At 27.5% G+C, this 230686-nt stretch carries 170 protein-coding genes and 3 tRNA genes (2 of these 173 only partly in view); 82 read left to right on the top strand and 91 right to left on the bottom strand.

The window, feature by feature from the left end; translation table 11 throughout:
• Both BMUR_RS00490 and nadE read right to left on the bottom strand, forming a co-directional pair.
• On the bottom strand, positions 1 to 194 hold the 5' portion of the coding sequence (locus BMUR_RS00490) for a methyl-accepting chemotaxis protein (protein WP_013112635.1). 1738 nt of this gene lie to the left of the window's left edge; only the first 194 of its 1932 coding nucleotides appear in the window; it begins with the start codon at positions 192 to 194; the stop codon falls past the left edge of the window.
• A gap of 312 nt (positions 195 to 506) precedes the next feature.
• Positions 507 to 2399, bottom strand: coding sequence for an NAD(+) synthase (gene nadE, locus BMUR_RS00495; protein ID WP_013112636.1), 1893 nt, complete (start codon positions 2397 to 2399; stop codon positions 507 to 509).
• 146 nt (positions 2400 to 2545) lie between these two features.
• On the opposite strand from nadE, the gene BMUR_RS00500 reads away from it, so the two are divergent.
• The 6 genes from BMUR_RS00500 to BMUR_RS15220 all read left to right on the top strand — a co-directional run bounded on the left by BMUR_RS00500 (position 2546) and on the right by BMUR_RS15220 (position 6660).
• Positions 2546 to 3133, top strand: a complete 588-nt coding sequence (locus BMUR_RS00500) for a pyridoxamine 5'-phosphate oxidase family protein (RefSeq protein ID WP_013112637.1) — start codon at positions 2546 to 2548, stop codon at positions 3131 to 3133.
• A 116-nt stretch (positions 3134 to 3249) separates the two neighbouring features.
• On the top strand, positions 3250 to 4239 hold the full coding sequence (locus tag BMUR_RS00505; RefSeq protein ID WP_013112638.1) for a cyclic nucleotide-binding domain-containing protein: 990 nt from the start codon (positions 3250 to 3252) through the stop codon (positions 4237 to 4239).
• A gap of 21 nt (positions 4240 to 4260) precedes the next feature.
• Positions 4261 to 4896, top strand: a complete 636-nt coding sequence (locus BMUR_RS00510; RefSeq protein ID WP_013112639.1) for a Crp/Fnr family transcriptional regulator — start codon at positions 4261 to 4263, stop codon at positions 4894 to 4896.
• Positions 4897 to 5046: 150 nt separating this feature from the next.
• On the top strand, positions 5047 to 5739 hold the full coding sequence (locus BMUR_RS00515; RefSeq protein WP_013112640.1) for an ankyrin repeat domain-containing protein: 693 nt from the start codon (positions 5047 to 5049) through the stop codon (positions 5737 to 5739).
• A 247-nt stretch (positions 5740 to 5986) separates the two neighbouring features.
• Positions 5987 to 6445, top strand: coding sequence for an ankyrin repeat domain-containing protein (locus BMUR_RS14395; RefSeq protein ID WP_187287618.1), 459 nt, complete (start codon positions 5987 to 5989; stop codon positions 6443 to 6445).
• A gap of 53 nt (positions 6446 to 6498) precedes the next feature.
• Complete coding sequence (locus tag BMUR_RS15220; RefSeq protein ID WP_244833474.1) at positions 6499 to 6660, top strand: ankyrin repeat domain-containing protein; 162 nt, start codon at positions 6499 to 6501, stop codon at positions 6658 to 6660.
• Between the two features lie 47 nt (positions 6661 to 6707).
• Here BMUR_RS15220 and BMUR_RS00525 read toward each other — a convergent pair whose 3' ends face one another.
• On the bottom strand, positions 6708 to 7988 hold the full coding sequence (locus BMUR_RS00525) for an oligosaccharide flippase family protein (protein ID WP_013112641.1): 1281 nt from the start codon (positions 7986 to 7988) through the stop codon (positions 6708 to 6710).
• A 44-nt stretch (positions 7989 to 8032) separates the two neighbouring features.
• Positions 8033 to 9661, bottom strand: coding sequence for a GldG family protein (locus BMUR_RS00530; RefSeq protein WP_013112642.1), 1629 nt, complete (start codon positions 9659 to 9661; stop codon positions 8033 to 8035).
• A 285-nt stretch (positions 9662 to 9946) separates the two neighbouring features.
• Here BMUR_RS00530 and dxr point away from each other — a divergent pair, with 285 nt between their 5' ends.
• The 3 genes from dxr (at position 9947) to BMUR_RS00545 (ending at position 13431) form a co-directional block, all read left to right on the top strand.
• A complete protein-coding gene (dxr, locus tag BMUR_RS00535; RefSeq protein ID WP_013112643.1) occupies positions 9947 to 11101 on the top strand; it encodes a 1-deoxy-D-xylulose-5-phosphate reductoisomerase in 1155 nt (384 codons plus the stop codon).
• 83 nt (positions 11102 to 11184) lie between these two features.
• Positions 11185 to 12921 carry a proline--tRNA ligase gene (locus BMUR_RS00540; RefSeq protein ID WP_013112644.1) on the top strand — a complete coding sequence of 579 codons (1737 nt, stop codon included), beginning with the start codon at positions 11185 to 11187 and terminating at the stop codon, positions 12919 to 12921.
• 72 nt (positions 12922 to 12993) lie between these two features.
• The gene (locus tag BMUR_RS00545) at positions 12994 to 13431 is read left to right on the top strand and encodes a GNAT family N-acetyltransferase (RefSeq protein ID WP_013112645.1); all 438 of its coding nucleotides are present in this window, start codon (positions 12994 to 12996) and stop codon (positions 13429 to 13431) included.
• 5 nt (positions 13432 to 13436) lie between these two features.
• On the opposite strand, the gene BMUR_RS00550 is transcribed toward BMUR_RS00545, so the two are convergent.
• From BMUR_RS00550 to BMUR_RS00575, 6 genes are all read right to left on the bottom strand, one after another.
• Entirely contained in the window at positions 13437 to 14507 is a 1071-nt protein-coding gene (locus tag BMUR_RS00550) for an LptF/LptG family permease (protein ID WP_013112646.1), read from the bottom strand.
• Positions 14507 to 15388 (bottom strand): DUF2225 domain-containing protein, encoded by an 882-nt coding sequence (locus tag BMUR_RS00555; protein ID WP_013112647.1) that lies wholly within the window; start codon positions 15386 to 15388, stop codon positions 14507 to 14509. Before BMUR_RS00555 ends, BMUR_RS00550 begins: the two co-directional genes overlap by 1 nt.
• Positions 15389 to 15457: 69 nt before the next feature.
• A complete protein-coding gene (locus BMUR_RS00560; RefSeq protein WP_013112648.1) occupies positions 15458 to 16588 on the bottom strand; it encodes a hypothetical protein in 1131 nt (376 codons plus the stop codon).
• Positions 16563 to 18098, bottom strand: a complete 1536-nt coding sequence (locus tag BMUR_RS00565; RefSeq protein ID WP_013112649.1) for an NTP transferase domain-containing protein — start codon at positions 18096 to 18098, stop codon at positions 16563 to 16565. The genes BMUR_RS00560 and BMUR_RS00565 overlap by 26 nt, the downstream gene beginning before the upstream one ends.
• 10 nt (positions 18099 to 18108) lie before the next feature.
• Positions 18109 to 18648, bottom strand: coding sequence for a hypothetical protein (locus BMUR_RS00570; RefSeq protein ID WP_013112650.1), 540 nt, complete (start codon positions 18646 to 18648; stop codon positions 18109 to 18111).
• Between the two features lie 104 nt (positions 18649 to 18752).
• Positions 18753 to 20147, bottom strand: coding sequence for an MATE family efflux transporter (locus tag BMUR_RS00575; RefSeq protein WP_013112651.1), 1395 nt, complete (start codon positions 20145 to 20147; stop codon positions 18753 to 18755).
• 125 nt (positions 20148 to 20272) lie between these two features.
• Between BMUR_RS00575 and BMUR_RS00580 the strand changes: the two genes are divergently transcribed.
• The 5 genes from BMUR_RS00580 (at position 20273) to BMUR_RS00600 (ending at position 24571) form a co-directional block, all read left to right on the top strand.
• The gene (locus BMUR_RS00580) at positions 20273 to 21193 is read left to right on the top strand and encodes a methylenetetrahydrofolate reductase (protein WP_013112652.1); all 921 of its coding nucleotides are present in this window, start codon (positions 20273 to 20275) and stop codon (positions 21191 to 21193) included.
• Between the two features lie 361 nt (positions 21194 to 21554).
• Entirely contained in the window at positions 21555 to 21902 is a 348-nt protein-coding gene (locus tag BMUR_RS00585) for a hypothetical protein (RefSeq protein ID WP_013112653.1), read from the top strand.
• Between the two features lie 69 nt (positions 21903 to 21971).
• Positions 21972 to 22979: an LPP20 family lipoprotein gene (locus tag BMUR_RS00590; RefSeq protein WP_013112654.1), complete on the top strand. Its 1008-nt coding sequence runs from the start codon at positions 21972 to 21974 to the stop codon at positions 22977 to 22979.
• 15 nt (positions 22980 to 22994) lie between these two features.
• Positions 22995 to 23579: a hypothetical protein gene (locus tag BMUR_RS00595; protein ID WP_013112655.1), complete on the top strand. Its 585-nt coding sequence runs from the start codon at positions 22995 to 22997 to the stop codon at positions 23577 to 23579.
• 14 nt (positions 23580 to 23593) lie between these two features.
• Positions 23594 to 24571 carry a FlgO family outer membrane protein gene (locus tag BMUR_RS00600; RefSeq protein WP_013112656.1) on the top strand — a complete coding sequence of 326 codons (978 nt, stop codon included), beginning with the start codon at positions 23594 to 23596 and terminating at the stop codon, positions 24569 to 24571.
• Between the two features lie 100 nt (positions 24572 to 24671).
• Here BMUR_RS00600 and BMUR_RS00605 read toward each other — a convergent pair whose 3' ends face one another.
• Together BMUR_RS00605 and BMUR_RS00610 are read right to left on the bottom strand one after the other, a co-directional pair.
• Positions 24672 to 25484 carry a vitamin B12 dependent-methionine synthase activation domain-containing protein gene (locus BMUR_RS00605; protein WP_041749960.1) on the bottom strand — a complete coding sequence of 271 codons (813 nt, stop codon included), beginning with the start codon at positions 25482 to 25484 and terminating at the stop codon, positions 24672 to 24674.
• A gap of 226 nt (positions 25485 to 25710) precedes the next feature.
• A complete protein-coding gene (locus BMUR_RS00610; protein ID WP_041749961.1) occupies positions 25711 to 28326 on the bottom strand; it encodes a homocysteine S-methyltransferase family protein in 2616 nt (871 codons plus the stop codon).
• A 463-nt stretch (positions 28327 to 28789) separates the two neighbouring features.
• On the opposite strand from BMUR_RS00610, the gene BMUR_RS00615 reads away from it, so the two are divergent.
• The gene (locus BMUR_RS00615) at positions 28790 to 30097 is read left to right on the top strand and encodes a UDP-glucose dehydrogenase family protein (protein WP_013112657.1); all 1308 of its coding nucleotides are present in this window, start codon (positions 28790 to 28792) and stop codon (positions 30095 to 30097) included.
• A 120-nt stretch (positions 30098 to 30217) separates the two neighbouring features.
• Here BMUR_RS00615 and BMUR_RS14825 read toward each other — a convergent pair whose 3' ends face one another.
• The 12 genes from BMUR_RS14825 to rfbF all read right to left on the bottom strand — a co-directional run bounded on the left by BMUR_RS14825 (position 30218) and on the right by rfbF (position 45397).
• Positions 30218 to 32077 (bottom strand): methyltransferase, encoded by a 1860-nt coding sequence (locus BMUR_RS14825; RefSeq protein WP_013112658.1) that lies wholly within the window; start codon positions 32075 to 32077, stop codon positions 30218 to 30220.
• A gap of 158 nt (positions 32078 to 32235) precedes the next feature.
• Positions 32236 to 33621 (bottom strand): radical SAM protein, encoded by a 1386-nt coding sequence (locus BMUR_RS00625; protein ID WP_013112659.1) that lies wholly within the window; start codon positions 33619 to 33621, stop codon positions 32236 to 32238.
• Positions 33622 to 33645: 24 nt separating this feature from the next.
• Positions 33646 to 34782 (bottom strand): glycosyltransferase family 2 protein, encoded by a 1137-nt coding sequence (locus BMUR_RS00630; RefSeq protein WP_013112660.1) that lies wholly within the window; start codon positions 34780 to 34782, stop codon positions 33646 to 33648.
• A 43-nt stretch (positions 34783 to 34825) separates the two neighbouring features.
• Positions 34826 to 36268 (bottom strand): glycosyltransferase family A protein, encoded by a 1443-nt coding sequence (locus tag BMUR_RS14285; protein WP_013112661.1) that lies wholly within the window; start codon positions 36266 to 36268, stop codon positions 34826 to 34828.
• On the bottom strand, positions 36261 to 37298 hold the full coding sequence (locus BMUR_RS00640; protein WP_013112662.1) for a glycosyltransferase family 2 protein: 1038 nt from the start codon (positions 37296 to 37298) through the stop codon (positions 36261 to 36263). The genes BMUR_RS14285 and BMUR_RS00640 overlap by 8 nt, the downstream gene beginning before the upstream one ends.
• A complete protein-coding gene (locus tag BMUR_RS00645) occupies positions 37295 to 38317 on the bottom strand; it encodes an NAD-dependent epimerase/dehydratase family protein (protein WP_013112663.1) in 1023 nt (340 codons plus the stop codon). Before BMUR_RS00645 ends, BMUR_RS00640 begins: the two co-directional genes overlap by 4 nt.
• Positions 38318 to 38366: 49 nt before the next feature.
• Positions 38367 to 39614, bottom strand: coding sequence for a class I SAM-dependent methyltransferase (locus tag BMUR_RS00650; protein WP_013112664.1), 1248 nt, complete (start codon positions 39612 to 39614; stop codon positions 38367 to 38369).
• Between the two features lie 10 nt (positions 39615 to 39624).
• Positions 39625 to 41406 (bottom strand): thiamine pyrophosphate-binding protein, encoded by a 1782-nt coding sequence (locus tag BMUR_RS00655; protein ID WP_013112665.1) that lies wholly within the window; start codon positions 41404 to 41406, stop codon positions 39625 to 39627.
• An 8-nt stretch (positions 41407 to 41414) separates the two neighbouring features.
• Complete coding sequence (locus BMUR_RS00660; RefSeq protein ID WP_013112666.1) at positions 41415 to 42239, bottom strand: beta/alpha barrel domain-containing protein; 825 nt, start codon at positions 42237 to 42239, stop codon at positions 41415 to 41417.
• Positions 42239 to 43546 (bottom strand): lipopolysaccharide biosynthesis protein RfbH, encoded by a 1308-nt coding sequence (gene rfbH, locus BMUR_RS00665; protein WP_013112667.1) that lies wholly within the window; start codon positions 43544 to 43546, stop codon positions 42239 to 42241. Before rfbH ends, BMUR_RS00660 begins: the two co-directional genes overlap by 1 nt.
• 13 nt (positions 43547 to 43559) lie before the next feature.
• Complete coding sequence (gene rfbG / locus BMUR_RS00670; protein WP_013112668.1) at positions 43560 to 44621, bottom strand: CDP-glucose 4,6-dehydratase; 1062 nt, start codon at positions 44619 to 44621, stop codon at positions 43560 to 43562.
• Positions 44603 to 45397, bottom strand: coding sequence for a glucose-1-phosphate cytidylyltransferase (rfbF, locus tag BMUR_RS00675; protein ID WP_013112669.1), 795 nt, complete (start codon positions 45395 to 45397; stop codon positions 44603 to 44605). Before rfbF ends, rfbG begins: the two co-directional genes overlap by 19 nt.
• A gap of 221 nt (positions 45398 to 45618) precedes the next feature.
• Between rfbF and BMUR_RS00680 the strand changes: the two genes are divergently transcribed.
• The 10 genes from BMUR_RS00680 to BMUR_RS00725 all read left to right on the top strand — a co-directional run bounded on the left by BMUR_RS00680 (position 45619) and on the right by BMUR_RS00725 (position 60405).
• On the top strand, positions 45619 to 46830 hold the full coding sequence (locus BMUR_RS00680; RefSeq protein ID WP_013112670.1) for a glycosyltransferase family 2 protein: 1212 nt from the start codon (positions 45619 to 45621) through the stop codon (positions 46828 to 46830).
• A gap of 7 nt (positions 46831 to 46837) precedes the next feature.
• Positions 46838 to 48583 carry a glycosyltransferase gene (locus BMUR_RS14290; RefSeq protein ID WP_013112671.1) on the top strand — a complete coding sequence of 582 codons (1746 nt, stop codon included), beginning with the start codon at positions 46838 to 46840 and terminating at the stop codon, positions 48581 to 48583.
• Positions 48580 to 49701: a non-hydrolyzing UDP-N-acetylglucosamine 2-epimerase gene (wecB, locus tag BMUR_RS00690; protein WP_013112672.1), complete on the top strand. Its 1122-nt coding sequence runs from the start codon at positions 48580 to 48582 to the stop codon at positions 49699 to 49701. The genes BMUR_RS14290 and wecB overlap by 4 nt, the downstream gene beginning before the upstream one ends.
• Position 49702: 1 nt before the next feature.
• Positions 49703 to 50812 carry a radical SAM protein gene (locus BMUR_RS00695; protein WP_013112673.1) on the top strand — a complete coding sequence of 370 codons (1110 nt, stop codon included), beginning with the start codon at positions 49703 to 49705 and terminating at the stop codon, positions 50810 to 50812.
• Complete coding sequence (locus BMUR_RS14295) at positions 50802 to 53042, top strand: glycosyltransferase (RefSeq protein ID WP_013112674.1); 2241 nt, start codon at positions 50802 to 50804, stop codon at positions 53040 to 53042. Before BMUR_RS00695 ends, BMUR_RS14295 begins: the two co-directional genes overlap by 11 nt.
• Complete coding sequence (locus BMUR_RS00705) at positions 53039 to 53869, top strand: sugar nucleotide-binding protein (protein ID WP_013112675.1); 831 nt, start codon at positions 53039 to 53041, stop codon at positions 53867 to 53869. The genes BMUR_RS14295 and BMUR_RS00705 overlap by 4 nt, the downstream gene beginning before the upstream one ends.
• 5 nt (positions 53870 to 53874) lie before the next feature.
• Positions 53875 to 54885: a polysaccharide biosynthesis protein gene (locus BMUR_RS00710; RefSeq protein WP_013112676.1), complete on the top strand. Its 1011-nt coding sequence runs from the start codon at positions 53875 to 53877 to the stop codon at positions 54883 to 54885.
• 53 nt (positions 54886 to 54938) lie between these two features.
• On the top strand, positions 54939 to 56225 hold the full coding sequence (locus BMUR_RS00715) for a hypothetical protein (protein WP_013112677.1): 1287 nt from the start codon (positions 54939 to 54941) through the stop codon (positions 56223 to 56225).
• 117 nt (positions 56226 to 56342) lie between these two features.
• Positions 56343 to 58946, top strand: coding sequence for a polysaccharide pyruvyl transferase family protein (locus BMUR_RS00720; RefSeq protein WP_013112678.1), 2604 nt, complete (start codon positions 56343 to 56345; stop codon positions 58944 to 58946).
• 346 nt (positions 58947 to 59292) lie between these two features.
• Complete coding sequence (locus tag BMUR_RS00725; protein WP_013112679.1) at positions 59293 to 60405, top strand: DUF3298 and DUF4163 domain-containing protein; 1113 nt, start codon at positions 59293 to 59295, stop codon at positions 60403 to 60405.
• A gap of 45 nt (positions 60406 to 60450) precedes the next feature.
• Here BMUR_RS00725 and BMUR_RS00730 read toward each other — a convergent pair whose 3' ends face one another.
• The 3 genes from BMUR_RS00730 to BMUR_RS00740 all read right to left on the bottom strand — a co-directional run bounded on the left by BMUR_RS00730 (position 60451) and on the right by BMUR_RS00740 (position 69060).
• Positions 60451 to 62217 carry a DUF262 domain-containing protein gene (locus BMUR_RS00730; protein WP_013112680.1) on the bottom strand — a complete coding sequence of 589 codons (1767 nt, stop codon included), beginning with the start codon at positions 62215 to 62217 and terminating at the stop codon, positions 60451 to 60453.
• Between the two features lie 45 nt (positions 62218 to 62262).
• Entirely contained in the window at positions 62263 to 68091 is a 5829-nt protein-coding gene (gene uvrA, locus BMUR_RS00735) for an excinuclease ABC subunit UvrA (protein WP_013112681.1), read from the bottom strand.
• 429 nt (positions 68092 to 68520) lie between these two features.
• Entirely contained in the window at positions 68521 to 69060 is a 540-nt protein-coding gene (locus BMUR_RS00740; RefSeq protein WP_013112682.1) for a PadR family transcriptional regulator, read from the bottom strand.
• A gap of 627 nt (positions 69061 to 69687) precedes the next feature.
• Between BMUR_RS00740 and BMUR_RS00745 the strand changes: the two genes are divergently transcribed.
• From BMUR_RS00745 to BMUR_RS00765, 5 genes are all read left to right on the top strand, one after another.
• A complete protein-coding gene (locus BMUR_RS00745) occupies positions 69688 to 69999 on the top strand; it encodes an HPr family phosphocarrier protein (RefSeq protein WP_013112683.1) in 312 nt (103 codons plus the stop codon).
• 53 nt (positions 70000 to 70052) lie between these two features.
• Positions 70053 to 71435, top strand: coding sequence for a GntP family permease (locus BMUR_RS00750; RefSeq protein WP_013112684.1), 1383 nt, complete (start codon positions 70053 to 70055; stop codon positions 71433 to 71435).
• 74 nt (positions 71436 to 71509) lie between these two features.
• Complete coding sequence (gene dut, locus BMUR_RS00755; RefSeq protein WP_013112685.1) at positions 71510 to 71944, top strand: dUTP diphosphatase; 435 nt, start codon at positions 71510 to 71512, stop codon at positions 71942 to 71944.
• A gap of 38 nt (positions 71945 to 71982) precedes the next feature.
• Positions 71983 to 72798: a hypothetical protein gene (locus BMUR_RS00760; protein WP_013112686.1), complete on the top strand. Its 816-nt coding sequence runs from the start codon at positions 71983 to 71985 to the stop codon at positions 72796 to 72798.
• 3 nt (positions 72799 to 72801) lie between these two features.
• Positions 72802 to 73548 (top strand): hypothetical protein, encoded by a 747-nt coding sequence (locus tag BMUR_RS00765; protein ID WP_013112687.1) that lies wholly within the window; start codon positions 72802 to 72804, stop codon positions 73546 to 73548.
• Positions 73549 to 73849: 301 nt separating this feature from the next.
• On the opposite strand, the gene BMUR_RS00770 is transcribed toward BMUR_RS00765, so the two are convergent.
• Entirely contained in the window at positions 73850 to 96829 is a 22980-nt protein-coding gene (locus tag BMUR_RS00770) for a SpiroCoCo family coiled-coil protein (RefSeq protein WP_013112688.1), read from the bottom strand.
• A 629-nt stretch (positions 96830 to 97458) separates the two neighbouring features.
• On the opposite strand from BMUR_RS00770, the gene BMUR_RS00775 reads away from it, so the two are divergent.
• Genes BMUR_RS00775 through BMUR_RS00800 form a run of 6 tightly spaced genes read left to right on the top strand, consistent with a single transcriptional unit; the run spans position 97459 to position 103189 of the window.
• Positions 97459 to 98880 (top strand): sulfatase family protein, encoded by a 1422-nt coding sequence (locus BMUR_RS00775; protein ID WP_013112689.1) that lies wholly within the window; start codon positions 97459 to 97461, stop codon positions 98878 to 98880.
• A 41-nt stretch (positions 98881 to 98921) separates the two neighbouring features.
• Entirely contained in the window at positions 98922 to 99965 is a 1044-nt protein-coding gene (locus BMUR_RS00780; RefSeq protein ID WP_013112690.1) for an ABC transporter substrate-binding protein, read from the top strand.
• A 33-nt stretch (positions 99966 to 99998) separates the two neighbouring features.
• Positions 99999 to 100832, top strand: a complete 834-nt coding sequence (locus tag BMUR_RS00785) for an ABC transporter permease (RefSeq protein ID WP_013112691.1) — start codon at positions 99999 to 100001, stop codon at positions 100830 to 100832.
• A gap of 12 nt (positions 100833 to 100844) precedes the next feature.
• Positions 100845 to 101639, top strand: a complete 795-nt coding sequence (locus BMUR_RS00790) for an ABC transporter permease (RefSeq protein WP_013112692.1) — start codon at positions 100845 to 100847, stop codon at positions 101637 to 101639.
• A 19-nt stretch (positions 101640 to 101658) separates the two neighbouring features.
• Positions 101659 to 102417 (top strand): ABC transporter ATP-binding protein, encoded by a 759-nt coding sequence (locus tag BMUR_RS00795; protein ID WP_013112693.1) that lies wholly within the window; start codon positions 101659 to 101661, stop codon positions 102415 to 102417.
• 19 nt (positions 102418 to 102436) lie between these two features.
• Complete coding sequence (locus BMUR_RS00800; protein ID WP_013112694.1) at positions 102437 to 103189, top strand: ABC transporter ATP-binding protein; 753 nt, start codon at positions 102437 to 102439, stop codon at positions 103187 to 103189.
• A 45-nt stretch (positions 103190 to 103234) separates the two neighbouring features.
• Here the strand turns inward: BMUR_RS00800 and BMUR_RS00805 are convergent, their stop codons facing one another.
• Positions 103235 to 104269: a LacI family DNA-binding transcriptional regulator gene (locus BMUR_RS00805; RefSeq protein WP_013112695.1), complete on the bottom strand. Its 1035-nt coding sequence runs from the start codon at positions 104267 to 104269 to the stop codon at positions 103235 to 103237.
• Positions 104270 to 105214: 945 nt separating this feature from the next.
• Between BMUR_RS00805 and BMUR_RS00810 the strand changes: the two genes are divergently transcribed.
• Complete coding sequence (locus tag BMUR_RS00810) at positions 105215 to 105742, top strand: hypothetical protein (RefSeq protein ID WP_013112696.1); 528 nt, start codon at positions 105215 to 105217, stop codon at positions 105740 to 105742.
• 541 nt (positions 105743 to 106283) lie between these two features.
• On the opposite strand, the gene BMUR_RS00815 is transcribed toward BMUR_RS00810, so the two are convergent.
• A complete protein-coding gene (locus tag BMUR_RS00815; RefSeq protein WP_013112697.1) occupies positions 106284 to 106979 on the bottom strand; it encodes a YggS family pyridoxal phosphate-dependent enzyme in 696 nt (231 codons plus the stop codon).
• Between the two features lie 451 nt (positions 106980 to 107430).
• Here BMUR_RS00815 and BMUR_RS00820 point away from each other — a divergent pair, with 451 nt between their 5' ends.
• The 3 genes from BMUR_RS00820 to BMUR_RS00830 all read left to right on the top strand — a co-directional run bounded on the left by BMUR_RS00820 (position 107431) and on the right by BMUR_RS00830 (position 110860).
• Entirely contained in the window at positions 107431 to 107898 is a 468-nt protein-coding gene (locus BMUR_RS00820; RefSeq protein ID WP_013112698.1) for a YaaR family protein, read from the top strand.
• A complete protein-coding gene (gene tsaB, locus BMUR_RS00825) occupies positions 107895 to 108575 on the top strand; it encodes a tRNA (adenosine(37)-N6)-threonylcarbamoyltransferase complex dimerization subunit type 1 TsaB (RefSeq protein ID WP_013112699.1) in 681 nt (226 codons plus the stop codon). Before BMUR_RS00820 ends, tsaB begins: the two co-directional genes overlap by 4 nt.
• 146 nt (positions 108576 to 108721) lie before the next feature.
• Positions 108722 to 110860: a methyl-accepting chemotaxis protein gene (locus BMUR_RS00830; RefSeq protein WP_013112700.1), complete on the top strand. Its 2139-nt coding sequence runs from the start codon at positions 108722 to 108724 to the stop codon at positions 110858 to 110860.
• Between the two features lie 51 nt (positions 110861 to 110911).
• Here BMUR_RS00830 and BMUR_RS00835 read toward each other — a convergent pair whose 3' ends face one another.
• The 5 genes from BMUR_RS00835 to BMUR_RS00855 form a co-directional block, all read right to left on the bottom strand.
• Entirely contained in the window at positions 110912 to 111982 is a 1071-nt protein-coding gene (locus BMUR_RS00835; protein WP_013112701.1) for a tetratricopeptide repeat protein, read from the bottom strand.
• A 376-nt stretch (positions 111983 to 112358) separates the two neighbouring features.
• The gene (locus BMUR_RS00840) at positions 112359 to 112856 is read right to left on the bottom strand and encodes a dihydrofolate reductase (protein WP_013112702.1); all 498 of its coding nucleotides are present in this window, start codon (positions 112854 to 112856) and stop codon (positions 112359 to 112361) included.
• On the bottom strand, positions 112853 to 113653 hold the full coding sequence (locus BMUR_RS00845; protein WP_013112703.1) for a thymidylate synthase: 801 nt from the start codon (positions 113651 to 113653) through the stop codon (positions 112853 to 112855). Before BMUR_RS00845 ends, BMUR_RS00840 begins: the two co-directional genes overlap by 4 nt.
• A gap of 156 nt (positions 113654 to 113809) precedes the next feature.
• Complete coding sequence (gene pepT, locus BMUR_RS00850; RefSeq protein ID WP_013112704.1) at positions 113810 to 115054, bottom strand: peptidase T; 1245 nt, start codon at positions 115052 to 115054, stop codon at positions 113810 to 113812.
• Between the two features lie 43 nt (positions 115055 to 115097).
• Positions 115098 to 116660: an AbgT family transporter gene (locus BMUR_RS00855; RefSeq protein WP_013112705.1), complete on the bottom strand. Its 1563-nt coding sequence runs from the start codon at positions 116658 to 116660 to the stop codon at positions 115098 to 115100.
• A 363-nt stretch (positions 116661 to 117023) separates the two neighbouring features.
• On the opposite strand from BMUR_RS00855, the gene BMUR_RS00860 reads away from it, so the two are divergent.
• Both BMUR_RS00860 and BMUR_RS00865 read left to right on the top strand, forming a co-directional pair.
• Positions 117024 to 117395, top strand: a complete 372-nt coding sequence (locus BMUR_RS00860; RefSeq protein WP_013112706.1) for a hypothetical protein — start codon at positions 117024 to 117026, stop codon at positions 117393 to 117395.
• Between the two features lie 40 nt (positions 117396 to 117435).
• Positions 117436 to 117708 carry a hypothetical protein gene (locus BMUR_RS00865; protein WP_013112707.1) on the top strand — a complete coding sequence of 91 codons (273 nt, stop codon included), beginning with the start codon at positions 117436 to 117438 and terminating at the stop codon, positions 117706 to 117708.
• A gap of 6 nt (positions 117709 to 117714) precedes the next feature.
• Here the strand turns inward: BMUR_RS00865 and BMUR_RS00870 are convergent.
• Positions 117715 to 117795 (bottom strand) — tRNA-Leu (locus tag BMUR_RS00870).
• Positions 117796 to 117850: 55 nt separating this feature from the next.
• On the opposite strand from BMUR_RS00870, the gene BMUR_RS14300 reads away from it, so the two are divergent.
• On the top strand, positions 117851 to 119602 hold the full coding sequence (locus tag BMUR_RS14300; protein ID WP_013112708.1) for a YihY/virulence factor BrkB family protein: 1752 nt from the start codon (positions 117851 to 117853) through the stop codon (positions 119600 to 119602).
• Between the two features lie 47 nt (positions 119603 to 119649).
• Here BMUR_RS14300 and BMUR_RS00880 read toward each other — a convergent pair whose 3' ends face one another.
• Complete coding sequence (locus BMUR_RS00880) at positions 119650 to 120903, bottom strand: homoserine dehydrogenase (RefSeq protein WP_013112709.1); 1254 nt, start codon at positions 120901 to 120903, stop codon at positions 119650 to 119652.
• A 336-nt stretch (positions 120904 to 121239) separates the two neighbouring features.
• On the opposite strand from BMUR_RS00880, the gene BMUR_RS00885 reads away from it, so the two are divergent.
• Both BMUR_RS00885 and recO read left to right on the top strand, forming a co-directional pair.
• Positions 121240 to 121407, top strand: a complete 168-nt coding sequence (locus tag BMUR_RS00885; RefSeq protein ID WP_013112710.1) for a DUF362 domain-containing protein — start codon at positions 121240 to 121242, stop codon at positions 121405 to 121407.
• Between the two features lie 82 nt (positions 121408 to 121489).
• Positions 121490 to 122278 carry a DNA repair protein RecO gene (gene recO, locus BMUR_RS00890; RefSeq protein WP_013112711.1) on the top strand — a complete coding sequence of 263 codons (789 nt, stop codon included), beginning with the start codon at positions 121490 to 121492 and terminating at the stop codon, positions 122276 to 122278.
• Here the strand turns inward: recO and BMUR_RS00895 are convergent.
• The 14 genes from BMUR_RS00895 to BMUR_RS00955 form a co-directional block, all read right to left on the bottom strand.
• A complete protein-coding gene (locus BMUR_RS00895; RefSeq protein WP_013112712.1) occupies positions 122267 to 122932 on the bottom strand; it encodes an HAD-IA family hydrolase in 666 nt (221 codons plus the stop codon). The genes recO and BMUR_RS00895 overlap by 12 nt on opposite strands.
• A gap of 23 nt (positions 122933 to 122955) precedes the next feature.
• Positions 122956 to 123921 (bottom strand): hypothetical protein, encoded by a 966-nt coding sequence (locus tag BMUR_RS00900; RefSeq protein WP_013112713.1) that lies wholly within the window; start codon positions 123919 to 123921, stop codon positions 122956 to 122958.
• A gap of 25 nt (positions 123922 to 123946) precedes the next feature.
• Positions 123947 to 125929: a FapA family protein gene (locus BMUR_RS00905; RefSeq protein WP_013112714.1), complete on the bottom strand. Its 1983-nt coding sequence runs from the start codon at positions 125927 to 125929 to the stop codon at positions 123947 to 123949.
• Positions 125930 to 125944: 15 nt separating this feature from the next.
• Entirely contained in the window at positions 125945 to 126763 is an 819-nt protein-coding gene (gene whiG / locus BMUR_RS00910; protein WP_013112715.1) for an RNA polymerase sigma factor WhiG, read from the bottom strand.
• A gap of 249 nt (positions 126764 to 127012) precedes the next feature.
• On the bottom strand, positions 127013 to 127606 hold the full coding sequence (locus BMUR_RS00915; protein WP_013112716.1) for a hypothetical protein: 594 nt from the start codon (positions 127604 to 127606) through the stop codon (positions 127013 to 127015).
• A gap of 34 nt (positions 127607 to 127640) precedes the next feature.
• Positions 127641 to 128504, bottom strand: a complete 864-nt coding sequence (locus BMUR_RS00920; protein WP_013112717.1) for a MinD/ParA family protein — start codon at positions 128502 to 128504, stop codon at positions 127641 to 127643.
• Positions 128505 to 128539: 35 nt separating this feature from the next.
• Positions 128540 to 130513 (bottom strand): flagellar biosynthesis regulator FlhF, encoded by a 1974-nt coding sequence (locus BMUR_RS00925; RefSeq protein ID WP_013112718.1) that lies wholly within the window; start codon positions 130511 to 130513, stop codon positions 128540 to 128542.
• 77 nt (positions 130514 to 130590) lie between these two features.
• Complete coding sequence (locus tag BMUR_RS14705; RefSeq protein WP_008725115.1) at positions 130591 to 130764, bottom strand: hypothetical protein; 174 nt, start codon at positions 130762 to 130764, stop codon at positions 130591 to 130593.
• Positions 130765 to 130828: 64 nt separating this feature from the next.
• Positions 130829 to 132940, bottom strand: a complete 2112-nt coding sequence (locus BMUR_RS00930) for a flagellar biosynthesis protein FlhA (RefSeq protein WP_041749963.1) — start codon at positions 132938 to 132940, stop codon at positions 130829 to 130831.
• A 21-nt stretch (positions 132941 to 132961) separates the two neighbouring features.
• Positions 132962 to 134161 (bottom strand): flagellar biosynthesis protein FlhB, encoded by a 1200-nt coding sequence (gene flhB / locus BMUR_RS00935; RefSeq protein ID WP_013112720.1) that lies wholly within the window; start codon positions 134159 to 134161, stop codon positions 132962 to 132964.
• Positions 134158 to 134961 (bottom strand): flagellar biosynthetic protein FliR, encoded by an 804-nt coding sequence (fliR, locus tag BMUR_RS00940; protein WP_013112721.1) that lies wholly within the window; start codon positions 134959 to 134961, stop codon positions 134158 to 134160. Before fliR ends, flhB begins: the two co-directional genes overlap by 4 nt.
• Before the next feature lie 39 nt (positions 134962 to 135000).
• On the bottom strand, positions 135001 to 135270 hold the full coding sequence (gene fliQ / locus BMUR_RS00945; RefSeq protein ID WP_012669897.1) for a flagellar biosynthesis protein FliQ: 270 nt from the start codon (positions 135268 to 135270) through the stop codon (positions 135001 to 135003).
• Between the two features lie 52 nt (positions 135271 to 135322).
• On the bottom strand, positions 135323 to 136111 hold the full coding sequence (gene fliP / locus BMUR_RS00950; RefSeq protein ID WP_013112722.1) for a flagellar type III secretion system pore protein FliP: 789 nt from the start codon (positions 136109 to 136111) through the stop codon (positions 135323 to 135325).
• Between the two features lie 218 nt (positions 136112 to 136329).
• Positions 136330 to 136830, bottom strand: coding sequence for a GNAT family N-acetyltransferase (locus BMUR_RS00955; RefSeq protein ID WP_013112723.1), 501 nt, complete (start codon positions 136828 to 136830; stop codon positions 136330 to 136332).
• A gap of 177 nt (positions 136831 to 137007) precedes the next feature.
• On the opposite strand from BMUR_RS00955, the gene BMUR_RS00960 reads away from it, so the two are divergent.
• From BMUR_RS00960 to BMUR_RS00970, 3 genes are all read left to right on the top strand, one after another.
• On the top strand, positions 137008 to 137724 hold the full coding sequence (locus BMUR_RS00960; RefSeq protein ID WP_013112724.1) for an META domain-containing protein: 717 nt from the start codon (positions 137008 to 137010) through the stop codon (positions 137722 to 137724).
• Positions 137725 to 138354: 630 nt separating this feature from the next.
• The gene (locus BMUR_RS00965; RefSeq protein ID WP_013112725.1) at positions 138355 to 140754 is read left to right on the top strand and encodes a penicillin-binding protein 1A; all 2400 of its coding nucleotides are present in this window, start codon (positions 138355 to 138357) and stop codon (positions 140752 to 140754) included.
• 26 nt (positions 140755 to 140780) lie between these two features.
• Positions 140781 to 142658, top strand: a complete 1878-nt coding sequence (locus BMUR_RS00970; RefSeq protein WP_013112726.1) for a conjugal transfer protein TraB — start codon at positions 140781 to 140783, stop codon at positions 142656 to 142658.
• A 7-nt stretch (positions 142659 to 142665) separates the two neighbouring features.
• Here the strand turns inward: BMUR_RS00970 and BMUR_RS00975 are convergent, their stop codons facing one another.
• Together BMUR_RS00975 and BMUR_RS00980 are read right to left on the bottom strand one after the other, a co-directional pair.
• A complete protein-coding gene (locus BMUR_RS00975) occupies positions 142666 to 144495 on the bottom strand; it encodes a hypothetical protein (protein WP_013112727.1) in 1830 nt (609 codons plus the stop codon).
• Positions 144492 to 145541, bottom strand: a complete 1050-nt coding sequence (locus BMUR_RS00980; RefSeq protein WP_013112728.1) for a tetratricopeptide repeat protein — start codon at positions 145539 to 145541, stop codon at positions 144492 to 144494. Before BMUR_RS00980 ends, BMUR_RS00975 begins: the two co-directional genes overlap by 4 nt.
• A gap of 282 nt (positions 145542 to 145823) precedes the next feature.
• On the opposite strand from BMUR_RS00980, the gene BMUR_RS00985 reads away from it, so the two are divergent.
• Positions 145824 to 147179, top strand: a complete 1356-nt coding sequence (locus BMUR_RS00985; protein WP_013112729.1) for a UDP-N-acetylmuramoyl-tripeptide--D-alanyl-D-alanine ligase — start codon at positions 145824 to 145826, stop codon at positions 147177 to 147179.
• Positions 147180 to 147181: 2 nt separating this feature from the next.
• On the top strand, positions 147182 to 147943 hold the full coding sequence (locus BMUR_RS00990) for a DUF4261 domain-containing protein (protein WP_013112730.1): 762 nt from the start codon (positions 147182 to 147184) through the stop codon (positions 147941 to 147943).
• Positions 147944 to 148077: 134 nt separating this feature from the next.
• On the opposite strand, the gene BMUR_RS00995 is transcribed toward BMUR_RS00990, so the two are convergent.
• From BMUR_RS00995 to BMUR_RS01030, 8 genes are all read right to left on the bottom strand, one after another.
• Complete coding sequence (locus tag BMUR_RS00995; protein ID WP_013112731.1) at positions 148078 to 151677, bottom strand: FtsK/SpoIIIE family DNA translocase; 3600 nt, start codon at positions 151675 to 151677, stop codon at positions 148078 to 148080.
• Positions 151678 to 151692: 15 nt separating this feature from the next.
• Positions 151693 to 152502, bottom strand: a complete 810-nt coding sequence (locus BMUR_RS01000; protein WP_013112732.1) for an undecaprenyl-diphosphate phosphatase — start codon at positions 152500 to 152502, stop codon at positions 151693 to 151695.
• A gap of 171 nt (positions 152503 to 152673) precedes the next feature.
• Positions 152674 to 153402 carry a hypothetical protein gene (locus tag BMUR_RS01005; protein WP_013112733.1) on the bottom strand — a complete coding sequence of 243 codons (729 nt, stop codon included), beginning with the start codon at positions 153400 to 153402 and terminating at the stop codon, positions 152674 to 152676.
• 130 nt (positions 153403 to 153532) lie between these two features.
• Positions 153533 to 160540: a TolB-like translocation protein gene (locus BMUR_RS01010; RefSeq protein WP_013112734.1), complete on the bottom strand. Its 7008-nt coding sequence runs from the start codon at positions 160538 to 160540 to the stop codon at positions 153533 to 153535.
• A 102-nt stretch (positions 160541 to 160642) separates the two neighbouring features.
• A complete protein-coding gene (locus BMUR_RS01015; protein WP_013112735.1) occupies positions 160643 to 160975 on the bottom strand; it encodes an STAS domain-containing protein in 333 nt (110 codons plus the stop codon).
• Positions 160976 to 161176: 201 nt separating this feature from the next.
• A complete protein-coding gene (locus BMUR_RS01020; RefSeq protein WP_244833479.1) occupies positions 161177 to 161740 on the bottom strand; it encodes a hypothetical protein in 564 nt (187 codons plus the stop codon).
• The gene (locus BMUR_RS01025; protein ID WP_013112737.1) at positions 161704 to 162234 is read right to left on the bottom strand and encodes a hypothetical protein; all 531 of its coding nucleotides are present in this window, start codon (positions 162232 to 162234) and stop codon (positions 161704 to 161706) included. The genes BMUR_RS01020 and BMUR_RS01025 overlap by 37 nt, the downstream gene beginning before the upstream one ends.
• A gap of 229 nt (positions 162235 to 162463) precedes the next feature.
• Positions 162464 to 163051, bottom strand: coding sequence for a TetR/AcrR family transcriptional regulator C-terminal domain-containing protein (locus BMUR_RS01030; protein ID WP_013112738.1), 588 nt, complete (start codon positions 163049 to 163051; stop codon positions 162464 to 162466).
• Between the two features lie 315 nt (positions 163052 to 163366).
• On the opposite strand from BMUR_RS01030, the gene BMUR_RS01035 reads away from it, so the two are divergent.
• Positions 163367 to 166540, top strand: coding sequence for an efflux RND transporter permease subunit (locus BMUR_RS01035; protein ID WP_013112739.1), 3174 nt, complete (start codon positions 163367 to 163369; stop codon positions 166538 to 166540).
• A gap of 334 nt (positions 166541 to 166874) precedes the next feature.
• On the opposite strand, the gene groL is transcribed toward BMUR_RS01035, so the two are convergent.
• From groL to rplI, 9 genes are all read right to left on the bottom strand, one after another.
• Positions 166875 to 168506: a chaperonin GroEL gene (gene groL / locus BMUR_RS01040; protein ID WP_013112740.1), complete on the bottom strand. Its 1632-nt coding sequence runs from the start codon at positions 168504 to 168506 to the stop codon at positions 166875 to 166877.
• Between the two features lie 191 nt (positions 168507 to 168697).
• Positions 168698 to 168907 carry a 30S ribosomal protein S21 gene (gene rpsU / locus BMUR_RS01045; RefSeq protein WP_008724792.1) on the bottom strand — a complete coding sequence of 70 codons (210 nt, stop codon included), beginning with the start codon at positions 168905 to 168907 and terminating at the stop codon, positions 168698 to 168700.
• A 29-nt stretch (positions 168908 to 168936) separates the two neighbouring features.
• Positions 168937 to 169010, bottom strand: a tRNA-Met gene (locus BMUR_RS01050).
• Positions 169011 to 169041: 31 nt separating this feature from the next.
• Positions 169042 to 169114: transfer RNA gene (locus BMUR_RS01055), tRNA-Met, on the bottom strand.
• A 55-nt stretch (positions 169115 to 169169) separates the two neighbouring features.
• Positions 169170 to 170105 (bottom strand): hypothetical protein, encoded by a 936-nt coding sequence (locus BMUR_RS01060; RefSeq protein ID WP_013112741.1) that lies wholly within the window; start codon positions 170103 to 170105, stop codon positions 169170 to 169172.
• A 53-nt stretch (positions 170106 to 170158) separates the two neighbouring features.
• The gene (locus BMUR_RS01065; RefSeq protein ID WP_013112742.1) at positions 170159 to 171049 is read right to left on the bottom strand and encodes a hypothetical protein; all 891 of its coding nucleotides are present in this window, start codon (positions 171047 to 171049) and stop codon (positions 170159 to 170161) included.
• A 673-nt stretch (positions 171050 to 171722) separates the two neighbouring features.
• Positions 171723 to 172529 (bottom strand): MlaE family ABC transporter permease, encoded by an 807-nt coding sequence (locus tag BMUR_RS01070; protein WP_013112743.1) that lies wholly within the window; start codon positions 172527 to 172529, stop codon positions 171723 to 171725.
• Positions 172530 to 172550: 21 nt separating this feature from the next.
• Complete coding sequence (gene dnaB / locus BMUR_RS01075; RefSeq protein ID WP_013112744.1) at positions 172551 to 173954, bottom strand: replicative DNA helicase; 1404 nt, start codon at positions 173952 to 173954, stop codon at positions 172551 to 172553.
• A 37-nt stretch (positions 173955 to 173991) separates the two neighbouring features.
• Positions 173992 to 174510 (bottom strand): 50S ribosomal protein L9, encoded by a 519-nt coding sequence (gene rplI / locus BMUR_RS01080; RefSeq protein WP_013112745.1) that lies wholly within the window; start codon positions 174508 to 174510, stop codon positions 173992 to 173994.
• Positions 174511 to 174695: 185 nt separating this feature from the next.
• On the opposite strand from rplI, the gene BMUR_RS01085 reads away from it, so the two are divergent.
• On the top strand, positions 174696 to 175211 hold the full coding sequence (locus BMUR_RS01085) for a flavodoxin family protein (RefSeq protein ID WP_013112746.1): 516 nt from the start codon (positions 174696 to 174698) through the stop codon (positions 175209 to 175211).
• A gap of 78 nt (positions 175212 to 175289) precedes the next feature.
• On the opposite strand, the gene BMUR_RS01090 is transcribed toward BMUR_RS01085, so the two are convergent.
• Entirely contained in the window at positions 175290 to 176102 is an 813-nt protein-coding gene (locus BMUR_RS01090) for a TatD family hydrolase (RefSeq protein ID WP_013112747.1), read from the bottom strand.
• A 20-nt stretch (positions 176103 to 176122) separates the two neighbouring features.
• A complete protein-coding gene (locus BMUR_RS01095; protein WP_013112748.1) occupies positions 176123 to 176473 on the bottom strand; it encodes an HIT domain-containing protein in 351 nt (116 codons plus the stop codon).
• Between the two features lie 178 nt (positions 176474 to 176651).
• Between BMUR_RS01095 and BMUR_RS01100 the strand changes: the two genes are divergently transcribed.
• Entirely contained in the window at positions 176652 to 177458 is an 807-nt protein-coding gene (locus tag BMUR_RS01100) for a ZIP family metal transporter (protein ID WP_013112749.1), read from the top strand.
• 20 nt (positions 177459 to 177478) lie between these two features.
• Entirely contained in the window at positions 177479 to 178429 is a 951-nt protein-coding gene (locus BMUR_RS01105; protein ID WP_013112750.1) for an alpha/beta hydrolase, read from the top strand.
• A gap of 32 nt (positions 178430 to 178461) precedes the next feature.
• Here the strand turns inward: BMUR_RS01105 and BMUR_RS01110 are convergent, their stop codons facing one another.
• The 4 genes from BMUR_RS01110 to BMUR_RS01125 all read right to left on the bottom strand — a co-directional run bounded on the left by BMUR_RS01110 (position 178462) and on the right by BMUR_RS01125 (position 183037).
• Entirely contained in the window at positions 178462 to 179400 is a 939-nt protein-coding gene (locus BMUR_RS01110) for an Rpn family recombination-promoting nuclease/putative transposase (RefSeq protein ID WP_013112751.1), read from the bottom strand.
• Between the two features lie 64 nt (positions 179401 to 179464).
• Complete coding sequence (locus BMUR_RS01115) at positions 179465 to 180802, bottom strand: MATE family efflux transporter (RefSeq protein ID WP_013112752.1); 1338 nt, start codon at positions 180800 to 180802, stop codon at positions 179465 to 179467.
• An 82-nt stretch (positions 180803 to 180884) separates the two neighbouring features.
• Positions 180885 to 181772 (bottom strand): DUF58 domain-containing protein, encoded by an 888-nt coding sequence (locus BMUR_RS01120; RefSeq protein WP_013112753.1) that lies wholly within the window; start codon positions 181770 to 181772, stop codon positions 180885 to 180887.
• Positions 181773 to 181888: 116 nt separating this feature from the next.
• Positions 181889 to 183037, bottom strand: a complete 1149-nt coding sequence (locus BMUR_RS01125) for an ankyrin repeat domain-containing protein (RefSeq protein WP_013112754.1) — start codon at positions 183035 to 183037, stop codon at positions 181889 to 181891.
• Between the two features lie 165 nt (positions 183038 to 183202).
• On the opposite strand from BMUR_RS01125, the gene BMUR_RS01130 reads away from it, so the two are divergent.
• Both BMUR_RS01130 and BMUR_RS14405 read left to right on the top strand, forming a co-directional pair.
• On the top strand, positions 183203 to 184033 hold the full coding sequence (locus BMUR_RS01130; RefSeq protein ID WP_013112755.1) for an MBL fold metallo-hydrolase: 831 nt from the start codon (positions 183203 to 183205) through the stop codon (positions 184031 to 184033).
• A gap of 165 nt (positions 184034 to 184198) precedes the next feature.
• Positions 184199 to 184534 carry a MarR family winged helix-turn-helix transcriptional regulator gene (locus BMUR_RS14405; protein WP_280513017.1) on the top strand — a complete coding sequence of 112 codons (336 nt, stop codon included), beginning with the start codon at positions 184199 to 184201 and terminating at the stop codon, positions 184532 to 184534.
• 37 nt (positions 184535 to 184571) lie between these two features.
• Here BMUR_RS14405 and BMUR_RS01145 read toward each other — a convergent pair whose 3' ends face one another.
• The 4 genes from BMUR_RS01145 to BMUR_RS01160 all read right to left on the bottom strand — a co-directional run bounded on the left by BMUR_RS01145 (position 184572) and on the right by BMUR_RS01160 (position 188704).
• Entirely contained in the window at positions 184572 to 184946 is a 375-nt protein-coding gene (locus BMUR_RS01145; protein ID WP_013112756.1) for a group III truncated hemoglobin, read from the bottom strand.
• A 205-nt stretch (positions 184947 to 185151) separates the two neighbouring features.
• Complete coding sequence (locus BMUR_RS01150) at positions 185152 to 185994, bottom strand: 3-hydroxyacyl-CoA dehydrogenase family protein (RefSeq protein WP_013112757.1); 843 nt, start codon at positions 185992 to 185994, stop codon at positions 185152 to 185154.
• A gap of 109 nt (positions 185995 to 186103) precedes the next feature.
• On the bottom strand, positions 186104 to 186880 hold the full coding sequence (locus tag BMUR_RS01155; RefSeq protein WP_013112758.1) for an enoyl-CoA hydratase-related protein: 777 nt from the start codon (positions 186878 to 186880) through the stop codon (positions 186104 to 186106).
• A gap of 636 nt (positions 186881 to 187516) precedes the next feature.
• Positions 187517 to 188704: a thiolase family protein gene (locus BMUR_RS01160; RefSeq protein WP_013112759.1), complete on the bottom strand. Its 1188-nt coding sequence runs from the start codon at positions 188702 to 188704 to the stop codon at positions 187517 to 187519.
• 376 nt (positions 188705 to 189080) lie between these two features.
• Here BMUR_RS01160 and mutL point away from each other — a divergent pair, with 376 nt between their 5' ends.
• Positions 189081 to 190907, top strand: coding sequence for a DNA mismatch repair endonuclease MutL (gene mutL, locus BMUR_RS01165; RefSeq protein ID WP_013112760.1), 1827 nt, complete (start codon positions 189081 to 189083; stop codon positions 190905 to 190907).
• 415 nt (positions 190908 to 191322) lie between these two features.
• Here mutL and BMUR_RS01170 read toward each other — a convergent pair whose 3' ends face one another.
• Positions 191323 to 191817 carry a hypothetical protein gene (locus BMUR_RS01170; RefSeq protein WP_013112761.1) on the bottom strand — a complete coding sequence of 165 codons (495 nt, stop codon included), beginning with the start codon at positions 191815 to 191817 and terminating at the stop codon, positions 191323 to 191325.
• A gap of 123 nt (positions 191818 to 191940) precedes the next feature.
• Positions 191941 to 193353: an amidophosphoribosyltransferase gene (gene purF / locus BMUR_RS01175; protein WP_013112762.1), complete on the bottom strand. Its 1413-nt coding sequence runs from the start codon at positions 193351 to 193353 to the stop codon at positions 191941 to 191943.
• A gap of 584 nt (positions 193354 to 193937) precedes the next feature.
• Between purF and BMUR_RS01180 the strand changes: the two genes are divergently transcribed.
• From BMUR_RS01180 to hprK, 10 genes are all read left to right on the top strand, one after another.
• The gene (locus BMUR_RS01180) at positions 193938 to 196085 is read left to right on the top strand and encodes an ankyrin repeat domain-containing protein (protein ID WP_013112763.1); all 2148 of its coding nucleotides are present in this window, start codon (positions 193938 to 193940) and stop codon (positions 196083 to 196085) included.
• A 51-nt stretch (positions 196086 to 196136) separates the two neighbouring features.
• Positions 196137 to 197009: an Rpn family recombination-promoting nuclease/putative transposase gene (locus BMUR_RS01185; RefSeq protein ID WP_013112764.1), complete on the top strand. Its 873-nt coding sequence runs from the start codon at positions 196137 to 196139 to the stop codon at positions 197007 to 197009.
• Between the two features lie 219 nt (positions 197010 to 197228).
• A complete protein-coding gene (locus BMUR_RS01190) occupies positions 197229 to 197987 on the top strand; it encodes a uracil-DNA glycosylase (RefSeq protein WP_013112765.1) in 759 nt (252 codons plus the stop codon).
• 76 nt (positions 197988 to 198063) lie between these two features.
• Entirely contained in the window at positions 198064 to 198822 is a 759-nt protein-coding gene (locus tag BMUR_RS01195) for an ankyrin repeat domain-containing protein (protein WP_041750035.1), read from the top strand.
• Between the two features lie 67 nt (positions 198823 to 198889).
• A complete protein-coding gene (locus tag BMUR_RS01200) occupies positions 198890 to 199726 on the top strand; it encodes a hypothetical protein (protein ID WP_013112767.1) in 837 nt (278 codons plus the stop codon).
• Positions 199727 to 199793: 67 nt separating this feature from the next.
• Positions 199794 to 203078 (top strand): DUF4132 domain-containing protein, encoded by a 3285-nt coding sequence (locus BMUR_RS01205; protein WP_013112768.1) that lies wholly within the window; start codon positions 199794 to 199796, stop codon positions 203076 to 203078.
• Positions 203071 to 204381, top strand: coding sequence for an RNA polymerase factor sigma-54 (gene rpoN, locus BMUR_RS01210; protein WP_013112769.1), 1311 nt, complete (start codon positions 203071 to 203073; stop codon positions 204379 to 204381). The genes BMUR_RS01205 and rpoN overlap by 8 nt, the downstream gene beginning before the upstream one ends.
• Positions 204382 to 204396: 15 nt before the next feature.
• Positions 204397 to 205167: a ribosome hibernation-promoting factor, HPF/YfiA family gene (gene hpf, locus BMUR_RS01215; protein WP_013112770.1), complete on the top strand. Its 771-nt coding sequence runs from the start codon at positions 204397 to 204399 to the stop codon at positions 205165 to 205167.
• Between the two features lie 41 nt (positions 205168 to 205208).
• On the top strand, positions 205209 to 205673 hold the full coding sequence (locus BMUR_RS01220) for a PTS sugar transporter subunit IIA (protein WP_013112771.1): 465 nt from the start codon (positions 205209 to 205211) through the stop codon (positions 205671 to 205673).
• Positions 205673 to 206635 (top strand): HPr(Ser) kinase/phosphatase, encoded by a 963-nt coding sequence (gene hprK / locus BMUR_RS01225; protein WP_013112772.1) that lies wholly within the window; start codon positions 205673 to 205675, stop codon positions 206633 to 206635. The genes BMUR_RS01220 and hprK overlap by 1 nt, the downstream gene beginning before the upstream one ends.
• A gap of 7 nt (positions 206636 to 206642) precedes the next feature.
• Here hprK and BMUR_RS01230 read toward each other — a convergent pair whose 3' ends face one another.
• Together BMUR_RS01230 and rsmH are read right to left on the bottom strand one after the other, a co-directional pair.
• Positions 206643 to 206975 (bottom strand): hypothetical protein, encoded by a 333-nt coding sequence (locus BMUR_RS01230; protein ID WP_013112773.1) that lies wholly within the window; start codon positions 206973 to 206975, stop codon positions 206643 to 206645.
• Between the two features lie 36 nt (positions 206976 to 207011).
• Positions 207012 to 207920: a 16S rRNA (cytosine(1402)-N(4))-methyltransferase RsmH gene (gene rsmH, locus BMUR_RS01235; protein ID WP_041749964.1), complete on the bottom strand. Its 909-nt coding sequence runs from the start codon at positions 207918 to 207920 to the stop codon at positions 207012 to 207014.
• 345 nt (positions 207921 to 208265) lie between these two features.
• Here rsmH and BMUR_RS01240 point away from each other — a divergent pair, with 345 nt between their 5' ends.
• The 3 genes from BMUR_RS01240 to BMUR_RS01250 all read left to right on the top strand — a co-directional run bounded on the left by BMUR_RS01240 (position 208266) and on the right by BMUR_RS01250 (position 209245).
• Positions 208266 to 208796 (top strand): HdeD family acid-resistance protein, encoded by a 531-nt coding sequence (locus BMUR_RS01240; RefSeq protein WP_013112775.1) that lies wholly within the window; start codon positions 208266 to 208268, stop codon positions 208794 to 208796.
• A 67-nt stretch (positions 208797 to 208863) separates the two neighbouring features.
• Complete coding sequence (locus BMUR_RS01245) at positions 208864 to 209076, top strand: (2Fe-2S)-binding protein (RefSeq protein WP_013112776.1); 213 nt, start codon at positions 208864 to 208866, stop codon at positions 209074 to 209076.
• On the top strand, positions 209069 to 209245 hold the full coding sequence (locus tag BMUR_RS01250) for a (2Fe-2S)-binding protein (RefSeq protein ID WP_013112777.1): 177 nt from the start codon (positions 209069 to 209071) through the stop codon (positions 209243 to 209245). The genes BMUR_RS01245 and BMUR_RS01250 overlap by 8 nt, the downstream gene beginning before the upstream one ends.
• Positions 209246 to 209319: 74 nt before the next feature.
• Here BMUR_RS01250 and BMUR_RS01255 read toward each other — a convergent pair whose 3' ends face one another.
• The 6 genes from BMUR_RS01255 to kdsA form a co-directional block, all read right to left on the bottom strand.
• A complete protein-coding gene (locus BMUR_RS01255; protein ID WP_013112778.1) occupies positions 209320 to 210237 on the bottom strand; it encodes a transketolase family protein in 918 nt (305 codons plus the stop codon).
• A gap of 31 nt (positions 210238 to 210268) precedes the next feature.
• Positions 210269 to 211066, bottom strand: a complete 798-nt coding sequence (locus BMUR_RS01260; protein WP_013112779.1) for a transketolase — start codon at positions 211064 to 211066, stop codon at positions 210269 to 210271.
• 215 nt (positions 211067 to 211281) lie between these two features.
• Complete coding sequence (locus BMUR_RS01265) at positions 211282 to 213216, bottom strand: methyl-accepting chemotaxis protein (RefSeq protein WP_013112780.1); 1935 nt, start codon at positions 213214 to 213216, stop codon at positions 211282 to 211284.
• A 190-nt stretch (positions 213217 to 213406) separates the two neighbouring features.
• Entirely contained in the window at positions 213407 to 213790 is a 384-nt protein-coding gene (locus BMUR_RS01270; protein ID WP_013112781.1) for a GIY-YIG nuclease family protein, read from the bottom strand.
• Positions 213787 to 214461, bottom strand: a complete 675-nt coding sequence (locus BMUR_RS01275) for a cytidylyltransferase domain-containing protein (RefSeq protein WP_013112782.1) — start codon at positions 214459 to 214461, stop codon at positions 213787 to 213789. The genes BMUR_RS01270 and BMUR_RS01275 overlap by 4 nt, the downstream gene beginning before the upstream one ends.
• Positions 214462 to 214734: 273 nt before the next feature.
• Positions 214735 to 215550 (bottom strand): 3-deoxy-8-phosphooctulonate synthase, encoded by an 816-nt coding sequence (gene kdsA, locus BMUR_RS01280; protein WP_013112783.1) that lies wholly within the window; start codon positions 215548 to 215550, stop codon positions 214735 to 214737.
• Between the two features lie 160 nt (positions 215551 to 215710).
• Here kdsA and BMUR_RS01285 point away from each other — a divergent pair, with 160 nt between their 5' ends.
• Both BMUR_RS01285 and BMUR_RS01290 read left to right on the top strand, forming a co-directional pair.
• On the top strand, positions 215711 to 216274 hold the full coding sequence (locus BMUR_RS01285; protein ID WP_013112784.1) for a GNAT family N-acetyltransferase: 564 nt from the start codon (positions 215711 to 215713) through the stop codon (positions 216272 to 216274).
• 173 nt (positions 216275 to 216447) lie between these two features.
• Positions 216448 to 218820, top strand: a complete 2373-nt coding sequence (locus BMUR_RS01290) for a glycoside hydrolase family 3 C-terminal domain-containing protein (RefSeq protein WP_013112785.1) — start codon at positions 216448 to 216450, stop codon at positions 218818 to 218820.
• Between the two features lie 107 nt (positions 218821 to 218927).
• Here BMUR_RS01290 and BMUR_RS01295 read toward each other — a convergent pair whose 3' ends face one another.
• Entirely contained in the window at positions 218928 to 219926 is a 999-nt protein-coding gene (locus BMUR_RS01295; protein WP_013112786.1) for a LacI family DNA-binding transcriptional regulator, read from the bottom strand.
• A 391-nt stretch (positions 219927 to 220317) separates the two neighbouring features.
• Here BMUR_RS01295 and BMUR_RS01305 point away from each other — a divergent pair, with 391 nt between their 5' ends.
• The 10 genes from BMUR_RS01305 to BMUR_RS01350 form a co-directional block, all read left to right on the top strand.
• A complete protein-coding gene (locus BMUR_RS01305) occupies positions 220318 to 221742 on the top strand; it encodes a PTS transporter subunit EIIC (protein WP_013112787.1) in 1425 nt (474 codons plus the stop codon).
• Positions 221743 to 221885: 143 nt separating this feature from the next.
• The gene (locus BMUR_RS01310) at positions 221886 to 223376 is read left to right on the top strand and encodes a glycoside hydrolase family 32 protein (RefSeq protein ID WP_013112788.1); all 1491 of its coding nucleotides are present in this window, start codon (positions 221886 to 221888) and stop codon (positions 223374 to 223376) included.
• A gap of 72 nt (positions 223377 to 223448) precedes the next feature.
• Complete coding sequence (gene greA, locus BMUR_RS01315) at positions 223449 to 223913, top strand: transcription elongation factor GreA (protein ID WP_013112789.1); 465 nt, start codon at positions 223449 to 223451, stop codon at positions 223911 to 223913.
• A 178-nt stretch (positions 223914 to 224091) separates the two neighbouring features.
• The gene (gene glgA, locus BMUR_RS01320; RefSeq protein WP_013112790.1) at positions 224092 to 225585 is read left to right on the top strand and encodes a glycogen synthase GlgA; all 1494 of its coding nucleotides are present in this window, start codon (positions 224092 to 224094) and stop codon (positions 225583 to 225585) included.
• Positions 225586 to 225617: 32 nt separating this feature from the next.
• Positions 225618 to 226142: a DJ-1/PfpI family protein gene (locus BMUR_RS01325; RefSeq protein ID WP_013112791.1), complete on the top strand. Its 525-nt coding sequence runs from the start codon at positions 225618 to 225620 to the stop codon at positions 226140 to 226142.
• Between the two features lie 196 nt (positions 226143 to 226338).
• Complete coding sequence (locus BMUR_RS01330; RefSeq protein WP_013112792.1) at positions 226339 to 227136, top strand: Cof-type HAD-IIB family hydrolase; 798 nt, start codon at positions 226339 to 226341, stop codon at positions 227134 to 227136.
• An 18-nt stretch (positions 227137 to 227154) separates the two neighbouring features.
• Positions 227155 to 227940: a Cof-type HAD-IIB family hydrolase gene (locus BMUR_RS01335; RefSeq protein WP_013112793.1), complete on the top strand. Its 786-nt coding sequence runs from the start codon at positions 227155 to 227157 to the stop codon at positions 227938 to 227940.
• 78 nt (positions 227941 to 228018) lie between these two features.
• The gene (locus BMUR_RS01340; protein ID WP_013112794.1) at positions 228019 to 229305 is read left to right on the top strand and encodes a glucose-1-phosphate adenylyltransferase; all 1287 of its coding nucleotides are present in this window, start codon (positions 228019 to 228021) and stop codon (positions 229303 to 229305) included.
• A gap of 104 nt (positions 229306 to 229409) precedes the next feature.
• A complete protein-coding gene (locus BMUR_RS01345; protein ID WP_013112795.1) occupies positions 229410 to 230420 on the top strand; it encodes an RluA family pseudouridine synthase in 1011 nt (336 codons plus the stop codon).
• A 132-nt stretch (positions 230421 to 230552) separates the two neighbouring features.
• Positions 230553 to 230686 carry the start of a PepSY-like domain-containing protein gene (locus BMUR_RS01350; protein WP_013112796.1) on the top strand. 298 nt of this gene lie beyond the right edge of the window, so the window shows 134 of its 432 coding nt (coding positions 1-134); it begins with the start codon at positions 230553 to 230555; the stop codon falls past the right edge of the window.

Here is a 230686-nt window from a genome sequence, read left to right on the forward strand (position 1 = left end):
AGCAAACTGTTGGCTTTCTCATTTTCGTTTTTCATTTCTTGTTCTATCATAGGAAATTTTTCGCCGATAAAACTATATACTCTGCCTACTTCTTCCAAGAAAGAATGTATATCTTTAACTGTAGTTTCAAGAATAGCAGAATAATCTAGGATATCCTGACGTATGTTATTATCTATAATAGCAGATACTCCCACTGTATATATTTCCTATTATCTTAATTTTATGAGTTTAAATAAATTACTACATAAATATAACATTTATTATAGCTTTTTGCAAGTAAAATATTCCTATACTCAATAATTTTACAGTAAAATCAAACAATTTTTATATTCTATTACATAATATCATTGTCATATTTTATTTAATATAAATTAAAATTTTCTGTTTATAAATACAAATATTTTACTGCTGCAATATAATTAGTTATTAAAATTAACTTATCAGTTTATTAAATATATAAAAAAATTATAATTATAAAACTATAAAATTAAAATAATTATAATTTTTTAATCCAAACTTAAAACTTTATTCTTTAAATACAAATATCTTGCTGTATAATATACCCTGTTTTGAGCTTCTCTGTTTCCATAACCAAAACTTCTTCTGCTGACTGCTAATATTGGCGGAGCCTGTATTCTTTTTGTAATTCCCATTCCCATAAACTGTTTCCACCATTTCTCCAAATCATCTACAAAATCATGTGCTGTTGTAAAATATTTATTCAAAATACCTTTTTGGCATCCAATTGCCTCTTCCAATTTATCATTAATATATAATTCCAAAACATCTTCTAATATAATTCTGTTCCATGATTCCATTAAAAACTTAAATAAATAATCATGATAATCATATTTTATAGGGTCGCCTTTGCCTTCATCTACAGCCTGTGCAGTTGATAATTCGGCACTAGGTACAATATTTATAGTTCCTTCAGGTATAATCTCTTCACCAAAAACTTTTTCATTGACATATTTTGCAAGTCCATATATTTGATACTTCCATAAATCAGCCAAACAAGCAAAAAATCCTGCACTGTCTCCATACATAGTAGAATATCCAACCATAGTTTCTGTCTTATTGGCATTGCATGTAAATACTCCTCCAATACTTGCTGCAATGGCAGATAATATCCTTGATGATCTATCTCTTGCCTGTATATTTTCTATAACAAAAGATGATAATTTTAAATAATTCTCATTTCCGTCTTTTATAATAGGGGAGCTTTCTAATTGCTTTACAGTATAATCAACAGATTCCTGTATAGGAACAACCATATATGAACAGCCTAAATTATCAGCCAAAGTTTTAGCTAAATCTTTTGTGGTACTAGAATTAAATTTACTAGGCATATTTACAAGATAAACATTATCCTTACCTAAGGCACTTACATACATAGCTGATGATAATGCAGAATCAATTCCGCCTGATACTCCTATAACTATTTTTTTTACACCAATTGATTTTGTAAATTTTTTTATTCCGTAAATTACTGTATCATATATAAACTTATATTCATCATCTTCCTGTATCTCTATAGGTTTTGGATATGATTTATTTTTAATATCCATTTCTATATAATATACATTGTCTTCATATCTGTTTGCAGTTAATAATAAATTACCATTATTATCATAAACAGAACTTCCCCCGTCAAATGTATAAACTGTTTTTCCATTATTTTGTATTCCTACATTATTAACATATACAAGAGGAATATTATGTTTACTTGCAATTTCTCCGTACATCTTATGACGTTTTGTATCTTTAACTAACGTGTAAGGGGAACTTGATATATTTATAAATAAATCAACATCTTTATTTATGTTTATAATATCCATAGGCGAGAAAGAATAATTACTGCTCCAAGCATCTTCGCATATAGTAAGTCCTAGTTTTATTTTTTCACCGTTACATTCTATTTCCAAAGGTTTTAAATATTCTTTTATATCCGCATTATTTTCAAAGGCCAAATCTTTCAAGCTAAAAAAATGTCTTGGGTCTTCAAACTCTTTATAATTAGGAAGTAATGATTTTATTATAAAAGGGTAGGGTGTTGTATTATTATGTATTAATTTACCGTCTTTAGCCGCAAATAAAGCATTATACTTTCTTAATCTTCCATCAAAATTTTTTTTACTCTTATCAGAAGCTACATTACCAAAAATAACATATATTCCATTGGAGGATTTTATAATTTCTTCTCCTAGCTCTTCACACTCATTTATAAATCCCTTACTCTCCCACATATCCCCAAGCATATATCCAGATACGCATAACTCTGGAAATACTATAATATCAGCATTATTCTTTTTAGCACTGCTTATGGCACTTATAATTCTAACTGTATTATCACATGGCATAGAAGGTATTATTTCAATTTGAGATATTGCTATTTTCATAATAAAACTCCAATATTTTTGCTGTAATTTGTGATTATATGTTAATATTATAATAATATTAATAAAGAAAAAATACAATAAACCGTATATTAAAAATAAATAAAATAATTTATTATTTTGTATTAAAAATACTCAAGGCGGTAATTATGAGAAGAAAGGACTTCATATTTGAAGATATGTATGAGATTGATAAAATGTTAAATAGTATAGAGTTTGGGGTTATGGCATTGCCTGATATTATACCTTATGCTGTTCCTGTGAGTTTTTGCTTCAAAAATAATCAAATATATTTTCATGGGGCTATGTCTGGAAGAAAATACGAAATTTTAAAAAATAATCCCGAAGTTTCATTTACCGCATCAAAACTATATTCTTATATACCATCATCATTCATGAATAATAATATGATTCCTACTCAATTTTTTTTCTCGATATTTGCTGAAGGAAGATTTGAAAGTATAAATGATATAGAAGAGAGAAGAAATATATTATATGAATTGGTAAAAAAATATGAGCCTAATAATAATAATCTATCAATAGACAATAAAATGTTTAACTATGCTCAGAATAATATGTTAATAGGAGTTATAAATATTAAAAATATCACTGCAAAGGCAAAATTCGGTCAGAATATGACAGATGATGAGATAAAAATGATAATTAAAGACCTAAAAACAAGGGCTGAAAAAATAGACATAGATACAATAGAGATGATAAATAAAATGAGAAAATGAAAAAAATAACTTGAAAAAAGTATTATAAGTGATAGAATAAAACCGAATAAAAAACTATCTCTTTTATATTATAATAATTATTTCATTATAAATAAAAATTAATTGAGGACAAACTAATGCAAACAAGAGTATATAAAGCAGGTTCCATAGTATATTTTACAGGAGATACTTCAGATAGAGTTTATATATTAAAACAAGGTCAGGCTCAAAGCATATTTTTGTCAGAGGAAACAGGGTATGAAACTAGAGAACTTATCAATATAGGAGAGTTTTTCGGTGTAAAAAGTATACTTGGAACATATCCGCAGGAAGATACTGTTCAATGTTTGACTGATTGTGTTGTTATTATAATTACATACGAAGAGTTTGAAAGTTTAATAGCAAAAAATAAGCCTATTATCATAAAAATGCTCAAAGTATTTTCTAATCAGCTTAGAAGAATAAATAAAAGAGTTAGAGAACTTGTAGAAAATGATATTAATGATGAAGCTCCTGATCCTTTAGAAGGATTGTATAATATAGGAGAGTTCTATTTCAAAAATAAAAAGTATAAAAATGCACTTTATGCCTATAAAAGATACCTGCAATATGCTGATGAAGATTCTACATATTATAATACAGTAAAAGAAAAAATAGAAGAATGTAAAGATGAGCTTGATATAACAGATGACAGCGATATAGCTCCTCCAAATTCAGAAGTATCTTCTGCTGAAAAAACTGCTGCCCAGGCACAAACTGCTGTTAATGATCCTGTTTACAATAAAGCTGTTGAATTATATAATAGTAATAATTATGTTAATTCTATAAAAACATTTAATACTCTGCTTAAAAGTTCTAATGCTGCTGTAGCTGAGAATTCTATGTTTTATATGGGTAAATGCTATTATAATTTAAATAAATATGATAATGCTTCTACAGTGCTTTTATCAGCAATAAAAAAATATCCTAAATCTTCAAATGTTAAAGAGGCTATTTTATTTTTAGCTAAAACTTGCGAAGCTAAGGGGGATAAAACTAAAGCTAAAGCATATTATCAAAAGGTTATTTCTATGCCTCCTATGGATAATTTTTCTAAAGAAGCTAATGCAAGCGTTTCAAGATTATAATTTTTTAATAAGGAATTAATTATGGATAATAATTTATCTTCACATACAAAGAAATACAATACAGATGATGTTATATTTTTAGAATATGAAAAAGGCGACAAATTTTATATGGTTCAAAGCGGATCTGTAAAAATTACTAAGGTTATAAAAGATGTTGAAAAATTATTAGACATAGTTTATCCGGGGGATTTTTTCGGAGAAATGGCTATATTAGAAGATACTACTAGAAGTGCTTCTGCAATAGCAAATGAACCTACTGTTTTACTAGAACTAAGAAAAGAGAACTTCCAATCAATATTAGCAAATAATACTGCTATGGCTCTTAAACTTTCAAAAATGTTCGCAAAAAGAATATTTGATGCTAAAAGAAGGCTTTTAATACTTCAATTAAATGAAACTGATTTAAGAGTTTATGACTGTCTTCTATTATTAGCAGAACTTCAGAATATACCTAGAGATCATTATTATGAGCCTCAGGAATTAAATGCCACTATTAATGATATTGCTAACTGGTGCGGTGTTAAAGTTAATGATGTTCAAAAAGTTTTAAACTCTTTGGTAAAAACAGGTAAAATTGATATAAGAACTAATACAATTTACGTTAAAAACTTAAAGGAAATTCAAAGACAAATTGACTTAAAAAGAAAAAAATCATAAGTTAATAAACTTTATTTATAAAAAGCTGGTAACTTTTAGTTATCGGCTTTTTTATTCCTTAAAAATGCTATGTTAATTACAAATAATCATATTGACAAAATAATATAATTAATGTACTATATGTAAAATATTTTTATTAAAGAGGTTTATATGAAAAAAATTGTATTAATGGCAGTATTGTATACTTTATTTAGTTTTAATGCTTTATATTCTGGAAAAGCTGAAAATGCAGCACAATTATTATTGTATATAGCATCTGGTGACAGCGAAGGGGTTTTAGAGCTTATAAATGATAAAAAAGTTGATATAAGTGGCAGAATAGAAGATGGTCTGACACCATTAATGTTTTCTATCATTTATAAACAAGATGAAATATCTAAAATGCTCATAGAAAAAGGTGCTAATATCAATGTAAAAGACAAGTCTGGATTTACCGCTCTAATACATTCTATAATGTATAATAGAACAGAAATATCAAAAATACTTATAGAAAAAAAAGCTGATGTCAATATAAAAACTTCATTAAATGAAAATGGAGTATATATGAAAAATTTTACTCCTTTAATACTTAACCAAGATAAAGAAATAGCAAAATTATTAATAAATGCTGGTGCTGATATTAATCTTAAATTATCTTGTAAAAATGGAGATATAAAATTAGAAAATGCTGCACCTTTAATGTGGTTTATTATTACTGATAATACAGAAGTAGCTGAGTTGTTAATAGAATCTGGGGCAGATATCAATGCTAAAGATAAAGACGGAAAAACCGCATTGGATTATGCAAGAGAGAAAAATAATTCTAAAATAGAGCAGCTGCTCATTCAAAAAGGTGCTAATTAATAAAAAGTAATTTTATTATAATTGTGAAGAGTACAAATACGAAGCAAACATAGTGCCTCTAAGTACTGTCAAGTATGGCGTATAGGAAGAATACTTTGTTTGCTTTTTTACATTATAAATAAGGTATTTTTATATATTGTTATTTTTCCATACTGCATAAAATTATAAAATTGAAACAAGCATAATGATATTGACAAACAATACCATTAATATATTATATATAAATATTTTTATTAAAGAGATTTATATGAAAAAAATTGTATTTATGGCAATATTGTATGCTTTATTTAGTTTTAATACTTTGTATCCAGAGCTTAATAAAGATGAAAAAGAATTTGTATCATATATAGCAAATGGTGATAGAGAAGAAGTTTTATATTTTTTAAATAATAAAAAAACCAATGTAAATTTAGATATTATAGATGGCATTACACCTTTGATGTTATCTATTATCTATAAGCAATATGAAATAGCAGAGATACTAATAAAAAAAGGTGCTAATATCAATAAAAAAGAGAAAGAAATCTGTGCTACACCTTTAATATTATCTATTATTTATGGTCAATATGAAATAGCGGAGATGCTAATAGAAAAAGGTGCTAATGTTAATATAAAAGACAATGCCGGATTTACAGCTTTGATACATGCTATACAGCGTGAGAAAACAGATTTATCAAAAATGCTTATAGAAAAAAATCTGATGTAAATACAAAAGTATCATTCAATACAAATGGATTATATTTAAAAGATTTTACTCCTTTGACATTTAACGTAGATACAGAAGTAGCTGAGTTATTAATAAAAGCTGGAGCTGATCTTAATGCTAAAGATAAAGATGGAAACACAGCATTATATTATGCAATAACTAAAAATAATAGTAAAATAATGAAGTTGATTTCTGAAAAAGGCGGCAGCTTCTAAAAATAATTTTTATAACTAGCTTTATAATATTTTTTAAATTACTATTTTTATTTTAGTTTTTCATTAGTTTTTAATATTATTCTATGTATTAATATAATTAAAATATTGTATATAAGCAAAGCTATAAAAAATATTTTCATTACAAATATAAAATTTTCAAAAGTTCTAAGTCCGTTTCTAAGTGAAAAATACACATATACGAATATAATTAAATAACCATAGAAAGGATACCATAATCTATAAGCAAGCCCGTAATTAAATGTAAGCACTGTAAAAGCTAAAGAAAAACCAAAAATAACCGCTGTAGGTACTAATGGTATAATAGCCTCATATCTGCTTGTAAACTGTATAAGTATAATTTGTTTTGCAAATACTATTAAAAATACTGATAAACAAAGAGATGCAAACACCAACAAAAGAATAGAATAATAAAGTATTTTGCTTTCTTTATTTTTATTATTATCCTTTTTTGCTATTAGTATATAAGAAAACATTACTGAAGCTATTGGAGTGCCTATATAGAAAAACATTTTTATTATTAATGACATGGTAGAGTAGTACCCTGCACTTGTTTTATCCAAATATCTGTTTGCCATAAGTACATCGCTTAAAGATATCCAATTAAATATAAAGTTTACAATAACAATGTGAATTATATAACTTAAAAATATATATAGATTTTGTTTTGAGAAATACATTTTTATTTTATTTAATGGTACGAAGTAGGGGAGATTAAGTTTTTTTAATTCTATTATATTGATAATAAAATATAATACACAAAATAATGCCACACTAATAATAGCCTTTTCCAAAGTAAGCCCTGTTATAATAAAATAGGCTAGTAAAAGTATTTTTGATATAAATATTGCTATAAGGCTTGCAGTATAATCATATGCTATATAATTATTAATTTTTAGTATGGACTGAGAAACTATACCCAAAATAGTAACAAATATACCAACAGACATTATAAGAAGAGAGGGGTAGCTTTTTATATTGAAAAGTATATCTATTAAAGGTATTGACACTATATAAAGAATAGATATTATAATTGCAATAATATATCCGTAAGCCCAATAAGTGCGTGCATCTTCATCATATTTGTAATGATGCATTATATAATAACTAAAACTAGATACTGTTAAAACTATTATAGAATATATATTTATTATACCATTGTAATGAGCAAAATCTGATATTGATAAACTTCTGTTAATATAAATTGATGATATATAATTTAATACGCTTGCAATACCGTTTATAAATACTAATAATGCATAGTTAATATAATATGAATATTTTTTGTATAATGTTTTTATTATGTTCATATTATATTAACTTTAATTTACCTTTATTAAAACTTTATCTTAAATTATCTTCTTCTTAAGAACCATATCAATATACCAAGTATACCAAATAAACAAGGCAAACCTATTTGAGCAACATATCTTATAAAGTTAGTCTGAGTAGTAGTAAGAGTAAGATTTTTTATGCTTGCTTCTTTAGGTCTTATAGTAATTTTCTGTCTTGCTTCTAATAGATAAGCAACACTATTCATAAATAAGTCCTTATTACCAGCAAATGCTATATCTACAGACTGACCTTGCTCTGGATTAATATATGCATTCAAAGCAAATGTTGCATCACCAAATACAACTATTCTTGCAGGTTCTTTTCTGCCTTCTATTTCATAAGTACCGCTTATAGCCAAAGGCACAGGACCCGGTATATCCGTTCTTGGATTGAATCTCGCTCTTGATAAATCGAATGTAGCCTCTTCTTTTCCATAACCTTGAGGTGTAGTTGTAATTATGTTTTCAAAGCTGCCGTTATATTTATTTTCACCGCTTAATATACTTCTTGCTACAACTAAGCAGGCAAATACATTTCCTTCTTTTAGTGTCTGAGTTATAGGGTGCGAAGTGTATTGAGGCACTATATTAACCGGTATAACAACACTTGAAGCAGTATCTATTATATAGTCATTTTTAGTTTTAAATCCCCAATCTGATAAAAAGCCTCCCAAATTGCTGTTAAATCTGCTTCTGTCCATAAAGCTGTCATATAATACTAATAATTTACCGCCGGTTTTTACATAGTTATTTAATTTTTCTATTTCAAAATCGCTGAATGTTTCAACTGGTGCCGCTATCACTATTAAAGCAGCATCTGTAGGTATATTTTCAAGTATAATATTTAATTCTCTTACTTTATAATTTTCATTTTCCAAATAAGTTTTAACATAAGATAAGCCTTCTCCGCCTCTGTCCTGTATTTGTCTTTCTCCATGTCCTACAGTGAAATATATAACATATGATTCATTATCAAGTAATGTATATATTGCCTGAGTAAATTTTTCTTCTCCTACAAATAGAGGGTCTGAAGTAACTTTTGACTGAGTAGTTAAATCTTTTCTGTACACTCTTACTTGTTTGCTTTGTCCGTAAGTAAATACTATTTCTCCAACCTGAGTCATTTGATATTTACTTTTAGCTGAAGGTTTTTCTATAGGATTAATATATTCAACGGATATATGTTTATTGATTCTTTTATATTGTTCAAGCAGCAAATCAGCTCTCCAATCTGGTGAAGTAGGGTCTGTACTTGGAGATCTTAATACAACTATAGAAAGAGGACTATCTATTCTGGATAATACATCAGTAGTTTGCTGAGATATTGTATATGATTTGTTCTGTGTCATATCAAACCTTATAGGGAAGTTTATACTTATAATATAAAGCCCTACTAATATAGCTAAAACTATAACTAAAGATAATATTCCAAAAAAAGCTTTATGCACAAAACGCATTTTTAAGAAAGATATTATATATTTTCTGTCTACTACTATTGTAATAATAGTTATAACAGCTGATACTGCAAGTACAATCCAAAAAACTGTGGTAGGTCTTTGAGTTACAGCATAAAAGAAAATCCAAGCAAAAAATAATAATACCCATGAAGCTATAGTTAAAATTCTTAAATTAAACTTTTTATTTGACATCTAATAATAATCCATTTTCTATAATTTTTAATAATTTGAATAAGTATTATATATAACTAATTATAAATTTCAATAGTTATGTTTAGTTATACTTGTTCTAAGAGATTATCGGCTATTCTATAATTTTTTATATAAAAATATTTTTTATATAAAATGTATAAAATAATACATAGCTTTAAAATCTAGTATAAATCTTTTTATATTGAAATAATTTAAAAATCACTCTATTATTAATTACTGTATAAATACTAATAAAATAATATAATTTTTTAATAGAGTTGTAAAATGAAAAAAAGAATTCTTTTGTTAGGAGCTACTGGCTCTATAGGTACTAATACTTGTAATGTTGTTAGAAACTTCAGCAGTGATTTTGAAATAGTGGGAATGTCAGCAAATAGTAAAATAGATATCCTTAGAACTTTATGTACTGAGTTTAATCCCAAGACTGTAAATATATCTGATAAGAGTGCGGCAAATATTTTTAAAGATTATGACTGTGCAGAAAGTATAAATATTTTTGACGGAAGCATTGCTGATTTTGTAAAACATACTGATTTTGATATATTAGTAAATGCCTTAACTGGATATGCCGGATTTCTTCCTACAGTAGAGGCTATAAAGAAAGGAAAAACTGTCGCTTTGGCAAATAAAGAGACTTTGGTAGTAGGCGGAGATATTATAAATGAACTATTAAAACAGAATAATGCTAAATTAATACCTATAGACAGTGAGCATTCTGCTATATTTCAAATATTAAATCATTTTGGCAAAGATGCATTATCAAAAGTAATAATAACAGCTTCAGGAGGTCCTTTTTTTAGAACACCTAAAGAAGAGTTAAAAAATGTTACTGTAGAGATGGCATTAAAGCATCCAACTTGGTCAATGGGAAGTAAAATTACTATAGACAGTGCCACTATGATGAATAAGGGCTTTGAAGTGATAGAGGCACATCATTTATTTAATTTGGATTATGATAAGATAGAAACTATTATTCACCCGCAGAGTTTAATACATTCTATGGCAGAGTTTGTTGATGGGGAAATATATGCTCAAATAGGTAAAAATGACATGTGTCTTCCTATACAGCATGCACTTACTTATCCAGAAATAAGAAATACACCATTTGAAAAGTTAAAATTATATGAACATACTGAGCTTAATTTTTATAAAATGGATTTTGATAAATTTGTTATGCTTAAACTAGCCTATGAATGCGGTAAGAAAGGCGGACTTTATCCATGCGTACTTAATGCTGCAAATGAGATATGTGTTTATTCATTTTTAGAAAAAAGAATTGGTTTTACTGATATATTTGATATTGTTTCAAAGGTATGCAGTAGAAAAATAAATATACCATTAACTATAGATAATATTATCAATATGGACAGTGAAATAAGAAAAGAGACTAGATGGATAATAGATTCCATGACTAAATAAGTAAATAACTAAAACTATTATTTATAGTTGATAATTTTAATTTTATAATATATCATTATTAAAAAATATTTTAAGGAAATATTATGCGTTTATCGAAACTATTTATGCCTACATTAAAAGAAGCACCAAGCGATGCAATAATAGCCTCAAACAAATTAATGATTAGAGCGGCACTTGCTAGAAAAATATCAAACGGACTTTATTCTTACCTGCCATTAGGGGTGAGAGTATTAAGTAAAATATCTAATATCATACGTGAGGAAATGGACGCTATAGGTTCTAATGAATGCATAATGCCCATACTGGTTTCTAAAGAATTATTAACACCTTCCGGAAGATGGGAAAGATTTAAGAAAGAATTATTCAGATTAAAAGACAGAAACGATGTTGATATGGCTATGGGACCTACTCATGAAGAGGCTTTCACTATAACAGCACAGAATGAAATACAGTCATACAAAGATTTGCCTTTAACTTTATATCAAATACATACAAAATTCAGAGATGAGATAAGACCAAGATTTGGAGTTATACGCTCTAAAGAATTTACAATGAAAGATGCTTATTCATTTCATATAACCAAAGAATGTCTCGATAAGACTTACAATGATATGAGCAGAGCCTACACTAAAATTTTTAAAAGAATGGGGCTTGATACTGTAAGTGTAAAAGCAGACAGCGGTGCTATGGGCGGAGAAGGAAGCGAAGAGTTTATGGTACTAAGCGAAGTAGGGGAAGAGACTATAATTTTCTGTTCTAAATGCGATTACAGAGCAAATGTAGAAAAAGCCAATGTAAAAAAAGATGAAGAAGTAAAATCTTACACTGATAAACCATTAGAAGAAGTAAATACTCCAGATATAAAAACTATAAATGACTTGGAAAAGTTTTTTAATACATCTTCAAAAAATTTCATTAAAAGTATAATTTATAAAACAGAAGAAGGAGAAGTTATATTAGCAGCTATTAGAGGTGATTTAGAAATTAATGAAACCAAACTTTCTAATGCATTAGGAGGACTTGATATAGAACTTGCCGATGAGGATACTGTAAAAGAAGTTACAGGAGCTAGAGTTGGTTTTGCTTCTCCTATAGGATTAAAAAAGAAAATAAGAATATTTGCTGATAACTCTATAAAATCTGTAGCTGATGCAATAGTCGGAGGCAATAAAGATGATACTCATATAAAAAATGTTAATGTACAAAGAGACTTTAATATTGATGTATGGGGTGATTTCAGAACTGCAAAAGAAGGCGATAAATGTCCAGAGTGCGGAGAGACTTTATATCAGAAAAAAGGTTTAGAGTTAGGACATATTTTTAAACTAGGGGATAAATATACTCAAGCTTTTAATTTTAAAGTATTAGATGAAAATAATAAAGAGATAACTCCTATAATGGGCTGTTATGGAATAGGTGTTAATAGAGCTTTGGCTTCTGTTATTGAACAAAATTATGATGATAAAGGTATAATATTTCCTATAAGTGTTGCTCCTTATGAGGCTATAGTTGTAGCTATTGATAAAGAGGGGGAAGAGTCATTTAAAAAAGCAGAAGAGATTTACAATGCACTTAATGCTTTAAAAGTTGAAACTATGTTTGACGACAGAAAAGAAAGACTAGGAGTAAAACTTAATGACTGCGATTTAATAGGTATTCCTATGAGAATAATGGTTGGTAAGAAATCTCTTCAGAGGGGAGTAGTTGAGTTCAAACTTAGAAGTTCATCTGAAAGTATTGAAGTAAAAGCAGATGAAATAGTTGAATATGTAAAAGCCAAAAAAGAAGAACTATTTAATGAAATAAACTCTAAATTATAATATAAATTTATAAAATGAATAAGAGTATAAAATTATATTTCTTATTCATTTTTTAATTTTAAAAATAAATTTATGGAAAATATAGAAGTTGTAAATGATATTGATAATAATATAATTAATTCGATTCTTTTTATATCTTCAAAAAGTGAATATATTAATTTATCAGAAAATAATTTGAAACAGTATATAGAAGATGAATATCATAATGTTATAATTATTAAAGATGATGATGAAATAAAAGGTTTTTTAATTTATTTCTTGCTTACCCCAGAAATAGATATAATATTTATATCAGTTTATCCAAATAGTAAGGGATATGGTAAAAAATTATTATTATATCTATTTGATGATGCAAAGACTAATAATGTAAATAGTATCAAACTAGATTTGCATGAAAATAATATAATAGCTAAAAACTTTTATATAAAAAACGGATTTAAAAAAATAGCTGTAAGAAAAAAATACTATAATAATAAATTTGATGCTATTATAATGGAAAAATTAATATAAATATATTAATGGAATTTCTTAAATGCTAATATACAAAGTATTGCAAATATAATATTAGGCATCCAAGCAGCAATAAAAGGATTCATATTTCCAGCTTCACCCATAGACCTGAATATCATAAGTATAGAATAATACAATAAAGCAACTATTATAACCATTACCAAACTTACAACCAATACACTTTGAGTAGAAAATTTGGAAAATAAGGAAGCTAATAATACAATAATAAAGCCAGAAAAACAATACGATATTCTATAATGCAAATCTGTTTCTAATCTTGAAGTATTCATATTTACTTCCTTTTGCAGCTTTATTATATGTGCTTCTTCTGTTAAACTCATAGAGTCTAAAAGCGGTCTTCCATAAAAATGTTCAGGACGCTCCAAAACATCTAAAGGATAATTATTTATTTCTTTAACCTCTATTTCTTTATTCTCAGAAAAAGTTGTTAATATCCCATTTTTAACATACCATTTTTTATCATCATTATTCCATTGTATATATGGACTTGATATTCTGAATTTTATTCCGCCGTCATCATTCATTTTTAATAAAATAGTGTTAGTCATATATTGTTCTTGATAAAAATAGGTATCTATAAAATAGAGATAATTATTTCCTCCAAAAAGCTGCCAAGGTCCGCTTTTAGATGCCTGTTTATTACCACGCATAGCATCATTTGCCGCAAAAGATACTTTATTTAAAGGTGCTGCTACGAACTGCCAAAAAAACACTAGAATTAAACATAGCATTATAACTATAACAAACATAGGCATTGAAAATTTAAATAAACTAATTCCAGAGTTTTCTATAGCAAGCATTTCTTTATTTTTCACAAAAGTTCCAAGTACATAAGTAGATGCAAACATTAAAGCCACTGGAAATATATAATATGTATTATGCGGTGCCCTAGCTAAATGGTAAGTAATAAAATAATTGATAAGTTCCGGGTGTTCTGTATAAAAAGATAGCCTGCTGCTTAAATCTGCTATTGTAACCAAGACAACAAATAATAGTAAAGAACCAAAGAAAAAAGATAGGAACTCTTTTAATAAATACGCATTTAATTTTTTCATTAATTTACATCTATACCATATTGTTCATGAAGTTCATTTAATTCCTCAGTAATAGCAACATGAAGCTCTTTTATTTTTTCAAGAAGAGCTGAAGGTTTTGATTTACTGCTTTTACCTGAACCGAATACTTTGCTTATTTTTCTTTTAGCCTGCACTAATGTTTCTGCTTTAACTTTAGGATCTGGTATAAACTTAGCAGCATCCATACCAAGTAAAGCTCCCATATATAACATACCTTCATATCCGAAATTATTATCTATATCAGGACCGAATGATTTTATTTTTTCAAAATTTTCTTTACCGTTTTGCATGCACTCTATTGCCGATGAATATAACTCACTAGCTTTATACTGAAAGAATGGTATTAATCTGTCATAATTTTCATTAGGATATACATTCGCCAAATCTTCAAGTGTCCAACTAAGCCTTAAAGAACATAATGCCTTTTTAAGTGTAGGGGCTGTATCTTTTCCATGATAATGATATCCGTCTATTGCAAGAAAATAACTAGCAGCACCTTCTATAAGAGTTCTATTTCTTTTGAAATCTACATCATCACCAAAAAACTCTTTCATATATTTTTCTCTTTGTTTTGATGTTTCAAGAGCCTCATCTTTTTTCTTATTATCTATTAAATTAAAATCTTCCTGAAAAGCGGCATATAAACAATTAGGACAAACTACCACTACATATATTAAAGGGTAAACAGTACCATATTTTTTGCTTTTTTCATAAGTTCTTCTTAAATCATCTCTTAATTTACCAGCTATAAGTCTTCCGCCTCCTGTAAGAAGCATTTCATGATAAAATTCTCCATTACATACAGGGCAAGTTCTCGGGTTTTTCTCTATAAACGATATTCTTGGTTGTTCATCACTCATAAAAAATCCTAATTTTATAGTTATTTTAATAAACATTTAAAATATAAAAACGTCAAATTCATTATCGGCTTATTTTAATTTTTCAATATCACTTATATTTAGCTTTGTAATTCTAAGTTCATCAAATATGTTATTGTAGTAAAGCAAATAATAATAAGGGTATTGTGCCGCTATTAATCTAACATTTCCGCTGCTTGTACCCAAAACTGATAAATCTATTATTCTTCCATCAATAAACAAATATTTATTTCCATCTTCTTTTGTATATAAAACCATTATTTGTGATGCATAATCTAATGAACAGTCTAATGATATTATATCTGCATCTTCTGAGACTATAGTAAAATTAGTAAATGTACCATCATAAAATCTCGTATAATTTATATTTCTATTATTATCCTTTGAAAGATATACTATATGAAATCTGTTATGCTCTTCATGTTTTACAGAATAAATTGAAGCATTAGTTACTATAGCCCTGTTATCAAAAAATCTAAATGATGTATTTGTTTTTCTTGAACCATAAAATATATTTCCAGTATCATATTCATGCATATAAAGTGCATATCCGTCTTTTTCAGCAGCAGGGTAAACATTATCGATTATTCTATTTGTGTAAACAAAATCTGAAAAGAAATTATCTCTGTAGAATCTTGATACTGATAAAGTTCCTCTATTATCAACAAAAAATAAAGTAGGGTAGTTGAATGCTGACATAACTAGTTTTAAATCAAGAATTTTTCTATTTTGCCTCAAATCCATAAAATAATTGTTAAATGTTCCTGAGTTATCATTAGCATATAATATTTTATTTGCTTTATTATATGAAACATGTATATGGCTGTTATTTGTAGCAATACTTATTAAATTTCCTAATTCTCTATTATTATCTAGTATAGTTCTTGAAAAATTACCTTCTTTTCCAGTAACATATACAGCAGTATTTAGCAGGTTATCATAATAGGCAAAATGAACATTATTATAACCGTCTGCAAATAATTCACTGATGTATGGTTCTTCTCTTAAAGCAGCAATAGACCAAGTAGAAAGCGATTCGAAACTGCTCATTCTTATATAATGCCCTGTAATAGGAGGTGCATCTTTTTTTATTTCTCTCTGATATTGTGCACTCAAAACAGCATATAAAAAAATTAAAAGTGCAGCAATTAATATACTACTTCTTTTTAGATTTTTTACCATCTTCTATTTTACTTACAGATTCAACTCCTTCTTCTTTAGGTCTTATAAATCTGCATTTTATAACATTGCCTTTTTCATCAAGAACTGCTTTTATATGGGAGTAGTAAAATATACAATGTTCAATATAGGCGTTATCATCAACAATAGAGCCGTAAAGATAACTAACACCTTTAATAAGTACATTAGAACCTATATTTACAGGGTGATTATCACTTCCAGTAACATTAACTCCTCTCTCTAATGTGGTATTTTTTCCTATATACACATTTCCTTTTATCTGATTGCCGGAATATATTTTTACATTATCATCTAATATAAGCCTCTGATTATCTAAACATGATAAAAGAGCATTATCTCCTATATAGGCATTTTCTCCAAGATGCACATTTCCTTCTATTTTTGCACCATGCGATATAGTAACACCATAATTAAGTGTAACATTCTTTCCTATATAAGCACCCTTTCCTATATATATATCAAGAGGTTTTTCATCTTTATCTCTTTCAAGTATCTGTTCTACTACAGTATCATCTATAAAGAAATCCTCTCCATCATATATAGTGATTATATTTTTTAATTTATTATATACATTGGATCTTGCAATAGATTCCATTTCTTTAAGAACAGTTTTATCATTAAAACCCAATACAACTCTGCTGTCTTTAGGCATATATGTAGAAATAGATAAATTATTATTAACAAACATCTCTATCAAATCTGTAAGATAAAGTTCATTTTGAGCATTGTTAGCCTCTAATTTTTGTATGAGCTCTTCTAAAGGCTTCATTTTAAAGCCGTATATTCCAGCTACATATTCATTAAAATTGTCCAACAGTTCATCTTTTTCATAAGAAAACTTTTCATCTTTGTATATTTTATAGAGCTTTTCATCATCTTTCATTGCAAGCACATCTTTATACTCTATAACGCCTATAACATTTCCTTGAGAGCCTTGTCTATACTTACTTTTTTTACCGTCATATGTTAATCCTCTGCTTCTTAATATTCTTCCATAATAGTTGCTTCCTTTAGGTCCGTCATACATAGCAGTCATAACTATCATATCAGTTTTAGACTTTAAAAACTCTTCATGAAATTCTTTCATAGTATCAGAATCTATAAGTCCCATATCAGCATATATAACATAACAGTATTTTATATTTTTTAAATCACTTTTTTCAAGACCAACCTTAACGGCATGACCTGTACCTCTTTGTTCTTCCTGATAAGCAAAATTAGTATTAGTTTGCTTTCCAACAGCATTAGCTACATCTAGTGCCTTTATACCTACTACTATGGTAATATTACTTTTAGGCATACCATTTCTAACAGCAAGTCTAACTCTTTCTATACTAGGCACACCCCATATGGTATGAAGCATTTTAGATGTTGAGCTTCTTATTCTTTTACCATGTCCGGCTGCTAATATTATCACTAAAGTATCATTTTTAGAAAACTTTGATGATAGCGAAGAGAGAGCATTTTCTATTTCTACTGCATTTTTTTCCATATAGCAACTCCTAATTTTTCTTATCATTTGCTTTTTGTTTATTTGTATATATTTGTTCAAATACAGGTTTTTTAACATTTAAAGGAAGAGGATTAGATATTTTTTTATCATTTACTATACTTGCTTTATTATCCAGCTGCTCTTTAGCCTTCATAATATCTTCCAAACTATTTTTTTTATAATCATTTGGAAGAAAAGTATTTTTACTATCTAACTCCAATTTATCTTTATTCTTATCCTGATTAAAACTTTCATCTTCTTTCAGCCATTTTCTTAATACTTTAACTACAGATTCACATAACTTATCAAGTTTTTGTTTAGCCCTCACATTACCACCCAAATTAGAATCTTCTTTAATGATAAGTCTATATAGCTGCATAGCCTTTATTATATTTTTCTTTTCAAAATTATAATAATCAGCAACTTTTTCTATACCTCCGAAATAGGAGGCAGTAAGATAACATCTGTAAGCACCTTCTATATCTTTTTGATTAAAAAGCTCGTTTCCCTTTCTTACTAAAGCACTTCTTGTAGAATCTTTTATTTCCATATTCTACATTATATACCTATAATAGAAAACTGCAAGTATTAATTTCATAAATATATTATGTTAAATTAACTTTATTTAAAATAAGACACTATTAATAATAATTGCTAAATAGCTTTTCTACTTAACTCCTGTTTCATCTCTCTTATAATGCTAAGACCTAAAGGAATAGAGAGTAAAAATGTTAGTAAATCTGCAAAAGGCTGTGCTATTTCTATACCAGTAAGCCCAAATATTTTTGGAAATACATACATAATAGGTATAAAGAATATTCCTTGTTTCGCTACTGCCAATATAGAAGCTCTTATTGTTTTTCTAGTTGTCTGAAGCATCATACTTGATAATGTTATAAATCCCCATAAAGGAAGACTCAATGCCTGATAATGTAATGCTCTGTATGCTACTTCAAGTAATGCCTCATCTTTATCATTAAACATATGTACAATTTGTGCTGAATTCATAAATATAAATATAGATAATAAAATAAGTACAAAAGTTGATATTTTAACACAAAAATAAAATGCCTTTATAACCCGCTCATATTTTTTAGCCCCATAATTGAATCCGCATACTGGCTGAAAACCTTGTCCAAAACCTATAATAGCTGAATTAGCAAACATAGCAACTCTATTAACTATAGACATAGCAGCTATTGCAGCATCTCCGAACGGAGCAGAAGCTATATTCAAAAAAGCAGTGGAAAAACTTGATATACTCTGTCTGCAAAGACTTGGAAGCCCTCCGACAACTATAGCCTTGTATTTTTGAAGGCTAGGGGAGAAGTCTTTTAATTTTATAGGCAAAGTTCCCCATACATTAGTACCAACTAAAAGTATACAGAATCCTGCAAACTGGCTTATTATAGTGCCTATAGCAGCACCTTTTACTCCCATAGAAAAATGAAATATTAAAATAGGATCTAATATTATATTTAAAACAGCCCCTGTTACTAAACCTATCATAGCAAATACAGCATTACCCTGAAGTCTTAATTGATTATTAAGAACTAAAGATGCTGTCATATACGGAGCACCCATAAGTATATATCTCATATAGCTTATAGAATATGGTAGTATAGTTTCTGTTGAACCTAAAATAGTTGCTAACGGCTTTATAAAAATTGTACCAATTATAAATATTATAAATCCTACTATCATTGCAGACAAAAAACCAGTTGCTGCCATTTTTGATGCTTCCTCTGTTTCTTTCGCCCCAAGTTTAATAGATATATAGTTTCCAGAACCATGACCGAAGAAAAATCCTATAGCCTGTATTATTGCCATCATAGAAAACACTATTCCAACCGCTGCTGTAGACTGCGTATTTATTTTACTTACAAAGAAAGTATCTGCCATATTATAAAACGATGTAGTTAGCATGCTAATAATAGTAGGTATGCCTAATTTTATAACTAGAGTTTCAATATTTGATTCTGTTAATTCTTTGTATTTTTTATTTTGTCTTTCTGTTTCTTTTAATTCATGTTCATCATTTGACTTCATACTATCACCTTAAATAATATTAATAGTATATAACTTTTTTTCATAACTTCAATATGATTTTTTTGTTTGACTTTTTTAATTTTTCTAGTACGATATAAGTAAACATAATTGTTAGGATAAAATATATGAATAATGTAGAAAATTTTATAAAAAAATTAGAAAACAAAAATGAATATACTTTTACATTAGAAATATCGCCTCAGGCTAAATATGATTTAGGCTATGTAGAAGAAAAAATAAATAATTCAAATATATCAGATTATATAGATTCATTTGTTGTAACAGATTCACCTTTTGCTAATTTAAAAATTTCTTCAATACTTGCAGCCTTACAATTAAAGCAAAGATTAAATAATAACAAACCTTTTATAACCACTCAAACTATGAGAGATAAAAACTCAATAGCATTGCAAAATGATTTGATAGGTGCTAATTATTTTGATTTGAGAATGATACTTGCAGTTACTGGAGATGCTGTTGCAAATGGGAATCAAAAACAGGCAAAAGCTGTATTTGAAGGAAATTCTAATTTATTAATAAACATTATAAAAAATTTAAATAAGGGTAAAAGTTTAGGAGAGTTTGTTTTTAAAGAACCATTAAAACATATATATCCATTTTGTGTTATTAACAGTTATGCAAAAAATAATGACAGTTTAAAAGTGAGGCTTGCTAAAAAAGCAAACTCTGGAGTTAAGGCAATATTTACTCAGCCAATATACGAAATTGAAAGATTAGAGCTTTTATTAAAATGGATAGATGAACTACCATTAAAAGAAAAGCCTATGTTAATACCGGGTTTTTTCCCCGTATTAACATATAAAACAGCATATTTCATATATTATAAACTTCCGGGAGCTTATATACCTGAAGATTGGCTTAATAAACTAAAAGAGGCAAGCGATAAATCACCAGAAGAAGAAAAAAAAGTTGCATATGAATTATCAGCAAATCTTTTTAACAGTATGATTAAAAAACATAAAAAAATGCATATAATGAGCATGAATAATTATGATTTTGTTGTTAGTTTATTAAAAAGTATTTAACTTTATGTATTTTTTGTATTTATAATATTGACTTTTTATTTTACATACTCTACAATAAAAATATGATTAATTTTAATTTTTCTAATACATTAGTGTTATTCACACAGCACAGCACAGCACAGCTAATCTAAAAAACATACCTTATAATTCATATAAAAAAAATTTATACTCAATAATATTAAAAGTATATTTAAAATATCTAATAAATAAATTTCAAAAAAACATAGAAAAAAATTGTCTATACAAATGTATACAAAAATACAATAGTTCATCATTTATATATCTAATTAATATGTATACTTATCATTGCTATCATAATATTATTAATAAAATAATAAATACAATAAAAGGAGAAAATATTATGAAAAAAAATATTATTATGGGCTTATTAGTCATAGGTTTAATATCATCTTATATCTATGCAGCCCCAGCCCAAAAACTTATACTTGTGTCTGGTACATATACAACATCTGGTATGCCAAACTCTCATATTTACATATCTAATACCGGTGCCGGATTAGGAAATAGTGCTGAGATTACATTATATGATAATGATGTAAATTATGAGGTATATACAGGCCGTATAAGAATAGACTCTAATGGACGAAGTTATATACGATGGAGTGATAGGGCTGAAGAAGATGTTGTTATAGTTTCAAGTACAAAATTTGGTATTGGATTGAATACTTGGGAATTAAAACAATATTAATAATTTTTTAATATTAGCAGGTATATTCCTTATCATAAAAAGTATACCTGCTTTATAACAAATATAACTATGAAATCAATAATCAATAAATTAATATTATTTTTTTTAATTACATTATCTTTATATTCTCAATCCATACCTGATTGGGCTTTAAATCCTGGAGTTAAATATAATGATAATAAATATTTATCAGCTATTGGAGAGGGTAAAACTTTAAAAGATGCTCAAATTAATGCTTATGAAAATTTATCTAAAGTTTTTTCAACTTCAATAAAATTGGATATCAATTCTATAGACAGATATAATCAATTAGAAAATAATGTATATAATAATTCTTTTTATGAAGAAAATACTCAGCTTAAATCCTATAATGAATTATTTGGAGTAGAGTTTAGAGAAGCACATTATTCTAAAAATGAAGATTTATACAGAGTTATTGCTGTAATGGAAAAAAAGAAAACTATCAAAATACTAAAAACAAAAATTAAAGACAATGAAGCAGCAATAAAAATATATCTTGATAATAATTCAGATGATCTTATAGAAAAATATTCAGTAACAGATATGGCTTTAATATTAGCAAAAAAAGATCAGATATATTATGAGCAGTTAGTGTATCTGGGGGAGGATAATATAGAGCTTAAGTATAAAGTTCAAACTATATCGGCACTTAGAGATTCTATATTAAAACAAATGACATTTAATTTTATGACAGAATATAATAATTCTGCATTGACTCAAAATATAGAAAAAATAATTTCAAAGTCAGGATTTAAATTAAATAAATCTAACCCTAGCTATCAATTTAAAATAAGAATAGATACTGATGATATAAGAGAAATTCCAGATTTTGCTGGAGGAGGAGTAATGATATATTATCAGTTTCAAATAGATTTATTAAATAAAAATGATGATTTAATCTATACATTCAATTTTGATGAAAATAGTACAGGTAAAGAATATGGAAATACTGAAAGTGAAGCTAAAAAATATATCTTAAACAATGCTGCAAAAATAGTAAATGAACAATTTGAAAGTAAATTTTTAGAATTTTTCAATCAATATATAAAAAATTAAACTAGGAGAAAAAAAATGAAAACAAAATTATTTATTATGATGTTAATATCATCTATTTTATTTAGTTGTGCCGCAACAGGTGTAACTACAATAGAAGATATGGGAAGTTCGATAGGAGTTAAACAGCCGGAATGGATGCAGTATATCACTTCTGTATCAAAGATGGATGCATTATATCCTAAAAAAGTACCATTTACTTATAATGAAACAGGTACAGATTTAAATTATTTAAAAAGAAAAATTAATTCTACTACTTTATCAGCTGAATATTCAAGAACATTAACCCAAGCAGTGCTGCAATCTGCAAGTGAAGAATCTGGTCAAGATTTTACAGAACATGAACAAAGTATACAGCAGGCATCAGCAAGTACTTTTAGTGGTTTTAAAAAAGAAGGAGAATGGTGGCAGTTAAAAAGATACCCAAATGGAGATGAAAAATATACTTATTATGTATTATATTTAGTAGATGAAGATAATTTCAATAGATCCTTATCTAGTGTTATAAAAAAATCTTCAGGAACTATAGGTGAAGAAATAGCACAAAAGCTAGAAAAAAATATTGAAAATGTAAAAAACATATATATGAATGCTCAGCAATAAAATTGGAGATAGCTATGAAAAAAATTATTTTTGTATTATTAATATTATATATACCTTTACTAGCACAGAATGAAAACATATCATTATTCCCTTTTACAGGTGATATTTCAGAAAAACAAGGAAAGGTTTTTATGAATGAAATTGCTTCAAAACTAAATAGAAGAGGATATAAATTTGTTTATAGAAGTAAAGATTTAGGCGAGGCTATTAAAAGAGAGCAGGGACTTGATAATATAAAAGACAGAGAATATGCTGATATAGCTACAAAATTAAATTTAGCAGGATATGTATTAGCAGGCAGTATAATAGAATCTGGGGCAGGATATGCTATAAATGTTAGAATTATAGATTTAACTACTTCTCAATATAAAGCTACTGCTAATGAATATTTGCCGTCTTTAAATTTGGGTAATCAGGAAACTGCTGCTGCTATTGAAAATATAGTAAGGGATATAGATAGTAAAATTAGCGGTAAAAAAATACCAACTGTACAGGAAGAACAAAGACAAAAAGATTTACAAAATGAACAATTAACAGATTATCAAATAAATAGTTATAAAAACGGATATAACAATGCCAATATAGCAAAATGGATAGGAAGAGGCTCTTGGATAACAGGAATTGTTTTAACATCTATTCCATTTATTATAGATGCATCTTGGGGTAATAATTTTGGGTATTTCTTAGTATCTAAGCCAGCAGCAAAAATACCTGCTACAGTAAATGTTGGAAATGGTGTTACATATCAAGATTATAGCGGTTTCTATCCTGAATCAGATTTAATTGCTATGAGAGCAGTATTTGGAATAGGGATAGGATTGTTTGTAGGCGGAGTTATAACTGATATAGTTGCATCTACTATGCAAAATTCTTATAAAAAGAAACTTGAAGAAAGAGGTATATATTATAGTTTTAACCCTATTATTACACCAAACTATAATAATACTGTAAACTATGGTATTGAATTTGCCATGGCATATAGATTTAAATAGAATATATAAAATAATAATAAACAGGACTAAATTTATTTAAATTGATACATTATAACTAAATGGGGTATTTTATTATTTAGTTTAAAATACCCTATGTTATTTAATTAGCAAAATAATAAGAATCCTCGCAAAATGAAACTATAGCACAAGTACTAAGCTCAGGATCCATCATATAGCTTTCTGTAAGAGTAACTTTAAACTCTTCAGGCTTTAATTTATCAAAAATTATTCTGTTACCGTACATATTCGTAAGAGCTTTATATCCAAAAGAGTATCTGCATCCTACATGATCTCTTTTTCCATTATTTTTTAAATTAAGTAAATTATCCATATGAGTTTGAAGTATATCAACATAGTTCTCTATAATATGTGTACCTATTGCATTATAAAAATAATAATCTTTATAATCATCATTATCATAAAGCCCTTTTAAAAATCCTGCAAACTTCTCTCCAAGACTTACAAGAGTAAAACCTATAGTGTCTTCATCTTTATCAAAAAAATCTACTATAGAGTTATAAGGTTCTTTCTCCATACGCTCTAAAGGTATCTCTATTTTTTCATCTTTTAATTGATTAGTATTAAAATCAACATCATATATATATAATTTATCATTTTCTGTAGTAGTTTTATAAAATCCGTAAATCATTACAGGCTTTATTAAATTATTTTCTATTATATTATTTTTCATCTCTTCGTATTTAGGCTCAACTTTAGTTTTTATCATCTCATTATATTTTTCAATGTCCTGATTTTTAGCAGAATATCCAAAACCTGCTCTAAAAAGCCTAACTTTATTAATCATATCAAAAGCTTTTTTTTCTGTCTCTTTATTAAACTCAAAAACTTTCCTTCCATAGAAAGGAGGTTTATTTATATAATGTTGATGATTTTTATGATTTATTTCTGGCATAATTCTTCCTTATTGTTGTTATGTCACCCGTAAGGGTGCCTACTCGGTCGCCTCAGCCTATAAAGAGCTAGCGAGTAAACTCACTAGCTGGCTTCGGCTCACTTTATTTATTGTTATTATACTATAAGCATGCTTGATTGCTAGTACACTTACTAACTATACTTAACTTTTAGTATTACTAATCAAATATTAATTATTAAATCAATAAACTAACGATAATAAAAAATTATTTTTCTTTATCTCTGTCAGCTATTATTTCTTTTATTGCTAATATATCATCAAATCCGTCTTTACAGTAAAATATTTTAGCAGTATCTCCATAAACTTTTTTGCAAGTGTTTTCAACAAAATCTTTAGTTAAAGCAGCTCCTCCAAGCAAAATTGGTATTTTTAATCCTTTATCTCTAATGTATGCAAGATTATCTTTCATAACTTCAGTAGATTTTACCAAAAGCCCAGACATACCTATGCAGTCTGCATTATGTTCCTGATACGCTTCTATAAATTTTTCTATAGGAACTTTAGTGCCAAGATTAACAGTTTCAAATCCATTATTTTTTATGATTATTTCAACTAGGTTTTTACCTACATCATGCACATCTCCTGCTACAGTACCAAGTATTATTTTAGCTGTTTTCTCCTGTTTCTTTTTTTCTAAAAACTCAGATAAAAAGTCAACACTTTTTTTCATAACTTCCGCAGAACCTAAAACAAAAGGAAGCTGTATAGTACCTTCTCCGAATTTTACTCCAATATCAGCCATAGTAGGAAGAAGTATTTCATCTATTATAGCCTGAGCAAATAATTTTTCGCCTCCAAACTCTTCGCTGTTTTCTTTTACCTCATTAAGTAATACCTGCATATCTTTCCACTCGCCGTCAAGCATAGCATCTCTTATGGCTTCTCTTATAGGCTTTTTTATATTTCCTTCAGGGTTTAATTCTTTCTTTTCTTTTTTGTCAGAGAAATGATTTATATAATTTATAAGAGGCTCTTTAGTAATGTTTTTATTGTATATTAACTCTTTTGCTAATTCTATTTCTTTTTCATCTATTTTTGACAATGGAAGTATTTGAGCTACATTAACAATAGCAGTAGTAAGTCCATGATTAATAGCTTCATATAAAAATACAGAGTTCATTATTTTTCTAGCTTCTTCTTTAAGCCCGAAAGATATATTTGATACCCCCAAACTTATAGAGCTTTCCGGATATCTTATTGAAAGTTCTTTTATAGCATTAAGTGTTTCTACTCCGGCTAAAAAACTGTTCTCATCGCCGCTTGCAAGTGTAAATGTAAGAGGATCAAATATTATATCATGAGGAAGTATTTTATGAACATTGACAGCACGCTCATACATTCTTTCAGACATTCTTAATTTATCTTCGCAAGTTAATGCCATAGCTTTTTCATCTATTGTAAGAAGCATAATAGAAGCTCCGTATTTTTTGGCAAGAGAACATATTGCATCAAATTTTTCTTCTCCCTGCTCCATATTAGCCGAGTTTATTATGGGTTTTCCTCCATATACTTTTAAAGCTGCTTCTATAACATTAGGTTTTATAGCATCAATAACTAATGGCAGAGAAATTTGTTTAACATAAGCTGAAATAATTTTAGTAATATCTTCTATTTCATCACGTCCAGCCCACGCAGCATTAACATCTATAGCATGGCTTCCAGCTTTTACCTGCTTTATTCCTATATCAAGCATGCCGTCCATATCGCCTGCGATCATAAGCTCTCTGAATATTTTACTTCCTGTAGCATTGCTTCTCTCTCCTATCATTAAAGGAGCAGGTTCTTGTTTTATACTTACAGAATTAAACAAACTTGCTATATAAGGTCTTGGTTTTTCTAAGGCAGGTTTTTTGGGTTTCACTCCTTTTACTTTTTCGGCTAATGCTTCTATATGCAAAGGAGTTGTACCGCAGCAGCCCCCTATGAATGCAAGCCCGTTCAAATTAAAAAACTCACTGTTAATATCTGCGAATTCTTCAGGTGTCATACTATAATATGCTTTTCCCTCTCTGTTTTCTGGAAGTCCTGCATTGCTGTGTATTGATATTGGTAAACATGATATTTCAGAAAGTTTTTTTATATGACGCATTGCCATGTCTGGACCTGTTCCGCAGTTCATACCTATAGAAAATATATCCAAATTTGAAAGTATTGTATATGCTGTTTCTATATCAGTACCCAAAAGCATAGTGCCTTCTTTTTCTATTGTTACAGAAACCATTATTGGTATTTCTTTACTTAGATTTTTTGCTGTGTCATTAACTGCCAATATAGCTGCTTTTAATTGCAGTACATCTTGTGCTGTTTCAAGAAGTATAATATCAACTCCTCCGTCTATCAATCCTCTTGCAGCTTCAGTGTAGCCATTATACATTTCATCAAAGCTAATTTGTCCAAGACTAGGTAGTTTTACTCCCGGACCTAAACTGCCTGCAATAAAAATATCTCTGTTCAAATCTCCTTTAGAACTAGGATTTTTTAAATATTCTTCTCTAGCTTCATTTGCTATTAATGCAGCTTTTTTAGCTAATTCATAAGTTTTATCTGCAATATCATATTCGCTTAATACCCAAGGTATAGACCCAAAACTATTAGTCTTTGTGATGTTAGCATTTGCATTTAAATAATCTATATGTATTTCTTTCATTATATAGGGTGCTGTCATATTTAATATTTCATTGCAGCCTTCTACATTATTGCCGTTTATAATCCAATATTCTTTTTTTATATCTTTTTTTTGAAGTTCTGTACCAGTGGCTCCATCTATTATCAAATACTGTTCTTTTATAAGTTGCCTTAATTTTTCTTTTATATTTTTCATTATTATTTATACTCCAATCATATTTTTTACACTACATAAAAACATTCTAATATAAAAATACAAATATAACAAGTTTGTATTTTTATAATTATGTTTAGGAGTGTAAGTTTTTTATATTTTTTTGTATAAAAAACATATATTTAATTTATTTAAATGCTATTTAATAAAATTAGTTGTAAACTTTTTAATTATATATAATATGATGTTTTATATATAAATAATAAATAAAAAATTAGTATTTTTCTTATTTGTATCAACAATAAATTATCAAAGACTTAATCACAAAAATAAAATGATAAAAATGAATACAATATAATATTAATTAATTTAGTTTTAAAAAAGTATATTAATAGTTTTTATGAATTATATATTGACAATATTGATATAAATTTATATAATGTATTTACATTAATCATTTTTTATCTGAAATATATTTTAATAAATATAAGAGAGGTTAATAATTATGAATATATGTGTAATAGGTACTGGATATGTTGGGTTGGTTGTAGGGGCTTGTTTTGCTGAAATGGGTAATTTTGTAATATGTGTTGATAATGATAAAGAAAAATTAAGTAAATTAAAGAATGGTATTATTCCAATTTATGAGCCGGGATTGGAAGATTTGATTAAATTTAATGTTGCTGAGAAAAGACTTTCATTCAGTTCAGATTTAGAAAAAGCAGTTAAAGAATCATTAATATGTTTTATAGCGGTGGGTACTCCGCAAGGAGAAGATGGTTCCGCTGATATGAAGTATGTTTATACTGTGGCAGAGCAAATAGGTAAAGCATTAAACGGATATAAGGTTATAGTTGATAAATCAACTGTACCTGTAGGAACTGCTGAGAAAGTTAGTGAAATAATAAAAAATAATGCAGAAGAAGAGTTTAAAAATGAATTTGATGTAGTATCTAATCCTGAGTTTTTAAAACAAGGAGCAGCTGTTGAGGATTCATTAAAGCCTGATAGAATAGTAATTGGTTCTAATTCTGAAAGAGCTACTAAAATAATGTATGAATTATATGCACCTTACTTAAGAACAGGAAATCCAGTTATTACAATGGATATTAAATCTGCTGAGATGACTAAATACGCCGCTAACTCTTTTTTGGCTGTTAAAATATCATATATTAATGAGATAGCTAATATTTGTGAAAAAGTAGGTGCTAATGTTGATATGGTAAGGCTTGGAATGGCAGCTGATAGACGTATAGGAAGTCAGTTTTTATTTCCAGGTTTGGGTTATGGCGGAAGCTGCTTTCCCAAAGATGTGAAAGCATTATTAAACACTGCTAAAGAAAATGGATGCGAATATGATATATTAAAATCTGCTGATTCCGTTAATTTTAATCAGAGAGAAGTATTTATTAAAAAAATAGAAAAGTATTATAATAACAATATTAAAGGTAAAACTTTTGCTGTATGGGGGCTTGCTTTTAAGCCTAATACTAATGATATGAGAGAAGCACCATCTATTACCATAATAAATACTTTACTTGAAAAAGGGGCAATTATTAAAGCTTATGATCCCAAAGCTATAGAAACTGCCAAAATTATATTTGGAGATAAAATTCTATATGCTAGTTCTTCATATAACACACTAGAAAATACAGATGCATTACTTCTTATAACAGAATGGAATGAATTCAGGCGTCCGGATTTTAATAGAGTTAGAGATATGTTAAAAGATAAAGTAATATTTGACGGTAGAAATATTTATGATAGAAATGTTTTAGAGGAAAGAGGTTTAAAATATATTAGAATAGGGTAATAAACAACAAAGATTTTACAAAAAATACAACCTAGGCAGCTTTATAAAATATAAACATAGGTTGTATTTTTTTATGTTTTGGATTATGATAAAAACATATGTAATCCATACATATATTAATTAGGTCTGGTCTGGTCTGGTCTGGTCTGGTCTGGTCTGGTCTGTATTTAACATTTTATTTCTGAAATTATCACGCCACTTTTTGACTGGTATCCACCAGGCTAATTTATTAATATTATTTTTTATGGTTTCAATTTCCAATATATATCTATTATTTATATTTTCTATTTCTAATTTTAAATTAGATATATTCTGTCTATAATCTGTTATATTTTTTAATTGATTTTCTCTAGTAGAAGTAATGCTAGTTCCCAAAAAATCAATCAATTTTAATTCTGTTTTTGAATGTTTAATGATAATCCTATCTGTATCCTTGTATATAGGGTAATATTCAGACAAAATACCATATATAATTTTGGTATTTTCGTCATTACAGAAAATATTATATATAAAATCATCAACTGCTCTAGATATTATATAATATAATGGGCAATAAAAATTGAAACATAATTCATAATCTATAATATAAAAATTATCATTTTTATCAACTATTATATTACTAAAAGTCAAATCAATATTGGCATATTCAATTGCTGGACCATATAAATCAGAATAATAATTAGAAAAAATATTTTCAAACTCTTTCAAATTAGAAAAATCTATTTCAACAATATTAAAACTTCTTAAAAGATCAATATACTTATTAAAATAAAATCTATATTTTTCTATATCATTATTTTCTATACAGATTTTAAGAATATTCTTCAATGAATCGCCTTCAATATATTCCATAGATAAAACATTATCAGCTATCATATAACTTTCTGCTATATTTATATTATTAAAGTTAGATTTTACATAATTATAATATTTAACCATATCTTTTAAATACTTAATACCTTCTGGTTTTAATGCCTTTTTAAATACTTTTTTTGAATTATTAATTGAAGTTTCAATTTGAAATTTATTGTCTCTATATCTATTGTATTTTACAAAACTACATTCATTATCAAATTTCTTAGCTGAAGAGAAAATAAGAAAAGAATTAGCAAAAAAATCATACTGTTTATTTTTTACAATTCCATCAAGTGCCAATTTTTCATTAAAAAAACTTAATTTATCATAATCGTAATTTGGAGTATTATAATCTAATATGTCATCAACTGATGGAAGTTTAGAATCTGAAAATATTAATCTTGGCGTTTTATAATCAGGATATGGATAATAAAATGATGTATAATTGAATCCTGAATCTTTTAAAATATTTGTTATCTCTAATTTACCAAATGTTCTAACCCAATTAACATTTCTATACCCCTCTATACCATCAAATATTTGTCCCGTATGATCTTCATGAGCTCCAGCAAAGTATTTTAAACCATATCTATTTTCTATAGCAATAATTATAATTCCATCATCTGTCAATAATTTTTTTATATTTTTTAAAAAATCTACATATGGATTTTTAGTATTAGTAAAAACAGAAGCATATTCTAATACACCTACCAATACAGCATAATCAAATTTTCTATCAAACTCCATATCATTTAAATTTCCAACCATTATTTCTAAATTTTTATATTTAGAATTTCTTACACTATTAATTTTAGCTCTTCTATAAGATAGTTCTACAGCTGTTACTTTATTTAACTTTTCACATAATACACCTGTTATAGCACCAGGACCTGCTCCTATCTCTATAATAGAACTATTAGGTTTAAAATTATACCATTCTAATAAATTTCTTCTTTCAGAAACCAAATTAACAAAAACAAACCAATTATTATTATTATCTAAAATAGTTCTATAATCATCACTACCATCATTATTTAAAACAATATTTAATATATCATTTTCAATATCTCCATCATTATATGAATCTTTTCCATTATAGTATTTTAAATTTATATTTTCAAACATTTTGTGCTTACCTCATTTTATAAAATGTAAAAAATTATATAATATTTCTATTATAACATTTAATATTAATTTTATCAATTTTTCTTAATTAATTATATATATAAACAACTATTAAACTAGATAAGTAATATAGAAATGACCATTATATTAGAAAAAACCTATGCGGCAATTTTATACTGCAACATAGGTTGTGTTTTTTTAAATTCTGAATTATTATAAAAACATATGTAATCACTACATATATAGTAATTAGGTCTGGTCTGGTCTGGTCTGGTCTGGTCTGGTCTGGTCTGGTCTGGTCTGGTCTGGTCTGTATTTAACATTTTATTTCTAAAATTATCTCTCCATTTTTTAACAGGTATCCACCAAGCTAATTTATTTATATTATTTGATATATTATTTAATTTATTTTCATAGGAATTAATAATATTATATAATTCTAAATTATTTGACAAGCTTTCATTAATCTTGACTATATTATATAAATCTTCTTGATAATTCATACTATCTTTTAATTCTTGATATTTTTTTCTTATATCATCTGAAAACTTAGCAAATTTAGGGTCACCATTCATATCATCTGACTGTATATACACAATTGTTGAACCTTTACCATATTTCTCTAAAAGAACCCACATTCTAGCTCCAAACTCAACGCTTTCTTCTGGTATATCTCTATCTCCATATGGAAAATCTGGACATATATAAACATGAGAAGGTTTTATTAAAAGCATAGCAAATACAAAGCCATATAAATCATCATCTGTCCTATTCTCTTCACATATAATATATTTAAGTACAAACATATTTTTAGTACCGCTCTTTTTATATCTAATCATATTTTCTAATACTTTGGCATAACCATCAACTCTTTTCATCTTTTTATAAGTAGAAGGAGTACCTGCATCTAATGATGTTGTTATACATATTTTATTTTCCTTCAATGCATTATATACAGATTCACTATACTTTAATGAATTACTAAAAAGCATAACAGTACCACAATTATTTTCTACTAAATAATCTAAAATCTCATTAAAATTATTTAATAGTGTAGGTTCTCCTCCATTAAATTCTATCCAATTGCCACCTACTAATTTTCCTCTGCTTCTAAATAATTCTATAAACTCTATTAAATTACTATAAATAGGAGGTTTGAATGTATTTTCTTTAGTAAAAATGCAATATGAGCATCTTAAATTACAAGAGGTAAAATGCTGTATATTAAATCCTGAACTATATCCATGCCCTCCCAAATACTCAAAATTTACATCTTTATATTCTCTTTCCATTAATAGATTACATTTCAGACAAGAACCTGTATCTCCATCTCTTAATCCATTAACTCTTTCAAATAATTCTTTTCTTCTTTCTACAACTAATTCATAAGTAACTTTTCCACTTTTCATTTCTTCTGCTGTTATTATGACTGGAGATATAAATGTGTTAGCACAACAACATGTTATACCTTCATAAGAAAATCTTACACCAGATTCTATATATTTACAAATTTTTACTTTGTCATTAGGTTTAAAATTATGCATATTATATTATCCTCCATAAATATTTTATAATTTAATAGTTAACTTAAATACAAATAATATTGTAAATCTTATATAATATATATCTTTAATAAATCCAAATAAAGAGTACAATTTAGGATATTCTCTATTTTTACTGAAACTAAAACCAATAAAAGAAATAGAAAAAAATATTCTTTCAATTTTATGTAAATTTAGTATGTGAAAATTAAATATTTTTAATATGTTTTTATTATATTTTTTAAACTCATAAGTAATTTCCATTAATCTTTCTAAAAATACCTTTTTTTGAATATCATTACAAGAATCATATATAGGCATAATATTATCTTTAAGTCCAATTTTAATCCAATAATAAGGCATTTCTCCAATAAATCCTGGAAATGTCATTCCTAAATAACTTCTCATTCTATCTATACATTTATATTTAAGTTCTTTATCTTTAATCATACATAAACTTAATATAAATCCTATAGATAAATCCATAGCCTGTACAAATGGATGAACCGTTTTTTTTATACCTTTCTTGTAGTTTGCCTCAGACCTTCCTTGTAATACTATTTGTTTATCATATCCATCACAAAAATATATTTTTCCGTTGTTATTTATAATTTCTGAAATTAATGCCATATGAGGTATTAATGCATATATGTTAATATATGCATTGAAAATAACATCGTTTTTTAAATATTTAGATCTATATATTGCAGCAGGAAGAAGTACAATTTCTATTAATAATTTAGCCAGTTTTTCATTATACGTTTCCCCTGAGAAAACTTTAGGATCTGTATAGGTTTGTATTATATCATATTGATCACTTTTTAAAGCATCATATATTTTATGCCAATGCTCAAAGCTAAGTCTATCATCATCACATAATATCCAAAAATATTTTTTAGTAACATACTCAAAAGCCCTAACTATATTAGCATTGCCTCCTATATTAATTTTATGTCTAATATGTGTAATATTATCATATTTTTGCGATATTTCTTCTAAAAATTCACTAGTACCATCAGTAGAGCAATTATCTAAAAAAGTAATTTGACATTTTTTTATAGGACTGTTTTCATCCAATATATCAGATACGATTTCCTTTAATTTATTAATTCTATTATATGTTATTAAAATAATATCCAAATCTTTATTAATATCAAAACTCATATTATTTACTCCAAATATTTATAATCATATAAAAAAATACAACCTATGCCACAATTTTATATTGCAACATAGGTTGTATTTTTTTATATTTTGAATTATTATAAAAATATATATAATCGCTATATATGTAAAAATTAGGTCTGGTCTGGTCTGGTCTGGTCTGGTCTGGTCTGGTCTGGTCTGTTGAATTTAACTTTGTAATTGGTGCATCTTTCAAAATATCTTCAGAAGCCCAAAAATTATTAATATTTAAATATGAACTTAATTGATTATTTGATTCTTTTTCTAATTTATAATATACATCCAGTTTTTCATTTTTATTTATATTTCTTGTAGCATAAGCATATAAAGCTGGTGCATGATAATATTCGTTCTTTTTTAATTTAAAAGTAAAATTGATGCTAAACAATGTTATTCTAAAATAATGTTGAAATCTTCTTATAGAAAATAAATTAAAATATATTTTATAAAAAGAAAACTCAAATAATAAAAAGTGAAACTGAGCTTTAGGAAAAAATACATTCATTAAAAATTTATACCCTTTTTTATTTTTTTTCTTAATACATGATTTCTTTAAAAATATCTTTAATTCTTTTAAATTTTTTTTATGATTTTTACTATCATATAAATTAAAACTCCTAAGAAGTCTGTATCTAATATGCCAATCAAATATAAAAATTGGTATATAATCATTCCAAAATTTTTTATATTTAGGATATAAAGAAGTATATCTATCTATAAGTAAATCAATAAAATCAAAAGTATCATATATTTCTTTCTCTAATCTATCTTTATTTGATGAATCACTATTTGTACCTAAATTTATATAATAACAACCTATATATTCATTAAGTATATATATATCTCCCATAGATTCTGCATATGTCTTTATTGCGACATCTCCACTATACTTATATTTTTTAAATGCTATATTATTATCTAAGTCTTTCTTTCTCATAAGTAAAAATAGCGATACAATCTCTTGATATTTACCTCCTAAAGTTGTACTAGACTGATTTATAAAATAATCGATACCATTAATAAAATTTTCTTTACAATATGGTTGATTTAGATATTTATTCATTCCTTCAATATACATACATACATGACCAGAAACAATTATAATATTTTCATGCTTTTCTAAAATATCAACAGCATGTGAAAAAAAAGTTGTTCCCATTAAATAGTCATCATCACAAAGGAAGAATATGTATTTTCCATTAGCATAGTCATCATATGCCTTATAACCATTTTCTGACCCTATATTGATATCTCTCCTTATATAAATAATATTTTTATTATTTTTTAAATATTCTTGAACCATAATATCTGTACCATCTTCAGAAGCATTATCAGATATTATTAATTCTATATTCTCATAATCTTGTTCTAATACACTATCTATAGCTTTCTTTAACATATCTTTTCTATTATATGTTGTTAAAATTACTGACAATAATGGCATATTTGAGTTAGGATTATACATATTTTTTTCTCCTTATGTTAATACTAAATCCAAAAATAAATAATTGAATAAACTTTTCATCTACTTCTATACCAAATAAAACCAATTTGAACGGAATAGTAAAAGTTAATGAACCAAATATAGCAGATTTTATTTTAGGATATTTTTTTATTATCTCTTTTGATTTTATTATCTTAAATGCTTTTTTCTTACCAATAACTTTACAAAGCTGTGCTGTGTGCCAAATTAGTATATTAGAAAATATTTTTTCAATTTTAATATCTATTTCATTTGCATAATTAGGATATAAATTCTTAGCTTTAGTTTTCAAATCAATTATTAATTCATTCATATAATCTATATTTGATATCGTATCTATATTATATTTATCCTGACCAAAATTATGTTCAACATAACATCCTATAATTTCATTAGATAAAAAATATACATCTCCATATAGAAATAAATACAACCATAACCAAGTATCTCCAGAAGGCAATGCTTTTGAGAATACTTCTGTTTTATCAGCAGCAGATTTTCTAAACATAGCAAAAAATGATGTTATATTATCATATCCTTCATGATTAGCATAATTTAAAAGATAATCAATGCCTTTTATATATTCTTTAGAATTATATATATCTATAAAAATATTATTATTTTTCTCATTAAAACATTTTACAACGCCTCTAACAATAACAATATTTTCATTTTCTTCCATTGCTTTCACAGAATTCTCAAAAAATGTATTACTTATAAAATAATCATCATCACATAAAATAATTGCATATTTTCCTTTTAAATGTTTATATGCCTCAGAGCCATTGTATAATGGTCCAATATTTTTTTCCCTTCTATTATAAATAATTCTTTTATCACTCTTTGAAAATTCTTGCATAAAATCAAAAGTACCATCTGTTGAAGCATTGTCTGTAACATATATTTCTATATTTTTATATGTTTGTTTTAAAACACTCTCTAAAGCCCTTTTTAATAAATCTTTCCTATTATATGTAGGTATTAAAACAGAAACTAATGGAAAGGTATTCATTTTATAACTCCAACAGATAAATTCCATTTTATTGTTCTTTTTATTGCATCATCTAAAGTATAATTTTCTTTTACTTTTAATTCTTCAATAATTTTAGAATTATTTGGTACATATTTAGGAGTAGGGTAGTTATAGTTAGGTTTAGTCAATACTTCTATATTTCCATCATAATTATTAATAGAATTAGAAACTTTTTTTGCCAAATCATATATAGATATTTCATAAGAAGAACCTACATTATATATACTTTTATTATTAGAATTTAATAACATCACAAAAAGCCATATTACTAAATCAGCAGTATATAAATAGCTCCTTAAAGGTCTTCCATCACCCATTATTATTATATTTTTATTTTGAATGACATCTCTAATAAAATTACCGATAGCAAAATGTATATTTAAATTTAAATATGGACCAACAAAGGCAAAACATCTTGCTATACTTACATTTATACCTGAGTTTAAAAATAGTTCTTCTGATATTTTTTTAGCTTTACCATAAAATGTGGTAGGGGAGCCATAATATGTTTCTTCAAATGACTTTATTGATTCATACTGCTCACCATAAACAGCTCCAGAACTAGTAAACAACAATTTTTTAACATTCATACTATTAGCTATATTTATTATATTTTTAGTACCATCTAATATTATAGAATACATTTCTGAAGGATTTTCTTTTTCTAATTTTTCTGAAGCAGGAGCAGCGGCATGTATGATATAATCATATTCTTTACCGGGATTAAAATTTCTTATATCTCCATTTATAAAGTGAATAAAGTCAGTATTACAATAAGGATTATCAAATAAAAAATTATATTTGTTTCTAGTTAATACGGTAATATCAAAACTATAATATTGCCTTATATACATCAAAAAATTTAAAATAGATTTTCCAAATAAACCAGTACCTCCAGTAATTAATATACTAGAATCATCTAATTTACTTAAATCTGTTAAAATTTTTAATTGATTAAAAATAAACTCTACATCTTCCAATATTATATTATTAATCATTATTTTCCTTTTATTTTTAGATACAAGTTTACGATAATAGAAACAAACTCTATGCTGCCTCCTCACAGTAATAACTAAATATTAGCTCTGCTCTGCTCTGCTCTGCTCTGCTCTGCTCTGCTCTCAATTCATGTATTCTGCCATTAAATTTTACATCATTTAATAAATCCTGTTTAATAATTTCAGAATATAAGATAGAGGTTATTATAACATTATCAGTATTTTGAAGTATATTAGGAGTAAATACTTCTATTTTATTACCTTTATAATCAATAATTTTCTTACCAGAAAATGACTCATTTTTATCTATTATTCCATCAATATTACAATTAGAAAAATATTTTTTATCTAATAATATTCTTCTTAAAAAAGCTCCAAATCCCCAACAATAAGTTGATTTTGTATTATCTATATTATTTATTGTATACTTATCTATTTCACAGCTATAATTAATATATTCTTTCATTTTTTTTATAGCTTCAAAATCTTTTAATTTATTTATAAATAGTTTAATACCCTTTTGAAAAACACCATATATTATATATGATTTTATATTTGAAACATTATCAAAATAAAATGAATCTTTTTCTACTAATTTAAAGTTATCAAATAAATATTCTAATGTAATTAATGAAAAATGATTTATATGCTCCAAATCAAAATAATAATATGCTGCTAACTTATTTTTTATATACGATGTAGCATCAGGAATATCGATATATAATATACCATTATCATTTAATATATTCTCTAATATATACTTTACATTTTTTAAGTCATATATATGCTCTAAAACTTGGCTTAATATTACAACATCAAATTTTTTGTCAATATTTTTTAAATCAAAAATACTAGAAGCTTCTCCTCCTATATTATATTGTTTCAAATTTTCTATAGCTTCCTTAGAAGACTCAATACCATATAAATTAGTATATCCTCTATCTTGAAAAGCTCTTAAAAGTCCTCCTTTAGCACATCCAATATCAATTATGCTGCTATCTTTATTAATAAATTTTTCTATTCTATCTATTACACCATTATATCTTATCTTATCTAAATTTGACAATCCTCCAGCACCTGAAGTAAAACTAGATGAATATTTTGTAGTATTTGAATAATACTTATCATAATCTTTTTGAGTCCAAACAGTATTATTAAAAATAAATCCGCAATTATTACAGGCAACTATATCATAATGTTCTGGTATAAATTCTTCTTTAGCTTTAGCAAAATTTATTTCATAAAGATTTTCACCTTCTTCACAATCGCATATAGGGCATATTCTTTGCAATACCATAAATTATCCTTTATATATAAATATTTTCGCTTAATTCTTCTTTGGAAAGTAGGGGAGTCATATCTTCTAATGAACGGCTTACCATTTTACCATTAGGAAGTTTTTCAGATGAAATTTTTGGCAAAAATAAATAATCTTTTTCTAAGATTACATCACAAAATACAGGACCATTTATATTTAAAATTTCATCTAATATGTTGTTAATATTTTCTTTTTTATCTATACAAAAGTATTTCAAATTAAACGCCTTGGCAATAAATTCCCAATTAGGAAAAGATACACCAGAATTAAAATCACAACCTGTTCTTGTTTTAAAGAAATTATCTTGTGTCTGTCTAATGGAAGCATACTCATTATTATTATATAAAAATAGTTTAATATTCAAGTTATAATGAGAAATAGTTTGAAGTTCTTGAAGATTCATCATTAAACTTCCATCACCTTCTAAACAAATAACATTTTTATCTTTAGATGAAACTGCTGCACCAATAGATGCAGGCAAACCAAATCCCATAGCAGCACATCCAGAATTACAAAACATTCTATTATTTTCTTTCACTATACCTACTTGAAATAAAGCTAAACTAGGTGTAGCATTTGTACAAGTTACTATATCATCATTTGATAATTTATTTGTTAATTTATAAGTAAAATAATAAGGATTTACATCATTAGAAACTGTGTATTCATCTAAAAGATTTGAATATTTATTTTTTATATTTAAAGCCCATTCTCTCCATTTGGTATGTTTATTTACTTCAATATTTTCTAATGAATCATTTAAAGTATTAATAAATAGATTAACATCATTATTGATTTTCAATGTGTAATTTATAGTAGGTTTATTAAGTTCAGCATTATCTATATCTACTCCTATAATATGCTTAGCATTTTTAGCAAAATTTTCATAATTATAACCAATTTGTCTTATATTATTTCTTGAAGCCAAAGACAATACAACATCAGAATTTTGTAAAATTATATTTCCATACCTATTACCAATAGTACCTATACGACCAACATAATTTTTATTATCTGTAGGAATTATATCAAATCCATTAAAAGTTGATAATACAGGAATATCTAGTTTATCTATTAACTTATAAAATTCCTTTATAGAATTAGAAAGTCTTATTCCATGACCTGCTATAATAACAGGAGATTTGGCATTCTGCAATATATTTATAACTTCATCAATCTGTTCTTTTATAATTGGAATATTTATATCTTTTAATTTATATTCTTCTAAATTATTTTCATCAATATCTGAAGCCTGAACATCCAAAGGGACATCCAACCAAACAGGACCTTTTCTTCCAGATTTTGCTATATGTACAGCTTTCTGTATTTCATATTTAATGCTTAATGGATCTTTAACCATTACTGCATATTTAGTAACAGGTTTAACTATATCTATGATATTTATTTCCTGATCACCAAGCTGTCTTAAATTAAGTTCTCTGCAAGACGCTATTGTAGTTTCAAATTTAACCTGTCCTGAAATATATAAGACAGGAACTGAATCTAAATATTCTCCAATAACCCCCGTTAATGTATTTGTTCCTCCAGGTCCAGTAGTAACATTAACAACAGATAAATTTCCATTAATTCTGCTGTAACCATCAGCAGCTATTGCACAGGCCTGTTCATGGTGGCAGCATATGACATTAATATTTTTATTGTTTCCAACTGAATCATTAAGATGCATAGCTCCACCGCCAGAAACCATAAATACATCTTTTACATTGTATTCTTCATTTAGAAATTTAAATATAAAATCAGAAACCTTCATACAAAATCCTATAGAACAGCTGCTGTACTCTTATTGTATTTAATTAAATTTTGTATAAGCATTGTTTTTAATCTAGTCTGTTCATATCCAGGATTATAATTATATTTTCTTAAGAAATGTTCAGTAGACAAATTACCATCATGCCATTTCCCACCAAGTCCCATCATAGTAATATCAGTATATTTGCATCCATAATGCAAAGCTACTTCCAAAAGCATTTCAGCAGTACCATTTTTATCATGAAAATGCATACCGGCTTCAATACCTTCTTCACGGCATGCTTCTAATGTATTTCTAACATATTCAGTGGTAAAGATACTTTCTGTATCAGCAAAATATATGACTGGTATATCATGCTGTTTAGCAAATTTAGCAAATTCTCTGTTTTTATCTATTGTATTATGACCGGAACTTGTAAAATTAATAAATACCTCATAATCTAAATCTTTAATTTCTTTTACATGCTTTTCCAAAACAGAGAAATCTGTTTCGCTAGATCTTGTAAGTATTCTAACTGCATCTATAACCGTTTCTTTTCTTGGAAGCAATTCACTTAAAGGTCTTTGAATATCTCTCATAGCAGATAGCTTAACAGTATTTTTTGTAATTGAAAAAATATTTTTTATTTCTTCATTATCTAAACTACAATAACGGAAATGTCCTCTGTTAGGATCTGCTTCTTTGTTATGAAAAAAGCCTAGTTCTAAATAATCAATACCGGCAGATTGTGCGAATTTATAATAATCTCTGCAAAAGTCTTCATCAAAAAACCAACCTGTTTGATATCCAGCTTCTCTAAATGTACAATCAAATACTGTAATATTTCCTATCATTATTTTCCTCCTAAATTTGATATAAACTCTCCAATAATAAGTTCAACATAATCAATCATAGAATCATCAATTCCAGGATAAACCCCAATCCAAAAAGTATTATTCATAATAAAATCAGAATTTGTAAGTTCTCCTACAATTCTATAATTACGTCCTATCATATAAGGCTGCTTAATAATATTTCCAGCAAATAGTAATCTAGTACCAATTTTATTATCATTTAAATATTTTACTATATCGTTTCTTGTAAATGGTGCTTCTTCTTTTACACTTATCAGAAAACCAAACCAAGAAGGATCACTATTTTCCTGTTCCTTAGGCAGAATTAAATATTTGCTAAATTTTTCTAATTTATTTTTTATTTTTTTAAAATTCTCTTTTCTTTTTTCTATAAATTCATTAATTTTTCTTAATTGTGCAACACCGCAAGCAGCCTGCATATCTGTAATTTTTAAGTTATAACCTAAATGTGAATATGTATATTTATGATCATATCCCTCAGGTAAATCTCCTATTTTTTGTGAAAATCTTTGTCTGCAAGTATCATCACATCCCGGAGAACACCAACAATCACGTCCCCAATCTCTAATACTTTCCATTGCTTTTTTTAAAATAGGGTTATCTGTAAGCACTGCTCCGCCTTCCCCCATAGTAATATGATGAGCAGGATAAAAACTTAATGTAGCAATATCTCCGAAAGTTCCAACTTTTTTATTATTATAAGTACTTCCCAATGCATCACAGCAATCTTCTATCAACCATAGATTGTATTTATCACAAAATTCTCTTACTTTTTGTATATTAAAAGGATTTCCTAAGGTATGTGCTAAAATAACAGCTTTAGTTTTATCACTTTTGGCTTTTTCTAATTCTTCAACATTTACATTATATGTTTTTAATTCTACATCTACAAACACAGGTACTAAATTATTTTGAAGTATTGGATTAACAGTTGTTGGAAAACCTGCTGCAACTGTTATAACTTCATCTACAGCTTTTAATGCCCTATCTTTTAATAGATGGCTTGTTAATGAAGTTACTGCAATTAAGTTTGCTGAAGAACCTGAATTACAAGTCAAAGCATATTTTAGTCCGAAAAACTCTTTTAAACCTTTTTCAAATTCATCATTATATCTATATGTTGTAAGATGAAAATCTAAAGCACTATCAACCAATGCAGCAACATCATCCTCATCGAATACTCTGCCAGAAACGGGTACAGAACTTAATCCTTTTACAAATTCTTTAGGGGCATATTCTTTTCTAGCATATTCTCTAACCATTTCTAATAATTTATTTCTATCCATACTTTATTAACCTTCAATTAATATATTCTTTTATTTGTTTATCAGTTATTATATTTAAATCATTATTATTTAAATATTCTTTATACCAAATAGCAGTTTGTTTTATAGCTTCTTCTGTATTAAATCTTTCATTCCATTTTAATTCTTTTCTTGCAAGGGATGAATCTAATCTAAGCATATTCATCTCTTTTTTATTTGTATCTTGAATATTTACTTTATAACTGCCTTTTCCAATATTATCTATAAAACATTTGGTTATGTACTCAACAGTAAATTTATTTCCTTCATCTATAGGGGCGAAATTATAACTATCAGACACATCATTTTTATTAATTATATTATAAGCAAGTAATAAATATCCATAAAGCACATCAAGTACATGCTGCCAAGGTCTTACACTATTAGGATTTCTTAATTCTACAGGAATATTTTTTTCTATAGCCCTCACGATATCAGGTATTATTCTATTATCAGCAAAATCCCCTCCGCCTATAACATTACCTGCTCTTACGCTAACTATATTTAAATCTTTAAAAAATGATTTTTTATAACTTTTTATAGCTATTTCAGTACAAGCCTTAGAGGATGAATATGGATCATGACCGCCTAAAGAATCATTTTCTCTATACCCCCAAACCCATTCTTTATTATCATAAACCTTATCAGTTGTAATCATAACTGCACATTCTAAATTATTTAATTGCCTCATAGCTTCCATTAAGTTAATAGTACCAATAACATTAGTTTCAAATGTATATAATGGTCTGTTATAGCTATCTATAACAAGAGGCTGAGCTGCTAAATGAAAAATTATATCAGGATTAATATCTAAAACTGTTTTTTTTATATTATCTACATCTCTAATATCTAATATATGCGAATTTAATTGTTTATCCAGAGATAACAAATTATATAGAGATAAATCATTAGCTTTTAAAGATATTCCGCTCAGATTAGAACCTACTTCTAATAACAATTTTGAAAGCCAGGCTCCTTTAAATCCTGTATGACCTGTAATTAAAATATTTTTATTTTTAAATATCTCAAATATTGTTTTTATTTCCAAAGTTTCCATGGAGCATTGCCTTTATTCCACATTTCTTCTAGTATAGATTTATCTCTTTGAGTATCCATACACTGCCAAAAACCTTCATGTCTAAAAGCCATAAGCTCATTATCACTAGATAATTTCCTTAAAGGTTCTTGTTCAAATACTGTACTATCATCTCTTAAATAATTAAAAATATCATTATTTAATACAAAAAATCCGCCGCTTATATATGCATTATCTCCTCTAGGTTTTTCTATAAAATTTGATACACTATTATCATTTTCTATTTTTAAAGCACCAAATCTAGCTGGAGGATAAACTGCCCCAACAGTAGCTATTTTTTTATGCTTATTATGAAACTCGACTTCATCTTTTATATTAATATTTGAAACCCCATCTCCATAAGTAAAACAGAAAGTAGGCTCATCTTTTAGATATTGGTAAGCTTTCTTTAACCTTCCACCTGTCATAGTATTTTCACCTGTATCCGCAAGCTCTATAATCCAATTTTCTTCTTCTACATTACTATTAATATCTTTTTTTAAAATTACAGAATTATCATTTCTAAAATCTATTTTCATATCATACAAATGTCTTCTGTAATTGTCAAAAAACTCCTTAATCATGTACCCTTTATATCCCAAAAGTATTACAAAATCATTAATACCAAAATAGGAATAATATTTCATAATATGCCATATAATGGGTCTTCCGCCTATTTCAATCAAAGGTTTAGGTCTTATACTTGTTTCTTCACCAAGTCTTGTACCAAATCCGCCCGCCAATATAACAGCTTTCATTAACTAACCTCATACTATAAACATAATTGTAATTAGTGGAATAAAATCATACTAATTACAATTATTATAACTTATAAAAATTAAATGTCAATAAGCAAACAACACATTTTACTATTATCTATAAATCATATAATTATATTTTTTATACTTATATGATTTATAAATAATATAAATCATATATTATTTTCTGATAATTACAATTATGTTAATTTAAGGTTCATATGATCAAAATTAATTGTTTTTTTTCAATAATTATACCCGTATATAATACGGAAAGATATTTAAAAAGATGTATAAATAGTATTATAAATCAGAAATTTACCAAATTTGAAATAATAATAGTTGATGATTGTTCTAATGGTGATTGTAAAGAAATTATAAATTCATACTATGATAATAGGATAATATATATAAGGCATGAACAAAATAAAGGCACATTATCAGCAAGAAAAACTGGAAGTATACAAGCTAAAGGTGATTACATAACATATATAGATCCGGATGATGAATTAAATTTAAACGCTTTAGAGAAGATATTTAATACTGTAAAAGATAATGATTATGATGTAATTCAATTTAGTGTAAAATCTGTATCCTCAAATCCAAATAAAAAAGAAAAATTAAAAGAAGAAAAAAGAGTTTCTTGGTATCTTTCAACTAAAAGAAACAATATAGATAATAATTATTTGCTAAATGAAGTTCTAAATGAAAAAATATCCCATAATATATGGGCAAAATTTTTTAAATCTTCCATAGTAAAAAAGGCTATTATATATATACCTGATAGTCATATAACATTTGCTGAAGATATGCTGCAATGTTTAATCTTTTTCTATTTTGCTAAAACATATAAAGCTATTTATGATGAATTATATATATATTATTGTGATATAAGCTATAGCAATAAAACTACAGATTATCTAACAGAAGAAAAATTTAATAAAATGTGTATGGATTCAAGAAATTCATTAGATGAGTTTTATAATTTTTTGATAAAAATGAATGATGATATTTTATATAAATATGATTATATGAAATTAGCATACAATCAATATAAATTTTTATTATACAAGATTAATAATAATGATAAAGAATACATTTCCATATTAAATAAATACTTTGATAAATATTTTTTAGAAGAATACAATAAATATAAATATCATCATAATTATTATTTAAAAACAGAAGAAAAACTAAAAGTTATAAATAATAAACTGATGCCTTATTTCTTCTCTATAATATTAGATGGATTTTACACAAATATTAGAATATTCGGTCTTAATATAAATATTAAGAATAATAAAAATTACACTACTCCTATAGTTATAACTTTTAGTAATATATTAAGAATCTTATTTTCCATACAATTTTCTAAACAAAATACAAAAATAAATCTTTTAGGATTTAATTTTATAATCGAAAAACGGGGATAGTATTGTGATGAAATCTAATCCTTTAATATCAATAATAATACCTGTTTATAATGGTGAAAATTATATAAAAGATGCTATAAATAGTGCTCTTAATCAAACTTATAGAAACATAGAAGTAATAGTAGTTGATGATGGTTCTAAAGATGATACAGCAAATATTGTTAAATCTTTTAGAGATAAAATAACATATATTTATAAAAATAATGGAGGAGTAGCTAGTGCATTAAATTATGCCATAAAAGAAGCTAAAGGAGATTATATATCTTGGTTATCACATGATGATATTTATTATCCTAATAAAATTGAAGAAGAAGTAAATGAATTAGAAAATATAGATGATAAAACAGTGATATATTCAGGTTTTGAATTTGTTAATGAAAAACTAGAACTTATAACCGTATTTGAAAATTCATATAAAACAGAATATAGAAGATTAAACAATAATTTTTATTCCATATTACTTTCTGATATTGGCGGATGTACATTACTAATTCCTAAAGAAGTTTTTTCTAATGTTGGTTTCTTTAATGAAAATCTTTTATGCGTGCAGGATTATGATTTTTGGTTTAGAATGTTCAAACATGGATATAAAGTTAAATATATACCTAAAGTTTTATTGCAATATAGAATCCATAAAAAACAAGATAGTAATTCAAAAAAAGATTTATTAAGAAATGAAGGAAATAAACTGTGGATTAATATGTTAAAAAATATAAATGATGATGAATATCAAAGTATATTTTTTAATAGATATAATGTTCTTAATAAAATAAAAAATAGAATGCAAAATTCTATTTATGATAAATTGATAGACTTTATAAATACAGAACTTAAAACATATAAAGAAGATAATAAGCAATATTATTCTAATAATAATAAAATCTCTATCATTATTAATATATATAATAGAGATTGTAATAATATTAATCTTATTATTAATTCTATCATAGAACAAAATTATAATAATATAGAAATAATATTTATAACAAATAATAAGTTGAATATTGATTTTAATATAGAGTATAAAATTTTTAATCCTGAAAAAGATAATAATATTTTAGATATAATAGATGGAAATTTTATACAATTTATAAACAATAATGAAATTTTAATTAAAGATAAGTTACATTCACAATTTAATGAATTTATAGAAGCTCCATCTATAGATATATCCTATTCAAATTATTATTTTGATAAAGATAATAATAAAATATACCCCAAATTAGATTCATTGAGTTTTAATGAAGATAAACAATTTGAGGATATGATATATTTCTGGAATAATCCAATATATATACCATTATGCAGTATGCTCATAAAAAGAAAAGTATTTGAAAAAATAAATATGACATATAACAATGATTATAATACTATTATGCAGTTATCATTTTATGGAAAAATGAAATTCATAAATAAATACTTTTTCTATTATACTGATGATTTTCAAAATACAAACTATTATATTAAAGTACAAAATGAAATTAATAATAATAAATACATAATAGATAGATTCAAAGATTATATATTATTAGATAATTTTTATTTATACAGAAGTAATTTTTTAAAAGAATACTCATTAAAAAATTTAGATAAAAAAAGTGCATTCCATCTATTAAAAATAGAGTTTAATGTAAGTTATTTATATATCTATATATTCAATATAAGAATAACTTTGAAAAGAAGTAAAAATTTTTTTTATAGAATATTTTTATTCTTATATGCATTACTAAACAAAAATAGGAAAAACAAATGAAAGTAATGACTATACTTGGTACCAGACCTGAAATAATAAAACTTACTCAGGTTATAAAAGAATTAGATAAATATACAGATCATATATTAGTTCATACAGGACAGAATTTTGATTATGAACTTAATGAGGTGTTTTTTAATGATTTAGAATTGAGAAAGCCAGATTATTTCTTAAATGTTGCTGATTCTACATTATCAAAAACTATAGGAAATATAATAGCAAATTCTGATGAAGTTATGGAAAAAGAAAAACCGGATGCATTACTTCTATATGGTGATACTAACTCCTGTCTTTCTATAATACCGGCAAAAAGAAGAAAAATACCTGTGTTTCATATGGAAGCTGGAAACAGATGTTTTGATGAAAGAGTTCCTGAAGAAATAAATAGAAAAATAGTAGATCATTTGGCAGATATTAATTTAGTAATTACTGAACAGGCTAGACACTATTTACAAAGAGAGGGTATAGCTTCTGAAAGAATTATAAAGATCGGTTCTTCGATGAAAGAAATATTTGAAATATATAAGGATAAAATTAATAATTCAAATATACTGGATAAATTATCATTGGAAAAAAATAAATATTTTGTAGTTAGTTCGCATAGAGAAGAAGTTGTTGATATAGAATCTAATTTAAGATCTTTAATAGAATCATTAAATGCATTATCTGAAAAATATGATTATAAAATAATATTTTCAACTCATCCTAGAACTAGAAGACTTCTAGATAAATTAGAAAACATTAAAGTTCATAGTAATATTATTTTTTCTAAACCATTTGGATTTTTTGATTATATAGCATTACAAAAAAATTCCTTTTGCACTCTTTCAGACAGCGGTACAATAACAGAAGAAAGTTCTTTGTTAAAATTTCCTGCTATAACTATAAGAAATGCTCATGAAAGACCTGAAGGTAATGATGAAGGTACATTAATAATGTGCGGATATAAAAAAGATAGAGTGTTAAAAGCTGTTGAGGTTGTTATAGAACAATATAAAAATAATATAATACCAAAAACTGTAGAAGATTATGATGTTGATAGCTTATCTATGAAAGTAATTAGAATAATACTTGGATATACTGAATATATTAATGAAAATATTTGGAGGAAATATTAATATGAAATTATTTGATTTATTTAAAAAAAATAAACTATCAGATTTAGAGTCAGAAGAATTAAAAAAATATCCTGAAAAAATATCAATAGTTAATTTTAATAAAAAATGGGAAGGAAAAGAAGTTTGGCATTGTGATATATTCACTAAATGGATATTATTTAGCTATAATACAATAACTTTTTGTTGTGAAGGAAGACCAATAAAAAGCTTAAAACCTTATAATGAAGAACGACTGAACTTATCTAAATATATGCAAAAATTAGATGAAGTATTAGAAGATATGCAAAAGGATAACAATCCATGTACAGGATGTAGAAATTTAGTAAAAAAAATATTTCCAAAATATAAATTATCAGAACAAATAGAACTATTCACGATAGCACATTATACAAAATGTCATATTAATTGTGCTTATTGTTTTATAGAACATAAAAATACAGATATGCAATATAATGCTGAAGAAGCAATCCAATATTTTAGGGATACGAATATGGTAATTCCTCATGCTCATGTTGCTTGGGGAAGAGGAGAGCCCACAGTTAGTAAATATTTTGAAAATAATATTAAAAATATTTCAAACTTCGGTTATAACCAATTCATAAATACTACAGGTATAATATTTTCTGAAAATATTATGAATGGTTTAGAAAATGGAAATATTGAAGTTAGAATTTCTGTTGATTCTGGTACACCAGAAACATTTAAAAAAATTAAAGGTGTAGATAAATTTGATATTGTTTGGAACAATATCAAAAAATATTGCAAATTTCCAGATAGAGTACAAGCTAAATATATTCTATTTGAGTGGAATGCAAATGAAAATGATATAATAGGCTTTGTAAAAAAATGTAAATGGGCTGGTGTAAGAAATGTTATTCTAGCACCAGAAATGAATGCTGAACATTCCTTTCCAAAACCTCCATCTAAATGGAATATGAATGATAAAAAAGTTACAGATATGGCAGCTCTGTTAGAATATTTATGTATAAAAAATAATATTATTCTAAATCAAACTGACGGACTAGTTTTCACAAAAGAACATAATATAGATATAAAAAAAGAATTTGATATATTATCATATAATAATATAGGAGAAAATTATGAATTTTAATCCATTGGTTTCAATAATTATACCAGTATATAATGGTAGTAATTATGTTAAAGAGGCAATAGATAGTGCATTAGCACAAACTTATAACAATATAGAAATAATAGTAGTAAATGATGGATCAACTGATAATACAGAAGAAATAGTAAAATCTTATGGAGATAAAGTTAGATATTTCTATAAAGAAAATGGTGGTACATCAACAGCTTTAAATTTAGCTATAAAAAATATGAAAGGAGATTATTTTTCTTGGCTTTCACATGATGATATGTATTATCCTGATAAAATAAAAATAGAAGTTGAGGAGTTATCAAAATTAGATAATAAAGAAACTGTTATAATGGCGGATGTAGAAGGAATAAACGAAAAATACGAAACAGTATATAAAACAAATTATATAGATCATATTAATGCTTATCCTCCAAGAGCTCAATCTATGCTGCATCCAATAATATATAATCAAACACATGGATGTACATTATTAATAGCTAAAACTTGTTTTGATAAGGTAGGTTTATTTGATGAAAAAGTATTAATAGCCCAAGATTTTGAATTCTTTTATAGACTTTTTAAAAAATTTCCCCATAAATTAGTGAGTCAAATATTAATTAAAGCAAGGCATGTATCTACAAGTCAAGGAATGAGAGCAGGAGAAAAAAGAAATATAGAATATTCAAAATTATTTATTTCTATAATGGAAAATTTCACAGAAGATGATTTCAAATTATTGGCAAAAACTAAATTAGATTTTTATAGAGAAGTTGCAGAATTCTATAATACAGTTGGATATACAATAGCTTTAGACTATGTACATAAAAAAATGATGAAAAATATACAAATTAATGTTACAGATCTTATAGGAAATAAATTTAATGGTTATGATTTACATTTATATTTAAGAGATAGAAATATAGATTCTGATTATTTAACATCAATAAAAGATTCTGATGATATACATACACATAAATATTTTGATATTATGAATATACCTAATACTGAAAATTTCATAAAGAGTGAGTTTTTTCTTTATTCTGAATTAATTCATATGCATATAATACATAATGCTCTCAATAATATAATTGACTTAAACTATCTACCAATTATGAGTAAATTAAAACCTATAATATGGTCTATTCATGATCCATGGGTATTAGGTGGACATTGTGTTTATCATTTTGATTGTGAAAAATGGAAAGATCATTGTTATGACTGTAATTACTTAGATAAACCATTTATAATTGAAAATGATGATACAGCATTCAAATTTGAAATGAAAAAACAAGCTATAAAAGATTCTAATATAGTAGCAATTGTTGCCTCAAAATGTATGGAAGATAAATTAAAAGAATCTCCTATATGGAAAGATAAAAAAATATATAGAATTCCATATGGCATTAATCAAGATATATTTAAGCCTAGAGATATTAATGAAGCTAAAAGAGAATTAGAAATACCTGAAAATTCAATCACATTGATGTTTAGAGCAGATGCGGGTCCTCTAAAAGGTGCTGATATTATAAAAAAAGCTTTAAAAAATATAAAAACAAATAGTCAAATATCATTAATTATATTGGGATTTGAAATTGATAAATTTAAGGATTTAGAAAGCAGTTACAATATAAAATTCTATAACTGGATAAAGGATGATAATTTTATAGCTAAATTATATCAAGCATGCGATATATTTTTAATGCCTTCCAGACAAGAAGCTTTTGGAGCTATGGCAATAGAAGCTATGAGTTGTGGTAAAATGGTTCTTTCTATTGAAGGGACATCTTTGCCTGAAGTTATAAATTCTCCAGAATGTGGATTAGCCTGTAAAGAAGAAGAATATACTAACAAATTGCAGTACTTTATAGATAATTTAAATGAAGTAAAAGAAAGAGGTAAAAAATCATTAGATTTTGCTATAAAAAACTATAATAAAGATCTTTATACTGATAGAACAATTGAAGTATATAAAAAAACAATAAGTGAACATAAAATAGACAATGAATATGGCTTAATTATAAAACAACTTAAGCAAAATTATATAGAGAAAGTAAAAGAAAAATTAATGAAAGATTATATTGATAATGTTAATAATAATGATACAAACAATAATTATTATATTAATAATTCACTAATTAATAATAATAATAATATATTTGGAATTTATATTATAAACAACGAAAAATATTTTATTATCAATATTTTAGGCATAAAAATTACAATTAAGAAGAAGGCAAAATGAAAAAGATTTTAATATTAGGCGGAACTGGAATGCTTGGCAATACCGTTGTTAGGCATTTCATTAACAACAAAAATTATGATGTTCATTTTACATATAGAAATGAAAAAGTAGCTTTTGATAATTTTGATAAAAATAAAGGTATCAAATTTGACTCTCTTACTGATAATATAAATAATTTAAACAAAGATTTTAATTATGTTATCAATTGTATCGGTATTATAAAACCTTTTATGTTTAATAATATGAGAGATTCTATTTTCATAAATTCAATTTTTCCATGGAATGCTGCTAATTGGTGTAAAGAAAAGAATATTAAATTTATTCATATAACTACAGACTGTGTATTTGATGGACTTAAAGGTAAATACAATGAACTTGATGAACATAATGCATTAGATGAATATGGAAAATCTAAATCTCTGGGTGAACCTAGAGGGAAATGCATGATATTGCGTACAAGTATAATAGGTGAAGAAATACATAAAAATGCTAGTTTAATTTGTTGGGCTAAATCACAAAAAGGTAAGTCTGTAAACGGATTTTTAAATCATTTTTGGAATGGTATTACAACAAAACAATATGCCACAATTTGTGAACAAATAATAGAAAATAATCTATATGAAGAAGATTTATTTCATATACATTCTAAAGATATAGTAAGCAAATATCAAATGTTAGAATATTTTAATGAAAAATATGATTTAAATCTCAAAATAAAACCATATATAACTAATCCTATATGTGATAGAAGTTTATCATCTATTAAGGAATTATGCTGTAAATTAGATATACCTACAGTAAAAGAACAAATAAATAATTTGGAGTAATTATTATGTTTAAAGATAAAATTTTATTAATAACCGGCGGTACTGGATCTTTTGGTAATAAAATGCTTAGATACTTTATAAACAATACTGATATAAAAGAAGTAAGAGTATTTTCTAGAGATGAAGAAAAACAGGATAGAATGCGTACTGAATTAAAAGATGATAGAATAAAATATTATATTGGTAATGTTAGAGATTATAAAAGCATAAATGAAGCTTTAAGAAATGTAGATTTTGTATTCCATGCTGCAGCGTTGAAGCAAGTACCTTCTTGTGAATTTTATCCTATACAAGCGGTGCATACTAATATAATTGGTTCAAGTAATGTAATAGATGCATGCATAGAAAATAAAGTAAAAAAACTTGTTATGTTATCGACCGACAAAGCCGTTTATCCTATTAATGCTATGGGTATGACAAAAGCTATTATGGAAAAATTAATGATTTCAAAGTCTAGAAATTTACCAAATGATGGTAATACCACTTTATGTGCTACTAGATATGGAAATGTTATGGCTTCAAGGGGGTCTGTTATTCCATTATTTATAAAACAGTGTAAAGAAAATAAACCAATAACTGTAACAGATCCTAATATGACTAGATTTTTAATGTCATTAGATGAATCAGTAGACTTAGTATTATTTGCTTTCAATAATGCTGTAAATGGAGATATTTTTGTTCAAAAAGCATCAGCATGCACTATTATGGATTTGGCATTAGCAATTAAGGAAATATTTAATCCTAATGTAGAAATAAAAATAATAGGTACAAGACATGGCGAAAAAACTTATGAAACTTTAATAAATAAAGAAGATATGATTAAAGCTGTTGATATGGGTAATTTCTATAAAATACCTGCCGATAATAGGGATTTAAATTATGATAAATACTTTATAGATGGTAATACAGAAATATCATCAAAAGAAGAATATAACTCAGATAATACCACTCGTTTAAATAAAGAACAAGTAAAAGAAAAGCTTTTGGCATTAGATTATGTACAAAGTGAGCTTTAATATATTTATATTAAAATACCATATAATTAATATAAATATTTTAGGAAATTAATATGTTCGAATTAAAAGTTAAAGATAAAGAAGAGAATGGGTTCATATACAAAATAATGACATTAGATTTGGGAAATAAAATAGAAGAAATATATATAAAATTACCAGTATCAGAAAAAGAATATTTAACAAAAAGTTATGATCCATATGTATTTTTTTATATATTTAAAATGATGTCTATAGGCGGAGATTGTAAAATAAAAGGTAATGTAAATAAATCATTTTTAGATAATCTTGAAATGTTTATTGAATGTTGGAAAATATGGTTACCTGATAAATGCAAAAATATAAAAATAATTGCTTATGATGAAATAGATGATGAACCTAAAAAACTTAATAATGATGCTGTAATGTGTTTCTCTGGTGGATTAGACTCGATTTCAACTTTATACAGACACTATAAAGGATTAGCAGGAAGAAACAACAAAAATATAAAAAAACTATTAAAAATAGGTGGAGCAAGGACTCCTACAGTAATAATGGCAAATACTGATTTAGATTATAACAAAATAAATGAAGAAATATCTAAAAGAATCATAAATATAGCAAATGATATAAAATATGAAGTTATTGATATTGATACTAATTTATATACAGTATCTAGTATATTCGATTGGGGTGATGAATTTATAGCACTATTTATATCTGTAATGATGTTATATCAAGATACTTATAATAATTTAATAATTGCTTCAGACGAATTTATTGCCCAAGATTCTATAATGGTACCACATGGTTCAAATCCGATATCAAACAAATTTATTAAATCTAACTGTTTTAATCTTATTACAGATGGAGAATTTTTAACTAGAATAGATAAAATGAATGTTATAAAAGATTGGAAATATGCATTAAATAAACTTGATGCATGTGATTCATACAGATCAAAAGAATACAAATTATGCGGTAGATGCAAAAAATGCATGATAACAAAATTAAATTATAAAATAATTAATGCTAATGTTAATTTTTATGATATATATGATGATCCTAGTTTTAATCTAGATGCCTATTCTTCTTTAGGAGAATATTTTAATATATTTTATAAAGAAATATTATATTATGACAAACTTCATGGTAATGTTCCTAAATACATTATTAATAATTTAAATAATATATTAAGCCCACAAAAAATATCAAAATCAGATGAATTTATAAAAAAATTAGCTTGGTGGATACCAATAAAAAAACTAAGAGATAAGTTTAGAAATTATTACTTAGAACAGAACAGAACAGAACAGAACAGAACAGAACAGAACAGAACAGAACAGAACAGAACAGAACAGTAAATAAATATGGTTATTATAATATAATAGTATTTAATAAATTTCAATATTTAAATGTTAAAAATATTGCTTAATTATATTTCTCACATTTAAATAATAATTATATATTAAGAGTTTATTATGAAAAATAATAATATTGATATACTAGCTAAAAGTGAATGTACAGGATGCTCAGTTTGCTATCATATATGTCCGCATAATGCAATTAATATGATAGAAAATGAAAAAGGATTTTATAATCCTGTTATAAACAAGGACAAATGCACTAATTGTGGTATATGTGTAAAACAATGTCATGCTTTAAATGATAATTTTAAAACAGAATATGAACAAGAAATATATGATGTAAGGGCTAATGATGATATAAGAATGAAAAGTTCATCTGGCGGAATATTTACACTTATTTCTAATTACATATTAGAAAACAATGGATATGTATGTGGGGCTAGTTTTACAGATGACTGGATTGGAGTTGAACATATCATAATTAATGATAAAAAAGATCTTGATAAATTAAGAGGATCAAAATATATAGAAAGTAATTTAAATAATACATTTCTAGAAATAAAAAAATTACTTAACGAAAAAAAGCAAGTTTTATTCACAGGATGTCCATGTCAGGTATCAGCTTTAAATTTTTATCTAAATAAGAAATATGATAATTTAATTACAATTGATATACTTTGTAATAGTGTACCAGCACAAAAAGTATGGAAAAAATATTTAAAAGAATTATTTAGTAATGAAGATATAAGAAATATTGAGTATATAAGTTTTAGAGACAAATCGAAATTTGGTTGGAATATAGATCATAAAATATATATAAAATTAAAAAATGGGGAATATTTAGTAAAAGGACTTGAAAGCATATATTTAAAATCATTTTTTAATCATATTTCTATTAAAGATCAATGTATAACATGTAAATATAGAAATTATAAAAGAGTTGGTGATATTACTATAGGGGATTACTGGTCTGTAGAAAATAATGATAACAAAGGAGTATCTTTAGTTTTAATTAATACAGAAAAAGGAAAAAGTACATTCAATAATATAAAAAAAGACTGTATGTATAAAGATATAACTGAATATAAAAAAAAGTATGAACAATTAAATTGGGCATTATATGGAAAAATAAAAAAATCTGAAAATAGAAAATATTTTTTTCACAATATTGACAATAAGTCATTAAATGATATTTATGATAAATATGATGTTGGTCTTATTGGATTATGGTTTGCAAGTAATTATGGTGCAGTATTAACTTATTATGCATTATATAAATTACTAAAAAAATTTAATTTATCAATTTTAGTTATAGATCCTATGGAAAATAACTGTAATGTAGACTGGTGTATAAATGGGTTTGCTAGAGAATTTGCATCAAAATATTATAATGATATAGAACTATTAGATGAAAAAATAAATAACAAATGTTCAACTTTCATAACAGCTTCTGACCAATTATGGAATATATATACAATGGAAAAGCAAGGAATAGTAACAAATCTTGAAAAGTATAGATATTTTTTAGATTTTGTAGATAATGATAAAAAGAAAATTGCTATTGCAACATCTTATGGAGATGATAATGACAATTTAATAGATAATGAAAATACTAAAAAAAGACTGTTAATAAATCACTATCTTTCACAGTTTGATTACTTATCAGTAAGAGAAAAAGAATGTGCAAATTTTATTAATGAAAATTTAAATTTAAAAGCAGAATTTATATTAGACCCTGTTTTTTTAATTGATAAAACAGAATATATTAAATTAATAGAAAATACTGAAAATAAAATTCTAGAAAAAGATTATATACTAGCATATTATTACAAAGTAGAACATATTGAAGCTACAAACAATATAGCAAATAAATTAGATAAGAAAATAATATACACTACATTTAAAGAATCTCCTGAAGAATGGTTATCATTAGTAAATAATGCCTCATTCATAATTACAGATGGGTTTCATGGCATATGTTTTTCAGTAATATTTAATAAGCCATTTGTATGTATAAGGGATGATTATTATTCTTCACAACTTTATAGAATAAAAACTATATTAGAGTTACTAAATATATCTGAAAGATTAATATCTGACATTAAAATTTTACAAAGTAATATATACAACTTTTTATATCTTGATTTTAGTGAAATAAATGAGAAATTAAATTTAGAAATAGAAAGATCATTAAAGTGGATAAAAAATGCCTTAGATAGTGAAAAAATATTAAAAAAAACTTCATATAAAAATGATTTATTAAATTTCTTAATATCTGAAAACAAAAAATTAATTCATATAACTAATAATATATATTCTAGTATAGATAAAGTTAGTAATAATATATATTCTGATGTGGATAAAATTAGCAATAGTATTTATTCGGATATAAATAAAATATTGGAAAAAACTCAATCTAATATTAATTGGATAAGATTATTTGGAATATATAATGATAAAAAATATATATATTTATATTTTTTTGGAATAAAAATAACTATTAATATTGTCAATAAATTAGATAAAATAGCTTGGTGGATACCAATAAAAAAATGGAGAAATAATTTTAGGAACAAGTTTATAATAAGACCAGACCAGACCAGACCAGACCAGACCAGACCAGACCTTGAATTAATATGTATATATTACATATATTCTTATAATAATATAGAAAATGAAAAATTACAACCTATGGTGCAATACAAAATCGCAGCATAGGTTAATTTTATACATTAACTAATTATTATACCTGTTTCAGAAGTACTTGACAAGATTCCAAATGTACTAACTATTAAAATTATGTTTTATATATTTTATATTAATCATTTTAATAATAAATATGCAGTCTTTTTACGTCTCCCCGCAGATGTATTTTGTATTGGTTAACACAAGGTATGTGCCTATTCGGAAAAATGAGTGGCGGTGTCATCAAAAGCATGTAGAACATAGGCTAGTAGCCACAATTAATAAATAAAATTAGTTTTGAAACAAGTCTATTTTACACATTAAATAAATTCCTTGTTCTTTAAAGTATTAATTTTACAAATAGAAAAAGAGGATAAAAATGAAAACAAATTTTAAAGTTATAATTTTAAGTTTATTGTTAGTAGTTTCATGCAGCAATTCAAATAATAATAAGAAATCAAATAATATACAAGCAAATATTGATATTCCTTTAACTGAAAATGAAAAATTATACAATTATGAAGTAGTATATTTTATGTCAGATAGTGGAGAGTATGTGAGCTCTGCTTTAACATATAATACAAATAATTTAGGTACAATTGTTTATACAGACTCTAATCAAAATTCAGTAACATTCAATGTAGAAAGAATAGGCGAACTTGATGAAGGAAGCATATCAGCAGTTTCTTATGATGACAAGACTTTAGACGGAAATATTCCAAATATATTATATCCTTTTGATGCTAAAATAGATGGTAAAGAAATAATTTTTAACTCAGTTAAAAGTTCTGTAACAGGAGCAAGAATAATTGAATATACATACACAAATATTTCACCTAATAGAGATAATATATTTGAATATAAAAATTCTATATTTGTATTGAACAATGAAAATAATTCAGAAACTATAAATAAAATCAATATGGATATAAATAAAGAGTTTTCTATAACTGATGCAGCTTCTTTTAATGATTTAGAATCATTATTAAAAAAAGAAAATATAATAAGCAATAAAATGAATACCTATTATGATGAATGGGTAAACTCTGATTATATAGCCAACACATCAGAAGATTTAAGTCAATACTGCATAAATTATTTAAGCGAAAAATTTATTTCAATAAACAGATTTATATATGAGTACACAGGAGGTGCACATGGAACCTATGCTACAGTATACAGTGTTTATTCATTAGAAAACGGAAATAAATTAAAAATAGAAGATTTAATAACAGACTTAAAAAATACTGACTTACTTAATTTAATAAAAGACAAACTATTAAAAATAGATGGAAGAGATAAGAGATCTTATTTTGATTTGAATGAACTTTCATTAGAAAACAATAATTTTTATATTACACAAAATGGTTTAGTATTTACTTGGGGAATATACGAAATTGGACCTTATTCTATTGGAGAGACTAGAGTATTAATACCAACAGAAGAAATAAAGCCTTATTTAAAAGACGAGTACAAAACTATATTTGAATAAAGTTTATAAGAGGGTAGTTATTAATTTAACTATCCTCTAAAATTTCTATTTTATTTTATATATTTTTTTTATAGCTTTTATAATTTTATCTCTCCTTTTTTCTATGGCATTTTTATCCCAATTAGATTTTAATTCATTAGTTTTTTTATTAAAATAGTTATCAATAATTTCTTTTTGCTGCTCTAATTTAATATTATCATTTTGATTATTATAATATTCTAATTTTGTTTTGAAATCACTATTACTAGCAGCTTTATTAATACCCTCTTTCAAAAGTAAATAATTACCTAAACATCTTTGTAACATATATAATTCATTTGTTTCATATTCATATACACTTTTAAAATGCTTTCTGCCATCATAATATCCATAATAATGGTTTTCAATATTTGGTTTTTCAATAGGTAAAATATGTTCTAAAGTAATTTTTTTCATTCTTTTATCGTCGTATCTTATATTATCTTTCTTTAATAAGTAGTTTTCATATTTCCATAATAAAAATTTAGCTGTAGGATGATGATATATTTCAGCATCAAGAAATTTTATAAGTTCATTATTACTCCAAGTAAAATCTGCAGTTTCAAACTGTTTATTAATATCTTCTATAAAATTATAGCTATCATCTAATAAACTCCAATATCTCTTATTTAACTCTATAGATAATCTTTTTCTTGTTGTAATAACTCTATTTCTAATCAACAAATTTTCTAATATTTCAATGAAATTCTTTTTGCTTTCTTTATCAATATTTTCTTTGTATAAAAACACAATAAAAGGATATATATCAACACTAATTCCTAATGATATTATAGAATGTATATAAAAAAACTTACTATCATCTTTAAAATTTGATAAATATTTCCCATTATTAACTAATTCTTCTACAAAATCATTTATAAAATCAATTTTGTTGCCAATATTATACTTTTGAGTATTTTCATCATCTCTCAAACTTATAATTTTATTTGGAATATTATCATTATTATTTTCTTCTAAATATTTGCTTATATCATCTATGCCTCTATATTTCAAATCATTAAAAAAAGTTTTAATAGTAACTTCAAGAAAATTATCTTCACTCAAAATATCTTCTATTTTTGCTATATTAGTAAAAATCTCTTTAAATTGATTAGTTATTTTTTTTATATCTTTTTCTACTTTATCAGAATTTAAATATATTGTATGCATAAATAATGATTTAAGTATATCTAAATTAGTTGGTCTTTTACCTCTATTATTTTCATATATAAACATTTGAACAGCTTCTTCCTGTTTATTAATAATATGTTCAGTACATGAAGCTTTCATAATAATATTAAATATATTGCTTATATAATTTTTATCCTGTTTTTTTAAAGCATTATTAAATATTTTGCAAGCATTATATATACGTTTTTGTGATAGAGTTTCAAAAGATTTAGATTTTTTATTTAGCTTAATTTCTCCTTTTATTATTCCTTTAAAAAAATTATTATCATAAGAAACTGTTGAAAATTTTTTTGATATAAAGTTATATATATTTTTTAAATCTTCATTATCATCAAGCATATTATAAATACTAAATATTAATAGAACTATAGTAGTAAGTCTTTGCTGACCATCTATAATATAAAAATTACCATTTCTTTCTTCAAATAAAAAATGCCCTACATAATAATGACTTTCTTTTTCAGCATATTCTTCTATATCATACAAAAACTGACGTATTTGTTCTTCGTCCCAAGAATAGGATCTTTGATAATTTGGTATTTTTATTGTTTTTTTATTTTCTAATAATTTCTTGACTGTTTTAAATGTTTCTTCTAATAACATACTTAACCTCACAATATAATATAATAATTATTATATTTCAAGTAATTAAATATACTTCCAAGTGTATCCTTTTTTCATCTGTAAAATATCTTCAACAGTACCTTTAGCAATTATCTCCCCGCCGTTAGTGCCTCCTTCTAATCCTAAATCGATTATATAATCAGCGGCTTTAATAACATCAGGATTATGCTCTATTATGATGATGCTGTGTCCTTTTTCTACCAATTTGTTTAAAGCTATAAGAAGTTTATTAACATCATCAAAATGAAGCCCTGTAGTAGGTTCATCTAAAATGTAAACTATATGCTCATCACCTTGTTTTTTTGCGAGTTCTGTAGCAAGTTTCAAACGCTGCAACTCTCCGCCTGAGAAAGTATCAAGCCTTTGGGATAATTTTATATAACCAAGCCCAACTTCACTCATTATAGAAAGTGTTTTAGTGATTGATTTGTCAAAGTCAAAAAACTCTATTGCCTCATCGACTGTAAGTTCTAATACTTCAGCTATGTTTAGAGATTTGAACCTTACGGATAAAGTTTCATCATTGTATCTTTTACCTCCGCAAGCCTCACAAACTATTTCCATGTCGGATAAAAAGTGCATAGCTATTTTTCTTATGCCTTTGCCCTCACATATATTGCATCTTCCTTCTTTTCCGTTGTATGAAAATCTTCCGGGGGCAAATGCCTTTGCCTTTGCTGCAGGAGTTTTTGCAAATATATTTCTAATTTTATCAAACACTTTACTATAACTTACTAATGTACTTCTGATAGAACCAACTATTGAAATTTGGTCAACTAATATAGTATCAGAAACAATGCTAGGTATTTCAGCACTTTCAAATTTAGAATATTGATTAAGTCTTCGTTTTTTTAGAGCAGGGTAGAGTGTATCTATTATTAATGATGACTTACCGCTTCCAGATACTCCAGTAACAACCACTATTTTTTTTAACGGTATATCAACACTAATATTTTTTAAATTGTTTGTAGAAACATTTTTTAATTTTATGCATTCAGTATCTTCATTTCTTACAGTAGCTTTCTCAAATACTTTTTTTCTCTCGCTTAAATAATCTCCTGTAAGTGAATTATTGGAGTTTAATATATCATCGTATTTACCTTCAAAAACTACTTCGCCACCGAAAGCACCAGCAAAAGGTCCCATATCTATAATATTATCTGCTGACTTCATAGTATCTCTGTCATGCTCTACTATTACAAGAGTATTTTTTAAATCTCTTAATTCTTTTAATGTATCAAGCAAATGACTTGTATCTCTAGGGTGGAGTCCTACAGTAGGCTCATCTAATACATAAAGCACTCCTGTAAGTTTAGAACCCAACTGACTAGCAAGCCTTATCCTCTGTGCCTCTCCTCCTGAAAGTGTGGCGTATTTTCTGCCTAATGATAAATAATTTAATCCTACTTTATCCAAAAAGCTAAGCCTTGTATTTATTTCTTTTACTGCTTCTTTTGATATTGTATTTTCTCTATCTGTTAAAAGTTTTGGAAGTTCATCAAAGAAATTAATTGCTCCTTCAACTGTCATAGCACATACTTGGCTTATATTTTTATCCTGTATTGTATATGCTCTCATTACTTCATTAAGCCTTTCTCCATGACAGGAACTGCATTCCTCATCAACAAAAAATTTACCAAGCGATTTATCTTTCCACTCTGAATAATCTTCGCTTGTAACATCATTATTAGAATGCCAAGCAGTGATAACATTTCCTATGGCATAATCACCGCCGAAGAATACTGTATCTATCACTTTTTTATCAAGTTCATTAAAAGGAGTTTGATATAAATCTTTTTTTGTTATGCCATTTCTTTTTAATAATCTGAATAATGAATCTGTATAATGCTTACCATGAGTAGAAAACATATTATGAAGAGCAGTATCTAATGCACCGTCAAATAAAGGCTTTGTACTGTCTTTTATTGCCAAATCTATACTGAATGTAGGCTTACTTCCAAGTCCTTTGCACTCTTCACAGTATCCCCAATGCGAATTAAATGAAAAATGTCTTGGTGTAACTTCAAAATCAAATAATATACCATGCAGAAGACATGCTGGAAACTTTGTATGGAAACTTTCTTTTATGATTATTCCATGTGAAGCCTTTATATGCACCACTCCGTTTGACAAATCCATAGCCCTTTCAATAGCATCAGCAATCCTAGCTCTCTTATCTTTTCCTACAACTATTCTGTCAATTACTATACCTACAGAATATATTTCTCCTATTGATAAAGATTTAATTTCTTCTTCTGTAATATCATCTATAACATAATCATTATTATTAATCTGCATTCTCACGTATCCAGCTTCTCTTGTTTTTTCTATAATTTTTTTAATATCTTTTGCATCATTATCATCAAAAGTAAATCTATGATTAAATGAACTATGGTATAGAGGAGAAATTATAATAAGTTTATGCAAGTCCATAGTATCAATAATTTCAGTTGCAAGTATAGAAGGAGTTTCAGCTTTTAGAGTATCTTTATCACTGCAATGCGGACAATGAGGTTTTGACACTCTTGCAAAAATTAGTCTGAAATAGTCATAAATCTCTGTAACAGTAGCAACAGTAGAGCGGGGATTTCTGCTTACATTCTTTTGATCTATTGCTATTGCAGGTGCAAGTCCTTCTATCTTTTCAACATTAGCATCTTCAAATCTTCCTAAAAATCTTCTTGCATAAGTAGAAAGTGATTCAACAAATCTTCTCTGACCTTCTTTAAATATAGTATCGAATGCAAGAGAGGTTTTTCCGCTTCCAGATACTCCTGTTATAACATTAATTTTATTTTTTGGTAATGTTAAGCTGATATTTTTAAGATTATGTTTATTAGCACCTTTTATTATTAATGAAGTATTTTCTTCTTTTTTTGCTTCTTCTGTTTTAATAATTTCTTTTTTCTTTTTTGAAGGCTTTAATATTTCTTTAAGTTCTTTTGCAGTTAGTGATTCTTTTACTTTTATAATATCCTCTGGCTTTCCTTTAGCAACAACTCTGCCGCCTTTATCTCCGCTTAAAGGTCCCATATCTATAATATAATCAGCACATTTAATAACGTCCAAATTATGTTCAACTACCAAAACAGTATTTCCCTTTTCAACAAGTCCGTCTAATGCTTTTAATAATTTTTTTATATCCTCAAAATGAAGTCCTGTAGTAGGTTCATCTAATATATATAAAGTGTTTCCTGTAGATATTTTATGAAGTTCGCTTGCTAATTTTATTCTCTGAGCCTCTCCTCCAGATAAAGTAGTAGAAGGCTGTCCTAATTTTATATAACCAAGTCCTATATCTTCCATTATTTTTAATATTCTTGTTATTGAAGTTATGCCGTCAAAAAACTTGATAGCCTCTGAAACACTCATCTCAAGAACATCATAAATAGTTTTGTCCTTGTATTTAACATCCAAAGTTTCTGCATTAAATCTTTTACCGCCGCATTCCTCACAAGGCACTAATACATTAGATAAAAACTGCATCTCTAACTCTATAACTCCAGCACCCTCGCATGTAGGACATCTTCCTGTTTTTACATTAAATGAGAATCTGCCCTTGTCATATCCTCTCATTTTTGCAAGTTTAGTAGCAGCAAATAAATCCCTTATAGGTGATAAAACTTTTGTATAAGTTGCTGGGTTGCTTCTTGGTGTTCTTCCGATTGGAGACTGATCAACTTCTATAACCTTATCAATATTTTCAAGTCCTTCCATTTTTTCATGACTGCCTGCTGTTAAAGTTTTTCCATAAAAATGATTATGCAAAGCACGCATTAAAATATTTTCAACTAAAGTAGATTTACCGCTTCCAGAAAGTCCTGTTACTACAATAAATAATCCCAAAGGAAACTCTACGTCTATATTTTTAAGATTAAATTGATTAGCACCTATTACTTTTAAAAATTTTCCGTTTCCATCTCTTCTTGTTTTTGGTATTTCTATATCATCATCGCCGCGTAAATATTTTGCAGTATAAGATCCATCAGACTTTAAAAACTCTTCATAATCTCCAATGCCTACAACCTCTCCTCCATTAACTCCAGCATTAGGACCTATATCAATTAAAAAGTCAGACTCCTCCATAGTTTCTTTGTCATGCTCTACAACTATAACGGTGTTATTTTTATCTCTTAATGTTTTTAATGACTCTATTAATTTTTTATTATCAGACTGATGAAGTCCTATTGAAGGCTCATCTAATACATATAATACACCTTCAAGTCCGCTTCCTATTTGAGATGCAAGCCTTATTCTTTGAGATTCTCCGCCTGAAAGAGTAGGGGAGGAACGCTCTACTGTTAAATATGTTAATCCGACTTTTACCAGAAATGTTAATCTGTAAATAATCTCTTTTACTATAGGAGCACCTATTATCTCTTCATTAGGCTTTAATTTTAATTTAGTAAAATAATCATATAAATCTTCTATGGTCATTGAAGAAAAATCAGCTATGGTCTTACCATTAAATTTAACTGACAATGCATCTTCATTGATTCTTTTACCCTTGCATTTAGGACATTCAACTTCGTCCATAAAATTAGCATAATAACTATTTTTATAAGTTTCATAATCATATTTTAATCTGTCCAAAATACCTGGTACTCTCTCTTCTACAAGTTTGCTATGATACCAGAATCTTTTTTTCCATTTCACTTCTTTATCGGTGCCGTAAAGCAAATATTTTTTTTCTGTTTTAGTTAAATCTTTCCAAGGCTTTTTTAAATCTATTTTATAAGTTTTGGCAATGACTTCTAATTCATCAATACCATATTCCATATCAAAGCCAATATGATCATCTACAAAGCATGATAAAGCCCCTTCATAAATATTTAAATTCTCATCTCTTACAATATGCTTCTCTGTAAATACATGCTCAACTCCAAGCCCTCCGCAAACTGTACATGCTCCCATAGGGTTATTAAATGAAAATAAATTAGGCTCAATATCAGCAATAGAGTGTCCGCAGTTAGCACAGGATCTTTCAGTAGTATAGAGTTTGTAATATTTATCTATTTCAAACTGCTTACTCATTTTGATTTTTTTCTTTTTAGTTTTTGTATCAGCTTCGTTTGATTCAATATTTTCTATATAATTATTAAACTCAAGTGCCTCATTACTTTTTTCATGCTCTTCATAAAATGCTACAAGTCCCTTTGTTATCCTTATAGCCCTTTCTATATCATCAGTAATTCTTGACAAGTATTTATCTTCAACTTTTATCCTATCAATAACTATTTCTAAAGTATGCTTCTCATATCTTTTAAGTTCTGGTATTTCATCTTCATCAAATTTATAAACTATATTATCAATTCTTATTCTAGGATATCCTGCAAGTTTAACTTCTTCAATTTCTTTTCTATACTCACCCTTTCTATCCCTTACAATAGGAGCTAAAACTAAAATTCTTTTTTCTGAAAACTCTCTTAATACGCTATGAGCTATTTGGTCTTCGCTTTGTTTAGAAATTTTATGTCCGCATTTAGAACAGTAAGGAACACCAAGTCTTGCAAATAATAACCTAAAAAAGTCATAAATCTCTGTAACGGTACCTACAGTAGAACGAGGATTTTTATTTACGCTTTTTTGATCTATAGAAATGGTAGGTGATAGTCCTTCAATATGTTCAACATCTGCTTTAGCCATAACTCCTAAAAACTGTCTTGCATATGCTGATAATGATTCTAAATATCTTCTTTGTCCTTCTTTAAAAATAGTATCGAATGCTAGAGAACTTTTTCCGCTTCCTGATACTCCTGTTAAAGTAGTGAGTGTTTTATGCGGTATTGACAGAGATATATTTTTAAGGTTATGCTCTTTAGCACCTCTTATTTCTATAGAATTATTAGCCATTGATCTATCCTCAATAAAAAAGTTAAACTATTATAACATAAATTCTATATAAAAAAAGGTTTTATAAATAGCAAATATTAATAAATAAATTTTACTACATACATTACACTTTGAACAGACTATTAATTTTATTATTTTATTAACCGCACGTAGAATGAAGCTAAAAAATAAAGCTAATTTATAATTAAAATTTCACAAAAACAAAATAATTCTCTAACCGTGCGTTAATGATATTGTTAATATAATCAAAGCTAGGGTGGGTAATTAATAATTTGTAATTATGATGCAAATATAATTTTGATTATAATTAAAAAAACAAAGTTATAAAATCTAATGGGCGGGAATTTAATAAAAGTTATAAAATATTAGTTTATATATCTATTATGAAAACTCATTAATTTTCACAATAGATATATAATTAATATAATTTTATTTTTTACATAATTCTAAACACTTTTCAAGCCATTTACAGGTATTTTCTTCCCGCATAATAGCTCCCATAAGCACTAAATAATCGCTGAAAGCATTTGTATTTTTTTCAGGTATAATGCCATTAAATTTTCTCTGACTATCTTTTAAATATTCAAGTCTTTTTTCATGCTGATTAAGATGATTTATAATTAATTCTTCTCTTGTTTTTTCTGATAAACAATCAGAGAAAAATAACTGCAGTCTGAACTCATCTTTGAATGTAGGGGGGATATCTATTTTTGATTCAAGCCATTTCATAAAATCATTTCTCCCTAGTTCTGTAATAGAATATAATTTCTTCTCCAATACAGTACCTGATATCTCTATCTTATATTCAACCATACCTTTTTCATTAAGAGATTTTAATTCCGGATATATTTGACTATGTTTGGCACTCCAAAATTCGCATAGTGTTTCTTCAAACTCTTTAGTTATATCATATCCAGTCATATTCTTTTGATTTAAAAGACCTAATATAGCGTACTTTAATACTCCCATAAAACAGCTCCAATAATTATTATTTGTATTTCATATTATACCATTATTAAAATTAAAATCTACAGCAAAAACATATAAATAAATACATGTTTATATATATACGGCTATATTTATATGTTAATACTTTCTATAAAGAATATAATTTATTTATAGAAACACCAAAATAATAATATTAAAAACTAAACATCATGAATTACACAAAAAGAAGGTTGCTTATACTTTTTATAGTATTTTTAATATTTGGAGAGTATTTGATTCTACTACGGCAGAATATTTATACGGCATAGTACAAATAAAGCTAACATAGCCGATTTAGCTATAGTATATAGCTAAACAAATATAATTTATAAAAATAAAATCATATTTGTTTTTTAATATATAGAACGCTTTACACCGCTCTGCGTACCTTAGACAAGTTTGTGTGGAAAAAAGTTAATAATTCTGTATGTTGATAATTCTGTATAAAGTACATCAGTTGACAAAATAAAATTGTTACAGTATATACATAATTTTTTAACTATATTATAAAGCCGGATTTTTTATACTCTAAAAATAAATTCTTTCTATTGAAAAATAAAAGGAAATATACTATACTTAATATATAAAATAAATTCAACAGGATATTTAATGACATTAACAAATGTAGTTACAATCAAAAGTAAAAACGGCATGCATCTAAGACCAGCAGGCGTTTTATCACAAATTTCAAGCAAAAGTGCCTACTCTAATATAGGAATATTTCTATTGTATAACGGTGTTAGAGCAGATGCTAAAAGCGTATTCAATATTATGGGACTTGGAGCATTCCAAGGAGCCAATCTTATACTAGAAATCGAATATGAAGACGGAATGGAAAATGCAGCTAAAGAAGCCGAAAAAGAACTATTAGATTTTTTTGAAGAAGGCTATATTTACGCTGAAGTTCCTGAAGAAGATTAACATTCATAATATTTTCCAATTAATATTTTTTATAATAAATCAAAGGATATTCAATGATTAGTTATTTTGTAATAGCTATGCTATCAATATCTATAATTGTTGTAATGATTTTAACTATTAAGTTTAAAGTTCATCCATTTATAGCAATGCTGTTAGTAGCTATATTCTTGGCATTTACTTTACATATACCAACTAATAAAGATAATAACTACATAACAGAAATATCAGCATTAATAGGCAAAGGTTTCGGCAATGCTCTGGCAAGTGTCGGTATAATAATAGTACTTGGAAGTATTATAGGTAATATATTGGAAATGTCAGGTGCTGCTCTTAAACTTGGTGAAATAGTAATAAAAATTGTAGGAAAATCTCACCCAGCATTAGCTATGAATATATTAGGTTTTATAGTATCAATACCTGTTTTCTGCGATTCTGGGTATTTAATACTTACACCTTTACGAAAAGCCGTTGCTAAAAAAACTGGAGCTTCTCCGGTAGCATTATCGGTTGCATTATCTACAGGACTTTATGCATCGCATGCCTTAATACCTCCGACTCCCGGTCCTGCTGCTGTTGTTAATTTATTCGGACTTGAAGCACATTTATTAACTATTATCCTTATAGGTTTAATAGTTGCTATACCTACATCTTTAGTTGGGGCAATTTATGGTATATTTATATCAAAATATATACAAAAACCTAACTATCCGGATAAATCTCCTACTTATGAGACTTTAATAAGTGATATAGGAGGTCTGCCGCCTGCTTGGAAAGCATTGGCACCAATAGCTGTACCTATTTTATTAATGGCTATTGGAAGTATAGTAAGATTTGATTCTTTTAAAATGTCTGACAGTATTATAAAAAATATATTTATATTTTTAGGCGAGCCTTCAATGGCATTATTTATAGGATTTTTATTCTCGCTTCTTTTAACACATAAATTTAATACAGAAGAGATATCTATGTGGATAGGAGATGGTATAAAGGCTTCCGGAAGCATACTTGCAATAGTTGGTGCAAGCGGTGCTTTTGCTGAAGTATTAAAATCTACAGAACTGGCAAAAATTATACCAGAGTTAGGACATATATTTGCTTCATTAAATATGGGCATAATACTTCCGTTTATAATGGCATCTGCTTTAAAAATAATGCTTGGTTCATCTACAATAGCTGTTGTTACAGTAGCGACACTTTTTGCTCCTCTGCTTAATACACTAGGATTTAATACGCCTATATCACAAATACTAGTATTAATGGCAATCGGGGCTGGTTCTATGATAGCTTCACATGCTAATGACAGTTATTTTTGGATAGTTGTTGAATTATCCGGATTAAAAGTAAAAGATGCATACAAAGCTAGAACTTTAGCTACTTTTGTACAAGGTATTACTGCACTTATAATCATACTGATATTATCTTTCTTATTTAGATAATTTATTGTATTTTATTTTTTTCGTTTTGTATATATAATTGTTTTATATAAAAATATAATCCATTGGAGAAAATAATGCTTAAAATTAAAATTATTAATAAATCTTCTAATCCTCTGCCTAAATATCAAACTGAAGGCTCATCCGGACTAGATTTACATGCTAATTTGGAGAAACCAATAACATTAAATAAAAATGATATAGTTTTAGTACCAACAGGACTTTTTATAGAAATACCAGATGGTTATGAGGCTCAAATCAGAAGCAGAAGTTCTCTAGCATTAAAAAATGGTATATTTTGTTTAAACTCTCCTGCTACAATAGATAGTGATTATAGGGGAGAATTAAAAATTATATTGGCGTCTCTTACAGATACACCTTTTACAATAAATCATGGCGATAGAATAGCTCAAATGGTTTTTGCTAAAGTTGAAAAAATAGATTTTGAAGAAGTTGATTCTATTTCGGACACGAAAAGAGGTGAGGGCGGATTTGGAAGCACCAACAAATAAATATTGATATAATCGTATTTTATATTATAATAAAAAACATGAGTATATTAAAGAAACTTTTTATATCTACAATTATGCTGCTCACTATTTCATGCGGACTTCCGGATGTTACAGGCATCACGCTTGAATTAAATCAGCCGTATATTACTAAGATTATACCTGGACAAAATAAATTAGTAGTAGAGTTTGAAGCACAAAATAATGAACCTTCATTCAGCGGATATAATATATATTTTGGAGACAGCACAAATCCAAGAAAATACAGATTGTATAATCAGCAAAAAGCTCTTCCAACTATGTCAGAATTGAGATCTGAAACTGTAAAAAAATATTCATTTACCATAGAAATTGAAAGTTATTATTCTACTAATAGTTCAACTATAGATACATTAAGAGAAACAGATTTGGCTAATGGAATACCTATATATGTTTGGATATCATCATATCAAATAACACCTCAATTAGAAAGCTATTATTACTATGATAATTTTGTAAAAATGGGTACACCTAGACCTGAAGCTTTAAATCAAACAATAAATGCAGATCAAAATATATATATGGAAGGAAGAGATTTAGCAACATTAATAAATAGCAATGGAAAATTATATTTTAGAAATGCGGCTAATGGTTCTATGATGGTTATGGCTGGAAGTTCTTTAGATGATATTGTTGTACCTCCGGAAAATGGATATGGAAGTATTGATTTGGAAGTGAAAGCAAATAGGTTATACTTAGTAAAAATAACAGATGGAAACAATTCCTATTATGGAAAAATATTTGTAAGGAGTATTAGCGGTACTAGTGTTGTAGCAGATTATTGCCGTCAGACAGCTGCTAATATATTGAGTTATTAATTTATGAAAAAAATATTAATTTTTATTATACCGGTAATTTTTTTATTATCTTCATGCAATGAAGAGCTTATCACTATAGTAGATGAATATAATTCGCCTTATGATATAAAAGCTATAGCAAGTAATAATGCTGTATATATAGATTTTTGGTCTGGTATAATAGCATCAGATTTTGCTGGTTTTAACATATATGCTTCTACATCAGATACATTTACTCAGCCAGATAGTGCCATAAAAAATGCAAGTCAAACATACCCCACAATATCTGGTTCAAATCATACTAGAACAAATTTTGTAATACAAATTCCTACTATGACTTTTAATAATGGAACCTTATATTATGTAACTGTTACTGCTTATGGAACAAATAATTTGGTAGATAAAAAATATATAGAAACACCTATAAGTACAGTATGTCCAGTAATTCCAAGGGAAGAAGGTACTGGAACAGGTACAACATTAGCAGCCAATGGTCAAACTTTTGGTAATATTGATATTCCTGGAGGAAAAGTTACTGTAAACACTGGATGGGGAGTTCAGTATTTCGGATATCAAACTAATTTTAACAGTATAGTCATTATAACCAATAATACAGATGCATCATTTGATACTGAGGCAGTTTATTCTCTTAATGGACTTTATGTATTCAAACAAACTGGCGGAAATGGACTGGCTAAAATTTGGATAACTTCAGCTAATGGTTACAGATGGGCATATCAGGCTGATGCTTCTAAGTGGTGGGGAATTTAATATTATCTTTATATTTGATAAATAATATTTTCAATTTAATAAATAATTATTTTGATTTTTTATATTAATATCTAGTGAAATTACACTTCTCTCAAAACAAATTTTATTTATAATTGTGTGGCGTACAGCGTCAAAAATAACTTGGATTTCGTGCAAACACTCAAAACGATTGGTAAAGCCTCAATTATTAAAATTATAAATATCATTTTACACATTAACTATATATGTAAAAAAATAGAGCCTATAAGTTCTAACTATAGACTCTATTTTTACAACAAGGAGAAACAATAAACTTATTTAATTACATTCTTGACTGTTTATCTTTCCAAGCCTTTATAGTTCTTTCAACCTCATCTCTTGAATATGAAGTATTTTTTACTATCTCATCTGGTTTCCAGCCTTGCTTATACATTTTTATTATAAACTCTTCTTTTTTGCTGTCTACCTTACTATTTTTATCTTTTTTAGCAGAAGTTTTACTGCCTTTATCTGACATATATTTATCAGCATTATCAAGTAAAGTTTCTAAATACCTTACAAAATATTCAGCTCTTTCAAGATTTTTAACTATCGTTTTATCATAGTCATCATACTGATTTTTCATACGTACAAGATTCTCTCTTTGATTTTGTATCTCATCAATTATAACATCAAGCTCTTCCAATTTTGTTATAAAGATTTGAACTTTTTTATCATTTTTATCTATTTTAGCAAAATCTCTCTCTAAAGAGTAAATCTTATCCATAAAGTTCTTTCTAGTATCTTCAACATCAACCATAGCAGCTTTTATACTATCAACTCTCTCAAGTATAACCTCTGTTTCTATCTCAGCCTTTCTTATTTGCTGTAATACATCATCAGCATACTCTTCTTTATCTCTGATAAATGAAAGTTTATTTTCTATCTGAGAAGCTATATCTATGACAAGCTGTATGCCTTCTTCTGTATGTTCTATCATAGCATTGTTTTCTGCTATATTGACAAATCTTTCCTGAATCTCTCCAGACATATCCATAAGCATATTGACTTTTTCCTGAGTATCTTTCAAGCTGTCTTTTTCTTTTTTAATACTAGAAGCATAGTCTAATATATCATGATGCATTTTCTTCAAGTTTTCAAACTCAGACATAGTTTTTGCCATTTCTGCAGTTGCAGCTTTAGTATCTTTTACCAAATCATTTAATTTAGCGACATCACCTCTTATAGACTCTGCCATTTCTTTAGCATTATCAAATACTTTTACAGTATTCATATACTTTTGAATATCTGCTCCTATAGCATCTATTTTAGATTTCATAGCATCATACTCTAAAGATATATCATTAGTTTTTGAATCAAGCATTTTATCTATAGATGAAGCAGCATCATTCAATTTTGATTTTAAATCTTCTGTTTTATCTTCAAAATCTTTAAGTATAACATTTGTTTTCTCATCATAACTCAAATTAATACTTTCTAATCTAGCATCTATTTCTGAAGAATACTTAGTTATATCCTCTTCCAAAGCAGTAACAATATTTTTCATATTTGTAATTCTCGCATCATACTCATCTAAATTATCTGTATGAGCTTTGATTATTTCTTCTTTAGCATTTTGAACATACTCTTTAGCATCATTCATCAAAAGCGATAATGTCTGTTCCAAATTAGAATTAAGTCTTGCTATATATTTTTCATATTTTTCATTAGTAGTTTCTTCTATAGCATTAACATTTTCTTCTATAATGTTATTGGCATCTGCTATTCTCTCATTAACAGCTTCGGATATAGAATCCTGTAAAGCAGTTAAAGATTCACTTAGACTTTCATAATGAGCTTTTAAAGCATCAAATTCAGAACTTTTCTCTTCGAGTAAAGCCTCCATTCTACCTTTAACATTTTCTATTATAGAATCAACCTCTCCAACTTTAGTTTCTACAGTAGTTTTAGCATTATTTGAAAGCTCTTCCAATCTGGCATTAAACTTCTCACCTTGTTCCTCTATATCTTCAGAGTATGCATTAATTTTATCCTGAAGCTCTAAGGCTTTTTCCTCTATAAGAGATTTCAATTTTTCTAAAGAAGGTGCAAACTCATTTTGCAAATTATCCATCTGCTCTTCTACTGCTTTAAGTTTTTCTTTATTATCTTCTATTGAAATCACAAAATCATCTTTTATATTTAAAGCCTGTTTCAAATCTGCAACAACATCTTCTACAGAAGAAGTTATATTAGATTTAGTGTCATCTAATTCAGCATATAATGCTTCTATTTTTTCATTATATTCTTTATAAGTTTCTAAAAGAAGTTTTGAATAATCTTCCTGATTTTTATCCTGTCTTTCAGTATAGAACTTCTCAGTAGACAAGTACATTTCTTTTAATTTAGAAACTTCACTATTATGCATAGATTTAAGTTCATCAATAGCCTTTTCGCCTTCAGTACCTACTGACATTTTTAACTCACCGATAAACTCTTCCTGATAAGTGTCTATTTTCTTTTTAAAGCTTGTAATATTACTTTCAAGCTCTTTGTTCATATTATTGAAGGCAGCTGTAATTTTATTGTTAATATCATTTTCAATGCCTTCTATAGCACTTTTAACATCAGAAAATTTCTCAAACTTTTTCATCTCATTATTAATAAAGTTCTGTACAGCTTTAGTTATATTAGGTGCAAGTTCATTAGTTTCTTTTACAACAGCATCATTAAATGAGGCTACTAAATTATTAATAGATTCTTTAGCTTTATTTACATTTTCTGTTGTAAGTTTATTTTCTAAAGACTTAATATAATCTTCAGCATCTTTAACTTTAGTACTGAATGCTGCTTCTTTTTCTGCTATTTTGGCAGCAGCAACATTAGCAGCCTCCATTACAGCAGATGACAAACTGTCAATCTTATTGCGTATATTTATATCAGAGTTTTTAACCATATCCATTAGAGCTTCTCTTTCTCTGCGTACAGTTTCAACTTCCTGAGATATATGTTTTTGAGACTGACTTAGCATTCTAAGTTCATTTTCCTGCTCTTTAATATTAGCTTTTATAGTTCCAATTAAAGAGTTAATATCATTTTCAGCTTCGTCTATTTTATTTATAATATCTTTTACTTTATTATTTTCTAATTCATCTATTTGCTCTTTAGCACTTTCAACCTTATCATTAATATCTACAAGTATATCTACAGCCTCTCCTCTCAAATTATTAACCTCAGCAACTATAGCATCTTTATAGAATTCTTTTATTCTATCTGGTGAAGCATAAGCATCTTCAAAATGAACTATTCTAGCTTCAATACGTTTTCTAAACTCTTCATTTGATTCTTCAAATACTTTGATAATATCATCTCTGAATGAATCAGTAAGATATCTCAAATCTGTACCTATAGAATCATTTTGTATGCTTTCAAACATATCTATTACTTGTCTTCTCTCATCTTCAATCATAGAAACAACATCATCTCTGTTTAGAGTATCAAATGATATTTGATTTTTCAAAGCCTCTATACTATCAATAATATCTATTTTCTCCTGATTAAATCTGCTCATAGTTTCATCTTGCTCTTTTATAAGTTCAACTATAGATTTTCTAAAGTTTATAAACTCATTAACAAGTCTGTCTCTGTCGCCTTCAATAGAGCTCAAGGCATCACCTGAATAAATAGCACCGCTTTCATATTTGATTCTTATCTCATCTATTTCAGACATTAATCTGTCTCTTTCAGCCTGCAATGCTTCAGCTAAATCTTTAATATTAGCTATTCTGTCATTAAACTCATTTCTGAACTCTGTCATCTCTTTAGCAATACTTTCTTTGTATCTTTTAATACTTTCAGAGAAATCTTGCTCTAATATTTCAAAGTCATCTTTAATTCTAGCCCCATACTGCTGTGCCATATTGGCCAAGTCATTATGTGTAGGAACAGAACCTAATATCTCATCTCTTAAAGATACAAATTCATCTCTCAATTCATCTTTAAGACTTTCTTTTTCTTCTACAAATATTTGGCTTACATTATCCAAACTAGGTATATCTCTAAGAATATCCTCTTTCATCTCTAGTAATTTAGCCTCAACAGCTTCCTGCTCCTTAGATAAAACCTCAGCAACTGCTTCTACAGTAGAGTAGTTATCCTCTATGTTTTTCTTAAATGCCTCTAAAGTATCGTTTATTCTAACTCTTTCATCTTCTATCAATTTTTCAACATAAGAAGTATCTACCTTTCCAGCTTCCATATTTTTAGCAACTTCAGCTTTTGTACTTTCTATATCAGCAGTGATATTTGATTTATAGCTGTCTATTAATTTTTCTATATCTTCTTTTGATACAGATTTATCTTTTAAGTTATTAATTTCTTTTCTTATCTCATCAAATGAAGATTCTAAATTAACTCTTTCAACATCTAAAAGATTATTCAAATTATCCAAATACTCTTTTTTAACAGCCTCAAATCTTTCTTCTGCTGATAAGTATTCAACTCTTACAGCTGATTTGAAATGATCTAGTTCATTTATCAATTTTGCTTTCTCTTCTTCAAACATTTTAGCAAAATTTCTATTATCTATTTGATTATTAATAATCTCAGCTCTAAACTCTTCAAATTCATTAGCTCTGTCCACTCTTTCAGATACAAACAAGTCAGCAAGCTCATCCATATTAGGTACAGAATCTATTATTGTTTTCTTAAAGTCTTCAAAGTCATTCAAAAGCTGATTGTCTTTATGAGACACTTCGCTGCTTATTCTATCATAAACTTCTTTTCTAAACTCATCTAAAATATTTATTAAATCTTTTTTCTCTTTAGCCAATTCATTAGAAAGTTTCAATGTATTAGTATTAAGTTCATTATTTACTTTGCTTATATAAGATTCTAATGCCTTAATTTTTACATCCACTCCTTTATTAGAACTGTTAATATCCTCTTTTATAGATAGAATATTATTTTCCAAGTAATCTATAGTCTGTTTTCCTTCAGTTTTCAAAGCGTCATGAAGATTTACAACTTTAGATTTCACTTTATCCTCATACTCATTTAGTATAGAATCTAATTGCTCTCTGTACTTAGCTATATCATCATTTAAAGATCCCTGAATATCTTCTAAATATTTTATTCTGTCATCAAATGTATTAACCTGCGATTCTATATTAGAAATGCCTTCTTCCAATTTTGAATCTATTCTATCTTGAAGTTCTAATTGCCTGTCTGATATATTACCTTTTAATTCTTCTATCATAGACATTATTTCACTATAATGGTCATTGTTCAATACATTATCTTTAGCATTTTCTAAACTGTTTGTAATAGAATCATAGCTAGTATCTTTCCAAGAATTAAAATCTTTTTCTATAGAATCTATTTTAGTTTTTACTTCCATAAATGAATTATTAAAGTATAATTCTAATTCCTGTTTCAATACTCCGAAACTTGTAGATATAGTATCTCCGTAAAGCTCAACAACTTTATTTTCATCAGACCATACATCTTCAAAATATTCTACACGTTTTTCAAGCCTGTTTTTAAACTCTTTAGCATCTTTTTCTATATTGCGTAATAAATCATCTTTTATAGATACTACACTTTCATCAAAGTTATTGAAAATGTTATCTAATCTTCCTTCTAATCTGCTAAGCTCATCTTTATTGATGTAAGTTTTAGGCAAAGAGTTCATCATATTATTAAACTCTCTGAATATCTCTTCCTTACTTTCTAAAATTCTATCTTCTAATTTAGTAAAGTTTGACAATTGAGGAATGATATCTTCTTTAAGCTCTTCAAAACTATCACTTAGCTGTTTAAAGTTATCATAGATAATATTCATATCTTCATGAGTTATAACATCATCAGAATTATTAACAGAACTAATTATTTCCATATTAGCCATGTTATTTTTTAATTCTTCCAATTCTTCAGAAAGTCTTACAACCTCATCATTTATGCTGGTATCAACACCTTTTACCTTATCTTTTATTGCAGATAGATCATCTTCCAAATCTCCTATTTTTGAGAAGTCCTCTTTAAGAGTATTGAAAGACTCTTCCAATCTGTCTCTTTCTTCTATCAAATCATTGTAATTATGATTATCTCTTATAGATATAACTTCGTTTTTAAAATCATCTATGGCATTTGATATCATTGATTTATATTCTGACAAAGAAGATTCTAAATTAATAATACTATCTTCATTATTATGTATTCTAGCTGTCAATGTTTCCATCACATCATCTATAGAAGACTGTATTCTTGCTTTCTCAGAGTCGAGTAGGGTAGGTACTCTATCATCAGCTGCAGTTAATATATCATCTTTTAATGATTCAAATGATGCCTTTAAAGCCTCTACTTCCTTTATCAATAACTCTTTCTCATTGATAGAATACTGAAGCATATTATTTTTATCTAATACAGCATCTTTTATTTCATCTATAGATTTATCAAAATCCTTACTTAAAGTAAAGTATTTATTATCTATCTCTTCTTTTACATTATTTATTTCATCTATAAGAGATAGTTTAACATTTTCTATATCTTCTAGTATATCAGTTACAGAAGAAATTTTTTGGCTATATTTACCAAATAATGACAATATATGTTCATTATTTGATATAAAGTCATTAACCTGAGCTTTGAATCTTTCATCTATATTAGATTTTAAGTCTTCAAATTCTTCTGATAACTTAGATATTGAATTATAAAGCTCTTCTTTCTCTAAATCCATTCTATCTGAGACAAATCTAGCCTGAGTCTCTAACTGACCGTTAACTTCAGCTACTGAATTTTCTATAGCTTCCAATTTTTCAGATATATCCATCAAGCCGTTATAATCTATCTTATCTTTAAACTCATTATATAAATCGGATAATTCATTTTTAATATTTTCAAATGAAGATTCCTGTTTATCTCTAAGTTCAGTTTCATAAGAAGTTATTCTGCTTACTATCTCCTCTTCTTTATTTGCAAGTATATCATTAATTTGTACTTCCAAGCTATCAACTACATCTCTTAATTTTGCTTCAGAATCTTCTGCCATTTTAGATACTGCATTGTTTATGCTTTGATTCAAATTATTAAATGAATCATTTATCATAATATCCAAATTATATTTGTTTTTCTCAAGCTCTTCTAATCTTTCTCTTATATCGTTTTCTATTTTAGAAGAATACTCATTCAAATAATCATCTATATATGCTTTATTAGTATCAACTCTGGCTTTTTCTATTTCTATTTTTAAACTATTAGAATATTCATCCAAAGCATTTCTATTGCTTTCATAAGCAGATTCAAGCATTTTTGAGTAATCTTCATAGTTAGAAACAATATTTCTGCCTACATCTTCCAAATTTCTCATTATAGACTGAGTTTCATCTAATCTGTAAGATTCTATATGTTTTAATTCATCTTCGTATTTATTAACAGCATCTTCTATCATATTATTAAATCTATTAACATCAGAAGTTAATTTATTTTCTAATTCAGAAAGTCTGCTGTTTACAGAAGATAATTTTTCTTCTAAACGATTATTTATTTCACTCTCTTTTCCTAATATCTCATCTTTAATAGATGCTATCATTTTAGCAATGATTCCATTTTTCTTATCTTTAGAACTTTCTATAAAGCTGTCAATATTTTCTTTAGCTTCTTTTAGCTGCTCTAAAAGAACTGATAAATTATCATCTTTCCAAACGGATATATTGCTTTCTATTTCATTTACCTGATTTTGAATATTAGAAATAATTTCAGATTTAAAATCATCTACCTCAGGTCTTATAGCATTTTCATAAAGTTTCAAAACTTTATTAGGATTTGACCAAGTATCTTCAAAATAAGAAACTCTCTTATCCATTAAATCTTTGAACTCTTTATTTCCAGATTCTAATTCATCATATAAAGAATATAATTTTTCTCTGTCATCATCAAACAAATCTCTTGAAACTGTATTATCTTCAAGCGTATCTAGTTTTTCTTCCAAGCTGTATTTGAAATCTGATAACTCTTCAAACAATTTATCAACATCGCTTCTTAAATTAGAATCAACACCATCTAAATTGCTTTTTAATGTATAAACTTCGCTTTCTAAATCATAGAGTCTTTCAAACTCTTCTCTTAAAGAATTAAATGTATCTTCCAATCTCGCTTTTTCTTCTTCTAAAACTTCTACAGCATCATTATTTTTAAGTTCATCTAATTCATATCTTAATGTTTCTATATTTTCTAATATAGTATTTTTGAACTCTTCAGTATTATTATTAGAACTGTTAAATTTTTCTAATATTTCATTTGTAAACTGATTAAATGATTCTTCAAATTTTTCTCTCTCTTTATCAAACATAGAAGGTATATCTTCTCTATTAGATCTTAATATATCATCTTTGAAAGCAATAAAATCATCTCTTAACTTTTGAATCTGATCATTATTTAATACTATAGTCTCAAGATTAATTAATTTGTCATCAAAGTATTTTCTCAAATTATCATATCTTTCATTAACAGAAGATATTCTTGCATCTATCTTTTCATGCAAGTCCCTTATTCTATCTTCAAATATGCTTATATAACTTTGATTATTTTCCAAGTCATATATTTTTCTCTCTAAAGCATCATATTTATCTTCAACATTAAGCAGCTTAGTGTCTATTCTTCCATAGAAGTCTTTTACCTTATCTTCAATTTTATGAATATAGTTTTCACCGTAAATAACTTCATCTGCTTTTTTCTCTATTCCTTCTATAGTTTGAGATAGTTTTTCATTTGAAGTTTCTTCAAACTTACTCATAGATTCATTAAATCTAGTTTCCAAATCATTAAAAGAAGATTTTAATATATTGTTAAGCTCTTCTTTAGCCTCATTCAATACATTCATCTTATCTGATATTTGATCTTCCAATTTTGAAGAATACTCTTTCAAATAATTATCAATATATTCTCTTTCATTAGATAGATGTTTATCTTTTATTTCTGATAAAGCATTATCTATTTCTTCTTTAATAGAGTTAGAATACTCTTTTAATGAGTCTAATGAATTATCATAAACTTCATTTATAAGTTTAGAATAATTTTCATAAGAAGATTTTATCTCTTTACCCACATTATCTATATCATCTAAAAGTTTATTATTCTCATCTAGTCTGTAATGTTCTATATTCTTTATCTCTTCATCATATTTTTCAACAGCCTCATTTACCATATTATAAAGTTTTTCCAAATTACCACTTATGTCATCATTTAATTTGTTATCCATAATAGATAATCTGTTCTCTATATCATTTACTTTACCTTCTATATTTTCATAGATGTATTTTTCTTTCTCATCTATTTTTGACAATAGATTACTTACTATCTCTTCGCCTTTTACTTCAGAATCATTTAAATAATTAGATATGCTTTCTCTAGCCTCATCTAATTGTCTAACTAATTCATCAATCTGACCTTCTTTCCAGAGAGATATATCATTATCTATAGATTCGATTTTACTTTTTAAATAATTTATAGAATTTTCAAATTTAATCTCGTTATCATTTCTGATATTATCCAACTGTTCTCTTATGTCAGTAGAGAAAATACTTTTTAACTTACTGCTGTCTGACCAAGTATCTTCAAAGAAATCTATACGTTTTTCAAGTCTGTATCTGAATTCTTTATTATCATCTTTTATCTGATTAAATAAATCTGTTAATTTTTCTTTCTCTTTATCAAATAAATATGATACAAACTCATTAACTTCATCTTTTCCAGAAGCTGAAGATAATTCCTCTTTTATAGAAGATAATTTACTGTCTAATTCTTCTTTTTCAGCAGCGATAATATTTTCTAATTCTGATGACTTAAGAATATTATCTTCTATTCTTCCTCTAACATCATCTATACTTGAATCCAATTTATTTACTTGTGAAGTTAAAGTATCCAATTCTAGAGAATATTCATCTAAATCTCTTATAATATCATCTTTTATTCGGCTCTCAAAATCAGAAAGTTTATCTGATAAAGCTTTTACTTCATCTTTTAAGAACACATCAGTATCTGACATATTCTCCTTTAATTGATATAAATTACTTTCTAATTTCTCTAATTTAGCAAAATCATTTTTTATAGCATTAAAGGATTCTTCTAATGCCTTCTTCTCTAAAGATAACTGTTCTATAGTATTATCTTTTCTAACGGCATCTAGTTCTGCTTCTAAATTATCCAACTTCTCTAGTAAATCTAACTTATCTGATGAAATAATATCTTTTAATCTGTTCACTTCATCATCTGACGAATCTACTCTTTCTATAACAGCACTAGTAAACTCTTCAAATACATGTTCGATTTCTTTCTTCTTATCTTCAAATATAGCTGGTACTTCTTCTGTATTAAATCTTAAAGATGCTTCTTTGAAAGTTTCAAAATCTTTTCTCAAAGATTCTAAACTTTCGATTAAATCATTTTTCTCTTTATTATGCAGCGTTAATACATTATCTTTTTCTAATATAGAGTTTTTAATTATCTCTACAGCATCATCAAAATCATTACTTAAAGCATCGTACTTATATCTGATAGCATTAGTTTCTTCTTCCAATCTATCTGTAACAGATTTTATTTCATCATCTAAAGCAGACATATATTTATTAAATAATACAGATTCTGTTTCTTTCTCTAACTTATCAATAGCTTCTAAAACTTTTTCATTAGTTTCATATTCAAATCTTGTTACAGCATCATTAAAGCTGTTTTCCAAATTATTGAAAGATTCTCTTACCATATTATCTAATTCTTCTTTAGTCTCATCAAGTATTAACATCTTTTCTGATACCTGATTATCTAACTTTAATGAATATTCTCTCAAATACTCATCTATATAATTTTTCTCATTAGATAAATGTTTTTCCTCTGATTCTTCTCTTGCTTTCTCTATCTCTTCTTTTACTAGAGATGAATAATCCTTCAAAGAATTAAGTGAATTAGTATAAACTTCTTCTATTAACTTTGAATAATGTTCATAACCGTTCTTTATATCTTCTAAAAGTTTGCTGTTTTCTTCATCTCTTAAACTCTCTATATTTTTTATCTCTTCATCATATTTACTTACAGCATTATTTAACATAGTATGGAGATTTTCTAAATTAACACCTATATCATCACTCAATCTCAAATCTGCTTCTGATAATCTGTTCTCTATAGAAGATATTTTTTCATCTAATTTAGCATAGATACTCTTCTCTTTGATTTCTATTTTTGACAATATATCTGAAAGTAATTCTTCTGCTTTTGAATCTGAATTTTCTATGTAGCTTGATATGCTATTCTTAGCCTCTTCCAACTGTGATAATAATTTATTAATATTATTATCTTTCCAAGAAGATATATCACTTTCCATAGAATCCATTTTTTCTTTTAGCTCATTAATAGAGTTCTCAAATTTTAATTCTGTATCAGATTTTACATTTTCTATTTCACTTCTTATATCTGAAGCAAATAAACTTCTTATTCTAGCACTGTCAGCCCAAGAATCTTCAAAATATTCTATACGTTTCTCAAGTCTATTTCTGAACTCAGTATTATCATTATTAACTTTATTGAATAGCTCATCTAATTTTTTTACTTCTTCATTAAATAATGATTCTATTCCTTCATTTTTTCCAGACATAGAAAGCAAATTCTCTTTTATAAGAGATAATTTATTTTCTAATTCTTCTCTGTCTTTAGAAATAGCATTTTCTAATTCCTCTGATTTATTTAAAGAATCCTGTATATTTTCTCTTATAGCTTCTATATAACTATTTAAAGTATCTACATTAGTATTAAGATTGCTCAAATCATTGGAATAATCTTCCAAATCTTTAGAAACATCTTCTCTGATTCTGTAATCAAGTTCTTCTAATTTAGAAGATAAATCTTTAACTTCATCTCTTAAATTTATATCAACATCTGACATATTATCTTTTAATTGATACAAATTAGACTCTAACTCTTCTAATTTAGTAAAGTCATTTTTAATAGCATTAAATGATTCCTCTAATGCTGCCTTTTCTAAAGACAATCTACTTATAGTATCATCATCTCTTAAAGCATATAGTTCATCTTTTAAATTTTCTATTTGTTCTAAAATTAAAGTTTTATCTTCATAAAGCAAATCTTTAATATAATTAATATCACTTTCTGAAGTATTTACTCTATCTAAAAGAGTAGTAGTAAATTCTTCAAAAGCATTTTCTACTTTTTGTTTTTCTTCTTCAAATAATGAAGGTATTACTTCTTTAGCTGATTTTAATACTTCCTCTTTGAAACTATCAAAATCATTTTTAATATCATCAATTCTTGAAGATAAAAGCTCTTTTTCTGAAGCCTGAAGTTCTATAAGCTCATCTCTATCAAGGATAGATTCTGTTACTTTATCTAATGCTTCAGAAACATTTTTACTATTAGCCTCAATCTTATCTGACATATTTACCAAATCAGCATCTATTTTCTGATTAATTTGAGATATTTCATTTTCTATTTTTTTGTAAATAATGCCTAACTGTTCTGTTAGATAAGCACTGTATTCATTTTTATCAAATATGACTGTTTTGGCATCGTTTTCCAACTTTTTGATAACTTCCAAAAGTTTACTGTTAGATTCTTTTTCAAATTTAGATATAGCATTCTGCATATCTGCCTCTAAATTTCCAAATGAATCTTTAACCATATTTTCCAATTTTTCTTTAGCATTATTTAATACATCGATCTTTTCCGATACTTTATTATCTAATTTAGAAGAATAATTTTTCAAATATTCATCTATGTAATTTTTTTCATTAGATAAATGTTTTGATTCAGATTCTTCTCTTGCTTTCTCTATCTCTTCTTTTACCAAATTAGAATAATCTGTTAAAGAATTAAGAGAATTATTATAAGTTTCATTTATCAAATTAAAATAATTATCATAACTAGCTTTTATATCATCTACAAGTTTTTTAGAATCCTCTAGAAGTTTATTAGCTTCCAAAGCTCTATAATTTTCTATATTTTTTATCTCTTCATCATATTTGCTTACAGCATTATTTAGCATAGCATGAAGATTTTCTAAATTAACTTCTATATCATCATGAAGTTTTGAATCAGTTTCAGATAATCTGCTTTCTATAGATGATATTTTCTCATCTAATCTGGCATAAATATTTTGTTCTTTTTCTTCAATCTTTGCTAATACTTCAGATACAAGTTTATTTTTACTATCTTCTGTAGTATCTAAATAATCAGATATATCTCTCTTAGCATTTTCAAGCTGATGTAATAGCTCATTGATATTACCTTCTTTCCAAACAGATATATCATTATTTATAGAATCTATTTTATTATTTAGCTCATTAAGATAATTTTCAAATTTAAGTTCTGTTTCTTTCTTAACTTCTTCAAGTTCATTACGCATCTCAGAAGCATATAAACTTCTTATTTTAGTACTGTCTGACCAAGTATCTTCAAAATAAGTTATGCGTTTTTCTAATCTGTCTCTGAAATCTATACTGTCTTTTTTGAAATCTTCAAATAATTTATCTAATTTTTTAGCTTCACTTCCAAATAAGCCTTCTATATCTTTATTATTTCCTAATATGTTAGTTAGGTTTTCTTTTAATGAATCTAATTTATTTTCTAAGTCTTCTCTGTCTTTTAGAATATTATTTTCTAATTCCAATGATTTATCTATAGAGTTTTGTATTTCATTTCTGATATTTTCTATATCACTGCTTAAATTATCATAATTAGATATTATATCTTTTTCTATATAGTCTTTATCTTCAGATACTCTTTGCTCTAAGCTATCAAAACGGCTGGATAAACTTTTTACTTCATCTTTTAGGCTTATATCAGTATCTTCCATATTATTTTTTAATTCATACAAATGGTTTTCTAAATCTTCCAATTTTGAAAAATCATTCTTAATAGAATTGAAAGACTCTTCCAATGCCTGTTTTTCCAAACTAAGCTGACTTATAGTATCATCTTCTCTTAAATTATCTATCTCTTCTTTCAAGCTGTCTATTTTTTCTAATAAAGATAATTTATCTTCTGATAATACATCTTTCAGATAATTTATATCACTTTCTGAAGTATTTACCCTATCTAATAAATTGCTTGTAAATTCTTCAAAGGCATTTTCTATTCTCTCTTTTTCCTCTTCAAATATGGCAGGAATATCATCTCCATTAAATATAGAGCCTTTTATCATATCCAATGTTTCTTCAAAATCTATATTCAATGATTTGTATTTTTCTTTTAATTCTGATACTTCTTTATCTAGTCTTGAAGATACATTATATATCTCATTATCTATTTTAGAATTAATAGACTGTAAATGACTGTCTAATTCTGATATGTATTCTTTATAATTGAATAGTCTGTCAGAAACTTCTGATTCTAATTTAGACATAACACTATCTATTTTACTGTCTGCTTCAGAGTTAAGTTTGGCAATAGCTTCATTCAAGTTAGTGTTAAGAGCTTCAAACGAATCTCTTATCATATCATCTAATTGAGTTTTACTATCATTTAATATGCCTATCTTTTCATTTATCTGATTATTTAATCTATCTGAATACTCTTTTAAATATTCATCTATATAATTTTTGTCAACATTAGAGCCTTTATTTTCTGCTTCTTTTCTAGCTTTTTCTATCTCTGATTTTATTCTATTAGTATACTCTGATAATGAAGATAAAGAATCTTTATATGTATTATTTATAAGTTTAGAATAATAATCATAGCCTGATTTAATATCTTCTAACAGTTTAGAACCTTCCTCTGTTCTATGATGTTCTATATTTTTTATCTCTTCATCATATTTGTTTACAGCATTATTTACTATAGATTGTACTTCTTCTAATCCTCTGGCTATATCATCTGATACTTTAGTATCTACAATAGACAATCTATTTTCTATCTCTTCTATTTTGCTGTCTATTTTTCCGTAGATAGAGTTCTCTTTCGCTTCTATTTTTGAAAGTATATCAGAAATTAATTCTTCTTTTTTACCTTCTGTAGAATTTAAATATTCTTCTATATTTTCTCTAGCTGTTTCTAACTCTTCTAACAAATCATTAATGCGTACATCTTTCCAGCTTGATATATCCTTATCTATACTTTCTATCTTATAGCTTAAATCATTAAGATAGTTTTCAAATCTTTTTTCTGCTGCATTTTTTACTTCTTCAAGTTCATTACGCATTTCTGACGCATATAAACTTCTTATCTTAGTACTATCTGACCAAGTATCTTCAAAATAAGTTATGCGTTTCTCTAATCTGTCTCTGAAATCTATACTATCTTTTTTGAAGTTATTAAATAATTCATCTATTCTTTTTACTTCATTAGAAAATAAACCTTCTACTGTTTCATTATCGCCTAATATATTTATTAAACTTTCTTTTAGAGAATCAATTTTATTTTCTAAATCTTCTCTATCTTTTAGAATATTATTTTCTAGTTCTGATGATTTATTTATAGACTCATTTACAGCATTTTTTATTATATCAATATCTTTATTTAAAGCTGATATATTATTGCTTATATTTCTGTCTATATAGTCATTATTTTCATTTATTTTATTTTCAATATCTGCAAATTTACTTGACAAATTGGCAACTTCATCTTTCAAATTAACGTCTGTAGTATACATGTTATTTTTTAATTCATGTAAGTGATTTTCCAAATCTTCTAATTTAGAGAAATCATTTTTTATAACATTAAAAGACTCTTCTAATGCCTGTTTTTCTAATGCCAATTTATTTACTTTATCCTCTTCTTTTAAAGTTCTTATTTCAGACTTTAAATCATCTATCTTTTCTAATAATGAAAGTTTATCCTCTGACAATGCATCTTTAAGATAATTAATATCATTTTCAGAATTATTTACTCTGTATAATAAAGCATTAGTAAATTGTTCAAAAGCATTTTCTATTTTTTGTTTTTCTTCATTAAATAGAGCAGGTATATCTTCCTTTCCTGCATTAATAGCTTCTTCTTTAAAAGTATTGAAATCATTTTTAATCTCATCTATTTTACTTAATAAAAGTTCTTTTTCAGATGTATGCAAATCCATAAGTTCATCTCTATCAAGAATAGAACCTTTTATCATATCCAATGATTCTTCAAAATCTATGCTAAGTTCTTTATATCTATTTTTTATATCAGATATTTCACTATCTAGTTTTGAAGATACATTGTATATCTCATTATCTATTTTAGAATTAAGAACTCTTAAACTATCTTCCAACTCTGCAACATAATTATTATAGTCTAATAATTTTTCAGAAGCATCTCTCTCTAATCTTTCAAGAGTAGCATTAATTTTTATATCAGCTTCTTCATTAAACTTAATTACAGCTTCATTCAAGTTATTATTAAGAGTATTAAATGATTCTCTTATCATATCATCTAATTGATTTTTAGTATCATTTAATACATTTATTTTTTCATTAACCTGATTATCTAATTTTAATGAATATTCTTTTAAATACTCATCTATATAATTTTTTTCATTATTAAGATGTTTAGCTTCTGTTTCTTTTCTAGCTTTTTCTATTTCTGCTTTTATTCTGTTAGTATACTCTGATAAAGAAGACAAAGAATCTTTATAAGTATTATTTATCAGTTTAGAATAATAATCGTAACCTGATTGTATATCCTCTAACAGTTTAGAACTTTCTTCAGATCTATGATGTTCTATATTTTTTATCTCTTCATCATATTTATTTACAGCATTATTTACTACAGATTGTATTTCTTCTAAACCTCTGGCTATATCATCTGATACTTTGCTGTCTACTACAGACAATCTATTTTCTATCTCTTCTATCTTGCTGTCTATTTTTCCATAAAGAGAGTTTTCTTTTTCTTCTATTTTTGAAAGTATATCAGATAATAATTCTTCTTTCTTACCTTCAGAAGATTCTAAATAACTATTAATATTTTCTTTAGCTTTTTCTAACTGTTCTAAAAGCTCATTAATGCGTACATCTTTCCAGCTTGATATATCTTTATCAAGAGCATCAATTTTTTCTTTGAAATCATTGATATATTCATCTCTCCAAGAAGCTGCATCATTATTAATAGTTTCTATTCTACTATTCAAATCATTAAGATAATTTTCTAGTTTTACTTCAGTTTCTGCTTTTATGCTGTCTAATTCATCTCTTAAATCAGCTGCATACAAACTTCTTATCCTGTTGCTATCAGACCATATATCCTCAAAATAATCAATACGTTTTTCTAATCTGCTTCTAAACTCAGCATTATCAGTTTTGAAGTTATTAAATAATTCATCTAATTTTTTTACTTCTTCAGTAAACATATTTTCTATATTTTCATTTTTACCTAATACAGTAAATACATTATCTTTTATTGAAGTAAATTTATCATCAAGTTCAGAAGATTTACTTATAGAATCTTTTATACTGCTTTTAATATTGTCTATATTTTCAAATAAATTATCATTGTCTGCAGCAACTTTTAATTGGAAATCTTCAAATCTATCGTTTAAATGATAAAAATTGCTTTCCAAATCGTTCAATTTAGAGAAATCATTTTTTATAGCATTAAAAGAATCTTCCAAAGACTGTTTATCTAAAGCAAGCTGAGCTATAGTATTATCTTCTCTTATTGATTCTATATCTCTTTTAATATTTTCAACTTTTTCTAGGAAAGAAGCCTTATTTTCAGATATAGCATCTTTTACATTATTAATATCATTTTCAGAATCTACCATTCTATCAAGTATTGCAGTAGTGAAATCTTCAAATGCCTTTTCTATCTTTTCTTTTTCCTCATTAAATAGGGTAGGGATATCCTCTTCATTAGCCTTCAATAATTCATCTTTGAAAGTATCGAAATCTGTTCTCAAAGTTTCCATCTGTTCAGATAAAAGTTCTTTTTCTGATGAATGAAGCTCCATAAGCTCATCTCTGTCAAGAATAGAACTTTTTATCATATCTAAGGCTTCATCAAAATCAGTACTCAAATCTTTATATTTTGTTTTCACATCAGATATTTCACTGTCTAATTTAGAAGAAATATTATAAAGTTCATTGTCTATTTTTGCACTAATGGCTCTTAATTGTTCTTCCAAGTCTGACATATATTTCTGCTCACTGAACAATCTTGCTGCTGCTTCTCTCTCTAATCTTTCAACAACAGAGTATATTTGAGTGTTTGCTTCTTCATTAAATTTAGATATAGTATCATTCAAATTAGCATTAAGAGTGCTGAATGAATCTTTTATCATATCATCTAACTGAGCTTTACTTTCAGTTAATATACTCAATTTATCATTAACATGAGCTTCTATTTTTTCAGAATAATCTAGTAAATAATCATCTATATAGTTTTTTTCATTAGCTAAATGTTTCTCTTCGGATTCTGCTCTTGCTCTTTCTATTTCTTTTTTAATATTATCAAGATGAGTTTCTAATTCTGCCACAGCATCTTCATAAATTTTATCTATCATTATAGAATATTCTTCATAATCTTCACGTATACTGTTGCCCAAATCTTCCATATCAGATATTAAATCTTCAGCCTCATTTGCTCTATGATGTTCTATTCTTTTTATTTCTTCATCATATTTTGCAACAGATTCATTTATTCTATTATGAATACTTTCCAAGCTATTTCCTATAGCATTATTTAATTTTTCATCTATATCAGAAAGTTTATTTTCAGCATTTAATATTTTTTCATCTATACGAGAATATATTTCACTTTCTTTATTTTCTATACTGCTTAGCATATCGATTAAGAATTGATTTTTCTTAGATTCTGAAGTGTCTATAAAGCTTTCTATTCCTTTTCTTGCATCTTCTAACTGAGCAAGTAAAGTATTCAAATTACCATTTTTCCAATCATATATATCCTCTTCAATTAGTTTCATTTTTTCTTTTAATTGAGCTATATGATTGTCATACTTAACATCAGCTTCTTTTCTTATGTTTTCAACTTCTTCTCTTATATCTGAAGCATATATACTTTTTATTCTAGTATTATCAGACCATACGTCCTCAAAATAAGATATACGTTTTTCTAATCTGTCTTTAAAGTCTTCATTATTAGAAGCTAAACTTTCAAATATAGAGTTTAATCTTTCTTTTTCATTATTGATTAATAACTCAACTTCATTTCTATCCAACAAGCTGGATATATTATTTTTAACAGTTTCAAAATTTTTATTAAGATTTTCTATATCTTTATATAGACCATTTGAATCTTTTTCTATCTTTTCCTCTAAATTATCTCTGAAACTTTTTAATTTATCAGATAAATCTTTAACATCATCTTTTAATCCGCTGTCAATTCCTTCCATTCTGTTTTTAAGAGAAACAAAATCTTTTTCCAAATCCATTATTTTATCAAAATCATCTCTTAAAGCAGTTAAAGAGTTTTCAAGAACAGCCTTTTCTTCAGATAAAACAGTTACAGTATTATCATCTTTTATATCATCAACATCTTTTCTTAAAAGTTCTATTTGAGATATTAAATGACTTCTCTCTTCAGATAATACATCTTTTATATAATGTATATCACTTTCATTATCAGTAAGTCTCATAAGTAGGTTCTTACTAAACTCATCAAACATTCTTTCTATTCTTTCTTTTTCTTCATCAAATAGGGCAGGTATCTCTACTTCATTTGTTCTTACTATATTATCTTTAAATAGTTCAAACTCTTCTTTTATATCTTCTATCTGATTTTTAAGAAGTTCTCTTTCGCTGTCATGTAGGTTTATCAATTCCGCTCTATCTATTATAGAAGATTTAATTTCTTCCATTCTGTTATTAACATCTTCATTACTATCTGAAATATTAGACTTTATCTCATCTATCTGTTCAGACAATGTTTCTTTTATAGTTTCTATGATATTAGAGATATCATTCATTTTTTCTAGTCTGATTTCATGATCGTCTAATATAGCAAGTACATTTTCATTATTAGAAATTAATTTATCTGCCTGTTCTCTTAATCTATCATCAACATTATCTTTTAATGATATAAACTCATTTCTCAAATCTTCTAATGTTAGACCAAGACTATCTCTAACTTCAGCTGCTGTATTAGATATAACTTTTTCAGCATGCTTTTTAATTTTAGCAATAGACTGCAATGCTTTCTTATGATTAGCTTTTCTTATTTTAGCTAATATTTTAGAAAAACCGCTGTATAAAGTATTGAATGAATCATTAAGCTCTTCATTTAGGCGATTAACCTCATCATCTATTTTTGAAGATGCTTTATTCAAATAATCATCTATATAATTAGCTTCATTAGTAAGATGTTTAGCTTCAGATTCTTCTCTTGCTTTTTCTATTTCATCTTTCAAAGTATTCACATACTCATTTAAAGAAGTTTTTTCTTTATTGCAGAGTTCTTCAAGCATATTAGTATACTGTTCATAATCTTTTCTTATGCCAGCACCTATATTTTCTACATCCTCTATAATGCTTTTATTTTCTTCAAGTCTGTAAGTTTCTATTTCTTTTATTTCATCCTGATATTTAGCTATAGCATTATCTATTAATAATTTAAGTTCATCTAATTTTTTAGAAGTATCATATTCTATATTTGTAAATATAGTCTCTGTTCTTTTAGCAATTTCATCTTTTTTATCTGCTATATAAGAATTCATTTCTCCTGTTTTAGCATCAACAACAGACTGCATATTATTAGCATTATCAATTATTTCACTAATTCTCTCGCCTAGATTTTCTATACGCATTTTATATTCATCTGTCATTAAAGAAGCATGGTGCTTTAATTCTTCATAATCATCTTTTAGATTATTAGAATACTTCTCAAGCATAGCATGATATTCAGCACTTATAGCATTCAAATCAGCTCTTCTTTCATCTAATACACCATCAATTTTTTTATCCAAAGAATTATATTTATCTTCTATATCAGACATTAATTCTTTTTCTTTATCTTCAGCATTTTCATACACTTTATTTATTGTACGTTCAAAAGCATCTCTTCCATTTTCAACTCTATGCAAGATGTCTTCAATTTCATCTTTTATTTTATTCATACTCTCTCTTTTTTCATTTAAAAGAGTATCAAATGAATCTGTAGCCTGACGAAGTTCATCATGAAGCATATCAGCTACTTCTTTTTTAGTTTCTTCATTGAATTTTATATTTTCATCTATAGCAGTGTCTACTTTATTTCTAAAATCATCTAAAGAATTTTCTATACTGCTCATTAAAGCATCATGTCTTTTTTCGCTTTCATCAACCTGACTTATAACAGAATCTATACTGTCAGTTATAGCTTTCATTTTAGTTTGCTCATAATCATCTAAAACAGTTTTTAAATGAGATTTCAAACTATCTATATATGCATCGCTGTAGTCAGATATTTCTTTTTTAATACCTTCTATTCTGTCTTCAGCATCTTTCATTCCTATATCCAATTTTTCATTGGCTCTGCTTACCAAACCGTTAATTTCTACTGAAGTTTTTTCTAATATTTCCAAACGTTTTTCTATATTATCTTTTATATTAGATTCTGTTTCTTTACTTAAAGTATCTATATCAGAAGAGGCTTTATCATACTGCTCTTTTAAACCTGATAATTTTTCGTCTATTGCAGTTAAATCAGAAGATGTATTTTTTATGTATGTATTAATATTTTCTTCCAACTCATTTTTAACAGTAGCAAATAATTTTTCTATTTCATTTACTCTGTCATTAGCCTGAGTTTCTAAATCTTTATATAAATACTCTTTCTGAAGACTTAAAGAGTCAAGTATTTCTTCCTGTTTATTATTAAGTATAGATATTATTTCAGAAGTTTGATAATGAGTTTCATCTATTTTATCTTTTAATATGTTAGTTTCTGTTTCAACATCATTTCTAAGCTCATTAATTTCCGCTATTAAAGAACTTCTGGCATTATCTATAGAATATTCCATATCATCTTGAGCTCTTGTTAGAATATCATCTTTTAATTTATCTATATCATTAATAATATCCTCAAATCTGCTTTCAGCTCTAAGCATAGTTTCTTCGCTCATACCATCTATAGATATGATTAAATCATTAAGTTCTTTAGTTTTGTTTCTATAAAGAGTTATAACGCCGTCATCTTCATTTTCAAGAACATTTTTTATATGATTGGAGAAATTCTCTACTTCTGCTATAAATCTGTTATTTATATCATCTTTTAATACTGAAAACTCACTTTCTAACTGATGAGCTTTCTCAGCATAATCTTTGCTTATATAATCAGCTTTATCTTTTATATCATCTATAGATTTTTCCAAAGAGTGTGCCTTTTGTTCTATTGAATCCAAAAACTCTTCTCTGTCCATACTTATTTTTTCAAGACCTTCTTTTAGGGTAGAGTAGAGCATCTCTTTAGTTTTTTCCATTTCATCTTGGAACTCTAATACACTGGATTCTGTTATAGAGTTTAATCTGTCATGTATAGTATCTCTTAAATTATTTAATTCTGTTTCAAGTCCGTCTTTAGACTGACTTAAAGTTTCATAACGATTTTCTATATCTTTAGATTTAACATCAATTTCATCAGCAAATGATGAATATTTATTTATAAGTTCATCTCTTCCTTTTTCAAATAATTCTGCAAGCTGTTCTATATTATGACGAGCTGTTCTTTCAGCAAGCTGAGTAAGCTGATTTGTAAACAATTCTTCTTTTTTAGCAACATGAAGTTTGAATTCCTCTGCAAGAGCAGATATTTTTTCTTTTTCCTGTTCCGCCATAGTACTATAATGTGCATCTCTAGCTAATAAATTAGTAGTAAGAGCATCAAATCTCTTATAGAGTTCACTTTCAAACTCATTTAATTTAGAATTATAAGATTCTATTAATTTATCCTGTATAGATCCGACATTTTTTTCTAATTCTGACATTTTAGCCTTAACATCAGATATTCTTTTATACGTTTTTTCTATAGTATTACGTTCTTTTAATACAGTATCTACTTTATTAAGTATCTCCAAATAAGCCTCTTCAAGAGAGTCAACCTGTTCCTGATACTGAGACACTGCTGCTTTATAGTCTTTATATGATTCTATTCTTTTATTTAGTTTAGCTATATCCTCTTCCATAGATTTACTTATAAAACCAGCCTTTTTAACTGCTATTTCCAAATCTATAGCATTATCTCTAACCTCAGAAATTTTCTCTTCTACAATACCTTCTAAAGCAGCTTTCTCTTCAGCAAATATATCGCTAAAATTATTATCGCTATAATTTTTTTTCCTATTGATTACGCTATAAATACCGATAAATAATAGAGGTACAACAAAAGTTAGTATTAATTGAAGAACAGGGTTCATAAGAAAAACTCCGTAAGTATAGTATATTAACATAATTCTATATTATGTTAATGTATATGTCAATAGTATTTGCATGTTTTAATTTCTACGTATAGTAAAATTCTTATAAAAAAATAAATTTTTTTAATAAATTGCAATTGCATTCTATTATATTATTGCAATGTATAATATGATACTTATCATTAAAATACAAATCAATAAATATTTACACTGTTTTATTTCTCAGTATTTTATTTTATAATTTTACTCATAAGTAAACAGCATAACAAAATTTCTTTTTTCTTTAAAATGAATGAATATTTATATACTGTAATTATAATATATCTATAAATCATGAATTTTATATATAATATTAATTACTTTTGAAAGAGATATACTATTTATGATTGGTACACCTAACATAATAATATAAATTAAAATAGTGTATTTATAATCTAGTTAAGTTTATGAAACAAAAAAAATTATGCAGTTTTAATACGCTAAAATTTAATATATATTATAAAATTATTATATTCCTAATATTAAAATAAACTCAAAAATATTTAATAAAAAAATTGACAATTACAGATTTATTTACTATACTATAAATACATATGTTACAGTACACGCAATAATAAAAGAGATTAAAAATGAATAAAAAACCTAATATTATATTAATAACAGCAGACCAAATGAGGGCTGATTCTATAGGATATATTAATGAAGAAGTAAAAACTCCAGTATTAAATGAATTAGCAGAAAATGGAAGTGTATTCACTAATTCTTTTTGTTCGAGTCCTGTATGTACGCCATCAAGAGCATCAATATTTACTGGAAGATATCCTATGAATACAGGTGCTTGGAATATAGGTACAGAATTAAACGAAGATGAAATAACACTAGCAGATCATTTAAAGGAAGAAGGTTATTTCAATATAGCTTCAGGAAAAATGCATTTCAGACCGCAGCTCAAAAACCTTAACTGGGAATTCGAATATGTTCCTAAAAGAGACAGAGTAAGAGAAAAAGACAAAACATATTTCGGATTTGATATTACACATATAACAGAGGATGATAAACAAGGCGAATATTTAGATTTTGCAAATAGTCATGGATGCAATTTGGAAACTGGTAAAGGACATGATGGTATTAACCCTATAAAAGAAGAATTACATCAAACTTATTGGACAGCTCAAAAAGCAATAGATGAAATGGATAATTTTGATTTTGATAAACCGTTATTTATGTGGGTTAGTTTTGTAGACCCTCATCACCCATTTGACCCTATAAAAAAGTATTATGATATTTATAAAGATATTAAACCTAAAGAACTTAACAGCAAATCAAAATTAGATACTAAAAGACCAGAATATCTAACTAAACAAGGAGATAGGGGATATTGGCCGGGGGGAGGTGAAGAACATAACTATTCAGAAAAAGAAATTGAAGAGATAAAAAAACTATATTATGGTATGATTAGTTTTATAGATGCACAAATAGGACGTATTATAGATAAATTAAAAGAAAAAAATGAATGGGATAATACAATAATAATATTTACAAGTGATCATGGAGAATATTTAGGAGATTACGGATTATTAAGAAAAGGACCATTCATGTATGACTGCCTCATAAAAACTCCTTTGCTATTTTATGGAAAAGATATTATAAAAAATAAAAGTGATGAGATAATAGAAAATATAGATATAGTACCAACTGTATTAGAATTAATAGGAAAAGAAGTACCGTATGGTATACAAGGTCATAGCATAAAAGATATACTTACAGGAAAAGATAAAGAAAAAACATACAAAAAAGGTGCTATTGTTACTTATGATGCTCATGACAGAGGAATATTTATAAAAACCTACAGAACTAAAAAATACAAACTTTCTATATTTTTGAATGAAGAATACGGTGAATTATATGATTTAGAAAAAGACAGCAATGAAACTAATAATTTATTTTTTAGTAGTGAATATAATGATATAAAAAATAAATTACTTCTTGAAATGTGCCATAAAATGATAGAATGCAGTGATCCATTAAATGAGAGATATGCTAGTTGGTAATTTTCATTTAAAATATATATTATAAAAAAGGAGATAATAAAATGAAAAAAACATTAAAACTTATTATTACGCTATTAATTGCAGTTACAAGTTTGTTCATATTAGCCTCATGTGCTAATAAAGGCGGAGCATCTTCTGGAGATGCCAAAACATTAAAAGTAGCTGTAATGCCGTTTTTAAACTCTGTACCTATTGAGTATATGATAAATAACAAATTGGATCAAAAATATGGTTTTACAATAGAAACTGTATATTTCCCATCAGGCGGTCCTATGAATGAAGCATTAGGTGCTGGTTTATGGGAAGTTGGTACTTTGAGTGCTGCTTCTGTTTATTCTTTAGCTAATTATAATGCTCATGTTGTTGCTGATATAGGTCACTCTGAAGGCGGAATAGAAGTATTAGTTAATCCTGACTCTGACATTTTAACTGTAAAAGGTGTTAATAAAGACTTTCCAGAAGTTTATGGAGATGCTGCTACATTAAAAGGAAAAACTATAGCTGTACCTACTGGAACAATATCACATTTAAATGTTATACATTGGTTAAGAGCTATAAATGTTGATCCTAATACAGTTAATATAGTTCATATGGAATTCCCTCAGGCATATCAGGCATTAAAAGCAAAAAAAATAGATGCAGCAGCTTTAAATCCTCCTACTTCTTTCTCTGCTGAAGCTGACGGAATGAAAATAGTTTCAAGTTTAACTACATTAAATATACCTCAGTTTGACTCAATAATAGTTTCAGATGAAGCATATAATAATAAAAAAGATACTATAGTTTTATATATTAAAGCATTCTTAGAAGCATGCGATGCTTTGCAGGCAGATACTAATATGGCAGCAGAAGAATTATTAAATTGGTATACAAAAAACGGCTCAAGCTCTACTATAGAGGCATGTCAGTCTGAAGTATCTACTCGTCCTTTTGTTACTACAGAAGAAATTAAAAATATAAAAACAGGTGATTCTGTAAGAATAACAGCTGACTTCTTTGCAAGCCAATCACTTATTACAGAAGATAAATTGCCTATTGTTGATAAAAATGTAGATACTGAATTATTAAATAAAGCATTGAATTAATAATAATTATATAATTGTAAAGGACTTTATATTATGGAAGAGAATATAATAATTAATTCCTCACTTAAAGAAAAAGAAAAAATCGTCATAGCCAATAAAAAAAGAGAGAGAAATAAATTTTTTATTATATCTGTAATATCTGTTGTAATATTTCTTATAATATGGCAGTTAATAACAGATGTATTTAAATTATTTCCTTCATATTCTCTTCCAAGTCCTTATACAGTTTTTAAATCTTTTATTTATAAACTTACAAACAAAGCACCAGATAATGGTACATTATTCCAACATATATTAGCTTCTTTGCAAGTAGCATTAACTGGTTATTTTTTAGGTGCTGCCATAGGAATACCGCTTGGAATATGTATGGCTTGGTTTAAAAAATTCAATTTAGTAGCAACTCCATTATTCGACCTTATAAGACCAATACCTACTATAGCATGGATACCTATGATGATATTATGGTTCGGTATAGGATTAGGAGCAAAATCAGCAATAGTATTTATGTCAGCATTTGTACCTTGTGTTATTAACACATACAGCGGAATAAAAGCTACTACACAGGTACATTTATGGGTTGCTCAGACTTTTGGAGCTTCAAGAGGGCAAATGCTTAAAGAAGTTGCAATACCTACAGCTTTACCTTATATATTTACAGGACTTAGAGTATCATTGGGGGCTTCTTGGACTTCTTTATGTGCTGCTGAAATGCTTGCAGCAAGCAGAGGTTTGGGATTTATGATACAGTTAAATAGGCAATTAGCTAGGGCTGATTTAATAATAGTTGGTATGCTCACAATAGGTGCAGTAGGTGCTATTCTATCAGTGGGATTAGGATATTTAGAGAAAAAATTTGTTAAGAGATGATAAGGGGCATTTATGAAAGATAAAAAAAGAATTAAATTATCTGATTTTGAGAAACCTATTTGGGCAATCATATCCATAGCAGGATTTTTAATTGTATGGCAATTATTAACAACTTATACCCCTATAAAAATAACAACACCTAAACCGTTAGAAGTATTTAAATTTCTACTATGGAGTATAAATCATAATATAGGACAGCAAACCATATTAGGGCATGTACTAATAAGTATATTCAGAGTATTAGCAGGATTTGCAATAGGTGCTGTAACAGGAATTATACTTGGTATATCTATGGGAGTAAATAAATATGTAAGAGCTGTAGTGAGACCATTTTTTGAAGTATTCAGACAAATACCTCCTATAGCTTGGATACCTATGGCTATACTTTGGTTCGGAATAGGGGAGGTTCCAAAAATATTTATAATATTTATTGGTACTTTTGTTAATGTTACTTTAAACGCTTATGCAGGAAGTTCTCAGGTTAATCCTACTCTAATAGGTGCAGCTAAAATGCTTGGCTCAAATGATAGAGATATATTTTTGCATGTTATACTTCCAGCTTCAGTACCTCAAATATTTAATGGTATGCAGGTAGGATTTTCAGTAAGCTGGATGGGTGTATTAGCTGCTGAAATGGTGAGTTCATTTGCTGGTGTAGGCTGGGTTATAATAAGAGGGTCTGATACAGCAAATATTCCTCAGGTTTTGGCTGGTATGATAACTATAGGTATAGTTGGTTTATTATTATCTTCTTTAATGAGATATATAGAGAAAAGATTAACTATTTGGAATTCTACAGGAATATAAAATTAATTTAGGTTGTGTTATGGAAAATAAAACTATTATAAAAATGAATCATGTAAATAAAGTATTTTTCAGCGAACATGGATATAAAGAGGTTATAAAAGATATTAATCTTGAAGTTAAAGAAAATGAATTTGTAGTATTATTCGGACCAGGTCAATGTGGAAAAACTACATTAATAAATTTAATAGCAGGATTAGAAACATCTGAAGACTCTGACATAGTAGTTAATGGCAAAAAGGTAACAGCACCGCACCCTGAAAGAGGAGTTGTATATCAGACTACAGCTTTATTTCCATTTTTAACTGTTATGGAAAATGTAGAGTTCGGTCCTAGAGCAAGAGGCATACCAAAAAAAGAAAGAAGAGAAAAAGCCAAATATTATATAGATTTAGTAGGTCTTAACGGATTTGAAAATAGTTACCCTAATCAGTTATCAGGAGGTATGAGGCAGAGAGTGGGTATAGCTAGAGCTTACTGCAATGAACCTGTTGTAATGCTTCTTGATGAGCCTTTCGGACATTTGGATGCCCAAACAAGGTATATGATGGAAGAAGAAATTGAAAAAATTTGGCAGAAAGAAAAAAGAACTGTTGTATTTGTTACTAATAATATTGAAGAGGCTGTATATTTAGGTGATAGAATAATACTTCTTACAAATTGTCCTACAGTTGTAAAAAAAGAATATATTATAGATTTGCCTAGACCTAGAAAATTAACAGACCCTAATTTCTTAAAAATTAGAAATGAAATAAATGACAATATGGATATAACTTTATAACATTAAAAAGGATATACTTATGACAAATGATACTAGAGAAGTTAAAGTAAAAGTTTCAAGACTTACAAAAAAATTCGGCGATTTATTGGTTTTAAATGATATATCATTTGATGTTATGAAAGGTGAGTTTTTATGCATAGTAGGTCCTACAGGATGCGGTAAAACTACATTCTTAAACAGCCTTACTAAACTATATAAACCAACTTATGGAGCTATACGAATAGATGGTGAACATGTAGATTTGAAAAAACATGATATAGCATATATATTTCAGGAATATTCTACTATGCCTTGGCTCAAAGTAGAAGAAAATATTAAATTCGGATTAAAAATAAAAAAACTGCCTCAGGATATAATAAATGAAAGGGCTGATAAGGTTATAAAAATGGTAGGGCTTGAAAAGTTTAGAAATTTTTATCCAAGCGAACTATCTGCTAGTATGCTTCAAAGAGTTGTTATAGCTAGGGCATTTGCTGTAGAACCAGAACTTCTTTTAATGGATGAGCCTTATGGACAATTAGATGTATCTTTAAGGTTTAAATTAGAAGATGAGCTTTTAAATATATGGAAAACTTTAGGAACTACAATAATATTCATTACTCATAATATTGAGGAAGCAGTTTATTTGGGAGAAAGAGTTTTGGTATTGACTAATAAGCCTACATCCATAAAAAAAGAAATACATATAGATTTGCAGCATCCAAGAAATATTGCTGACCCTAAATTTGTTGAATACAGAGAAGAGATAACTGAACTTATAAAGTGGTGGTAAAATATTTATTAATACATAACTAAAAATAAATAATTAATATAATTACTATAATAAATTTTCTCTGAATATCACCTGTGTTTCTATATATGTATATCTTTTATCTGGTATAGTTTTTGTGAGTAAATATTCAAATAAAACTTTTATTGCTCTGTAACCTTGTTCTTTAGGGTTTTGTGTTATTGAAGCTATAATACCTCTGTCCAAAAGTCCATCTTGTACAACCTCTGAAAAATCATAAGTAATAATTTTTATTTTATTATAAAGTCCTAATTCTTTAATAGCATTTATAACATATTTACTAGTTTCAGCCCCCGGACATATAACAACATCTGTATTACTATATTTTAATAAACAATCTTTACTTTTATTAAAATTAAGATTATTGTCTTTTTCCATTTCTATTACAGATTGAAGCCTAACATTTTGATAGTCTGTTTTGAGTCTGTACGACAAACTATCAACACGTTTTTTATTACCTAGCATTTTATTAAAATTGTTAGAAAATACAAGTAAATTAATAGGACTCCCATTAGATATAATATTTAAAAGAGAAGCTGCTATCTCTCCTGCCAAATCATAATTACATCCAACATATGCTATACAATCATTACTATTTACAAAAGAGTTTAAAAGCACTATAGGAAAATTATTATGATGAAGCTCTGATATTTTTTTTATAACTCTATTATCATTTATAGCAACTATTGCCATAGCATTAGCACCTTCTTTTACAGCATCATCTATAAGTTCTAACTGATTATCTGCATCAAAATCTTTACAGCGTTTTATAATAATAGACATTCCAAACTCTTCTATTTCTTTTCCTGCAATCTCTATGCCTTTTATAACATCTTCAAAAAACACATTATTATAAGTATTGAGTACAGCAGCTATTTTGAATTTCTTTTTTCTTATGGCAAGAGATTTAGCTATTTTATCTGGCTTGTAGTTTAATGATTTAGCAATATCAAGTATTTTTTGTTCAACTTCAGGATCAATACGTCCTCTATTATTTAAAGCCCTATCTACAGTTCCTATTGAAACTCCTGCAAGTTTGGCTATTTCTCTTATAGTGGCCATGTTAAAATCCTGTTTTATTTAGTTTTATAAACATAATATAATGATTTTATTTTTTTATGTCAAATATTTTTATTATAATTTTTAATTATATACAAAAATATAATATTAAAAAAATAATAAAAAATTGAATACCACGCTTAATAAAAATCATAGCAAAATATAACTTGATAAAAGTAGGCTAGGGGAATATATTTATTTTTTAACATACCTAGTGATGTAGTAAAGAAAAAAAAGGCAGTATATATTCGTTATTATCTTACATTAAAATAAATGATAATATAGTGTTTAAAAATACTTTAGAAAATTCTAATTGTATAGCATAAAATTACATATTTAAAATATAAAACGCAGTTCTTTCTCACAACAAATTTATTATACAAATACAATCTAAAGATATTTACTTCATAGATACATAAAATAACTTGAGTTCAAGACTAAGCCATGATATAATATATAAAAAATTGCTTTTTGACAAACTGTGTTGTTTGAGTATATATTGGCTAATATTTCTTTATAATACATAAGATGATATGATTACATAATCTCAATTTGTATTTATCCAGCATAAAATTCAAACTATGATTTACCTTCTAATACTGCAGAAAAATTATTATAAATGATATATAGTAAAATTATTAATTAATATTTGTATTAAATAAATGATAAAAAAAGTTAAAATTTATATTCCGATAATGTATATTATGTTAACTTATGCATGTTATTTTTTTATAGACTTTATTATGATATTGATAATAAACCCAATAATAAAGAATATAGTTATCATCGATTTTCCATTTTTTAATCCTTAAAGTTATTATGTTTTTATAATAAATAAAAAAATTAAAAAGTATATAACAAGCAATTTTCGTTAACAATTGAACTTTTTTATATATTATAGTATAATCTGTCATTAATAAAGAAAAATAAAATTACGGATATGCACTAATGAAAAAAATAACACTTTTTTTAATATTAAGTTTAATAATTATATCATGTAAAAATGACGGCGGATCTATATACGCTATGGAGAAAAGATATAAAAATTTCTTGAATATACTTCCAACTGATATAAGGAGCGACTATACATTAGAATCTGATAAATACGGTAATATGTACAAAGAATGGATTAATGAGTTTAATGCATGGACTGAAAATACATTAAATACAGAAGTACAAAGAGAACAAGAAATATCATCAAGAATAACACCAGACAAGATAGAATACGCACTCGAAACTTTAACGAGCAAAGACTATGAGAGAAATCTTCCTGTAGAACTTATGTCTAAAGTAAAGGCACATACAGATGAATTATCATCAAAAATAGAAGCATTAGAAAAAGATGAGGCTTTTTCTAATGCTATGATAAAACTAAAAAAGGATGAGGCTGTAGAAAACTTTACTACAAAAGATACTATATTTTACTATGTTTGGAACTATTTAATAACAATAGACAGACCAAGACGTTTTCAGTAATATTGCTTTTAATTATTTAAACCTAATTTCCAATCTAATAAGTTTAGGGAGTATTATATTGTACAAATTTTACTGGAATAATTATATGCTGTTATGAAAATAATAAAAAATATATTCTCTGATATCAGATGATAATAAATATTTATAGTAAAAAATCATATTAATATATAAATATTGAGTATTTATATGAATGGCATCAAAAATAATCTTGCTGTGCAGATAATATAAACTTAAAATATAGTACAAACAATTATAAATAAAATTAGTTTATCATTTCTTTAAGCATATCTTTTAAAAATATTATCCTAAATATCAATATGACTTTTATATGAATTCAATTTATCTGTATTTAATATTGAACTAGCATTTATTTTACCACCGATATTTGGTAATAAATTTCTGTAGATATATAATAGTTTGCAACAAGACTTCATAAAATTTTATTATTAAAATATTTTACTATATCCCCTAGCCTAACTTCCTGCCATTCTTTTTGATTTTTTACCATTATTTAAAACCTCTAATTACATTATAAAAATATTCAGGAATTTCCTAAAAAGCTGCTGCCTATTCTAACCATATTTGAACCATGTTTTATAGCTAGTTCATAGTCAGATGACATACCCATTGAAAGAATTGATAAAGTATTATTATATTTTTTATTTATTTCCTTATATATTAGGTTAAGATGCTCGAATTCTTCCTCTATAACATAACTATCTTCTGTATCTTTTCCTATAGCCATTAATCCTTTTACTGATATATTAGGCATTTTCATAATATTCTCATATACACCTATATAGTCATCTGCTGTAAATCCGCCCTTCTGAACTTCATCACTTATATTAAACTGAAGAAGTATATCCTGTACCTTATTATTTTTTAATGCCTCTTTATTTATACATTCGGCTATCTCTATAGAATCTACACTCTGTATCAAATCTGCGTATTTTACTATATATTTTACTTTATTGCTTTGTATGCGTCCTATAAAGTGCCATTTTACATTATCTTTTATTTTACCTATCTCCCCTACCCTATCTCTCAAACTCTGTGCCTTACTCTCTCCCAATGGCAAGTCTATATTTAATGACAAAAACTCTTTTATTGTTTCAATAGAAGAATATTTACTTACCGCTACTAAACTTACATCATAATTTATATTATACTTCTCTTTTATTCTGTTAATATTATCTTCTATCAAATTATATCTTTTTAAAATTTCATCTCTGTTCATAATAAAACGCCTGCAAATAAAACCTTGCTTTATTATAAATCTTTTTATTTTTTTTTCAATAAAGTACAATTTTATAAGAACACTATATAACAATACATATATTAAATTATTTTGATAATTTAATATATAATGTTTTAAATTTTGTAGCTGGGCTTTGTCCCTAACGAAGTACACATTTTGGTGTAGGCAAACCAAGTTTTTTTACAACTTGTGAATTGCCGCACCATACACAGTATGCATGTATCTAAGAACTCATTTTGTATATTGAATATATAATTTAGCATCACATAAAATTGATTGTCAAGCACTTTTGAAACAGCTCTAATAAATAAAATAGTAAAGCAAAATTATAAAAATACGATTTATAGTATATTGATATTTTATTGATTTCATGTTAAGTTAACATAATATATTTAATTAATTTAATTTTGAAATTATGGAGAAAAAATAAATGAGAGTTCAAGACAGAAGAAACAGAGAGATGAATTTAAACAGTATACTTATGACTTCTCAAGATGCTTCAATGGCTTCATCTATGAAAGTAGCTGTATCATCATCTCCATTTGCAACGATGCTTGAAGAAGAAAAAGAAATAAAAAAATACTCTTATGAATTAGACGAATTAAAAAGACAAATATACGATGCCGGGAACCTACTAGAAAAAAGTGCTAATATAAAAGACTTTCAAAAATTTAGAGACTTAATAAGATCATTAACTGACAAATTAGTAAAAGATGCATATAGGATAAGAATAGTATCATCATATATGAGAAGAGGACGCGAATATCAGGTTGTTTCAAAAATCAATGAAGAACTTGATTCATTATATAAATTAATTATGACAGAACAGAAAAACCACATAGCTATAGCAAATAAGGTAATGCGTCTTAAGGGCTTGGTATTAGATTTAATGTCATGAGTAATATACTAGCATTCGATACAGTATCCGCTAGCTTTTCTATAGCTATTAAAAAAGAAGACGGTTCTATAATAGAATACAATAAAGAAAATGTAAAAAATCATAATGAAGAGCTGCTCCCAGTACTTCGCAATTTTTTAACTGATAACAATTTAACATTGGATAATATATCATATATAGCATTAGGCATAGGTCCGGGTTCATTTACAGCCTTGAGAATAGCATTTGCCACAATAAAAACTATATGCTATGCAAAAAAAATACCTATAATAGGTATTTCAAGCCTAGATACTCTATATGAAAATATTGCAGAAAAAGAAGGTATAAAAGCGGCTATGATAGATGCTAGAAAAGGCAGTGTCTATGCCAATATATACAATGATAACGAAAAAATAACAGAAAATGCCGACCTAACCTATCAGCAATTCATAGACATAATTAACTCCATTGAAACTTCAAATAAAAACATCACTTTATGCGGAGACGGATTTTCAAAAAATTCTGACTTTTTTATAGAAAACTTAAAAAATTATAATATAAACAAATTAGATAATTCATACAATATAATAAAAGCGTTAAACACTATCAAATTATCAGCAAATAAAAAATTCGACGATGTATTTTCTCTTCTGCCCCTATATGTAAGAAAAAGCGAAGCCGAATACAAAAAAATGTAATTTTTTTTAAAAAATAAGTATAATTTTCACGATAATTTATATGCTATGTAAAAAATATATCTTGACTTCATAAAAAATATTGTTATTATATAAGAATGTTAATATATTATTTTTTAACATAATCGAAAAATCGTTGGAGTTTGAAAGTGAGAAAATTGCAATCCTTGAAGGTGAAAATACCTTTTTTCGTAATGCTGCTTGTTACTGTAATGACAATTATATTGGTTACTCTTCTTATTAGAATAGGTTCTCAAGGTATTAGAAGTTCTGCCATATTTGGTTTTGAATCTACCACAAAAGTGTATGCGAGAATGATAAATGTATGGTTAGAGCAGTCAATATACACATCTGAAGCAATAAGCAGAGGATATCCACAATTAATTACATTTCTTCAAGATAGAACCGCAGAAAATAGAGTTCTTCTTGAAACAAGTCTTAAAAATGTTGTCGAAAACAATAGTAATATACAAGGTATTGTAGTGTTAGATTCTACTGGTAATGTTGTAGCTGATAGTTTAGATGGAAAGGTAGTTAATTCTTCAAGTACAAGAAATTTTGGAGGAACACCATTATGGCAAAAAGTTATGTCTGGTCAGTCTGCAGTACTTTCTACAGTAGATCCTTCACCTGCTGACAACACAAAATATGTAGTAAAAATTTTCTCTCCTATAAAAAACTCTGCCGGAAGTGTAGTTGGTGCTATATCAACAATGATAGATTGGCTAGGATTTATAGATAAAGAATTAAATCTTGTAAAATTTGGAAATACTGGACACCCATTTATTGTAGACCCTGAAAGATGGATTATAGCTGACCCTGTCCCTTCACATGTAAGAAGCGAAGTTTTAAGAAATGCTGATTATATACAATATGCTGTTGCAAATGAATCTGGATATTACGAGTTTAAATCTCCTTTCAATGGAAAAGACTCTATAGCTACTTTTTATAAAGAACCTGTATCAGGCTGGACTGTTGTTATGAGTATAGAATCTGATGAACTATTCTCACATATAAATACTATGAAAAAATACGCAATTATAGGTACAATAGCAATACTTATTATAGCTTCTATAGTTATAGTATTCTACATAAGCAGAATAACTAACATATTACACCTTCTTGCTGTAGATTTAACAATACTTTCAAAAGGAGATCTTAGTTGGTCTACTCCTCCGGGATTTGAAAATAGAAAAGATGAGTTTGGTGAAATTGCTGTTGCTTTGATAAATATATTGGATCAATTAAATGAAAAAGTAAGAATAGTATATGACAGTGCTTATACTGTAAAAGCATCTGCCAATGAGGTAGCACAAGGAAATATAGATTTATCTAACAGAACAGAAAATCAGGCTTCAGGGCTTGAAGAAACTGCTTCATCTATGGAAGAGATTGCTTCTACAATAAAATCTTCTGCCGAGCATACTTTAGAAGGTAACAATATGATGATTAATTCTAAAAAGGCTATTGAAGAAGCTGGAAGAATTATTGAAGAAAGTACTCAAAATATTGAAGCTGTGTATGAATCCAGTTCAAAAATCAGTGCTATTACAAAAATAATTGAAGATATAGCATTCCAAACTAATATACTTGCCCTTAATGCTGCAGTTGAGGCTGCACGTGCAGGAGAACAAGGAAGAGGTTTTGCAGTTGTTGCTTCTGAAGTTAGAAACTTAGCTCAAACTACTCAAACTTCTGTTAAAGATATTACTAGCTTGGTTGCTGATTCTGAAGAGAAAATTGCTGCTGCTACAGAAACTGCTAGAGAATCAAAAGAAATATTCCAAAACTTAAGAGCTCAAATAGAAGAGACTGCTAAAATTATGCAGGATTTAAGTTCTACAGCTATGGAACAACAGGCAGGTGTTGACCAAGTTAATATAGCTATTACTCAAATGGATATGACTACTCAGCAAAATGCTGCTTTAGTAGAAGAATCTACAGCTGCTTCTGAGGCTTTATTCTCACAAGCTGAAGAATTGGTAACTGCTATGGAATTCTTTAAATTAAGAGGAAGCAATGTTAAAAAGAATATCACAAAAGTAGAAAGAAAGAAATCTTCCCCTACTACTGATTCTAAAGCTGTTCAGGAAAATAAGCCTGCTGCCGCACAAAAATCAAGTTCTGCTCCTAAAGCTCCAAAAAAACCAGAATTAAAAAGCCCTATCAAAAAACACCATGAAGAAAAAATAACACCTCAAGTTTCTTCAAGAACTGTAAAAGATAATGAATTTGGAAATACTTTTGATACTTCTAAAGATACTTCAGATGGGTTTGAATCATTTTAATCTTTAATACTTATAAAATTGAAAGCGAAAGATTAAAAATCTTTCGCTTTTTTATTTTTTTAATACAGCTCTGATTTTTGAAATCATTTTTAATATGCTAGCCTTAATATTATTATTAACTTTATCAAAATCTTTTACTGCGTTTTTATAATCTGATAATTTATATTTGGCAAATCCTCTATTAAAATATACATCATCTGATACATTATTACAGTCTATGTATTTATCATAATATTCTATTGCTTCTTCATACATCTTTAATTTTAATTTGACATAAGCTAATCTAAAATAAGCATTAAAATTTTGGGGTTCTAACTCTATAACCTTATAAAAATCATTTACAGCCTCATCATATAATTTTAAATTAACTTTTGAAACTCCCCTATTATAATAGGACTTTGAATAATTATTATCCAATTCTAATGCCTTATCAAAATATTCTAAAGCCTCTTTATATTTTCCTAAATCATGTTTTACTATACCTATATTATTATATGTATAAGCAGAATTATTATCCAACTCCAAAGCCTTATTAAAATATTCTATAGACTCATCATACATTTTTAGATTATATTTAGAAAGACCTATATTATAATAAGCCTTAAAATAATTTTTATCCAATTCAAGGACTTTATTAAAATCCTTTATTGCATCTTCATAAAGTCCCAAGTCATTCTTTACCAAACCTATGTTATTATATGTATGTACATTAGGAGATATCTCTATAGCTTTTATATAATTTTTTATAGCTTCTTCATAATTACCTAAATTATGATTAGCTAAACCTATATTATTATAAACCTGAATACAATTATTATCTAATTCCAAAGCCTTACTATAATACTTAATAGCCTCTTTATAATTACCTAAATTATGATTAACCAATCCTATATTGTTATAAGCATGAACATAGTTTGGGTCTATACTTATCACTTTTTCAAAATCTCTAATAGCTTCTTCGTACATTCTTAATCCGCTCTTTGATAATCCTCTATTATTGTAAAGTTCGGCAATATCCCCATAATAAAAAATTAGTTTGTCAAAATATTCTATAGAATTTTTATAATCGCCGCAATTAAAAGCATCATTTGCTAATTGTAGTAAATCATCGAGATTACTCATAACAAATAACTCCTAAATAAAATCACTAGATTTATTAAATACTAATAATTTTTTGTACTATATACAAAAAATTTACATATGTTCAAAATTGTATAGTAATTTATAATTTTTGCAACAATATTACTATAAATAACATTGCTGCAAAACTATTTTACTAATGATTTATATTTATTTTTATCTATTATATTGTACACATATCTGCTATAGAAAATTTATTTTGAAAAGTTATAATTTTCTATTTTATAATTATAATTGAAATATATTTTTAATAAAAATTAAGAATACTTATAAAACATATCTATAAAATAATTAAGTTTATAAAAATAATCATATAAAACAAAATTATATTTAATACTAGTATTAAATATAATAACAACTATTTTAATCTGCTGTATTCTATAATATCAATATTAATATTATCATAAATAAAACTTTTTAGCTTATTTGAATTAAATAAAGTTTTATCTACTTCCGGGAAAAATCTATCGCAGTTATAATTTTTGTTTATGTGAGTAAGATATATTATATCAGCATAATCTAATGCTTTTTTGTATATGGATTCTCCGCCTATAATAAATATTTGATTATGCTTTTCTAATAATAATTTAGACAAAGCATTTTCAAATGAAGTATCAAAAAAAAGATTATCATATTGAAATTCATTGTTTATACTAGAAGATATAACAATATTCTTTCTTTTTGGGAGAGGTTTACACCCTAAAGACTCAAAAGTTACACGCCCCATAATAACAGGATATCCAGTAGTGGTGCTTCTAAAAAACTGCATATCTTCTTTAATATGTCCCCAAGGCATAACTCCATTCAAACCTATACCATTTTTTGAATCGACCGCAGCAATTAATGAAACTATCAAACAGCTACCTCCCCTTTTATAGTTGGGTAATATTTATACCCTTCTAGCCTAAAATCTTCATAAACATGACTGAATATATTAGGACGGTTTTCTATAAATAATTCTGTAGTATTCTCATAAGGCTCTCTTGAAAGCTGAAGTTTTACCTGTTCTATATGATTATTATAAATATGAGCATCACCAAAAGTCATGATGAGTTCTGAAGCATGAAGTCCGCTATGCATAGCCAAAAGCCTTGTAAGTATAGCATAAGAACTTATATTAAAAGGAACACCCAAAAATAAATCGGCAGAACGCTGATATAAATGTGCTATAATACCTCCTTTATTATTAACAGAAAACTGACACATCATATGACAAGGAGGAAGATGCATTTTATCAATCTCCCCTACATTCCAAGCATTTAAAATATTTCTTCTGCTTGTAGGATTATTTCGTAATGTATTTACTATATTTGATATCTGATCTATTTTATTTCCTTCTTTAGTTTCCCAAGCTCTCCACTGTTTACCGTATACAGGTCCAAGCTCTCCCATATCATCTGCCCATTCGTCCCATATATGCACATTGTTTTCAAGTAAAAATTTTATATTAGTAGAACCTTGTAAAAACCATAATAATTCTATAATAACACCTTTCATAAATACTCTTTTTGTAGTTATAATAGGTATTTTATTCCCTTCAAATTTAAATCTTAATTGAGGAGCGAATATTCTTCTTGTACCAACTCCAGTTCTGTCTAAAGTTTCCTCGCCTTCTTCCAATACTTTTTTTAATAATTCTAAATAGTTTTTCATACAAAATCCTAGTTTATAAGTTCTGATTGATTATATTTATAATAGGAAATAATTATACATGTTTAATAGATTTAATCAATATATATAAAATAACATGTTATTATTAAGCAAGAGCAATTAAAACCTCCTGCTTAATAATAATTATACAAATTAAGTTTATTTTGATTTAGAAGATATTATTCTTATTATTTCAAGTGTTGTTTGTAAACTTTTATGAAATGAAGATATAGGCAAAAACTCATATATAGAGTGGAAATTATGAGCACCTGTAAAATAATTAGGCGTTAAAAGCCCCTTAACTGATAATGCAGAACCATCTGTACCGCCACGCATTGATATAGTTTTAGGTTCTATATTAAGATTTTTCATAGCCTCATAAATAACATCTATAGGAAGTCTATCATCTTTAATAGAATCTGAAATATTAGCGTACACATCTTCTATAGTTAATGATATTTTTGCTCTAGGTTCTAATTTCTGATATTTTTCAACTGCTTCTTTTATTTTGTTTTTTTTCTGTTCATAAAGTTCTTTGCTGTGATCTCTTATATTAAGCTTTAATGATGCATTTCTTTGATTTCCGCTTATTCCCTGAACCCAAATATAGCCTTCTTTTTTCTCGGTACATTCAGGAGTAGATTTTCTGTCAAACTCATTAGCTATATCTATGGCTATAAGTATAGGATTCACCAAAACACCCTTAGCACTCATAGGGTGAGCAGTTACTCCCTCTATATCTATAGAAGCACTTCCAGCATTAAATGTTTCATATACAACCTCCCCTATCTCACAGGAATCTATAGTATAAGCAAAATCAGGCTTAAACACATTCAAATCCAATGCCTTAGAACCAATTAATCCTATTTCTTCATCTGGTACAAAAGCTATATGTATATCACCATGCTCAATGTTATTATCTTTTATATATTTTAATGCTGACATAACTGTAGCTATTGCCGCCTTATTATCAGCACCTAATACACTAGTACCATCAGAAAATATAATATCATCATTAATGTATTTTTTTATTTCAGGGTGTTCTGAAACCCTAAACATTATATTTTTTTCTTTATTTAAACATAAATCATTGCCTTCAAATTTTAGTATCTGAGGGTGAACATCTCCTGTAAGTCCAACATCCACGGTATCAAGATGAGCAACAAAACCTATAGAATGTATATTATCTTTATTTTTTTCAAGCAAAGCTGTAACTATAGCGTTATCATTTACAATTACATCTTTTAATCCCAAAGCCTTTAAATCCTCTGCTAGTACTTTAGCAAGTTTCCTCTGACCTTCTGAACTTGGAATTGTATTCGCTCCTGCAACACTCTGACTTGGTATTGAAGCATATTTAAAAAAGCTATCTATTTGAAATTTTTTAATATCATCATTTAACATATTGATTTTACCTCTTATTTATAAATTTATAATTTGAAATATTTTAATTAACTGGCGGATACACATAACCGCTGTTAAAACCTATAGGTATATTTAATGCCCAGAATATATAAAGCATTATCATAAGCACAACAAGCAAACCTATACTAAATGGAAGCATCATAGAAGATAATGTTCCTACACCTGTTTTTTTACAATATTTCTGACAATAAGATATTATCAAGGGATAAAAAGCAAACATCGGAGTAACAACATTAATAGCCGAATCGCTAACTCTAAATGCTGCCTGAGTAAGTTCTGGAGATATACCTACAGCCATAAGCATTGGAACAAATATAGGTGCTAATATAGCCCATTTTGATGAAGCTGAAGTTATTAACAAATTCAATATAGCTGTAAGCAAAGTTATACCTGCTATAGTTATTTGAGGAGCCATATTTAATGATTTGAGAAATTCGGCACCTGCTATGGCTATTAATGTACCTACATTAGAGTTACCGAAAACATATAAGAATTGAGCACAGAAAAATGAGAAAGTTAAAAATGAAGCTAAGTTCTTAACACTTCCAGCCATAGCCAAACTAAAATCTTTTGTTGTTTTAAATTTATTAGTGAGTTTGCCATATATATATCCGGGTATAACCAAAAATAAGAAAAGTATAGGTACTATTGCCTGCATAACTGGAGCATCTGGAGTTGTCAAGCTGCCATTTGGAGATCTTAGTAAAGACGTCTTAGGTACAAGCAGAACTATCAAAATGATAAACATAAATATCAAAACTGCAAATGCTATTTTAAAAGCCCTGTTTTCTTCTTTTGTTATTGAAGAAATACTAGTGTCTTCCGGCATAACTCCTTCATCAATAGGCATAGTTTTCCATAAGAAAGGCTCTACTATTTTATCAGTAATAAACCAGCATACCAAAATAACCGCAAACGTAGATGATACGCTTAAAAAATAATTGCATAAAACATTAACAGTATATGTAGGGTCTATAAGCCTTGCTGCTCCTTGAGTAAATCCCTGCATTATAGGGTCTATTGTAGAAGGGGTATAGCTTGCAGAAAAACCTCCTGCAAGTCCTGCAAATGATGCTGCAATTCCTGCCAAAGGATGTCTTCCCACAGCAAAAAACATTACAGAAGCTATAGGCATCAATATAACATAAGAAGAATCTGAAGTTATATGGCTTACTACAGATATAAATATTATAGCTGGTGCTATTGCTTTTTTGGGTATTATTGCTAGTAGTTTAATAAGTATCATTCTAATAAATCCGCTGCCCTCTGCTGCTCCTATACCTAGTGTAGCAACAACAGTAATTCCTAAAGGAGGAAAGCTCACAAAATTAGCTGTCATTTTAGTTATAAATTTAGTAAGCTCTGAAGGTGCAAGCATATTTATAATCTTTATCTGCTCGCCTGTTGTAGGGTGAAAATAATTAAAAGTAAAATGAGATAATATCCATGATACTATCAGCATTATAAAAAATGCTATTAAAAATAAAATAGTTATGTCTGGAAGTTTATTACCTACTGCCTCAATAATATTCAAAAAACTTTCAAACTTATTAGATTTTTTTACTGCCTTCCCATCACTTTGCATAAAAAACTCCTATTAAATAAAAAATATTTCTGTTATCATTTAGAAAAATAATTTTACAATATTTATTTTATAAAAATTATTTCTTAATACTAATTCATATAAAAAGCAATAAAAAATAATTGCCCGTATACATAAAAAATAGTTTTAGAATAAAAAACTGTAAATAAAAAAATAATTTCTAAAAATAAACAGACTTAAATATTATATAATAAAAAAGATATTCATCAATACATATTATAAAAATAAAAAATAATAACTATAATTTAACCAATTAAAATAAAAGATACAAAGCATAAACATAATATTTTTATTTTATAATTTTTATTACGATATTATAGAGTATATCATATTAAAGAGGTATATATGCACAAACTTTATATATTTACATTGTTGATTTTATCAGCACTTTTATTTTCATGCCATAAAAAAGAAATAATAAGTACAGAAAAAGGAGTTGTAGATTATAGATTTATCGGCACTTGGGAATTTATTAATGCAACAAATAAAGAAAAGTATACATTCTTTAACAATAATAAAATAGTCTACAGCAATAATGACAAAAATACGCCAGATAATAATAAAGTTTATACATATGAATGGAAAAAAGAAGGAGATAATTATTATTATAGATTATGGGATAATGAACTAGATAACTGGTCAGATTTTCCTATAAAATATATTAATACAAATACAATAAAAATATACTCTGACTTCTTTAAAAAATCATACATTTAACATATAATAATAAAAATACTATTAATGGAATTTCTGAAAAGTGGACTTATTAGTTATTATATTTTTTATAATTATTATCATTATATTTATTTTAATGTTTGGGATATTATTTTTTGTTTCTGGAATAAGTAAAATTGTAGATTTAATATCTATGATTATATTTAGAAATCATGAAGACTGTCCGTTTTGCAATTGTAAAAATTCTATGAGAATAATAAAAACTTCAAACGGATATAAAAAAGTATGCAGCAAATGTAAATACTCAATAGAAATAAAAGATGATAATACTAATGAGGAAAAAAAAGATGAGTAAAAAAATTGCGAGGGGAGGGAATCGAACCCTCATGCCTAGGGCGCTAGATCCTAAGTCTAGTGCGTCTGCCAGTTCCGCCACCCTCGCTTAATTTTTATTTGTATATTATACATTATATATTTTTTTTTGCAAGAAGTGTTATATGACTAAAATTCAAAAAATTAACAAATTTTTAAATAAAGTGAAAAAATTTCTGGTTGAAGACATATATTTCATAGATCAAAACACATTTAACCCTATACAAAAGTTTTTAGTAAACACATATAGGGTCATCACATTTGCTATTACAGACTTTTTCAAAGATGACTGCACCATAAGAGCTGCTGCTTTAACATATTTGGTAACATTATCATTCATACCAGCATTGATAGTTGGATTATTTATATTGAGAATTTTTAATATATATCAAAACATATTTCTTGTTATATTTGATTGGATGGAAAAAAATGCACCTTTTTATGAACCTATGGTAAGGCAGATATTAAATATAGCTGATAATACCAATTTGGCAAGTTTCGGCATTATTGGTATTATATCAACTATAGTAAGTACAGCATTAATACTCCATAGCATACAAAAATCTTTAATAAAAATATGGCGTGTAAAAATAACTACTTCAATACCTAGAGTTGTAGCTAATTATATAGCTTTACTTTTCTTAATTCCCATATTAATTGGTATATCATTTACATTAATAACTTATACCTCTATAAACTTACATAATCTTCCAGCATTAATAAAAATACTCTTATCTTGGGTTACTCCTATAATATCAACTTCTATATTAATATTATTTTCTTATGTATTAGTTCCGCAGACAAAAGTAAATTGGTCTAATGCTGCTATATCTTCTATATTGGTAGCTATAGCAATAATAACACTTTTCAGCGTATATTTTAAACTTAATATAGATGTAAAAAATTATAAACAAATATTTGACAGCGACAGATATAAAATTGAATACATTGTAAAAGAAATTAATACCGAAGCTACAGAAAATACTATAAATAATAAAAATAATTACTACTATAATGATACATTAAATGAAAATATAATAACCAATGAAACCGCCGCAACTAATGAAAACATACTGCAAAAAAATCAAAAAATTGATGTTGAAAATATTACTAGCATAAAAATAGAAAGAATAAGTTATGTTATTATGGAAAATGTAGGAAATGGAATAAGCGGAATAACCTATGAAAAAAAACCTATAGAAACGAATATGCTTGATTTTAAAAGTTTTTCACCGAATGTAGGAGAACAGCTTGTAAAATATAATTTTAGAATAGATGATGTAGTTACCATAAACAGCGAAAATAATATGCTCACGAGTATCAGCCCAGCAGAATTATCATCAGCAAGTTCTTTTGCTCAAATACCAGTACTATTATTGCTTTTATATATAGTTTGGATTATTATATTATTTGGTGCTGAGCTCACCTACTCTATACAATACTTCAGATCTTACGGAATTGACAAAAGTAATATAAGATTATCATTTGCAGAAAAAGAAGCTATAGCATTAGAATTTATGTATATAGTAACTTACAGGTTTATTAATAGGAAAAAAGCTATAACTATGTATGAACTTGCAAAAGAATTAAGAACAGCCCCAAATACAATAACAGAAATATCCAATGCTTTAGAAAAATCTATGTTTGTAATAAAAATAGTTAATGGCTCAAATATTTCATACTCTTTAGGCTCTCAGCCTGAATCCATTACTATAGGAGATATTTTATATTCTTTAAGAATGGATGGAGGATTCAGAAGCAAGAATATAAACTCTAGTGATAAATATAAAAGTATGATATATAAAAATAAGGCAATATCAATTAAAGATTATAATACAAATTTACTGCATTTAGTTTATTATAAAAATAAAAAATAAAGCACATATATAAATATGTGCCGTTATAATAAATTTAAAAATATATATTATTTTATTTTAGCTATAAATATATTTTCTATTTTTTCAACTTTTTCTATAGCTTCAATTATAGTGTTTATGCTGACATCTTTAAGTACATACATAAAATATCCGTTTCTTTCAATACTTTTTTCAATATTAATATCATAAAAAGCCTCATTAAATGCAAGCAAATTATTATTATTTGATGTAAATCTCACATAAAAAGTCTCATTTTTATCTTTAAAATCTTTTAGTTTGACATTTTTATTCTCATTAACAAAACCAAGTATAGGCACTCTAAGTTCATCAGTAATAAGACTGTTTCTAGCCAAAGTAACAGCATCAGAAACTATAGCACTGCTTGTAGGTCTTCCGCCTGCACCTGAACCATAAAATACTGTGTCTCCAGAACGATCACCTACGACTGTTATAGCATTAAAAGCATAATCTACCTTTGAAAGCATATTACTATCATTGAGCAGTGTAGGTATTACGTATATATAAGCATTATCATTTTCATCTAAAGCTGCCTCTGCTATCAACTTAATAGTAAAACCAAGCTCAGATGCAAATACAATATCATCTAATATAATATTCCTTATTCCTCTAATAAATATCCTATCAAAACTTATAACATTGCAAAAAGCAATAGAAGAAAGTATACAAAGTTTATGAGCAGTATCTATTCCGTCAATATCAAATGTAGGGTCAGCCTCAGCATACCCCTTTTCCTGAGCATCTTTAAGCACAACATTGAAATCTAAATTATTTTTAGTCATGTTTGTTAATATATAATTACAAGTACCATTCAATATTCCGTAAACTCCCTCCATTCTGTCAGAAACCAAACTCTCTTTCATAGCTTTTATTATAGGTATAGCACCAGCAACAGATGCTTCAAATGCTATGTCAGTTTTTCTGTTTTTTATAAGCTCTCCAAAGCAGTTGGCAAGTAATGCCTTATTTGCTGTAACAACTGGTTTTTTTATTTTCATTAATAGTTCTTTAGCAGTATCCATACCGCCTAAAACCTCTATTACTATATCAATATCATCATCATTTAATATATCATTCAAATCTTTAGTTTTTATTTCTACTTTATCCAAAAATTTATCATTTTGTACTTTGTCAATATTTCTGCTAAAAATGGTTTTTACGGTTAATTTTATTCTAGTTCTGTTTTCCATTATAGAATTATTCTCAATGATAGTTTTTACTGTATCCTTACCTACATGCCCATAACCTGCTACTGCCACTTTAAATTCTTTTTTTTTGTCCATTTTTAACTCCTTAAAATTTGATTAAATATAAATTTGTTTTAATAAAATTAACCTTAATTATTACAAAAGTTAGTAATATTATATTTTTATGATTTCTAAAAATGATATTACTGTATTAAGTTATATTATAACATCTATTGAATAATTTTACAAGGAAATTTATGATTTTTTCAATGTTAATATTAATAATTCAATATAAAGTTAAATAGTAAAAACATATGTTAGATTGATACAAAAATATATTAGAATATATTGATAGTAGAATTATAGATATTGATTTCGTTATTAATTTATGTTATAATGTATCCAGTTTAATTAATTATATGGAGGTAAATTATGCCACGTGTTATAAATAACGATTGTGTAGCTTGCGGTTCTTGTAAACCAGAATGTGCATTTGATGCTATTAGCGAAGGAGATATCTACGTGATTGACCCAGACAAATGTACTGACTGTGGTGCTTGCGAGCCAGTTTGCCCAAGCAATGCTATTCATCAAGCTTAATAGCTTAACGGCATAGTGTGGGGCGGGTTTCTTTTATTGATTCCTGCCCTATTTTTATATTGTATACCTATAAGGAATAATATTGATAAAAAATACTCAGGCATTTATACTATCATACAATCAATATAAAACTTCATCTATAATAGCTTCTTTTTTAACTAATAACTCTATAATTCAGGCGATATGCTATAAAGCAAAAAAATCTTCAAAATCATTCGGTTCTGATTTGGAAAGCATTTCAAAATTAAATATAAACATATACGAAAAAAAACAGCCTCAATTATCTATATTAAAAGAATCAAGTATTACAAAAAATTATTCATCATTAGAAAAATCAATATATTCATCACTTCTAGTATTTTATATTAGGGAAGTACTGCTATACTGTGCAAGAGATTTTGATGAAAGATATTTTATTTTGATGGAAAAATCTTTAAATGCATTGGAAGAATTAGAAGAAGCTGAAAGTTTAAAAGATGATGATAAAATAAAAAAAATGTATATCAATATTTTAATGAGAGCATTTGAGATGAAAACTCTCCATATAGCTGGAATATCACCTCATTTGGACAGATGTATATTATGCGAAAATAATAATGCATCATTTTACTCTATAACAGAAGGAGGACTTATATGCTCGAAATGCAAAGCAATTATAAAAGATGCATTTGAAATAACAGAAGATGATAAAAATTTTATGAGAATTATAAAGCACACATCATTAATAGATATAGTAAACAGTAAAAATATCATTAACTTGTATAATAATTCAATAGGCAATGTAAGAGATATAATGAACAAATCATTATTTTATCACATAAACAGAAATATAAAAAGTAAAAAAGTATTAGAAGAAATTTTATTTTTTTAATATATTAAATATTTCTTTAGTATTATTAGCTATATAAACAGCATTTTTAAACTCGTCATCATTTCCAAATCCATAACGTACAGCAATAGAATCAATACCTACATTTTTAGCGGCATCTATATCATCTATTCTATCGCCTATCATAACAGTTTTATCTTTTTCAAAATTTTCTTTTTCTAATGCTTCTTTCAATACATCTAATTTATTTTTTATTTTTCCGCCTAAAATAGGAGCATAAAATCCAGTAAAAAATTTCTCCATTCCAAAATGTTCTATTATTCTTAAAGCAGATTCTTTTGGTTTGGCAGTTGCTAAAAATACTTTATAATTATTTTCTGAAAGATTTTTTAGCAAATCATATATGCCGTCATAAAGAGAACAATTAAAAAGCCCATTATTGCCATTATAATCTTCTCTATAAAACTTTATAAACTCAAGAGATAATTTTTCATCATCATAACAATAATTTCTAAAACTAGCATCTAAAGGAGGACCTATAAATTTTCTTAATGTTTCACTATCTGGAATATCTATATCTAAATTACATGTTTCATTAATTTTTTTTATACCATACAAAATACCATTCATTATTCCCAAAGAAGAATCAATAATCGTTCCGTCAAGATCAAACAATATATTATAATATTTACTCATTTTTTATTACCACACATAAACAACTATTTAGAAACAAAAATATAACCTGAAGCAGGTATTATTTCAAAATCTTCTTTAGTTTTTTCTTTTATAGCTTTAAATAACAAATTAAGCCCCAAACTATCGCTTGACATATGACCAGCACAAATAACATTTATATAATGTTTTTTGCATTCATCTAAAAGTCTGTCAGATATATTCATAACTATAATAGTAGAAATACCCGCTTTAGAAAGAGCATCTATCATAGCAGAGTCAAATGAAGCTCCTCCAGTCATATCAACAATAATGCTGCCGACTTTAGATTTATTAGTTCCATTAAATATTTTAGGAGGATTATAACGCTTAGCGGATATTTTATATTCTTCTATCGTGTATAAAATATCAATTATATCTGATAATGTATTAGGATTTTCTAATTTCATTTTTTCAGTTAAAAAACTCTCTACAAAATTATCAGCAACCGTATGCATACACATATAATTAAGTTTAAGAAGTTTAGCAGTTTCAACATCTCTATAATGATTGGCTCCGTATACAGAACGGCTTACCTCATTAAGCCTTTTATTAGTTAAAGCCTCAGATACATTTATAGGCACATTATGCAAAGCATTTTTTTCAGCCTGCATTTCTATAACATCATAAAAATTAACAAAACCATAACCATTAGGGTGATGAGTTATAACCAAATCTATATAGGCATTTTTTTCATTAAGTCTGTCAGCAAGTAAAAGCTCTGAAGTCTGCATATCTATACCGCAGAAAATTTTTTTTATATCTTTATCCTCTGCAATATTAAGAACTCTTGTATCAGCATAAGGATTAAATATTGTGTCTTTATCAAAATATTCTTTTTTATTTTCATCTAAATTATTATAAATATCTTTTGTATTTTCAAGCTCTTTTTCTACGCATTCTCTGCCTCTAGGGTCAGCATCAATGCCGCATTCAACAGCAGCCATATATAATTCATTTATTTTTAAAGACATATATTTTTTAACCTCTTATTTAAGATTATTCATCATCTTCATTTTTTTTACTATCATTTTTAGGTTCGCCTCTATATTTTTCTGTTTGTATCATTCCGCCTTCTTCAAAGAAAGTAATAGACTTATAACTTTGTCTTATTGTAAACTCAGCACTTCCTATAACTAATTTAACTCCCGGAAGCATCTCTTTACCAGCACTAACTGTAGATTCTACTTTTTCTACTTCTATATCCTGATTTAATGCTTCTCTTTCCAAAACTACCTCTTCTCTTCTGCTGTTTGCTTGTGCTAACTGATCTTTATAACTCTGAAGCTGTTCTTTTTTCTCATCATCAAGTTTTTTGAGTTTAGCGGCCTGTTCAAGAGATTTAATATTTCTTTCTGTTTCTTCTATAGAATTGTCTAATTCTTCTTTTTCTTTATCCAAATCATCAATAGCACGTCTTTTAGCAGGAGATATGCCTGTTTCTATCAATGTTACAGCACCAGCCTGAGAACCCAAAACTTTACCATTAACTTCTCTTAAGGCTCTTAATCTTCCTCCGCTTGCAGAAGCTCTTTTACCTATAAGTATAATTCTATTATCTGCATCAATATTTGAATTAAGTATTGCTTCAGTAACAACTACATTGTTTCCAGCCTGAACATTAGAGAACTGTATAAACTTAGCAATAACATCGCCGCCTGCTTTTACAGAGCTATTTTCATTACCCTGAATGCCAAGTTTAACCATAATATCACCCTTAGCCTCAAGATCGCATTTTCCAACAGTACCATGTACATCAATATTACCCTCTGCTTTTATAGAATAATTATCGCTTACACTTCCTTTAACAACAACACTTCCAATAAAATTGATATTTCCAGTTTCAGGTCCAACATCTCCAGAAACCTCAAATATAGGCTCAACATTAAGTGATTTTCCTCTAAGTACCACCTGTCCGTTTATAGATGATATTATATATTCTCCGTCATCAGACATTTCAACATTATCACCTAATATTTCTTTTATATCAATATCTTTTCCGCTTTTAGTTTCTATTTTTACTCCAAGTACAGTTCTTCCTACCTCACCGTCAGTTGCTGGTATTTTTCTAGCCAATTTCTGACCCTGTTCAACATTTTCTACTATACTTAAATCCTTGTAGTCAATACTTTGATCCTCTCCTATATATTTAGGTATAACCTTTTTATTAACATTAACTAAATATTCAACTTTAGCATTCTTACCATTTACTGGAGGACGTCCTTCAGCTGCAAGTATAGGTATATTAAAAGTACCATCTTCTAAGCACTTAACAACATTTTCTTCCTGAAATCCAAAAGTAATACCGTTGTTTTCCATTATCTCTTTTACGTCCTGTAAATCCATTTCTCTTCCGCCCTTATTAGGTTTTGTTACAGTAACATAAGCACGCATTTTATCATCACTAATGCTATAACTAATCTTAGCATTATTTCCAGATCTTCCAACGTCCCATTCAGCAACTTTGGCATATTGTCCAGTCTGCTCATGAAGCATTTTTTTAGCCAAATGAGAATCATATTCTTTTATTCCGGCATCTATTAACTTGCCTTCCAAAGCAGTCATATCTTCAATTCTTTTTCCATCAGCAACAGGAGGATTAACTTTCAAAAATACTCCGTCTCTTTTTACCCTTACAATTATTTCCGTATCTTTATTAAATACTACTTTTTCTTGATTATAATCCTGCACATTTCCAACAGTATAATCAGAACCAACAGCAAGACCTATATTAGACTTATCATAAGTAATATGAGTATATCTTACCAAAAATGGTTTAGCCCCTATATTAAAGAATCCTTTGCTTCCCTCTTCCAAAACCTTATAACTTAATTCATAAATCGGACATTGAAATATAGCAGCAGCCTCCTGCATACCGCGTTCTAAAGACGCTACAGATAATTCAACAGAACGTGTATTTTTATTATTATAAACTTCTTTGTAAAAATCGCTTTGCAATATTTTTCTTTTTAACTCATTCATAAAAATCACCTATTTTTATAATAATTGTTTTTTTATTTCTGAAAGACTATATCTTAATTGCTGTATAGCTTTTGTATGCAGCTGAGATATTCTGCTCTCTGATACTTCTAAAACTTTTCCAATCTCTTTTAATGTAAGATCATCATAATAATATAATATAAGCACCTGCTTTTCTTTTTCTGGAAGTTTTTTCAAAGCAGCTACTATTTTATTTTTTACATCTTCTCTTTCGGCCAAATATTCCGGATTAGTTTTATCATTAGATTTTAATGTATCTATTACAGATATTTCATCAGAATCATCACCAACATACCAAACATCGCTAAGTGAAGTAGGAGAAGCCTCTATATATCTTTTCATAGTTTCATTATATTTGCTTATAGGTATTCCAAGCATATCTGCTATCTCCTGAGGCTTTATATTTCTGCTTAATCTTGCCTCTAATATTTCTCTTGCCTTCTCTATTTCTTTAACATCTTTACGTATAGACCTAGGAAGATAATCCAACTTTCTAAGTTCATCATATATAGCTCCTCTAATTCTAGTAACAGCATATGTTTTGAACTTAATATCTCTATTAGGGTTATATTTATCAATAGCGTCCATAAGTCCGAAAGATCCGAAACCTACCAAATCCTGAAATTCTATATGTTTATGAGAACCCATATTAACAGATATTTTGCTTGCAACATACTTTACCAATGGAGAATATTTAATAATTAAAGCTTCTCTTATATAAGGTGACTGCGTATTTTTAAACTCCTGCCAATATTCCTGTTCATTGTCATTAGTAATATTTGGTATTTTACCTTTTTCTTTTTTGTTCATCTTCATAATATTCACTCTAGTTATTAATTTTTTACTATATAATTTTTCTAAATAATTTCTTATTTATTATTATCTATATTTATCTTTGTATAATTATTATCACAGCCTTAGTAACTTTTCAGGCATTTTTATCAGAACTTCGTGTCTTTAAACTCCTGCCAATACTCCTCTCTATTCTAATCAGCAATATTTGGTATTTTATTTTTACCTTTCATAATATTCACCCTAACTATTAAATTTTTATTTTAACATATTTTACTTATCATCTTTTTCATCTTTGGCTATCATTGTTCTAACAGCTTTAGCCACTTTTTCTGGGTCTTCTCTAACCTCTCTTTCCATCTCTTCACTTGTAACCTTTTTATCAGGGAACATGCTGCTGCTTGAAGTATAGCTTGCAGTACTAGGCTTACTGAATACTATATCTCCAATATCATCTCCTGAACTTTGATAAGTTGGCTTATTAGCAGTTTTATCAGTATTTAAAGGTTTTGGAGATGATGTATCCAAGTTCAAATCTGGAGTAAAAGGAATATTATCATTATCAGCAGATGTATTATTAGTACTATTATCATCTATAGCATTATAGTCTATATCCATATTAGAATTAGTATCTGCTTCATCTATCACATCACCTAAATATTTTTTCAATATTGTACCCAATAAAAACAATATGACAATAGTTATAATAGCTGAAAAAATTGCTTTTAATAAAGAAATATCAATTCTATTTTTATAAGAAACTGATAATATAAGCGTTATAACAAAAGAAAGTCCAGCTATAATTGATGCTAATTTTCCAAAATTAGATGAAAAATATTGTTTTACTTTTTCAACTATATTATTCATAAATTACCTCTAAGTATTAATTTATTACTAATTTTTATTTTTTACTAACAAAGGATAAAAGAGATTCCATAAATCCGCCCAAACCTTTTACTTCTCTGTCATCATCATATTCCATATCAACTATTTTTTTAGCAATATTATATATAGACATAGAGGCATGACATTTATTATCATATTGATAAAAAGGAAGCTGCTGAGACACTGCATAAGGAATAGTTTTATCTTCCAAAATATGACCTAAATATTTTACATCCATATCCAAATATTTTTTGCTCGTCATAATAATTTTATCTCCAACTTCTTTACCTTCAGAAGCCTTTGTAACTCTATTAACCAATATTTTTATATCAGCATTAGAATTTTCAGGGGCTATAGATTTTATTACACCATAAGCATCAAGTATAGCAGTAAGTTCTGGAGTTGTAACAACAATACTTTCATCTGATGATAATAAAAAATATAAAACTGTATCAGATATTCCAGCACCTGTATCTACTATAATGATATCAGCATCATTTAAAGAATCCATACTATTAACCAATTTAGTTAAAGCTCTTCCAGAAAGATTTGCAAGAGAAGAGAATCCTGAAGCTCCTGCAATATACCTTATGCCGTAATCAGTTTCAAGCACAACCTCATGAAGTTTTTTTACCCCTTTTATAACATGGTAAAGATTATACTCCGGCATATTACCAAGTATAACATTAACATTTCCAAGTCCAAGATCAGCGTCTATTAAAAGCACATTCTGACCCAATTCCTGCAATGCTATGGATAGATTAATAGCTATATTAGTTTTGCCTACGCCGCCTTTGCCGCTGGCTATGCTTATTATACGCTGAGGGCGTTTATCTTTTACGCCCATCATCTTTCTTAATTCATCTGCTTGATCTTTCATAATATATACTTAATTTCCTGTTTTTATAATTATCTTTATTTTGAAGAACCAAATAATCCTTCCATTATTTTATAACCATATTTCTTAGCTGTAGATATATCTTTAGGAACTCCCTGACCATGTGTTATATAGGTAATAGGCAGTTTCTTTCTTGTAATAGCACAAATTGAAGAAGCCAAATAATCAGTTTCATCAACTTTTGTAAGTATTACTCCCTTATAATTAGTAGGCTTAAAACCATTAAGTATTTTTACAGCATCTTTATATTTAGCAGTGGCACTCATAACAAGCTGAATATCCATGTCAAATCTTCCAACTGTAGTGAAATATTTTGACATAGCAACTATTTCTTCAGCACTTTTTGGAGAACGTCCCATAGTATCAATAAATAAAAGCGATGAATTATCCATCTTTCTAATTTCTGCCCTTAAAGCCTCTGGGGTACTTGCACTAGTAAATGGAACTTTCATAATACTAGCATATCTTTGCAGCTGGTCAACTGCTGCTATTCTATAATTATCTATTGTAACAAAAGAAACTTTTTTTCCAGATTTCATATGCTGAGCTGCTATTTTAGGTATAGTTGTTGTTTTTCCAACTCCTGTAGGTCCTACAAATACTATAATTTTCTTTTTGGCTCCTACATCTATACCATTAGCTAATATTAATTTGTCAGAAAAATATTTTTCAACCTCCTCTCTAATTACATCTTTAGACTGAAAAAATCTTGCATTACTTGAAGTTAATAAATATTCTCTTAATTCTAAAAGCACTTCCTCTGGAAACTCTCTGTCTCTTAAATAATTAAAACTCTCCTCCATTCCGTCAGCAGGACTATTATCAGAGCTTTCATCATTATTATTATAATCATCAGAAATTTCATCAGTATCTTCAAAATAATCTCTAATGTTAGTTTTCTTTTCTTTATGTTCTCTAGTGAGATTATTTTCTTCTCTGTATTCTTTTATTTCTTCTATGGCATTATTAATTTCTTCATCTTCAGTATCTGTAAATGCATTTTTATTATTAGAAGAATTACTATTATTTTGAGAACTATATTTATTTTTATTAATATTTGGTAAACTTCCTTCCAAATATTCTTTTACCATATCTCTTATCTGCTCTTGAACTAATTTTTTTACATTTTCATCTATAGCATTAGCAGCATTAACCGAATTATTATTATGATTATTTGAAGTGTTAATATGATTAGGTATAACATTGCTATTAAAATTATTCATATTGCTGTTCATACCATTCATAAAACTATTATTAGCAAAATTACTATAATTATTTATTGGAGAAAAACTATTATTTGTATTATAGTCAGAAAGTATTGAACCTTTTACATTAGTAAATGTAGAAGATGAAAAATTAGAATATGGAGAATTATTAAAATGAGGCAATGGAGTAAAATTATCTGTGCTATTATTATTTATCTCTCTAGCAGATATATTTTCATTTTTTTCTTCGATATATGAATGATTATTGCTTTCCAAAGTTTCATTAACAAGTTCTTCGTTGATACTACTAATACCATCTCTGCTGTCATCATCAAAACTGTCAGAATGAACAGATTGAGAAGAAGAGTTTAAACTATTTTTTATAGCTGAAGAACTGCTTGTTCTATTGGCATTTCTTTCTCTTGAAGCCTCTTTTAAAGCCTTAGTTACTGCAACTATTCTATCAGCCATTTCGCTTGCATCAATAGTTTCAGTTGTATGCTTTTTCATCTCTATTCTGTCGCTTAGAAGTTTGCTTCTATGCATATCATCATCTTCTGTACTGCTGTCATAAGAATTTTTTTCTTCTGAATTATTTTTTCTATCATATATAGAGTTATTAAGCATTATTCTAAGTTCATGCTCTGTTTTCATTCCAAGACCTAAGAAACCGCCTACTTTGACATCTTTGCTTGTCAGTATAACAAAATTTCCGCCGTATTCCACTCTAGCTTTGGCAAAGGCGTCAGTTTTATCCTTCCCTCTTATAGTACGTATATCTACCATAGTATAACTCCTCTAATCATCTTAAAAACTCCTCGATTATAAATATTTATATCTTAATAATTTATCTTAATTTTTTATTAATATTGTTCTAATATACCAATAGAAACTTCAAACTCTTTTTTAATCATACCAAATATGTTTTTTCTTTTACTTTCTCTAACACTGATAATAAAGTAACTTTCGCCATATTTATCTCTGGCTTGTTTTTCAATTTCTTCCCTATTTTTACCAAAAATTTTTATAGTTTTCATTGTTTTACTCCAAATAATTATATTTATATCTTAAAAATACTCTTTTACAGAGCTTTGTATTTTATTATTTTATACTAGCAACTCCCTGTACATTATACCCCTGTGCTATTTCGGTAGTTGCTATGACCTTATACTTACCAATATTTTTGGCTATAAATTGATATAAAGGTCTTCTTATGATAGGAGAAGTTAAAAATACTATATCATCAACTCCAGAATCACTAACAAGTTTAACAGCATCTTTTATATTTTTAATCAAGTTCTGCATACTTTCAAAACTCATAGCTATCATTTGAGAGCCTTGTAAATTTCCAGTATTTGCAAGGTTTTGAGCTATATTATTTTGCAATTGCTGACTTAAAGTGATAACTCTAATATTTCTGTCTTGGTCTGCAACCATCTGTGATATTTGAGATGCAAGTCTGCTTCTTACAAGTTCAGTAGCCTGTTCGCTTCCCATAATAGATATAGCATCAGCAACACCCTCTAATATAGCAACACTGTTTCTGATAGGCACTTCCTCCTGAAGAAGATTCTGCAACACTTTTTGTATATAACCAAGAGGACTTTCATTATGAGGTTTAGCAGCAAGTACTTCGGATACAAGAGCTTTATGGTCATCTTTAATAAGATCGAGCATATTCTGTACCTCTTCACGTCCGATAAGAAGATTAGCATTTCTTTTAATAGTTTCGCTAAAGTGGGTAGCAATAACTGATGTAGGCTGAAACAGCATAAATCCTTTTTTCTCAGCCATATCTTTTTCATCAACTTTAATCCAATAAGCTGGAAGCCCAAATGCAGGCTCTCTTACTTTCTCACAATCTGGTGAAGGTCCGTCTGGAGAATTTGCATTCAAAGCTAAAAGCATATTAGGACGTACGAATCCTTTAGCCATCTCTGTACCATTAATACTTACAGTATATTCGTCTGGCTCTATTACACTATTATCTACAATACGTACTGGAGGTACAACCAATCCCACTTCCAAAGCAAGCTCTCTACGTATCTGACTTATTCTGTTAATTAAATCTCCGCCCTCAGACTCTAATGCCAAAGGTATGAGCGAAGCACCAACAGAAAGTTCTATCTTTTCCACTTTTAAGAAAGGAGTAACATCTAAAGGACCTTGATGCACCTGCTCTCCTGCATCTGTTTTTGTACCGTCTTCATTAAGTCCAAGCTCCTGCTGTTCTTTTTTCAAAGCATAACCTGCTAAAAATAATGCTAATGCTATAACAAACAAAGCTATCTTTGGAAAACCCGGTAAAAGCATTAAAAAGAAAGCAAAACCAGCACCTATAAATAAGTTTTTAGGTTTAGCAAAAATCTGCACTGCAATTTGAGTAGACAAATTATCTTCGCTGCTGCTTCTGGTTACTAATAAACCAGTAGCAAAACTCATAAAGAAAGAAGGTATCTGACTTACCAAACCATCACCTACTGTAAAGCGTGTATAAGCATTAACAGCTTGAGCAAAAGGCTCTCCTCTCATAGTCATTCCTATGATGAGTCCGCCTACTATATTTATAACTGTGATTATGATACCTGCTATAACGTCTCCTTGTACAAACTTTGAAGCACCGTCCATAGTACCGTAAAAATCACTCTCTCCTCTGATCTTTTTTCTCTTCTCTTCTGCCTCTTTATCAGTAATAGCACCAGCCTGAAGTTCGCTTTCAACAGCCATCATTTTTGAAGGCATACTATCTAATGCAAATCTTGCTGCTACTTCTGATACCCTTGTAGCACCTTTAGTGATAACTACAAACTGTACTATAATAAGTATGATAAATATTACCACACCCACAACTATATTTCCGCCTACTACAAAATCAGCAAATGATGTGATAACTTTACCATTAAAATTAGCACCCTCTGTAAGAATAGCTCTTGTAGTGGATACGTTTAGAGCAAGTCTGAAAGCTGTCATAACAAGAAGTACAGAAGGAAATACACTGAAATCATTGGCACTTTTTATACTAAGCACCATAAGTAATATTAATAATGATACTATAATATTTACTATAAGCAAAAAGTCTAATACAAAGGAAGGTAATGGTATAATGAGCATCATTATTACCATAACCGCACCTACAGCAAACATTATATCGCTGTGTCTGCTCATATTAGCAGGCAGTTTTATATTATCTAATATTGATTTAGCACCATTCATTGTTGCCACTTTTTATTCCTCCTATATAGCCCTTGCCATTTTTTCATTACGTATTCTATATACTTCGCCAAGTATTCTTGAAACAACATGGAACAGTTTTTCTGGTATATACTGCCCTATTTCAACATTAAAATATAATTCACGGGCTAAAGGTTTATTCTCTACTATTTGTACATCATTTTCTTTAGCTATTTCTTTTATTCTTAAAGCTATATGATCCGCTCCCTTAGCTGTTACTACTGGAGCATAATCGCCATTTTCATATTTTAAAGCAACTGCAAAGTGAGTCGGGTTTGTAATAACTACATCAGCCTCTGGTACAGCTTTAAGCATCGTTCTGCTTACAATCTTTCTAGCCATATCCTGCAATTGACTTTTTACCAAAGGATCTCCTTCCATCTCTTTGAACTCTTCTTTCATCTCATGCTTTGTCATTTTCAAGCTGTTAATATACTGCCTTCTTTGAAAGAAATAGTCGAAAGCAGATACTATTATCATAAATACTATTACCTTAGCAAGCATCTCCAAAACTATAAAAAAGAAAAGATGCATAGCCTGAGGAAGCTCCATATTAGTCATATTAAATAGTTCAGTGCTTTTTCCATATATGGTAGTAAAAGTAAGAAATGATATAACTACCATTTTAAACAAAATTTTTGCCAAGTTCATTAAGTTTTGTGAAGAAACAAATACCCTCTCTTTAAAGTTTGACCAAGTAGGAGCTATTCTTTTAAAATTAGGTTTTAATTTTTTAGTCGTAAATAGGAATTTAGTTTGTGCTAGATTAATACCCACACCTACAACCAAAGCTACTGCCAAAACTATACCTGCAGTTTTTGCTATTAAAACTACTATCTCCAAAAACATATCCGGCAGAGACAATACATTCATAGTGGCGTCTGCTGTTGATATTTTATTTAATATTGTCATAAAGAATTTAGACACTGTATCAGTTAAATATGTTGTAAGAAGTGCTATTACTGCTATTGTAACTGCTAAAACAAGAGTTTGATTTATTTCTGCAGAGTTTACGACACGTCCTTCTTCTTCTCTTGCTTTTCTTTTCTTTCTCTCTGTAGGAAGCTCTGTTCTGCCTTCATCTTCAGGAGATGCAAATAATGTTAACACATAGCCTTTTTTTGTAATACGTAAATATTTTCTGTATAGCTTGGCTTTAAATATTATTAATAGTTCAAGTACGGAAGATATTATATTTTTCATATAGTACCTCCCGATAAGAAAGTTATTATATTATTAACATCTGATATAGTATATTCTAATATTCTCATAAAGTTAGAAACAAGTACTGGTATTAGTATATAATAAGAAACAATACCAACTCCTATTTGCATAGGAAAACCTAACATTAAAATATTCATCTGAGGAGCTGCTTTTGCCAACAAACCCAAACTTAGCGATAATAAAAATAAAGTAAGCATTATAGGCAAAGCAAGTGAAAGAGCTATAGAAAATAATGAACTCATATAATATATCATTCTATCTATAACACCATTAAATGATGAAGCAAATACAGCCTTTGAGGCATCACTTAATACCGGCATAGCTTTGAAGCTGTAAAATAAAGTTCTAACCACCCAGCTTGGTCCGTCTATAGCTATAAATATTAATACCACTACCAAAGACTGAAGCTGACCTAATACTGGAACTGTAACCTGTGATATTGGGTCAACTGTTTCTGATATACCAAATCCCATTTGAACCTCAAAGAAATTTGCCATAACCTGATAAGCAGCAAATATAATAGACATTAAAAATCCTATTAATATTCCAATAAGTGCTTCATTAAGAAGTGTTAAAAAATATTCCATAAAAGTAGGAGCAGCCTGAACAGATATATCAGCGACCAAAGGAAATATTGTAGCTGTGGCTATAAAAGCAAGTGCCATTTTTATACTATTAGGAATAACATTAGATGAGAATAAAGGAGCTACCATAAGTATAGCTATAAACCTTACCATGATGAGCAGGTAAATCTGGAAAAAATTAACAAAATTATCCATTCTTTATTCCTATTATTCCTAACCTATTATAAATATTTATTATCTAGCTATACTAGGAAGTATGCTAAATAGTCTTACAGTAAAAGCACTTGTATAATTAAGCATCCAAGAAGCAAGCATATATATAACAGCAAGCATCGCTATCATCTTTGGAACAAATGTTAAAGTTTGCTCCTGAATACTTGTAGTAGCCTGAAGTATAGAAATTATCAAACCTACTATTATTGATACGCCCAAAACAGGAGCAGAAAGAAGCATAAAAACCCATAATGTTTCCTGCACCAAAACAATAATTGAAGTATCACTCATAAAAATTCCTTAAAATAAATTAACTATATAAAAACCAAATACTTTTTTATAATTATTGGAAACTTTGAACTATTTGAAGTATTAATAGTTTCCAGCCATCAACTGCCACAAACAAAATTATCTTTAAAGGTAAAGATATCATAATAGGCGGAAGCATTATCATACCCATAGCCATAAGTATAGAAGCAACAACCAAGTCTATAACAATAAATGGTATAAATAAATATATTCCCATTTTGAATGCTATAGTAAGCTCATTTATTATAAATGCAGGCACTACTACTATAGTGGGTATTCTATTCAAATCATCTACAGTCTGAATATCTCTAAGCCTTATATTAGTATCACTTATACTTAGAAATAAATCCAAACTCTTCATACCGTTTTCACCTCTTAAAGAGTTAAACATAAACATTCTTATAGGCTGTATGCCTCTGCTGTATAATTCATTGACACCTATAGATCCGTTTAAATACGGCTGCAGTGCCTCATTATTGACCTGAGTTAATGTAGGCATCATTATAAAAAATGTAAGGAATAGCGAAAGCCCCATTATCAATGCTCTTGGCGGGGTTTCCTGTAAAGACAATGCCCTTTGTACGAAACTTAATACTATTGAAACTCTTATAAAACTTGTTGTCATTATTATAATAGACGGAGATAAAGACAATATTGTTAAAAGAAATAATATTTGAAGACCTAAACTTACCTGCTGCGGAGTCTGAGCCTGAGTTACATTAAGTCCTATTGTAGGTATTGGTATTTGAGTATTATTCTGAGCGTAAGCTGCTGCAGGTATAAGTAAACATAATACCAAAACTACCATAAGAAACTTTCGCATTTGAGAACTCCAACTTTATAAATTTTTTTCCTAATATTTTTTCTTCTAAAAACGATAATCTTTACGACTTGAATAAAGTTAACATATTATTCTAAAATAGTCAAGTATTATGTTAACTAATTTGCAATCAACTCAATAAAAATTAAATCTCATACTAAAAGCAAAATAACATTTACAGTATCAATACACTATATATAAAATTTATTTATAGTGTTATTTTAAATAAAAAGCCCCATAATATAACAATTGTAATAAATTCCATTTATACAAAAAAAACTTTTTATTTCTCCTTCTATCTCAAAACCCGCTTTTTTATACAGTTTTAACGCTCTTTCATTATCAGTTCTTACAGTTAATTCTATTTTTTTTATAGAATTAAGCCGGCAGTAATAAATAGCGTGATTTATAAGTTCAGAAGCTATGCCTCTTGACCAATAATCCTTTAATACAGCTATACCAAGGTCTGCCCTATGCTTTATTCTAACTTTATTAACGCCTTTTAAATTACATATTCCTACAATTTTACCGCTAATTTCGTATAAAAACATTTTTTCTAATGTTAAATGCTGTATGCTTTGAAGAAATTCCTCCTCTCTTTTTACATTTAGCTGTCTTTCTTCAGAACCAGAAACTAAAAAATCTGTTTCATCAGAGACTTTTTTTATATATTCTATAATATCCTGAGCATCTTCTATATGTGCTTCACGTATATTATTCATAATATATTACCTGCATATTATTATCGGATTTTATTATGTAAACTATAATATGATAACTTATTTTTCTTTTTTTGCAATTTATTTTAATAGTTTTTTATTTTTTTTATTATACATTTTACACTATAATTGTTATATTAGTTATATGAATAATAATTATCAAGGATAAAATATTTATATATGATAAAAAAATTAACATATATTCTTATTTTTTTGGCATATTCTATTGCCTTGTTTTCTGAAACGGATTTTAATATTGATGATAGTATAATTACTAAAATATTAAGCGGAAAGGTTTACACTTTAGATAATTTAGCAAAGAACAGCATTACAATTATTTTTGATGATAATAAAATAAGCGGAAAATCAACTATCAATACATACAGTGCTTCATACCGTATAATAGGAGATAATATAGAAATTAACGATATATCAGCTTCAAAAATGAACGGGCCTCAAAATTTAATGAAAGAAGAGGAAGAATATTTACAATTACTTTCAGAAGCTCATAATTTAGAAATAAAAGGTAATATTTTAAAAATAAAAACTAATACTGATAAAGAATTAATATTTAAAGAAGTAATAGAATTATCTTCAAATTATCTTAAAGGTAAAGAATTTGTATTAAAAAATTCATCTGATGAATTAAATATCACTATTGGTTTTACCAAAAATTATATCTACGGTTATAATAATAGAGATAAATATTTCTCTGCTTACACTATTAGTGATGATAGAATTTTAATAAAAGATATAAAAACAGAAAGTACTGAAGAAACAGCTAATGATAAATATATAAATTTGTTAGGAAGTATATCTAAAATATCATTAGAAGGAGATGAACTCATATTAACAACCAAAGATAAAGAAAAGTTAATATACAAGATGAAGTCTTAATTTTTTATTTGATTTTATAAACAAAGCAATTATTCATTATTATCAGACTCCTAACACTATTATTGATGGGCTTGTGATTTTTCTTAATCATAAGCCCATTACTTTTTACTTAATCACTTAAATATAATTAAAAACTTATAATAGACTTGTTTCAAAACTCAATTTCTTAATACTTATAGTTTTTTAATTTAGTATTTTTTTTCATTGTAGTTGGGACTTTGATACGAACCAAACACCACTTCTTTTGTAACGCTGTCTGCATATTTATATACTAAAATAATAATTTATACAACATATAAAACATTATATTCGTAGTCTTAAAATTAAATAATTTTTATAATTAATCTCGTTAAGAATTTTAAAACAAGTATAATATACTGATTTTAATTTAATCAGCTAAATATATTTTACTGTTTCTTTTTATTAATGTTATATATAGTATAGCTACAAACGTCATTTGTTGCGCTCTTAAGATATATATACAAACCCATTACTTTTTCACTCTATGAATAATATAATTTCATAGAGTGTTTTTTTATATATATAATTTTTGTAATAGAAAAAATATGTTGATTAAATGAATAATTATTTGTATAATAAGAAAATAAAATATATGCTAGGATAAGTAAATTGAAATTTTTAAAGAAAATATGGGATAATTATAATAAAATAAATATAGAGCAATTTAAAAAATTTTATATTGTGTTTATGTCAGTTATATTTTTGGCAGTTACTATAGTGCTTTCTATTTTAGCAGCTGATATAGTTTTGCAGCCTGATGTTCAAGCGGTAGAATTATATAAACCTACAATACCTACAAAAATTTATGATATAAAAGGCGAGGTAATATCAGAGTTTTTCACAGAGCAAAGAGCATTAGTTGAATATAAAGACCTACCTCCGGAACTAATAGAAGCTATTATCTCTATGGAAGATAATAACTTTATGACGCATTTCGGTATAGATATTTTTGGTATATTCAGAGGTACTATAGGTAATATACTTACTGGAAAAAGAGCTAGAGGAGCAAGTACATTAACTCAGCAGGTAGCTAGAAACATAGTATTAAAATCAAGTGAAAGAACTATAATGAGAAAGTTAAAAGAAATTTGGGTAACTTTCCAAATAGAAAAAAGACTCACAAAAGAAGAAATAGTTACATTATATTTTAATCAAATATACTTCGGGCACTCTGTTTACGGAGTTCAGGCAGCTAGCAGATTTTATTTTAATAAAGATGTTAAAGATTTGGATTTAGCAGAATGTGCAATGCTCGCTACGCTTCCGCCAGCACCAAATGCCTACTCACCTATTAATAATCCTAATATATCAATAGCAAGACATAAAGTTGTATTAAACAGAATGGCTGATTTAAAGTTTATAACAAGAGAAGAAGCAGCGGAAGCCCATAAAGAGTTTTGGGAAACATATACTGGTAAAATAGGAAGAAGAGGTTCTACTGCATACAGTGCATCTATAGACAGAGCCCCATATGTTACAGAGTATGTAAGAAGACAATTAGTTGACAGATACGGAGAGAAAGCGTTAAAAGAAGACGGACTTAAAATATACACTACAATAGATATAGAAAAACAGGAAGAAGCTCAGAGATTATTAACTGAAGCACTTACAGAATATAACAATAAATATGAAGGCGGTTCTATGGATATTATCAATATATACAATAGAGAAACCATAGACAGAGTAAAAATGCTTTCTATATTATTTAATCTTCCAGAAAACAGTGCTTATAATAAATTTAATATCGCTGTAAGAGATACTTTAAATAAATATACTACTTTACCATTAGCATTAATATCTGATATATTCGGTATGGAAGAAGTTAATGATATAACTATGGAAGTAATGAAAGCTGATGAGGCAGAACTTTCAAGGCAAATTGAAGGTGCATTAGTTGCGATAGACCCTAGAAACGGATATATAGTTTCAATGGTTGGAGGCTCAGGATTTACTGCTAGAAATCAATTTAATCGTGCCACTCAAGCAAGAAGACAGGCTGGAAGTGCATTCAAACCTTTTGTATATGCGGCATCAATGGATATTAGTAATTATAGTCCTTCTACTATAGTAAGCGATGCTCCTATAGGTTTTGTTCCAGAAGAGGGAGAAGATGGAGAAGTTTGGATACCTAAAAACTATTCCGGAAACTTTAAAGGCGATGTTAGTTTAAGATATGCATTAGCAGCTTCATTAAATATCGCTACTGTTAATGTACTTAATTATGTAGGTATTACAAATGCTATTAATTATGTAGAGCCTATATTTAAAGCTGAACATAATTCTGATAAATCTAAAAGAATGTTTAATCCAGATTTAACTTTAGGACTTGGTACAGGGCTTTTCACTCCTTTAGAGCTTACAACAGGTTTTGCTGAGTTTGCAAATGAAGGTAAGGAAGTTAACCCTATACTTATAAGATATGTTACTGACAGATACGGCATTGTCATAGATAATTTTGAAGAAGAGCTTAAAAAAGAAGTAACATTAAGAGGAGGACCTAAACAGGTTATCAGCAAAGAAGCTGCATACTTAATAAGCGATATATTAATGGGTGTATTAAGAGGCGGTACTGCCACTAGTGCAATGTATGAAGCTGGATTTACTAGAAGAGGTGCTGGTAAAACAGGTACTTCTAATGACTGGAAAGATGCTTGGTTTGTAGGATATACTCCGGAACTTGCTACTGGAATATGGATTGGTTTTGATTCATTTAAATACTCTTTAGGAAATAATCAGGTTGGCGGAAGAGTTGCTGCTCCTATATGGGGTAAATATATGGTGGCTGCTTTAAAAGAAGTTAAGCCTACTTGGTATGACAGACCTGATGATATTGTAAGTATGCAGGTATGTGCTATTAGCGGTAAATTACCTGGTCCTTCATGCTATTCATTTCAGACTGATTTATTTATTACGAATAAAATACCAACTGAAACCTGCAATGTATGTTCGCATTATTTGGAAGATTCTAATGAGCTTGACAGCATAATTGATTCTTTCCTTAACTATTAAGCAGATATAAATAAACGGATAAAAATATGGTTGATATAAACTCTGATATATTAAGATATAAAAATATATTGGCTATACCATCTATACATTCTAGGGTATATTTTTCTATGGCAGTGAGAGAGGCTTTTTATAACTTTAAACCCGATATTGTAGCTATAGAACACCCTGCAAATTTTGCAGATTCTTTGCGTGAGGCTGTAAGTAGGCTTCCGTATATTAGCTTAATAATAAGAGAAATTGAAAATGAAGCCGTTTATATACCTATAGACCCTTGCGACTCTATAATAGAAGCAGTACGTCTTGCTATCGATGAAGAGATACCTTTTTTCCCTATAGATAAAGATATTACTTCTATAAATACTAATTCTCATTATCTTATGCCTGATGACTATATTATGAAAAACATAGGAATTGACAGATTCTACAGCGAAGTTAAATCAAAATATATATTTCACAAAGATGATACCGATGAAGAGAGAGAAATATATATGGCTAAAAATATACATGAACTCTCTAAAAAATATAATAAAATACTTCTTGTTATAGGAATGTCCCATTGGGAGAGTATAGTTTCAATACTAAAAAAGCTTGATAAATTAAATAGTAAAGAAAAAGAAGAAATAATAAATAAAAAATTTTATGAAGACTATGAAGAATATGAATATTCAGAACCAAAAATATATAATGTACATAAAGAATCTTTAAATAAAATGCTTGGAGAGTTTCCTTTTACAACTTATATGTATGAACTGTACAGAAACGGAGAATTAGAAAGCTTTGACAAAATAAACATAATAGAAACTATATTTAAAGAGGCTAAATTAAGATACAAACTTCCAATATCATTATTGCAGCAAAAAAACATGATGAAATATTTAAGAAACATATGTCTTTTAGATAACTATATCATACCAGACTATATAGATATGCTAACTGCTGCAAAATGTATGATAAACAATGACTATGCATTAGAAGTTATGGAAGGAATGGAATATTATCCTAATTATACAGAAGAAGATGAGAACTACCCTACCATAAAATTAAACAGAGATCCAAGCACTAATGGTATGGAAGGAATGCTCAAAGATAAAAAAATAAAGCTTCATAAATATGATAATGTATGGAGAACATCTTTTAAAAAAGTTCATGTAACAACGCGTCCTAGTGAAAAATACGAAGGCGAATGGGAAGATGTTTGGAATAAAAGAACTAATTTACTTTCGCATGTACCTGAAGATATACTAATGGAAAAGCATATGAATATACTAAGAGAAAAAATAAGAAATATGCTTACAGAAGATAAAGCAAAAATTGAACCTTTTACCGTGAGCATTAAAGATGGTATTGATATGCGTGAAACTATAAGAAACTACTATAAAAATGAAATATATGTTAAAGAGATTCCAAAGATGAAAGGCAATATCGGACATATGGTAGTGATTTTTGATGATGATCATGATGAGGATTATGATTGGAATATAGTTTGGTATAGTGAAGCACATGATGACAGCGACTTGATATTATACTCCACAGAACCGGGAAATACGCTTGTGGGACCTGGTATATCAAAATGCTACTTCGGTGGGTATGCCTCTCTAATGCCTCCGCAAGCTCCTCATGATGTATGGAGAATGTACTATGAACTTAAAAAAGAAAATATTGTAAGAAATTATGCTGACCTTTTACTTTATACTGCTATAATATATTCTGTTGATAAATATTTAGGCTATGTTGCTCCTAATCCTCCATCTGATATATTAAAAGAGTTTGCCAAAAAAAATGCTGTTGAGATAGTTTATGTACCTCTTGCTACATTTTCAAGCGAAACATTAAGAAAATTAAGGCATTTTCATGTGCTTGGAAACAAAAGACTTAGAAAGATTGCTGATGATTATATAATATAACTTTCTATTAAATTTTTATAGAAAACCTATTTTTTATATATTCTATATGTTCCAAAGAAGTGTAGTTAAGAAGTTCAAAAAATAATTTACTCGGAAAACTTGAATACTTAACATATCTATGAAAAGGACGAACTAATATATAATATTTTTCATCTAATAACTTTGAACGTCCTAATGCAAGCAAGAATACACCTGCATACTCACCTATTAATTTTTCACTGTAATCATAATCATCTTTAAAATCTCTCACTTTTATTAATGTTTCATCTAGATAATTAAATATTTCATTTTTATAACTTCCTATATTATAAACAATACAATCAGCTATTGAAGAAAGTAAAATAGTGTTTGTTTCATCTAATATTTTTTTATCCAAGTCAATATATATGTTCAATGTGTTTTTTATTACATCTCTATTTACAATATTTTTTATAGGTACGTATATTTCATACAATAATTTTAATGCATCTATATTGTTATTAATAATAGTATCAGTAATAGTTTTTTCATCTTTTTTAATCAATGCTTCTTCTATTATATACCATAAAGGTTTTGAACTAATTATTTTACATAGTATTTTATTTTTTATATAATCATCATCTATAAGTCTATTTACCGCTTCAATATTCAAAGGCATATTAATAGCTACTAGTTCATAACTTTCAAGCAGATTAGGTGCTTTATCAATTATTATTTTTAATACTCTTTTTTGTATATTATTTAATTCCATATTTATTAATTCATTTCTTTTTTCTTTATAAGGAAAAACTCTCACTACAGCTTCTATTAATATATCATCATAACTTTTTTCATTACTAACACTGCCCGCAATACATACATCACTTTTTGTTTTAATACCTTCAGTATTTAATAATGTTTCAATATCGCTGGAATAAGTCCATGCATGTTTTGCTATATTGGAAAAATTATCGTCCCATACCCAATCAACACCTGTACAATTATTTTCAGCTATGTACAATAGTAAATCAGAAATATCTTTATTAAATACTCCAGTATAAGCTAAACAAATTGCAGCAGAGCCTCTGACTAAAAGAGATTCACTCGTTTTCATAATATTATAAACTTCCTCAATATGATTATGAACTTCTAATTTTTTATAGCTGTCATCTGTCATATCAATATTTGGGTATTCTTTATAATAATTTTTATCAGAAATTTTATAATTATATTGTGCTGCTGTAAAACCTTGTACTAATAAAGTAGAAGCCTGACGAATATAAGCATTATTTTTATTTCCATTTTCTATTTTTAAGCATTCTTCATATGAAACATTCAAAACTTTAGGCAAAGACTTTGATATAAAACATAATAAACGCATAGCATTCAAAGAATTACTTTTATTATAATAATTAATTATCTCATCTTTATATTTTTTAACACTACTGTAATATTTTGTCTTATAAAAAAACGGTGTATTAATAAAATGATTTTCTCCCAATGCTATTCTTGATAGAAATATACATGCCAACTCTGAAGAATTATTATTAAACTTAAGTAAATCAGCCAAATAAGGAACTGCCATTTTTGAAGATTTATAAACACTTCCCTGATGAGTAGTTGCAGAATAAAGACCATAAACACCAAAATTAACATCATTATCATCATTGCTTGTAAGTGCCTCTATATAATAAGGAGTTAAATCTGCTTTGCCGTAAGCATCATAAACATTTCCCCATTTTTCATCATAAAGCCCATTAGGAACATATCTGTTTTTTCCTGTTAATGGAGGACGCTCCATTTTATCAGATTGAAATTCAGAATTATTATCATCTTCTACATAATAATTATCCCATTTTGGATATGATTCTATATTCATAATAATTTATATTCCTTACAGAATTTTATTGCCGCTTCAAATCCTTCATTGGCCAATTCTGATACAAAATTATTAAACTCATTCAAATTATCTTCATCTTCTAAAGCTAACTCATAAGATTTTTTTATATCTTCAAATACTTCATCATTTAATTTTTTAAAATCATCAATATTTTTCTTAGCAACTTCAAGTTTAATCTCTGCTCTATTTAAATATAATAACCAATACTTACTGTCTAATTCAATAGCTTTATCACAATCTTTAATAGATTCATCATATTTATTTAACTTATATAAAATTAAAGCCCTGTTTCCATAACCCTCTATATAATACTCATCTATCTCTAATAATTGATTATAAATATTCAAAGCCTGCTCATAATTTTCATTAATATCGTAATATAATGCCTTATTAAAATGTGCATTTATATTATTATTATCAAGTTCTATAGCTTTATCGTAATCTTTTATAATATCTTCTTCATCATAATTCAATTCAGCCTTTGCATTTCCCCTGTTATTATAAGCATTGCTGTACTTAGGATTTATTTCAATAGCTTTATCGTAATCATCTAATGCACTTTCAAAATCTTCTAAATTATCTTTTGCAAGTCCTCTATTATAATAGTACTGTGAATCCTCATTATTTAATTCTATTGCATAGGTAAAATCTTCAATAGCCTTTTCAAAATCTCCTAATGCAGAATAACATAAACCTCTATTATTATAAACATCATCAATACTATTATCAAGTTCTATACTTTTAGTGTAATCTTCAATGGCTTTATCATAATCACCCATATGATATTCAGTTACACCTTTATTATAATATATATCTGCATTATTATTATCCAATTTTAAAGCGGTATTAAAATCATCTAATGCCTCTTTATATTTACCTAAATTGCTTTTGGCAAGTCCTCTGTAATTATAAACTCCTTCATTATCTCCATTATAAAATATTAGTTTATCACAATATTCTATAGCGTTTTCATAATCCTCATTATCAAATGCTTCATATGCCAATTTTAATAAATCATCTACCATAAATTTATCCTTAATTTATACATACTAATATAATAAACGATCTCTTGCAGATTAAATAAATATACTAAAGATTTTTAAGTTTGTCAACCAAAAGCCATACTTTCATATTTATCCTGTTAAAGAATATACTTATTTCAAAAGTATTTGATAAAATTAAATATAAAAATTATTAACCATATTCATAATAATTTTATAGCTTAAATTATACCTGTGCCTACTTTACAATTATTTATTTACATGGTTTAATTATGTTAACAATATTAATTAATCGGAAATTTTATCATGGGAAAAACTTCATTAAAAAATATAATAAAAGTAAGTAAAGAATTAAATTCAAAATACTCTAAAAACATTGAAGAATTAGATATAGACAAAGAATTAGAAATATCAACTGACAGCAGAGATAGTTTTGACAGCACCAAATTATTTTTAGCAATAAAAGGAGATAAGTTTGACGGAAATAAATTCGCATTGGAAACATACAATAAAGGCTGCAGATATTTTATTTTAAGTGATCAAACTATAAATATGCCAGATAATGCCAAAGTTTTTTATACTGATGACACAATACTTTTTTTTATAAAACTTGCAAGAGAATATAGAAGAAGATTTAATATACCTATAATATCAGTAACAGGAAGCTGCGGAAAAACTACTACCAAAGAATTAACTCATCTTTTTTTATCTACAAAATATAAAGCATTAAAAACTGAAGGAAATTTTAATAATGAAATAGGAGTACCTAAAACAATGTTTAATTTAGATACTAGTTATGAAATAGCAGTTATTGAAGCTGGAATGAATCATAAAAATGAACTATTAAGAATATCTGAATGTATAGAGGCAAATACAGTTATAATAAATAATGTGGAGCCAGTGCATATTGCTCATCTTGGTTCTATAGAAAATATTGCTTATGCTAAAGCGGAACTTTTTAATCATACTAAAGAAAATGCTAATGCTGTAATAAATAAAAATACTAATTGTGCTGACATATTAAAAAAAGAGGCTAAAAGAAACAATATAAAAAATATAATAGAAGCTGATATAAAAGAGATAGTCAAAAAAGATGATAATAGTTTTGAATATAAAGGAATAATTTTCAATCATAATTTAGTTGGAGATTTTAATTTGTATAATGTACTTTCTGCATTAAAGGCAGCAGAGATTTATAATATAGACTTAAAAAAATGTGCTGATATTTTACTAAATTATCAGTCACAAAAAAACAGAATGCAGATAATTAATATAAAAGGCTGTAACATTATTAATGACTGCTATAATTCTAATCCTGCTGCATTAAAAAATATGCTTAAATATTTATCTCAAAGAAATGAATCAAAAAAAATTGCTGTGATAGGAGATATGCTTGAAACAGAAACTGAAAACTCATCTTATCATAAAGAAATAGGAAATAATATAAATGAATTAAAAAATATTGATACTGTTATAGCAGTTGGAGAGCATTCAAAAGATATTTATAATATTGTTAATTGTGAAAAATATTATTTTGAAAATGCTCAAAGTGCTATAGAAAAAGTAAAAGATTTTTTGAAAGATAATACGGCAATGCTTATAAAGGCTTCATTAGGTATGGGTTTTGCTGTGATAATAGATAGTATAAAAGAGAATAAGTAAAAATGAATAACTTAATTCAAAATAATTATGTAATAGGTTTTATTTTATTAGATGATAAAAACTTTAACGACTTCTCAAACCAATTAAAAAAAGATTGGAATATTGATATAAACATAGTATCTTATAATAATAAAAATACATTTACCATCGATAATATTAATTTTGAATATGAACTAGCCCATTTTAAAGTTCCTGACAAAGAAGCTGAAATATTAATAAATTATAATGATATAGATAATACAACAAAAGAAAAAATATTAAATCACAAGTCATTTGTATCTATTAATGCTAATTCAAAAAATATTAGTTTTAAAGATATTGCTTTAACTTTCAGCAAGATAATATATTCTATAATAAAACAAAATAATGTATCAGCTGTCTTAATAGGTGAGATTAATCTGCTTATTTCTAATAATACATATTTATCTGAAATGGAAGAATATATAAAAAATAATAAATACTTTCCTACTCGTTTATGGGTAAGAGTAGATATTTTCTCAGACAATAACGGCAACCATGCATTCACTGAAGGACTTAAAAATTTTGGTAAATATGAGATTATGGCTTATAAAACTGTAAGAGATGCTAAAAGTATAATCAATCTGCTTACAATTTTATCAAGAAGCATTATAGAAAATAATCTTAATCTTGAAGATGGAAACACTATGCAGACAGATGATAATTATATAGGTATGTTTAAATTCTTTGACAATAAATTCATAATGCTTGAGAAAAACTTCAAAGACATAAATAAAAATCAATAGACTATTTCTTTAAATATAAAAAACTAAAAAACAAGAAAATAAAAGACAAGAGAATTAATTTCTTAACTCTCCTGTCTTTTTAGATAGGTATAAACATGTATATAAATATTTGATAGTTTTAAATTATTATAATATCATTCATCTAAAGTAATCAAAACCTCTCTAGGCTTGCTGCCGTTTTCTGGTCCCACTATACCTTGACGCTCCATTATCTCTACTATTCTGGCGGCTCTATTATATCCTATTTTTAAACGTCTTTGTAAGAATGAAGCACTAGCCTTACCAGTTCTAGCAACTAATTGAACAGCATCCTCCCAAAGCTCTTCATCGAGTATATCCTCTTCATCAGAATTTTTATCATCAGCATCGCTTCCCTCTAAAGCAGCAATCAAGCTCTCATCAAACATAGGAGACATCTGTCCAGATAAATAATCAACAACTTTTTTAACTTCATTATCAGATACAAAAGCACCCTGTACCCTATCAGGCATTTGACTTCCAGAAGCACAGAATAAAGCGTCCCCTTTCCCTAGCAGCTGTTCAGCTCCGGACATATCAATTATAATTCTTGAGTTAGTTTTGTTAGGTACTTGGAATGCTATTCTAGTAGGAAGATTTGCTTTTATAACTCCAGTAACAACATCAGCAGAAGGTCTTTGTGTTGCTATTATTAAATGTATTCCAACTGCCCTACTCATTCCAGCCAAACGTGATATCAAATCCTCAACTTCTTTTGAAGCTACAACCATCAAATTATGAAGCTCATCTATAACAAGAACTATGTATGGAAATAATTCTAAAGGCTCTCCGTTAAATTCTGTTTCGCCTTCTTTTAATAATTGTCTAACCTTTTCATTATATGTCTTAACATTTCTTACGAAAAATCTCTCCATTCTCTCATATCTCTTTTCCATTATATCTACAATATATCTCAATACTATAGTGGCTTTCTTTTCATCAGATACTACAGGAGACATCAAATGCGGTATGCCGTTATATATAGAAAGTTCTACCCTCTTTTTATCTACAAATATAAACTTGAGTTCATCAGGTCTGAATTTATATAAAAGTGAAAGTATTATAGTAGAAAGACAAACACTTTTACCAGAACCAGTAGTTCCGGCAACTAGTAAGTGAGGAGCTTCCGACATATCAGATATAACATTATTTCCATATATTCCTTTTCCGAGTACAAAAGGTATATCAAGTTTAGACTTTCTGAAATCAGTACTTTCTAATACATCTCTCAAGAAAACTGCATTTCTTACTTTATTAGGTATCTCTATTCCTATAACAGAACGTCCCGGTATTGGGGCTATTATCCTTACACTTTCAGAAGCTAATGCCAATGCAATATTATCAGTAAGATTTGATATTTTTGACACTCTTATACCAGAAGCTATTTCAAGCTCATATCTTGTAATAACAGGACCTCTTGATACTCCAGTAACTTTTGCCTCTATATTAAAATCTAATAATGTATGCTCAAGCTGCATAGCAGTTTGTTTTATAGATTCCATCATAGCACTATCATTAACAGGTATGGATCTATTAAGCAAATCAAAAGGCGGGTGTTTATAATGCTTATCAACATACTTTGTATCAAAATTTGACTGTATGCGTTCGCTGTCCATATTCCTTATATTTTTAGTTCCAAGTATAACTTTTTTAGGCTTATTTAAAGTATCAACGTTTCTTTGAGATTCCATATTGATGAAACCAGCAGTTTCTTCTTTTTGGGCATTATTTATCTCTGTATTATTTTCAAAAATATTATCTGAATTTTCTTTATCAGCATAATCATTAAAGTCTTCAGTAATATCATTATTTTTTTCTTCTATTATTGTAATAGTCTCTGAAGTATTTTCTGATGAATTATTATCATTAATGTTTGGATTAAAATTATTTTTAGAAGAATCTAAATACGTATCATTTAAATAATTATTTTCTTCTTCATAATCATCAGTTTTATTTATAGTTCTAGTTTTTAATCTGATATCTTCTATGCTGTCAGAATTATTATCAGCATTATAAAGTTCTTCTTCGTCCAAATCAAACTCATCTATTCTTGTATCAATACTATTATTGTACGAATAATTGCTATAATTTGGTATATGGTCTGCTCTGTTATATGCTCTTTTTGAAGCGTAGCCCATAGCAAATTCAAATACCTCTTTTTTATTATTATTAGAATTTCTGCTTTGATATTTTTCTGCTTCAATATTATCTTTTTTATTGTTTATAGTTTCTATTATATTATCTATATCTGCATTATATTCTAACTCTTTAATCTCTTTAATTTTTTTACTTTCTTTATTTTCTTCAACTAATCTCTGAAGTTTTTCAAAACTATCCTCTTCTTCTGTATTAAAATCATTCTCATAATAATTATAAATAAAATCATCATTAAAATGTTCTGTTTCTTTAGCTTTTATATACTGTTCTGATACATTATACTTTGCATAATTATTAACAGAATCATCATAAGCAGCCCTTTTAAAATCAGACTTTCTTAAATAATTTATATTATAGTCAAGTCCCTCAAATATTTCATTATCTTCAATATTATTTTTATTATTTTCTATTTCATCATTTTTTTTTTTATTTATTATATCATTATAATACTCTCTGTAAAAATTATCCTCCCTCTCCATACTGCTTTCATATACATTATTATGACCTCTATTAGCTCTGTCTCTTCCAAATACAGCCTCAGCCAAAGTTAATCCCAAATCTTCTTCTCTGCTCTCCATAGTATTTACATTTATTCCGCCGAATCTATGATTTTTTAGCTCTGATACAATACTGTCTATTTCTTTGCTTTCTTTAGATGATCTATTAAAGAAATTATCATTGAAATTATGAGAAACATTATTTTTACGTAAAAATTTCTCTCTATAGCTTTTTTCATCAAAATCATTAACTTTTTCTATAAAAGGTACAGTTTTTAATTCTAATTCTGAAATCTCTTTAGTATAAAATAAAGGAAGATAGTCTTTTGTATATGATTTATTATCACTTGAATTATTTTCACTAGTTTGATTATTAATAATGCTGTCATCATGATGCATATTTTTCATTTCAAAATCTTTTATTCCATCAACAACTTTTTTCTCTATAACTTTCACATTTTTAAACATCTCTATTAAATAATTAACCAAATCTATTATAGAAACTTTGGCAAATATTATAGCTGTTATTAAAAATGCAGACAATACTATCATAACAGCACCAGTCTTTCCAAATAATGATACCAAAGAGCCTCCTATAAACTCTCCCATCATACCGCCTTTGTTATAAAAATCCAAATTTCCTAAAAATATATTTAATAATATGCTTAGCAAAATCATTAAAATTGATGATGATAAAGCAGAAACTAATATTTTATCAGTAGAATTTTTTAATATAATATTAACCCCAGCATACATAAAAAATGCCGGTATTATATATGAAGAAAAACCAAAAGCCAAAAATGAATAAGCAGATATATAAGCTCCAAATATTCCAAGCAAGTTTTTAATCTCTTTTCCAGAGTTCAAATCTTCCATATTCATACTAAAATATGATAGAAGAAGTATGCCGGAAAATAAAATACATAAAAATCCTGCTATATCAAAGAATATATTTCTATTTTCATAATTATCATCAAAATTATCTGATGTATATTTTTTATTTGCATTTCTTATTTCAGCTCTTTTTTGTATTGCTAATTTTCTTTTAAATAATCCAAACATAATAAAACTCCAATACTATAAACCCATAAAATAAACTAAAACGGCAATTCCAACTATCATACAGTAAAAACCGAAGTAGAAAAGTTTGCCTTTCTTTAAAAATGCCATTAAAAATTTTAATGCTATAATACCAAAAATGAATGCTGTGATAAATCCAACCAAAGCATAAGTTATATTAAAATCTGCTAAATCCTTTATTGATAAAAGCAAAGCCCCAAATATTGCAGGAAGTGATATCAAAAAAGAAAATCTGCCAGCCCAATCTCTATTTAATCCTATAAATAACGCTATACTTATAGTCATGCCAGACCTTGAAATACCGGGAAAAACTGCAATTGCCTGAGCTAATCCTATTATAAAGGCATTATAATAACTCATACTAAATACATCTTTCGTATCATTAATATAAGTGTTTTTATCAAACTTTCTAGTTAGAAGCAATATAGAACCTGTTATAACAAGATTAAGACCTATTCTTTGTATTTCTAAATTACTTAAATATTCTTCTAAAAGAGGTCCTACTGCGGCAACAGGTATAGACGCTATTATCACCATTAATGATGTTCTAAAACCTTCATTATTTCTGCTAGAATTTTTAGCATCTTTTAATCCTAAAAAAAATCCGCTTATGGCTTTAATAATATCTTTATGAAATATTATACATGTGGCTAAAAAAGTACCGAAATGCAGAGCTACCTCAAATGATAATATGTTTTCTGCATGAAAATTAAGAAAATATTCTGCTATTCTTAAATGCCCGGAACTAGATACTGGTAAAAATTCAGTTATAGCTTGTATAAAACCTAATATTACAGCTTTAATCATTAAACTACCCCATTTGTTTACATAATACTGGAATAATTTTCGGATAGTTAAAAAAAAACAATATAAAAAAATTATGTAAACTGATTTATTATAAGCAAAAAAATAGGCTGCCTTATATTAAGACAAGCCTATATACTATTTATGAGTGATATATGAGTTTATTATAAAGAATTAATTATCTACCAAATATAAACTTATTTGTCCGCCTATATCAACAGCACCGAAATCATTTTTGGAAAATCTAGAATCATTAACAATACCAGGTCCGAAATCATATCCTGCATAAATACCTATGCCTAAAGCAGTTTCATCACTAAAATAGAATAAATAATCTAATGTAAGTTTAACATAAGGAATAACAGGCATTTTATATTTATTTTTTATATCGCTTAAATTATAATAATAATTAACTTTCTCAAATTGACTGTATGTTGTATTATAATTTTGAGTTGATTCTCCTCCAGCCAAAAGAATTTTTACCCCAGCACCAACTCCAATAAAAAAACTTTTTATATTAAATTTAGGAAGTATACCTATAGTCAATGTATCAAAATAGTATGTTGTTTTTACATTTTGAAACTGACCTGTTGCTCCTGCTGATTTACTTTCATTATATGCATAAACATCTCTATGATATGCTATATCCAATGATAAAGAAAACCCCATGTAATTATCAAATCCATTATATATTCCGGGAGTTATTCCAACACCCCATTCAAAAGCAGCTCCAGTAGTAAGTTTGCCGTCATTATTATTAACACCTAGTTTGTAGTCCTGATAGCTTTGAGAAATAGATGCTCCTAACGGTACATACAAACCTATACCGGCATTAAAATCGGCAAAAGCTGTTTGAATTTGAATTATAAAAATACTAATAATTGCAAGAAATATCTTTTTCATAAATACGCCCCTTTCTTGATTGATTATACTTATATTATAATATATTGTAAATAAAATGTCAAGAAAAAGTAAATATTTTTTACTAAAAAAGTATGTTTTTTAAGATAAAGTAAAGTAAGGTAAATATTATTTATCTATTTACATCCTTAGGTATACCTGGGAGTATATAATCAAATAAAGCATAATTGGCATTATAAAGTGTATCTCTATCGCTGCTATTTATAGTATTAACATTCACCCTGTTAGTCTTTATAAATCTATAAGCATCTATAATACCATTGTCAAATCTTTCATATAAATACTTCATTATTGTATAATAGTCTCCTGCACTGTTAGTAGTATAAGTAAACATAAGTTTTGTATCACTTCTTGCAGCTAAATACATAAATATATCAGCATTTCTTGCAGGTGATAGGAAAATATCTTCTTTATCAAAAGGTTTATTTCTATTAGTATCTATGCCTATGTAATGTGTTAATGGTATATTTCCATTAGGATTAGTAAATTTCTCAACTGCTGAAGTTTCTAAAGAAGTATAGAAATTAGTTTCAGTATTTAATTTAATTTTAGGCTTTCCTACATTAAGCACATAGCTGGGAGAATACTCTAACTCTCTTATCTTAACAACATCATTACTTCTGAAAGAATTTAGATATGCAAAAGGCACAGTAAACAGATTAGCATAAGAACCTGTTATATATATTCGCTGAGCCCTCTGTGCATCTTTAATAATATCTGATGACAGCATTCCGCTTTCAATAGATCTCAAAGCAGTTCTTCTGTCTCTAGCTTTAGTAGCATTAGTGAAACTTTCCAAATATCCGCTAAGTTTTTTCATATCAATAAGGCTTGATTTTTTTACTTCGCTGTCTCCTACTACATAACTATAAGCTGTATATTTATCATTCTCATACGCATAAAATATAAACATAGTATTAGTGCTTTCATTAGAAAATATATCATAAGCATTTGCTATGTTTTTATCGAAATCGCTTTCTGGAACACGTATTTTATTTAATAGTCCGTATATATAAGCAGAATTAGTTTTGTATAGTGAATAAAATCTATCAGCAAATGAAGATACTGTTTCTGTTTCAAATACATACTGATTGCCGTATATATAATTCATAGTGGTAAATATATCACTTTCATTTGTTACAGAAGTATCAAGTATTGTATTAGCAACTGTTAATACTTCATTTGTGTTTTGCATTCTATTAAGAAAATTAGTTACAGTATCAATAGGAGTTTTAGCATATATCAAATCATAAAGTACAGCAACTTCCAAAATCTTTTCTTTATTATCTCCATTAACTCTATTTGCTATATAATTTAAATACTTTACAGATTCTTCAGGATTATCTTTAGCCTTTAAGAATCTTGATAATGTTCTTGGAGTAAAGTATTCATCTACTAAATCATAATTATTATTTGTATAAAGATACACAAAATGCAATGCTCTATTTGCACCTTTTACAGCTCCGTCTTCTCCCATTCTTCTATATACTGGAAGCATTGACTTAATAAATTTATAGGCATTAGAATCACTTATATTGCTGTATGAAGAGGCAAAGAATTTATATCCTTCTTCTGAAAATAAATAAGCAGTATTAGTATCTTTTGCAGCATATCTGTCTTCAACAATAACAGCATAATTAAACATTTTCTCATCATCACTTTGAGAATATGCTATAACATTAGACATCATAGAAACACTAGGATTTTCAGTATCAGCATATGAAGCATAAAGTCTTGTTTTAAAATTATAAGCAGCATTTGATAATGAAGTCATACTATAATCAGGTTTTCCATATATAGTAAATAAATTATTATCATAACCTTTCATAGCATCTTCTAAAGAATTAGTTGATAATTTTCTAAAGTAATTAGTATAGAACATTACCCTAGAATCTCTTCCGCTATTGCCTACTACTAATGCTATATTATTAATATTTCTCAATACTCTTCTGTTTTTATCAAAAGTTTCTTTATCACTGTAAACTATATAAAGATTTTTACTCATCACATTTGATATATCAGATGCACCAGCACCTGTTATATCTACAATCAAAGGAACATACGAATTAGCAGCAATATCTTTTAATTCTATAAATCTAAAGTTTCCTCTTCTTCGTCTGTTTGTAGAAGAGGTATTATTTGTAGAAAGTGCATTTGTAGTATAATTTGTTTCTGATAAATTAGTTTCAGCAGTATTATAAGCTACATTCATAGCAAGAGTATTTCTTCTATACTCATAATTATTTGTTTCTTGAGCATTAATATTATAGCTATAGGCACTATTAGTAGAGTTGGTATTACTCATCATACTCATACTGCTGTTTATTTCTTTTTCAGCACTTCTAGTAGTTCTGTAGAATGAGATTAATTTAGTATCTATATAAGCAGTTTTTGCAGGAAGCATATATTCTGTAGAATCATACAATTCCCTTACAAATATATTTTTATTACTTATAATAATCGGTCTAAAACCTATATGAGTAACATAGTTTTTAGTTTTAGGCATAGCATTACTTTGCAGATAGAATGAAGTTTTTCCATTTTCTCTTACAAATCTATATCCAAAGAAAGTATCCCATATTAAAGTTTCATCTTTACGCATAGATTTGTCTATATCTGCAGGCTTAACATCACATATAACAATAGGCTCTATTGGGGTATTAGAAAATCTTTTTATAGCTTCTTTTTCATAATTAGCAATTTCTTTAAGTGCTGCAGCTTCTCTTTTACTATCATAAGGAGTTGCAACAGCGTCTAAATATCTTTGATAAGCATAAAGAGCATTCTCATAAAGCTTATAATATTCTCTAAGATAATAATTATTTTCACCTAATGTATATAGTCTTCTATCCAAAAACTTCCTTCGCATATCAATAGCATCAAACATAGCAAGTATATTAAGACTGGCATCTGGATATTTATCTTGAAGAAATTCTATAACTTTACGTTTTGCCTGTATTAATATAAAGTTATTATCTTCAACAAATGTTATCATAAATACACTTTCGCTTATTCTCTGAAGTATCCTAAATACATACTGCACAGGATAATCAAGACTATCTGGATATCTGTTTCTATATTTAGTACTAAAATCAATTAAAGTAGTAAGTATAGCAATCTCCTCAACAGCAAAAGCTGAAACCTGAGCCTTTGAAAATGCTGACATATATTCCCTTGCAGCCTCTTCAATATATCCTGCAAGTTCATAAGCCTTAGCCAAATTATATCTTACAATTATTTCAGTTTTTAAATCCACTGGGAAATTAGAATTAGAAGAAAGAATATATTTATATCTGTCAATAGCATCTTTAAGCATTGTAAGTCTTTGAACATTTATATCATAATCCGTCATATCTGTAGGGTCATCATTATTTGTTCTTTTATATTCTATGCTGTTATCTGCTGTAAGCTTGAATGCCATTATATATTGGAATGCTGCTATATGAGAATATAATAATAATCTGTCTTTGGTGCTAACTGCATTATTAGTAGATAATACTTTAAGAGTTTTTGTAGTATTAAATAATTCTATAAAAAATTCTTTTTTTATAGAAGTTAAATCATTTTCTGACAAATATCTTAAATATAAAGATGATAAACTTAAATAGTTTTTAGCATCATTTTCAGCATTCTGATACTGAAGACTAGGATTATTTTCAAGAGTTTTAGGGTCTAATGTCTTTTGATATTCCTTTATAGAACTTTTAAATGACATTATAGAGTTTGACTGATCGCCTTGTTTATAGTAAAGATATCCTTCATTATTAAAGTAAGTAGCAAGCATAAGAGGCTGTATAGATTTTTTAGGCTTATCCTGCATAATATAATTTCGGTAAGAAGACAAAGCCTCTCTAGCCTCAGAATATCTTCCCATTTTTTCATAAAGTTCCTGATATATAGAGTAAAGCATCTGCTGTTTATCAACATTTAAAGGCTCTCCCGGTATATATCCTCCGAAAGATGCAAGACCTAAATTTACTATATTAATATTAGCTCCATATAAAGTTATGCTTACATAGTTAGGAGTATAAACTGAGGAGTCCAAACTATCAATCTGTGCTTTTACACTATCACAATATGCTAAAGCATTATTATAATCTTCTAATTTTAGATAACATGCAGCAAGCAAAAGCTGATTAAGTTCATTTTTATTAACATCATTTTCTGTAAGTTTATCTCTTTCAAGCAATGATTCTATAGCTTTTTCATAATCTTCCTGTTCAATAGCAGCTACTGAAGTATACCCTACTATTTTATATATACTTTCTTTATCACCGAGTTTTTCAAATAATTTGCGTGCTGTATCATATTCTCTGTATGCACCTTTTATATCATTATTCATCCAAAGAGAATAACCATAGAAAAAATGATACCAAGCCCTGCTCTTATCAGTTCCTACTTGATTAAGCAGACTTTCAGCCTCTTTATATTCATTAACAGCATCAGAATATCTTCCATTTATTAAATATGAATTGGCAAGCATTATAGAAACAATATTAGGCTTAGTTTTTACCTTACTTTTAGCCATTATTAAGGCATCTATGATTTCAGAATCTAAATCAGCAGTTTGAAATGCAAGTAAATTATATCCCATATATACATCATTAGTAACTGTATTATCTTTATAAGCAGGTACCAACTCTATTACGCTTTTATAGGTTTTAGTATCCTGAAGAACCTGCATTTTTAAAGCCTGAGCAAATGTTAACATCTCAGCTTTTTTTATATAATAATCTTCTTCATCTGGATATAAAAATATAGCAAAGTCAATATATGAAACTGCCTTATCAACTATTGCCTCAAAAGATTTATTTAAATACAAATAAAATCCGTCTTCACGCTTTTTATCACTTATAACATATCGTTCTTTGCTGTACTGTTTTGACAAAGCCATACCATAATATCTGTTAGCTAAATAATAATATGCATTAGCAAGTTCGGCATGTGCCTCATGGTCAGAATATCTTGTACTTAAAATAGTTCTCTCTCTTTCATAAATAGTCCTTTCAAGAGAATCTATAGTGCTGTAGGCTCTAAGCCCGCTTTCTATTACTCTGGCTGATGCGGTTGTATCATTAGGCGAGTATTTGAGTACCTCATTATAATTATCATAAGCAGCTGCATATCTGCCCTGATTATAAGCATCATCTGCCAATGATTTATAATAGCTTGCTAATTTATTTTTACAATCTTCTGCCTCATAAGTAGATTTAAAATTTTCGCCTCCAGAAGTTAAAGCATTTTTTAATAAGGCATAAGCTCCGTCATCATTTTGAGCTAAAAGCACCTTAGCATTTCCATAATATCCTAAAGCAAGCATTATATCATTTTTAGACTCCGTATAAGGTATAAATAAATTAGCAGCCTCTTCATAATTTCTTGAAAGTATCAGTCCGTCTAAATATATAAGCCTAGCAGCAGCTGACAAAGGAGCATAAGGGTGGGCATTGTTTATTATAATGTTATAAGATATTTTTGTGTCTCTTATAAAATCCTTGGCTATTTCCAATCTGTCTGAAAATAACAAATCTTTTCTCTTATAAGGCACATTATACATATCTTCATCTTCAGGATACTTATAACCATTATCTTCAACAGAATGAGCATATAACTTTGCTGCTAATATATATAAATCTTTGCTTATATTCAAATTTATTAAGTTATCTAGTATAAGTAATGTATCTTTATCAGAATTATTATTTTTATATTTTTCATTGGCAGATATATATCCAGCCCAGCCAAGTAAATTAGTAATATCCAAATTTTTAAAATTTTTATTTGTTGCAAAAAAATCATTAGTATAAAAATCTAAATTAAATATATTTTCATTAGTATAGAAATTTGTATATATCCTTGAAGTTAAAAATCCTACAAATGTGTTAGAATATTCCTGTGTAAGAGTATTTTTAGCTTTATTATACTCATTTATATTATTATTTGTATATGATGATATCATTATATTAAAATATGCTTTAGCAACATTTCCTTCATCATCTTGAAAAGGAAAATATTCAGAAAATCTATCTATAACATCAACTTTTCTATCATAAGGAAGTTCAACAAAGCTCTCATACATAGTCTGAGAATTATCATCTTTTATAAAATACTCTTTTGTAGACCCCATCGTTACTATGCTAGTTCCGTCTTCACTAACAACATAAGCACCTACCAAAGCAGAAGGATAAGCAACATTAAAAGTTGTTAATTGAGTATCTTCAGATAATACATATGCCTGGTGTGTTGCAAGAGAATATGACATCAAACGTCTTTTATCATAGTATGTCAAATTTCCGTCTCTGTCAGAATCTTTTTCTATTTCAAAAAATATTATAGTATCATCATTATAAAAAGTGGGATTAAATTTAAATGTTTTTGTAGAAGTAAGAATTGTTAAATTAGTTTGATCATTAGTGCTTGAAGTCAAATCCAATATTGCTAATTGAGAGTAGGGTTCTCCTATTTTTGAAGTTATAAATGCTATTTTGGTATCATCAAAAGAAAAAGCAGGAGAACTTGCCTCTATATCTGATAACTTTCTTACATCTTTACCATTATTTCTCATAGTAAAGAGTTTTTTAATACCAGCATCTCTGTCAGATACAAAAGCTATCATATTTCCTCTATGAGATATCACAGGATCAACATCATAGCCTTTATAATCTGTAAGTCTTATAATACTTTGTTCTAAATTTTCTAAATTATTTTTTGAAGTTCTTATACCTACAAGGTTAACTAGTTTATAAGCATATATATCACCGAAAGCATCGTCTCTGGTAGAAGAAAATACTACATATTTTGATTTATCATCAACAGAAACAGAAGTATCTATACCCGGACTTCTAGTTAATCTGAATGTTTCTAATGTATATGAATCTATTGCAAAAATATCTGTATTTCCTGCATTTTCTCTTGCATAATATACCCAAGTACCATCTCTGTCTATTACAGCATCTAAAGCTGGATTTACTTCACCTGAAGTAAGAGAATATCTTTTGTATTCTCTTAAAAACGGTCTGCTGCTGAATACAGAATCGTCATTCTTCTGACTAGATGCACAGGCAAATAGTATAAAAGAAAATAATATTAGTAATTTTAATTTTATATAATACTTTAACTTCATAAAATGTTTCTGCTCTATATATTATAATAGTAGTATAAAACTAATTATACAACTTATACAAGCATTATACAAAAAATACAAATAAAATCAATGTAAAAAAAATTAGAACGAAGCTACTGCATCATCTACAGTATCATAAACTTCAAACAAATCTTCTAATTCAACTGTTTTTAATATTTTTTTAATAATATCCGGTACGCAAGCTAATACTAATCTTCCATTTTTATCTTTAATTTTTCTCATTATGGAAATAAATACTCTGATACCGCTTGAACTTAAATATTCAATTCCAGATAGTTCTAATATAAGAAAATGGCTTCCAGACTCAACTAACTGCTCTAACTCTGCTTCTATAGAAACAGATAAATTAACATCTAGTTTTCCAGCTAAACTAACAACTTTAACTTTACCTTTATCATCTATATTTAAACTCATTGATTTCTCCTTTTGTAAATTTATTTTAGTATAACAAATAAAAAAATTTTATTCAATATAACTTATAATAACAAGAGATACATCAATATTGTAATATAGATTTTTAAAATTAACAAAAATTATTTATTTATATTTATAAAAATAAACAATAAGCAAACTCATATCCATATTAGTTTTATACTATTAAAAAATCAATATATTTTATGATAAACTGCCTATCATAGCCTTTTTTTCCCAATTAATATCAGAGGCAGTAGGATAAGGAAATGCTGACCATTTTATATTTTTTTTAGCTACCCATACTTCTTTAGTCTGAAAAACTCCGTTAATTTTCATCCAGTTATTAAGTTTAGTATAATATGAGGCTTTATAAGCATAGGTATAATATAATTTATTATTTTCAACAATATATCCTTCCATAAAAGTAACTTTTACAGAAGGATATCCTGAAAAAACTAACATAAATTTATTTAAATAATCAGTATTACTGTAAACGGCCATATTATCACATTTTGCCTTTACAAAATTTAACTTTTTTTTGCCGCCTATAATTAATTCAGCATCTTCTTTAAATAAATAGCTTTTATCAGCATCTTTAACTGTCTTATTCTGCACCAATCTAACCCAAGCATTATCATAAGATATTACGCTTTTATGATTAATGAAAAATAAAACTATAAGAACTAATAATATAACTAATATAATAAAAACATACTGCATTATATTATTTAATACAATTCTCCAGCATATTCTCCCTCTGCCCAATTCACATCTTCAGGCTGAGGTACTGGATATGAACCCCAATCAGCATCAGAATTCGCTACCCATCTTTCATTAGTGTAAACCGAATTAGATTTTTTCCATGAATCCAATTTTCCCTGATAGCTTCTTATATATTTTGAGTATCTCATTATTTTGCCGCCCTCTATAGAATAACCTTCTACAAGATTAACTCCCAAAGCTGGAGCATTATCATAAAACATAGATATAGGAACCTGATGAGTATAGTATGCATGAGTATCAGATCTTGCCCCCATAAACTTATACATTTTTATCAAAAACATAGGCGATTTTCCAGATACCAATTCTAAATCACCTCCCGGTCTTCCTTCATATAAAGCACCTCTCATATCTATTGTTTTTCTAAATATAAAATTAGCCCAGTTCTTTGAATAATCACTATCTTTAGTTATATTTTGTGCATTTAATAAATTAAAACAAAGTACAAACAATGATATTAAGATAATTATTTTCTTCATAATATAAATATCTCCTATTATTTATATAATAAATAAATCAAATTAATTATATAAAAGTAAAAAATTTATTTTATTTTTAATATTATCGACAACCGTATATTTTTTCATAATATATTTTGAATAATTATTTCATATAAAAAATAAATCGCAAGTACGAATAGACTTAATTTTAAATGTTCTTAATTACTAGATAAAAAATTATAAGATTAATAATTTAGATAATTAGGTTTTATTCTGAAAACACTCTCTGCATAATTATGTCGGATATATATACAGCCAAATCTTCTACCGATATAAAGCAGTCATTTAAAATCCAATCCGTAAGAACAGATATGAATGCTCCCGAATAAAAACTGCCCATTATTCTTACAACATTTTCCTTATCCGGTCTTATCGTTTTGAAATCCTTTATACCCTCGATTACATAAGAGGCTAAATATTCTCTCAATATTTTAGTAATACTTCCGTCTTTATTATTTTGAAATATTATTTTTAAATATTTCCTATTTAGATAAAAATATTGAAGTATTTTTTCCATTATATCAACATGTTCATCTTTTAATTTATTTTCTATTTTGTATCTATTTAGGTCTTCTAAAAACTTGGCTTCATATTCATCTAATTTTGATTTTAATAGTTCATATTTATCATTATAATAAGTATAAAAAGTACTTCTGTGCATATTAGCTTTCGCACAAATATCAATTACTCTAATATCTTCAAAAGGTTTTTCCTCTAATAAAAGACCTAGTGAATCTTCGAGTATTTTTTTTGTCTTTTTTACTCTAGCATTATTTTTATTTGAACTATTTTTCATACATTAGCTTCCTAATCTAAATAAAAAAAATAATATTACTTAATGAATTTGCCAATATTATTGATAATAATTATTATATTATAATATTGCAAAATGTAAACTGTTAATATAACAATAATAAATAATAATCATAAAAAAATTTACTATAAAAACAATTATAATGAACACTATAATATTTATGTCTATTAATTAATACAAATTAATACTATATTTCATACATAAAATAAATTATTATATAATATTTTTTATTATATAGATAAATTTATATTAAAATTTACTATACTATAATATATATATATTTTTAGGATAAAACATATGAAACAATTAATATACTTCTTTGCAAGCAACAGAATGCTTGTAAACATTATCATATTTGTCTCTATTATGATAGGTTTATATTCATACTATAACATCGATAAAGAATCATTTCCTTCTACAGATTTGGAATTAATGATTTTGCAAGTTGTATACCCTGGTGCCTCTCCATTAGATGTTGAACAAAATGCCGTTATACAAATAGAAGACCAATTAAGAAGTATATCTGGAATAGATGAGTTTACATCCATAATAACAGAAAATGCAGCTATAATATTTGTACAGCTTGATATGGAAATAGATACAAGCAAAGCTAAAGATGATATTTTCAGAAAAATGCAAAGTGTACCGGATATGGCAGAAGAAGTTGAAACTATAGAAATAACCGATATAAACCCAAAACTTACACCAATATATAATATAGGTGTGCATTTTAAAAAAGGATTTGAAGGCGATGAAAAAGTCTTATATGATTTTAGTAAAGAATTAGAGAGACAATTAAAATATGTTGATGGGGTTGCTGATATAACCGTGCAGGGAAGAACAGACCCTGAAGTAAAAATACTTGCTGACCCAAAAAAGCTGCAGGAATATTATATTTCTTTAACTGATATAGTAAACTCTCTTTCTGCAAGAAACATAAGAGCTACAAGCGGGGATTTTAAAAAACCTCTTTATGAAGATTTAGCAGAAAATGAAGAAGAAAAAACAATAGTAACAATGGGACAATTTGAAAACCCTATAGAAGCTACTAATGTTGTAGTGCGTTCTACATTTAATGGTCAAAGGGTAAGAATACAAGATTTGGCGAAAGTAAATAGAGATTTTGTTGAAAAGTCCATATATGTAAGAATAAACAGCGTAGCAGGATATTCTCTAAACATACAAAAAAAAGAAAATGCTGATATAGTAAAAACTACAGAAAATATTAATAATTTCTTAAAAAATAATCAAAACATCATACCAGAAAATGTAGAAGTTACTACTATGGGTGAAACTTCAAGAATGGTATTAGCTCTAACAAATGTGGCAGCAAGCAATTTAATATTTGGATTTATTATAATATTAATAGTGCTTTTAATATTTTTGGATTTTAAGAGTGCATTATTTACAAGCATAGGTATGATAGTTGTTATATTCATCACTTTCTCATATATTAATTTTTCTGATTTAACTTTTAATATAATATCGCTTGCTGGTATAATTACTGTTATAGGTATGGTTGTTGATAATAGTATAGTAGTATGCGAAAACATATACGATTTTCAAAAAGCTGGAAAAACCGGACTTGAAGGAACAGTTGAAGCTGTGAGAGATGTAGTAAGCCCTATAATGGTTGCTACTATGACTACTGTTGTGGCTTTTATGCCTATGCTTCTTACTAAAGATGTTGTAGGAAAACTTATAGCACCTTTTCCTAAAGTGGTGGTTGTAGCTTTGATTGCTAGTTTATTTCAGGCTATATTTTTACTTCCTAATAATCTGCAGGATAAAACTAATAAAAACTTGAAATTCCTAAAAAAAATAAAAAATCCTCTGGACTTTGATAAAGAAAAATTATTTAATGCTATGAAAAATCCTTTTAATAAGGCATTAAAAACTTTATTAAAATTCAGATATTTAGTAGTTTTATTTTTTATAGTGCTTTTAATATTTTCATTTTTCTTAGCTAAAGAAAGTCTTAAAAAATTTATACTTATATATGATACAAGTTCAGACAGTATAATGATAAATATTGACTCTGGTATAGGAAACTCTATTAATAATACTATGAAATACGTTGAACAAATAGAGAATATTATATACAAGTCAGTTGATGATAAAAACTTAATAGCAGTTAATAGTGTTGTAGGAAAACAGGTTAATCAAAATATAGTTGATATTTCAGAAGAATCAGCAAACCTAGCAGGTATAACAGTTTATCTTATACCATCTACAGAAAGAAAAAAGACAGCTTATGATATAATGGACGATATAAACAGAGAACTAGAAAAAACAAGTTTAAGAGAAGAATTAGATGCTTTAATGGTATCAGTAAAACTTCCTATGGACCCCGGAAAAGCTGTAGATATAAAAATAGTTGGAAATGACCTAGAGCAAACTAGAAAAGTAAGAGATGAAGTAAAATCATATTTACTTAGCTTAAACGGAGTAATTAACTATTATGATGACGATAAAGCAGGTAAAAATGAACTTAGAGTATTATTTGATTATGATGAAATAGCACAGCTTGGTATGAATGTAGCTAATGTAGCAAATGAACTTAGAACTGCATACAGCGGAACAGTAGCAACATCAATACAGGAACTTGATTATAAATTAGACTTCAGGGTACAGTTAGACAGAAATTATATATTTGATACTAATGTACTTAATAATCTAGTCATACCAAATACATATAACAGACTTTTATATTTAAAAAATGTGGCAAATATAGTTGAAACTAATGGCGTATCTTCTATTAGGCACTATAATGGTCAGAGATGTATTACAATCAATGCAGACTTAGTGCAGGGACAAAATACTTCTATACAAGTAATGTTTGCTGTACAAAATAAGTTTAAAGATATTTCTCAAAGATACCCAGGTATAATAATAGGTTTTGGAGGAGAAGCTGACCAAACTGTAGGAGCTTTGGACGGACTTACTGTTACACTTTTAATAGCAATAGTTTTAATATATTTAATATTATTACTTCAGTTTAAAAAATTTGTTCAGCCTTTAATGATAATGTTTTTAATACCTTTTACATTAACAGGAGTATTCATAGCATTTTATCTCCATGGCATGCCTATGTCGTTTATAGGCTTTATAGGAATTGTAGGATTATGCGGAGTGCTTGTTAATGACGGTATCATAATGATAGATTTGATAAATAAAATCATAGAATCTGGAAAAACTGATGCAGAAGCATTAAGCAACCCAAAAAAATTCGCATTCAGCTCAATAGCAGAAGGTGCTACTCAAAGACTTCTTCCTATATTTTTAACCACAGTAACAACAGTAGGCGGTCTTCTTCCAACAGTTTACGGCATAGGAGGACGTGCTGATTTGATAGTACCTATAGTTATGAGTTTGGCTTACGGGCTTATATTCTCTACTCTCATAACATTGATATTTTTGCCTTGTGTGTTTATGATAGCTTTTGATTTAAGACTTATAAAATTAAAATGATTATACAAATACAAATAAAAAATACAATTTTATTCTTTATTTTATTTGCATTAATTATGGACTTGTTTTAAAAGTACTAGAGAAGATTAACCGTAAAATTATAAAATATAATGTTTTATATATTGTCAAGTTATTATAAAAATATGCAGTCTTTATATTTTATATGAATGCCAATTAATAAACAAAATTAGTTTTTAAACAAGTATTATGTGCTGAATTTAATATTTTTAATTAATATATAAATTAGTTAAAATAAAAACCCCAGTATATAATACTGAGGTTTTATTTTTATATATAAAAATTATTATTTTACATAAAAATGTATTAATTATTATTAATACATACCGCCCATTCCTCCGCCAGGCATTGGAGGCATAGCTTTTTCAGGTTCTGGTATATCTGTAATAATAACTTCAGCAGTTAATACTTGGCTAGCAATAGAAGCAGCATTTTGTAAAGCACTTCTTGATACTTTAGCAGGATCTATAATACCAGCTTTCAACATATCAACCCATTCATTAGTAAGAGCATTGAAGCCCATATTTCCTTTTTGCTCTTTAGCCTGAATAGCAACAACTGATCCGTCTAAGCCGGCATTTGTAGCTATCATTCTTATAGGCTCCTCTATAGCTCTTTTTACTATATTGATACCAACTTGCTCATCAGCATTGTCAGCTTTTAAAGAATCAAGTTTTCCTTGAGCATGTAAATAAGTAATACCGCCGCCAGGAATAACACCTTCTTCAACAGCAGCACGAGTTGCAGATAAAGCATCTTCTACTCTAGCTTTTTTCTCTTTCATTTCTACTTCAGTAGCAGCACCAATGTTTATAACAGCAACACCGCCTGAAAGTTTAGCAAGTCTTTCCTGTAATTTTTCTCTGTCATAATCACTGTCAGTTTCTTCTATTTGTTTTTTAATTACAGTAACTCTGTTTTTAACATCTTCTTTGCTTCCAGCACCTTCAACTATAGTAGTATTTTCTTTATCTACAGTAATTTTTTTAGCTTTACCAAGCTGCTCAATAGAAGCATTTTCAAGTTTCATACCTAAATCTTCGCTTATAACTTGTCCGCCTGTTAATATAGCGATATCCTCAAGCATAGCTTTTCTTCTGTCGCCGAAACCAGGAGCTTTAACAGCACATACATTTAATACTCCTCTCATTTTGTTAAGTACTAAAGTAGCCAAAGCTTCATTTTCAATATCTTCAGCAATAATAATGAAAGGTCTTCCAGTTTGAGCAATTTTTTCAAGAATAGGAAGAAGTTCTTTCATGTTAGAGATTTTTTTATCATAGATAAGAAGTAAAGCATCTTCTAATTCAGCAGTCATACTGTCTCCGTTAGTTACGAAATATGGAGAAATATAACCTCTGTCAAACTGCATACCTTCTACTAAAGAAAGGCTAGTTTCCAAAGATTTAGCTTCTTCTACAGTGATAACACCTTCTTTACCAACTTTTTCCATAGCATCGCTGATTAAACTACCTATTTCTTTATCATTATTAGCAGAAATAGTAGCAACTTGAGCGATTTCTTCTTTACCTTTAATTTGTTTAGCCTCAGATTTTATATAACCAACTATTTCATTAACAGCTTTTTCTATACCTCTTTTAATAAGCATAGGATTAGCACCGCTAGTTACATTTTTTAAACCTTCTTTAACCATAGCCTGAGCTAAAACAGTAGCAGTAGTAGTACCATCGCCTGCCACATCATTAGTTTTAGTAGCAACTTCTTTAACAATTTGAGCACCCATATTTTCAAATGGATCTTCTAATTCTATTTCTTTAGCGATAGTTACACCATCATTTATTATAGTAGGAGGACCAAATTTTTTGTCTATTACAACATTACGTCCGCGTGGTCCTAAAGTTACCTTTACGGCATTAGCTAAAGCATCTACCCCACGCATAAGGGCACGTCTAGCTTCTTCATCAAATAATAGCTGTTTTGCTGCCATATATTTTCTCCTTATAAGTATTATTAAATTAAATTATTAGCATTATTAAACTTTTAAAATTATTTAGTTTTAAAATTGTAAAAATTATACATTAAAAAATAAATATTTTCAAGTATGCAGATGTATTAATTAGGCGAAAAAAAAGCACTGATATGCTTAATATCAATGCTTTAGTAAAAATAACAGATAAATTACAGCAAACCTAATCTGCGTTCTTTTTTGATTTTTCTTTTCATTCTCTTAAGAGCTTTTTCTCTTTGAAGTTTTTTCTCAAGAGAAGGTTTTTTATAGAACTGTTTCTCTTTAAGGTCTTGTAAAATACCTTCATTTTCACAAGCTCTGCGGAATCTTTTAATAACGCTCTCTACTGGTTCGCCTTCATTAGCGAATACTCTTACCAATTAACTCACCTGCCTTTTTATAAAGTTATTAGCGGCGAAGGGACTTGAACCCCTGACACTGCGGATATGAGCCGCATGCTCTAACCACCTGAGCCACGCCGCCAAAAAAATAATAAGCCTATATTTTCGGCTATTAGCGGGGGCAGGACTTGAACCTACGGCCTTTGGGTTATGAGCCCAACGAGCTACCAACTGCTCCACCCCGCGGTATTTAATAAATATTGAAACTAATATACACTTTTTTTAAAAAATGTCAAGTATTTTATATAAACTTATTTAAAAACTCTTCAGGTTTTAACGCTTCTCCAGACTCAAACAAGTTTATTATGTATTTATTGATGAATATTTTTTCTTTTTTTAATTTGCTCTCAATAAATAAACCTTCGCTTTTTAATCTAGATAATAATCTTGCAGCTTTATCTCTTTTCCAATCAAACATATTCATTAAATCTATTATCCTAATATAAGGTGTTATAAATATCATGTAAAATACACTAGAATCAGCTAATTTCTTGAAATTTTTATTTTGCAAAAGTTTATCTCTTAATACTTTTAAATTACTATGCACAAAACTTATAGTATCAACAGCATACAAACATATACCGCGTAAAAACTGCAAATACTTTATTATAGACTCTTTATTAGAACTTTCATTCATACTCATTTCAAAAAACTGATAAGGATAGAGTATTGGCTTATCTAATAATTTTAATTTGTATGAATAAATATTAAAAACAACTCTGCATATTATAAAACAGCTCTGATAATCTTTAACATACTCATAAGATATTTTTTGATAAACAAGCAATTTTAATAAGGGATCTAAATCTATATTGTCTACATAAGATATTTCTTCATCATAGCTTCTATCAATTTTAATTTCTCTCTCTTCAAGTCTGCTTACTATCTTTGAAAAAACTTCTGAATTATAATCACTTTGTATAAAATCTTTTAATATCGAAAACTCTTTATACTTGGAATGATATTCTTCCAATATGCTATATGATATCATCGCTATATCTTTAAACTCACAATTATTTGAAGGATTTAATATTAATGATAATATACTTAAAAGATACTCCGAATTTTTTAAAGATATACAAGACATTCTAAAATCATAATAAGAATGCCAAGTTTTAGACAATTCTTTGAGCACATTTACATCATCAAACATCTCTATATTAAATTTATTATTCATATGCGTATATTAACACAATAATGCTTATATATCAATACATATTTTTATAGAACTTATATACTGCTGAGTTTTTTTATTGCCTTTTCTATAGCTTCCATTTTAGCCTCATATTTATTAATATCTTCTATTCTGTTTATACCATCACATGCCTGCCACAATGAAATTAGAGCAACATAATCTTCTGCTTTATCATCTATATTATAATTATCAAAATGATATGTTATGCCAGAGAGAACACATTCAAAATCTGTAATAACAGCATCATACATCTTTTCAGCTCTTTCAAAATCTTCTATTTCCTCAAAACATAAAGCGGTCTTTATCATGTCAGGACCAACTAAACCTCTGTAATTAGCCATAACATTGCAGGTAATATAACTTTTATAATACATCACTTCTGCCCTAGACCTAGCATCTCCTGCTATCTCTGAAAAATCGGAAAGAACATCTAATATAGATCTGTATATAGAGGAGGTTATAACTATACTTACTCTATTAATGGATGCCGTATTTTTAAAACTCGATACTATATTATGAGATATTTTTGAAATAAGTTCATATATTCTTTTTACTAATATATTAAGCTCTTCTCTATACCCTCCGAAATAAAAAGCATATATAAATCTTACAAAGTCGCCGTATAATAATGCATTATTTGCTGTTAAATTAAAATCTATATTATCTATGCCGTTTATATCTTTATTATCAATTAAATTTTTTATAACTTTAATAACACTTCCGTCATCTTCATAATGAAGTTTTGAATTTTCTGAGGTAAATAATTCCAAAGCATTTAATTTTCTTTTTCCGTTAAACTCTCTTATATAAGAATTCAATGTAGATTTTGCCAAAAAAGTATTTCCTACGGATAACGGCTTTAATATATCAGAATATTCTCCGTTAAATAACTCATTTACTAAATGTTTTATCTCTTTGCTGTCCATACAAAAATAACCTCATAAATATATCATATATATATTATACAATATATTAATAAATAATAATATAGTAAATAACAACAAAATAAAATATTCAAGTAAGTTATATTGTAACTATGTGAAATTATAAAAATAAAATTTTAATGTTATTATGATAATAAACGCAAAATTTAAAATTACCATTTACAAAAAATAAATATTTTGCTAATTTCTGCTAAATAACATATAGATAAATAATTATAATTGCTCAAAAACAAAAACATATTTTATTTTTAATATCTGGAGCTTTCACAGTCATGCCAGTGCAAAATTCTTTTACCAAAAGTTATGCATGCCGCTAATCAGTATACGTCTGAAGTAAGTACCGTAGGTATGGAAGAAACTTTGGCAAAGCCGCAATAAAAAATCTGATAATTTCATACAAAGTACATCAGTTGAGAAAATAAAATTGTTCTAGTATATAAATTTTTGTGAATAAAGAAGAAAAATAAAAATTAACAGTCTAAAAAATTTTCAATAATTTTAAATAATAAAGATAATAACTATTTTATAAATGCAATACAAAAAACATTTATAAATTAATTAAGTTAATTTATAAATTCTAATCGTTTAGTGCATAAAACACTTTACTGTGTATAACTGTACATAAATAAAAAATTAAACAGATTTAATAATAAAATTACATTCCAAACAATCCAAGTATAGAAACAAGTATATAATCAGTTATAAGTATAATCATAAAACTATAAACAACACTTGTAGTAGTAGCCTTACCTACACCTTCAGCTCCTCCTGAAGTTCTAAATCCGTAGAAACATGATATAATTATCACTTCAGCACCAAATATTGTAGACTTAATCAAACTGCCAATAAAATCCCCTACACTTATAACAGCAATAGCCCTATCAAAATAATGCATAGGATCACTATGCAAAACAAATACTGTTACTATCGCCCCACCAACAACACCTATAATATTAGCCGAAACTGTAAGCATAGGAAGAGATATAACAGCAGCCCAAAAACGAGGTACAGCTACATATTCTATAGGATTAGTGTATAAAGTTTTTAAAGCATCTAACTGCTCACTTACCTGCATAGTACCTATTTCAGCAGTAACAGAACTCCCTACCCTTCCTGCAAATATCAAAGCAAGAAGCATAGGCGATAATTCCTTAACCATAGCCTTACCAACCATAGAGCCTACAAACTGAGAAATACCTTTCAATACACTGTCAAGTACTACCGCTATCTGTAAAGACATAACCATACCAGTACAAAGCACCGTAACAGCAGCAACAACAAATGAATCAACCCCCATTCTTATTATCTGCTCTTTTAAAAGTTTAAAAGAGAAAGAAGATCTAAAAGTATATCTGAACACCTCTATAATAAGAAAAGCAAATTCACCCAAAGTTGCAAGAAAATAGTTTATTTTATTTTTAACACCTTTTCGTAATTCTATTTTTACATCAAATAATTCCATAATAAAATTACCCCTATAATATTATGCATCATTGTTATTATTATATATATTCTCAAATCTAGTTTGGTCAGCTATAAAATGAAGCGGTATTCCATCATGTATAGCACCATTTCTATGTTTTGCAAGTATTACTTCAACCTGATTAGTTTTGTCATCTATAACTTCATCATCTTTTTCTTCTTTATTAGGCTTTTGTCTATGAAGAAACATAACGATGTCAGCGTCCTGCTCTATAGAACCAGATTCCCTAAGGTCTGAAAGTCTAGGCTTGTCCTGTCTTTGTTCAACAGCCCTAGATAACTGAGCTAAAGATATAACAGGTACATTAAGCTCCTTAGCCAACGCTTTAAGCCCCCTTGAAATATCTGCTATTTCCTGTTCTCTTGTACCGTTTCTTCTAGTCTGAACTCCAGAATGTATAAGCTGAAGATAATCTACAACTATCAATTTTAAATCAATTTCTTTTCCAGAAGTTTTACTCATCTCGGCAAATCTGTACTTCATCTGCCTAGCTATACCGCGTATTTCCATTATAGTTAATTGACTGGAATCATCTATTAAAAGATTAGCCTGGGATAAGCTATTAAAAGTCTGTCCGAGTTTAGTCCATTCCTGCTTTTCCAAATCCCCAGACCTTATTCTTGATAAACTAATTCTAGCCTTACTAGCTATTAACCTTTCTACAAGCTGCATTCGGCTCATCTCAAGAGAGAAAAAACCTATACCAAAACCTGTAGTTTCTATATTAGTAATAACATGTTCTACGATATTAAGTGCAAAACTTGTTTTACCTACAGAAGGTCTTGCCGCTAATATAATCAAATCAGAAGGCTGAAAACCATGAGTAATCTTATCAAGTGATATAAAACCAGAAGGAACTCCAGTTACAGTACCTTTATGCTTTTTTCTGCTTTCTATAGTAGTTAAAGCCTCGTAAAGCAGTTCCCGTATATGAATAAAATCATTACTTAATCTTCTTTGAGTAACCTCAAATATTTTTTTCTCAGCAAAGTCCGCTATTTCTTTAGTTTCTGCATCTTTAGCCTCATAAGCTGATTTTTGTATATCCTGAGCTGCTGTTATTAAATCTCTAAGTAATGATTTTTCAGCGATAATTTCAGCATAATATTTGGCATTCTGATGAAATGGCGTACCATCTATTATACGCATCAAATACGCTTCATCATTTTGAATAATCTTTTCAAATAAGCCATTTTCTTTAAGGTATCTTAAAGTGGTCTCAGCATTAACCGCTATACCCCTATTATTCATCTCTATGATACTTTCATAAAGAAGCCTGTTTCTTTCACTGTAGAAATCGGTAGATTTTATTTTGGATAAAGCTGCTGATATAGCCTGAGAGTTTTGAAGCATCGCCCCCAATAGAGACTCTTCAGCCTCTATTGAGCAGGGTGTATTATTCATAAATATTATGCCTATTAATTGATACTAAGCCTTAATATCAAGCTTGTACTGTTTCAGAAGTATTATTGTTTTCTTCTTTTATTTCCTCTGTTACTTCTACAACTTCATTATTATCTATATTAACAACTTTAATTTTGATAACAGCATTAACACTATGATATAATTTTATTTCAACATCAAACTCGCCAAGTTCTTTAATATGTTTTTCCATATGAACATCGCGTTTATTTATATCAATTTCTTTTTCTTTTAAAGCATCAACTATAGTCTGCTGACTAACAGAACCGTATAATTTACCATTTTCAGCAACTTTCATAGGTATAACTACGCTTATATCAACAATTTTACCTTTTAATATTTCAGCTTCCATTTTTCTTTTAGCTCTTTTTTTCTCCAAACTTTTCTGCATTTGAGCTAAAGTTCTTAAATTAGCTGCATTTTTTATTACAGCTATATTTCTTGGAATAAGGTAATTTCTTGCATAGCCGTCTTTTACTTTACATATATCACCTTCATAACCTAATGATATAAAATCTTTTTTTAAGATAACTTCCATTTGCCTTCTCCTTGATATCGCTATTAAATAATATAATAAATTTCTAGTTTACAATTTACATATTATATCATATTACATATATTATAGCAAGTACCTTATATACAAATACTTATATATAGTATGTTGATTTTTTTTATTATTATGTTATAATATTAGAGTATTCTAACATAAGGAGTTAATTTAATATGAAATATTCTATAGTTTATACTAGTAAAAGCGGTAATACAGAAAAATTAGCATTAGCTATAAAAGAATCTGCTAACGGAGAATGTCTTCAATGCGTAAAAGCTGATGCAGCAGATGCTAATAAAATTGCTGAATCTGACTTAGTATTTGTAGGTGCTGGAAGTTATAAAGGTACTTGCGATGAGGCTGCTGGTAAGTTTATGCAGACTTTAAAAAACAAAAAAGTATTTTTATTTATGACTGTAGGCTACGGTAATAATCAGGAATATTATGATAAAATGCTTAATCCTGCAAAAACTTTCTTAGATTCTTCTAATACATTGGCAGGTACTTATGCTTGCCAAGGTCAATGGATAGATGGTCAGAAGAAAAATTTAGAAAATATGCTTGAAAAAGCTGCAACTGATGATGAGAAAAAAGTTGTTCAATCTAAATTAGCTAATTATGATAATGCTATGGGACACCCTAATGCTGATGATTTAAACAAATTGAAAGAAGCTATTAAAACTCTATAAATATTTACCCATCAAATTAACCCTCTATAAAAAAAATATTAATTCTATTATAGAGGGCTTTTTATATTTTTATACAAATTAAATTCTATTCAAATCTATAGGAAGCTCCAAAACTCTTACAGTATTTTCTAAAGCTTTCCTCATAATATCTTCGCTTTTTTCACCGCTTGCCTCAGCCAATACTTCAACTGTATATGGTATAAATGATGGTTCATTTGCCCTACCCCTTACTTTTTGCGGAGTTAAATACGGAGCATCTGTTTCTATTGTAAACATATCCTTTGGCACATACTTAAAGGCTTCTCTTATAAAATCATTTTTTATATATGTAGATGAACCTGAAAAAGAAAGTATATATCCCAAATCCAAAGCATTTTTAGCATCTTCAACATTGCCGCTGAAACAATGAAATATTCCTCTTTTTGGTATATCAGCTTCTCTAAGAATTTTAAAAGTATCTTTAAATGCATTTCTGCTATGTATCAATATAGGAAGATCCGTATTTTTAGCAGCCTCGCATAAAGCCAAAAAAAATTCACGCTGCTCATTTTTATTTGAATCATCATGGTAATAGTCAAGTCCTATTTCACCTACAGCATATATTGACTTATTCTTATTTTTTAATGTCTTTTTATTTAAATTTTTTATTTTCAATTCAAAAGCCTTTAATGTATCCTCATCATTTTCATTGGCATAGTCTGGATAATACCCCATACTAAAAAATACCCCCTCAGCATCAGAAAGTATAAACATACGTTCGTCTATATCATTAGGGTGAACTCCTATATCTACAAAATAAAATATACCCGCCTTATTAGCTCTCTCTAAAACCTCTTCCAGTTCTTTACTCTTCTTTGATATGTATGTAAGATGGCAATGACTGTCTATCATTATGTTACTCCAATTATTATTTATTCTTCCAAATTATCGCCTGAAAGTATATGAAAATGCACATGAAATACGCTTTGTCCTGCACCTTTTCCGCAATTATTTATAACTCTGAAAGATTCTAATTTCTGTTCTTTAGAAACTTCCTTTATAGTTTCTAAAACTTTATTCATCAAAAACTCATCTGTTTCCAATATATTTTGTACATGAGGCTTTGGTACAACAAGCAAATGTACTTTAGCTTTCGGGTTTAAATCTGCAAATACAACACAGTATTCATTTTCTTTTATAAAATTTGAAGGAATATCTCCTTTAATTATTTTACAGAATATACAGTCTTTATCAAAATATTTATCATCATTATAATTACTCATAAAAAAACTCCTATAGAAATATTATAAAATCGTTTAATAATATATAATAAAATAAAAAATTAATCTATATATTATTATACTCTATTTAATAAAAATAAGCTAATTAAAAATTGAAATTAATCTCATTATATATATAATATACAAATCAAAAAAATTATATTTATTTAAGGTTATAAAAATGATAGAAAATATCCCACCAGCATTACTTGCATTATTCGGCGGAACTATAACATTTACTTTTACAGCATTAGGCTCAGCACTTGTATTTTTCTTTTCAAAAGAAATCAAACATAAAGTATTTGCTTCTATGTACGGATTTGCGGCAGGAGTTATGATGGCTGCAAGTTTTTGGTCGTTGCTTGCACCTTCTATAGAGTTATCAAAAAATACTAATCTGCCAAATTGGGTTATACCCGCTTTCGGATTTTTATTCGGAGCATTTTTTATATGGGTACTAGATAAAATACTTCCTCATATGCATATAGTAAATGGAAACGAACAAAAAGAAGGAACAAACACAAAACTTTCAAAAAATATACTTTTATTTCTAGCCGTAACTTTGCATAATATACCAGAAGGTTTGGCAGTGGGAATAACATTCGGAGCTTTCTCTATAGGAAATGCTGATGTAACTTTTAATGCTGCTTTGGTATTAGCATTGGCAATAGGTTTGCAGAACTTTCCAGAGGGTGCTGCCGTATCACTTCCTCTTAAAACAAATGGAGTATCAAATATAAAATCTTTCTTATTTGGTGCAATATCTGGAATAGTAGAGCCTATTGCTGCTGTTATAGGTGCTTTAGCTGTTACTAAACTTACGCTTATACTTCCTATAGCATTATCTTTTTCTGCTGGTGCTATGATATATGTTGTTGTAGAAGAACTTGTACCTGAAGCTGTAGCTGAAGAACATAATCATTTTGGGGTATTTGGTTTTATAATTGGTTTTGCTGTGATGATGGTTCTTGATGTGGCTTTAGGATAAAATTTTATAAGGATTGTTTAATGATAATAGTATTATATATAATGCTATCTGTAATAATTATAACGGCAGTAACTTTAATAATTACAGCAAATCACTTTGTAAACAAACTTCTTATAAAAACTAATAAAAAACTTTTTGAAAGAAAAGAAAAAACAAAAGAAGAAGATGAAGAAAAAAAATTAATAAAAGAAAAAAGAAAGATATGGTTTGAAGAAAATCAAAAAGATATATACACAGTTTCAAGTGATAATTTAAAACTTCATGCTCATTTAATAAATAATAATAGTAATGTATATGTTATAATAGTTCACCCATATGAAGGCAGAGGATCTTATATGAAATATTTTATAGAAAAATTTTATAATATGGGATTTAATGTACTTGCTATAGATTTAAGAAGTCATGGTGAAAGCGAAGGCAATATATATTCATTAGGATATTTAGAGAGGCTTGATGTATTAGCTTGGATTAAGTATATCAATAATAATTATAATAATGCTAAAATTATTCTATACGGAATTTCAATGGGAGCAAATGCTGTTATGATGTGCAGCGGTGAAAATTTAAATGAAGATTCAAATAAAGATTTAAATAATATAAAAGCAATTATAGAGGATGCAGGGTTTACAAATGCATACGAGCAGTTAAAAGAAAGACTTGACATAGCAAATAAATTTTCTTTTCTTCCTATAGTAGAATTAACTTCTCTAATGGCAAAAATAAGACTTAGGTTTTCATTTAATGATATTAATGTCGAAAAAAGTGTATCAAAATCAAAAGTGCCTATACTCTTTATACATGGTGATAAAGATGAGTTGGTTAATTGCAATATGCTACACAAACTTTATAATTCATGCTCATCAGAAAAAGAAAAGCTCATAATTAAAGACGGAGGGCATATATCAGCAGTAATGAAAGATGAAAGTTTATACTGGAATACTATTAATAATTTTATAAATAAATATATTTAATTAATAGTTTTAATGTACATTAAATAGCTTTATTATAACTCTTCTATTTCCTTTATACTAAGCCCTGTAATATCGCTTATCAGTGCTATATCTATATTTTTATTTTTCATATTTTTGGCAGTTAATATTTGATTTTCTTTTATTCCTTTCTCTATACCTTTCTCTATTCCTTTTTTAAAACCTTCTTCAATACCTAATCTTCTTTCTTCTTCCAACATTATCTGATTACCATATAAATAAGCCTCTCTTTTATCGTACTCATTCATCATAAGTCTGTCTTTTATAAAATTATTATATCTTTTCTGTACCTCTTCCATTATAGGTTTTTCTTTAACTAATTCTGACATAATTACCTCCCTATTATCTTTTTCTTTAATAGTAAAAAATTTAAGCCAGCAGTCTAAATCTTTATCTAATAAATTGTCTTTAAATTTCTTTATCTCAATTATATGTATCTGTAAATGATCTGTAAGCAGTCTTTTACTCTTAGTATCATAAATCATATAGCAGGAATGTATACAGTCATTATTATCTAAATTAAAATTAAGTAGATTGATACTAATAACTGGAGTTAGAGCATCATACTTTTCACCCTGCTTTAAAAGTTTGCTGTAATTGGAAGCCCAATAATATAATATGCGTTCTGGAAATCTTGAATTGCCTTGAAGCTGAATCTCTATTATAACAACTGTTCCATTTTGTGTAATGCATTTAACGTCAAGGCGTCTGCGACATCTGTCCACCTTGCGTGCCACCTTTGGTGCAATACTTTCTTTATCATCATAATTTTCTTTATAGTTAAGGCGACTGCCCGCCTTTGGCGACGGTGTCAAAATCTCTACACTTCTAAAAGTTTTCATATTAGCGTCAAGCATTGTAGAATTAATAAAATCAAGTAATATAAAATTACTATCTTTAGATGAGAATAAATATCTCACAAAATAATCATTTAATACATTAATATCTCTCATGATATTATTATACTAAAATTAATTATAAATGTAAAGCAGTATAATTTTTATAAATAGAAGTCTATTATTTTTTTGTTTTAAAAGCGTACTTATGAAAATAAATACAAGTAGGAATTATACCTATAGCCCAACCAACAGGATTAGCAAACCATATACCCACATATCCAAAAGGTATAGATAAAAATACAGAGCCCCCTACTTTAATAATAAGTTCAGCTATTCCAGACATTAAAGGAATAAAAGCATTTCCTATAGCCCTTATAGAATTATTATATAAAAGTATTATAGCCAAAAACGGATAAAATAGTGATGATATCCTCAAATAGCCTCTGCATATATCTTTTATTGTATCTATATACTTATCATTTTTTGATATAAAAAGTTCTATTAAATTGTCTCCAAACAAAAATATAATAACAGCTGCTAATATACTTAAAGAGAGAGACAGTATTATTATACTTTTAAAACCTTCTCTAATTCTATCAAATTTGCAGGCTCCGAAATTTTGTGCTACATAAACAGCAAAAGCCTCTGATATGACAAAATAAGCCATAGAGGCAAACTGACTTATTCTGTTTCCAGTAGTATATGATGCCACAACATTAGTACCAAAAGTATTAACTACTCCGCTTATAATCATCTCCCCAATAGATAAAAATACAGCCTGAATACTCATAGAAAAACCTATTTTTATTATCATAAATAAATTATCAAAATCAAACACTCTGTCATCTTTATTTAATTTCAGCATAGGAAATTTTTTTATAATATAGAGTACACTTAAAAAAGCAGAAATTATCTGAGATATTACTGTAGCTATAGCGACCCCGGCAACATTCATATTTAATAAAGCAACAAATACCAAATCTAATATAATATTTATAATGGTTGTAAGTATAAGAAAATATAAAGGCGTTTTGCTATCGCCTAAAGCTCTTAATATACTTGCAGCCCCATTATAAATAAGCTGCCCAAATGATAAGCCAATACATATTTGCAAATAGAGTACTGAATTATTTATAATATCATCAGGAGTTTTTAATAATACCATAAGAGGTCTTGAAAAAAATACACCTAATATTAATAATATGATAGAACTGAATAATGTAACATATATAGAGTTTAAAAAAGTTCTTTTAAGCATAGTTTCATTTTTAGCCCCAAAGAACTGCCCCATTACTATAGAAAATGCATTTGTAAATCCTATAGCAAATGATAAAAAGAAAAACATAGTTGAAGTAGTAGCACCAATAGCGGCCAAAGCCCTAGAACCTACAAACTTACCTATTATAATAGTATCAGCAACTCCATAAAACTGCTGAAATATTCCTCCTACAAGCATAGGTATAGAGAAATATATTATAGTTTTGAATGGACTTCCAACAGTCATGTCTTTTGTCATAATAAAACTCTAAAAAAATATAGAGAATATTATATATTATTAACAAAAAATAAAAATAGATTATTATTATAAAAAATAAAAATTATCTTCTTCTCTTAACAAAAAACTTCATAACTTCAGTAACATAATCGCTTGAAGTATCTAAAACTATTTTTTCTATAGAATTTTTTTTAAGGAAATTAAGCCTATCTTCCATAATGTTGTTTTGTTCATTAAAATACTCTTCTCTTATTCGTTTATTAGACATATCAAAGTAAACATAATCTTCATTTTCCAAATCGGATAATACTAAAGTGCCTCCCAAATTAGGAAGATTATATTCCAAATCATCATTAACCAAGCATACAATAAAATCATGACGTTTTCTTGTAATATCTATTTCTTTTTTTGGTAAATCAGCACAAGCATCTGTTACTAAAAATGTTATGCTGTCTCTTTTTTGTATTCGGTTAAAATATTCTAAGGCACTTGCTATATTTGTATTTGCACTTTTAGGTTCAAACTCTATAAGTTCTCTTATTATTCTAAGTACATGATTTCTGCCTTTATTCAAAGGAATAAATTTTTCTACTGTGTCGGTAAATATTAAAAGACCAACTTTATCATTATTTTTCAAAGCTGAAAAACCAAGCAAGGCACTAAGCTCTACAATCAGATTATGCTTTGTCTTTGTAAATCCAAAATCAGTAGAAGCAGAAAAATCAGCAAGTATTATAACACTTAATTCTCTCTCTTCTCTGAAACGTTTAATAAAAGGCTCATTATATCTCGCACTCACCTTCCAATCCATAGTCCTAACATCATCGCCTACAGTATATTTTCTCACCTCATCAAACTCTATACCATGTCCCTTAAAAGCAGAATGATACTGCCCTGCAAAATATGAGTTAACTATTTTTGAAGTTTTTATCTCTATTTGTCTTACTGACTTTAACAGTTCAGAAGTTGTCATATTATTATTTGTAAACATATATAACCTATTTATTAAATATTTTTTATTGACTAATATTATATTATTAGTCAATAAAAAACAATACTATGAGTTTTATAAAGCATTATCATTTTGTAATAAAAATACATAAAAAACTACTTAGCTCCATTAGCCTTTAAAAAATCAACCATCTCTTCCTGTTCTTTTTCTTGAGCCATTATCAAAGCAGTTTTTCCATTATTTGCTTTATGATTAATATCCGCACCAGCATCAAGCAAAACCTGAGCCATTTCAATATTTCCTTTTATAGCAGCCCCCATTAATGGAGTGTATCCCTCTTTAGTAGAAAAATCTATATCAGCACCAGCATCAATAAGTGCCTCTACAATAAATATATGATCCTCTATTGCAGAAACTATTAAAGGATTATAGCCTACATTATCAGCTCTGTTAATATCGGCATTAGCTTTTATAAGCTCTTTTACCACATCACTATGTCCGTCTATACATGCAGCCAATATTGGAGTAGTTCCGTCATCAGCATATATATTTACATCAGCATTATTTTTTATTAGTTCTCTAACAGCATCTATCTTTCCAAATCTGGAAGCATATATCAAGGCACTGCCGCCATTAGAGCCTTTTTCATTTATATTAGCCCCAGCTTTAATTAACTCTATTACTATTGATGCATCGCCTATGATAGAGCCCATCATCAAAGCAGTATCTCCGAAATTATTTTTTTGATTAACATCACAGCCTAATTTTATTAACTCTTTTACAATGGAAGAATAACCGCTGTCAGAAGCTACCATAAGCGGAGTGCTGCCGTTAATATCTTTTATATTTATATCCGCCTTAGCATCAACAAGCATTCTAAATACAGATAAATCTCCTTTTACACAAGCCCACATCAAAGCAGTCCAACCGTCTTTATTCTTAAGATTCAAATCTGCACCGCTTGATATAAGTTCTCTTACAGTACTGTTATTTCCTTCAAGAACTGCTGCCATTATTGGCGTATTTCCAAAACTGTTTCCCATATTAATATCAGCTCCGTTTGATAAAAGTTCTTTAACTATTTTTTCATATCCTAAAAGTGATGCCCATATTAAAGGAGTATTACCTTCAGTATCTTTTATATTAATATCAGCTCCATCTTCTATTAGTTTCTTTAAGTTATTAATATCATTGTTGGCAACAGCTTTTATTATTGGTATATTAACAGGAGGCTCCTGCTCCTCTTGAGAATACAAAATATTTAAAGATAAAATAAAAATTATAAATATAAGCCTTCTTAACATAATTCATTCCAAAATAAGATATATCTCATTATAACATACATGAAATATTATTATAATCATCGAATATACAATTTTTTTATTTTTTATATAAAAATTACATATTGACAATAATACGTATACGTATTATATTTAAGTATAAATTTTATTAGCAGGAGGTAAAAATTAATGAGGCTATTACAAAAAACTTGTTTAATTTTCTTAATATTGCTTTTTTCACTATCTGCAGCCGAAAAAACACCAATGGATTATCTAAATGACAATACTCCTCTAAAGCCTGCAAAAGTATTTGATAATGTATACTGCATAGGCTCTGTAAGTGTTGTTGCTTGGGTAATAAATACTTCTGACGGTCTTATACTTATAGATTCTATGTGGGACGACAGAGATGCGAAACTTATAGAAGAAGGCATTAAAGGCTTTGGATTAGACCCTAAAAACTTAAAATACATAATACTAAGTCATGGTCATGGAGATCATTATGGCGGAGCTAAATATTTAAGAGAAAAATACGGTGCTAAAGTTGTATTAACAAAAACAGATGAAGATCTAATGTACAATTTAAACACCGGAGCCAATTCTCCTAGATCCCCAAAAACTAAAGTTGATATATACTCAAAAGATAAAGATATAATAACTTTGGGGGACATTAGTATAACTATATTAGAAACACCGGGGCATACTGCCGGATGTACTTCTTTTATATTTCCTGTAAAATTCAGAGGAAAAGAATATACTGCCGTACTTTGGGGAGGAACTGGGCTTCCAAAAGAAAAAGAATTAATATCAGAATATAAAAAATCAGCAGAATATTTCAAAAAAGAAGCTCTGTCAAGAGATGCAAGAGTTTCTCTAACTGCACATTTATTTGCTGATAACGGATATGCCAATTTAGAAAAAGTAGGAAATTTAAAAAGCGGTGAAGAAAATCCATTTATTATGTCAAAAGAAAATATGGAAAAATATTTAAACTCGTTAATAGAAAGAGCTAAACAATAATTAATAACATTAGTTATTAACAAAAAATAAATTATATGCTATCATAGTAAAATATGATAGCATTTTTTATATAAGGAGCATAATATTAATAATATAGGATACGATGTTTGTTATACTGCAAGAAAAATATATCAGTATATAGGCAGACAAATAATTGATTTTGATATTACACCCGAACAGCTAATAGTATTAAAAGAACTTGCTAAAGAAGAAGGAATATCTCAAAAAGAACTCTCAATAAGATTAGATAAAGATCAAAACACAGTCAAAGCTATGATAGATAAATTAGAAGCGAAATCTTTTATAGAAAGAAGAGAAAATAAACTAGATAAAAGAGCTTTTTCACTATTTCTTACACAAAAAGCAAAAAAAGAACTTCCAATCATAGAAAACTATGAGAGTAAAGTATTAGAAACAATAGTAAAAGAACTAAGTACAGAAGATACTGATAAATTTATAAAAATATTAGAAAGAATCAGAAGCAATATATCAAACGTATAAAGGCAAAAGATAAATGATTTATCCCTTGCCTATAATATTACTGCTGAAACAGTACAGCTTTAAAGTTTCTTCCTATATTTTCTGCAACCTCATAATATTTATTGGCTGCCTTTTCTTCAAAAACTTCGTTTAAACATTCTTTAAACAAATCAAGCCAAGTATCAAATAATTTAATATCAAAAGGAAGCAAATTAATATGCGGCTGAACCGGATTTCCCATATAAAGTCTTTTATTTAGAAGCATAGTTTTCCAAAATTTAGCTATTTTTTCTTTATGTCTTTCCCAAGATTCATCATCTATACCAACAGCACCGTTAAATATAGGTCCCAAGTCTTTATGAACTCTTATTCTTGCATAGAATATGTCCATTAATTTTTCTATTCCTTCATCATTTATTTCAGTATATTTCATAATAAATTGTCCTAATAATTTTATTTTTCCTTTCAATTATATAAAAAGTAATAAAAAAATACAATTATACTTTCCAATTTTTTTATACTTTTTTAACCTTAATCAATAATATAAAATTTTTTTAATAACTAAATTCAAAAAAATACGGGGAACAACTAGTTCCCCGCATTAATTCTTAACATAAATAAACAAAAATACTATTTAATTATTTTTTAGAATAATCATAAAAACCTTTACCAGTTTTTTGACCAAGTAATCCTCCGCGAACCATTTTTCTAAGCAAAGCACTAGGTCTGTATTTAGGATCTCCTGTTTCTTTTTGAAGAACTTCCATAATAGCAAGTACTATATCAAGACCGATTAAATCTCCTAAAGCAAGAGGACCCATTGGGTGATTAGCACCTAATTTCATAGCATTGTCAATACCTTCAGCAGAAGCAATACCCATAGAATATAATTCAATACCTTCATTAATCATAGGAACAAGTATGCGGTTAACAACAAAACCAGCAGTTTCATTAACTTCTACTGGAGTTTTACCTATTTCTTCAGATATTTTGATAACTTTTTCAACAACATCTCTAGGAGTATTAAGACCGGAAATAACTTCAACCAATTTCATAACAGGAGCAGGATTGAAGAAGTGCATACCAACAATTGGTCTTCCAATACCAGCACCTATTTCAGTAATAGAAAGAGATGAAGTATTAGAAGAGAATATACAATCTGGTTTACAAATTTCATGTAATTCTTTGAAAGTTGTTTTTTTAACTTCTAAATTTTCAAAAGCAGCTTCAACTATTAAATCTGCATCTTTACAAATATCTTTAAGACCAGTAGTAATTTTAGCTAAAATCTTATCAGCATCAGCCTGCTGCATTTTACCTTTAGCTACTCTTCCAGCAAAACTTTTAGCAATTCTATCTTTACCGCCTGCAGCAAATTCCTCTTTTATATCGCATAAATAAACTTCATAACCTTCTGTTTGAGCAAAAGCTTGTGCTATACCAGAACCCATAGCACCAGCACCAATTACACCTACTTTCATTTTTTAACTCCTTAATTTTAAAAATTATTATTTTTTTATAGATGACAAATATAAATTTATTTAAAAATGTATTATGTCATTATTATATATTAATTTGCAAATTAAACTATTATTTATTAACAAATTTTTCTACTTTTCTTTTTTCTAAGAAAGCCTTCATACCTTCTTTTTGGTCTTCTGTTTCAAAACAGCTTCCAAACAATTTTTCTTCTATAACAATAGCTTTATCCATATCAACTTGTAAGCCTTCATTAATAGCTTTTTTACTATTTCTTACAGCTATAGGAGCAGCAGCAGCTATTGAAGAAGCTAATTTTTCTGCAGCTGCCATAAGTTCAGCTTGAGGATAAACAGCATTAACAAGTCCTATTCTTAAAGCCTCATCAGCTTTTATATTTTTAGCAGAATAAATCATTTGTTTAGCCATTCCAACACCTACTATTCTAGCAAGTCTTTGAGTACCGCCGAAACCCGGAGTAATACCAAGACCAACTTCTGGCTGACCGAATAAAGCATTATCAGAACATATACGAATATCACAGCTCATAGCTATTTCGCATCCGCCGCCCAAAGCAAAACCATTGACAGCAGCTATTACTGGTATAGGGAATGTTTCAATTTTTCTAAATATATCATTACCTTTTTTACCAAAAGCCTCACCTTCCGCCTTAGTAGATGTACTCATTTGAGATATATCAGCACCTGCTACAAATGATTTCTCACCTGCTCCAGTTAATATTAAACATCTTATATTATTAAGATCAACACTGTCAAAAGTCTTTTCTATTTCATCTAACACTTGAGAGTTTAAGGCATTAAGAGCTTTTTCTCTGCTGATAGTAATAATACCAATCATACCTTTCTCTTCATATTTAACGAATTCCATTAATTTCTCCTTTTATTGCTAGTGATAAACTCGCCTACAAATAGCTTATAACTTACTTCGTCAGTTATAAGCTGCTCGTTTATCACATTATATTGCTAGTGATAAACTCGCCTACAAATAGCTTATAACTTCCTTCGTCAGTTACAAGCTGATCGTTTATCACATTATATTGCTAGTGATAAACTCGCCTACAAATAGCTTATAACTTCCTTTGTCAGTTATAAGCTGCTCGTTTATCACATGTATTGCTAGTGATAAACTCGCCTACAAATAGCTTATAACTTCCTTCGTCAGTTACAAGCTGATCGTTTATCACATGTATTGCTAGTGATAAACTCGCCTACAAATAGCTTATAACTTCCTTCGTCAGTTACAAGCTGATCGTTTATCACATGTATTGCTAGTGATAAACTAACATATGAATACTTTATCAGTTATAATTACTTATTTATCACTTTAAAATTACTACTACTGAATAATTTTTTATCAGCAATAATAAAATAATTTTTCATATAGCCATGTCTTAAAATATAAAACACGACTATATGAAATCTAATAACCTTAATTTGATAAGGCTATCTCATTAAAAAAATCAAACCCATAACACTTAATTTTATAAAAAATAACCAAATATCATTATTCTCTTTCTACAATAGTAGCACAGCCCATACCGCCGCCGATACAAAGAGTAGCAAGTCCTCTTTTAGCATTTTTAGCTTCCATTTCATGAAGTAATGTAACTAAAATTCTGCAGCCTGAAGCACCTACTGGGTGTCCTAGAGCTATAGCTCCTCCGTTAGGGTTAAGCTGTTTTTCAACATCAATGCCCAATTCTTTACCAACAGCAACTGACTGAGCAGCAAAAGCTTCGTTAGATTCAATAATATCGAAGTCTTTAATAGTTAAACCTGTTTTAGCCATTAATTTTTTAGTAGCAGCAACTGGTCCGATACCCATAATTCTAGGTTCAACACCGCCTAAACCGCCTGCAATCCAAGTAGCCATAGGTTTAATACCTAATTCTTTAGCTTTTTCTTCGCTCATTACTACCACAGCAGCAGCTCCGTCATTAATACTAGAAGCATTACCTGCTGTTACTCTTCCGCCGTCTGGTTTAAAAGCTGGTTTTAATTTAGCTAAAGTTTCTACTGTAGTACCAGGTCTAGGACCTTCGTCTTTATCTACAACTACTTCGCCTTTTTTAGTTTTTACTGTTACTGGAACTATTTCTTTTTTGAAAGCACCAGATTCTTGAGCTTTAACTGCTTTTTGCTGAGAATTAGCAGCAAATGCATCTAATTCTTCTCTTGTAAGTTTCCAATCATCACAGATATTTTCTGCTGTTATACCCATATGATAGTTATTGAATGCATCCCAAAGAGCATCATTAACCATAGTATCAATAATAGTGTCATTACCCATTCTGTATCCGTAACGTGCTTTTTTAAGTGCATAAGGAGCTAATGACATATTTTCTGTACCGCCTGCTACTACTATATCAGCATTTCCTGCAGCTATCATATTAGCAGCAACATTAACTGCATCAAGTCCAGAACCGCAAACTACATTAAGGGTCATAGCTGGTACTTCCACTGGCAAGCCTGCTTTTATAGAACATTGACGAGCAACATTCTGACCTTGTGAAGCCTGTATAACACAACCCATATATACCATATCAACTTGATTTGGAGCTATTTTAGCTCTATTTAAAGCTTCTTTTATTACTATTGCACCAAGTTCAGCTGCTGGAACTGTACTTAAAGCTCCGCCCATACTTCCTATTGCTGTACGGCAGGCACTAGCTATTACTATTTTTCTAGACATAATTTTAATCTCCAAAGAATTATTAATTTTTATGCATTTCTATTTATAATATTAATGCGTTGCTTTTAGTATAATACATTTTTTTATCAATTTCAATTAAATATTACAAATTTTTATTATACCTAACTATAGTATATTATCTGCTTGTAAATTTACTATAAAAATTATATAATTGATATAATATACTGCTTAAAAATAAACCGAATAATAAATATAATATATACATTAAACAACAAAAAAAGATATAATAATTTGTTACCAGTTACATTAAACTGTAAATGATAAACAAATAATAAACATTATTTTTATATATTGAAAAATACATATATAAAAATATTATTTCTTTTATTTTATTTTATGATAAAATATAAAAACTATGAATAAAAATATTATGAAACTGCCTCAGTCTGTAGCTAACCGTATAGCTGCCGGAGAAGTTATAGAAAGACCTGCTTCTATGCTTAAAGAACTGCTTGAAAATGCTGTTGACTCTGGAGCTTCGGATATAGAAGTATCTGTTGAAGAAGCCGGAATAAAATCAATGATTGTAGAAGATAACGGAGATGGAATACATTTTGACGAGCTTCCTCTTGCTGTTACTCATCATGCCACAAGTAAAATACATTCTATAGAAGATTTAGACTCCATATATACATTAGGTTTTAGGGGAGAGGCTTTAGCTTCTATATCTGATGTTACAAATTTAGAAATTGTTTCAAAAAGCAGAGATGAAAATAATGGCGGTAAAATAATTATTGAAGGCGGTAAAATAATAGAGCATAAACCTGCTGCAGCCTCACAGGGTACAAAAGTTATAGCTAAAAATTTGTTTTTTAATATACCTGCAAGATATAAGTTTTTAAAGCATATTTCAAGAGAATTTTTTCTCGTTAAAGAAGTTTTTGATATGGAGGCATTGGTTCAGCCTCAAATCTCTATGAAGCTTAAAAATAATGGAAAAGTAGTAAGTTCATATATAAAAGCTGATACATTAAAAGACAGAATCGAAAATTATTTATCCGACAGCAATATATTTAGAAACTTAATAGAAATTGAAATAGAAAAAAATGACGTGTTAATTTACGGACTATTTTCAAACTCGAAAATAAGCCAGTCTATAAGAAAAAATAATTTTATATTCTTAAATAACAGACCTATAGAAAACAGGGTTCTATCATATGCTATAAAAAATGCCTACTCTAATGCCATACCTAAAGAGCGTTATCCTTTCTTCTTCTTATACATTAATATCGACAGCAGCAAAATAGATGTTAATGTTCACCCAAGCAAAAAAGAAGTAAGAATAAAAAACGAAAGAGAAATTTCGGGAATGCTATATAATGCTATATCAAATAATATAAATAATGCAGGAAATAATTTTGATTCTGTTAATATAGAAGTCGATATTGATAAAGATATCACACCTACTTTTCCTATACAAAATAATAATTTTTATAATAATACAGACAGTGCCAATAATTCAAAAAATAATAATGTTATAAATAATATAAACCAAACATCTCAAAACTATTCAAATAAAAATAATTTAGGAAATTATACATTTGATAATACATACCCAAAAACAATTAATAACAATAAAACAAATTATGAAAATAAAGAATTTGGAGAGTATACAAGAGCCATAGGACAGGTATTCTCATCATACATAGTAGCTGAACGCGGCAGTGAAATGTATATAATAGATCAGCATGCCGCTTATGAAAGGCTTAATTATGAAAGAATATATAAAACTCTTATATCAAAAAAAATAGAATACGAAAAACTGCTTATACCATGCGAAATAGAATACAAAGATTATGAAATAGATATTTTAAACTCTTCAAAAAAATCAATAGAAGAGATAGGAATAAAATTTGAAGTTAATTCAAAACACAGCATTATAATAGAAGATATACCAATTTATATACCAAGAAATCAAAAAATAGAAAAAATAATAAAAGATATTTTAGACATATATATAAACAAAGGAGACAATAATAATTTAGAGAAAATAATAAAACATACCTGCTCTACTATATCATGCAAATATTCTCCAAAAGCCGGAGATAAACTTTCAAACAGTGATATGCAGACATTGCTTGATTTGCTTGAAGAAGAAAATATACTTACAAACTGCCCTCATGGAAGACCTTTTGTATTAAGACTTTCAAAAGAGTATTTGGACAAAAAATTTTTTAGATAAAGTAATTCTTACTAGTATATAATTACTGATAAGATATGATAAAAAATTGTTCGATAATTCTTTATAACTTTTATAAAAAAATAAAACTCACAATTTTTCTATTTATTTTATATTTCTATAATAATATTAATATACATATTTTTTAATATTTTATTTGATATACAGATATATACACTAATATATAACTATATAATTGCATATACATGAAGAGCCGCAAATTTTTTAATCTATGCAAAATATATCTAAAAAACCTCATATATTTAAGAACTATATTACTAATATATACACATATAAAATACAGACTGATATATAAAATAAATTTCGGAATCTTAAATATCAAACAATTAATCAATAGAATAAAAAAGAAAACTTAAAAAATTATTTTTAAATAGTTTTGAAATAACTATAATAAATATTATTTTTCTTTTTTATTTTCAGGTTTTGTAATTTCTGTAATTTTTACTTCTCTTACTTTTTCGCCTGCTGTTTTCTTTAATGTGAGTTTTTCTCTGTCTTTTTCAGCTATATAGTAGTTATTTCTTAATTTTAATATTATATCTTTAGCTCCATTTATACCATCATTTTTTTTATAAGCACTTACAATAATTTGTATTAGAGATATAGTAGAAGGAAGACCTATATAAATAACAGCAGCTGCTGCAGATGGGATAGTTGCTATAGAAGAAGCTATTAATGCTTTGTCTTTTCCTAGTTTTTTTGATGATATTATAGCAGTAGCTGCAACTAATACGCCTCCTATAAGGACGCCCCAAGCAATTTTTCCAGTATTTTTTATATTTGATATTTTTTTGCCTAGTTTATACTCTGCATAAATAACATCATCATCATTCAATAAAGCATCAACTAATTCTTCTTCGTTCATACATATTTTATAAGAAACTTTTTTCATAATTGCACTTTACCCCATTTATTATTTTTTATATAATAAATTTATTATAGATAAAAGTCAATTATTACAGTAATAATTTTTATAAATTAGGACTTCATAAAATGAAGCCCTAATTTATATAAATTAACAAGTCTTATCAATAGATACTTTTTTAGGTATTTCTGTAGGATAACTTCCGCTAAAACAGCCTATACAGTAATTTTTGTTTCCTAAAGCCTCAAGCATATCTTCTATTGTGAGATATTCCAAAGTATCAGCATTAATCTCTTTTCTAATCTCTTCCACAGAAAGTTTGGCACCTATAAGTTCTTTCTTTGAAGATATATCAACACCATAGTAGCAAGGACTTTTTATAACAGGAGAAGCCGATCTAAAATGAACTTCTTTAGCACCAGCACGCCTTACAATATCTATTAATATCCTGCTTGTAGTACCTCTTACTAATGAATCATCTATAAGTATAACTCTTTTTCCGTCTATCAAATGCTTTAAAGGATTAAACTTTAGTTTAACAGTTTCTTCTCTTGTGGACTGCTCCGGCATAATAAATGTTCTTCCTATATATCTGTTTTTAACCAAACCTATACTGTAAGGTATGCCACTTTCCTGAGAAAAACCTAAAGCAGCTATAGTACCAGAGTCCTGAACTCCTATAACTATATCAGCATCAACCTTATTCTGTCTTGCAAGAAGCACACCTGTCTGAAATCTCACATTATATACATTAATGCCATCTATATTACTTTCAGGACGTGCAAAATATATATGTTCAAAAGCACAAGGACAATGTTTTACATCTTCTTTAGCATACTTGAAAGATTTTACGCCTTCATCATCTATTATTACCATCTCCCCTGCTTCAATATCTCTCACAAACTTTGAACCTACCGCATCTAAAGCACATGATTCTGAAGCTAAAAAATAATCTCCGTTTGCATTTGTACCCAGACATAAAGGTCTTATACCATAAGGATCTCTCACACCTATAAGTTTGCCGTCTACAACTATAACAAGAGCAAAAGCACCTTTTATAATATTAACGCTTTCTTTTATGCCTTCTATAAAATTGCTTACGGTTTTTCTTGCGATAAGTTTAATAATAACTTCTGTATCGGAAGTGGCATTAAATGTAGCTCCGCCCTCTTCAAGTTCATACCTCAATTCTTCAGCATTAGTTAAATTACCATTATGAGCTATAGCTATCTGACCAAGTCTAAAAAGATTTTCAATAGGCTGAGCATTTTCTATTTTGCTTGCTCCAGTAGTAGAATATCTTACATGACCTATTGCAATATTTCCTTCTGTATCTTTAGGAATATTGCTTGTAAACAAATCTGATACAAGACCCATAGCCTTATATGTAAATAAATGCCTATAGTTTGATATTGTAATACCAGCACTTTCCTGTCCTCTATGCTGTAATGAATAGAGGGCATAATTTAAGGTTTTTAATATATCTTTCTTAATATCTTTAGAATAAATACCAAAAACTCCGCATTCTTCTCTAGGCTTATCGTATGTTGTAATATTGTTCATATATTATTATAACCAACTTTATTTTTATTTTTGACCTATCAATATTATAATTAATTTCATTTTAACACAATACATTTATTAAAATTTATTATACAACTATAAATAGCTTGAATTTAGAAATAACAGCTATAATATTATAGCTTTTAAAAAACTACTTTAATTATTAAAGATTATTTTAGTAATTAAACATATTTAGAAGTTTTTATAAACTCTATCCTCAAATATTAATAAGTTTTAATAAAATACAACCAAAAAATTTAAATACACTTCATTTCTCTAAAGTTCAAACAAAAAATAATATTAAAACATACTAATTTATACTATATACCTATAACAATTATAATTTGTCAAAAAATAAAATCATATTTTGTTTTTAATTATACGTCCAGCCAGCAGCTCTTTTACCGTATGCTCTATGTACTACTGCGAACAAATAAAGTACATTAAAATATACTATACAGCATTAAAAAATTAAAGAAAAATTGATAAGCTATATCTGCTTAGGTATACTAAATAATATTATTGACAGAAAATAATTTTAAATATACAATACAATTATATGAGATAAACATATGGGGGTATATATGAAAAAGTTATTTATTATATTATTGCTGTTTAATGCTCTTTTGTATTCCAAAACTTTAGATGAATACTTGTTTTCAGCTGTAGAAAATAATAATATAAAAAAAGTTAAATCATATTTAGAGCAAGGTGCAAGCTGTAATGCATTAGATTCTTATAATAGAACGGCTTTAATAAATGCTTCTGTAAGAGGATATGATGATATAGCAAAATTACTTATAGAAGAAGGTACTGATGTCAATATTCAAGATAAAGCAGGTGCTACGGCATTAATGTATACTGCTAGAAATACAAATTATGAAATGGCTGAAGTTTTATTAGAAAATGGTGCTGATGTAAACATTAGAGATACAGCAGGAGAAACTGCATTATATTATAATATTGAGCATAATAGTTTCGGACAAGAAAATGAAACAGAAAATGCTATAAAAATACTTAATTTATTAATAAAATACGGTGCTGATGTAAATACTAAAAACGATAAAGGAACATCTCTTCTTGATGTATCCTATAGAATTTCAGAATCTTTTGATAAAAATAAAGAAATGTTTAAAATATTAGTTGAAAATGGTTTTGATTTAGAGTCAAGAATAAAGGCGGATAGATCTGATTATGATTATACTCCTTTAATGATTGCTGTTTATAAAAAAGATTATGATATGGTTAAATATTTGCTTGATAAAGGTGCCAATCCTAATACATCAAATAATGAAAACAAAACAGCTTTAATGATTGCTATTGCTAATGATAATTTTGATATTTCAAAATTACTTATACAACAAGGTGCCAATATAAACACAAAAGATGAATATGGTTATACAGCATTAATGAGAGCTGCTATGATAGGAAGCTATGAAATGGTTAAATTTTTATTAGAAAATGGTGCCAATATAAATACTAAAGATAATGATGGAAACACTGTATTATATTATAATATTCGCTATGATCATTATGGAAAAGAAGAAATGCTAGAAAATGCTAAAAAAATATTTAATTTATTAATAAAATATGGTGCTGATGTAAATACTAAAGACAATTATGGAGCATCACTTCTTAATGCAGCTTATAGTTTAGAAGGATTGACACCAAATAGAGAAATGTTTAAAGTATTAGTAGAAAATGGTTTTGACTTAGAATCAAGAATAAAGGCTGGGGAGGATTATCCTGCTGGTTATGATTATACTCCTTTAATGATAGCAGCTTTAAGAAATGACTATGATATGGTTAAATTTTTAGTTGAAAAAGGTGCCGATGTAAATGCCAAAACACATTCTGAATATAGATCAGTAGTAACTCCCCTATTACTCTCATTAGATTATGAACATATTGAATCTAGATATGATGAAAATTCATCTGTTGCAGAATATTTAATAAATAATGGTGCTGATATAAATGTAACAAATGAGGATGGAGAGACACCTTTAATGTATGCTTCCAAAGTTCATAATATAAAAGTGATAGAACTTCTAATACAAAAAGGTGCTGATATAAATGCTTTCGATAATTATGGAAATACAGCCTTAATATATGGTGTAAATAATTTAGAAACAGTAAAATTATTAGTTGAAAACGGTGCAGATGTAAACTTTTATAAAGGAGGAAGTACTGCTTTAATATCAGCATGTGAGTATAGTCATGAAAGAAATATAGATGTAATAAAATATTTAGTTTCAAAAAAAGCCAATATAAATGCACAAGATAATGAAGGAGACACAGCTTTAAATAAAACTCTTGATACTTCAGATGAAGGAAGTATTGATATACTAGACTTTGAAATAGCTCATTTTTTAATAGAGCAAGGTGCTGATGTAAGCATAAAGAATAAACGAGAATATACTCCTTTGATATATCTTGGTATGGGTGAAGGTAATTTTAATAATAAAAGTTTTCAGGAATATCGTATAAAATTAGCTGAAGTTTTATTAGAAAAAGGTGCAGATATTAATGCTCAAGATTATGATGGATACACTTCTTTAATTTGGGCTTGTTCAAGAAAATTTGATGAACCATATGTTAAATTTCTAGTAGAAAAAGGAGCCGATGTAAATATAGAAAATGACCATGGAGATACTGCTTTAGATATGGCAGAGTATTTTAAACTTAGAAAAATTGCAGGTATTCTAAAAAAAGCTCAAAGAAATAGAAACTAAATTTTGATGATTAAACTTGTAACTTTATAGTTAATTTAGTATAATAAAGTTATGAGAAGTATTAATGTTTTGAATGACTATTTTATGCGTTATATGTTTGCCAAAGAGGGGCATGAGCATATTTTACTTAATTTAATTAATGCGATAAGAACTGATTACAATCAAGAGCCTTTTGAGGAAGTTAAAGTTCTTAATACTTTTAATCTAAAAGAAACAATTAATGATAAGCAGTCTATAGTTGATGTACGAGCTATTACAAAAAGCGGTGAAACTGTTTTAGTGGAAATACAAAGAGTAGGAAATCAATCATTTGTTTATAGAAGTTTATATTATTGGGCTAAAGGTTATATATCTAATTTAAGAAATAATGAAAAATATAATGATTTGAAACAGGTAATAGTCATTAATATATTAGACTTTAATTTGTTAAAAGATATAAACAAAGAACATAGCTGTTATGTAATAAAAGAACTTGAAACTAATCATATACTAACTAATCATCTGGAAATGCATTTTCTAGAACTTCCTAAATATTTATTTTCAAGTTCTAGATTGACAGATGAATTATATGCTTGGTTTTATTTTTTAACAATTAAAGAAAAAAGAGAAAAAATGGAGGAAATTATGGAAATGTTAGTAAAAAAAAATCCTATAATGAAAGAAGTTTATGATGAATATAATAAATTTGTAAATACAAAAGATTTATTTGACAATTATACTGAATATGAAAAGAATTATTTTGATATGTTAGCTTTAAATGAAGAAAGAATAAAAGGCAGAGAAGAAGGTCTTAAAGAAGGTATTGAAAAAGGTGAGAAAAATAAAGCAATATCTATGGCTAAAAATATGAAAAAAGATAAAGTAGATTTTAATACAATCTCTAAATATACAGGATTGAGTATAGAAGAAATAGAAAACCTATAATAAAATATATAAAAAGTTTTTATCCTATCCATACAGAAATAATATAACTAAATATGAAATATAATGTATAAATATGCTATTATTAAAAATAAAAAATCTTTAGTGCATATCTACATAATCAGTTTATAAGTTAATTAATAAATAAAAAATTTTTAATAAATTCCATTTTATTATATAATATAATCAATGTTTTAAAAATTATATTTAGGATTTATTAATATGAACAAAATAGAAAACTATTTTTTACAGCATAATAAAATAAAATTCTCAAATGTTGTATTCAGCCAGCATAATAAAAAAATAATATTAAGAAATCCAAAAAAAGCACAGCAAGCAGTAAAAAAAGAAGAAAAAAATATTACAAATAAAGGTATAGAATTGATGAAAGAAATAAAAAATGAAGATTTAAAAAAGATATACAACGAAGTAGAGAAATGTATGAAATGTGAGGCATTATGTAATAGCAGATTAAATGTAGTATTCGGACGCGGTGATGAGGAGCCTGATATAGTATTTGTGGGAGAGGCACCGGGAGCAGACGAGGATAAACAAGGACTTCCATTTGTAGGAAGAGGAGGAAAACTTCTTGACAAATGGATTGAAAAAATGAATATCAATAAAGAAAAATACTATATAATGAACGCTCTAAAATGCCGTCCGCCTGAAAACCGAGATCCTTTGCCTGAAGAAAAAGCTAATTGCAGAGACTTCTTTGTTCGTCAATTACAGATACTTAATCCTAAAATAATATGTGCATTAGGACGTCATGGATTTGGTAATTTAATAGATTTTGACTTAAAAACACCATTTGGAAAAGCTAGAAATAAAGTACATTACTACAGTAATAATGGAAAAGACGTACCTGTAATAGCAACTTATCACCCTGCTTATATATTAAGAAATCAAAAAGAAGAGGATAAAGTAATATCTGATTTAGAGTTTATGTTAAGCGAACTTGAAAAAATTAGAAATAAATAATAATATAATTAAAATAATTTAGGAGATTTATTTGAAAAAGTATTTAATTTTAATGCTTATAATATGCAAATGTCTTATGGCTAATTCATTTGACAATATAGAAGATGCTTCAAGTTATGAAACTTATGAAAATATAGAATATTCCAATATTCCAAAAAAACCTACTATATTTGATTGTATAACACATGATAATAAATTACCATACATTATATCAAGCATAGACAGATATTTAGAAAATGATAATGATATAAACAGTACAAATAAAAACGGCAATACATTATTAATGGAAGCTGTATCTATAGGATATTATGATTTAGCAGATTACCTGATAGATAAAAATGCTGACATAACTATTACAAATAATAAAGGTGAAAATGCTTTGATATTATCTGCCAATTATCCGTATATATTAAATCTTCTTATAAATAATAACGCAAATGTGAATATTGCTGACAATAACGGTAAAACTGCACTTCATTATGCATGCGAATACGGAGATTTATATTCTGTAAAACTACTAATAAAAAGCGGTGCTGACATTAGTAAAAGAGATATTTTAGGAAAAACAATACTTATGTATGCCGTTGAAAATGAGCATTTAGATTTAATAAAATATTTAGTAGAAGAATTAAAAGTTGATATCAATGAAAAAGATGACTGGGGACAAAATGCTGTATTTTATGCTACGAAAATAGATATAGCAAGGTATTTAATATATAATAACATAAACTATACAGAGCCAAATTCAATAGGGCTGCGTGCTTATGAAGTTATGAAATATAACGGATATATTAATGTATCTACATATGTGCAGAAGCTAGAAAAAAGAAGATAAACTCATAAAAATATCTTTAAGTATTTTTTTTATAAACCGAGAATATTTACAGTATATTGGAGTTGATATGAATATTAAAGTTATTTTATTGTTTGTAAGCATAAATATGCTGCTTTTTGCACAGTATACCTCAGTAACTAATAATAACATATTAGTGAATACAGGCGAAGGAAGAGTTGATTATACCACATATACAATATATGCCGATGCTACAGCAGACTTTTTAACAGATACTCGTCTTCACCCAGAAGCACTTCTTATATTACAGCAGCAGGCAGAAGAAGAAACTATAAAAACACTATATGATACACTAGGAAATATACCTATAAATAGTGAGGATACTATCTATAGTATGATAGAAGAAAATAGAATACTAAAAGAAAAAGTTGTAAGCTCTATCAATAATGCAAGACTTGTAGGAATATCCTACCCTACTAGAACAAGTGTTAAAGTGCTTATGGCTTTGGATATCACTACAAATAATTTAATGTATGATTTGGTGAATAATATAAATGAATACAAAACGGAGCCTATAATAACATATTTTGACACAGGTACAGACTATGACAGCCTTGTAATAGATGCCAGAAATATAGGATTTACCCCATCATTATTCCCTACAGTATACGATGAAAATGGAAATGAAATATACAGTATAGCATACATTAATAAAAATGTTGCCGCTACTAATGGATATATCACATATTCTACAAATTCTTTCCTAACAAATGCTAATATTACAAATATAATAGGTCAAAAACCATATAATGTGGTTGCTTGGAGAGCCAGAGGAAGACTTGCAAGCGATTTGGTTATAGGAAATGAAGATGCAAGTATCATTATGAGCAGTACAAATTTAAAAAATGCTATAAAAAATTGTAAAGTAGTATTCATAATTGATTAATTTTTTGTTCATTTTTTTGTAAAAATATGGTATAGTATCATAGTATATATATTTTAAGGCTGCACATATGAGCATTGATAAAACTTATATAGATGATATTTTTAAAAAACACCCATATATAGACAATATAAAAAAATATGTTTATAATGAAACTGAAAATATAGATTTCAATCCTAAAGAAATAGAATATTCAATATCAAATAATCATATCATATATTCAAAGCTGCTAGATTTATATACTGTGAACAAAGAAGATAACAGCTTAATCAGACTATTTAAAGTTATATCTATGCATGACATAGAAAATATATATATATTTGAAATACTTATAATAAATATAGTATCTGGATTAAGTATAAAAGAAGCTCTCTTAAAATGCATATCTTTAAAAAAAATTAATAATTGGAATAGAGAATATAAAAGGCATTCATATCATATTAACCCTATTTCTAATGAAGTAATGAATGCAAAAATGAACACATTTATATATTTATATTATGCCAAAAAGTATTTCCCAAAAGAAACTGAACATTACATAGATGATATATTAAGTTCAAATACAGAGAATATTATTTCAGAATACAAAGAAGATATATTAATACCTTTAATGGCTTCTGCTCAAAAAATATATTACGGAGATTACAGTAATATAGATAAACTCCTTGAATACTCTGATAAGGCAGAATACTTAGATGCTATACTTTCTTTAATATTGGTTATAGATAGAGACGAAAAAATTCAAAATAAATTTTTATTTTTATTTGAAAACAAATTATTAAATGAAAATAAAGATTTACTTATAAACTTAGCCTATTTAGTAAGATTGTTCTTTCTTACAAGAAAAAATTTAATAACTAAATTTCAGGATAAAAATTTTAATGAGTTTTTAGATTATTTGGACAGCTTTAAAATACCTAAATATTTTATATTTTTGGTAAAATATTTAGATTATAATGTATTAATAAACTCCAACAAAATCTTTTACGGAATAAAATTATTATATCAAAAAGATAAAGAAGCATTTTATAAACTTTCTGATATCTTAAAGCAAGTTGAAATACCGTATATCATAGAAATAAAATCAGTATTAACATGCATACTTTTAAATGCAAAAGATGACAAAGCAGATATAAATGTACTAGAAAAAAGTATAGATTATTTTATAGCAAATCTAAAAAGTGAAATAGAAAAAATATATGGTAAGAAATCAGATAATATATTTGAGCTTTTAGAAAGTATAGATAAATATAACATAAATATTACACTTAGTAATGAAATAATATTTGCAGCAAAAATTATTTCATTAATGTACGACTATAATGAAAAGGCTAGAAAAATAGTAAGAGCTTTATTAAAATCTATGCCTTATAATCTTGCTATACCATTAATGATTAAAGATAGAAAAGAGTTTTATAATATAAAATTAAAAGAAATATTAGAATATCTTGAGGGATATGATTTAGATTTAAAAGATTTAATAATAACATATATTTACAGCTACCCTATATATATATTTAAACAACAGTATATTCTTAAACTTATAAACAAACATACTGATTATGTAATAGATTTATTTCATGATAAAAAGTTTTTGAAAGCAGTTTCACATAAAAGTTATGCTTTAATAGATTTTTTAGAAATGTTATACAAAAAAGATAAGGCTGCTTTAACAAATTATTCGGCACTATGCTATGTACTGCATTTAAAAGATAAAGAAGTATTAAAATGTGCTTTGGAATTGATAGAAAAAGATGAGTACAATTCCAGACCTTATGTAGAAAGCTCTATACATGCCTATAGGGAAGATGTACAGTTTCATCTAAAGAATATCATAAAAAGATGGAACTATAACAGAAAAAGTTTTAAATTCCAAACAATAAATGATGTAATACAATATATAGATGATTATTATGATTATAATTATGAACATATGATTGATTTTATAGATAAGGCATTGATATCTGATGTAGTTTTGAGAAAGGATAAAAACACAAAAGTACCTGTAAGAGTAATGAAATATATACTTCTTGAATACATGCTTCTTGAAGAGCCGTATAGAATAAGAGATATAGATAAAATTGCTGATTTATTTGACATGCCTTCTTTTAGAGCTGCTCTTGAGAATGTATACAGATACTGGATAGATAATGGTGCTGATGAAAATAAAAAGAATATTATTATACCATACTGTATTTATGCTGACTACAATCAAATAGTAAATTTATACGACAGAATAGAATACTGGCATGATAATTTCAAATCATCTCTAGCAGCATATATAATACCTGCAATAGCTATGAATGGTGAAAAATTTGCTCTTATGATAATAAATAATATTATATATATGTCAAAGAACAAAAAATTAAAAAATGCTGCTATAGAATCATTCAAAAAAGCATCAGAATGTTTAAATATACCTATAGACAATTTATTTGATAAAGTTCTTCCAAATTTAGGATTTAATACTGAAAGAAACAAAATTATCAATTATGGCAAACAAAGTTTTACACTTCAGCTTTTAAGCGATTCATATTTGGAAATAATAGATAACTCTAACCACAAAATAATAAAAGAACTTCCAGATGCTATAGACGGAGATGATGAAGAGAAAGTAAAAAATGCCAAAATGGATTTAGTTAATATACGTAATTCATTAGAGGCTATAATTACATATCAGAAAGAAAAATTAAAAAAAGTTATGTTTAACGGAAGAAAATGGGATTATGAAACTTTTTTTGAAGTATTTGTAGAAAATCCAGTTATGCAGTATTTCACTCTTGCATTTGTTTGGGGCGTATATGATGAAGATAATAATTTAATAGAATGCTTCAGGTATATGGAGGACGGATCTTTAATTTCAATAGATGAAGATTTATATGAACTGCCTAAAAACATAAAATATTATATAACATTATATCACCCTATTGATAAAGATGAAGACTATCAAAAAATTTGGGTTTATCAATTAGAGCTGTATGAAATAAATCAGCCTGTAGAACAGATAAAATTAAAAAGATATTTTCTAAAAGAAAGCGATATAGAAAATGATGCTATAGTTTGCTTAAAAAATAAGCAGTTGTCTTTTGAATATATGGAAAAATTATCTAAAGAATTAGATATGAAAGTTGAATATTTTGAAGAGCATGTATCATATTATTTATTAGATGATGTGCTAAAAATAGCAGCAGAAATAAACTGCAGTCTTTATGATGAAGATATAGAAATTGATAATATAAAGTTTTATAGGTTAGAAGATCATAACAGATTTGGAGTTAATATACACCCTCAAGAAATATCTCATAGATTTATAAGCACATTGATATATTATTTATCACTTGGTTTTTATGGTTAACAATACATCTTTATCAGCAAATACATCTATAAGAACAGCTATCAAAAATGATTTAAGGCTTAACTATCAAACTAGACTATGGCTTGATACTATATCTTCAAGTGCTGTAGAATTAAAAGAAAAGATAGAAAAAGCAATGGAAGATAATCCGTTTTTGGAGTATGATATAAAAGATAAATACACTTCAAAATCATCATCATCAGATATTGACTCCATAATAGAAAATACTGCCGCAAACGGAAAAGAAAGTTTATTCTCGCATTTGAAAAGTCAGATAGAAATAAGTTTTAAAAGTAAAAAAGAAATGGAGCTTGCAGAGCAAATATGCAGTTTTATAAATCATGACGGATATCTAAAAATTACAAGCGGAGAGATGTCTAATATACTTAATGCTTCAGTTTCAGAAATAGAAAAAATAGTATCTGTAATAAAAACTTTTGATCCATACGGAGTAGCTGCCAAAGATATTAATGAATGTCTTTCTATACAATTAAAAATGAAAAAAAAGGAAGATTTAAAAGAAAACGGATTTCTATATGATACAGCTATTGACATAGTAGAAAATTATTTAGATAAACTCTCTAAAAAAGACTATGATTATATAGCCTCAAGTATAGGTGTAGAAAAAGATACAGTTATAAAAGCATTAAAACTCATACAAACATTAGAACCCTACCCCGCAAGGGAATACGATACTTCTGCTGTAAAATATATAGTTCCAGAACTTTTTATACTAAAAGAAAATGGAATTTGGATTGTAAAAACAGATGAAACTTTTATACCCCCCTTGAAAATTAGCAAAAAATATATTAAACTATTAGATAGAGAGAAAAGTAAAGATAGTATAAACTTTTTGAAAGAAAAAAAGAAAGAAGCGGAAAGCCTCATAAATGCAGCAAATGAAAGAAAAAAATCTTTATTAAAAATAGGCGAAGCTCTGCTTAAATTTCAGCTCGATTTCTTTGAATACGGCAAAGAGTTTATTAAGCCATTAACTTTAAAAGATATGTCTTTAGAAGTTAATTTAAGCGAATCTACTGTAAGCAGAATAGCTAATGGTAAATATCTCAATACTGTCTGGGGTACTTTTTCTATAAAATATTTTTTCTCTAGGGCTATAAATGGCGGGCTAGGCTCAAGAGGTGTAAAAGAAATTATTAAAAGAATTATAGAAAACTCTCAGGCTAAACTAAGCGATGAAAAAATTAGATTAATACTTAAAAGCGAAGGCATTGATATATCAAGAAGAACAATAGCCAAGTACCGAAAAAGTATGAATATTTTTTCATCAAGAAATAGATAATACAAAGGAGACTTTATGCATCAAAATATTATTGGAAAGAACGTAAGAATTACTAAAAATGTTAGAGAACATATAGCAAATAAGATGCAAAATATAAAAATACATGCTGATAGAATAATAGACGCCAATATTATCTGTGATTATATGCATGGAGAATATACTGTACAGGGAACTATTGCTTTCGGTAAAAAAGTATTTCATGATAAAGAAAAAGAAAAAGACTTATATGTAGCTATAGATGCTATGTTTCAAAAAATAGAAAGAGAAATAAGAAAATCAAAAGAAAGAAACATAGATAAAAGCCAAAGAGCTGTTGTAGATAAAAGTATGCAAAATGATGAAGAAGATAATGCTTATTCTATAACTTCTGCAGGAATATATGAAAAACCATTAGATGAATTGGATGCTGTGCTTCATTTCAAAAGTGATAAAAAACCATATATGGCTTATCTTCCTATTAAACAAGGCGATGACCTATACAGTATAAAAATAGGAAAATTTCCGGTATTCCTATTTAAAAATAATGACAAAGTATTAGAAGTATATTATAATGATGAATACTGGAACATAGATGAAGTAAGTGTTACTCCAGACAACAATATAGATGCAAGCAAAAGTGAAAATTATCTTATTAAAGAATACAATGTCAGCGAAGCAGTTACATATTTAACTGAAAATACTGATAAAAAATTTGTTGTTTATATAAGCAGCATTACAGAACAAGCAGAAGCATTATACAAAGAATCTGATAATTCATTTGTATTAATAAGAATGTTTGATATTTAATTTATTTTAATTAATAAAAACCATTTTGGAGGGAATAATATATGAGTTTGATAGATTATATAAATAAAGAATCTATAATGATAGATGTGCAAGAGACCGAGAAAGAGCGTCTTCTCTCTAAAATGGTTGAAAGATTAGACAGCTCTGGTTTGCTTGTAAGTAAAGATGATGCTGAACATGCTATTATAGCAAGAGAGCAGCTAATGAGTACAGGAGTCGGAAACGGTATTGCTATACCGCATGCTAAAACTGATGCTGTAAAGAATATAGTACTTAGTGTGGCAACAATAAAAAACGGGATAAATTACAAATCTGTAGATAAAAAAAAGGTATTTGCTGTATTTATGCTGCTTGCCCCTAAAAATTCGGCAAGTGAAAATTTAAAAGTATTAACTGCAATAGCTAAAATATTAAGAGATAATCCGCATTTCTTAGAAAAACTTATCAATGCTGAAAAGCCTGATGAGATTATGGAACTTATTGCAAAAGAGGAAATGAAAATATAATGCCTAAAGTATCAATATCAAAATTCCTAGAACTTAATGAAAAAAGAAACAACTTCTTAAAAATAAGGCGTTTAACAGGTTTTGTAGGCATGGAAAATGAAATATCCAGCTGCGATATAAACAGACCCGGTATGGCATTATTCAAATACTTCAAAGACTTTGCATATGACAGAATACAAATATTTGGAAAGGGGGAGGCTAATTATGTGCTTACCCTTAATGAAGAAAATAAAAAAGATGTATTTGAAGAAATGCTTAGCTATAAAATACCTATATGTATATTTACCTATAACATAACACCGCCTGAAATATTTTTAGAAATTGCCAAAAATAACAATATATGTGTTATTATAAGCGAATTACAAACAGCTGATATGATAAGAGGGATAGATACATTAATAGAAGAAGAATTTGTGGAATCATTTACTATTCATGGCGGACTTGTAGAAGTTTTCGGAGTTGGAGTTTTAATACTTGGTAAAAGCGGTGTTGGTAAAAGTGAAGCTACTTTAGAATTAATATCTAAAGGGCATAGACTTATTTCTGATGATACTGTAGAGTTCAGAAAATTGAGAGACGGCAGAATAATAGGCAAAACTAATGAGTTTATAAAGCATAATATGGAAGTGAGAGGAATCGGAGTTGTTGATATAAGCCGATTATCTGGTATGAGTGCCATTAGAGATAAAAAGAGACTTGATTTAATAGTAGAACTTGAACATTGGAAAGATGATGAACAGTATGACAGAATGGGGCTTTTTGAGAAAACATACAATATGTTAAACACTGAAATACCATACATAAAACTCCCTGTACGTTCTGGAAGGAACATATGTATATTAATAGAAACTGCAGCAAAAAATTTCCGTCTCAAACAAATGGGTTATAATAGTGCTAAAGAATTAGACAAGGCATTAATCGCTCAAATAGAGAAAAAAAAGGCTAATAATTCAAATAAATGATTTTTAATTAATTGTTTTGATTTTTATTTTCTGATTCTATTTTCAAATACAAAATATCATTATTATCTCCTGTAACAGAGGTAAATCCATTAATTATAGCCATTTCTATAAATCTGTTTGGAGATGAATATTCAGCCTCTTCAGCACTAAGTACTTTTACTTCTTTCTCTAAATGCTCTATTTCTTTATCCAAAGCCGAAATTTCTTTTAATATATCATTAGCCTTAACATTCCTAGCAAATGTAAATATACTTATAATTATCACAAATATAACTATAACAATAAATACAGATCCTATAGAATAGGTTTTATTTTCTTGTGTATTCTGCTGTTTATTCATTTACATATCTCCAATAAGATTATATTTTTTATTATTTTACATTTTTATTAATTGTACAGCTCTCATCTTAGCACTTCTGCTTGCAGGATTTGATTTTATCTCATCATTTGTCGGAAGTTTAACCTTATTATTTAATAATTTAAATATACCATCTTTATTTTTTGTTTTTTCATTTTCCTTAAAAAATCTCTTTACTATTCTGTCTTCCAAAGAATGATAGCTTATTATAACCGCTACCCCATTATTTTTTAATATATTAGGTATATTTAATATAGACTTTTCCAATATATTAAGCTCATCATTAACCTCTATTCTAATAGCTTGAAAAACTAATGTTGCCGGGTGAATTTTACCGTATCTCTGAGATTTATCAGTATTATGAAATATAATGCTTTCAAGTTCTTTTGATGTTTCTATTTTTCTTTTATCTCTCTCTTTTACTATTATTCTAGCCATTTTCCTAGCGTTACTAAGCTCTCCGTAATCTCTGAACACTCTTTCTAGCTCTTCTTCGCTGTATCCGTTTATAACATCATAGGCACTTTTTTCATTAATACCAAGCCTCATATCAAGCATTGTATTATCTTTAAAAGAAAAACCTCTCTCTGCTTTTTTAAAATGAAATAAAGATACTCCCAAATCATAAAGCATAAAATCAGCATTTCCTATTACTTTTTCATCAAGACATTCCATCATCTTATCATATGTATTATTATAATAATGAAAATTAGGATAATCTTTCAAACGTCTTTTAGCTATATCAAGTATTGTACTATCCCTTTCAAAACTATGCACTTCAAGATTTAAATCCAGCATAGCTTTAGTATGCCCTCCCTCACCTAATGTGGCGTCTATAACTATTTTAGCATTTTCTGGGATATAACTTAATACTTCTTTAAGCATAACAGGCGTATGCACTATATTTAATTCAATATCGTTATCCATTACTAATATTATCGGAACAAATATCATTAAAATAATTTAGTTTTATAAAATATAAAAACAAACTAATTTTATATAAATAATCATAATTTACAATATTAAACTCACTTCAAAATTAAATCCATTAATATTTATAGTATTTTTTACTGTAGTATTATAACTTATTTAATACCGCATTAAATTACAAAAGCTTACTATTTATTTTATGAAAAAAAAACTATGCTTTTATAATATAATATAAAGAAGTTTTAGATACAATATTTTCATCTACTTTTAAAACAAATCTATTGACTTTTTTATATATTAAATTATCATTTAAGTAAAATATTTAATAAAAGGATTTATATTATGGGAAAACTAGGAAGAGTTCTATGGTTAATATTCGGTATTTTATTAATAATATCAGGTATAGCTACAATGTTTAATCCAATAGAAACAGTATTAATGCTTGCATATGTTATAGGTTTTTTGACAATATTCTCTGGAATAAGTTCAATATTTTATTTCTTTGGCTTGAAACATAAATCAGGTTCTACATTGATTTTACTTGATGGTATAATATCTGCTTTATGCGGTATTATAATAATTTCTAATCTGCAAATAAGCGGTGCTTTTGTACCTTATATAGCTGCTTTTTTTGTAATAGTAAGAGGAGTTGTTGCAATATCATCTTCAATTGAATTAAAAAAAGAAGGATACAATCAATGGGGACTTCCAATGATAAGCGGAATACTTACATTACTAGCCGGAATCATATTAGCTTTTAATCCGCTGCTTGGTGCTGTATATGTAAGCGTTGTTCTTGGATTATCTTTAGTGCTTTATGGTATAATAACATTACAGTTATGGTTTGCTTATGGTAAGTTCTTTAAAATATAAAAATATATTGATTTTATTATTCATTCTGTTAAAATAGACGTTAATTTAATTGTTGGGAGCAATATCTATGTTTCAAAGGAATATAAACAGCACGTTATGTTTTTGTAAAAATATAAAATATAAAGAAGTAATAGAAGCAATCAAAGAAAAAGAACTTAAAACTCTTGAAGAAGTTATGCATTGCACAAAGGCTGGAATTACCTGCTGGAGTTGCCGAGGAGACATAAAAGACTTACTAGCAGAATATAAAGAAACAGGTGATATAAAAATTGATGAATGATAATAAGTTTATATGTCAATGCAAGGAATTATCATTAGAAGAGATAGAAGTACTAAAAAAAGAATATGGCATTGACACTTTAAAAGAAGTAGTAAAAAAAAAGGCTGGAACTGCCTGCGGAGGATGTCGAAATAAATTAAAAGATCTTTTTAAAGACAGACTTAAATAAATTTTATTATACAAAAAAGGAATAGAAAATTAATTATTATCTATTCCTTTTATATTATTATTTTTTATACTTTATTATTTTAAAGCTTCATATATAGCCTTAGCATTAAGTCCGTATTTATTCATAAGCTCATCAACAGTTCCAGATTCCCCAAATGTATCTTTAATACCAAGTCTTATTAATTTGCAAGGGTATTCATCAGTTAAAACTTCAGATATAGCAGAACCAAGCCCGCCTATTATAGAATGCTCTTCAACACTAATTAATTTACTGTGCTTTTTAGCCATATCAACAACAACTTCTCTGTCTATAGGTTTTATAGTATGTACATTAACAACAGTTACAGATATTCCGTCTTTTTCAGCCATTTGAGCAGCTTCTAAAGCCTCAGGAACCACAATACCAGAAGCAAATATACATATATCTTTACCTTCTCTTAATACATTAGCTTTACCAATTTTGAAAGGAGTATTTTCATTTGTAATTATATTTGTAGCAGGTCTTGCCATTCTTAAATAACAAGGTCCGTCAAACTCTGCAGCAGCAAATACAGCTTTTTCAGCCTCTAAAGCATCGCAAGGCACTATTACAGTCATATTTGGTATAGAACGCATAATTGATACATCTTCTACAGCCTGATGGCTAGCTCCGTCTTCGCCTACAGATATACCAGCATGAGTAACTGCTACTTTAACATTAAGTTTAGGATAACAAATAGAGTTTCTAATAATTTCAAAAGCACGTCCTGCACCAAACATAGCAAATGTAGAAGCAAAAGGTATTTTACCATCTATAGCAAGTCCGGCAGCTGCTCCCATAATATTTTGTTCTGCTATTCCCATATTAAAAAATCTCTCTGGAAAAGCAGATTTAAAAATCTTTGTCATAGTAGAGCCTGATAAATCTCCGTCTAAAACTACAACATTTTTATTTATTTCTCCAAGGCGTTTTAAAGCCTCACCATAAGCATTTCTTATTGCCTTTTTTTCCATAATATTAATTCCTTAAATATTTATTATTTAATTAATCAAGTTTATTTAATTCTTCCATAGCTCTTTCATATTCTTCTTTATTAGGAGCTTTACCATGCCAGCCTGCAGCATTTTCCATAAATGAAACTCCCTTCCCTTTAACAGTTTTAGCTATTACACATTTAGGCTTACCTGATACTTTTTTGTTAAATATTTCTTCAAGTTCTGCCTCATTATGTCCGTCAGCTATAAATGTTTCAAAACCAAATGCTTTCATTTTGGCTTCTAAATCACCCAAACTCATAACATCATCATTTTTACCATCTATCTGAAGACCATTATTATCTATTATTAATGTATAGTTATCAAGTTTATAATTAGAAGCAGCCATTGCTGATTCCCAAAAACTGCCTTCCTGTGCCTCTCCGTCGCCTGCTATAGCAAATATTTTACCATTTTTTTTGTCTAATTTATATCCTAAAGCAGTACCAACTGCAATACAAACGCCCTGACCTAAAGAACCTGTAGAAGCTTCAACACCCGGCAAATGTTTTTTATCTGGGTGCCCCTGAAGTCTTGAACCTAATTTTCTGTAAGTTAAAAGTTCATCTGTTGGAAAATATCCTCTATGTGCTAATGTAGAATAGAGTACAGCTGAAGCATGACCTTTGGACATTATAAGTATATCTCTTCCGTCCATATTAGGATTTTTAGGGTCTATGTTCATAATCTTAAAATATAGTGTATGCATTATCTCTACCAATGATAATGAGCCGCCTATATGACCAGAATTGGCATTATAAACCATACTTACTATATCTTTTCTTATCTGAGTATTTAATGAAGACATAATAATTCCTTATAAAATAAAATTATATTAGATGATATAATAAAATTTTATTATTGTCAAATAAAGTATTTTGATAATGATTTATTAATAACATTGATATTTATTTTTTATTACGTAACTTTCTTAACGCAACAAATATCTGCCTGCAGCATAAAAATAACTTGGGATTATCATATTAAAAGTAAACCCCAAGTTATATATAAAAAATAATTTATTTAGTTTCTTAATTTAAAATATTCTATTGCTTTAATAAGCTCATTAGCTTCATTTAATAATGACTCAGATGCTGAAGCAGCTTCAGTAACTAAAGAAGCATTTTTCTGCAATGCTGAATCCATATTATTAATAGCTATATTTATTTGTTCTATTCCTTTTTCCTGTTCCTGAGCTGCTGTATTTATTCTGTCCATTAAAGAGGAAGCATTGTCCATCTTTTCAGATATTTCCATAAATATATCTTTAGATTCTTTAACACTTTTTGCTGCTAAATTAATTTTTTCATTACTGTCAGTTATTAATGAAGTAATATTTTTTACTGATTCCTGAGTATTTTGTGCTAGGTTTCTTACTTCGCTTGCAACTACAGCAAAACCTTTTCCCTGATCACCGGCACGTGCCGCCTCAACTGAAGCATTTAAAGCAAGTATATTTGTCTGAAAATCAATATTTTCTATAAGTTTGGTAATATCCATAATCTTATTGCTTGACTCATAAACATCATTCATTTTGCTTACACTGTCTTCTACTATTTCTCCTGCCTTGTTTAAATGCTCCTTCGCCTCTGATACCATAGAGGTACTAGTTGCAACATTTTCTGCTGATTCTTTAATAGCACTAGCCATTTGATTCATTGATGCTGCTGTCTCTTCCAAACTAGAAGCCTGAGATTCTGTTCTTTCAGATAAATCATTATTTCCTATTAAAACTTCATTAGCAGCAGTAGATACTTGCTCAGCTGAGTTTTTTACAGTATTAATAACTTTGTTAAAATTATTCATAGCTTTATCCCAGCCTCTGGCTATATCACCCCATTCATCTTTTCTTTTATCAAAATGCTTAGGAATACCTCTAGTTAAATCACCATCAGACATAGCCAAAATATCTTTTGATAATGCTGATATTATATTTGAAACTTTTCTTCCTATTATGAATGGTACAATCAATACTAATGCTGCAATAATAGCAATTAATACTATAATAAGTACATTTCTCATGATATAGCTGTCTTTCAATATTACCTCTCTTGCAGAAGCCAATTCTAAACACCAATAAACTCCTTTAGATATCTCTATTGGTGCAAATGCATAAACAAGATTTTCACCAGAAACACTGCTATGTGCCTCTATTAATAATAATTCACCTTTTTTAATACTATCAAATACTCCATAATTTTTATAATCAGGATATACTTCATAAACATTTTTAGAAACATTATTCATATTATAATTATCATACACTACAAGACCATTTTGATCATATAATGCTGCTGTTGTATCTTCAAATGGAATAATATTTTCTAATATAGAAGTAATAGAATCTATAAATATATCTACATAAATAACACCTATAAATTTATTATCCGGCATTATAGGTATGCATAAAGTAAATAACACAGTATCAGCATTAACTGTAGAATTATAAACTCCAGATACATATGTTTGACCAGTTCTTTTTGGTTCTGTATAGTAGTCAACATTAAAAGTATCTATTGATAAATATGCTTCGCCGTTTCTTGATATATAATAATTAAATCTGCCATTAGCAGCTCTGTACTCTGAATTTGTATAATCTGAATCATTATCAAGAGCATTAGGTTCAAAAGCTATTGAGAGACCATTTATATCATCAGGAAGACTATTGAAAAATACAGATGTTAATTGTTTATAAGTTTCTCTATCTCTGATTCCTCTTCTATATAGATTTTCTAAATTTATCTTTAATCCTAATGAACTATATAGATCTTTTTCTATACCAAACTTTATATTTGAAGCCTCTTTAAGAGAAGTTTCTTCTAAAACTTTATATGAGAGTTCTTTGCTTATTTTACCTGCATACATTTGTATAAACAAATTTGAAGCTATGATAATAAGTATAATCGGAACTAAGATTATAAATGTAATTTGAAACTGAAGTCCCATTTTTTTAAACATACATACACTCCATTATATAAACTTATATATAACAATAATATAAAAAAATATTTTACCATATTATAGATAAAATATTTTATATATTAATTAGATTGCAGTGTGTTTATAATACAATTAATCACAAAATAATACTCCCATTTGTCATAATAACATAAAATTTAATAATGTCAATAATATTATAAGAAATATATTATTTATTTGACATAGCATTAATAATATCTAATTTTTTTTTATTTACACTTCTAATGCTTATACTTCTATAATCTTTTTTTCCTTTAGTTTTTATATCATTAATATAATACTGTTTAAGAAGCCTGTTATTTTCTGCAAATAAAACTTTAATTTTTTTATTTACACTTTTTATATAATGTTCAATGCTTAAAGCTATATTTACACTATCAACTTCCCAAGCCGATAAAAATTTTAATGGCTTATGACTTCTTGTATAATTAGCACCTTTACCATTTTTATGTTTTGTAAATCTGTTAATAAGATCATTTGTAATTCCTGTATAATAACAGTTATCCTCGCAAAGTATTATATAAACATACCAATAATTATTATTTTCTTTCATTTTATTATATCGCTTATAATAGTATCAACATCTATATATATATCATTATTATATTTATTAAAAATATTGCATACATTATTATAATCTTCTATTGTATCAACTGTAGTTCTTAAATCCGGCATGGCAAAACTTTCAGTAACTTTCGGATTTTCTATTTTAAACTTATCGGCATGTCTATAATGGTACTGTGTAATATGTTCATGCTCGAAAGGGTCTTTAGAATTATCATCAGCATATTTTAATGCTTCATAATTAATAACTTCAACTCCGCTACCGTAAGGAAGTAAATCATAATGGCTTAAATCTGCATTTTTATCAATATGATAATCAACAATCATATCCAATGCCTTTATGCTCACTAAAGGATTATCGCCTGTAGCACGCACAACTATATCGGCATTAAACTTTTCTGCAGCTTTAGTATATCTATTTAAAACATCTTCTTCGCTTCCTACAAAATAACTGCATTTAAGTTTATCAAATATATTTTTAAAACTATCATAAGATTTTTCTTCTGTAGCTACAACTACATCATTAGCTTTTTTTGAACTTCTCAATCTCTTTATAATAAGCTCAAGCATACTATCGCAGCCAGCCATGGGTTTCAATGCTTTTTTTGGAAGTCTTGTAGAACCAAGCCTCGAAGCAAGAATAATAACTATCTTTTTCATTTTATTTTTACTCCTAATTAATACAGAATAATAAAAATAGAAATATATTAGGCTTGTTTCAAAACTAAATTTATTTATGATTGTGGGGACTAGCCCCCACACCCCCACTTCTTTTGGACGCTGTCCGCCCGTGGCGTGACACAAAGAAGCAAAAAGACTGCATATTTACATATTAAAATGATAAAATATACAACATGTAAAACATTATGTTTATAATTTTAAAATTAAATAATTTTATACTTAATCTTGTAAAGTAGTTTTGAAATAAGTCTATTATATATTTTTAACTAAAGCATTAATTTTTATTACGCTAGCCCATAACTCTTCAACTTTACTCAAATCAAATATAGTTCCAGAATCAGAAGGGCTTTTATCAGGATTAGGATGCACTTCCATAAACACAGCATCCACTCCTAAAGCAGCAGCAGCTTTTAAAAGTGCAGGTATAAACTCTCTAGCCCCTCCAGACTGTCCGTTATTGGCAGAAGGCATTTGCAAAGAATGTGTGGCATCATACATAACAGGTGCATAATTTTTCATTATCTCTAAGTTTTTCATATCTACTATAAGGTTACCATATCCGAACATAGTACCTCTTTCACATAAAAAAAACCTTTTTTCATCAATGGCATCAGAGCATTTATCCGCTATATATTTGCAGTCATAACCGCTTATAAACTGTCCTTTTTTTACATTAACCGCCTTTTTAGTTTCGCATGCCGCTCTAAGCATATCTGTTTGTCGGCACAAAAACGCTGGAATCTGCAGAAAATCTACATACTTAGCAGCTTCTTCAGCATCAGTAGGTACATGTATATCTGTTATAGTTGGAAGGTTAAATTCCTTTCCGGCATCTTGAAGTATTTGAAGCCCTTCTTTCATTCCAAGTCCTCTGAAAGATGATAAAGAAGTTCTATTTGCCTTATCAAAACTCCCCTTTAATACTAATTGTATATTTAATTTATCTTTTATCTCTTTTAACTTTTTTGCTATAGTCATAGTCATCTCTTCGCTTTCTATAACGCATGGACCTGCTACAAATATTAAATCTTTATTTTTATTGGTTATACCTTTATAGTCGAAAATCATTATTATATCCTTAAAAAATATTATGCATATAATACAATATTCATTATTAAAGTCAATTAAATATATAAGCCGATTATTAAATAATTTTTTATGAAAACAATATTTACTTAATTATAAAAATAGTATATAATCGGACTAAATATTATATTGGGAGATTATTATGATTAAATTAATAGAAATGAAATATAATTTAGAAAATATAGATTTTTATAAAAAGTTATATAATGATGCTTTTCCTAAAGAAGAAAGATGGTCTTTCGATATGATTTTAGAAAATAAAGGTAATAATAATTATAGACTATATGCTGTATTAGATGATAATACACCTATTGGACTTACTATGATTTGGTATTTAGATAATTTTAATTTCGGAGAATATTTAGCTATAGATAAAAAAGTAAGAGGAAAAAAATACGGCTCTGAAGTTTTAACAAAAATACTTGACATGCTTAAAGATAAATTAATAGTTATAGAAGTAGAACCTTATGAATTGAATGAAACAGCCCAAAAACGTATAGAATGGTATAAAAGATTCGGATTTATATTAGCAGACTATGAATATGATATGCCTTCTTTAGATGAAAATAATAAAATATCATCTATAAAAATGAAAATAATGACAAGCAGAAAATTAAAAAACAAAGAAGAACATGATAATATCACAAAAACATTATACAATACTATTTACAAACCCAGACTAGATGAAGTTGATAAATGGAAATAGTTTTAATCAAAATAATGATGATATAAAGCTATTGATTTACAGCAATATTTATACTATCATATTAATGTATAGAAGTTATATTTTGTCAATTATTATTAGCACTATATGTATTAAAAATATTAATTGATAAAATTAAAATATTTTAATATACAATAACATTTTAAGGTCTTATTATGTATAATAAATACAGCAAAAAAATCAAAGAAATAATAAATGAAATGACATTAGAAGAAAAAGTTTCGCTTTTAAGCGGCAAAGATTTTTGGTCAACAAAACCTATACACAGACTGCATATAGATTCAATATATCTTACAGACGGTCCTCATGGAGTAAGAAGGCAAAGTACAGAAGCTGATAAACTAACTCTGCAGAAATCTGAAGCCTCAACCTGTTTTCCCACTGCCTGCTGCAGTGCATGTTCTTTTGACTCTAATATAATGTATGAAATGGGCGAAGCTATATCAAGAGAGGCTAAAGCTAATAATGTATCTGTAGTATTAGGTCCGGGTATAAATATAAAACGCTCGCCTCTTTGCGGACGTAATTTTGAATATTTTTCTGAAGACCCATATCTAGCTGGAAAAATGGCATCAGGTTGGATAAGCGGTTTAGAAGATAACGGAATACAGTCAAGTTTAAAACATTTTGCGGCGAACAATCAGGAAACTTTAAGACTGGTAATAGACAGTGTAGTTGATGAGCGTGCTTTGAGAGAAATATATTTATATGCTTTTGAAATAGCCGTGAAAGAATCAAAACCTTCTACTGTTATGTGTTCATATAATAGTGTTAATGGAACATTTGCTTCTGAAAATAAATATTTATTAACTAATATATTAAGAGATGAATGGGGATTTGACGGCATTGTTGTTTCAGATTGGGGGGCAGTTAATGACAGAGTTGAAGCTTTAAAGGCAGGACTTGATTTGCAAATGCCTTCTACAAACGGATATGATGATAAAAAAGTTTATGAAGCTATTAAAGAAAATAAATTAGATGAAAAAATATTAAATAAAGCCGTAGAAAGACTTTTATATTTCGCTCTTTATTCTATGGATAATATATATAATAATTTCACATACGATAAAGAAGAAAATCATAATACAGCAAGAAAAATCGCAGAAAACTCAATAGTATTATTAAAAAATGAAGATAAAATACTTCCTGCAAAAAAAGAAAGCAAAATAGCAGTTATTGGAGAGTTTGCTCAGAAACCTAGATATCAAGGAAATGGAAGCTCACTTATAAATGCATACAAAATAGATACTGCAGAAGAATATTTTAAAGAAAATAATTTAGAGTTTAATTATGCTAAAGGTTATAATTCTGACTCTTCAGAAATAGATAATTCATTGATACAAGAAGCTGTCAATATATCAAAAGATAAAGATTTGGTAATAATATTTGCAGGACTTATAAACTCATATGAATCCGAAGGATTTGACAGAAAGCATCTTAATCTTCCTGAAAATCATAATCACTTAATAGAAGAAATTTCAAAAGTAAATAAAAATATAGTTGTAGTTCTTTCAATAGGTGCTCCAGTTTTAATGCCTTGGGTTGATAAAGTAAAAGGAATAGTTAATTTATATTTGGCTGGAGAAGCTGCTGTAAGTGCCGCTTTTAATATTATATTTGGAATAGTTAATCCAAGCGGAAAATTAGCAGAAACTTTTCCATTGAGTTTGGAAGATAATCCAAGCTATAAATATTTTCCCGGAGGAAATAAAGCTGTTGAATATAGAGAATCAATTTTTGTAGGGTATAGATATTATGATAAAGCAGAGAAGGAAGTTTTATTCCCATTTGGGTATGGACTTTCATATACTACGTTTAAATTTTCAAATTTAATAGTTTCAGATGCAAATACGGTTGCAGGCTTGGATAATATACATGTTGTATTTGACGTTCAAAATACTGGAGATGTATTCGGCTGCGAAGCGGCTCAGTTATATGTATCTGCACCAGAAAATAATATATTTAAAGCAAAAAGAGAATTAAAAGGTTTTATAAAAGTATTTTTAGAGCCTAATGAAACAAAAACTGTAATATTAAAACTAAACAAAAGAAGCTTTTCATTCTATAATACTGAAACAAAAAAATATGAAATAGAAAGCGGCATTTATACAATATCTGTAGGTAACTCTTCAAGAAATTTGCCATTAAGCAAAAATATAGAAATTAATGCCGAAAGCTATTATCAAAAAAGAATACCAAGCTATTTTAATTTTAAAGATATTAATATACCAGATGAAGACTTTGAAGAATTAATGGAAAGAAAATTAAAGCCAATTAATATAAAAGCAGTAAAACCTTATAATCTTAATAATAATTTGTCAGACTTGATGCATGAAAAAATTGCTGAAGATTTCTATAATAAACTGCTATCTGGACTTAATGATATGTTTAAAGATGATAAAACAGACACAAAAAAGATGTTTGAAAGTATGATATTAGAAACACCTCTTCGTTCATTGGCAACTATGAGCTGCGGGCTTATTACTAGAAACGATATAGAGAAACTTCTAAATACTTTAAATAGTTAATTTTATTGATATAAATACAATTCAATTACTAGTTAATTATTAGTAATTGCATTGTATTTATATTATATCTATAAATTATTTTTTTTAATATTTATATTCACTAACATTTATCTCACGCTCTCGCCTTCTATAAACTCATAATTAATATACAAAACTTTTCTCACTTGCACTTTATTAATCAAATCTATCAATGTATTTGCGGCACATATACCAGCATTAAGAGAATCAAATTTTATTGTAGAAAGTCTAGGCTCTATAATCTCATCAATTTCATAACCGCCGAATGATATTACAGAAACATCTTCAGGCATTTTTAATCCTCTCTCCTTTATCACTTTATATACACCATGTGCCTGCCTGTCTGTAGAGCATATTATGGCATCTAATTTTTTATATTTTAAAAGCTCTTGAGCTGCCCTCATAGCACTCTCATATGAAAAATCAGCCATTGCTATACTTACATCCATTATATTGTAATTTTTTAAACCGTCCAAAACCCCGTTTCTTCTTGTAACTCCAATAGCAACATCTTTTTCATCTACTGCGATAAATCCTACATTCTTATGTTTTTTTCTTCCTATGTACTCCCCTATTTGCACTCCTGCATTATAATCATCATTAACTATGCTAATACCATCGCTATACTCCTGACCGTAAATAACTATTGGTATATCAAGCTTTTTTAATAACTTTCTATGTTCTTCTGTTATTTCTGTGGCACTTAAAACGATACCATCAACATTAAGCCTCTTTAATTTTTCTATGTATTTTAGTTCCAAAAAAGCTTCATGATTAGTATTCATTATTATAGGCATATAATGTTTTTCTCTGAAAGTTTTCTCAAGACCAGTTAATACCCTAGAACCTACTATAGAATCTAATGCCGGAACTATAATGCCTATCATACGGCTTTGTTTTGCATTCAGTCTTGCAAAAGTATTAGGCTCATAATTATATTTCTTTATTATCTTAGCTATCTTTTCTTTTGTTTCTTTTTTTATATAGCCTCCGTTAAAATATCGTGATACAGTAGTTTTTGTAACCCCTGCTAACTCAGCAATATCTTTCATTGTAATTTTCTTATTTGACCCCTTACCGCTTTTCATTATTATCACCTCTAATACTAATAAATACTATTATATACCAAAAATTTTGAAATTTATCAATTTTTACACGCATTTGCCAAAAATTATAAAGCTGGCAAATAATAAATAACCTTAAATCATACAAAATATGTTTTAATGTAAGATAAATTATTACGTCTAAGCTAATATGCTTACCGATTGCGTACATCATATACTGCTTTACAGAAATAATTCTGCAAATTATCAGATATAAAAATTAATTTTTACTATACAATATATTATATACATTTTATACTAAAATACAAATTTTGAAATTTATACACTATTATACTTGACAAATAGTAAAATAATGTTAAAATCGAAATCAATGTAACCGATAACATATATAAATCATAATAACGGGGTTTTTATTATGGCTATAGATTATAAAAAAACTGCTGAAGAAATAATAAAAGTGGTAAAAAGAGAAAATATTATTTCGGCAGAATGCTGTGCTACAAGATTAAGACTTATAGTAAAAGACAGAGAAAGCATAAAAGATTCTGATGTACAAAAAATAGACGGTGTTAAGGGTGTATTTTTTAATTCAGGTCAATATCAGATAATACTCGGTACTGGTGTAGTTAATAAAGTTTATGATGAAGTTGTAAAATTAGGTATTACAGCTAGCTCTCAGAAAAATGATGATAAAGATGTAAAAAAATCTGATGATAAAAATAAATTCAGAAAATTCATACGTATATTTGCTGATGTATTTGTACCTATAATGCCTGCTATGATAGCAACAGGTTTGTTTTTGGGTCTTAAAGGTGCATTGATTAATGACAGTTTCCTAGGATTATTTAATCTGCAAGTTTCTAATATACCTGTTTCTGTTATGACTTTTATGAGTGTGTTAACAGAGACCACTTTTGCTTTTTTGCCTGCTTTAGTGTGCTGGTCTGCATTTAGGGTATTCGGAGGTTCTCCTATTTTGGGTATATTACTAGGATTAATGCTTGTCTCCCCTGCTTTGCCTAATGCTTATTTAGTTGCAAATCCAGACAGCGGTGTTAAACCTATAATGTTATTCGGATTTATACCTATAGTCGGATATCAAGGAAGTATACTGCCGGCACTTATTGCAGGTATCATAGGTTCAAAACTAGAATTAAAATTAAGAAAAATAATACCAAACATCATTGATATATTGGCTACTCCTTTTTTAACATTGCTTATAATGTTATTATTATCTTTAGCTGTAATAGGACCTATATTTCATATGGTAGAACAATGGATATTAATAGCCATAAACTTCTCATTATCTCTTCCTTTTGGTTTGGGAGGATTGATAATAGGATTTGGAATAATATTTATAGTAGTTACTGGAGTTCACCATATAATGAACTTAATAGAAATATCACTTCTTGCTGCTACAGCATTAAACCCTATTAATCCTCTTTTAAGTGTTGCCAATTTGGCTGCTGGTGCTGCTTGTCTTGCTGTTACATTAAAAACAAGAAGAAAAAGTGTAAAAGCTATGGGTTATGGTGCTGCTTTATCAGCTTGGCTTGGTATTACAGAGCCTGCAATATTTGGTATTAATATACGATATGGTATAAAACCTATGGTATGCGGTGCTATTGCTTCTGGTATTACTGGTTTGATTGTTAGATTACTAAATTTACAAGGTACTGCTAATGGAGTTACTGGTATACCGGGTATATTACTTTACATATATGATACTAAACAATTAATAGGATATATTTCTGTAGCAATACTAACAATAGTTTTATCTTTTGCTATTACTTGGTTCTTTGGAGTACCTAAAGAGTATATGCAGGAAGATGATGAATAAACTTTGATATATAGATAATTTATACATAAATCCAATAAAAATTATTTGTTCTGCTTAATATCATGCATATAAAAGGATATGCATGATATTAAGTATTTATAAAAAATGATAAAAAATAAAAAACATAAAAGAGGAATTCTGTAATGAATCTAGTCAGTAAGATTTTTAAAGAAGCTATAATAAAAAAAGAAAATGAATACTTAGCAAAAAACAACAAGGATAAATGGAGATTAAATTTTCATATAATGCCTCCAGTAGGCTGGCTTAATGATCCTAACGGATTATCATATTTCAAAGGAATATACAATATATTCTTTCAATATTCCCCATTCGAAACAGAAGGCGGATTAAAATTTTGGGGACATTATCAAACTAAAGATTTAATCAATTATAAATATGTGGGAGTTTCTATATATCCAGATGAAAAATATGATTGTCATGGAGTGTATTCAGGTTCTGCATTCATAGAAGATGATAAACTATATATTTATTATACTGGAAATGTAAAACTTTTAGGCATTCATGACTATATAGAAAGCGGAAGAGAAGCTAATACCATGCTTACAGTTACTGAAGATGGTATTAACTTCTCAGAAAAAGAATGCCTTATGGAAATGAAAGACTATCCTAAAGATATAACTAATCATATAAGAGACCCAAAAGTATGGAAAGAAAATGACTCTTATTATATGGTTCAAGGTGCTAGAAAATACGGCATTGACAGAAATAATGATATAGGAGAAGTACTCCTATTTTCTTCCAAAGATAAAAGAAAATGGACACATACAAGTACTATACATACAAAAGATATTTTCGGGTATATGTGGGAATGTCCAGACTTGTTTAATTTAGACGGTCAGGATATTTTAATAACATGTCCTCAGGGTGTAAAACAAGTTGAAAGCATATACGAAAACTTATACCTTTCTGGATATTTTTTGATTAATGATGATTATAAAAATAAAGAATCTATTGAAGTTAATAATTTTACTATATTAGACAGAGGTTTTGATTTTTATGCTCCTCAGACATTTTTAGATGAAAATGGCAATAGAGTTATTATAGGCTGGATGGGCGTTCCAGATACAGAAGATATTCATAAAAATTTAACAGTTGACTACGGTTGGCAACATTGTCTTACAATACCAAGAGAACTAAGTTTCAAAAATGGAAAACTATATCAAAAACCACATAGAAATTTAGAAAAATTAAGAGAGAAAAAAATATTTGAAAATAAATACTCTAATAATACATTATCAGATAATCTAATTTATAACGATATTAGTTCTTATGAAGTTATAATCGACAATATAAAAATTGATAATAATATAAATAGCTTTGAAATTATTATCTCAGAAGGACTTTGTGCAAAATATAAAGATAATAAGTTTATATTAGAGTTTATAGGAGATACTGGCAAAACAATAGGCGGAGGCAGAAATAAAAGAAGTTCCTATTTAGAAAATCTTAAAAACATTAGGATAATGGCAGATACTTCATCTTTAGAATTATTTATTAATGACGGAGAATTAGCATTCACTACAAGGTATTATCCTTTAGAATATTCTTTTAAAATTCTAGGTGAAATGAATATAACTATATATAAACTTTCTGGTTTTAATTTTAATCCTTAATCTTTTTATTTGTAAATATTTAAAAATAGTTTATAATATAAAGATTATTATAATATTTAAGGATATTAAATTATGGCAAAACCAATAACAAAAGAAGGATATGACAAAGTAAAGGCAAAACTAGCTGAACTTAAAGCAGAGTTTGAAACTTTACCGGCTATTATTGCAGAAGCAAGAGAAAAAGGCGATTTAAAAGAAAATGCTGAATATCATGCTGCAAAAGAAAAACAAGGATTATTAAATGCTCAGATATCAAAGCTCGAAGGGGATTTAGCAGGCTGTGAAATAATAGACCCTTCTTCTTTAGATAAAAATACTGTAACTTTCGGAAAAAGAGTAAAGGTAAAAGATAAAAACAGAAATGCTGTTTTTGAATACAGAATAGTAGGCGAATTAGAAGCTGATATGAGCAAAAATGAAATAACTATAGTAACTCCTATTGCTAAAGGTTTATTAGCAAAAAAAGTCGGAGATGTAGTTACTATAAAAGTACCTGCTGGTGATAAAGTTTTAGAGATATTAGAAATTAATATATAATTTTATTATAAACATTCATTTTTTATAAAGAATTCTATTGATTTTTAATAAATTGATAGAATTCTTTTATTTTTGTCAAACTTTTAATGTAATAATATTCTAACAATAATTAATTTTACTTGAAGTTTTTAAATAAAGTTATATATTTAAAATATATTCCAAAGTTTAGGAGTTTATTATGTCAAAAATGAAAGTTATGATAGCATCTTCAGAAGCTGCCCCATTTATAAAAACAGGAGGACTTGCCGATGTTGTTGGTTCTTTACCTATATATTTAAAAAAATTAGGTGTAGAAGCATGCGTAGTACTTCCGAAATACAGAGATATTAATTTTCAGGACTGCTACCTAGAAAATGTTCTACCTACTATGGGAGTATGGATGGGTAACGGCGAAGAATGGTGTTCTGTATTTAAGACAGTAAAAGACGGAATAGATTTTTATTTTATAGAGCATCATAGTTTCTTCAGCAGGGACGGACTTTATCATGATGCTTCTTTTAATGATTATCAGGATAATGCTTGGAGATTCGGATTTTTCTCAAGAGCAGCTTTACAGTTATGCAAAGATTTGCAGCTTAATGTTGATGTTGTACATGCTAATGATTGGCAGACTGCAGCAATTCCAGCTTATATAAAAACTTGGCACTGGAATGACCCAGTGGGACATGCAGCAAGTCTTCTTACAATACATAATGCCAATTATCAAGGCATATACAGTGCAAATACAACTTATGACTATTTAGGTTTAGGCTGGAATAATTTTAGTTCAGACACTTTTGAAGATCATGGAAACATCAATTTCCTTAAAGGCGGTATATTCTTTGCAGATGTAGTCACAACAGTAAGCCCTACTTATGCCAAAGAAATTTCTTCTCCTTACGGCGGTCATGGTATGGCTCCTTATTTACAAAATAAAACTACAAGTTTCTTTGGAATACTTAACGGTATTGATGAAGATGTTTGGTCGCCTGAAAAAGATAAATTTATACCTGCTAATTATTCTGCTAATAGTATGGAAGGTAAAAAAATATGCAAAAAAGAACTTCAAAAAAGATTCCTTCTTGAAGAAGATGATGATGTTGTATTAATAGGTGCTATTGGTAGATTTGTTGATCAAAAAGGATATCATTTTATAGCTTCTATAATAGATCCTTTAATCAATAATATGAAAGTTCAATTCTGCATACTAGGTACTGGAGATAAGGGATTAGAAGGTTTCTTCGGTGATTTGCCTAAAAGATATCCGGGCAGAGTTGGCTCTTATATAGGATACAGCAATGAATTATCTCACTTAATAGAAGCAGGATGCGATTTGTTTGTAATGCCTTCTTTATTTGAACCTTGCGGACTTAATCAGATGTATTCTTTAAGATATGGTACTTTACCTATTGTACATGCTACTGGAGGACTTGAAGATACAGTAGAAAATTATAATGAACAGACTGGAGAAGGTACTGGTTTTAAATTCTATGATTCTAATCCATCAGCATTGTATAATACTATAGGATGGGCTGTAAGTGTTTATTATGATCATAGGGACAGATTTAATGAAATGCAGCAAAGAGGAATGAAAATAGATAACTCTTGGGAAAAAAGTGCTAAAGAATATGTTAAAGCATATGAACTTGCTATTTTAAATAAAAATAACTACGATAAAAATTGCGGATTATAAATAATTATATTAATAACTGGAGAAATTAATTAATGGGAAAAACTAATAATATTTTATATGTAATGTCTGGTCAGAATTTTCAAGACGAAGAATATTTTGAAAGCAAGAAAATTTTTGAAAGTGCAGGATATAAAACAAAAGTATCATCTACATTCATAGGTACTGCTCAGGGTAAATTAGGCGGTATGACTAATATAGATTTACTATTTAGTGAGGTTGATGCTGTAGAATTTGATGCTGTTGTATTTGTAGGAGGTATAGGCTGTATTACTTTATGGGACGACTGGCGTACTCAGGGACTTGCTAAATTATTTTTAGATAATCAAAAGATAGTGGCTGGTATAGGAAGCGGTGTTGTTATTATGGCTAATGCTAAAATACTTGAAGAAATTAATGTTACTTGTCTATCTGCTGATGAATCGCATGTAAGACATGGTAATGCTAATATAATGTCTGAAAATGTTGTAGTATCTGGAAATATAGTTACGGCAAATGGTCCTACATCTTCTAAAGATTTTGCTAATGCTGTTGTTGGAGTATTAAACAGTTTATCTTAAATAATATTCTGTTGCTTTTATAAAAGACCTAAATAATTTTAGGTCTTTTATTTTATAATAAATTTTATTTTTAATAATCAAAAAAATAATTGTTAAATAAATTTAATATATTTTATCCATAAAAAATATTTGAAAAACTTTTTCTCTTGTATTATAATATTTCTCGAAAAAATAAATAATATAATGGGTTATTACAATGATAAAAGCAGTATTTTTTGATATAGACGGTACTTTAGTTAGTTTTAATACACACAAAATATCTGAATTATCTAAAAAAGCTATCAGAGAACTTAGAGAAAAAGGTATAAAAGTTTTTATAGCAAGCGGCAGAGCTTTATTTCAAATAGATAATTTGGAAGATTTAGAGTTTGACGGATTTATATTACTTAACGGATGCAGTTGTATAGTTAAAGAAAATAACAGCATGAAAGAAATATATAAAGTTTCAATAAATAAAGATGATTTATTTTCTTTAATGAACTATCTTAATAATGACAGATTTCCCTGCACTGTTATAACAACCGATAACATATTTCTCAATTATGCTGATGATGTTATAAATATGCTTTATGGTATGGCTAATGTAAAAATTCCAAAAACTATAGATTTTAACGAATATATAAAAAATAATTATGAAGAAATTGTTCAGCTTAATATATTTGCAGATGAGAATAAAGAAAAATATTTAATGGAAAACATACTAAAAAATAGTATATCAAGCAGATGGCATTTTTCATTTGCTGATGTTAATCCTAAAGGCGGCGGAAAAGATATAGGGATAGATAAGATTATAGAGCATTATAAAATAGACTTATCTGAAACAATGGCTTTCGGAGACGGTGGAAATGATTTAGGAATGATTAAGCATGCCGCTGTAGGAGTTGCTATGGGAAATGCTAATGAAAATGTGAAAGAAGCGGCTGACTATATTACTGACAGTGTTGATGATGAAGGAGTTTATAAAGCACTTAAGCATTTTAATTTGATAGATTAGTTTTAAGGATTTTTTATTATGATAAAAGCAGTATTTTTTGACATAGACGGTACTTTAGTTAGTTTTAATACGCATAAAATTTCATATTCTTCAAAAGAGGCTATTAAACAATTAAAAGATAAAGGAATAAAAGTATTTATAGCAACTGGAAGAATAAAAAAGCATATAAATAATTTGGACAATTTAGAGTTTGACGGATATATAACAGCAAATGGTTTTGACTGCTATATAGGAGAAAAGTCTATTTACAGACACTCTATAGCAAGAGAAGAAATTTATTCTTTAATGGACTATCTTAAAAATAAGGAAAACTTCCCCTGCTCTATTATGATGAACAGCGGAATATTTATTAATTATATTACTAAAGAAGTAGAAGAAGTTTCAAAATCAATAAACCTACCAATACCTGCTGTAGATAATTATTATGAGTTTTTAGAACAAAATATAGATGATATTCTGCAGATAAATCTGTTTGTAGATGAAAAAAAAGAAAAAGAACTTATGAAAAATATATTTAAAAACTGCGAATCCAGCAGATGGCACCCAGCTTTTACTGATGTAAATACTAAAGGCGGCGGAAAGCATATAGGAATAGATAAGATTATAGAACATTATAAAATAGATATATCTGAAACAATGTCTTTTGGAGACGGAGGAAATGATATCACTATGATAGAGCATTCTGCCATAGGTGTAGCTATGGGTAATGCCAATAAAGAAGTAAAACTAGCAGCAGACTATATTACTGATGATGTTGATAATGACGGTATTTATAATGCCTTAAAACATTTTAATATATTATAAATTCTTGAAAAGTTATATTTTTTTTACTATACTTATAATATATGAATTTTTAGTATAAAATAAATATTGGAGTTTTTTATGAGAGCATTTAATACTGTTGCCTTGATACTTGGCGGAGGAAGGGGAACAAGACTTTATCCATTAGTAAAAGCACGTTCAAAACCTGCTGTATCTTTGGGCGGTCAATACAGAATGATAGACATACCAGTATCCAACTGTATTAACAGCGGATTTAGAAATATTTATGTAATTACACAATTTAATAGTGCTTCTTTAAACAATCACATATACAATGCTTATAGATTTGATAACTTCTCTGGCGGGCATGTAAGTATACTTGCTGCAGAGCAAACCGATACTAATATAGACTGGTATCAAGGTACTGCCGATGCAGTTAGAAAAAATCTTTCTCACTTTGATAAAGAATATGTTAATAATGTTGTAATACTTTCAGGAGACCAAGTTTACCGTATGAATTATAATGTTATGCTTCAGCATATGTTGGAAACTGGTGCCGATATAGTAGTAGGTACTGTTCCAGTAGTAAGAGAAGATGCTAAAGGTTTTGGTGTTATGCTTGTTAATAAAAGAGGTCAAATCACCAATTTCCATGAAAAACCTAAAGAAGATGATACTCTTAATGCTTTAAAATTAAGCGAAGAACAGAAAAAAATGTTTAATATAGAAGATCCTAATAAAGAATATTTAGCTTCTATGGGTATTTATGTATTCAGACATAGCGTACTTAAAGAACTTTTAGCCGATGTATCTATGATAGATTTCGGTAAAGATATAATACCTGAAGCTATAAAAAGATATAAAGTATACAGCTATGCATTCCAAGGATATTGGGAAGATGTAGGAACTATCAAAGCATATTTTGAGGCTAATATATCTTTCGGAAGTAAAAATCCTCCGTTCGATTTCTATGATGAAAATGCACCTATATATACTCATGTGCGATACTTATCACCTTCAAAAGTTGAGAAAGCAAGCATAACTTCAAGTATAATAGCCGACGGATGCCGAATAGAAAATGCAACTATTAAAGAATCTGTAATAGGTGTGCGTTCTGTTGTTCAAAGCGGCTCTACTTTGGAAAGAGTTGTTATGATGGGAAGTGACTATTATGAAGATAATGATGATATTGAAAGACTTAATGTAAAACATATTCCTAAAATAGGTATAGGTAAAAAATGCACTCTTAAAAATGTTATAATAGATAAAAATGTCAGAATAGGAAATGATGTTGTTATTACAAATAAAAAGAAAATACAGCATCAGGACAGTGAGTTTTACTGTATAAGAGATGGTATAGTAATACTTCCAAAAAATACAATAGTGAAAAGCGGTACAATAATATAAAAGTTTGTTTAAAGTTTGTTTGTTGCGGGCGGGGCTTAATTATAGCTTCTGCCCATTTTTATAATGTTTTGACAGAATATTATTTTTTAAGTATAATAAATAATATGAAAAAAGCTAAAAATAAATTGCATTTAAATACAGAAGAAATATACCAAAAATCTGTTATAAGAAAATGCCGTATAGAAGAAAATATTGATGATAGTATAAGATTAGATAAATATATGGGAGATAGATTTTCTTATTATTCAAGAAATAAATGGCAGGATTTAATAGGACAAGGTTTGGTACTCTTAAACGGAAAAAAAGTAAAATATACTAGAACTATAAATAAAGGCGATGAAATAGAGTATCATATTATAGGAATGAAAGAACCTGAAGTTGATAAAAATGTTACTATTATATATGATGACGGAGATTTAATAATAGCAAATAAGCCTGCTAATCTTCCTGTTATACCTTCTGGTAAATATTATCATAATACACTTCATACCATTGTCAAACAAATGCTTAATTGCAATATAAACATGTTAAACAGAATAGACAGAGAAACAAGCGGATGTGTTGTTATGTCAAGAGGACATGAAACTGCATCTAAATTCTGTGCTATGATTGCAAGGAGAAAAAATACTAAAAAGAAAATAAAGAAAACTTATATTGCTGTAGTGGAAAATGCTAAGAATATTGAAGATAATTTTATAGTAGAAGGTTATATGCTTGAAAGCGGACATGAATATTACAGACGTTTTCAAACTTTGCATAAAGAAAATATAGAAGGTTCAAAATATTCTAAAACAGCATTTAAAACTATAAAACGTTTAGGTGATTATGCTATTGTTATGGCAAGATTATATACTGGAAGAATGCATCAGATAAGGGTTCATCTTTACTCAAAAAATCTTTATATGGTTGGAGATAAAATATATGGTAAATACGGACCTAAAGTTTTTGATGATTTTATAGAAAAAAATATTATACCTGAAGGATTTTTTCACAGACAGGCTTTGCATGCTTATAGTTTGGAGTTTAATCACCCTATTAATGATAAATTAATAAAGATTAAAGCTCCTTTGGCAAAAGATTTAAAAGAGTTTATAAAAAAGATAAAAAATATATAACAAAAATAAAATTTTATGTAAAAAAATAGTAAAATAATTGTAAATAAACTTGACAATTATTAAAAAAATGCTATACTTATAATTGTAAAGATAATTTACAAACAATAAATAACAAATTAAGGAGAGTAACTCATGAAAAAATTATCTATTTTATTTTTATCACTAATGGTATTATCAGCTTCAAGCCTTTTTGCTGATGACTGGGTAGTTCCGCCTTCTGCTTTACCTGCAAATGCTGCATCATTTATACAAAGAGTATTTCCGGG

Source organism: Brachyspira murdochii DSM 12563, assembly GCF_000092845.1.
In the GTDB taxonomy this organism is placed as follows: Bacteria; Spirochaetota; Brachyspiria; order Brachyspirales; family Brachyspiraceae; genus Brachyspira; species Brachyspira murdochii.

Excerpts from the sequence above, each read along its gene's own strand:
- nadE (WP_013112636.1), bottom strand. The coding sequence starts at position 2,399 with ATGAAAATAGCAATATCTCAAATTGAAATAATACCTTCTATGCCATGT.
- BMUR_RS00500 (WP_013112637.1), top strand. The coding sequence starts at position 2,546 with ATGAGAAGAAAGGACTTCATATTTGAAGATATGTATGAGATTGATAAA.
- BMUR_RS00505 (WP_013112638.1), top strand. The coding sequence starts at position 3,250 with ATGCAAACAAGAGTATATAAAGCAGGTTCCATAGTATATTTTACAGGA.
- BMUR_RS00510 (WP_013112639.1), top strand. The coding sequence starts at position 4,261 with ATGGATAATAATTTATCTTCACATACAAAGAAATACAATACAGATGAT.
- BMUR_RS00515 (WP_013112640.1), top strand. The coding sequence starts at position 5,047 with ATGAAAAAAATTGTATTAATGGCAGTATTGTATACTTTATTTAGTTTT.
- BMUR_RS14395 (WP_187287618.1), top strand. The coding sequence starts at position 5,987 with ATGAAAAAAATTGTATTTATGGCAATATTGTATGCTTTATTTAGTTTT.
- BMUR_RS00525 (WP_013112641.1), bottom strand. The coding sequence starts at position 7,988 with ATGAACATAATAAAAACATTATACAAAAAATATTCATATTATATTAAC.
- BMUR_RS00530 (WP_013112642.1), bottom strand. The coding sequence starts at position 9,661 with ATGTCAAATAAAAAGTTTAATTTAAGAATTTTAACTATAGCTTCATGG.
- dxr (WP_013112643.1), top strand. The coding sequence starts at position 9,947 with ATGAAAAAAAGAATTCTTTTGTTAGGAGCTACTGGCTCTATAGGTACT.
- BMUR_RS00540 (WP_013112644.1), top strand. The coding sequence starts at position 11,185 with ATGCGTTTATCGAAACTATTTATGCCTACATTAAAAGAAGCACCAAGC.
- BMUR_RS00545 (WP_013112645.1), top strand. The coding sequence starts at position 12,994 with ATGGAAAATATAGAAGTTGTAAATGATATTGATAATAATATAATTAAT.
- BMUR_RS00550 (WP_013112646.1), bottom strand. The coding sequence starts at position 14,507 with ATGAAAAAATTAAATGCGTATTTATTAAAAGAGTTCCTATCTTTTTTC.
- BMUR_RS00555 (WP_013112647.1), bottom strand. The coding sequence starts at position 15,388 with ATGAGTGATGAACAACCAAGAATATCGTTTATAGAGAAAAACCCGAGA.
- BMUR_RS00560 (WP_013112648.1), bottom strand. The coding sequence starts at position 16,588 with ATGGTAAAAAATCTAAAAAGAAGTAGTATATTAATTGCTGCACTTTTA.
- BMUR_RS00565 (WP_013112649.1), bottom strand. The coding sequence starts at position 18,098 with ATGGAAAAAAATGCAGTAGAAATAGAAAATGCTCTCTCTTCGCTATCA.
- BMUR_RS00570 (WP_013112650.1), bottom strand. The coding sequence starts at position 18,648 with ATGGAAATAAAAGATTCTACAAGAAGTGCTTTAGTAAGAAAGGGAAAC.
- BMUR_RS00575 (WP_013112651.1), bottom strand. The coding sequence starts at position 20,147 with ATGAAGTCAAATGATGAACATGAATTAAAAGAAACAGAAAGACAAAAT.
- BMUR_RS00580 (WP_013112652.1), top strand. The coding sequence starts at position 20,273 with ATGAATAATGTAGAAAATTTTATAAAAAAATTAGAAAACAAAAATGAA.
- BMUR_RS00585 (WP_013112653.1), top strand. The coding sequence starts at position 21,555 with ATGAAAAAAAATATTATTATGGGCTTATTAGTCATAGGTTTAATATCA.
- BMUR_RS00590 (WP_013112654.1), top strand. The coding sequence starts at position 21,972 with ATGAAATCAATAATCAATAAATTAATATTATTTTTTTTAATTACATTA.
- BMUR_RS00595 (WP_013112655.1), top strand. The coding sequence starts at position 22,995 with ATGAAAACAAAATTATTTATTATGATGTTAATATCATCTATTTTATTT.
- BMUR_RS00600 (WP_013112656.1), top strand. The coding sequence starts at position 23,594 with ATGAAAAAAATTATTTTTGTATTATTAATATTATATATACCTTTACTA.
- BMUR_RS00605 (WP_041749960.1), bottom strand. The coding sequence starts at position 25,484 with ATGCCAGAAATAAATCATAAAAATCATCAACATTATATAAATAAACCT.
- BMUR_RS00610 (WP_041749961.1), bottom strand. The coding sequence starts at position 28,326 with ATGAAAAATATAAAAGAAAAATTAAGGCAACTTATAAAAGAACAGTAT.
- BMUR_RS00615 (WP_013112657.1), top strand. The coding sequence starts at position 28,790 with ATGAATATATGTGTAATAGGTACTGGATATGTTGGGTTGGTTGTAGGG.
- BMUR_RS14825 (WP_013112658.1), bottom strand. The coding sequence starts at position 32,077 with ATGTTTGAAAATATAAATTTAAAATACTATAATGGAAAAGATTCATAT.
- BMUR_RS00625 (WP_013112659.1), bottom strand. The coding sequence starts at position 33,621 with ATGCATAATTTTAAACCTAATGACAAAGTAAAAATTTGTAAATATATA.
- BMUR_RS00630 (WP_013112660.1), bottom strand. The coding sequence starts at position 34,782 with ATGAGTTTTGATATTAATAAAGATTTGGATATTATTTTAATAACATAT.
- BMUR_RS14285 (WP_013112661.1), bottom strand. The coding sequence starts at position 36,268 with ATGTATAATCCTAACTCAAATATGCCATTATTGTCAGTAATTTTAACA.
- BMUR_RS00640 (WP_013112662.1), bottom strand. The coding sequence starts at position 37,298 with ATGAATACCTTTCCATTAGTTTCTGTTTTAATACCTACATATAATAGG.
- BMUR_RS00645 (WP_013112663.1), bottom strand. The coding sequence starts at position 38,317 with ATGATTAATAATATAATATTGGAAGATGTAGAGTTTATTTTTAATCAA.
- BMUR_RS00650 (WP_013112664.1), bottom strand. The coding sequence starts at position 39,614 with ATGGTATTGCAAAGAATATGCCCTATATGCGATTGTGAAGAAGGTGAA.
- BMUR_RS00655 (WP_013112665.1), bottom strand. The coding sequence starts at position 41,406 with ATGAAGGTTTCTGATTTTATATTTAAATTTCTAAATGAAGAATACAAT.
- BMUR_RS00660 (WP_013112666.1), bottom strand. The coding sequence starts at position 42,239 with ATGATAGGAAATATTACAGTATTTGATTGTACATTTAGAGAAGCTGGA.
- rfbH (WP_013112667.1), bottom strand. The coding sequence starts at position 43,546 with ATGGATAGAAATAAATTATTAGAAATGGTTAGAGAATATGCTAGAAAA.
- rfbG (WP_013112668.1), bottom strand. The coding sequence starts at position 44,621 with ATGGAAACTTTGGAAATAAAAACAATATTTGAGATATTTAAAAATAAA.
- rfbF (WP_013112669.1), bottom strand. The coding sequence starts at position 45,397 with ATGAAAGCTGTTATATTGGCGGGCGGATTTGGTACAAGACTTGGTGAA.
- BMUR_RS00680 (WP_013112670.1), top strand. The coding sequence starts at position 45,619 with ATGATCAAAATTAATTGTTTTTTTTCAATAATTATACCCGTATATAAT.
- BMUR_RS14290 (WP_013112671.1), top strand. The coding sequence starts at position 46,838 with ATGAAATCTAATCCTTTAATATCAATAATAATACCTGTTTATAATGGT.
- wecB (WP_013112672.1), top strand. The coding sequence starts at position 48,580 with ATGAAAGTAATGACTATACTTGGTACCAGACCTGAAATAATAAAACTT.
- BMUR_RS00695 (WP_013112673.1), top strand. The coding sequence starts at position 49,703 with ATGAAATTATTTGATTTATTTAAAAAAAATAAACTATCAGATTTAGAG.
- BMUR_RS14295 (WP_013112674.1), top strand. The coding sequence starts at position 50,802 with ATGAATTTTAATCCATTGGTTTCAATAATTATACCAGTATATAATGGT.
- BMUR_RS00705 (WP_013112675.1), top strand. The coding sequence starts at position 53,039 with ATGAAAAAGATTTTAATATTAGGCGGAACTGGAATGCTTGGCAATACC.
- BMUR_RS00710 (WP_013112676.1), top strand. The coding sequence starts at position 53,875 with ATGTTTAAAGATAAAATTTTATTAATAACCGGCGGTACTGGATCTTTT.
- BMUR_RS00715 (WP_013112677.1), top strand. The coding sequence starts at position 54,939 with ATGTTCGAATTAAAAGTTAAAGATAAAGAAGAGAATGGGTTCATATAC.
- BMUR_RS00720 (WP_013112678.1), top strand. The coding sequence starts at position 56,343 with ATGAAAAATAATAATATTGATATACTAGCTAAAAGTGAATGTACAGGA.
- BMUR_RS00725 (WP_013112679.1), top strand. The coding sequence starts at position 59,293 with ATGAAAACAAATTTTAAAGTTATAATTTTAAGTTTATTGTTAGTAGTT.
- BMUR_RS00730 (WP_013112680.1), bottom strand. The coding sequence starts at position 62,217 with ATGTTATTAGAAGAAACATTTAAAACAGTCAAGAAATTATTAGAAAAT.
- uvrA (WP_013112681.1), bottom strand. The coding sequence starts at position 68,091 with ATGGCTAATAATTCTATAGAAATAAGAGGTGCTAAAGAGCATAACCTT.
- BMUR_RS00740 (WP_013112682.1), bottom strand. The coding sequence starts at position 69,060 with ATGGGAGTATTAAAGTACGCTATATTAGGTCTTTTAAATCAAAAGAAT.
- BMUR_RS00745 (WP_013112683.1), top strand. The coding sequence starts at position 69,688 with ATGACATTAACAAATGTAGTTACAATCAAAAGTAAAAACGGCATGCAT.
- BMUR_RS00750 (WP_013112684.1), top strand. The coding sequence starts at position 70,053 with ATGATTAGTTATTTTGTAATAGCTATGCTATCAATATCTATAATTGTT.
- dut (WP_013112685.1), top strand. The coding sequence starts at position 71,510 with ATGCTTAAAATTAAAATTATTAATAAATCTTCTAATCCTCTGCCTAAA.
- BMUR_RS00760 (WP_013112686.1), top strand. The coding sequence starts at position 71,983 with ATGAGTATATTAAAGAAACTTTTTATATCTACAATTATGCTGCTCACT.
- BMUR_RS00765 (WP_013112687.1), top strand. The coding sequence starts at position 72,802 with ATGAAAAAAATATTAATTTTTATTATACCGGTAATTTTTTTATTATCT.
- BMUR_RS00770 (WP_013112688.1), bottom strand. The coding sequence starts at position 96,829 with ATGAACCCTGTTCTTCAATTAATACTAACTTTTGTTGTACCTCTATTA.
- BMUR_RS00775 (WP_013112689.1), top strand. The coding sequence starts at position 97,459 with ATGAATAAAAAACCTAATATTATATTAATAACAGCAGACCAAATGAGG.
- BMUR_RS00780 (WP_013112690.1), top strand. The coding sequence starts at position 98,922 with ATGAAAAAAACATTAAAACTTATTATTACGCTATTAATTGCAGTTACA.
- BMUR_RS00785 (WP_013112691.1), top strand. The coding sequence starts at position 99,999 with ATGGAAGAGAATATAATAATTAATTCCTCACTTAAAGAAAAAGAAAAA.
- BMUR_RS00790 (WP_013112692.1), top strand. The coding sequence starts at position 100,845 with ATGAAAGATAAAAAAAGAATTAAATTATCTGATTTTGAGAAACCTATT.
- BMUR_RS00795 (WP_013112693.1), top strand. The coding sequence starts at position 101,659 with ATGGAAAATAAAACTATTATAAAAATGAATCATGTAAATAAAGTATTT.
- BMUR_RS00800 (WP_013112694.1), top strand. The coding sequence starts at position 102,437 with ATGACAAATGATACTAGAGAAGTTAAAGTAAAAGTTTCAAGACTTACA.
- BMUR_RS00805 (WP_013112695.1), bottom strand. The coding sequence starts at position 104,269 with ATGGCCACTATAAGAGAAATAGCCAAACTTGCAGGAGTTTCAATAGGA.
- BMUR_RS00810 (WP_013112696.1), top strand. The coding sequence starts at position 105,215 with ATGAAAAAAATAACACTTTTTTTAATATTAAGTTTAATAATTATATCA.
- BMUR_RS00815 (WP_013112697.1), bottom strand. The coding sequence starts at position 106,979 with ATGAACAGAGATGAAATTTTAAAAAGATATAATTTGATAGAAGATAAT.
- BMUR_RS00820 (WP_013112698.1), top strand. The coding sequence starts at position 107,431 with ATGAGAGTTCAAGACAGAAGAAACAGAGAGATGAATTTAAACAGTATA.
- tsaB (WP_013112699.1), top strand. The coding sequence starts at position 107,895 with ATGAGTAATATACTAGCATTCGATACAGTATCCGCTAGCTTTTCTATA.
- BMUR_RS00835 (WP_013112701.1), bottom strand. The coding sequence starts at position 111,982 with ATGAGTAATCTCGATGATTTACTACAATTAGCAAATGATGCTTTTAAT.
- BMUR_RS00845 (WP_013112703.1), bottom strand. The coding sequence starts at position 113,653 with ATGAAAAACTATTTAGAATTATTAAAAAAAGTATTGGAAGAAGGCGAG.
- pepT (WP_013112704.1), bottom strand. The coding sequence starts at position 115,054 with ATGTTAAATGATGATATTAAAAAATTTCAAATAGATAGCTTTTTTAAA.
- BMUR_RS00855 (WP_013112705.1), bottom strand. The coding sequence starts at position 116,660 with ATGCAAAGTGATGGGAAGGCAGTAAAAAAATCTAATAAGTTTGAAAGT.
- BMUR_RS00860 (WP_013112706.1), top strand. The coding sequence starts at position 117,024 with ATGCACAAACTTTATATATTTACATTGTTGATTTTATCAGCACTTTTA.
- BMUR_RS14300 (WP_013112708.1), top strand. The coding sequence starts at position 117,851 with ATGACTAAAATTCAAAAAATTAACAAATTTTTAAATAAAGTGAAAAAA.
- BMUR_RS00880 (WP_013112709.1), bottom strand. The coding sequence starts at position 120,903 with ATGGACAAAAAAAAAGAATTTAAAGTGGCAGTAGCAGGTTATGGGCAT.
- BMUR_RS00885 (WP_013112710.1), top strand. The coding sequence starts at position 121,240 with ATGCCACGTGTTATAAATAACGATTGTGTAGCTTGCGGTTCTTGTAAA.
- BMUR_RS00895 (WP_013112712.1), bottom strand. The coding sequence starts at position 122,932 with ATGAGTAAATATTATAATATATTGTTTGATCTTGACGGAACGATTATT.
- BMUR_RS00900 (WP_013112713.1), bottom strand. The coding sequence starts at position 123,921 with ATGTCTTTAAAAATAAATGAATTATATATGGCTGCTGTTGAATGCGGC.
- BMUR_RS00905 (WP_013112714.1), bottom strand. The coding sequence starts at position 125,929 with ATGAATGAGTTAAAAAGAAAAATATTGCAAAGCGATTTTTACAAAGAA.
- whiG (WP_013112715.1), bottom strand. The coding sequence starts at position 126,763 with ATGAAGATGAACAAAAAAGAAAAAGGTAAAATACCAAATATTACTAAT.
- BMUR_RS00915 (WP_013112716.1), bottom strand. The coding sequence starts at position 127,606 with ATGAATAATATAGTTGAAAAAGTAAAACAATATTTTTCATCTAATTTT.
- BMUR_RS00920 (WP_013112717.1), bottom strand. The coding sequence starts at position 128,504 with ATGAAAGATCAAGCAGATGAATTAAGAAAGATGATGGGCGTAAAAGAT.
- BMUR_RS00925 (WP_013112718.1), bottom strand. The coding sequence starts at position 130,513 with ATGGTAGATATACGTACTATAAGAGGGAAGGATAAAACTGACGCCTTT.
- BMUR_RS14705 (WP_008725115.1), bottom strand. The coding sequence starts at position 130,764 with ATGAAAACTATAAAAATTTTTGGTAAAAATAGGGAAGAAATTGAAAAA.
- BMUR_RS00930 (WP_041749963.1), bottom strand. The coding sequence starts at position 132,940 with ATGAATGGTGCTAAATCAATATTAGATAATATAAAACTGCCTGCTAAT.
- flhB (WP_013112720.1), bottom strand. The coding sequence starts at position 134,161 with ATGAAAAATATAATATCTTCCGTACTTGAACTATTAATAATATTTAAA.
- fliR (WP_013112721.1), bottom strand. The coding sequence starts at position 134,961 with ATGGATAATTTTGTTAATTTTTTCCAGATTTACCTGCTCATCATGGTA.
- fliQ (WP_012669897.1), bottom strand. The coding sequence starts at position 135,270 with ATGAGTGATACTTCAATTATTGTTTTGGTGCAGGAAACATTATGGGTT.
- fliP (WP_013112722.1), bottom strand. The coding sequence starts at position 136,111 with ATGCGAAAGTTTCTTATGGTAGTTTTGGTATTATGTTTACTTATACCT.
- BMUR_RS00955 (WP_013112723.1), bottom strand. The coding sequence starts at position 136,830 with ATGAATAATATACGTGAAGCACATATAGAAGATGCTCAGGATATTATA.
- BMUR_RS00960 (WP_013112724.1), top strand. The coding sequence starts at position 137,008 with ATGATAAAAAAATTAACATATATTCTTATTTTTTTGGCATATTCTATT.
- BMUR_RS00970 (WP_013112726.1), top strand. The coding sequence starts at position 140,781 with ATGGTTGATATAAACTCTGATATATTAAGATATAAAAATATATTGGCT.
- BMUR_RS00975 (WP_013112727.1), bottom strand. The coding sequence starts at position 144,495 with ATGAATATAGAATCATATCCAAAATGGGATAATTATTATGTAGAAGAT.
- BMUR_RS00980 (WP_013112728.1), bottom strand. The coding sequence starts at position 145,541 with ATGGTAGATGATTTATTAAAATTGGCATATGAAGCATTTGATAATGAG.
- BMUR_RS00985 (WP_013112729.1), top strand. The coding sequence starts at position 145,824 with ATGGGAAAAACTTCATTAAAAAATATAATAAAAGTAAGTAAAGAATTA.
- BMUR_RS00990 (WP_013112730.1), top strand. The coding sequence starts at position 147,182 with ATGAATAACTTAATTCAAAATAATTATGTAATAGGTTTTATTTTATTA.
- BMUR_RS00995 (WP_013112731.1), bottom strand. The coding sequence starts at position 151,677 with ATGTTTGGATTATTTAAAAGAAAATTAGCAATACAAAAAAGAGCTGAA.
- BMUR_RS01000 (WP_013112732.1), bottom strand. The coding sequence starts at position 152,502 with ATGATTAAAGCTGTAATATTAGGTTTTATACAAGCTATAACTGAATTT.
- BMUR_RS01005 (WP_013112733.1), bottom strand. The coding sequence starts at position 153,402 with ATGAAAAAGATATTTCTTGCAATTATTAGTATTTTTATAATTCAAATT.
- BMUR_RS01010 (WP_013112734.1), bottom strand. The coding sequence starts at position 160,540 with ATGAAGTTAAAGTATTATATAAAATTAAAATTACTAATATTATTTTCT.
- BMUR_RS01015 (WP_013112735.1), bottom strand. The coding sequence starts at position 160,975 with ATGAGTTTAAATATAGATGATAAAGGTAAAGTTAAAGTTGTTAGTTTA.
- BMUR_RS01025 (WP_013112737.1), bottom strand. The coding sequence starts at position 162,234 with ATGAAGAAAATAATTATCTTAATATCATTGTTTGTACTTTGTTTTAAT.
- BMUR_RS01030 (WP_013112738.1), bottom strand. The coding sequence starts at position 163,051 with ATGAAAAATAGTTCAAATAAAAATAATGCTAGAGTAAAAAAGACAAAA.
- BMUR_RS01035 (WP_013112739.1), top strand. The coding sequence starts at position 163,367 with ATGAAACAATTAATATACTTCTTTGCAAGCAACAGAATGCTTGTAAAC.
- groL (WP_013112740.1), bottom strand. The coding sequence starts at position 168,506 with ATGGCAGCAAAACAGCTATTATTTGATGAAGAAGCTAGACGTGCCCTT.
- BMUR_RS01060 (WP_013112741.1), bottom strand. The coding sequence starts at position 170,105 with ATGAATAATAAATTTAATATAGAGATGTTTGATGATGTAAATGTGCTC.
- BMUR_RS01065 (WP_013112742.1), bottom strand. The coding sequence starts at position 171,049 with ATGGACAGCAAAGAGATAAAACATTTAGTAAATGAGTTATTTAACGGA.
- BMUR_RS01070 (WP_013112743.1), bottom strand. The coding sequence starts at position 172,529 with ATGGAATTATTTGATGTAAAAATAGAATTACGAAAAGGTGTTAAAAAT.
- dnaB (WP_013112744.1), bottom strand. The coding sequence starts at position 173,954 with ATGAATAATACACCCTGCTCAATAGAGGCTGAAGAGTCTCTATTGGGG.
- rplI (WP_013112745.1), bottom strand. The coding sequence starts at position 174,510 with ATGGAAGTTATCTTAAAAAAAGATTTTATATCATTAGGTTATGAAGGT.
- BMUR_RS01085 (WP_013112746.1), top strand. The coding sequence starts at position 174,696 with ATGAAATATTCTATAGTTTATACTAGTAAAAGCGGTAATACAGAAAAA.
- BMUR_RS01090 (WP_013112747.1), bottom strand. The coding sequence starts at position 176,102 with ATGATAGACAGTCATTGCCATCTTACATACATATCAAAGAAGAGTAAA.
- BMUR_RS01095 (WP_013112748.1), bottom strand. The coding sequence starts at position 176,473 with ATGAGTAATTATAATGATGATAAATATTTTGATAAAGACTGTATATTC.
- BMUR_RS01100 (WP_013112749.1), top strand. The coding sequence starts at position 176,652 with ATGATAGAAAATATCCCACCAGCATTACTTGCATTATTCGGCGGAACT.
- BMUR_RS01105 (WP_013112750.1), top strand. The coding sequence starts at position 177,479 with ATGATAATAGTATTATATATAATGCTATCTGTAATAATTATAACGGCA.
- BMUR_RS01110 (WP_013112751.1), bottom strand. The coding sequence starts at position 179,400 with ATGAGAGATATTAATGTATTAAATGATTATTTTGTGAGATATTTATTC.
- BMUR_RS01115 (WP_013112752.1), bottom strand. The coding sequence starts at position 180,802 with ATGACAAAAGACATGACTGTTGGAAGTCCATTCAAAACTATAATATAT.
- BMUR_RS01120 (WP_013112753.1), bottom strand. The coding sequence starts at position 181,772 with ATGTTTACAAATAATAATATGACAACTTCTGAACTGTTAAAGTCAGTA.
- BMUR_RS01125 (WP_013112754.1), bottom strand. The coding sequence starts at position 183,037 with ATGTTAAGAAGGCTTATATTTATAATTTTTATTTTATCTTTAAATATT.
- BMUR_RS01130 (WP_013112755.1), top strand. The coding sequence starts at position 183,203 with ATGAGGCTATTACAAAAAACTTGTTTAATTTTCTTAATATTGCTTTTT.
- BMUR_RS01145 (WP_013112756.1), bottom strand. The coding sequence starts at position 184,946 with ATGAAATATACTGAAATAAATGATGAAGGAATAGAAAAATTAATGGAC.
- BMUR_RS01150 (WP_013112757.1), bottom strand. The coding sequence starts at position 185,994 with ATGAAAGTAGGTGTAATTGGTGCTGGTGCTATGGGTTCTGGTATAGCA.
- BMUR_RS01155 (WP_013112758.1), bottom strand. The coding sequence starts at position 186,880 with ATGGAATTCGTTAAATATGAAGAGAAAGGTATGATTGGTATTATTACT.
- BMUR_RS01160 (WP_013112759.1), bottom strand. The coding sequence starts at position 188,704 with ATGTCTAGAAAAATAGTAATAGCTAGTGCCTGCCGTACAGCAATAGGA.
- mutL (WP_013112760.1), top strand. The coding sequence starts at position 189,081 with ATGAATAAAAATATTATGAAACTGCCTCAGTCTGTAGCTAACCGTATA.
- BMUR_RS01170 (WP_013112761.1), bottom strand. The coding sequence starts at position 191,817 with ATGAAAAAAGTTTCTTATAAAATATGTATGAACGAAGAAGAATTAGTT.
- purF (WP_013112762.1), bottom strand. The coding sequence starts at position 193,353 with ATGAACAATATTACAACATACGATAAGCCTAGAGAAGAATGCGGAGTT.
- BMUR_RS01180 (WP_013112763.1), top strand. The coding sequence starts at position 193,938 with ATGAAAAAGTTATTTATTATATTATTGCTGTTTAATGCTCTTTTGTAT.
- BMUR_RS01185 (WP_013112764.1), top strand. The coding sequence starts at position 196,137 with ATGAGAAGTATTAATGTTTTGAATGACTATTTTATGCGTTATATGTTT.
- BMUR_RS01190 (WP_013112765.1), top strand. The coding sequence starts at position 197,229 with ATGAACAAAATAGAAAACTATTTTTTACAGCATAATAAAATAAAATTC.
- BMUR_RS01195 (WP_041750035.1), top strand. The coding sequence starts at position 198,064 with ATGGCTAATTCATTTGACAATATAGAAGATGCTTCAAGTTATGAAACT.
- BMUR_RS01200 (WP_013112767.1), top strand. The coding sequence starts at position 198,890 with ATGAATATTAAAGTTATTTTATTGTTTGTAAGCATAAATATGCTGCTT.
- BMUR_RS01205 (WP_013112768.1), top strand. The coding sequence starts at position 199,794 with ATGAGCATTGATAAAACTTATATAGATGATATTTTTAAAAAACACCCA.
- rpoN (WP_013112769.1), top strand. The coding sequence starts at position 203,071 with ATGGTTAACAATACATCTTTATCAGCAAATACATCTATAAGAACAGCT.
- hpf (WP_013112770.1), top strand. The coding sequence starts at position 204,397 with ATGCATCAAAATATTATTGGAAAGAACGTAAGAATTACTAAAAATGTT.
- BMUR_RS01220 (WP_013112771.1), top strand. The coding sequence starts at position 205,209 with ATGAGTTTGATAGATTATATAAATAAAGAATCTATAATGATAGATGTG.
- hprK (WP_013112772.1), top strand. The coding sequence starts at position 205,673 with ATGCCTAAAGTATCAATATCAAAATTCCTAGAACTTAATGAAAAAAGA.
- BMUR_RS01230 (WP_013112773.1), bottom strand. The coding sequence starts at position 206,975 with ATGAATAAACAGCAGAATACACAAGAAAATAAAACCTATTCTATAGGA.
- rsmH (WP_041749964.1), bottom strand. The coding sequence starts at position 207,920 with ATGGATAACGATATTGAATTAAATATAGTGCATACGCCTGTTATGCTT.
- BMUR_RS01240 (WP_013112775.1), top strand. The coding sequence starts at position 208,266 with ATGGGAAAACTAGGAAGAGTTCTATGGTTAATATTCGGTATTTTATTA.
- BMUR_RS01245 (WP_013112776.1), top strand. The coding sequence starts at position 208,864 with ATGTTTCAAAGGAATATAAACAGCACGTTATGTTTTTGTAAAAATATA.
- BMUR_RS01250 (WP_013112777.1), top strand. The coding sequence starts at position 209,069 with ATGAATGATAATAAGTTTATATGTCAATGCAAGGAATTATCATTAGAA.
- BMUR_RS01255 (WP_013112778.1), bottom strand. The coding sequence starts at position 210,237 with ATGGAAAAAAAGGCAATAAGAAATGCTTATGGTGAGGCTTTAAAACGC.
- BMUR_RS01260 (WP_013112779.1), bottom strand. The coding sequence starts at position 211,066 with ATGTCTTCATTAAATACTCAGATAAGAAAAGATATAGTAAGTATGGTT.
- BMUR_RS01265 (WP_013112780.1), bottom strand. The coding sequence starts at position 213,216 with ATGTTTAAAAAAATGGGACTTCAGTTTCAAATTACATTTATAATCTTA.
- BMUR_RS01270 (WP_013112781.1), bottom strand. The coding sequence starts at position 213,790 with ATGAAAGAAAATAATAATTATTGGTATGTTTATATAATACTTTGCGAG.
- BMUR_RS01275 (WP_013112782.1), bottom strand. The coding sequence starts at position 214,461 with ATGAAAAAGATAGTTATTATTCTTGCTTCGAGGCTTGGTTCTACAAGA.
- kdsA (WP_013112783.1), bottom strand. The coding sequence starts at position 215,550 with ATGATTTTCGACTATAAAGGTATAACCAATAAAAATAAAGATTTAATA.
- BMUR_RS01285 (WP_013112784.1), top strand. The coding sequence starts at position 215,711 with ATGATTAAATTAATAGAAATGAAATATAATTTAGAAAATATAGATTTT.
- BMUR_RS01290 (WP_013112785.1), top strand. The coding sequence starts at position 216,448 with ATGTATAATAAATACAGCAAAAAAATCAAAGAAATAATAAATGAAATG.
- BMUR_RS01295 (WP_013112786.1), bottom strand. The coding sequence starts at position 219,926 with ATGAAAAGCGGTAAGGGGTCAAATAAGAAAATTACAATGAAAGATATT.
- BMUR_RS01305 (WP_013112787.1), top strand. The coding sequence starts at position 220,318 with ATGGCTATAGATTATAAAAAAACTGCTGAAGAAATAATAAAAGTGGTA.
- BMUR_RS01310 (WP_013112788.1), top strand. The coding sequence starts at position 221,886 with ATGAATCTAGTCAGTAAGATTTTTAAAGAAGCTATAATAAAAAAAGAA.
- greA (WP_013112789.1), top strand. The coding sequence starts at position 223,449 with ATGGCAAAACCAATAACAAAAGAAGGATATGACAAAGTAAAGGCAAAA.
- glgA (WP_013112790.1), top strand. The coding sequence starts at position 224,092 with ATGTCAAAAATGAAAGTTATGATAGCATCTTCAGAAGCTGCCCCATTT.
- BMUR_RS01325 (WP_013112791.1), top strand. The coding sequence starts at position 225,618 with ATGGGAAAAACTAATAATATTTTATATGTAATGTCTGGTCAGAATTTT.
- BMUR_RS01330 (WP_013112792.1), top strand. The coding sequence starts at position 226,339 with ATGATAAAAGCAGTATTTTTTGATATAGACGGTACTTTAGTTAGTTTT.
- BMUR_RS01335 (WP_013112793.1), top strand. The coding sequence starts at position 227,155 with ATGATAAAAGCAGTATTTTTTGACATAGACGGTACTTTAGTTAGTTTT.
- BMUR_RS01340 (WP_013112794.1), top strand. The coding sequence starts at position 228,019 with ATGAGAGCATTTAATACTGTTGCCTTGATACTTGGCGGAGGAAGGGGA.
- BMUR_RS01345 (WP_013112795.1), top strand. The coding sequence starts at position 229,410 with ATGAAAAAAGCTAAAAATAAATTGCATTTAAATACAGAAGAAATATAC.